At 72.2% G+C, this 229,786-nt stretch carries 196 protein-coding genes, 1 other RNA gene and 1 pseudogene (2 of these 198 only partly in view); 126 read left to right on the top strand and 72 right to left on the bottom strand.

The genetic code is table 11. The annotated features are described in order from the left end of the window. The 8 genes from ACQPXG_RS41205 to ACQPXG_RS41170 form a co-directional block, all read left to right on the top strand. Positions 1–1,490 carry the 3' portion of an ABC transporter ATP-binding protein gene (locus ACQPXG_RS41205; protein ID WP_433464574.1) on the top strand. Its footprint begins 49 nt before the window's first position, so the window shows 1,490 of its 1,539 coding nt (coding positions 50–1,539); the start codon falls outside the window, past its left edge; it ends in the stop codon at positions 1,488–1,490. Next, positions 1,487–2,788 carry an ABC transporter permease gene (locus ACQPXG_RS41200; protein ID WP_433464573.1) on the top strand — a complete coding sequence of 434 codons (1,302 nt, stop codon included), beginning with the start codon at positions 1,487–1,489 and terminating at the stop codon, positions 2,786–2,788. Before ACQPXG_RS41205 ends, ACQPXG_RS41200 begins: the two co-directional genes overlap by 4 nt. Then, positions 2,785–4,143 carry an ABC transporter permease gene (locus tag ACQPXG_RS41195; protein WP_433464572.1) on the top strand — a complete coding sequence of 453 codons (1,359 nt, stop codon included), beginning with the start codon at positions 2,785–2,787 and terminating at the stop codon, positions 4,141–4,143. Before ACQPXG_RS41200 ends, ACQPXG_RS41195 begins: the two co-directional genes overlap by 4 nt. A gap of 4 nt (positions 4,144–4,147) precedes the next feature. Continuing rightward, the gene (locus tag ACQPXG_RS41190) at positions 4,148–4,552 is read left to right on the top strand and encodes a cytidine deaminase (RefSeq protein ID WP_433464571.1); all 405 of its coding nucleotides are present in this window, start codon (positions 4,148–4,150) and stop codon (positions 4,550–4,552) included. Between the two features lie 2 nt (positions 4,553–4,554). Further along, entirely contained in the window at positions 4,555–5,829 is a 1,275-nt protein-coding gene (locus ACQPXG_RS41185; RefSeq protein WP_433464570.1) for a thymidine phosphorylase, read from the top strand. Between the two features lie 276 nt (positions 5,830–6,105). Then, positions 6,106–6,516: a hypothetical protein gene (locus tag ACQPXG_RS41180; protein WP_433464569.1), complete on the top strand. Its 411-nt coding sequence runs from the start codon at positions 6,106–6,108 to the stop codon at positions 6,514–6,516. A 248-nt stretch (positions 6,517–6,764) separates the two neighbouring features. Then, positions 6,765–7,400 (top strand): LmbU family transcriptional regulator, encoded by a 636-nt coding sequence (locus ACQPXG_RS41175; protein ID WP_433464568.1) that lies wholly within the window; start codon positions 6,765–6,767, stop codon positions 7,398–7,400. 660 nt (positions 7,401–8,060) lie between these two features. After that, a complete protein-coding gene (locus tag ACQPXG_RS41170; RefSeq protein ID WP_433464567.1) occupies positions 8,061–10,847 on the top strand; it encodes a helix-turn-helix transcriptional regulator in 2,787 nt (928 codons plus the stop codon). A gap of 59 nt (positions 10,848–10,906) precedes the next feature. Here ACQPXG_RS41170 and ACQPXG_RS41165 read toward each other — a convergent pair whose 3' ends face one another. Next, a complete protein-coding gene (locus tag ACQPXG_RS41165) occupies positions 10,907–11,344 on the bottom strand; it encodes a VOC family protein (RefSeq protein ID WP_433464566.1) in 438 nt (145 codons plus the stop codon). A gap of 62 nt (positions 11,345–11,406) precedes the next feature. Here ACQPXG_RS41165 and ACQPXG_RS41160 point away from each other — a divergent pair, with 62 nt between their 5' ends. Next, positions 11,407–12,366, top strand: a complete 960-nt coding sequence (locus ACQPXG_RS41160) for a helix-turn-helix transcriptional regulator (RefSeq protein ID WP_433464565.1) — start codon at positions 11,407–11,409, stop codon at positions 12,364–12,366. A 95-nt stretch (positions 12,367–12,461) separates the two neighbouring features. Here the strand turns inward: ACQPXG_RS41160 and ACQPXG_RS41155 are convergent, their stop codons facing one another. The 3 genes from ACQPXG_RS41155 to ACQPXG_RS41145 are packed head-to-tail and all read right to left on the bottom strand — an operon-like array spanning position 12,462 to position 14,787. Next, on the bottom strand, positions 12,462–12,827 hold the full coding sequence (locus tag ACQPXG_RS41155; protein ID WP_433464564.1) for a DUF742 domain-containing protein: 366 nt from the start codon (positions 12,825–12,827) through the stop codon (positions 12,462–12,464). Further along, positions 12,824–13,258: a roadblock/LC7 domain-containing protein gene (locus ACQPXG_RS41150; RefSeq protein WP_433464563.1), complete on the bottom strand. Its 435-nt coding sequence runs from the start codon at positions 13,256–13,258 to the stop codon at positions 12,824–12,826. Before ACQPXG_RS41150 ends, ACQPXG_RS41155 begins: the two co-directional genes overlap by 4 nt. A 29-nt stretch (positions 13,259–13,287) precedes the next feature. Beyond that, positions 13,288–14,787 carry a sensor histidine kinase gene (locus tag ACQPXG_RS41145; RefSeq protein ID WP_433464562.1) on the bottom strand — a complete coding sequence of 500 codons (1,500 nt, stop codon included), beginning with the start codon at positions 14,785–14,787 and terminating at the stop codon, positions 13,288–13,290. 411 nt (positions 14,788–15,198) lie between these two features. On the opposite strand from ACQPXG_RS41145, the gene ACQPXG_RS41140 reads away from it, so the two are divergent. Both ACQPXG_RS41140 and ACQPXG_RS41135 read left to right on the top strand, forming a co-directional pair. Further along, positions 15,199–16,221: a metallophosphoesterase family protein gene (locus ACQPXG_RS41140; RefSeq protein ID WP_433464561.1), complete on the top strand. Its 1,023-nt coding sequence runs from the start codon at positions 15,199–15,201 to the stop codon at positions 16,219–16,221. 77 nt (positions 16,222–16,298) lie between these two features. Next, complete coding sequence (locus tag ACQPXG_RS41135) at positions 16,299–16,661, top strand: cupin domain-containing protein (protein WP_433464560.1); 363 nt, start codon at positions 16,299–16,301, stop codon at positions 16,659–16,661. Positions 16,662–16,751: 90 nt separating this feature from the next. Here ACQPXG_RS41135 and ACQPXG_RS41130 read toward each other — a convergent pair whose 3' ends face one another. Then, the gene (locus ACQPXG_RS41130) at positions 16,752–16,973 is read right to left on the bottom strand and encodes a CGNR zinc finger domain-containing protein (protein ID WP_433464559.1); all 222 of its coding nucleotides are present in this window, start codon (positions 16,971–16,973) and stop codon (positions 16,752–16,754) included. Between ACQPXG_RS41130 and ACQPXG_RS41125 the strand changes: the two genes are divergently transcribed. Genes ACQPXG_RS41125 through ACQPXG_RS41110 form a run of 4 tightly spaced genes read left to right on the top strand, consistent with a single transcriptional unit; the run spans position 16,917 to position 19,542 of the window. Next, the gene (locus ACQPXG_RS41125; protein ID WP_433464558.1) at positions 16,917–17,333 is read left to right on the top strand and encodes a helix-turn-helix domain-containing protein; all 417 of its coding nucleotides are present in this window, start codon (positions 16,917–16,919) and stop codon (positions 17,331–17,333) included. The genes ACQPXG_RS41130 and ACQPXG_RS41125 overlap by 57 nt on opposite strands. Next, positions 17,302–17,808 (top strand): transposase, encoded by a 507-nt coding sequence (locus ACQPXG_RS41120; RefSeq protein ID WP_433464557.1) that lies wholly within the window; start codon positions 17,302–17,304, stop codon positions 17,806–17,808. The genes ACQPXG_RS41125 and ACQPXG_RS41120 overlap by 32 nt, the downstream gene beginning before the upstream one ends. Then, positions 17,805–18,896, top strand: coding sequence for an adenosine deaminase (locus ACQPXG_RS41115; RefSeq protein WP_433464556.1), 1,092 nt, complete (start codon positions 17,805–17,807; stop codon positions 18,894–18,896). The genes ACQPXG_RS41120 and ACQPXG_RS41115 overlap by 4 nt, the downstream gene beginning before the upstream one ends. A gap of 7 nt (positions 18,897–18,903) precedes the next feature. Then, the gene (locus ACQPXG_RS41110; protein WP_433464555.1) at positions 18,904–19,542 is read left to right on the top strand and encodes a PH domain-containing protein; all 639 of its coding nucleotides are present in this window, start codon (positions 18,904–18,906) and stop codon (positions 19,540–19,542) included. Here ACQPXG_RS41110 and ACQPXG_RS41105 read toward each other — a convergent pair. The 3 genes from ACQPXG_RS41105 to ACQPXG_RS41095 all read right to left on the bottom strand — a co-directional run bounded on the left by ACQPXG_RS41105 (position 19,535) and on the right by ACQPXG_RS41095 (position 22,536). Continuing rightward, positions 19,535–21,163: a phospho-sugar mutase gene (locus ACQPXG_RS41105; RefSeq protein WP_433464554.1), complete on the bottom strand. Its 1,629-nt coding sequence runs from the start codon at positions 21,161–21,163 to the stop codon at positions 19,535–19,537. The two genes, ACQPXG_RS41110 and ACQPXG_RS41105, sit on opposite strands and share 8 nt — an antisense overlap. Continuing rightward, the gene (locus tag ACQPXG_RS41100) at positions 21,160–21,960 is read right to left on the bottom strand and encodes a purine-nucleoside phosphorylase (RefSeq protein ID WP_433464553.1); all 801 of its coding nucleotides are present in this window, start codon (positions 21,958–21,960) and stop codon (positions 21,160–21,162) included. The genes ACQPXG_RS41105 and ACQPXG_RS41100 overlap by 4 nt, the downstream gene beginning before the upstream one ends. 123 nt (positions 21,961–22,083) lie before the next feature. Beyond that, on the bottom strand, positions 22,084–22,536 hold the full coding sequence (locus ACQPXG_RS41095; RefSeq protein ID WP_433464552.1) for a gamma-glutamylcyclotransferase: 453 nt from the start codon (positions 22,534–22,536) through the stop codon (positions 22,084–22,086). A 452-nt stretch (positions 22,537–22,988) separates the two neighbouring features. On the opposite strand from ACQPXG_RS41095, the gene ACQPXG_RS41090 reads away from it, so the two are divergent. Then, positions 22,989–23,759, top strand: a complete 771-nt coding sequence (locus ACQPXG_RS41090) for an RNA-guided endonuclease InsQ/TnpB family protein (protein ID WP_433464551.1) — start codon at positions 22,989–22,991, stop codon at positions 23,757–23,759. A gap of 172 nt (positions 23,760–23,931) precedes the next feature. Continuing rightward, positions 23,932–25,317: an NAD(P)H-quinone dehydrogenase gene (locus tag ACQPXG_RS41085; RefSeq protein WP_433464550.1), complete on the top strand. Its 1,386-nt coding sequence runs from the start codon at positions 23,932–23,934 to the stop codon at positions 25,315–25,317. Positions 25,318–25,332: 15 nt separating this feature from the next. On the opposite strand, the gene ACQPXG_RS41080 is transcribed toward ACQPXG_RS41085, so the two are convergent. The 3 genes from ACQPXG_RS41080 to ACQPXG_RS41070 all read right to left on the bottom strand — a co-directional run bounded on the left by ACQPXG_RS41080 (position 25,333) and on the right by ACQPXG_RS41070 (position 28,973). Next, a complete protein-coding gene (locus ACQPXG_RS41080) occupies positions 25,333–25,650 on the bottom strand; it encodes a DUF5313 family protein (RefSeq protein WP_433464549.1) in 318 nt (105 codons plus the stop codon). Between the two features lie 11 nt (positions 25,651–25,661). Next, positions 25,662–27,056, bottom strand: coding sequence for a hypothetical protein (locus ACQPXG_RS41075; protein ID WP_433464548.1), 1,395 nt, complete (start codon positions 27,054–27,056; stop codon positions 25,662–25,664). Positions 27,057–27,197: 141 nt separating this feature from the next. Beyond that, on the bottom strand, positions 27,198–28,973 hold the full coding sequence (locus ACQPXG_RS41070; RefSeq protein ID WP_433464547.1) for an acetyl/propionyl/methylcrotonyl-CoA carboxylase subunit alpha: 1,776 nt from the start codon (positions 28,971–28,973) through the stop codon (positions 27,198–27,200). A gap of 206 nt (positions 28,974–29,179) precedes the next feature. Between ACQPXG_RS41070 and ACQPXG_RS41065 the strand changes: the two genes are divergently transcribed. After that, on the top strand, positions 29,180–29,722 hold the full coding sequence (locus tag ACQPXG_RS41065) for a hypothetical protein (RefSeq protein ID WP_433464546.1): 543 nt from the start codon (positions 29,180–29,182) through the stop codon (positions 29,720–29,722). 380 nt (positions 29,723–30,102) lie between these two features. Here the strand turns inward: ACQPXG_RS41065 and ACQPXG_RS41060 are convergent, their stop codons facing one another. Continuing rightward, positions 30,103–34,407 carry an FtsK/SpoIIIE domain-containing protein gene (locus ACQPXG_RS41060; RefSeq protein ID WP_433464545.1) on the bottom strand — a complete coding sequence of 1,435 codons (4,305 nt, stop codon included), beginning with the start codon at positions 34,405–34,407 and terminating at the stop codon, positions 30,103–30,105. Positions 34,408–34,416: 9 nt separating this feature from the next. Beyond that, complete coding sequence (locus tag ACQPXG_RS41055) at positions 34,417–35,358, bottom strand: NAD-dependent epimerase/dehydratase family protein (protein ID WP_433464544.1); 942 nt, start codon at positions 35,356–35,358, stop codon at positions 34,417–34,419. 127 nt (positions 35,359–35,485) lie between these two features. On the opposite strand from ACQPXG_RS41055, the gene ACQPXG_RS41050 reads away from it, so the two are divergent. The 11 genes from ACQPXG_RS41050 to ACQPXG_RS41000 all read left to right on the top strand — a co-directional run bounded on the left by ACQPXG_RS41050 (position 35,486) and on the right by ACQPXG_RS41000 (position 46,254). Beyond that, positions 35,486–36,181, top strand: coding sequence for a TetR/AcrR family transcriptional regulator (locus tag ACQPXG_RS41050; RefSeq protein ID WP_433464543.1), 696 nt, complete (start codon positions 35,486–35,488; stop codon positions 36,179–36,181). A gap of 235 nt (positions 36,182–36,416) precedes the next feature. After that, on the top strand, positions 36,417–37,295 hold the full coding sequence (locus ACQPXG_RS41045) for a hypothetical protein (RefSeq protein WP_433464542.1): 879 nt from the start codon (positions 36,417–36,419) through the stop codon (positions 37,293–37,295). 2 nt (positions 37,296–37,297) lie between these two features. After that, positions 37,298–38,245 (top strand): hypothetical protein, encoded by a 948-nt coding sequence (locus ACQPXG_RS41040; RefSeq protein WP_433464541.1) that lies wholly within the window; start codon positions 37,298–37,300, stop codon positions 38,243–38,245. Then, positions 38,246–39,547 carry a CpaF family protein gene (locus ACQPXG_RS41035; protein ID WP_433464540.1) on the top strand — a complete coding sequence of 434 codons (1,302 nt, stop codon included), beginning with the start codon at positions 38,246–38,248 and terminating at the stop codon, positions 39,545–39,547. It abuts the gene before it with no gap. 13 nt (positions 39,548–39,560) lie between these two features. After that, positions 39,561–40,562 (top strand): type II secretion system F family protein, encoded by a 1,002-nt coding sequence (locus ACQPXG_RS41030; protein WP_433464539.1) that lies wholly within the window; start codon positions 39,561–39,563, stop codon positions 40,560–40,562. Further along, the gene (locus ACQPXG_RS41025; protein WP_433464538.1) at positions 40,559–41,476 is read left to right on the top strand and encodes a type II secretion system F family protein; all 918 of its coding nucleotides are present in this window, start codon (positions 40,559–40,561) and stop codon (positions 41,474–41,476) included. Before ACQPXG_RS41030 ends, ACQPXG_RS41025 begins: the two co-directional genes overlap by 4 nt. Before the next feature lie 40 nt (positions 41,477–41,516). Further along, positions 41,517–41,738 carry a Flp family type IVb pilin gene (locus tag ACQPXG_RS41020; RefSeq protein ID WP_433464537.1) on the top strand — a complete coding sequence of 74 codons (222 nt, stop codon included), beginning with the start codon at positions 41,517–41,519 and terminating at the stop codon, positions 41,736–41,738. A gap of 53 nt (positions 41,739–41,791) precedes the next feature. Next, positions 41,792–42,184, top strand: coding sequence for a TadE/TadG family type IV pilus assembly protein (locus tag ACQPXG_RS41015; RefSeq protein WP_433464536.1), 393 nt, complete (start codon positions 41,792–41,794; stop codon positions 42,182–42,184). Then, on the top strand, positions 42,181–42,636 hold the full coding sequence (locus ACQPXG_RS41010) for a TadE family protein (RefSeq protein WP_433464535.1): 456 nt from the start codon (positions 42,181–42,183) through the stop codon (positions 42,634–42,636). Before ACQPXG_RS41015 ends, ACQPXG_RS41010 begins: the two co-directional genes overlap by 4 nt. Further along, positions 42,633–43,112 (top strand): pilus assembly protein TadG-related protein, encoded by a 480-nt coding sequence (locus ACQPXG_RS41005; protein WP_433464534.1) that lies wholly within the window; start codon positions 42,633–42,635, stop codon positions 43,110–43,112. The genes ACQPXG_RS41010 and ACQPXG_RS41005 overlap by 4 nt, the downstream gene beginning before the upstream one ends. A gap of 64 nt (positions 43,113–43,176) precedes the next feature. Beyond that, a complete protein-coding gene (locus tag ACQPXG_RS41000) occupies positions 43,177–46,254 on the top strand; it encodes a hypothetical protein (protein ID WP_433464533.1) in 3,078 nt (1,025 codons plus the stop codon). Positions 46,255–46,269: 15 nt separating this feature from the next. Here the strand turns inward: ACQPXG_RS41000 and ACQPXG_RS40995 are convergent, their stop codons facing one another. From ACQPXG_RS40995 to ACQPXG_RS40980, 4 genes are all read right to left on the bottom strand, one after another. Beyond that, a complete protein-coding gene (locus tag ACQPXG_RS40995; RefSeq protein WP_433464532.1) occupies positions 46,270–47,502 on the bottom strand; it encodes a hypothetical protein in 1,233 nt (410 codons plus the stop codon). 92 nt (positions 47,503–47,594) lie between these two features. Next, positions 47,595–48,641: an NYN domain-containing protein gene (locus tag ACQPXG_RS40990; protein WP_433464531.1), complete on the bottom strand. Its 1,047-nt coding sequence runs from the start codon at positions 48,639–48,641 to the stop codon at positions 47,595–47,597. 176 nt (positions 48,642–48,817) lie between these two features. Continuing rightward, positions 48,818–49,069: an acyl-CoA carboxylase subunit epsilon gene (locus tag ACQPXG_RS40985; protein WP_433464530.1), complete on the bottom strand. Its 252-nt coding sequence runs from the start codon at positions 49,067–49,069 to the stop codon at positions 48,818–48,820. 19 nt (positions 49,070–49,088) lie between these two features. Next, positions 49,089–50,681, bottom strand: a complete 1,593-nt coding sequence (locus ACQPXG_RS40980) for an acyl-CoA carboxylase subunit beta (protein WP_433464529.1) — start codon at positions 50,679–50,681, stop codon at positions 49,089–49,091. Between the two features lie 132 nt (positions 50,682–50,813). On the opposite strand from ACQPXG_RS40980, the gene ACQPXG_RS40975 reads away from it, so the two are divergent. The 6 genes from ACQPXG_RS40975 to ACQPXG_RS40950 all read left to right on the top strand — a co-directional run bounded on the left by ACQPXG_RS40975 (position 50,814) and on the right by ACQPXG_RS40950 (position 56,448). Continuing rightward, on the top strand, positions 50,814–53,447 hold the full coding sequence (locus tag ACQPXG_RS40975; RefSeq protein ID WP_433470139.1) for a phosphoenolpyruvate carboxylase: 2,634 nt from the start codon (positions 50,814–50,816) through the stop codon (positions 53,445–53,447). Positions 53,448–53,493: 46 nt separating this feature from the next. Beyond that, positions 53,494–53,724 carry a hypothetical protein gene (locus ACQPXG_RS40970; RefSeq protein WP_433464528.1) on the top strand — a complete coding sequence of 77 codons (231 nt, stop codon included), beginning with the start codon at positions 53,494–53,496 and terminating at the stop codon, positions 53,722–53,724. A gap of 13 nt (positions 53,725–53,737) precedes the next feature. After that, positions 53,738–54,034: a type II toxin-antitoxin system PemK/MazF family toxin gene (locus ACQPXG_RS40965; RefSeq protein WP_433470138.1), complete on the top strand. Its 297-nt coding sequence runs from the start codon at positions 53,738–53,740 to the stop codon at positions 54,032–54,034. A 19-nt stretch (positions 54,035–54,053) separates the two neighbouring features. Beyond that, positions 54,054–54,389, top strand: a complete 336-nt coding sequence (locus ACQPXG_RS40960) for a YciI family protein (protein ID WP_433464527.1) — start codon at positions 54,054–54,056, stop codon at positions 54,387–54,389. Continuing rightward, positions 54,386–55,600 (top strand): RNA polymerase sigma factor, encoded by a 1,215-nt coding sequence (locus ACQPXG_RS40955; protein WP_433464526.1) that lies wholly within the window; start codon positions 54,386–54,388, stop codon positions 55,598–55,600. The genes ACQPXG_RS40960 and ACQPXG_RS40955 overlap by 4 nt, the downstream gene beginning before the upstream one ends. A gap of 107 nt (positions 55,601–55,707) precedes the next feature. Further along, positions 55,708–56,448, top strand: a complete 741-nt coding sequence (locus ACQPXG_RS40950; protein ID WP_433464525.1) for a DUF899 family protein — start codon at positions 55,708–55,710, stop codon at positions 56,446–56,448. A 30-nt stretch (positions 56,449–56,478) separates the two neighbouring features. Here ACQPXG_RS40950 and ACQPXG_RS40945 read toward each other — a convergent pair whose 3' ends face one another. Beyond that, positions 56,479–57,468 (bottom strand): LacI family DNA-binding transcriptional regulator, encoded by a 990-nt coding sequence (locus ACQPXG_RS40945; RefSeq protein ID WP_433464524.1) that lies wholly within the window; start codon positions 57,466–57,468, stop codon positions 56,479–56,481. 184 nt (positions 57,469–57,652) lie between these two features. Between ACQPXG_RS40945 and ACQPXG_RS40940 the strand changes: the two genes are divergently transcribed. The 12 genes from ACQPXG_RS40940 (at position 57,653) to ACQPXG_RS40885 (ending at position 70,819) form a co-directional block, all read left to right on the top strand. Continuing rightward, positions 57,653–59,578 (top strand): primary-amine oxidase, encoded by a 1,926-nt coding sequence (locus ACQPXG_RS40940; protein ID WP_433464523.1) that lies wholly within the window; start codon positions 57,653–57,655, stop codon positions 59,576–59,578. Positions 59,579–59,606: 28 nt separating this feature from the next. After that, complete coding sequence (locus ACQPXG_RS40935) at positions 59,607–61,223, top strand: ABC transporter substrate-binding protein (protein ID WP_433464522.1); 1,617 nt, start codon at positions 59,607–59,609, stop codon at positions 61,221–61,223. A 4-nt stretch (positions 61,224–61,227) separates the two neighbouring features. After that, positions 61,228–62,193, top strand: a complete 966-nt coding sequence (locus ACQPXG_RS40930; protein ID WP_433464521.1) for an ABC transporter permease — start codon at positions 61,228–61,230, stop codon at positions 62,191–62,193. Then, the gene (locus tag ACQPXG_RS40925; protein ID WP_433464520.1) at positions 62,190–63,017 is read left to right on the top strand and encodes an ABC transporter permease; all 828 of its coding nucleotides are present in this window, start codon (positions 62,190–62,192) and stop codon (positions 63,015–63,017) included. Before ACQPXG_RS40930 ends, ACQPXG_RS40925 begins: the two co-directional genes overlap by 4 nt. Further along, the gene (locus ACQPXG_RS40920; RefSeq protein ID WP_433464519.1) at positions 63,014–64,018 is read left to right on the top strand and encodes an ABC transporter ATP-binding protein; all 1,005 of its coding nucleotides are present in this window, start codon (positions 63,014–63,016) and stop codon (positions 64,016–64,018) included. Before ACQPXG_RS40925 ends, ACQPXG_RS40920 begins: the two co-directional genes overlap by 4 nt. Continuing rightward, positions 64,015–64,791 (top strand): ATP-binding cassette domain-containing protein, encoded by a 777-nt coding sequence (locus tag ACQPXG_RS40915; RefSeq protein ID WP_433464518.1) that lies wholly within the window; start codon positions 64,015–64,017, stop codon positions 64,789–64,791. Before ACQPXG_RS40920 ends, ACQPXG_RS40915 begins: the two co-directional genes overlap by 4 nt. Continuing rightward, positions 64,788–65,777 (top strand): P1 family peptidase, encoded by a 990-nt coding sequence (locus ACQPXG_RS40910; protein WP_433464517.1) that lies wholly within the window; start codon positions 64,788–64,790, stop codon positions 65,775–65,777. The genes ACQPXG_RS40915 and ACQPXG_RS40910 overlap by 4 nt, the downstream gene beginning before the upstream one ends. Positions 65,778–65,779: 2 nt before the next feature. Continuing rightward, positions 65,780–66,424 (top strand): FMN-binding negative transcriptional regulator, encoded by a 645-nt coding sequence (locus tag ACQPXG_RS40905; RefSeq protein WP_433464516.1) that lies wholly within the window; start codon positions 65,780–65,782, stop codon positions 66,422–66,424. Then, on the top strand, positions 66,421–67,497 hold the full coding sequence (locus ACQPXG_RS40900) for a C45 family autoproteolytic acyltransferase/hydolase (protein ID WP_433464515.1): 1,077 nt from the start codon (positions 66,421–66,423) through the stop codon (positions 67,495–67,497). The genes ACQPXG_RS40905 and ACQPXG_RS40900 overlap by 4 nt, the downstream gene beginning before the upstream one ends. Before the next feature lie 90 nt (positions 67,498–67,587). Beyond that, a complete protein-coding gene (locus ACQPXG_RS40895; RefSeq protein ID WP_433464514.1) occupies positions 67,588–69,030 on the top strand; it encodes an aldehyde dehydrogenase family protein in 1,443 nt (480 codons plus the stop codon). Beyond that, positions 69,027–70,166, top strand: coding sequence for a CaiB/BaiF CoA transferase family protein (locus ACQPXG_RS40890; protein WP_433464513.1), 1,140 nt, complete (start codon positions 69,027–69,029; stop codon positions 70,164–70,166). Before ACQPXG_RS40895 ends, ACQPXG_RS40890 begins: the two co-directional genes overlap by 4 nt. Next, on the top strand, positions 70,163–70,819 hold the full coding sequence (locus ACQPXG_RS40885) for a GntR family transcriptional regulator (protein ID WP_433464512.1): 657 nt from the start codon (positions 70,163–70,165) through the stop codon (positions 70,817–70,819). The genes ACQPXG_RS40890 and ACQPXG_RS40885 overlap by 4 nt, the downstream gene beginning before the upstream one ends. On the opposite strand, the gene ACQPXG_RS40880 is transcribed toward ACQPXG_RS40885, so the two are convergent. After that, the gene (locus ACQPXG_RS40880) at positions 70,816–71,589 is read right to left on the bottom strand and encodes an enoyl-CoA hydratase/isomerase family protein (protein WP_433464511.1); all 774 of its coding nucleotides are present in this window, start codon (positions 71,587–71,589) and stop codon (positions 70,816–70,818) included. The two genes, ACQPXG_RS40885 and ACQPXG_RS40880, sit on opposite strands and share 4 nt — an antisense overlap. A gap of 79 nt (positions 71,590–71,668) precedes the next feature. On the opposite strand from ACQPXG_RS40880, the gene ACQPXG_RS40875 reads away from it, so the two are divergent. Beyond that, a complete protein-coding gene (locus tag ACQPXG_RS40875) occupies positions 71,669–72,529 on the top strand; it encodes a biotin--[acetyl-CoA-carboxylase] ligase (RefSeq protein WP_433464510.1) in 861 nt (286 codons plus the stop codon). Positions 72,530–72,652: 123 nt separating this feature from the next. After that, complete coding sequence (locus tag ACQPXG_RS40870; protein WP_433464509.1) at positions 72,653–73,648, top strand: adenylate/guanylate cyclase domain-containing protein; 996 nt, start codon at positions 72,653–72,655, stop codon at positions 73,646–73,648. 96 nt (positions 73,649–73,744) lie between these two features. Here ACQPXG_RS40870 and bfr read toward each other — a convergent pair whose 3' ends face one another. Then, positions 73,745–74,242, bottom strand: coding sequence for a bacterioferritin (gene bfr / locus ACQPXG_RS40865; protein WP_433464508.1), 498 nt, complete (start codon positions 74,240–74,242; stop codon positions 73,745–73,747). Between the two features lie 82 nt (positions 74,243–74,324). Further along, the gene (locus ACQPXG_RS40860; protein WP_433464507.1) at positions 74,325–74,618 is read right to left on the bottom strand and encodes a (2Fe-2S)-binding protein; all 294 of its coding nucleotides are present in this window, start codon (positions 74,616–74,618) and stop codon (positions 74,325–74,327) included. A 232-nt stretch (positions 74,619–74,850) separates the two neighbouring features. On the opposite strand from ACQPXG_RS40860, the gene glgX reads away from it, so the two are divergent. From glgX to ACQPXG_RS40835, 5 genes are all read left to right on the top strand, one after another. After that, a complete protein-coding gene (glgX, locus tag ACQPXG_RS40855) occupies positions 74,851–77,013 on the top strand; it encodes a glycogen debranching protein GlgX (RefSeq protein ID WP_433464506.1) in 2,163 nt (720 codons plus the stop codon). Between the two features lie 18 nt (positions 77,014–77,031). Next, positions 77,032–79,410 carry a malto-oligosyltrehalose synthase gene (gene treY, locus ACQPXG_RS40850; RefSeq protein ID WP_433464505.1) on the top strand — a complete coding sequence of 793 codons (2,379 nt, stop codon included), beginning with the start codon at positions 77,032–77,034 and terminating at the stop codon, positions 79,408–79,410. Further along, positions 79,407–81,209, top strand: coding sequence for a malto-oligosyltrehalose trehalohydrolase (gene treZ / locus ACQPXG_RS40845; protein WP_433464504.1), 1,803 nt, complete (start codon positions 79,407–79,409; stop codon positions 81,207–81,209). Before treY ends, treZ begins: the two co-directional genes overlap by 4 nt. A gap of 123 nt (positions 81,210–81,332) precedes the next feature. Then, a complete protein-coding gene (locus ACQPXG_RS40840) occupies positions 81,333–82,004 on the top strand; it encodes a response regulator transcription factor (RefSeq protein ID WP_026402549.1) in 672 nt (223 codons plus the stop codon). Between the two features lie 100 nt (positions 82,005–82,104). Further along, positions 82,105–83,376 (top strand): ATP-binding protein, encoded by a 1,272-nt coding sequence (locus ACQPXG_RS40835; RefSeq protein ID WP_433464503.1) that lies wholly within the window; start codon positions 82,105–82,107, stop codon positions 83,374–83,376. A gap of 36 nt (positions 83,377–83,412) precedes the next feature. Here ACQPXG_RS40835 and ACQPXG_RS40830 read toward each other — a convergent pair whose 3' ends face one another. Then, positions 83,413–84,015 carry a GtrA family protein gene (locus tag ACQPXG_RS40830; protein WP_433464502.1) on the bottom strand — a complete coding sequence of 201 codons (603 nt, stop codon included), beginning with the start codon at positions 84,013–84,015 and terminating at the stop codon, positions 83,413–83,415. 234 nt (positions 84,016–84,249) lie between these two features. Between ACQPXG_RS40830 and ACQPXG_RS40825 the strand changes: the two genes are divergently transcribed. Beyond that, positions 84,250–85,413, top strand: coding sequence for a 5-(carboxyamino)imidazole ribonucleotide synthase (locus ACQPXG_RS40825; RefSeq protein WP_433470137.1), 1,164 nt, complete (start codon positions 84,250–84,252; stop codon positions 85,411–85,413). Positions 85,414–85,436: 23 nt separating this feature from the next. Further along, positions 85,437–85,904 carry a 5-(carboxyamino)imidazole ribonucleotide mutase gene (gene purE, locus ACQPXG_RS40820; RefSeq protein ID WP_433470136.1) on the top strand — a complete coding sequence of 156 codons (468 nt, stop codon included), beginning with the start codon at positions 85,437–85,439 and terminating at the stop codon, positions 85,902–85,904. A gap of 7 nt (positions 85,905–85,911) precedes the next feature. Here the strand turns inward: purE and ACQPXG_RS40815 are convergent, their stop codons facing one another. Further along, positions 85,912–86,331, bottom strand: coding sequence for a CoA-binding protein (locus ACQPXG_RS40815; protein ID WP_433464501.1), 420 nt, complete (start codon positions 86,329–86,331; stop codon positions 85,912–85,914). A 40-nt stretch (positions 86,332–86,371) separates the two neighbouring features. Then, positions 86,372–87,706 carry a UDP-glucose dehydrogenase family protein gene (locus tag ACQPXG_RS40810; protein ID WP_433464500.1) on the bottom strand — a complete coding sequence of 445 codons (1,335 nt, stop codon included), beginning with the start codon at positions 87,704–87,706 and terminating at the stop codon, positions 86,372–86,374. Between the two features lie 114 nt (positions 87,707–87,820). Here ACQPXG_RS40810 and ACQPXG_RS40805 point away from each other — a divergent pair, with 114 nt between their 5' ends. Then, positions 87,821–88,990, top strand: a complete 1,170-nt coding sequence (locus tag ACQPXG_RS40805; protein WP_433464499.1) for an acyl-CoA dehydrogenase family protein — start codon at positions 87,821–87,823, stop codon at positions 88,988–88,990. 57 nt (positions 88,991–89,047) lie between these two features. Here ACQPXG_RS40805 and ACQPXG_RS40800 read toward each other — a convergent pair whose 3' ends face one another. From ACQPXG_RS40800 to ACQPXG_RS40790, 3 genes are all read right to left on the bottom strand, one after another. Continuing rightward, positions 89,048–89,674 carry a hypothetical protein gene (locus tag ACQPXG_RS40800; protein WP_433464498.1) on the bottom strand — a complete coding sequence of 209 codons (627 nt, stop codon included), beginning with the start codon at positions 89,672–89,674 and terminating at the stop codon, positions 89,048–89,050. A gap of 102 nt (positions 89,675–89,776) precedes the next feature. Continuing rightward, complete coding sequence (locus ACQPXG_RS40795; protein ID WP_433464497.1) at positions 89,777–90,583, bottom strand: thioesterase family protein; 807 nt, start codon at positions 90,581–90,583, stop codon at positions 89,777–89,779. Positions 90,584–90,609: 26 nt separating this feature from the next. After that, positions 90,610–92,265 (bottom strand): LCP family protein, encoded by a 1,656-nt coding sequence (locus ACQPXG_RS40790; RefSeq protein ID WP_433464496.1) that lies wholly within the window; start codon positions 92,263–92,265, stop codon positions 90,610–90,612. A gap of 268 nt (positions 92,266–92,533) precedes the next feature. On the opposite strand from ACQPXG_RS40790, the gene ACQPXG_RS40785 reads away from it, so the two are divergent. Together ACQPXG_RS40785 and ACQPXG_RS40780 are read left to right on the top strand one after the other, a co-directional pair. Next, positions 92,534–93,586 carry a glycosyltransferase family 2 protein gene (locus ACQPXG_RS40785; protein WP_433464495.1) on the top strand — a complete coding sequence of 351 codons (1,053 nt, stop codon included), beginning with the start codon at positions 92,534–92,536 and terminating at the stop codon, positions 93,584–93,586. 99 nt (positions 93,587–93,685) lie between these two features. Further along, positions 93,686–94,396 (top strand): hypothetical protein, encoded by a 711-nt coding sequence (locus tag ACQPXG_RS40780; RefSeq protein ID WP_433464494.1) that lies wholly within the window; start codon positions 93,686–93,688, stop codon positions 94,394–94,396. On the opposite strand, the gene ACQPXG_RS40775 is transcribed toward ACQPXG_RS40780, so the two are convergent. Both ACQPXG_RS40775 and ispD read right to left on the bottom strand, forming a co-directional pair. Continuing rightward, a complete protein-coding gene (locus ACQPXG_RS40775; RefSeq protein ID WP_433464493.1) occupies positions 94,393–95,142 on the bottom strand; it encodes a glycerophosphodiester phosphodiesterase in 750 nt (249 codons plus the stop codon). The genes ACQPXG_RS40780 and ACQPXG_RS40775 overlap by 4 nt on opposite strands. Then, positions 95,139–95,840, bottom strand: coding sequence for a 2-C-methyl-D-erythritol 4-phosphate cytidylyltransferase (gene ispD, locus ACQPXG_RS40770; protein ID WP_433464492.1), 702 nt, complete (start codon positions 95,838–95,840; stop codon positions 95,139–95,141). Before ispD ends, ACQPXG_RS40775 begins: the two co-directional genes overlap by 4 nt. A gap of 85 nt (positions 95,841–95,925) precedes the next feature. On the opposite strand from ispD, the gene ACQPXG_RS40765 reads away from it, so the two are divergent. Genes ACQPXG_RS40765 through ACQPXG_RS40740 form a run of 6 tightly spaced genes read left to right on the top strand, consistent with a single transcriptional unit; the run spans position 95,926 to position 100,915 of the window. Then, positions 95,926–96,729 (top strand): hypothetical protein, encoded by an 804-nt coding sequence (locus tag ACQPXG_RS40765; protein WP_433464491.1) that lies wholly within the window; start codon positions 95,926–95,928, stop codon positions 96,727–96,729. Between the two features lie 14 nt (positions 96,730–96,743). After that, positions 96,744–97,352 carry a DUF5941 domain-containing protein gene (locus ACQPXG_RS40760; protein ID WP_433464490.1) on the top strand — a complete coding sequence of 203 codons (609 nt, stop codon included), beginning with the start codon at positions 96,744–96,746 and terminating at the stop codon, positions 97,350–97,352. Next, positions 97,349–98,080 carry a sugar phosphate nucleotidyltransferase gene (locus tag ACQPXG_RS40755; protein WP_433464489.1) on the top strand — a complete coding sequence of 244 codons (732 nt, stop codon included), beginning with the start codon at positions 97,349–97,351 and terminating at the stop codon, positions 98,078–98,080. The genes ACQPXG_RS40760 and ACQPXG_RS40755 overlap by 4 nt, the downstream gene beginning before the upstream one ends. Before the next feature lie 30 nt (positions 98,081–98,110). Next, the gene (locus ACQPXG_RS40750; protein ID WP_433464488.1) at positions 98,111–99,184 is read left to right on the top strand and encodes an iron-containing alcohol dehydrogenase family protein; all 1,074 of its coding nucleotides are present in this window, start codon (positions 98,111–98,113) and stop codon (positions 99,182–99,184) included. Further along, entirely contained in the window at positions 99,174–100,037 is an 864-nt protein-coding gene (locus tag ACQPXG_RS40745; RefSeq protein WP_433464487.1) for a CDP-alcohol phosphatidyltransferase family protein, read from the top strand. Before ACQPXG_RS40750 ends, ACQPXG_RS40745 begins: the two co-directional genes overlap by 11 nt. Then, positions 100,034–100,915, top strand: a complete 882-nt coding sequence (locus ACQPXG_RS40740) for a glycosyltransferase family 2 protein (RefSeq protein ID WP_433464486.1) — start codon at positions 100,034–100,036, stop codon at positions 100,913–100,915. Before ACQPXG_RS40745 ends, ACQPXG_RS40740 begins: the two co-directional genes overlap by 4 nt. 116 nt (positions 100,916–101,031) lie before the next feature. On the opposite strand, the gene ACQPXG_RS40735 is transcribed toward ACQPXG_RS40740, so the two are convergent. The 6 genes from ACQPXG_RS40735 to ACQPXG_RS40710 form a co-directional block, all read right to left on the bottom strand. Further along, positions 101,032–101,721, bottom strand: coding sequence for a TetR/AcrR family transcriptional regulator (locus tag ACQPXG_RS40735; RefSeq protein WP_433464485.1), 690 nt, complete (start codon positions 101,719–101,721; stop codon positions 101,032–101,034). Between the two features lie 68 nt (positions 101,722–101,789). Then, positions 101,790–104,279 (bottom strand): HelD family protein, encoded by a 2,490-nt coding sequence (locus tag ACQPXG_RS40730; RefSeq protein WP_433464484.1) that lies wholly within the window; start codon positions 104,277–104,279, stop codon positions 101,790–101,792. 90 nt (positions 104,280–104,369) lie between these two features. Beyond that, on the bottom strand, positions 104,370–104,996 hold the full coding sequence (locus ACQPXG_RS40725) for an SDR family NAD(P)-dependent oxidoreductase (RefSeq protein ID WP_433464483.1): 627 nt from the start codon (positions 104,994–104,996) through the stop codon (positions 104,370–104,372). After that, positions 104,993–105,730, bottom strand: a complete 738-nt coding sequence (locus ACQPXG_RS40720; RefSeq protein WP_433464482.1) for an acetoacetate decarboxylase family protein — start codon at positions 105,728–105,730, stop codon at positions 104,993–104,995. Before ACQPXG_RS40720 ends, ACQPXG_RS40725 begins: the two co-directional genes overlap by 4 nt. A 73-nt stretch (positions 105,731–105,803) precedes the next feature. Continuing rightward, positions 105,804–106,301 (bottom strand): SRPBCC family protein, encoded by a 498-nt coding sequence (locus ACQPXG_RS40715; RefSeq protein ID WP_433464481.1) that lies wholly within the window; start codon positions 106,299–106,301, stop codon positions 105,804–105,806. A 31-nt stretch (positions 106,302–106,332) separates the two neighbouring features. Continuing rightward, positions 106,333–106,929, bottom strand: a complete 597-nt coding sequence (locus tag ACQPXG_RS40710; protein WP_433464480.1) for an HD domain-containing protein — start codon at positions 106,927–106,929, stop codon at positions 106,333–106,335. 105 nt (positions 106,930–107,034) lie between these two features. Between ACQPXG_RS40710 and ACQPXG_RS40705 the strand changes: the two genes are divergently transcribed. Continuing rightward, on the top strand, positions 107,035–108,972 hold the full coding sequence (locus tag ACQPXG_RS40705) for a PQQ-binding-like beta-propeller repeat protein (RefSeq protein ID WP_433464479.1): 1,938 nt from the start codon (positions 107,035–107,037) through the stop codon (positions 108,970–108,972). A gap of 4 nt (positions 108,973–108,976) precedes the next feature. Here ACQPXG_RS40705 and ACQPXG_RS40700 read toward each other — a convergent pair whose 3' ends face one another. The 3 genes from ACQPXG_RS40700 to ACQPXG_RS40690 form a co-directional block, all read right to left on the bottom strand. Beyond that, positions 108,977–110,110, bottom strand: coding sequence for a glycosyltransferase family 4 protein (locus ACQPXG_RS40700; protein WP_433464478.1), 1,134 nt, complete (start codon positions 110,108–110,110; stop codon positions 108,977–108,979). Between the two features lie 121 nt (positions 110,111–110,231). After that, positions 110,232–111,494 carry a nucleotide sugar dehydrogenase gene (locus ACQPXG_RS40695; RefSeq protein WP_433464477.1) on the bottom strand — a complete coding sequence of 421 codons (1,263 nt, stop codon included), beginning with the start codon at positions 111,492–111,494 and terminating at the stop codon, positions 110,232–110,234. Between the two features lie 19 nt (positions 111,495–111,513). Continuing rightward, positions 111,514–112,971, bottom strand: a complete 1,458-nt coding sequence (locus ACQPXG_RS40690; RefSeq protein WP_433464476.1) for a glycosyltransferase family 4 protein — start codon at positions 112,969–112,971, stop codon at positions 111,514–111,516. 24 nt (positions 112,972–112,995) lie between these two features. On the opposite strand from ACQPXG_RS40690, the gene wecB reads away from it, so the two are divergent. The 3 genes from wecB to ACQPXG_RS40675 are packed head-to-tail and all read left to right on the top strand — an operon-like array spanning position 112,996 to position 116,940. Then, a complete protein-coding gene (wecB, locus tag ACQPXG_RS40685; RefSeq protein WP_433464475.1) occupies positions 112,996–114,096 on the top strand; it encodes a non-hydrolyzing UDP-N-acetylglucosamine 2-epimerase in 1,101 nt (366 codons plus the stop codon). After that, positions 114,089–114,769: a hypothetical protein gene (locus ACQPXG_RS40680; protein WP_433464474.1), complete on the top strand. Its 681-nt coding sequence runs from the start codon at positions 114,089–114,091 to the stop codon at positions 114,767–114,769. The genes wecB and ACQPXG_RS40680 overlap by 8 nt, the downstream gene beginning before the upstream one ends. A gap of 53 nt (positions 114,770–114,822) precedes the next feature. After that, positions 114,823–116,940, top strand: coding sequence for a glycosyltransferase family 1 protein (locus ACQPXG_RS40675; RefSeq protein ID WP_433470135.1), 2,118 nt, complete (start codon positions 114,823–114,825; stop codon positions 116,938–116,940). Positions 116,941–116,983: 43 nt separating this feature from the next. On the opposite strand, the gene ACQPXG_RS40670 is transcribed toward ACQPXG_RS40675, so the two are convergent. Next, positions 116,984–117,991 (bottom strand): CDP-alcohol phosphatidyltransferase family protein, encoded by a 1,008-nt coding sequence (locus ACQPXG_RS40670; protein ID WP_433464473.1) that lies wholly within the window; start codon positions 117,989–117,991, stop codon positions 116,984–116,986. Positions 117,992–118,117: 126 nt separating this feature from the next. Here ACQPXG_RS40670 and ACQPXG_RS40665 point away from each other — a divergent pair, with 126 nt between their 5' ends. Then, positions 118,118–119,602 (top strand): hypothetical protein, encoded by a 1,485-nt coding sequence (locus ACQPXG_RS40665; protein ID WP_433464472.1) that lies wholly within the window; start codon positions 118,118–118,120, stop codon positions 119,600–119,602. On the opposite strand, the gene ACQPXG_RS40660 is transcribed toward ACQPXG_RS40665, so the two are convergent. The 8 genes from ACQPXG_RS40660 to ACQPXG_RS40625 all read right to left on the bottom strand — a co-directional run bounded on the left by ACQPXG_RS40660 (position 119,599) and on the right by ACQPXG_RS40625 (position 132,192). Next, entirely contained in the window at positions 119,599–120,780 is a 1,182-nt protein-coding gene (locus ACQPXG_RS40660) for a glycosyltransferase family 4 protein (protein WP_433464471.1), read from the bottom strand. The two genes, ACQPXG_RS40665 and ACQPXG_RS40660, sit on opposite strands and share 4 nt — an antisense overlap. Beyond that, positions 120,777–121,544 (bottom strand): hypothetical protein, encoded by a 768-nt coding sequence (locus ACQPXG_RS40655; protein WP_433464470.1) that lies wholly within the window; start codon positions 121,542–121,544, stop codon positions 120,777–120,779. Before ACQPXG_RS40655 ends, ACQPXG_RS40660 begins: the two co-directional genes overlap by 4 nt. 87 nt (positions 121,545–121,631) lie before the next feature. After that, the gene (locus tag ACQPXG_RS40650; RefSeq protein WP_433464469.1) at positions 121,632–125,027 is read right to left on the bottom strand and encodes a CDP-glycerol:glycerophosphate glycerophosphotransferase; all 3,396 of its coding nucleotides are present in this window, start codon (positions 125,025–125,027) and stop codon (positions 121,632–121,634) included. 127 nt (positions 125,028–125,154) lie between these two features. Continuing rightward, on the bottom strand, positions 125,155–127,332 hold the full coding sequence (locus tag ACQPXG_RS40645) for a bifunctional glycosyltransferase/CDP-glycerol:glycerophosphate glycerophosphotransferase (RefSeq protein ID WP_433470134.1): 2,178 nt from the start codon (positions 127,330–127,332) through the stop codon (positions 125,155–125,157). Between the two features lie 95 nt (positions 127,333–127,427). After that, entirely contained in the window at positions 127,428–128,597 is a 1,170-nt protein-coding gene (locus ACQPXG_RS40640) for an acyltransferase family protein (protein WP_433464468.1), read from the bottom strand. Positions 128,598–128,616: 19 nt separating this feature from the next. Next, positions 128,617–129,717 (bottom strand): acyltransferase family protein, encoded by a 1,101-nt coding sequence (locus ACQPXG_RS40635; protein ID WP_433464467.1) that lies wholly within the window; start codon positions 129,715–129,717, stop codon positions 128,617–128,619. Positions 129,718–129,807: 90 nt separating this feature from the next. Then, positions 129,808–131,229, bottom strand: a complete 1,422-nt coding sequence (locus ACQPXG_RS40630; protein WP_433464466.1) for an LCP family protein — start codon at positions 131,227–131,229, stop codon at positions 129,808–129,810. A 111-nt stretch (positions 131,230–131,340) separates the two neighbouring features. Continuing rightward, complete coding sequence (locus ACQPXG_RS40625; RefSeq protein ID WP_433464465.1) at positions 131,341–132,192, bottom strand: TIGR03089 family protein; 852 nt, start codon at positions 132,190–132,192, stop codon at positions 131,341–131,343. A gap of 126 nt (positions 132,193–132,318) precedes the next feature. On the opposite strand from ACQPXG_RS40625, the gene ACQPXG_RS40620 reads away from it, so the two are divergent. The 3 genes from ACQPXG_RS40620 to ACQPXG_RS40610 all read left to right on the top strand — a co-directional run bounded on the left by ACQPXG_RS40620 (position 132,319) and on the right by ACQPXG_RS40610 (position 136,490). Further along, positions 132,319–134,379 carry a hypothetical protein gene (locus tag ACQPXG_RS40620; protein ID WP_433464464.1) on the top strand — a complete coding sequence of 687 codons (2,061 nt, stop codon included), beginning with the start codon at positions 132,319–132,321 and terminating at the stop codon, positions 134,377–134,379. Positions 134,380–134,464: 85 nt separating this feature from the next. Then, the gene (locus ACQPXG_RS40615; RefSeq protein WP_433470133.1) at positions 134,465–135,382 is read left to right on the top strand and encodes a glycosyltransferase family 2 protein; all 918 of its coding nucleotides are present in this window, start codon (positions 134,465–134,467) and stop codon (positions 135,380–135,382) included. Between the two features lie 4 nt (positions 135,383–135,386). Beyond that, the gene (locus ACQPXG_RS40610; RefSeq protein WP_433464463.1) at positions 135,387–136,490 is read left to right on the top strand and encodes a glycosyltransferase family 4 protein; all 1,104 of its coding nucleotides are present in this window, start codon (positions 135,387–135,389) and stop codon (positions 136,488–136,490) included. On the opposite strand, the gene trxA is transcribed toward ACQPXG_RS40610, so the two are convergent. Beyond that, the gene (gene trxA / locus ACQPXG_RS40605) at positions 136,465–136,788 is read right to left on the bottom strand and encodes a thioredoxin (protein ID WP_433464462.1); all 324 of its coding nucleotides are present in this window, start codon (positions 136,786–136,788) and stop codon (positions 136,465–136,467) included. The genes ACQPXG_RS40610 and trxA overlap by 26 nt on opposite strands. Then, positions 136,785–137,753 (bottom strand): lysylphosphatidylglycerol synthase transmembrane domain-containing protein, encoded by a 969-nt coding sequence (locus ACQPXG_RS40600; protein ID WP_433470132.1) that lies wholly within the window; start codon positions 137,751–137,753, stop codon positions 136,785–136,787. Before ACQPXG_RS40600 ends, trxA begins: the two co-directional genes overlap by 4 nt. Before the next feature lie 66 nt (positions 137,754–137,819). Here ACQPXG_RS40600 and ACQPXG_RS40595 point away from each other — a divergent pair, with 66 nt between their 5' ends. The 4 genes from ACQPXG_RS40595 (at position 137,820) to ACQPXG_RS40580 (ending at position 141,945) form a co-directional block, all read left to right on the top strand. Further along, positions 137,820–138,524 carry a class I SAM-dependent methyltransferase gene (locus tag ACQPXG_RS40595; RefSeq protein ID WP_433464461.1) on the top strand — a complete coding sequence of 235 codons (705 nt, stop codon included), beginning with the start codon at positions 137,820–137,822 and terminating at the stop codon, positions 138,522–138,524. 126 nt (positions 138,525–138,650) lie between these two features. Further along, the gene (locus ACQPXG_RS40590) at positions 138,651–139,799 is read left to right on the top strand and encodes a glycosyltransferase family 4 protein (RefSeq protein WP_433464460.1); all 1,149 of its coding nucleotides are present in this window, start codon (positions 138,651–138,653) and stop codon (positions 139,797–139,799) included. Positions 139,800–139,987: 188 nt separating this feature from the next. Further along, positions 139,988–140,710, top strand: coding sequence for a DNA-3-methyladenine glycosylase family protein (locus tag ACQPXG_RS40585; protein WP_433464459.1), 723 nt, complete (start codon positions 139,988–139,990; stop codon positions 140,708–140,710). Positions 140,711–141,000: 290 nt separating this feature from the next. Next, the gene (locus tag ACQPXG_RS40580; RefSeq protein ID WP_433464458.1) at positions 141,001–141,945 is read left to right on the top strand and encodes a LysR family transcriptional regulator; all 945 of its coding nucleotides are present in this window, start codon (positions 141,001–141,003) and stop codon (positions 141,943–141,945) included. On the opposite strand, the gene ACQPXG_RS40575 is transcribed toward ACQPXG_RS40580, so the two are convergent. From ACQPXG_RS40575 to cofD, 3 genes are all read right to left on the bottom strand, one after another. Then, on the bottom strand, positions 141,946–144,507 hold the full coding sequence (locus tag ACQPXG_RS40575; protein WP_433464457.1) for a bifunctional FO biosynthesis protein CofGH: 2,562 nt from the start codon (positions 144,505–144,507) through the stop codon (positions 141,946–141,948). A gap of 182 nt (positions 144,508–144,689) precedes the next feature. Further along, on the bottom strand, positions 144,690–145,976 hold the full coding sequence (locus ACQPXG_RS40570) for a coenzyme F420-0:L-glutamate ligase (protein WP_433464456.1): 1,287 nt from the start codon (positions 145,974–145,976) through the stop codon (positions 144,690–144,692). Positions 145,977–146,049: 73 nt separating this feature from the next. Next, a complete protein-coding gene (gene cofD, locus ACQPXG_RS40565) occupies positions 146,050–147,003 on the bottom strand; it encodes a 2-phospho-L-lactate transferase (protein WP_433464455.1) in 954 nt (317 codons plus the stop codon). A 109-nt stretch (positions 147,004–147,112) separates the two neighbouring features. Between cofD and ACQPXG_RS40560 the strand changes: the two genes are divergently transcribed. From ACQPXG_RS40560 to ACQPXG_RS40545, 4 genes are all read left to right on the top strand, one after another. Then, positions 147,113–148,075 (top strand): hypothetical protein, encoded by a 963-nt coding sequence (locus ACQPXG_RS40560; protein WP_433464454.1) that lies wholly within the window; start codon positions 147,113–147,115, stop codon positions 148,073–148,075. A gap of 234 nt (positions 148,076–148,309) precedes the next feature. Next, positions 148,310–148,573: a WhiB family transcriptional regulator gene (locus tag ACQPXG_RS40555; RefSeq protein WP_021594342.1), complete on the top strand. Its 264-nt coding sequence runs from the start codon at positions 148,310–148,312 to the stop codon at positions 148,571–148,573. Between the two features lie 183 nt (positions 148,574–148,756). Beyond that, positions 148,757–152,011: a glycosyltransferase gene (locus tag ACQPXG_RS40550; protein WP_433464453.1), complete on the top strand. Its 3,255-nt coding sequence runs from the start codon at positions 148,757–148,759 to the stop codon at positions 152,009–152,011. Beyond that, positions 152,011–153,471, top strand: coding sequence for a DUF5719 family protein (locus tag ACQPXG_RS40545; RefSeq protein ID WP_433464452.1), 1,461 nt, complete (start codon positions 152,011–152,013; stop codon positions 153,469–153,471). The genes ACQPXG_RS40550 and ACQPXG_RS40545 overlap by 1 nt, the downstream gene beginning before the upstream one ends. Here the strand turns inward: ACQPXG_RS40545 and ACQPXG_RS40540 are convergent. Continuing rightward, the gene (locus ACQPXG_RS40540) at positions 153,468–153,911 is read right to left on the bottom strand and encodes a metallopeptidase family protein (protein WP_433464451.1); all 444 of its coding nucleotides are present in this window, start codon (positions 153,909–153,911) and stop codon (positions 153,468–153,470) included. The two genes, ACQPXG_RS40545 and ACQPXG_RS40540, sit on opposite strands and share 4 nt — an antisense overlap. Before the next feature lie 168 nt (positions 153,912–154,079). On the opposite strand from ACQPXG_RS40540, the gene ACQPXG_RS40535 reads away from it, so the two are divergent. From ACQPXG_RS40535 to ACQPXG_RS40490, 10 genes are all read left to right on the top strand, one after another. Beyond that, positions 154,080–155,699, top strand: coding sequence for a substrate-binding and VWA domain-containing protein (locus ACQPXG_RS40535; protein ID WP_433464450.1), 1,620 nt, complete (start codon positions 154,080–154,082; stop codon positions 155,697–155,699). Beyond that, positions 155,687–156,712 (top strand): sensor histidine kinase, encoded by a 1,026-nt coding sequence (locus tag ACQPXG_RS40530; protein WP_433464449.1) that lies wholly within the window; start codon positions 155,687–155,689, stop codon positions 156,710–156,712. Before ACQPXG_RS40535 ends, ACQPXG_RS40530 begins: the two co-directional genes overlap by 13 nt. Next, positions 156,709–157,374, top strand: a complete 666-nt coding sequence (locus tag ACQPXG_RS40525; protein ID WP_433464448.1) for a response regulator — start codon at positions 156,709–156,711, stop codon at positions 157,372–157,374. The genes ACQPXG_RS40530 and ACQPXG_RS40525 overlap by 4 nt, the downstream gene beginning before the upstream one ends. 111 nt (positions 157,375–157,485) lie before the next feature. Beyond that, positions 157,486–157,866 (top strand): DUF3499 domain-containing protein, encoded by a 381-nt coding sequence (locus ACQPXG_RS40520; protein ID WP_433464447.1) that lies wholly within the window; start codon positions 157,486–157,488, stop codon positions 157,864–157,866. A 118-nt stretch (positions 157,867–157,984) separates the two neighbouring features. After that, the gene (locus ACQPXG_RS40515; RefSeq protein ID WP_433464446.1) at positions 157,985–159,340 is read left to right on the top strand and encodes a phosphomannomutase/phosphoglucomutase; all 1,356 of its coding nucleotides are present in this window, start codon (positions 157,985–157,987) and stop codon (positions 159,338–159,340) included. Between the two features lie 41 nt (positions 159,341–159,381). Continuing rightward, the gene (locus tag ACQPXG_RS40510; RefSeq protein WP_433464445.1) at positions 159,382–159,564 is read left to right on the top strand and encodes a Trm112 family protein; all 183 of its coding nucleotides are present in this window, start codon (positions 159,382–159,384) and stop codon (positions 159,562–159,564) included. After that, positions 159,561–160,700 (top strand): SIS domain-containing protein, encoded by a 1,140-nt coding sequence (locus tag ACQPXG_RS40505; protein WP_433464444.1) that lies wholly within the window; start codon positions 159,561–159,563, stop codon positions 160,698–160,700. The genes ACQPXG_RS40510 and ACQPXG_RS40505 overlap by 4 nt, the downstream gene beginning before the upstream one ends. Next, positions 160,701–161,666, top strand: coding sequence for a cation diffusion facilitator family transporter (locus ACQPXG_RS40500; RefSeq protein WP_433464443.1), 966 nt, complete (start codon positions 160,701–160,703; stop codon positions 161,664–161,666). A 392-nt stretch (positions 161,667–162,058) separates the two neighbouring features. Next, complete coding sequence (locus ACQPXG_RS40495) at positions 162,059–163,618, top strand: sensor histidine kinase (RefSeq protein ID WP_433464442.1); 1,560 nt, start codon at positions 162,059–162,061, stop codon at positions 163,616–163,618. A 33-nt stretch (positions 163,619–163,651) separates the two neighbouring features. Further along, on the top strand, positions 163,652–164,326 hold the full coding sequence (locus tag ACQPXG_RS40490; RefSeq protein WP_433464441.1) for a response regulator: 675 nt from the start codon (positions 163,652–163,654) through the stop codon (positions 164,324–164,326). A gap of 9 nt (positions 164,327–164,335) precedes the next feature. On the opposite strand, the gene ACQPXG_RS40485 is transcribed toward ACQPXG_RS40490, so the two are convergent. Then, positions 164,336–164,689, bottom strand: a complete 354-nt coding sequence (locus tag ACQPXG_RS40485; RefSeq protein ID WP_433464440.1) for a MerR family transcriptional regulator — start codon at positions 164,687–164,689, stop codon at positions 164,336–164,338. Between the two features lie 154 nt (positions 164,690–164,843). Here ACQPXG_RS40485 and ahcY (ACQPXG_RS40480) point away from each other — a divergent pair, with 154 nt between their 5' ends. The 3 genes from ahcY (ACQPXG_RS40480) to ACQPXG_RS40470 all read left to right on the top strand — a co-directional run bounded on the left by ahcY (ACQPXG_RS40480) (position 164,844) and on the right by ACQPXG_RS40470 (position 168,195). After that, positions 164,844–166,289, top strand: coding sequence for an adenosylhomocysteinase (gene ahcY / locus ACQPXG_RS40480; protein WP_433464439.1), 1,446 nt, complete (start codon positions 164,844–164,846; stop codon positions 166,287–166,289). A 71-nt stretch (positions 166,290–166,360) separates the two neighbouring features. Beyond that, positions 166,361–167,617 carry an adenosylhomocysteinase gene (gene ahcY / locus ACQPXG_RS40475; RefSeq protein ID WP_433464438.1) on the top strand — a complete coding sequence of 419 codons (1,257 nt, stop codon included), beginning with the start codon at positions 166,361–166,363 and terminating at the stop codon, positions 167,615–167,617. Then, a complete protein-coding gene (locus tag ACQPXG_RS40470) occupies positions 167,617–168,195 on the top strand; it encodes a hypothetical protein (protein ID WP_433464437.1) in 579 nt (192 codons plus the stop codon). Before ahcY (ACQPXG_RS40475) ends, ACQPXG_RS40470 begins: the two co-directional genes overlap by 1 nt. Positions 168,196–168,225: 30 nt before the next feature. Here ACQPXG_RS40470 and ACQPXG_RS40465 read toward each other — a convergent pair whose 3' ends face one another. After that, positions 168,226–169,272: an RDD family protein gene (locus ACQPXG_RS40465; protein ID WP_433464436.1), complete on the bottom strand. Its 1,047-nt coding sequence runs from the start codon at positions 169,270–169,272 to the stop codon at positions 168,226–168,228. Positions 169,273–169,343: 71 nt separating this feature from the next. Here ACQPXG_RS40465 and ACQPXG_RS40460 point away from each other — a divergent pair, with 71 nt between their 5' ends. Further along, entirely contained in the window at positions 169,344–170,339 is a 996-nt protein-coding gene (locus tag ACQPXG_RS40460) for a stage II sporulation protein M (RefSeq protein ID WP_433464435.1), read from the top strand. A 5-nt stretch (positions 170,340–170,344) separates the two neighbouring features. On the opposite strand, the gene ACQPXG_RS40455 is transcribed toward ACQPXG_RS40460, so the two are convergent. From ACQPXG_RS40455 to ACQPXG_RS40435, 5 genes are read right to left on the bottom strand one after another with little or no spacing between them, the layout of a single operon-like run. Then, positions 170,345–171,637, bottom strand: a complete 1,293-nt coding sequence (locus ACQPXG_RS40455; protein ID WP_433464434.1) for a DUF58 domain-containing protein — start codon at positions 171,635–171,637, stop codon at positions 170,345–170,347. Continuing rightward, positions 171,637–172,605, bottom strand: coding sequence for an AAA family ATPase (locus tag ACQPXG_RS40450; protein ID WP_433470131.1), 969 nt, complete (start codon positions 172,603–172,605; stop codon positions 171,637–171,639). The genes ACQPXG_RS40455 and ACQPXG_RS40450 overlap by 1 nt, the downstream gene beginning before the upstream one ends. A 59-nt stretch (positions 172,606–172,664) precedes the next feature. Continuing rightward, positions 172,665–173,864, bottom strand: coding sequence for a DUF4350 domain-containing protein (locus tag ACQPXG_RS40445; protein WP_433464433.1), 1,200 nt, complete (start codon positions 173,862–173,864; stop codon positions 172,665–172,667). Continuing rightward, the gene (locus ACQPXG_RS40440) at positions 173,858–174,535 is read right to left on the bottom strand and encodes a DUF4129 domain-containing protein (protein ID WP_433464432.1); all 678 of its coding nucleotides are present in this window, start codon (positions 174,533–174,535) and stop codon (positions 173,858–173,860) included. Before ACQPXG_RS40440 ends, ACQPXG_RS40445 begins: the two co-directional genes overlap by 7 nt. Further along, the gene (locus tag ACQPXG_RS40435) at positions 174,532–175,590 is read right to left on the bottom strand and encodes a hypothetical protein (RefSeq protein WP_433464431.1); all 1,059 of its coding nucleotides are present in this window, start codon (positions 175,588–175,590) and stop codon (positions 174,532–174,534) included. The genes ACQPXG_RS40440 and ACQPXG_RS40435 overlap by 4 nt, the downstream gene beginning before the upstream one ends. Before the next feature lie 287 nt (positions 175,591–175,877). On the opposite strand from ACQPXG_RS40435, the gene mtrA reads away from it, so the two are divergent. The 7 genes from mtrA to ACQPXG_RS40400 all read left to right on the top strand — a co-directional run bounded on the left by mtrA (position 175,878) and on the right by ACQPXG_RS40400 (position 184,659). Beyond that, on the top strand, positions 175,878–176,555 hold the full coding sequence (mtrA, locus tag ACQPXG_RS40430; RefSeq protein WP_021598338.1) for an MtrAB system response regulator MtrA: 678 nt from the start codon (positions 175,878–175,880) through the stop codon (positions 176,553–176,555). 16 nt (positions 176,556–176,571) lie between these two features. Further along, positions 176,572–178,197 carry an MtrAB system histidine kinase MtrB gene (gene mtrB / locus ACQPXG_RS40425; protein WP_433464430.1) on the top strand — a complete coding sequence of 542 codons (1,626 nt, stop codon included), beginning with the start codon at positions 176,572–176,574 and terminating at the stop codon, positions 178,195–178,197. Next, a complete protein-coding gene (locus ACQPXG_RS40420; protein WP_433464429.1) occupies positions 178,194–179,990 on the top strand; it encodes an LpqB family beta-propeller domain-containing protein in 1,797 nt (598 codons plus the stop codon). Before mtrB ends, ACQPXG_RS40420 begins: the two co-directional genes overlap by 4 nt. Before the next feature lie 76 nt (positions 179,991–180,066). Further along, positions 180,067–180,867, top strand: a complete 801-nt coding sequence (locus ACQPXG_RS40415) for a ComF family protein (protein WP_433464428.1) — start codon at positions 180,067–180,069, stop codon at positions 180,865–180,867. A gap of 800 nt (positions 180,868–181,667) precedes the next feature. Then, positions 181,668–182,327, top strand: a complete 660-nt coding sequence (hpf, locus tag ACQPXG_RS40410) for a ribosome hibernation-promoting factor, HPF/YfiA family (protein WP_433464427.1) — start codon at positions 181,668–181,670, stop codon at positions 182,325–182,327. Between the two features lie 379 nt (positions 182,328–182,706). Further along, positions 182,707–183,357 (top strand): response regulator transcription factor, encoded by a 651-nt coding sequence (locus ACQPXG_RS40405; RefSeq protein ID WP_279484379.1) that lies wholly within the window; start codon positions 182,707–182,709, stop codon positions 183,355–183,357. A gap of 51 nt (positions 183,358–183,408) precedes the next feature. Next, complete coding sequence (locus tag ACQPXG_RS40400; protein WP_433464426.1) at positions 183,409–184,659, top strand: winged helix-turn-helix domain-containing protein; 1,251 nt, start codon at positions 183,409–183,411, stop codon at positions 184,657–184,659. Positions 184,660–184,665: 6 nt separating this feature from the next. Here the strand turns inward: ACQPXG_RS40400 and ACQPXG_RS40395 are convergent, their stop codons facing one another. Then, on the bottom strand, positions 184,666–185,004 hold the full coding sequence (locus ACQPXG_RS40395) for an HGxxPAAW family protein (RefSeq protein WP_433464425.1): 339 nt from the start codon (positions 185,002–185,004) through the stop codon (positions 184,666–184,668). Between the two features lie 183 nt (positions 185,005–185,187). On the opposite strand from ACQPXG_RS40395, the gene secA reads away from it, so the two are divergent. Then, positions 185,188–188,187, top strand: coding sequence for a preprotein translocase subunit SecA (gene secA / locus ACQPXG_RS40390; protein ID WP_433464424.1), 3,000 nt, complete (start codon positions 185,188–185,190; stop codon positions 188,185–188,187). Between the two features lie 47 nt (positions 188,188–188,234). On the opposite strand, the gene ACQPXG_RS40385 is transcribed toward secA, so the two are convergent. From ACQPXG_RS40385 to ACQPXG_RS40375, 3 genes are all read right to left on the bottom strand, one after another. Continuing rightward, positions 188,235–188,645 carry an Rv3235 family protein gene (locus tag ACQPXG_RS40385; protein WP_433464423.1) on the bottom strand — a complete coding sequence of 137 codons (411 nt, stop codon included), beginning with the start codon at positions 188,643–188,645 and terminating at the stop codon, positions 188,235–188,237. Between the two features lie 238 nt (positions 188,646–188,883). After that, positions 188,884–190,251, bottom strand: a complete 1,368-nt coding sequence (locus ACQPXG_RS40380; protein WP_433464422.1) for a PTS transporter subunit EIIC — start codon at positions 190,249–190,251, stop codon at positions 188,884–188,886. A gap of 23 nt (positions 190,252–190,274) precedes the next feature. Next, positions 190,275–191,015 (bottom strand): GntR family transcriptional regulator, encoded by a 741-nt coding sequence (locus ACQPXG_RS40375; RefSeq protein ID WP_433464421.1) that lies wholly within the window; start codon positions 191,013–191,015, stop codon positions 190,275–190,277. A gap of 380 nt (positions 191,016–191,395) precedes the next feature. Between ACQPXG_RS40375 and nagA the strand changes: the two genes are divergently transcribed. The 7 genes from nagA to ptsP are packed head-to-tail and all read left to right on the top strand — an operon-like array spanning position 191,396 to position 196,992. After that, complete coding sequence (gene nagA / locus ACQPXG_RS40370) at positions 191,396–192,556, top strand: N-acetylglucosamine-6-phosphate deacetylase (RefSeq protein ID WP_433464420.1); 1,161 nt, start codon at positions 191,396–191,398, stop codon at positions 192,554–192,556. After that, on the top strand, positions 192,553–193,593 hold the full coding sequence (locus ACQPXG_RS40365) for an SIS domain-containing protein (RefSeq protein WP_433464419.1): 1,041 nt from the start codon (positions 192,553–192,555) through the stop codon (positions 193,591–193,593). Before nagA ends, ACQPXG_RS40365 begins: the two co-directional genes overlap by 4 nt. Before the next feature lie 43 nt (positions 193,594–193,636). Next, a complete protein-coding gene (locus tag ACQPXG_RS40360; protein ID WP_433464418.1) occupies positions 193,637–193,870 on the top strand; it encodes a glucose PTS transporter subunit EIIB in 234 nt (77 codons plus the stop codon). A gap of 19 nt (positions 193,871–193,889) precedes the next feature. After that, on the top strand, positions 193,890–194,339 hold the full coding sequence (locus ACQPXG_RS40355; protein WP_433464417.1) for a PTS sugar transporter subunit IIA: 450 nt from the start codon (positions 193,890–193,892) through the stop codon (positions 194,337–194,339). Between the two features lie 4 nt (positions 194,340–194,343). Then, entirely contained in the window at positions 194,344–195,021 is a 678-nt protein-coding gene (locus ACQPXG_RS40350) for an HAD family hydrolase (RefSeq protein ID WP_433464416.1), read from the top strand. Between the two features lie 14 nt (positions 195,022–195,035). Continuing rightward, positions 195,036–195,308, top strand: a complete 273-nt coding sequence (locus ACQPXG_RS40345) for an HPr family phosphocarrier protein (RefSeq protein WP_433464415.1) — start codon at positions 195,036–195,038, stop codon at positions 195,306–195,308. 1 nt (position 195,309) lies between these two features. Beyond that, a complete protein-coding gene (gene ptsP / locus ACQPXG_RS40340; RefSeq protein WP_433464414.1) occupies positions 195,310–196,992 on the top strand; it encodes a phosphoenolpyruvate--protein phosphotransferase in 1,683 nt (560 codons plus the stop codon). Positions 196,993–196,999: 7 nt separating this feature from the next. Here ptsP and ACQPXG_RS40335 read toward each other — a convergent pair whose 3' ends face one another. The 4 genes from ACQPXG_RS40335 to ACQPXG_RS40320 all read right to left on the bottom strand — a co-directional run bounded on the left by ACQPXG_RS40335 (position 197,000) and on the right by ACQPXG_RS40320 (position 203,093). Continuing rightward, complete coding sequence (locus ACQPXG_RS40335; protein WP_433464413.1) at positions 197,000–197,491, bottom strand: hypothetical protein; 492 nt, start codon at positions 197,489–197,491, stop codon at positions 197,000–197,002. A 74-nt stretch (positions 197,492–197,565) separates the two neighbouring features. Continuing rightward, entirely contained in the window at positions 197,566–199,212 is a 1,647-nt protein-coding gene (locus ACQPXG_RS40330) for a glycoside hydrolase family 3 protein (RefSeq protein WP_433464412.1), read from the bottom strand. 100 nt (positions 199,213–199,312) lie between these two features. Further along, positions 199,313–201,478 carry a transglycosylase domain-containing protein gene (locus ACQPXG_RS40325; RefSeq protein ID WP_433464411.1) on the bottom strand — a complete coding sequence of 722 codons (2,166 nt, stop codon included), beginning with the start codon at positions 201,476–201,478 and terminating at the stop codon, positions 199,313–199,315. Positions 201,479–201,860: 382 nt separating this feature from the next. After that, positions 201,861–203,093, bottom strand: a complete 1,233-nt coding sequence (locus tag ACQPXG_RS40320) for an N-acetylglucosamine kinase (RefSeq protein WP_433464410.1) — start codon at positions 203,091–203,093, stop codon at positions 201,861–201,863. 61 nt (positions 203,094–203,154) lie between these two features. Between ACQPXG_RS40320 and ACQPXG_RS40315 the strand changes: the two genes are divergently transcribed. The 9 genes from ACQPXG_RS40315 (at position 203,155) to ACQPXG_RS40275 (ending at position 217,923) form a co-directional block, all read left to right on the top strand. Beyond that, positions 203,155–204,141 carry a MurR/RpiR family transcriptional regulator gene (locus tag ACQPXG_RS40315; protein WP_433464409.1) on the top strand — a complete coding sequence of 329 codons (987 nt, stop codon included), beginning with the start codon at positions 203,155–203,157 and terminating at the stop codon, positions 204,139–204,141. Further along, complete coding sequence (murQ, locus tag ACQPXG_RS40310; RefSeq protein ID WP_433464408.1) at positions 204,138–205,034, top strand: N-acetylmuramic acid 6-phosphate etherase; 897 nt, start codon at positions 204,138–204,140, stop codon at positions 205,032–205,034. The genes ACQPXG_RS40315 and murQ overlap by 4 nt, the downstream gene beginning before the upstream one ends. Positions 205,035–205,204: 170 nt before the next feature. Next, positions 205,205–205,852 carry an HAD family hydrolase gene (locus ACQPXG_RS40305; RefSeq protein ID WP_433464407.1) on the top strand — a complete coding sequence of 216 codons (648 nt, stop codon included), beginning with the start codon at positions 205,205–205,207 and terminating at the stop codon, positions 205,850–205,852. Positions 205,853–205,875: 23 nt separating this feature from the next. After that, positions 205,876–206,385: a DUF6912 family protein gene (locus tag ACQPXG_RS40300; RefSeq protein ID WP_433464406.1), complete on the top strand. Its 510-nt coding sequence runs from the start codon at positions 205,876–205,878 to the stop codon at positions 206,383–206,385. A gap of 100 nt (positions 206,386–206,485) precedes the next feature. Beyond that, positions 206,486–208,117 carry an L-glutamate gamma-semialdehyde dehydrogenase gene (gene pruA, locus ACQPXG_RS40295; protein WP_433464405.1) on the top strand — a complete coding sequence of 544 codons (1,632 nt, stop codon included), beginning with the start codon at positions 206,486–206,488 and terminating at the stop codon, positions 208,115–208,117. Positions 208,118–208,243: 126 nt separating this feature from the next. After that, positions 208,244–208,954 (top strand): HAD family hydrolase, encoded by a 711-nt coding sequence (locus ACQPXG_RS40290; RefSeq protein WP_433464404.1) that lies wholly within the window; start codon positions 208,244–208,246, stop codon positions 208,952–208,954. Positions 208,955–209,189: 235 nt separating this feature from the next. Continuing rightward, a complete protein-coding gene (locus ACQPXG_RS40285) occupies positions 209,190–211,145 on the top strand; it encodes an acetoacetate--CoA ligase (RefSeq protein WP_433464403.1) in 1,956 nt (651 codons plus the stop codon). 179 nt (positions 211,146–211,324) lie between these two features. Next, the gene (locus ACQPXG_RS40280; RefSeq protein WP_433464402.1) at positions 211,325–212,920 is read left to right on the top strand and encodes a protein kinase domain-containing protein; all 1,596 of its coding nucleotides are present in this window, start codon (positions 211,325–211,327) and stop codon (positions 212,918–212,920) included. A 176-nt stretch (positions 212,921–213,096) separates the two neighbouring features. Continuing rightward, positions 213,097–217,923, top strand: coding sequence for an NAD-glutamate dehydrogenase (locus tag ACQPXG_RS40275; RefSeq protein ID WP_433464401.1), 4,827 nt, complete (start codon positions 213,097–213,099; stop codon positions 217,921–217,923). 232 nt (positions 217,924–218,155) lie between these two features. Here the strand turns inward: ACQPXG_RS40275 and ACQPXG_RS40270 are convergent, their stop codons facing one another. Beyond that, entirely contained in the window at positions 218,156–219,136 is a 981-nt protein-coding gene (locus tag ACQPXG_RS40270) for a hypothetical protein (RefSeq protein WP_433464400.1), read from the bottom strand. Positions 219,137–219,262: 126 nt separating this feature from the next. Continuing rightward, positions 219,263–220,372, bottom strand: a complete 1,110-nt coding sequence (gene prfB / locus ACQPXG_RS40265) for a peptide chain release factor 2 (RefSeq protein ID WP_433464399.1) — start codon at positions 220,370–220,372, stop codon at positions 219,263–219,265. Between the two features lie 148 nt (positions 220,373–220,520). Between prfB and ACQPXG_RS40260 the strand changes: the two genes are divergently transcribed. Further along, complete coding sequence (locus ACQPXG_RS40260) at positions 220,521–221,579, top strand: hypothetical protein (RefSeq protein ID WP_433464398.1); 1,059 nt, start codon at positions 220,521–220,523, stop codon at positions 221,577–221,579. A gap of 22 nt (positions 221,580–221,601) precedes the next feature. Here ACQPXG_RS40260 and ACQPXG_RS40255 read toward each other — a convergent pair whose 3' ends face one another. Further along, a complete protein-coding gene (locus tag ACQPXG_RS40255) occupies positions 221,602–221,787 on the bottom strand; it encodes a hypothetical protein (RefSeq protein ID WP_433464397.1) in 186 nt (61 codons plus the stop codon). A 409-nt stretch (positions 221,788–222,196) separates the two neighbouring features. Between ACQPXG_RS40255 and ftsE the strand changes: the two genes are divergently transcribed. The 6 genes from ftsE (at position 222,197) to ssrA (ending at position 228,390) form a co-directional block, all read left to right on the top strand. After that, positions 222,197–222,886 carry a cell division ATP-binding protein FtsE gene (gene ftsE, locus ACQPXG_RS40250; protein WP_067453578.1) on the top strand — a complete coding sequence of 230 codons (690 nt, stop codon included), beginning with the start codon at positions 222,197–222,199 and terminating at the stop codon, positions 222,884–222,886. A 130-nt stretch (positions 222,887–223,016) separates the two neighbouring features. Beyond that, positions 223,017–223,922, top strand: a complete 906-nt coding sequence (ftsX, locus tag ACQPXG_RS40245; protein WP_433464396.1) for a permease-like cell division protein FtsX — start codon at positions 223,017–223,019, stop codon at positions 223,920–223,922. Positions 223,923–224,043: 121 nt separating this feature from the next. After that, entirely contained in the window at positions 224,044–225,192 is a 1,149-nt protein-coding gene (locus ACQPXG_RS40240) for a S41 family peptidase (RefSeq protein ID WP_433464395.1), read from the top strand. A gap of 83 nt (positions 225,193–225,275) precedes the next feature. Next, positions 225,276–225,764, top strand: coding sequence for an SsrA-binding protein SmpB (gene smpB / locus ACQPXG_RS40235; RefSeq protein ID WP_433464394.1), 489 nt, complete (start codon positions 225,276–225,278; stop codon positions 225,762–225,764). Between the two features lie 120 nt (positions 225,765–225,884). After that, entirely contained in the window at positions 225,885–227,702 is a 1,818-nt protein-coding gene (locus tag ACQPXG_RS40230; RefSeq protein ID WP_433464393.1) for a penicillin-binding transpeptidase domain-containing protein, read from the top strand. Positions 227,703–228,017: 315 nt separating this feature from the next. After that, positions 228,018–228,390: a transfer-messenger RNA gene (gene ssrA, locus ACQPXG_RS40225) on the top strand. Positions 228,391–229,048: 658 nt separating this feature from the next. Here the strand turns inward: ssrA and ACQPXG_RS40220 are convergent. Beyond that, a pseudogene (locus ACQPXG_RS40220) lies at positions 229,049–229,786 on the bottom strand (recombinase family protein) (its annotated part continues 282 nt past the right edge of the window); the annotation flags it as partial.

The raw sequence follows: 229,786 nt of genomic DNA, 5'->3' as shown, positions 1-229,786 counted from the left end.
TCCCCGGAGTGGTGGCCAACCGCGACATCAACCTCACCATCGAGCGCGGCGAGGTGCATGCGCTCTGCGGTGAGAACGGCGCCGGCAAGTCCACCCTGATGAAGATCCTCTACGGCATGCAGAAGCCGGACGAGGGCACCATCGAGGTCGACGGCGAGCAGGTCGGCTTCCGGACCCCGGCCGACGCGATCGCCCGCGGCATCGGCATGGTCCACCAGCACTTCAAGCTGGCCGACAACCTGACCGTCCTGGAGAACGTGGTCCTCGGCGCCGAGCCCCGCGCGAAGGGCTGGCGGCGCGGCCGCATCGACTTCGCCGCCGCGCGCGCGAAGATCAAGGAGATGTCGCAGGCGTACGGGCTGCGCATCGACCCGGACGTGCTCGTGGAGACGCTCGGTGTCGGCGAGCGGCAGCGCGTGGAGATCCTCAAGGTGCTCTACCGGGGCGCCCGCGTGCTGATCCTGGACGAGCCGACCGCCGTGCTCGTCCCGCAGGAGGTCGACGAGCTGTTCGGCAACCTGCGGGAGCTGCGCGCCGAGGGCCTCACCGTGCTGTTCATCTCGCACAAGCTGGACGAGGTGCTGGCCGTCGCCGACACCATCTCGGTGATCCGGCGCGGCACCACCGTCGCCAAATGCCTCGACCCGGCCGAGGTCACCTCCCGGCAGCTGGCCGAGCTGATGGTCGGGTCCGAGCTGCCCACCCCCGAGCTGCGCGAGTCGACCGTCACCGAGGACGTCCAGCTGGACGTCGCCGGGCTGACCGTGCTCACCCCCGAGGGCCGTCCCGCGGTGGACGACGTGTCGCTGCGCATCCGCCGCGGCGAGATCGTCGGGCTGGCCGGCGTGGAGGGCAACGGGCAGACCGAGCTCATCGAGGCGATCATGGGCATCCGGCACGCGGACGCCGGGACGATCGGCTACGGCGGCGACGACATCACCCAGTGGCCGACCCGGCGGCGCCGGGAGGCCGGCATCGCCTACATCCCGGAGGACCGGCACCGGCACGGGCTCGTCCTGGAGGGGACGCTCTGGGAGAACCGCATGCTGGGCCACCAGACCCAGCGGCCGAACGTGCGCGGCCCGTGGATCGACCGGCGCGGCGCCCGCCGCGACACCACCCGGATCGTCCAGGCGTACGACGTGCGGACGCCGGGGATCGACGTGCCCGCCGCCGCGCTGTCGGGCGGCAACCAGCAGAAGCTCATCGTCGGGCGGGAGATGTCCGGCGACCCGCACCTGCTGATCGCCGCGCATCCGACCCGCGGCATCGACGTCGGCGCCCAGGCCGCCATCTGGGAGTACCTGCGGCAGGCCCGCGCGGACGGGCTGGCCGTGCTGCTGATCAGCGCCGATCTTGAGGAACTCATCGGTATGTCCGACACCCTGCACGTGATCCTGCGGGGACGGCTGGTCGCGGAGGTCGATCCGCGGACCGTCACCCCCGAGGAACTCGGCTCCGCCATGACCGGCGCGGGAGCCCCCTCATGAGCGACGGCGCGAAGGACACCCCGCCCCCGCCCGCCGACGACGCCCCGGAGACCGCGTCCGGCGCGGAGTCGTCCGGTGACGGCGGCGGCGAGAAGGAGGGCGCCGCGAGCGGGCCGCCGAAGGACGGTCCGGAGACGGTGCCGTCGTGGAAGGCGATGCTGCGGGGGCTGGGCCCGCGCGGGCTCGGGCTGAAGATCGGCGCGCCGGTGCTGGCGCTGCTGATCTCCCTCGGCATCACCATGATCCTGCTGCGGATCACCGGCGCCGACCCGGTCAGCTCGATCAAGAGCATGATCGACTACGGCACCACCGAGAACTCGATCGTCGACATCCTGAACCGCGCCACCCGCTACTACCTGTCGGCGGTCGCGGTCGCGATCGGGTTCCGGATGGCGCTGCTGAACATCGGCGTGGACGGCCAGTACCGGCTGGCCGCGTTCCTCGCCGCCGCGCTCGGCGGGGCCGTCACCCTGCCCGCCCCGCTCGGCCAGATGCTGGTGATCGTCGCGGCGATGGTGGTCGGCGGGCTGTGGGCCGCGATCGCGGGCGTGCTGAAGGTCACCCGCGGGGTGTCGGAGGTGCTGTCCACGATCATGCTGAACGCGATCGCGACCGGCCTGATCGCCTACCTGCTGAACGACAAGCGGCTCGCCGACGTCCGGCCGGGGAGCAACAACGTCGCGACGCCGCAGATCCCCGAGTCGGGACGGGTCGGGGGCCTGAACGGCTTCCTGTCCTCGATCGGCATCGACCTGCCCGGCGACGTGTACGGGCTGCTGCCGCTCGCGATCGTCGTCGGGATCGTGTTCTGGGTCGTCATCAACCACACCAGGTTCGGGTTCGACCTGAAGGTGTCCGGGCTGTCGTCGTCCGCCGCGCAGGCGAGCGGCGTCAACGCCCGTCGCATGATCGTCTACACGATGGTGGCGTCCGGCGTGGTGGCGGGCCTGATCGGCATGCCGGAGCTTCTCGGCGCGTCCTACGAGTACTCGCTGAACTTCCCTGCGGGGCTCGGCTTCACCGGCATCACGGTCGCGCTGCTCGGCCGCAACCATCCGGCGGGCATCGCGCTCGCCGCGCTGCTGTTCGCGTTCCTCGACCAGACCTCCGACGTGCTCCAGGAGGTCGACGTGCCGAAGGAGATCGTGGGGGTCATGCAGGGCGTGGTCGTGCTGACCGTCGTCATCGTGTACGAGCTGGTCCGGCGCTGGGAGATCCGGCTGCAGCAGCGGGCCGTCGCCGCCGAGCTGGCCACCGGCCACGACCTGGCCCGCGAGGCCGCTGGGAGTGCCTCATGAGCGCCGTGACCGAGACGGTGTCCGTCAAGAAGGCCGCGAACGGCGCGCGCCGGCTGCGCTGGCCGCACTATCTGCTGATCGCGTCCGGGATGCTGGTGCTGCTGTCGCTGGTCCGGGTGCTCGACGACGCCGACCCGGTGACGTCCAGCGGGACGGTCAGCGCGTCGCTGCGCCTCGCGGTGCCGATCTTCCTGGCCGGGATGGGCGGGCTGTGGTCCGAGCGGTCCGGCGTGATCAACATCGGTCTTGAGGGCATGATGATCCTCGGGACCTGGACGGGCGCGTGGGCCGGCTACCAGTGGGGCCCGTGGATCGGCGTCCTCGCCGGGATCGCCGGCGGGGCGCTCGGCGGCCTGCTGCACGCCATCGCGACCGTGTCGTTCGGCGTCGACCACATCGTGTCCGGTGTCGCGATCAACATCCTCGGGCTGGGCCTCACCCAGTTCCTGGCCGGGCTGATCTTCGACAAGGGCGAGGCGAAGGCGCTCGGCGGCGGCCCCCGGCAGTCGCCCCCGGTCGACCCGATCCAGACGCTGACGCTGCCGGTGCTGTCCGGCGGCAAGATCGGCGGCTGGCAGAGCCCCGACTGGCTCGGCTCGCTGGAGAAGGACCACTGGTTCCTGGTCTCCGACATCGCGGGCATCCTGCGCGGGCTGACCAGCGACATGTCGCTGCTGACGCTGGTGGCGCTGCTGCTCATCCCGGCCAGCTTCCTGGTCCTGTGGCGGACGGCGTTCGGGCTGCGGATCCGGTCCTGCGGCGAGGACCCCTACGCCGCCGAGTCGCTCGGCGTGCAGGTCTACCGGATGAAGTACGCGGCCGTGATGATCTCGGGCGGGTTCGCCGGGCTGGCGGGCGCGTTCCTCGTCACCGTCGCGGCCCCGTTCTACCAGGACGGCCAGACCAACGGCCGCGGCTTCATCGGCCTCGCCGCCATGATCTTCGGCAACTGGCGTCCCGGGGGCCTCGCCGCGGGTTCACTGCTGTTCGGCTACACCGACGCGATGAACGTGCGCGGCGGCGGCCAGTCCGTGCACGCGCTGCTGCTGTTCGTGGCGATCCTGCTGATCGGCATCGCGGTCTGGCAGACCGTCCGGGCGAACCGGCTGCGCCCGCAGGCGGCGACCGACGTCGCGCAGCGCCGGGACATGCGCAACGCCTACTTCGGCGCCGTGCTGTCGCTGGTCGCCGCCGTCGCGCTGCTCGCCTGGTTCCTGCTGAGCGACATCGTCCCGGGCGAGCTGGTCTCGTTCACGCCGCACCTGACGACGCTGCTCGTCCTCGCCCTGGCCAGCCAGCGCCTCCGGATGCCCGCCGCCAACGGCCTCCGCTACCGGCGAGGCGAGGCAAGATAACTCTATGGAGATCGACTGGCCTGGCCTGCGCGATGCCGCGCGGGAGGCGATGACGCGTGCGTACTGCCCGTACTCCGGGTTCCCGGTCGGGGCCGCGGCGCTGGTGGACGACGGCCGGGTCATCACGGGATGCAACGTCGAGAACGCCTCGTACGGCGTCGGCCTGTGCGCGGAGTGCGCCGTGGTGTCGGCGCTGCACGGGCCCGGCAAGTCGGAGCGGCCTCGGCTGGTCGCGATGGCGGTCGTCGACCGGCATGGGAACCCGCTGATGCCGTGCGGGCGATGCCGGCAGCTGCTGTGGGAGCACGGCGGCGCCCCGATGCTGCTGGAGACGACGCGCGGCATCCTGCCCATGTCGGACGTCCTGCCGGACGCGTTCGGCCCGGACGACCTTGTTGAGAGAGGGTGATCGTGGAGGCCATCGATGTCATCTGCGCCAAGCGGGACGGCGGGACGCTGACCCCCGAGCAGATCGACTGGGCGGTCGACGCCTACACGCGGGGTGCGATCGCCGAGGAGCAGATGTCGGCGCTGGCGATGGCGATCCTGCTGAACGGCATGTCCCGGCCCGAGGTGGCGCGGTGGACGGAGGCGATGATCCGGTCCGGGGAGCGGATGGACTGGTCGGCACTGGACCGCCCGACCACCGACAAGCACTCCACCGGCGGCGTCGGCGACAAGATCACCCTGCCGCTCGCACCGCTGGTGGCGGCGTGCGGCGCGGCCGTCCCGCAGTTGTCGGGCCGCGGCCTCGGCCACACCGGCGGGACGCTCGACAAGCTCGAGTCGATCCCGGGGTGGCGGGCGTCGCTGTCGAACGCGGAGATGCTGGACGTCCTGCGCTCGGCGGGTGCGGTGATCTGCGCGGCGGGCGGTGGCCTGGTGCCCGCGGACCGCAAGCTCTACGCGCTCCGCGACGTGACGGGGACGGTGGAGTCGATCCCGCTGATCGCGTCGTCGATCATGTCCAAGAAGATCGCCGAGGGCACGGGCGCGCTGGTGCTGGACGTGAAGGTCGGCTCCGGCGCGTTCATGAAGACAGTGGAGAACGCCCGCGAGCTGGCCGAGACGATGGTCGCGATCGGCGCCGACCACGGTCTGCGCACCGTCGCGCTGCTGACCGCCATGGACCGTCCGCTGGGCAACGCGGTGGGCAACGCGGTCGAGGTCGCCGAGTCGGTCGAGGTGCTGGCCGGGGGAGGCCCGTCCGACGTGGTCGAGCTGACCCTGACGCTGGCCCGGGAGATGCTCGCCGCCGCCGGGCTGTCCGGCCGGGACCCGGCCGACGCGCTGAAGGACGGTTCCGCCATGGACGTCTGGCGTCGCATGATCATCGCCCAGGGCGGCGACCCGGACGCGCCGCTGCCGGCCGCCCGTGAGACCCACGTGGTGACCGCCCCGTCCTCCGGGGTCCTGACCAGGCTGGACGCCTACGGGGTGGGTGTCGCGGCCTGGCGTCTCGGCGCCGGCCGGGCCCGCAAGGAGGACCCCGTGTCGTTCGGCGCGGGCGTGATCTGCCACGCGAAGCCGGGGGACACCGTCAGGGAGGGGCAGCCGCTGCTGACCCTGCACGCCGACGAGGAGTCCAGATTCGGCCGCGCGCTCGAATCCCTCGACGGCGCGTACGAGATCGCCGAGGCGGCGGCGCCGTCCCGGACCCCGTTGATCATCGACCGGATCGCGTGAGCCGGGCGGTCACCGGTCCGCGCCCACTACGGTCGGCGCTTCGTCGGCATCGGTGAGTGAGCTCCGGGTCAAGCCCTGAACACCCGTGCCCGCATCGCCGGAACGGCGTTCCGCGCTCACGCGCTTTGCCCGGTATCTCCGCGGTGTCGCGAACGGAGATCCTCCTTGCCGAAGGGCGGGGGAGATGCGGGGGCCCCGCACGTGTCCACGTCATTGACCGGCGAATGGGCCGGTGTTCGACTGGATTCAGTGATCGCATTCGGGGGGAGGACGACGATGGCACTGGGAGAGCAACTGAGCCATGACTCGGGGCAGATCACGGGGACCCGCGTACTGCCGCCGTCCGAGCAGGGCGAGGCACGGGTCGAGGTCTCCTTCGAGGCCCGCGGCCGCCTTCTCGACGAGGACATAGTGGACATGGGGACGTACGTGTCGGTCCTCGGCGCGGACGGCGTCCTGCGGGGTACCGGCCAGGGCTGCACGATGTCCGGCGGCGGAGAGACCCTCACCTGGGAGGGCACCGGGGTCGGCAAGCTCCTGAAGGACGGAGCGACCTCGTTCCGGGGCGCGATCTTCTACCGGACGACGTCCGGGAAGTTCTCGCGCCTGAACACCGTGGCCGCCGTGTTCGAGTACGAGGCGGACGCGAGCGGTAAGACGGAGTCCAGAGTCTACGAGTGGAAGTAGCGACCCTGGCGTAGCAGGCCACCCCGCCCGGCGGCCCGGCTCGACCGGCGACCGCCGGGCGGGGCGATATTCGGTGTCCCTCTTAATGTGCGTCCGTCCGGAAGATTGGGATTCCCGCCACCCCGCGAAGCCGGGATCACGAAACGTCAATGCCGGGTCGCCCACCGTTAGGGACGGCTTTTTCGCTGATCGATTCCACTAGAGTTACTAGCGGGTATGGTCTGGGGAGGCGACGCCAGGGGTGAGCAATGGGCCAGGCTGTCAGTGGCGGTGCGGAATCGACCGAAACGCCGAACAGTATTCATGTATCGCGGGACAGGCTCGCAGTTGATCCCGCCGTTCGCACTGCGCGAACCTATCTCCGGCTTCCGCCGACGCTGTCCTTCGCGTCATGGAAGCGGGTCGGCAGGCAATTGTTCCTCATCTCCGACTCATCGGCCTGGTGGCTGGGTGATTGGCTGGTCTTCGGTGCGGAGAACTATCGGGACCGCTATCGCCGCGCGGTCACCGAAACCGGCCTGACCTACGGGACGCTGCGCAACTACGCCTGGGTGGCTCGGCGCTTCGAGGCGTCACGCCGGCATGACGGGCTGAGCTTCCAGCACCACTTCGAGGTCGCCTCTCTGCCCGAGACCGAACAGGATCTCTGGCTGGCGAGGGCGGCCGAGCTGGGCTGGTCGAAGCGCAGGCTCCGGGAGGAGTTGAGGTCGAGCCGCGGCGCCGCCGCCGAGCAGGAGTCGCCGCCGGCCGTCCATGTGGAAGTGATCGCCACCAGGCAACAGCGGGAACTCTGGCAGCAGGCCGCCGAAAGCACGCGGTCCGGCCTGGCCGAATGGATTTCCCGGATACTGGACCAGGCGGCGCGATCCGCCCTGAAGGAGTAAGAGAACCGGCTGCCTCCGAGAAACTCGGAGGACAGCCGGTAATTTATGGTGCCTGCCGGACGACTGGTCGTCCGGCCAGTGGTTCAGGTTTCAGCTCTGCTTGACAGCGCCGCAGTTGGGGCAGACCCACATGGAGCCACCCTGGTCGCCGGGCTTGAACATCTGGCTACCGCAGTTGTCACAAGACACGGGAATAGCACCCCTTTTGCTGGTGTCCGCGACCCGAGGCCGTGGACAGGTGGATTTTTCACGTCGGCAGCCCGAGGCTGCCGGCCGACACCCGACTCCCTTGGAGTTCGGTGCTGATCACGAATCTAGGGACGTTCGGCGAGTGAGAAATCTGTCATTCTTACCGGCGACGAAATTCCGCTTCGGGCCGAGTTCACCGGAAAGACCGGCCGGTGCCTGCGCCTGCATCCGTCATGGGTGCTTGAGTTTCCGTTCGGCCGTGTACGGGGTTCACCGAAGTGCCGCCATCATTTCGGCGAGGCACGGAAAGCGGTTATTGTTGATCTTGCTCGCGAAGGCGGAGATGGGGAGTCCCATTCCTGTGTGGCTCGGAATGCCGGCCTGTCGGGCACTCGACCTGCTGAAGAGCGGCGGCATTCCGTCCTGAGATAAGAGCACGATCGATCGTGCGATCTTGAGGAGGTGCGCCGAATGCTCCACGGGCGCGAGGAGGAACAGGCGCTGCTCCGCCGGATGTCGGCGGAGGGCCGCGCAGGCCGGGGAAACGCTCTCGTCCTGCGTGGGGACGCGGGTATCGGCAAGTCGGCGTTGCTGGAGTTCTGCGCCGAGCAGGCGGACGCCGCCCGGGTCCTTCGCGGCGCGGGTATCGAGGCAGAGGGACGACTGCCGTTCGCGGCGCTGCACCTGCTGCTGCAGCCCGTGGCGGATCGCATCGGTGCCCTGCCGCATGCGCAACGCGCGGCCTTGGGCGACGTGCTGGGGGCGCGACCGCAGACGCCGGAGAGCATTTCCGCGAAAGGAATGGCGCTACTGGCGCTCTTGACCGACATCGCGGCCGACGGCCATCTTCTCGTGCTGATCGATGACGCCCAATGGCTGGACCGGTTCTCCGCCGAGGTCCTGCTGTTCGCCGCTCGCCGACTGCGCGCCCAGGGCGTGACGATGATATTCGCAGGTCGTGGAGGCCCCCCAGAGTTCCCGTCCCCGGGAATCGCCTCGCGGACGCTGGAGCCGCTGGACGCCGCGGCCTCGGCGGAGCTTCTCGCCGACCTCCATCCGGCCCTGGTCGCTCCGGTGCGGGAGAGGATCCTGTGGGAAGCGGCCGGCAACCCCATGGCATTGGCCGGGCTGTCCGGAGCGCTTACGGACCGTGAACGCCTCGGTGGCGTCTTCCCGCCGATCGGGCCGTTGAGCGGTCCACGGGTTCCGGGAACCGTACGGGAGGTCTTCCAGGCGCGGGTCACCGGCCTGCCCCGCGCCACCCGGAGCCTGCTTCTCCTCGCGGCGATCGACGACAGGGGCGATCTGGGCGTTCTGGTCAGGGCCGGACATCTGCTCGGCGTCTCCGTCGAGGATCTCGAACCCGCCGAGCACGGTGGACTGATCGAGCTAGGCGACCGGTCCCTGGCCTTCCGGCATCCGCTCGTGCGGGCCGTCGTCCGCGAGACCTCGTCCCTGCCGCAGCGTCTGGCCGCGCACAACGCGCTCGGCGCGGCCTACGAGGGTGAACTGGACGGTGACCGGCGGGCATGGCACCTGGCGGCAGGCGCCGTCGACGCCGACGAGGAACTCGCCGCCCTGCTGATGCGGACCGCCCCGCGTGCGAGGGCGCGAGGCGGACCCGGCGCGCTGGCCGCCGCGTTCGAACGCGCCGCCTCTCTCACCCCCGACCCGTCGGTCAAGGCGGACCGGCTGGCCGCCGCCGCGAAGGCGGCGCTCGACGCCGGACAGCCCGACTGGGCGACCTCCCTGGTGAGCGGTGCCGCGCCGTTGCCGCGGCGTCCCGTCACGCGCGGCCGGCTGGCCCTGGTGAACGCGACTCTCGCCTACCGGCGGGGGGCGCCGGCGACGGCGGCCCGGGACCTCCTGCGGCTGGCCGGCTCCATCAACGGGGACGCGCCGTCGCTGGCGGTGACCATGCGCGCGAACGCCATGCGCTACGCGGTCCTCGCGGACGACCTGCCCGCGGCGGATCAGGCCATGGCGGCGCTGGCCTCGCCGTCCGCGGTCGCCGCCGCCGAGGTGGGAATGGTCAGTGCCGCCATGGCGGTGCGGCACATCATCGCCGGAGACCCGCTCCAGGGACTCCCGCACCTGCGCGAGGTGATCAGCAGAGCGCGTGCGGCGAACGGCGAGGCCAGGTTGAAGCTCCTGGGCGCTCACGCGGCCCATGCGGCCGGTGATGACGATGCCGCCTTCGAGCTCGCGGACGCGCTGACCCGGCGGTGCCGCGACGACGGCGACCTCGGCCTTCTGCCGGAGGCGCTGACCTTGCTGGCCATGGCCCGGCTCCATCGCGGCCTGAGCGAGGACGCCCTCGCCGGCGCCACCGAGGGACTGCGGCTCGCCGAAGACACCGGCCAGGAGCACCAGGAGGAACTGCTGCTCGCCGTCAGCGCTCAGCTCGCCGCCGTGACCGGTGAGGACGAACGGTGCCGGGCACTGGCCGCCAAGGCCACCGCAAAGGCCGAAGGCCGGGAGATCGGTTTGGCCGAGTCCTGGGGCACCTACGCGCTCGGCTTGGCCGACCTGGGGCTGGGGCGGCACGCGGACGCGGCCGGGAAGCTGGAGGCGATCTCCGGCACACGCTGGATACGCAGCCCCTTCCTGATCAACGGCTTCGGCGCCGATCTGGTGGAGGCGACCGCGCTGGCGGGACGGCCCGGGGACGCGGCGGAGGCCCTGGAGGCTCTGGAGACCTGGGCTTCCCGCATCGACCAGCCCTGGGCCCGTGCGGTGGCCCTGCGCTGCCACGCGCTCGTCCACCCCGCCGACGCCGAGACCAGCTTCGAGAAGGCGGTCGAGCTGCATGCACAGGGCGGCCGGCCTCTGGAGCGTGCCCGGACGGAGCTCCTTTGGGGCCAGTGGCTGCGCCGCGCGAGACGTCCCGGCGACGCCCGCCCCTGGCTGCGTTCCGCGCTGGAGACCTTCGAGACGATCCGCGCCGCACCCTGGGCGGCCCGCGCGCGGACGGAGCTGAGCGCCGCGGGCGAGCGCTTCCGCCCGCGCGACGCCGAAGGCGGTCCGTTGTCCCGCCTGACCTCCCAGGAGATACGGGTGGTGCGGTTGGCGGCCGGCGGAGCCAGCAACCGTGAGATCGCGGCACAGCTGTTCCTCAGTCCCCGCACCGTCGCCTACCACCTCTACAAGGCGTTCCCGAAGCTCGGTGTCAGTTCCCGCCGCGAGCTCAGGAGGTTCCAGGGGCAAGGTTCGGACGCCGACGCCTCCGCCCGCGTCGCACCGGACCCGGCGGCCTGATCGCACACCCCGGCGTCGGCGAACCGGCGCCGCGTGAAGGACTGCTTTGGAACGCTCGGTCAGTCGAGGCAGAACTCGTTGTCCTCGGGATCGGTCATCAGGATGTGGCCGGCGCCGAGCGGGGGAGCGGGCTCGTAGCGCTTGAGGCGGGTGGCGCCATGGGTGACGAGCCGCTCGGCCTCCGCCTCCAGGGCCGCCATGCGCGCGTCGCCCTGGAGGCCGGGTGCGGCTCGCACGTCGAGGTGCAGGCGGTTCTTGACCTGCTTGCCCTCCGGCACCCGCTGGAAGAACAGCCGCGGGCCGGAGCCTTCGGGGTCGACCACCGCCGAGGCGTCATTGCGCTTCTCGGGCGGAACGCCCATCGCCTCCAGCGCCTGGTCCCACGACTCGAAGCCCCCCGGCGGGTCCTGCAGCCGGTAGCCGAGGGCCTCGGCCCAGAACGCGGCCAGGGCGGCCGGGTCGGCGCAGTCGAAGGTGATCTGAATCTCGCGTGTCATGGTTCCGAGTTTCCCGCCTATAGCGGACAGAACCGTTCCGTGATCTGTAGGACGATGAGCCGGTGACTGTTGAGGGGACGACCGAGCGGGTGCTGCGGTTGCTGGGACTGCTGCAACGAGGGCGGTCCTGGACGTCCGCCGAGCTCGCCGCCGAGCTGGGGGTCACCGACCGCTCGGTGCGCCGCGACGTGGAGCGGCTGCGCACGCTCGGCTACCCGGTGCACGCGGTGGCGGGAGTCGGCGGCGGGTACCGGCTCGGCGCGGGCACCCGGCTGCCGCCGCTGCTCCTCGACGACGAGGAGGCGATCGCCACGGCGGTGTCCCTGCGGCTGGCGTCGGGGGGCACGATCGCGGGGGCGGGAGAGGCGGCGCTGCGGGCGCTCGCCAAGCTCGACCAGGTGATGCCGCCCCGGCTGCGCGCCGAGGTGCGGGCGGTGCACGGCGCCACCGCGACCCTGGTCGGCCCCGGGGTCGAGATCGACGCGGAGGTGCTGGTGACGCTCGCGCGGGCCTGCCGCGACGCCGTCCGGGTGCGGTTCCGCCACGCCGGCCGGGACGGCGAGGAGCGCGAGCGCACGGTCGAGCCCGTGCGGATGGTCACCACCGGCCGCCGCTGGTATCTGATGGCCTGGGACGTCGACCGCGACGACTGGCGCACCTTCCGGCTGGACCGGATGCGCGCGGTGGCGGCGACGACCTGGCGCTTCCGGCCGCGGGAGCATCCCGACCCGGTCGCCTACGTGCAGCGGTCCGTGACCGAGGCGCCGTACCGGTACGTCGCCCGCATACGGGTGCACGCCGAGCCCGACCGGGTGCGGGAGCTGATGCCGCCCCAGGTGGGCCGCGTCGAGGACGGCCGCGACGGCTGGTGCGTGCTCGTCGTCGGCGCGGAGGACCTGGACCTGCTCGCCGTGCACGTCGTCCGGCTGGGTTTCGAGACGGAGGTGCTGGAGCCCCCGGAACTGCGGGAGGCCGCCGCCCGCCTCGCCCGCCGCCTCGACGCTTTGTCCGGCACCGACTGACCTCAGGCCGTGGCGGTGACCTTTAACTTTCTTTCTTGCCGAGGGCGTGCCGAACAGGTAGAGCACGAGTCTTCACCTGGGTGGGGAACGCCTGATCAGGCTCGTTGCAGGCCATCGAGCAGTTTCTCCAGAAGATCCCGGTCGGTGTGGTCCGCCGCGGTGCGCGGCGCTCGTGTCGTCATCGCCCCGCAGTGCACCAGGTCGGCGAGGAGCACCTTGGCGACCACCACGGGAAGCCGCAGATGCGCCGCGACCTCGGCGACGGAGATCGGGCCGCGGCACAGGTCGACGGCCCTGGCGTGCTCCGGGTCCAGGCCCGCCGGACGGTGCCCGGTCGCGGCGACCAGGGACAGCAGGGTCAGCTCGACGGCCGGGCGGGTGCGGCCGTCGATCACCGCGTACGGGCGCACCAGCGGCCCGGCGGCGTCGTCGAGCCAGAACTCGCCCACGCCGGCCGTCATGCCGGCCGATCCGGCCGGCCGGTGGTGACGGCCGACCGCGCCGCGGTGTCCAGGAAGGGCCGGACGGCCTTGATCAGCCGGGCCATCTCGAAACCGACCACGGCAGGGTCGGCCTCCGCCCGCGCCAGCACCGCCAGCACGGAATTGAAACCTGCCCAGGAAATGTACAGCTGGCTGGACCTGAGTTCCGCAATGACCTGCCGCACCTCATTGCTCTCGTCGAACTTCGTTCCGGCGCTACGCGCGATGGAGAAAAGCCCCGACGCGAGCGCAGCGAGCTGTTCCGCACTGGCGCGGTCGAAGCCGTCGGCGGCTTTCATCATGCCGTCGGACGACAGCAGCACGCTGCCGCGAATGACCGGAACCTCCTCGCCCAGCCCCCGCAACAGCCAAGCGAGATCCTGAGCCTGGTTCGGGGAGACACCACTCAACGGACTCTCCTTATCGCTTGTGAGTTTCGTCAGCGCGCGCCATCGGCGCCATCCCTGCCGCGGTCGCTTTCCTCGGCGCCGCGCATCCCCTTCTGGAACGCCGCCATCAAGCCGGGGTCGTGTTCGAGCTCCGGATCGTCCTGCTGCGGCGCCGGAGGGTTGAGCAGTTCGGGGACCAGGCTCGCCTGAGCCTGGCGGCGCGGCAGCCGCGGCCGCTCGCCCGCCGCCTGAACGGGGGAGGACGCGGGGACGGCCTCGGCCCGCGCCGGGCGGGCCTGGACCTCGGCGCCCTCCGCCTCGTCACCGATCTGCCCGCTCGGGATGACGACGACGGCCTGCGTACCGCCGTAGAGATTCCCCTGGAGCCGGACGCGGACATTGTGGCGGCGCGCGAGCGCGGAGACCACGAGGAGCCCGATGCGCCCCTCCTGCAGCAGCTCGCCGGTCTGGACGTCGTCGGCGCCGGCGAGCAGGTCGTTCAGCCGCCGCCGGTTCTCCGGCGGGATGCCGAGGCCGCGGTCCTCGACCTCGATGGCCAGGCCCGCGGCGACGTCCTCGACGCGGATGAGCACCTGCGTGGGCGGCGCGGCGAACCTGGTGGCGTTCTCGGCGAGTTCCGCGAGGAGGTGGACGATGTCCGCGACCGCGTTGCCCTGCAGGGTCCCCTCGACGGGTGGCACGACCTTGACCCGGTCGTAGTGCTCGACCTCGGCGATGGCGGACCGCAGCACCTCGTACACGGTCACCGGCCGGCTCCACTGGCGGCGGGACGCGGCGCCGCCGATCACGGCGAGGCTTTCGGCCTGGCGGCGCATGCGGGTGCTGAGGTGGTCGACCCTGAACAGGCCCTTGAGGAGATCGGGGTCCTCGACCTGGTTCTCCAGCTCGTCCAGGCCCTGGATGGTCCGGTGGGCCAGTGACTGCATCCGGCGGGCGAGGTTGACGACGACGTCGACCCGCTGGTCCGCGCCCCCGGCGGAGGCGTGGTTCGCGGCGTCGAGCACGGCGTTCCACGCCTCGCCCTGCGCCTTCCGCAGTTCACCCGCGAGCCGCAGGAACGGGTCGCCGGGGTCGGTGGCCGGGGAGTCGCCGACCGGCAGGACGACTTCGCCGGCGCTGAGCCGTGCCGTCAGCTCCCGCAGGCCGTGCCGGCCGCGGGTGACCAGGAGCCACAGCTCGCCGAGCCGGCGATGCACGTCCTCCTGGTCGCGGACGGACAGCCGCGCGTGCTGCCGGTGGACGCGGCGGGTCGCGAGGTCCGCCGACAACGCGGCGGCACCCATGATGATCAGGGTTCCCGCGCCGGCCGCGACCAGCACCGGCTGCGTCGTCCGGGTCGCGGGGTCGCCGGTGTAGAGCACCGCCACGACGGCGACCCCGAGGAGCGCCACCGCCGTCGCGGGAAGGACGAAGATGCCCGGGTGGAAGCCGCGCACGCCGATCGGGCGGGGCGCGCCGTGGGCGGGCGACCCGCCGTATCGCCGGCCGCCCGGGCGTCCAGCGGCAGAAGATCGGGGGAAGTGAGGCATCGGCGTCCTCGGTGCGTTCGACGACAGGACACATTGCTCAGTAATGCGTACTTGACGCGTACAGTCCGTATCTAGGCTGACACAGTGCTCGATCGAGGAAGTGTGGATTGCTGAAGTTTCGGAGATACCGGAGTGCAATCAAGTGTCCTGTCCCGAAATGCCCACTTCTTCCGAAACTTGCGAACTGAAGGTCCATATTAAGAATGCGGAGAAGTCGAAGATCGCCAATCAAAGATCGAACCTTCCGGAAACGAAGATCATAATTCCCTGGACCTCCGTATATGCGACCGCCGCCCGCTGCGTGTCCCGGGTGAGAGGTCCTGGCGCGCCTCGGTGCCGCGCGGTCACACGGGCGGTCGCCGCGGCATAAATTCTTTGCGCGGTGGGCCGCCGCCTGCCTAGGTTCGTCTCGTGGGACGCACGGTCATCGTCGGCGACATCCACGGTTGCTTTGACGAGCTGCTGGAACTGCTCGAAAAGATCGGTCTCCGCTCGGACGATCTCCTGGTCAGCGTGGGTGACCTGGTCGATCGCGGGCCCTCGCCCGGGGAGGTGACCCGGCTTTTCCGCGAGCGTCCGAACTCGGTCGCGGTCATGGGCAACCACGAGCGCAAGCACGTGCGCGGGATCTTCTCCTATGCGCAGGAGATCACGCGATTGCAGTTGGGCGACCGGTACGCCGAGACGGTCGAGTGGATGCGGACGCTGCCGTACTACTTCGAGGACGAGCATGTCCGCGTGGTCCACGCCGCGATGCTGTCCGGAATCCCGTTGGCCGAGCAGAAAGAGGAGATCCTCTCCGGCACGACCAGCGGCCAGCGGGAGCTCACCGCGCTTTTCCCGGACGGCCACTGGCACGACCACTACACCGATGCCAAGCCGGTCGTGTTCGGCCATCACGTGACCGGACATGAGCCGCTGATCCGCGATGCGCGGATCTTCGGCCTGGACACCGGCGCCTGCCATGGCTGGAACCTGACCGCGCTCTGCGTGCCCGGATTCACCGTTCACTCGGTGGAGGCGCGCGCCGATCATTGGTCGAACGTCAGGCGGCAATGGCAGTTGCCCGTCCTGAAGTCCAGGTCCTGGTGCGACTTCACCTGGCCGGAACTCGCCGCGGAGCTGGCCATGGCGAATGCCAAGTTCTCGTCGACGGCCGACGCCGAGGCGCGCGGCTGGCTGGACGCGGTCGAACAATGGGCGGCGGATCTGCGGTCGTCGTTCCCCGCTTTGGTCGTGGCGGCGCGTCAAGCCGCCGACGGGTGCACCAACGACGAGCTGCGGCGGCATCGCGCGGCGCGGTTCCTCTTCCAGGCCCGTGACGGCCGGCTCGACGAGGCCGCCCTGGCCAGGCAGTGCCCGACGCCCGGCAAGACGGCCGACCTGGCAGCCGCGCTCGGCCTGGCGGTGCCCGAGTCTCCGACGTCCCGGTGACCTGCCGGCCTCCGGCGCCTTGACGCAGGTTAGTGCCGGTGCGAGCGTGAGAATTGATGGTGAAAGGGGGACCCATCATGACGGAAGTCAAGAGCATCGAGAAGCCGGACGAGCGGCGCGACTTCCCCAGGGGGCATCTGGAAGTCGTCAACCTGACGGGCCTGGTCTTCGGTAAGGCGACGTTCGAGCCCGGATGGCGCTGGACGGAGTCGGTCAAGGACATCGCGGGCACCGACCTCTGCGAGGTACACCACAACGGTTACGTCGTGCAGGGCCGGATGCGCATCCAGTCCAAGGAGGGCGCCGACCAGGAGGTCGGGCCGGGCGACGTGTTCGTCGTCCCGCCCGGACACGACGCTTGGGTACTCGGGGACGAGGCTTGCGTGGTGTTCGACTTCGCCGGCGGCATCGGCGAGTACGCGAAGGCCGCGGGCTCCTAGGCGCCGACGGCGCGCAAAGGTCCGCCGCGGGGCCGGGCCGCCCCACCGCGGCCCGGCCCCGCGGCGGCCTACGGAGCGGGGAGCACCGGATCAGGGGAGCCTGTGGCGCTGGTAGTGGCGAGCGACCCGCACGCGGTTGCCGCAGCGGGCGGCCGAGCACCAGCGGCGGCGCGGATGGCCGGGCAGGAAACGCGGCACGGTGCCGCGCGATGTTCTCCAGGGGTTTTGTCGGTGGTGGCCGGTAGCTTTCCGGGCATGTCCCGCTACCGTCTGCAGCCGACGCCCGCTCAGGAGCGGGCGTTGCCGGAGCATTGCGGGCACGCCCGTTTCGTGTGGAACCTGTGCGTCGAGCAGCATGCGTGGTGGCGGCCGGGGCGCGGTTCGGCGCCGGGATTCGCCGAGCAGTGCCGCCAGCTGACGCAGGCCAGGGCGGAGTACGGGTGGTTGCGGGCGGGGTCGGTGACGGTGCAGCAGCAGGCGCTCAAGGACTTCCACCAGGCCATGTCCCACTTCTTCGCCGGCACCCACCGGCGCCCCACCTGGCGCAAGGCCGGACGGCATGAGGGGTTCCGGGTCGTGGCGGTCAAGCCCGCCCATCCACGCACCCGGCACCGGCAAGGTCGTGGGGGTGGACCGGGGCGTGGCCGTGGCTGCGGCGTTGTCGACCGGTGACCTGCTCACTGTGCCCGGCCTGCGGGAGACCGAGCGGGCCCGGCTGGGGCGGCTGCTGCGCAGACTCGCCCGCACCCAGCGCGGCTCGAAGCGGCGGGCCAGGGTCAAGGCCGCGATCGCCCGGTTACGGGCCCGCGAAACCGACCGCCGCAAGGACTGGATCGAGAAGACCTCCACCGGCCTGGCCCGCCGGTTCGACGTGATCGCCGTCGAGGACCTCAACATCGCGGGGATGACCCGGTCGGCACGCGGGACGGTGGAGGCGCCGGGCCGCAATGTGCGGCAGAAGGCCGGGTTGAACCGGGGCATCCTGGCCGCCGGGTGGGGCGGTCTGGTGCGGCGGCTGGAGGACAAGGCGCCCGGACGGGTGGTGAAGATCGATCCGCGGTACACGTCGCGGACCTTCGGAGATCGCCCGCTCATCGCCGCCTTCCTGGACCGCACCTGGAAGGGGCCCGGTAGGTTCGAGGCATGAACGTTCGGCCGACTCTTGAGGACATTCGGCGTGCGCCGAAGGTGTTGCTGCACGACCACCTGGACGGCGGGGTGCGCCCCGCGACCATCGTGGATCTGGCGCGGGAGACCGGGTACGGGGATCTGCCGACCACCGACGCCGGCAACCTGCGGACGTGGTTCGAGGAGGCGTCCAACTCGGGATCGCTCGAACGGTACCTGGAGACGTTCTCCCACACCGTCGGGGTGATGCAGTCCGTCGAGGCGCTCACGCGGGTGGCGTACGAGTGCGCCGAGGACCTGGCGAAGGACGGCGTCGTCTACGCGGAGGTCAGGTACGCGCCCGAGCAGCATCTCCGGGACGGGCTGTCGCTGGAGCAGGTCGTCGAGGCCGTCCTGGACGGCTTCGCCCGGGGCCGCGAGGACTTCGGGATCCGGGTCGGGACGCTGGTCACGGCGATGCGGCACCAGGCGCGGTCCATGGAGATCGCGGAGCTGGCCGTCCGGTACCGCGACGCGGGCGTCGTCGGGTTCGACATCGCGGGCGCCGAGGCCGGGTATCCGCCCACCCGGCACCTCGACGCGTTCGAGTACCTGCAGCGGGAGAACGCGCACTTCACCATCCACGCCGGCGAGGGGTTCGGGCTGCCGTCGATCTGGCAGGCGATCCAGTGGTGCGGCGCCGACCGGCTCGGGCACGGCGTCCGGATCATCGACGACATCGAGGTGGACGGCGACGGGGCTCGGCTCGGCCGGCTCGCCGACTACGTGCGGGACAAGCGGATCCCGCTGGAGATGTGCCCGACGTCCAACATCCAGACGGGCGCGGCGAAGTCGATCGCCGAGCACCCGATCGGGCTGCTGCGGCGGCTGAACTTCCGTGTCACGGTGAACACCGACAACCGGCTGATGAGCGGCACGACGCTGTCGGAGGAGTTCGCCAAGCTCGCCGACGCGTTCGGGTACGGATGGGACGACCTGCAGTGGTTCACGGTGAACGCGATGAAGTCGGCGTTCGCGCCGTTCAACGAGCGGCTCGAACTCATCAACGGCGTGATCAAGCCCGGTTTCGCGCAGCTCAAGTGGAGCGGCGCCCGGCCACTGGCATGATCGGGCCATGACCATCCGTTCCACTGGCGGGCGTGTCGCCGCTTACGCGTGGCTCGTGTTCGCCGTGCTCAACTTCGTGGACCTGTTCGTCGGCATCACCGGTGACCCCGACTACTCGCTGACGACGTTCGCGATCACGTTCCTGCTGCTGTTCGGCTGCGGGATCGCGTACACCGTCGGCCTGCGGCCGATGATCGCCGGCGACGACGAGGGGATCACCGTCCGCAACCCGCTGCGGGACGTCCGGGCGCCGTGGGGCGCGGTGCGCAAGATCGAGGGCAAGAACGCGGTGACGGTGTCCTTCACCGGCCCGGACGGGACGGACCTGGAGACGCGCGCCTGGGTCCTGCAGACGTCGCCTCGGGCGCAGGCCAAGGCAGAGGCGCGCGCGCAGAAGGAGGCCCGCAAGGGCGAGAGCCTCGATCTGCGTGGGCGGACACCGACCAAGTACGCCGCGCAGCAGCTCAACGAGCTCCGTGACCGGCACCGCCCGAAGGCGAGATCAGGTGCGCCGGACAAGGCCGCCGCGGCCAAGGCGGAGGAGCCGGCCACGGGCGAGGTCACATGGTCCCTTCCGGCCGTGGCGGCGGTGACCGTCCCCCTGGTGGTGCTGATCACCCTCGTGGTCGTGGGCGTCGTCAGCTGAGGGCCGCGGAAAGGTCCGCGCGCAGGGCCTCCAGCTCGGAGGCGGCGCGCGCGCGGGTCGCGGTGATGTCGTCGCCGACCGGGATGACGACCTCCAGGTAGCACTTCAGCTTCGGCTCCGTGCCCGACGGGCGGATGACCACGCGGGAGCCTCCGGACAGCCGGAAGCGCAGACCGTCGGTGGGGGGCAGGCCCCCTTCGGGGCGGGCGAGGTCGTCGGCCGACTCGACCCGGTGTCCGCCGAGTGCTCGCGGGGGAGCGGCGCGCAGCCGGGCCATCGCGGCCGTGATCAGGGACAGGTCGTCCACTCTGATCGAGAGCTGGGACGTGGCGTGCAGCCCGTACTTGCGGGCCTGGGCGTCCAGCAGGTCGAGCAGCGTGCGGCCGTCGCGTTTCGCGTCGGCGGCGAGGGCGGCGACGGCGAGGGCGGCGCCGATGCCGTCCTTGTCGTTGACGAGGACGCCGCGGTCGTCGCCGACGCTGTAGCCGAGCGCCTCCTCGTAGCCGAACACCAGCCGGTGCCCCGGGTCGCCCGCCTTCATGATCCACTTGAAGCCGGTCAGCGACTCGGCGAACCGGACCCGGTGCGCGGCGGCGATCGAGCGCAGCAGGGACGACGACACGATCGTGGTGACGACCAGGCGGTCGTCGCCCGTGGTGTGCCGCATGATGTGCTCGGCGAGCAGGCCGCCGACCTCGTCCCCGGTCAGTGCCCGCCAGCCGTCCGGCGACGGGACGGCGACCGCGCAGCGGTCCGCGTCCGGATCGTTGGCGATCACCAGGTCGGCGTTCCGGGCCTCGGCGAGGCTCAGGGCCAGGTCGAGCGCGCCCGGTTCCTCCGGGTTCGGGAACGCGACGGTCGGGAAGTCGGGGTCGGGCTCGGCCTGCTCGGGGACCACGATCGGCGCGGGGAACCCGGCACGGTCGAACGCCGCCAGCAGGACGTCCCGTCCCACGCCGTGCATGGGCGTGTAGACGATCGAGATGCCGCGGTCGCCGCCGAGGTGCAGGGACGACACGGCGTCCAGATAGAGGCCGGCGTCGCGATGGACGGGCCAGCCCTCGCCGAGCGGCAGTCCGTCCACGCGGCCGACGGCGTCGATCGCGGCGGAGATCTCCGCGTCCGTCGGCGGGACGATCTGCGCCCCGTCCGCCCAGTACACCTTGTAGCCGTTGTCGCGCGGCGGATTGTGGCTGGCCGTGACCATGACGCCCGCCACGACGTCGTCGAACGTCCGGGTGACGTGGGCGAGGACGGGGGTCGGGACGGGATCGGCGAACACCTCGGGACGCAGGCCCGCCCCGCCGAGCACGGCCGCCGTGTCGTCCGCGAACCGCCGCGAGCCGTGCCGCGCGTCGAACCCGATGATCACCCGGCCGCCGGCGGGCAGGCACGCGGCGAGGCCCGCCGCGGCGCGCATGACCGTGACCCGGTTCATCCGGTTCGGGCCGGCGCCCAGCTCACCGCGCAGCCCGGCCGTGCCGAACTCCAGCCGGGTGCCGAACCGGTCGGCCAGGGCGGCGTCGTCGCCCTCGTCCAGGATCACCCGGAGTTCGGCGCGGGTGTCCGGGTCCGGGTCCTGCGCCAGCCACTCCTCGGCCCGCGCGCGCAGATCGCTCACAGCTTCGCCAGCACGGTGCCGAGCAGGGTGCCCATGCGGCCGGCGGACGCGCGCCCCGCCGCGAGGACCTCCTCGTGGTCGAGCGGCGCGTCCGACAGCCCGGCCGCGATGTTGGTGACCAGGGAGATCCCGAGCACGTCGGCGCCGCCCCGCCGGGCCGCGATCGTCTCCAGCACGGTCGACATGCCGATCATGTCGGCGCCGAGCGTGCGCAGCATCCGGATCTCGGCGGGCGTCTCGTAGGTCGGGCCGCGGAACGCCGCGTACACGCCCTCGGACAGCGTCGGGTCGATCTCCCGGGCCAGTGCGCGCAGCCGTCCCGAGTACGCCTCGGTCAGGTCCAGGAACGTCGCGCCGGTCAGCGGGTTCGCGCCCGACAGGTTCAGATGGTCGGAGATCAGCACCGGGTCGCCCACGCGCTGGTGCTCGGGCCGCAGCCCGCCCGCCGCGTTGGTGAGCACCATCGTCGTCACGCCGGCCGCCAGGGCCGTCCGGACGGGATGCACGACCGCGTCGACACCGCGCCCCTCGTACAGGTGCGTCCGGCCGAGGAACACCAGCGCGCGGCGCCCGCCCACCTCGACGACCCGGATCCGCCCGGCGTGGCCCTCCACGGCCGGGGGCGCGAACCCGGGCAGGTCGGTCACCGTCAGCTCGGCGACGGGCTCCCCCAGCTTGTCGGCCGCCGGAACCCAGCCGGATCCCATCACGAGGGCGACGTCGAAGGAGTCGATGGACGTGCGGGCGCGCAGCTCCGCGGCCGCGTCCTGCGCCAGTGCAAAAGCGTCGTTGCTCACATCGCCGACACTACAACCGGGTCCCTCACGCCCCGCGATGCCCACCTGGGGGCGACCCCCAGACCCCCGTGACGCGACTGACGAACGCCCCCGGCTCCGCCGGCGCTACGCCGAGAACGCTCGTCAGTCGCCGAGCGACTTGCAGGGGCGGGTACGCAGGTCCTTGACGTAGTCGTCGGGCGCGCCGGCCTTCTCGGCCGCTTCCGCGAGGATGCCGAGGTAGCGCGCGGACGGCAGCCCGCCCTCGTAGTCGTCCAGGACGTACAGCCAGCACAGCGCGTCGCCGTCGAGCGTCTGCACCCGGATCCTGATCTTGCGGTAGACGTCGAGCGCGGCGCCCTCCCAGGCGTCGAGCTCCTTCTCGTCCCACGCGGGCACGTCGTACATGACGACGAAGACCTGCTCCGAGTCGTCCTCGACGACCGTCGCGAGGGCTCCGTCCCAGCCCTTGTCCTGCCCGCCGAAGGTCAGCCGCCAGCCGGCCAGCCAGCCGGTGCCGCGCATCGGGGAATGCGGAGCCCGGCCGGCCATCTGCTCGGGATCCATGTTGGAGGCGTACGCCGCGTACAGTGCCACGTTGGCCAAGGCTACGCCACCCGTGCTCAGGGGTGTGGGGGTCGTCCCCCAAGGGGACGCGCCACGCTTGCTCAGGGGTGTGGCGGTTGCCCCCACGGGGAACGCGCCACGCTTGTTTCGGGGGTGCGGGGTTGCCTATATGCCTGGTCAGTTCCGGTAGGCGAACGCCCGTTCACCAGGCGATTTCGGTGTGTTCTCGCTCTCCTGTTCGAGGTTCGGCGGTAGGGTTCTTGATATGTCGGGGACGGGGCGGGAGAGGCGGCTGGGTGAGGCCCGGAACGCCCGGTACACCTACCGGCTTCGGTTGTCGGCCCGGGCCGAGCGCGCGTTGCTGGCCGAATGGGATCGGTGCCGGTGGGTGTGGAACCAGTGACTTCGGCCGCTCCAGAGCCAAAGCGATCAAGGACATCAAGGCGCGGTTGCCGGAGCGGCAGCGCGCCGGGATGCCGCGCTTGAAGAGAAAGGACGCGGCGGACCCGACGTTGAACTACACGCGTCGCGGGTTCCGGCTTACCGGTGGCCGTCTGAACCTGGCGGGCGGCGTCGGCGTGACGGTGGTGTGGTCGCGTAACCTTCCGACCGCTCCCTCGTCAGTGCGGGTGTACCGGGACGGCCTCGGCCATTGGTATTGCTCGTTCGTCGTGGCGGCTCAGGTTGAATCGCTGCCCGCGACTGGAAAGGCGATCGGTGTGGACTGGGGCGTGAAGGAACTCGCCACCACCACCAGCGACGCGCACGATCTTCCCCATCCCGGGCACGGCCGCACGGCCGCCGACCGCCTGGCCAGGTACCAGCGGCAGATGGCGCGCCGCCGTGCCCCGAAGGGCGCGCCGGGATCCAAGGGGTACAAACGCGCCGCTCGCCGTACGGCCAAGCTGCACAAGAAGGTCCAGCGGCAACGCCGGGACACGGCCCGCAAATGGGCCAAGCGGATCATGCGCGACCATGATCGGGTCGCGGTGGAGGATTTCCGGCCCAAGTTCCTGGCCCACTCGACGATGGCACGCAAAGCCGCCGACGCGGCCATCGGGGCCGCCAAGCACGAACTGATCAACATGGGCCGGAAGCATGGACGCCAGGTCGCGCTGGTCGACCCCAGGCACACCACCACCGACTGCGCGGGCTGCGGAGCGAGAACCAAGCACAGCCGTTGTCGGAGCGTACTTATACCTGCGTCGCGTGCGGGCATGCGTCTCCTCGAGACAAGAACTCCGCGCAGGTGATGCTGGTCCGGGCCGGTTTCGTCCCGGCCGGTGTTGAGGGCGCAAGACCTGGGAGTCCGCCGGGCTCCCAGGCTGCCTGAGCCGGAAATCCCCGCGAACCCCGTGAGGGGAGGAACCTCCTCCCTGCAGGGTGGGGAGGGATCAATGCCGTGAGTAGGAAAGAATGGATGATGTGACCCGAATCGTGATCATCGGAGGAGGCCCGGGCGGGTACGAGGCCGCGCTCGTCGCGGCGCAGCTCGGCGCCGACGTGACCGTCGTGGAACGGGACGGTCCGGGCGGCGCCTGCGTGCTCACCGACTGCGTGCCCTCCAAGACGCTCATCGCCACCTCGACCCGGATGGCGGTCATGTCGGAGTCGTCCGGGCTCGGGCTCCGCTTCAACGGGGGTCCGGACGGGATCGTCGGCGCCCTTGAGGCGGACATGGCCGAAGTCAACAAGCGGGTGAAGGACCTCGCGCGTGCCCAGTCGTTCGACGTCGCCGAACGGCTCGCCTACGAGGAGGTGAAGATCGTCCGCGGTGAGGCGCGGCTGGTGGAGCCGCATGTCGTCGCGGTCGGCGACCGGCGCATCCGTGCCGACGTCGTGCTCATCGCCACCGGCGCGACGCCGCGGGTGCTGCCGGGCGCGGAGCCGGACGGCGAGCGCATCCTGAACTGGCGCCAGCTGTACGACCTGCCCGAGCTTCCCGAGGACCTGATCGTGGTCGGGTCCGGTGTGACGGGCGCCGAGCTGGCCGGGGCCTACCTGTCGCTCGGTTCGAACGTGACGCTGGTGTCGTCGCGGGACCGGATCCTGCCGACGGAGGACGCCGACGCCGCCGCCGTCCTGCAGGAGGTGTTCCTGCGGCGGGGGATGAAGGTCATGTCGCGGTCCAGGGCCGCGGGGGTGGAGCGGTCCGGGAACGGCGTGATCGTCACGCTGGAGGACGGGACGAAGGTCGAGGGCTCGCACTGCCTCATGACCGTCGGGATGGTGCCGAACACCACGGGCATCGGCCTGGAGGACGTCGGCGTGCGGTGCGACGCGCGCGGCTTCGTGGAGGTCGACAAGGTGTCGCGGACGTCGGTCCCGCACATCTACGCCTCTGGCGACTGCACGGGTGTGCTCATGCTCGCGTCCGTCGCCGGCATGCAGGGGCGCATCGCGATGTGGCACGCGCTCGGCGAGGCCGTGCAGCCGCTCAAGCTGGGCTGGGTCGCGTCGAACATCTTCACCGATCCCGAGGTCGCGTCCGTCGGCGTGACGCAGCACATGGTCGACTCCGGGGACGTCAACGCCCGGACGGTCATGCTGCCGCTGTTCACTAACGCGCGCGCGAAGATGCAGGGCTTCGAGGACGGCTTCGTGAAGCTGTTCTGCCGCCCCTCCACCGGGATCGTGCTCGGCGGCGTCATCGTGGCGCCGAGGGCGAGCGAGCTGATCCTGGGCGTGTCGATCGCCGTCCAGCAGCACCTCACCGTCGACCAGCTGGCGCACACCTTCGCGGTCTACCCGTCGCTGTCGGGCAGCATCACCGAGGCGTCCCGCAGGCTGATGGCCGAGCACGCCTACTAGACGGCGGGTCCGTCCCTACCGTTCGGGCGGGCGCAGGCCGTGCCGGTGCAGGCGGGAGCGGCGCAGGTCGTCCGAGCTGATCGCGACGGTGAGGGTGCTGGCGGCCAGCGCCAGCAGCGGCACCGCCGCCCGCACCCACGCGGGGCCGGGCAGCAGGGCCAGCAGCAGGCAGATCGGCACCATCACGTAGAGATGGCGCAGCAGGATCCGGCCCCGCCAGCCGGCGTCGGTCAGGTCGTGCCGCACCCAGTCGAGGTTGCCGGGCGGCAGCCGGAACCCGAGCGCGTACCGGATCCGCCCGAGCGGGCCGGGATCGCCTGGGAGCCGGGTCATGGGGACGCTCCTCAGAAGCCGCCGAAGTCGCCGCCCCCGCCGCCGCCCCCGAAGTCGCCGCCGCCGAAGTCCCAGCCGCCGCCGATGTCGCCGTCGCCGCCGAACCCGTCGCCGTAGCCCGCGCCGCCCCAGCCGAAGCCGCCGCCCAGCGACGAACCGAGCAAAGTGCCGATCATCATGCCGCTGAGCAGGTCCAGTCCGCCGTAGCCGTAGTAGTAGCCGCCGGCGTAGGGCGCGTACGCGGGACCGGCGTTCCAGTACGGCTGCCGCCCGCCGCCGTACGGGACCATCCGGATGTCGGGGTCGGTCCCGTGCAGGACGGCCTCCGCGTCGGCCGCGCACGCCGGGACGGAGCGGGCGACGCCGCCGGGCGGCGCCCAGGTGACGTCCTGGACGGACGGCCCGTGCTGCGGGTTGAAGAAGCAGGGCGCGCGCCGCTCGGGCACGGGCTCGCCGGCCAGCCGGGCCCGCGTCGCGGTCATGTAGTAGCGGCCGTCCTCCAGCGCGGTCGTGACCTCCTGCATGTCCTGCGGCCGGGCGGCGCGGTCGGTCGCCTCCTTGGCCTTGTCGTAGGAGTTCATGGCGCGTTCGTAGTCGCCGCGGGTGTCGGGATCGAGGTCCTTGTCCATGACGTTCAGGTCGAGGTGGGCGATGTCCTCGCCGAGGACGGTCACGTCCTCCTCCACGCCTTCCTTGAGGTCGGCCATCTGCTGGGCCTCACGTTCCCGGCGCCGCTTCCGGACGTTGACGAGGACCACCGCGACTCCCGCGACCATCAGCACGACCAGGCCGAGCACGACGTATCCGACCGTCGCGCTGGACTTGGAGTCGGCGTCGGCCTTGTTCTCGGCGAGGTTCCCGAACTTGATCAGGCGGTTCTTCAGCGAGTCGCCCTCGGTGCGCGTGACGAACTGGTTGATCTCCGCGCGGTCCAGCTTCTTGGAGATCGCGCCCATCCTGCTGCCGTCGGCGGTGATGGCGACGTAGGTCTGGCCCTTGCCGACGCGTTCCGCTACGGCCGGTAGAAGTTGCTGGACCTCACCGCTTGTCACGTTGTCCCGCACGACGACGGCGCGGATGTCGGCGTCGTTGTCGCCGCCCAGGGACGTCTCGATCTCGTTCCGGTCGGCCTGGGACAGCACGTTGCCCGCCCCGCTCGTCACGTACAGGCGCGAGTCGATGAGGCCCTTGGCGATCTGTCCGACGGTGTCGTCGGCGGCCGCCCGCCGCGCGGCCGCCGGACTGACCGCCTGCGCCGTCGTGCCCCGTGCCGTGGCGGCCGTGGCCTGCGCCGGTGCGGCGTTCGCGGGGGAGGCGAGGGCGAACGCCGGCAGGGCGACGGCGACGATGACCGCCGAGACGGCGCCCCGGCGTGCCGCCCGGACGGCCCGGTTCTCGGTGCTCACGCCTGTTCCCTGAGAGGGGACGGCCCCCGACGACCCCCGCTTCGCTCCGCTCATGCCTCCAGTCTGCCCACGTGAACGGAGCGATGCGTCGTCCGCCCGGCGAATTCACCCCGAAGCGGGATCCTCGGAAGGGCGGACCGGTCAGGAGTCCTTGATCTCGCAGATGACGGCGCCCGCCGATACGGTCTGGCCGACCTCGGCGGCCAGGCCGGTGAGCGTCCCGGCCTTGTGCGCGGTGAGCGGCTGCTCCATCTTCATGGCCTCCAGGACGACGATGGTGTCGCCGGCCGCCACGGTCGCGCCGTCCTCGACCACGATCTTGACGATCGTGCCCTGCATCGGGCTGACCAGGGAGTCGCCCGACGCCTGCGCGCCGCCGCCCTTCTTGCCGCCGCGACGCCTGCCCGGCGCCGCCTTGCCCGCGGCCGGGCCGGCGGCCGACGCGGCGCCGAGTCCGGCGGGCAGGACGACCTCGATGCGCCGGCCGCCCACCTCCACGGTGACGCGCTCGCGCTCGGCGGCCTCCTCCTCGTCGCCGGCTGCGGGCGTCTCGTACGGCGCGATCCGGTTGTCGAACTCCGTTTCGATCCACCGGGTGTGGATGCCGAACGGCGTCTCGTCGTCCGCCGGGACGAACGCGGGATCGTCCAGCACCGCCCGGTGGAACGGCAGGACGGTCGGCATGCCCTCGATGACGAACTCGGCGAGGGCGCGCCGGGACCGCTCGACGGCCTGCCGCCGCGTCGCGCCCGTCACGATCAGCTTGGCGATGAGCGAGTCGAACGCCTGCGGGACGGTCTGCCCGGCGCCGTAGCCGGCGTCCAGCCGGACGCCGGGACCGGTCGGGGGCTCCCACGCGGTCAGCGTGCCGACGGCGGGCAGGAACCCGCGCCCGGCGTCCTCGGCGTTCAGCCGGAACTCGATCGAGTGGCCGCGCAGCTCCGGGTCGCCGTAGCCGAGCTCCTCGCCGTCGGCGATACGGAACATCTCCCGGACGAGGTCGACCCCGGCGACCTCCTCGGTGACCGGGTGCTCGACCTGGAGCCGCGTGTTCACCTCAAGGAACGAGATCGTGCCGTCCTGGCCGACGAGGAACTCGCACGTCCCGGCGCCGACGTAGCCGGCCTCCTTCAGGATGGCCTTGGACGACCTGTACAGCAGTTCGAGCTGCTCGTCCGACAGGTACGGCGCCGGCGCCTCCTCGACGAGCTTCTGGTGCCGCCGCTGGAGCGAGCAGTCGCGGGTCGACACCACGACCACGTTGCCGTGCTTGTCGGCGAGGCACTGGGTCTCGACGTGCCGCGGCCTGTCGAGGTACCGCTCGACGAAGCACTCGCCGCGCCCGAACGCGCCCACGGCCTCGCGGACGGCGGACTCGTACAGCTCGGCGACCTCGTCCAGCGTGCGGGCGACCTTCAGGCCGCGCCCGCCGCCGCCGAACGCCGCCTTGATCGCGATGGGCAGGCCGTGCTCCTCGGCGAACGCGACGACCTCGTCCGCGCCGGAGACCGGGTCCTTGGTGCCGGCGACCAGGGGTGCGCCGACCTTCTGCGCGATGTGCCGGGCCTGCACCTTGTCGCCGAGCGCGGTGATCGCGGCGGGCGGCGGGCCGATCCAGGTCAGCCCGGCGTTCTGCACGGCCGCGGCGAAGTCGGCGTTCTCCGCGAGGAACCCGTATCCGGGGTGGACGGCGTCCGCGCCGGACTCGGCGGCGATCTTCAGCAGCTTCTCGATGTCCAGGTAGCTCTCGGCGGCCGTCTGCCCGCCCAGGGCGAACGCCTCGTCGGCGACCCGAACGTGCAGCGCCTCCAGATCGGGCTCGGCGTACACCGCCACACTGGCCAGCCCCGCGTCGCGGCAGGCACGGGCGATACGGACCGCGATCTCGCCGCGGTTGGCGATCAGGACTTTGCGCACGTGGGTCTCCTCCTCGAACCTCGCAGGCAGTCTAGATAACCGCCCTCGCAGGGTTTCGTAAGGGCCTCCTTATGGGGGATCCGGTCCCGGGCAGCGGGACGTGTCCCCGGGGCCGCGGGCCTTCGTGCGGAAGCGGGTCCGCGGACACTCGGGCAGGTGTACTCTCGGCTCGGATCTTGCTCGCCCACGATCAGCGGGAGAGGCCCATGGTTCGCCCGTGGCCCCGGGCCGGCCTGGCGGTCGTCCTGGCCGCCTGCCTGCTGGCGCCCTCGTCCACCGTGCGCCGGGACGACCCCGTCGTGGAGGACTACGTCACCGAGCAGCTCACGGTTGCCGCGAACACGTACCTGCAGCGCCGCTCCCAGGCCCTCGTGCAGAAGCACGACCGTGACCCGCGGACCACCCCCACGGAGGTCCTCGGCGTGCAGATCTCACCGAGGCTCGTGCGGTCCCAGGAACGGGCCGTCCGCGAACTGGAGGCCCGCAACCGCGCTCCGGTGGCGGGCGGCCCCGCCTACACCGGCGCCCGCACCCGCCTGGACGACGGGCACGCCGTCCGGAGCGGGGACCGCATCATGCTGGAGGCGGTGGAGCACACCGAGATGCGCTACGGCAGAGGCAAGGTCACCCAGTCGGTGCGGCGCCGGTTCGACTTCCGGGCGCGGGGCGAACAGCTGATCATGGTCGGCGAGCGCGTCCTGGACCCCGGCGCGCACCCGGTGAACGACCCGGTCGACGACGGCCGCTGACCGTCCGCGCTTTCCTTCGCATTGGCGAGCGAACCCGCTCTGATAATTCTTTGACGGCCAGTAATTATGTTGGTCACAATCCGTGTGCCACCGCCCGGATGGCCACATCCGGACAGGCCGGGATGGTCGGAATGTGGCCGTTTCGGGGGCCGATTCGTGGTGTGCCGCTGGCCCGATGTGATCGGTAAGGCGTAAGCTGACGCCATTCCCGCTGTGGTATCCGAAACGTCCCAGCGGGCAGCGACGAAAGGGCCGGAGCGATGGGCGGAAAGCGCGGCGCCGGCATCGGGGACGCCATCCGCTGACCCCGCCCCCACGAGCCGCGGGTCCCGGCCCATCCCCCCGAGGCCGGGACCCGCATCCATGTCCGGCGCGCCCGGTCAGTCCGCGGACGCCGGCGGGAGGGCCACCTGGATCCGGGTGGTGACGCCGCCGGCGACGAAGAGGCCGCGGCCGGTGGGGCCGCCCAGCGGCGCGTCGCCGGGCAGGCGGAGACCGAACAGCTCACCGTCGTCCGGGGAATCGACCGACAGCAGGACGCCGGAGCGGGAGCGGCGGACGCCGGAGAGGAAACCACGGCCACCGCGCCCCAGATCGCCTGTCGTGCCGCCGACGACGACCGCGTGCTCGCCTTCACGGGCGGTGCGGAGAACATCGAGGAGGGCGTCGTCCAGGCCGGTCCCGTCGAGGAGTTCGGCGTCGTCCACCACGACGGCGTAGCGGTGCTCGTCGCCGACGGCCCGTTCGAGGTCACCCGCGTCGGGACCGGACGTGAGCACACCGAGGACACCCGGCCGGCCCGACAGCAGGCGCAGTGGCGAGCGGCGCGGCGTGACCAGCACGACCGGCACCAGGCCGCCGCCCACCGCCGGATCGAGCAGCGAGTGGACGATCGTCCGCAGCGTCGTGGAACGCCCGGACCGGGGCGGGCCGGCGACGGCGAACCCCGGCCCCTCGTTCAGCAGGTCGACGCCGACCGGGGCGAGCATGTCCCCGCCGACGCCGACGAGGGCCCACAGGGCCGACGGGGCGAGGAAGTCCGGATCGAGCGACATCGCCTCCCGGTAGGTGACCCTGACCGGCAGCTCGTCCACGCGCAGCGGGCGCCGTCGGCGTGGCAGCCGGCCGTAGCGGGACACGCACGCGCGGGCGATCTCCTGGAGGACGGCGACCTGGGAGCCGGCGGACGGATCGTCTCCCAGCAGGGCGATCTGCGACTCGCGGGGCGGTGCGCCGGGGGCGGTGGATTCGAGCGCCCGCCCGGGCGGCATCGCGGCGGGGATCCGCGTGTCGTGGAGGCCATCGTGGCCGTGGTCGTCCGGGCCGCCCATGCTGAGGACGAGGCGGCGGTCGAAGACGGTGGAGATCTGCCCGCCGAGGCCGGAGTGGTCGCCGGTGAACACGGCGCGGAGGCCGGCGGCGGCGCCCTCGCGCAGCAGCCGGACGGCCTGGTCGACGAGCCGGCCGTGGTCGTGGTGCTCGAACGCGCCGAGGAAGCCGTCCCAGCCGTCGAGAAGGAGCACCATCCAGGGGAGGCGGTCGGTGGCGGCGACGGCGGCGCGCTGCTCGGCGAGGGACGCGAACCCGGCCTCGGCGAGCAGCCGCCGCCGGCGTGCGACCTCGGCGGTGAGGGCGGTGAGGAGCCGCTCGCAGCGGTCGGCCTGGTCGCGGGTCACCACGGCGCCGCAGTGCGGCAGGGAGATCAGCGGGACCAGCGCGTTCGCGCCGCAGTCGATCGCGTACAGGTGCGCGTCGTAGGGGGAGCAGGCGCCCGCGAGGGAGCCGGCGATGGTGCGCAGCGCGGTGGAGCGCCCCGACCGGGCGGACCCGGCGAGATACAGGTGCCCGCCGGACGCGAGGTCGAGCGTCAGCTCCTCGCGGCCCTGGACGGCGGGCAGATCGGTGACGCCGAACGGGATCGGCGGGACGTCGACGACGGAGCCCCCGGCGGCGGTGCGGGGTGCGAGCGCGAGCCGCTCCGGCAGCGGGTTCAGCCAGGGCGACGGCTGCCGGGCGACACCTGCTCGGCGGGCGGCCTCGTCGATCGCCTGGACCAGGACGCCCAGGTCGGTGGCCGGCGCCTCGTCGTCGGCGGGCTCGCGGGGGCCGGGCAGCGGGTGGCCGAGGCCCTGCCAGGGCATGGGGTGGACGGTCGGCTCGCTAGAGGCGCCGCCGGTCCCGGGCCGGCGGCCGACGACGCGCGCGGTCTGGACGGCATGCGGTGACGACGTGCCGGAGCGGATGTAGCAGCGTCCAGGCGTCGCCTTGGAGATCCGGGCGGCCTCGGGTGAGTCCAGGACGCCGGTGGACTCGTCCGGGTCGGCGACGCGCAGCGCGACGCGCAGGTCGCTGCCGGCGCGGACGTCGGCGGTCACGTCCTCGGCGGGTCGCCGCGTGGCGAGGATCAGGTGGACACCGAGGGACCGGCCCCGGCGGCCGATGTCGACCAGCCCCGCGACGAAGCCGGGCAGTTCGGTGACCATGGCGGCGAACTCGTCGATGACCAGCACGAGACGCGGGACCGGCGGCAACCCCGGCTCGGCGGGACGCAGGTCGTTGTAACCGTCGAGGTCCTTGGCACCCGCGTCGAGGAGAACCTCCTCGCGGCGGCGGAGTTCGGCCGCGAGCGACTCCAGCGCGCGTTCGGTGGCGTGACCGTCCAGGTGGGTCACCATGCCGACCGTGTGGGGGAGTTGCGCACAGTCCTTGAACGTGGTGCCGCCCTTGTGGTCGATGAGGAGGAACGTCATCTCGTCCGGCCGGTTCGCTACGGCAAGTGACGCGATGAGCGTCCGCAGAAGCTCCGACTTGCCCGCGCCCGCAGTACCCGCGACGAGACCGTGGGGCCCGTCCGTGCGCAGGTCGATCTCGTAGAGGCCGCCTGAACTCAGCCCGATGGGCACCCGGGTGGCACGCCCGCCCGTCCGGCTCCACGACCGGCGGACGTGCTCGGCGGTGGGTTCCGGCATGTCGAGGAGGTCGAGAAGCCGCACCTCGGCGGGAATCGGGTCTCCGGCGTCCTCGCGGGACACGTCCCGGAGGGGGGCCAGCGCCCGCGCCACCCGGTCGGACCAGGTCACGGACACCTGGTCGGCCAGCACAGGACCGATGGATTCCAGCCCCTGCCCTTGAAGCCGGATCATCGAAGGTTTCCGCGGGTCCCATGTGGCGACCGCGTCGCACTCTTCGGGGAGCAGGTGCTCCTCGTCTTCGATGCAAATGGCGTAGAGGCCGTATTCGGCGCCTCGTGAAAGGAGCATCGGCATCCCCGGGATGCGACGCAACGCGCGCGCGCCGTCCAGCACGATGAGGACGTTGTAAGGGACGGACTCGGCGCTTTCCGCCGCGCGCCGCCGCTCCGTCACGCGGATCGCCAGCTCGGTGACGCGGTGCGCCGCCGATTCGGGGTCGGTGCCGACGAGCGCCACGCAGTCCTCGCCCTCGCGCGGCGCGCAGTGCGGCAGCCAGCGCACCCAGTTCCACTCGTCCCCGGCGTGCCGGTCGGCGGACAGGACGACGATGGCCAGATCGCGCGGGCTGTGCAGGGCGGCGGCCTGCGCGACCATCCAGCGGGCCAGGGCCCGGGACGCGTGCCGCGGCCCGGCCAGCCCGACGACGCCCGGCTCCGCCAGCGGCAGCGCCACCGGGACCCGCCGCGCCACCGGGACCTCGATCGGGGTGTCGCCCATCAGCTCGATGCGGGCGGGCAGGTCGGCGAGGCCGAGCCGCAGGTGCAGGACGTCCGGGTCGTCGCGGCGACGTTCCCACAGGCGGCGCCGCGGTCCGGTCGCGGTCAGCAGCACCTCGGCGGGGTCGGGATGCAGCGCGCGGCGCTCGGCCTCGTCCTCGCGCTGGAGCCGTTCCAGCTCGCCGCCGAACTCGCCGGCCTCCCGGTGGTACTCCTTCAGCGCCTTCTTGTACGACGTGCGTCCGTGCGCACCGAACAACCGGAGCCGCGGATTCGGTTCCGGACGTTCCGGGATGGTCAGCGTCCGGCGGCGCCCCGGCGGTCTCGGCCGGGGCGGACGGTCGAACGCGAGCCCGCCCTCCGGCAACGGCTCAAGATGGGTGTCGGGGGCCGAGCTCTGTGCGAGGATCAGCACACTGGATCCGACCGAGAGCATCGCGCCCATCGGCCATGTGGTCTTCGCGCCGAGCGGCGTCCCGTCCAGCGCCGCGGCGCCTTGCATCGTCATCGCGGACGCCTCGACCTGGACGGCGTCGCGACCGACCGTGATCCGCAGCGACCGGGCCGGGACGGACGGATCGTCCAGCACCACGTCCACGTCGCCGCCGGACCCGATCGTGCTGACGCCGAGGCCGAGCCGGTGCACCGATCCGGCCGCCGGGCCGCCGGCGACGCGCACCTCGACCAGCCCGGTCGGCTCGGCGAGCACGGTGGCGGCGGCGCCGCTCCGCTCGACGGCCACGACGGCGCCGTCCCGCAGTTCCTTCACGGCGAGGGCCTGCGGGTCCAGCATCCGGCCGTTCATCCAGAGGGCCCTGTGCGTGCCGCCCCGGGAGCGCAGGGCGCTGCCGGAGTAGCGCGGCGCCGGGAGGAGGGGGCGTCCGTCCAGGATGGCGGCGAGCGACCGGGCGACCCCGTCCACGGTGACCTCGGAGTCGGCGTTCAGCACGACGTCGCGGGGACCTTCGCCGGTCAGCGCCGTGAACGAGATCCGCATCCGCTCAGCTTAGTTACCCGCGCCCCGCGCCACCCGGGATGCCGCGACGACGGTCCTGAGAGCGCCGTCCATCGGCGTCGGAGCCATCCCGAAGGTGGACTGGAAGGCGGAGGAGTCCAGGACGTACGGGCTGTCGAACTGGTACCTGGTCTCGCGCAGCGCCTTGGCCATCGGCGAGAACAGCCCCGCCGCGACGAAGACGGCGCGCGGCACCTCGAAGATGCGCGGGGCCGGCGCCCCGGCGATCCGGCACAGCCGCTCGCCGACCTCCCGCGTGGACACGGCCGGCCCGGTCGGGACGTGCCAGGGCCGCCCCCACGCGCGCTCGTCCGTCCCGGCGATGGCGAGGGCCTCCGCGACGTCCGGCAGGTACGTCCAGGAGTGCGGGATGGACGGGTCGCTGAAGTACGGGACGCGCTTGCCCGCCAGCAGCGGCCGCACGAACCGCGTCTCCCCGACGTATGCCTGGTCGGTGCTCCCGGGGCCGTAATAGTCGGACCCCCGCAGCTCGGTGGCCCTGATCCGTCCCGCCTTGTGCGCGGCGAGGGCGTCCTCCCACATCTTCGCCCGGACCCGTCCCTTGACGCCGGTCGCGGCGAGCGGCAGGTCCTCGGTCATCGGCCCGTCGACGGGCCCGTACCCGTAGAGGTTGCCCAGGATCACCAGCACCGCGCCGGTGTCCTCGGCGGCGCCCAGGAAGGACGCCGCCATCGGCGGCCAGTCCTGCACCCAGCGGTGGTAGCGCGGGTTCACGCAGTTGTAGAGGGTGTCGGCGCCCTTGGCGATCCGCGTGATCCGCGCCTGGTCGGTGACGTCGGCCGCGATGCGCTCGACGCCCTCCGGTCCCGACCCCGACCGGGTCACGACGACGACCTCGTGCCCCTGTTTGGTCAGCCGCTCGGCGAGGTGCGCCCCGACCTGCCCGGCTCCGACGATCACGTGCTTGCCCATGGTTCTCTCCTCGGTCGTGAGCCTCGTTGTCTCAGTGCTCTGTTTCGAGAGCAATGCTCTCCTTTGAGAGCGACCATGTCAAGAGCAGTGCTCTCGATTCAGTGCGTCGCTCTGCTAGGATCCGGCCATGAGCGCTGGTCGTACGGCACGGGAACGGGTCCGAGCGGAACTGACCCGGGAGATCACCGAGATCGCGAAGCGGCAGCTGGCCACCGAGGGCGCGGCGGGGCTGTCGCTGCGCGCGGTCGCCCGCGAGATGGGCATGGTCTCGTCGGCGATCTACCGCTACTTCCCCAGCCGCGACGACCTCCTCACCGCGCTGATCATCGACGGCTACAACGCGGTCGGCGAAGCGGTCGAGCGCGCCGAGGCCAAGGCCGGGAACGACGACTACGCTGGGAGATGGCTCGCCGTGTGCGGCGCCGTCCGCGCCTGGGCGCTCGCGCATCCGCACGAGTACGCGCTGCTGTACGGGACGCCCGTCCCCGGCTACGAGGCGCCGCAGGACACCGTCCCCGCCGCCTTGCGCGACACGATCGTCCTCGCGCGGATCGTCGCCGAGGCGCACGCGGCGGGGGCGCTCGACCCCGCGGGGCCGTGCCCGCCGACGCCGCCCTCGATCGCCGCCGACATGGCCCGCGCCCGCGCCATGCTCCCCATGGACGCCCCGGACGACGTCATAGCCAGGGCCTTCACCGCCTGGGCCGCTTTGTACGGGACGGTCAGCTTCGAATTGTTCGGGCAATTCGACAACGTGATCGAGGAGCGGGACGCTTACTTCGACCACACCATGATCCTCCTCGGCCGCCTCGTCGGCCTGTAGCCCCCGCCCCGGGCGGCGTCCGGAACCGTCCACGATAGGGTCAGTGACGCATGTGACTGGTGGTAAGTAGTCATGTGGCCGATGAATTCGCAGGTCATCGCGGTGTGCCGGGATATGGGGCGGCTTCACTCCACCGAATCCATTGACGTGGCCTCACCGCCCCCGCAAGCATGGATCGCTCGGTGACGTGGAAGATCCCGCGCGGCGGGGTCCGCGGGAGGGCGGGAAGGAGCGCGTGGGCAGCGCGATGAAGTCCAACCAGTCGACCATCTCGGGGGGTGGCGCGGCGGGCTCGTCCGGCGGGACGGCGGGGCTCGGCCGGTCCGGGCTCGGCACCTCCGGCGGGCAGCGGCTCCCGGCGTCCCCGCGCGAGCGGAAGCCGGCGCTCGCCGCCCTGGCGGTGCTCCTGATCCTTGGCGGCGCCCTCGCCAGCGCCTATCTCGTGATGGCGAGCGGCGAACGGGTGTCGGCGATCCGGATCGCGCAGCCGGTCGCGGCCGGGCAGCGCATCCCGCCGGGCGCCCTCGAAGAGGTCCAGGTCGGCGACACCGGGATCCAGTACCTCAGCTGGTCGGAACGGGAGAAGGTGACCCGGCATTTCGCGGCCGTCCCGCTGGTGAAGGGCGCGCTGCTGACCAACGGCATGATCAGCCCGCTGGACACCCCCGCGAAGGGGCGCCTCGTCGTCGGCCTCGCGCTCAAACCGGGCCAGCTGCCGGCCGGCGGGCTCAGCGGCGGCAAGCACGTCACCCTGTTCGCGGTCGGCGGCACGACGGACGGCGGGCCGCGCGCCGGAACCGTCCTCGCGCAGGACGCGATCGTGCTGAACGTCGGCACCGGGGACGCCGGCGGCCCGACCAGGCTCCGGTCCGAGCTGACCAACGTGGACGTCGCCGTCCTCCCGGCGGACGCGGCGCAGGTGACGCAGGCGGCCTCCGCCGGGACGGTCGCGCTCGCGCTCATCCCGGACGGGACGAAGGTCGCCGTGCCGCCCGCGAGCCCGCAGAAGCCGGCCAAGCAGAACGGCGGCACCGGCGGTGTCGAGCCCGTCCCCAGCAGCGGCCAGGGCACGGGCGGCACCGGCACACCGGGCCCAGGTACGGGCGGTAACTGACGGTGGCACTCATCGCGCTCGCGGCCGACAAGGGGGCGCCGGGCGTCACGACCGCGGCGGTCGCGCTCGGCGCCGTGTGGCCGCGCCCCGTGCTGGTCGCGGAGTGCGACCAGGCGGGCGGCGACCTCGTGTACCGGCTGCCCGCCGCGGCCCCCGCGGACGGCGACGCGGACGGCGGGATGCTCAACCCGTCCCGCGGGCTGCTCAGCCTCGCCGCGACCGCCCGCCGCGGGCTGCGTCCCGACCAGATCGCCGAGCACTGCCAGCGGCTCGTCGGCGGCCTCGACGTGCTCGTCGGCCTCACCAACGCCGAGCAGGCGCAGGCGATGACGTGGCTGTGGGGGCCGCTCGGCCGGGCGTTCGCCGGCCTCGCCCCCGTGGACGTGATCGCCGACTGCGGGCGGCTCGGCGCGGGCAGCCCGCTGATCGAGCTGATGCGCGAGGCCGACATGGTCGTGCTGCTCACCCGCGCCACCCTGGAGCAGGTCGCCCACCTGCGTGAACGCGTCGCCGCGCTGACGTCGGAGCTGCGCGGCGGCCCGCCCGTCGGGGTGCTCGTGCTCGCCGACCCGCGCGACTACCGCGGCTCGATCGCCGAGGTCGACCGGATCCTCGCGGGCGTGCGCAACCGGGCCCTGGACACCGCGCAGGGGCCCCCGCCGCCGGACGTGACCGTCCTCGGCGGGCTGGCCCTCGACCCGAAGGGCGCCGACCTGCTGTCCGGAAGCTGGGGCGGGCGGCTGGACCGCTCGCTGCTCATCCGGTCGGCGCGGGAGGTCGCGGGCGAGCTCGCCGGGCGCCTCCCGGGGGCGCCCGCGGGGCGGCGGGACGTCCCGCCGCCGGCACCGCCCGCCGAGGCGCCGCCGCCGTCCACACCGACGTCCGCGCCGCCCGGTGCCCGGCCGCCGCACGTCCCGGCCGGCGGCGGAACCGAGGAGGGGAGGCGCTAGATGGACCACGGCCTCGTCAAACGCCTCCGCCAGGAGGTCGGCGACCGGCTGGCGCAGCAGCGCCGGCTCGACGCCGCGAACGGGCTGGCGCAGATGTCCGGTGAGGACGAGCGGCAGTTCGCCCGCGCGCTCATCGGCCAGGTGCTGGAGGAGTTCGCGCGCGGCGAGATCACCTCCGGGCGCCGTCCGCCGAACGCCGAAGAGGAGGAGGCGCTCGCCGCCGGGGTGCACGCGGCGCTGTTCGGCGTCGGCCGGCTCCAGCCGCTGCTCGAAGACCCCGAGATCGAGAACATCGACATCAACGGCTGCGACCGCGTGTTCATCGGCTACGCCGACGGCCGCGAGGTGATGGGCGAGCCGGTCGCCGAGAGCGACGAGGAACTGGTCGAGCTGATCCAGATCCTCGCCGCCTACAGCGGGCTGTCGTCGCGGCCGTTCGACACCGCGAACCCGCAGCTCGACCTGCGGCTCCCGGACGGCTCGCGGCTGTCGGCCGTGATGGACGTGACCGTCCGGCCCGCCCTGTCGATCCGGCGCGCCCGCCTCGGCAAGGTGTTCCTCGCCGACCTGGTCGGCAACGGCACGCTCACGCAGGAGATCGGCCACTTCTTCCGCGCCGCCGTGCAGGCCCGCAAGAACATCATGATCGCGGGCGCGACGAACGCGGGGAAGACGACGCTGCTGCGCGCGGTCGCGAACGAGATCCCGCAGCACGAGCGCCTCATCACCGTCGAGCGCGCCCTCGAACTCGGCCTGGACGCCTTCCCCGAGCTGCACCCGAACTGCGTCGCGTTCGAGCAGCGGCTGCCGAACTCCGAGGGGCAGGGCGCGATCTCGATGGCGGAGCTCGTCCGCCGGTCGCTGCGCATGAACCCGTCCCGCGTGATCGTCGGCGAGGTGCTCGGCGACGAGATCGTCACGATGCTGAACGCGATGACGCAGGGCAACGACGGCTCGCTGTCCACGATCCACGCGAACTCGTCGGTGGAGGTGTTCAACCGCGTCGCGACCTACGCGATCCAGTCGGAGGAGCGGCTGCCCATCGAGGCGACCCACATGCTCATCGCGGGCGCGATCGACTTCGTCGTGTTCATCGAAAAGCAGAACGACTACGCCTCCGGGGGGCGGCTGCGCCGCTACGTGTCCAGCGTCCGGGAGGTCACCGGCGTGGACGGCCGGGTCCTGTCGTCGGAGGTGTTCGCGCTCGGCCACGCCGGGTACGCGGTGCCCTCGGCGCCGATCGCCTGCGTCGCCGACCTCGCGGAGCACGGCTACGACCCGTCCGCCGGAGGTGCCTGGTGACCGGGGGGAGCGGATGATGTACACGCCGGACATGCTCCTCGCGGTCCTCATGGGCGCGGTCACGGGCGGCGGGTTCCTGCTGCTCGCCGTCGCGCTGCGCGGGCTGCCGCCGCGCGCGAAGCCCGCCCGGGGCCGCAGCCGCGAGGACCTGGTCCGCACCCTCACCACCCGCACCGCCGTGGCCGTCATCGTCGGCGTCGTCGTGCTGATCGTGACGCGCTGGCCGATCGCCGCCGCCGGGACGGGCGCGCTCGTCCTCGCCTGGAACGGGCTCGCCGGCGGCGCCGCCGAGGAACGCCGCGGCATGGCGCGCCTGGAGGGCCTCGCCGGCTGGACGGAGTCGCTCCGCGACACCATCGCCGGCGCCGTCGGCCTCGAACAGGCCATCCCCGCCTCGCAGCGCGCCGCCGCGCCCGCGCTGCAGCAGCCGCTGCGGGGCCTCGTCGACCGGCTGCACACCCGCGTTCCGATGCCGGAGGCGCTGCGCCGGTTCGCCGACGACATCGACGACCCGTCCGCCGACCTGGTGATCGCCGCGCTGATCCTCAACGCCAAGCTCCGCGGCCCCGGCCTGCGCGACATGCTCGGCGCGCTCGCGAACTCCGCCCGCGCCGAACTGGACATGCGGCGCCGCGTGGAGGCCGACCGGCGTGCCACCCGGCGCAGCGTCCGGATCGTCGTCGCGGTCTCCGTCGGGACGGCCTTGGCCCTCGCCGTGTTCAACCACTCCTACGTCGAGCCGTACGACGACGTCCTCGGGCAGCTCGTCCTGTGCGTCGTCGTGGCGCTCTACGGGGCCGCGTTCCTGTGGCTGCGCCGGCTCTCGCGGTACGAGCTGCCGGGACGGTTCCTGAGCGAGTCGCGCAAGGCCGTCCAGCCCGGCGTGCCCGGCGAGGTGCCGAGCACGGTCGCCGGCTGGCAGGGCAAGGGCGCCGCCGACCAGGGCAAGGGCACGCAGGAACTGCCGCTGCGCGGCCGCCACACCATGGACGCGGGAGGGGGGAGCACGCCGTGAACGGTGCGATGATCGCGGGTGCGGTCGTCGGCCTCGGCCTGTACGTGCTCGTCCGGGCGCTGTTCCCGCCGCGTCCCGGCCTCGCCGCGCGGATGGCCGCGCTCGACGCCGCCCGCCGGCGCGACCTGGAGGAACAGCAGGCCGGCCGGATGTCCCCGACGCTGGAGCGGGTCGGCGGCATGCGCGCCCGGGTCGGGCGGGAGCTGGCGCGGTTCTATGAGTCGCGCGGCTGGCGGCTGCGGTCGGTCCGCGCCGACCTCGCGATCACCGAGCGGTCGCTGGAGGCGTTCCTCGCGACGAAGTTCCTGCTGCCCGCCGCCGCGCTGCTGTTCATCCCGTTGATCGTCGCCTACTTCACGCTGCTCGGGCTCGGCTCGTCCGTCGCCGTCCCGGCGTGGATCTGCGTGCTGTTCGCCGCGCTGTTCTTCTTCTTCCCCGACATGCAGCTCCGGCAGGAGGCGCAGTCCCGGCGGCAGGACTTCCGGCACGTCGTCGGCGCATTCCTCGACCTCGTCTCGATGAACCTCGCCGGCGGACGCGGCGTCCCCGAGGCGCTCATGACCGCCTCGAACGTCGGCGAGGGCTGGGCCATGCACCGCATCCAGGACGCCCTGGCCAACGCGCGCATCACCGGGCAGACGCCCTGGCAGGCCCTCGGCCGGCTCGGCGAGGAGCTCGACATCGCCGAGCTGCGCGACCTCGCCGGGGCGCTCGCGCTCGTCTCCGACGACGGCGCGCAGATCCGCAAGTCGCTCGCCGCCCGCGCCGCGTCGATGCGCAGCCGCGAACTGTCGGAGCTGGAGGGCAAGGCCGGTGAGCGCTCCCAGTCGATGCTCATCGCGCAGCTGTTCCTGTGCGCCGGCTTCCTGATCTTCCTCGCCTACCCGGCGCTCATGCGGGTGCTCGCCTCATGACGTCCCGTACCCGCCCGTTCGCCCCCCTGGAGGTTTCACGATGAATCCGCTCAATCCCCTGAACGACCCTGCGATCGTCTACCTGCGCGCCATGGTCGGCGCCCGGCTGGCACGGCTGCGGTCCGACGAGGAGCGCAGCCGGGGCGCGTCCGCGATCGAGTGGGCGATCATCACCGCGATCCTCGCGCTGATCGCGATCACGATCGGCGCGGTGATCCAGAAGAAGATCCAGGACAAGGCCAACAGCATCAACACGGGCTGACCGCCATGCGGTCCAGCGAACCCGGTCTCAAATCCGATGCCGGAGCCTCGTCGATGGAGTGGGCGCTGCTCACCCCGATCCTCATCCTGGTGATGCTCGTCGTCGTGCAGTTCGCCATGGTGTTCCACGCCCGGCACGTCGCGCTCGCCGCGGCGCAGTCGGGCGCGCGCGTCGCGCGCACCTCCCCGGTCGGCGGCGGGTGGCAGGGCGCCGCGACCACGAAGGCGGCCGGGAGCGTCCGCGAGATCGGGCCGGACCTGCTCAGCGGGCTCCAGGTCACGGCGGGAGAGGACAACGACGAACGCTGGGTCGAGGTCAGCGGGGAGGCGGTCCAGGTCGTCCCGTTCATGACGTTCCACGTGTCGCAGCGCTCGCAGGGGCCGATCGAGTGCTTCCGCCCCGACGTGGGCGCGGGAACGTCCTGCCAGCGGGGGGCCGGGCAATGAAGGTCCGTGGCGTCGTGCCCGCCGCCGAGCGCGGTTCGATGTCGCTGGAGATGGTGCTCGTCACGCCGATCTTCATCGCGTTCCTGCTGTTCCTCGCCGGCGCGGGACGGATGGTGGACGCCAAGAGCCAGGTGGACGGTGCCGCGCGGGACGCCGCAAGGGCCGCGTCCATCGCGCGCAGCGCCGGCTCCGCGCAGGGCCTCGCCGCCGACACCGCCGCCGCCGGCCTGCGGGGGACCGACTGGTGCGCGGGCGGCCCCAGCGTGCAGACCGACGTGTCCGACTGGGGGCCGGGCGGACGCGTCGGAGTGACCATCACCTGCGACGTCGACCTCGGTGACCTCGCGTTCATCGGGCTGCCCGGCAGCAAACGGCTCCAGGGCCATGCGATCGCCCCCGTCGACACCTTCAGCTATCGCGGGACCGACGACGTACCGGGAGACGAGCCATGACGGCCGGACGGGACCGCGGCACGAAGGCCGGACGGGGCCGCGGCACGGCGGGCGGGCGGGACCGCGGCACGATCGCGATGTACACGGTGCTGTTCACGCCGGTCGTCCTCCTGCTCGCCGGGCTGCTCGTGGACGGCGGCCTCGCCATCCACGCGCGGCAGCGCGCCGCTGACATGGCCGAGCAGGCGGCCCGGGCCGGGGCCGACCAGATCGACACCGACGAACTGCGCGAGACGGGCCGGCCCGTCATCGATCCGGGTCGGGCCCGTGCGGCGGCGTGCGACCTGCTCGCGTCCTACGGCGACCAGGTCACTTCGTCCCAGTGCGACGCCGACGAGCAGGAGGTCGCCGTCACCGTGCAGATCAGCGTGCGGCCGCAGCTTCTCGGGATCATCCCCGGCTTCGGCGAGTTCCACCTGACCTCCAGCGCGACCGCCCGTCCCGTCACGGGAGGCCCGGGGGGAGACAACCCGTGAGGTTCCGCGAGAACGGATCTACGATGAGGACGACGTCCGGGGACCGGCGAACGGCAGGGGCGCGATGGTGACGCGGCAGCGGCAGAGGACGCCCGTCCGGGTGAACGGGCATCGCAGCGCGGGCGACGTGCTGGCAGGGATCGGCGCGCTCATCGCGCTCGCCGCGCTGATGGTCGGCGTCCCGTTCGCGCTGCTCACGATCTTCGGTTCACCGCTGCCGGACCATCTGCCCTCGGCGTCCGACCTCACCCACCGCGTGGGGCCCGGCTCGCTGATCGCGATCCTCGTCGCGCTGGTGTGGCTCGCCTGGCTCCAGCTCGCGGTGTGCGTGGTCGTCGAGGTGTACGCGGGGATCCGCGGCGTCGGGGTGCCCGCGCGGGTGCCGCTCGCGGGCGGGACGCAGTCCCTCGTGCACCGGCTCGTCGTGGCGGCGATGCTGCTGTTCACCGCGACCACCGCGATCATGCCGGCGTTCTCCGGCGGCGGGCTGTCGCAGCGCCCGGCGGCCGTGCAGCTCCAGCCGCAGTCGCAGGAGTTCCAGCGGCTCCCGGACGCGCCGGAGCGTCCCGCCGCCGAGCCGGTCGCCGTGGAGCTCAGCGCGAACACGGTCGAGAAGGCGGCCACCACCAAGATCTACCGGGTGCATCCGCCGGAGGGCCGGCACCACGAGAGCCTGTGGGAGATCGCCGAGAAGTGCCTGGGCGAGGGACGCCGCTACAAGGAGATCTACTCCCTCAACAAGGGGCACATCCAGCCGGACGGGACGCGGCTCACGATCGCGAGCCTGATCCGTCCGGGCTGGATCCTGGAGATGCCGGCGGACGCCAAGGGCGCGCAGGTCGTCCCCGTGAAGGACCTCGACGAATACTTCCGGTACGGGCACGCCGTCCCGGAGAAGCCCGCCAAGCCGGAGAAGCCGCAGCAGCCCGCCCCGCCGGAGGCCCAGCCGCCCGCGTCGCAGCCCCCGGCGTCGCAGCCTCCGGCGTCACAGGCCCCGCCCACCACACCCAAGCCGTCGGTGTCGCAGCCGCCCGCCTCCCAGCCGCCCGCGTCACAGCCCCCGGCATCGCAGCCTCCGGCGTCCCAGGCTCCGCCCGCGGCGTCCCCGGCGCCCGCACCGCGGCAGAGCGAGCCGCAGAAGTCCGAGCCGCAGAAGTCCGAGCCCGCGCACCCGCCGGCGCACGGCGGGCCGTCCGGCGAGATGGGCGGCGACGCCGGCAGCGGCGGCGCCGAGGTCCCCGGCAAGGGCGCGCAGCACGAGGAGACCGGCGGCACGCTGGACATCGGCTGGCCGCACGGCCTCGCGGCCGCGTCGCTGCTCGCCGCCGGGCTGCTCGGAGTGCTCGGCCGGCGCCGCCGCGCCCAGATGTGGCGGCGCGCGTTCGGCAACATGATCGTCCGGCCGCGGGGGGAGGCCGCCGAGGCGGAGCGGGCGCTGCGGGTCGGCGCCGACGACGACGCGGTGAAGCTGCTCGACCTCGGGCTGCGGCACATGTCGAAGTCCATGGCGGCGGGCGGCCGGGCCATGCCGACCGTCTACGGCGTGCACCTCGGACGCGGCTCCCTCGACCTGTGGATCGCGCCCGCCGACCGGAACCCGCCCGCCCCCTGGCAGGCGTTCGACGACGGCCAGGTGTGGCGGCTGCACGGCGACGCGCTCCCCGGCCTGGAGGCGTCCGACCTCGGGGAAGTCCTCGCCCCCTACCCGGGCCTCGTGTCCATCGGCACCAACGACAACGGCCGCATCCTCGTCGACCTGGAGGCGGCGCACGGACTGATCGCGCTGCGCGGACCCGAGGACACCCGCCGGGCCGTGCTGTCCGCGGTCGCGCTGGAGCTGGCCACCAACCGCTGGTCGGACCACATGCGGATCACGCTCGTCGGGTTCGACGGGGAGCTGGGCGAGGGCCTCGCGGAGATCGCCCCGGACCGCGTCCGGTCCGTCCCGACGCTCGCCGACGCGCTGCCCGAGCTGGAGGGACGCAGCGAGGAGGTGCGGCAGGCGCTCGCCGCGTCCGGCGTCGACTCCGTGCTCACCGGACGCTGCCGCGGCGTGTTCGGCGAGGCGTGGATGCCGCACTACCTGATCATGGCGGACCGGCCCGCCGAGGCCGAGGCGGACCGGCTCGTCGCGCTCGCCCGCACCGGCACCCGGATGGCCGCCGGCTACCTCGTCCCCGGCGACGTGCAGGGCGCCACCTGGACGTGGGACGTCGACGACGCCGGGCGCCTCCAGGCCGGGGTGCTCGGCTTCGACGTCGACGCGCAGCTCGTCCAGGACGACGACTACCGCGGCGTGTTCGAGCTGTTCCGGACGGCCGGCCGGGTCGAGTCCGTCGAGCTCCCCGGCCTCACCGGCGGCGCGGAACCGCCCGCCGCGCAGGAGTCGTCGGTGGACGTCCGGCTGCTCGGCCCGATCGAGGTCGACGCGCCCGGGCCGATGGACGAGAGCCGCCGGGAACTGTGTACCGAGCTGCTGGTGTACCTCGCCGCGCATCCGGAGGGCGTCCACCCGACGGTGCTGTCCGGCGCGATCTGGCCGCGGGGGGTGAGCGCCGGGGTCCGCGACGCGTGCGTGGCCCGCGTGTCGGACTGGCTCGGCCGGGACGCGCGGGGCCGTCCCAACCTGTACTACGACGATCGCGGCCGGATCAGGCTCGGCTCCGAGGTGCGCGTCGACCTGAACGTGTTCCGCTGGCTGGTGTGGCGGTCGGCGGCCGAGCCCGGGTCCGAGACCGCCTACATGGCGTACGCGCTGGACCTCGTCCGCGGCCCGCTCCTCGCCGACCGGCCGCGCGGACGGTACGCCTGGCTCGCCGACCACGACCTGGAGTACGAGGCGCCCGCGCGGGTCATCGACGTCGCGCACCGCCTCGTCGTGCTGCGGCTGGAAGAGGCCGACGCCCGCGGCGCGGTGAGCGCGGCCCGCGCCGGGCTGCGGCTCGCGCCCGAGGACGAGGGCCTCTGGCGCGACCTGCTCCGCGCGACCCACGCGTCCGGCGACGTCGCGCAGGTACAGGTGGTCGTGGACGAGTTGCGCGCCCGCGTTGGACGGGACCCGCTGTTCGACCGCCTCCAGCCCGAGACCGAGGCGCTGGTCGAGGAGCTCCTCCCCGACTGGCACCGCGTCGGCTCGCACTAGCGGTCATCGCCGGCGTCAGCGGTACAGGCCGGTGCCGCCCAGCGAGTAGCGGCCTGGCTGCGGGTGGACGCACAGGTCCACCGGACGGCCGCCGACGTCGACCTTGTGCAGGACGCGGCCCGTGCGCGTGGAGACGGCGTAGACGGCCCCGGCGGGGTCGGCGAGCCACAGCGCCGTCCCGTCCGACGACACCCCGCCCGGCACCGGCGAGCCGCGGCCGGGCAGCGGCCAGCGGGACGCGACCCGCCGCGAACGGAACCCGAGGGCGGTGACGGTGCCGTCGCCGACGACGAACAGCCGGTGCGCGTCCCGGCTGATGGCGAGGCCGCGGGCGCCCGGCGCGGTCGCGACGAACCCCAGCAGGGCGAAACGCCGGGCGTCCACGAACCACACCCCGCCCTTGCGCGCGTCCGCCACGTAGAAGGCGCTGCCATCGGGCGACAGCCGCAGGTCGCCGGGCCGTGCCCCCTCCGGCAGCCGGATCGTTCCGGTGACGCGGCGGTTCGCCAGGTCGACGCGGGCGAGCACACCGGCCGCGGTGCACGTCGCCACCAGCGACGCCCCGTCGAGGGAGAAGTCCGCGTGGCCGGCCGGGCACGGCATCGGCATCGACGCCCTCGCGGCCATCGTGCGCGGGTCGCGGACGCCGATCCGGGACGGCCGTCGCGCGAGGACCAGCGCGTCCTGCCCGTCAGGCGTGAAGTACAGCCCGGTGGGCGCGGTGACCCGGACGGGACGCCCGCGCCTCCCGCCGCGCGGGCCGACCGGGACGAGCGTCCCGTGCGCGGGGTCGGTCACCCACAGCCGCCGCAGATCCCAGGACGGCACGATCCGGGCCGCTGCCGCGCCCGGGTGGAACCGGCCGGTGACCCGGAGGGTGCCGGGGTCGACGACGTCGACGGTCCGGCCGTTCGCGACGTAGAGCCGGGCCGGCATGCCGCGCGCGTTCGGTGCGATCATGCCCGGCCCGGTGGCGGCGTAGACGGGGCCGCCCGCGGGCGCGAGGGGCACCTCGCCGCCGGGCGGCTCGGCCTCCGGGGCGGCGTCGCCGGCGGCCGTCCCGTCCGGGCGGGCCCGCAGGTAGGGCGCGGGGCCGCCGAGCCCGACCACCGGGTCGTCCGGGGAGCCTTCCCCGGGCCGGTAGAACGGGACGGGCGACGCGCACCCGGCCAGCGCGCCGCCGGTCAGCGCGAGGGCCGCGGCGAGCGGAAGCGCGGCGGCCCGTGGTCGTCCTCCATGAGGTCCCATGCACGGCCTCCCCCATCACGGCGGGGACGTTACCGAGTGGCGACGCGCAGTGTCCGGCTAATTGCGAAACGTATTCATCGCGGCCCGCCGAATCAGTCGGATTTGCCGATGCCGATGCCGAACTCGCGGTAGACGCGCTCCCAGAAGCCGTCCCGCAGCCAGGTGCGGGCCTCCTGGTAGGGGCGCAGGGAGCCGCCGAGCTCCTTCTCCGCCTCGATCAGCAGTTCCTTGTCGATGACGGGCGGCAGGATCGGGCCGGGCAGCAGGTCGCGGATGTTGTCCCGGCCCCGCTCGAAGATCCACTTCTGGGCGACGTGCTCGCCGATCTCCAGCATGTGGTCGCGGTCGGGCCCGAGCTTGCCGTCGGACGGCGACGCGGTGGAGTTCATCGACGCGGCCACCGTGGCGGGCGTCACGGCGCCGGGCACCGGGACGGCCGTGCGGGCTGCCGCGGGCGCCGGCTTGACCGGGGGCCGCCCCGCGAAGACCTGGGACGGGGACGGGACGGGGCTCGTCCGGTGCGCGGCGGCCGCGGCGTCCCGCACCGCTGCGGCGGCGCCCGGCACCGGCAGCACCTTGGCCTTGGTGAAGTACGGGCGCAGGAACTCGGCGGGCAGCACCTCGACCGTGTCGGACTCCCACACCAGCCATTCGGCCTGGTTGGAGCCGTGCGTCGGCTCCACGCCCCACAGGTGCACGCGGACGCCGTAGCGCTGCGCGGCCTCCACGGCGGGCAACATGTCCTCGTCGCCGGCCAGCAGCACCGCGTCGGTGATCGCGCGATGCCGGGCGAGCGCCTCGAGGTCGGCACGGAGCTGGGCGTCCACGCCCTTCTGCTGGCCCTGCGCGTTCAGGTTCCCGAGGCGCAGCTTGACCAGCGGAAGGTTGGCGATGACGCGCTGGTCGACGGTCGGCTGCCGCTTCGGCGCCGCGTCGAACCAGTACACCCGGAGCAGCTCGCCGCGCCGCTGCTCGTCGGCGTGGTCGGTCAGCGCCTTGATCAGCTTCTCCGCGGCGACCCGGTACTCCCGGCGGGAGCCGCAGCCGAGCAATAGGGCCCCGGAGGCCGCGTAGAGGTACCCCGCGTCGACGAAGATCGCGTATCGCGCGGGCTGTGGGACGTACTCCGAGGTGGCCATGGCCTTCCACCTTATTCGTGCGAAGCCCTCCGCTGGGCGCGAACCACGGTTACATGTCGCTTCGGACGGCCCGGCGGACCTCGCACGACACGGTCAGCGCCCATCTGGGGGGCGACCCCCCAGACCCCCCGGCCTGCCCCGCTGACCCGCTCCTTCGCTGGCGCTCAGTCGTCGGGTCAGCGGGGCAGGCCGCTGGCGCGCCACGCGCCCGGCCCGTGCGGCGCGATCTCGCCCGCGAACGTGCCCCGGACGAGCCGGGACCGGTCGGCCCAGCGGGACGGCCTCGCCGGGCCGCCGCGGCCCGCGCCGTCCCGGGCCGCGGCGGCCGCGCGGGCGCGGGCGGTCAGCACGGCGACGAGCGCCGCGATCTCCTCCGGGCCCGGTTCGCCGCGGACGACCTGGAGGAACGGCGTGCTGTCGGCGGTCACGAAGCCTCCCGGAAGGCGGTCACAGCGGGATGTTCCCGTGCTTCTTCGGCGGCAGGGTCTTGCGCTTGTCCCGGAGCGCCCGGAGCGCCCGCACGACCTGCCCGCGCGTCTCGGACGGTTTGATCACGTTGTCGATGTAGCCGCGCTCCGCCGCGATGTAGGGGTTGGCGAGCGTGTCCTCGTACTCGGTGATCAGCTCGGCGCGGCGGGCGTCCGGGTCGCCGGCGGCGGCCAGCTCGCGCCGGTACAGGATGTTGACCGCGCCCTGCGCGCCCATCACCGCGATCTGCGCGGTCGGCCACGCCAGGTTGATGTCGGCGCCGAGGTGCTTGGACCCCATGACGTCGTACGCGCCGCCGTAGGCCTTCCGGGTGATGACCGTGACGAGCGGGACGGTCGCCTCGGCGTAGGCGTACAGCAGCTTCGCGCCGCGCCGGATGATCCCGTTCCACTCCTGGTCGGTGCCGGGGAGGAAGCCGGGGACGTCCACGAACGTCAGCACCGGGACGTTGAACGCGTCGCACGTCCGGACGAAGCGGGCGGCCTTCTCGGACGCGTCGATGTCGAGCGTGCCGGCGAACTGCATCGGCTGGTTCGCGACGATGCCGACCGAGTGCCCCTCGACCCGGCCGAAACCGACGATGATGTTCGGCGCGAACTGCGCCTGGACCTCCAGGAACTCGCCGTCGTCCAGCACGTGCTCGATGGCGGTGTGCATGTCGTACGGCTGGTTCGGCGAGTCGGGGATGAGGGTGTCGAGCTCCTCGTCCGCCTCGGTCACGTCCACGGGGACGTCGAACGCGGGCGCGTCGGAGAGGTTGTTCGACGGCAGGTACGACAGCAGCGCCTTGACGTACTCGATCGCGTCGTCCTCGTCCGACCCCTGGTAGTGCGCGACGCCCGACCTGGAGTTGTGCGAGTGCGCCCCGCCCAGCTCCTCCATCGTCACCTCTTCGCCGGTGACCGTCTTGATCACGTCCGGCCCGGTGATGAACATGTGGGACGTCTGGTCGACCATGACGATGAAGTCGGTGATCGCCGGGGAGTACACGGCGCCGCCCGCGCAGGGCCCCATGACCAGCGAGATCTGCGGGATCACGCCGGAGGCGTGCACGTTCCGCTTGAAGATCTCCGCGTACAGGCCGAGCGCGACCACGCCCTCCTGGATCCGCGCGCCGCCGGAGTCGTTGATCCCGATCACCGGGCAGCCGGTCTTGACCGCGTGGTCCATGACCTTGCAGATCTTCTCGCCGAAGACCTCGCCGAGGGAGCCGCCGGAGACGGTGAAGTCCTGGCTGAAGACCGCGACCGGGCGGCCGTCCACCGTGCCGTACCCGGTGACGACGCCGTCGCCGTAGGGGCGGTTCTTCTCCATCCCGAAGTTGGTGGAGCGGTGCCGCGCCATCTCGTCGAACTCGACGAACGAGCCGGGGTCGAGCAGCGCGTCGATCCGCTCCCGGGCCGTCATCTTGCCCTTGGCGTGCTGTTTCTCCACGGCGCGCGCCGAACCGGCGTGCACCGCCTCGTACCGGCGCCGCTCCAGGTCCGCGATCTTCCCGGCCGTGGTGTGGACGTCGTAGCCGGCGGGGGGTTCAGGGGCTTCCATCGCCATGCGGGCCAGGGTAACCGGACGCTGATCCGGCGGGTGCGCGCGGGGCCCGTTGACCGGGATGAACGGCGCGAAAACCGGCTCGTTAGGCTTGTGCGGGTGGCTACGAAGACGCGTGACACCTTTCGGCAGGACATGCCCGAACCGCTGCGCCGCGACGTGCGGCTGCTGGGCGCGATGCTCGGAGACTCCCTCGTGGAGTACGGCGGGAAAGGGCTGCTGGACGACGTCGAACGGCTCCGCCACGCGGTGATCGCGGCGCGCCGCGGCGAGGCCGGCATCGAGGAGGTCGCCGCCCTCGCCGACGGCTGGACGCTGGAACGTGCCGGCCAGGTCGCCCGCGCGTTCACCGTGTACTTCCACCTGACGAACCTCGCGGAGGAGCACCACCGCATCCGGACCCTGCGGGAACGCGACACCGGCGGCGCCGTCGCCGGGTCGGTCGCGGCGGCCGTCGAGGAGATCCGCGCGGCCGGCGACGGCAGGCTGGACGGGGTCATCGACGGCCTGGAGTTCCGGCCCGTCTTCACCGCGCACCCGACCGAGGCCCGGCGCCGCGCGGTCGTCACCGCGATCCAGCGGATCAGCGACCTGCTGACCCGGCTGAACGAAGGCCCGGGTGGGAGCGAGCGGGAGGAGATCGAGCGCAGCCTGCGCGAGGAGATCGACCTGCTGTGGCGGACGGCGCTGCGCCGGGGCACCCAGATGGACCCGCTGGACGAGGTCCGCACCGCGATGGCCGCCTTCGACGAGACGATCTTCCGGGTCGTCCCGCACATCTACCGGGCCCTGGACCGCGCCCTCGACGGCGACGGCACCGGCACCCGCCCGCCGAAGGCCCGCCCCTACCTGCGTTTCGGCAGCTGGATCGGCGGCGACCGCGACGGCAACCCCTACGTCACCGCGCAGGTCACGCGGGACGCCGTCATGATCCAGGCCGACCACGTCCTGCGCGCCCTGGAGAACGCGTGCGCCCGGATCGGCCGGGAGTTGACCGTCCACGAGTCGACCACGCCCGCGTCGGAGGAGCTGCTGAACGCGCTCGCCGCCGCGCGCACCGCGCACCCGTCCCGGCTCGCCGAGATGACCAAGCGGTCACCCGGGGAGACGCACCGGCAGTTCCTGCTGTACGCGGCGCTCCGCATCGCCGCGACCAGGGAACGCGACGCCGACCTCGCCTACGCCTCTCCGGACGAACTGCTCGCCGACCTGCGCGCCGTCCAGGACTCCCTCGCCGGCGCGGGCGCCGCCCGGCAGGCGTACGGACGCGTCCAGCAGCTCATCTGGCAGGTCGAGACGTTCGGCTTCCACCTGGCGGAGCTGGAGATCCGCCAGCACTCCGAACTGCACGAGAAGGCGCTGGCGGAGGTCAGGGCGGGCGGGCCGCGCGCTGCCGGTGGGGGGACGACCCCCCACACCCCCCGGCAAGGGCTGAGTGAGATGACCGAGGAGATCCTCGAAACCCTCCGGGTCGTCGCGTGGATCCAGCGGCGGTTCGGCGTCCGGGCCTGCCACCGCTACATCGTGTCGTTCACCCGCTCCGCCGGCGACATCGCCAACGTGCACGAGCTAGCCGCGTCCCTCGGCGACGGCGCGCCCGTCCTGGACGTGATCCCGCTGTTCGAGACCGGCGAGGACCTGGAGCGCGCCCCGGCGGTGCTCGACGGGATGCTGGAGATCCCGGCCGTCCGGCGCCGCCTGGACGACACCGGCCGCCGCCTGGAGGTCATGCTCGGCTACTCCGACTCCGCCAAGCAGCTCGGCCCGGCCAGCGCGACCCTCCGCCTCTACGACACGCAGGAGGCGCTGGCCGCGTGGGCGGCCCGGCACGACGTCAGGCTGACCCTGTTCCACGGCCGCGGCGGCTCGCTCGGCCGCGGCGGCGGTCCCGCCAACCGGGCGATCCTGGCCCAGGCGCCGGGCTCGGTCGCGGGCCGCTTCAAGGTCACCGAGCAGGGCGAGGTCATCTTCGCCCGCTACGGGCACACCGAGATCGCCAAGCGGCACGTCGAGCAGGTGACCAGCGCCGTCCTGCTGGCCTCGACGGACGCCGTCCAGGACCGTGCCCGTGAGGCCGCCGCCCGCTTCCGTCCCCTCGCGGACAAGATCAGCGAAGCGGCCAAGGCGGCCTTCCGGAGCCTCATCGAGACCGAGGACTTCGCCGTCTGGTTCGCCCGCGTCAGCCCGCTGGAGGAGATCTCCCAGCTGCGCATCGGCTCCCGCCCGGCCCGCCGCAAGGCCGCGCGCGGCCTGGAGGACCTGCGCGCCATCCCGTGGGTGTTCGCCTGGACGCAGACCCGCGTCAACCTCCCCGGGTGGTACGGCCTCGGCAGCGGCCTGGCCGCCGTCTCCGACGACGGCCGCGACGTCTCCGAACTCCGCGAGGCGTACGAGGCGTGGCCGCTGTTCAACACCCTCCTGGACAACGCCGAGATGAGCCTCGCCAAGTCCGACCGCGCGATCGCCGAGCGCTACCTGGCCCTCGGCGAGCGCCCCGACCTCTCCGAAACCGTCCTGGCCGAGTACGACCGCACCCGCCGCCTCGTCCTCGCGGTCACCGGCCACGAACGCCTCCTGGAGAACCGCCGCGTGCTCTCAAGGGCCGTCGAACTCCGCAACCCCTACGTCGACGCCCTCTCCCACCTCCAGCTCCGCGCCCTGAAGGCCCTGCGCGCGGGCGTGGAGAGCGAGGAGGAACGAGCCCACCTGGAGTCCCTGCTCCTCCTGTCCGTCAACGGCGTGGCCGCCGGCCTCCAGAACACCGGATGACGGATCGTATTACGAATCGTAATACGCAGCGTGGTACGCTTGTGTCATGTCCACGATCACGATCAGGGCGGATGAGCAGACCGAGCGGGCCCTGGAAGAACTCACTGCGGATGGCGCAGACCGGTCCGCCGCCATCCGCGAAGCCATTCAGGAGGCCGCGGAACGCCGCCGCGCCGCCAAACTCCGGGCCGAAGCGGAGGCGCTTGCAGCCGACCCGGACGATCGTGCCGAGGCCGCGAACGTCCTCAGGGACATGGAGAGCCTGCGTGCGTGGTGACGTCTACAAGCTCATGAGTCCTCGGGGGGCGAGGGGCCATGAACAGCGGGGTCACCGGTACGCCGTCGTCGTCCAGTCGGATCTGCTGCCCTTGTCCACCTGGCTTGTCGCACCGACATCCACCAGTGCGCGGCCTGCGTCATTCCGTCCCGAAGTGGAGGTGGAGGGCAAGACCACGCGAGTCCTCACCGAGCAGACGGCGGCCGTCGACCCTCAGCGGCTCGGAAGCCATGTCGGCGCTCTGTCGTTCAGCGAACTTCGAGCGGTGGATGCCGCGCTGCTGACCGTCTTGGGGCTGGGCCCGGCCTGATGGCGGGCAGAATCAGGGCATGAGGTATGCGCTGCTGATCTGCGATGACGAGTCGGTCTCGCCGTCCAATGAGGAACTCGCGGCCGATCCGGTGCATCAGGCCTGGGTGGAGGATCTGGAACGGCGCGGCGCCAAGCTCTTCGGGGCGCGGCTGCGGCCGGTGGTGGACGCGACCACGGTCCAGGTCCGGGACGGCGAGACCCTCGTGTCGGACGGGCCGTTCGCCGAGACGAAGGACGTCGTCGGCGGCTTCGTGATCGTCGAGTGCGGGAACCTGGACGAGGCGATCCAGATCGCCGCAGGTCACCCGTACGCGCGCTGGGGCGGCGTCGAGGTCCGTCCCCTCTGGGAATGACCGCGCCCGACGACCGCGTGCGGGCGGCGGCCGACGCGGCGTACCGGGACGAGTGGGGCCAGGTGGTCGCGACCCTGATCGGAATGACGGGGGACTGGGACCTGGCCGAGGACTGCGCGCAGGACGCGTTCACCGCCGCCCTCACGACCTGGCCGCGCGACGGTGTCCCGAGCCGCCCGGGCGCCTGGCTCACCACGGCGGCCCGCAACCGCGCGATCGACCGGCTGCGCCGCGACGCCGCGGGGGCGGCCAAGCTGCGCCGGCTCGCCGTGCCGGCCCGCGACGAGCCGCTGGAGGAGGACATCCCGGACGAGCGGCTGCGGCTGATCTTCACGTGCTGCCATCCGGCGCTGCCGTTCCCGGCCCGGGTCGCGCTCACCCTGCGCACGCTGGCCGGTCTGAGCACCGCCGAGATCGCCAGGGCCTTCCTGACCGCCGAGCCCGCCATGGCGCAGCGCCTGGTCCGGGCGAAGCGCAAGATCCAGGAGGCCGGCATCCCGTACCGGGTCCCGCCCGCCGAACTGCTCCCGTCGCGGCTCGCGGCCGTTCTCGCGGTGCTCTACCTGATCTTCAACCAAGGCTACGACGAGGAGGACCCGGACCGGGCGCTGACGGCCGAGGCCATCCACCTGGCCCGCGTCCTCGTCCGGCTGATGCCGGCCGAACCCGAGCCGCGCGGACTGCTCGCGCTGATGCTCCTGCACGAGGCCCGGCGCGCCACCCGCACGGAAGGCGGTGTGCTGGTCACGCTGGAGAACCAGGACCGCTCGCGATGGGACCGGGCGCTGATCGCCGAGGGCGTGGCGGCGCTCGACCGGGCACTGGCCGCGCGGAGCGCCGGGCCTTACCAGGTGCAGGCCGCCATCGCCGCCTGCCATGCCACCGCGCCCGACGCCGCGAGCACGGACTGGCCGCAGATCGCGATCCTGTACGCCGAGCTCGGCCGGCTGGCGCCCTCCCCGGTCGTGGACCTCAACCGGGCCGTGGCGGTCGCGATGGCGGACGGAGTGCCGGCCGGCCTGGCCCTGGTCGACGAGCTCGCGGCGTCCGGACGGCTCGCCGGATACCACCTCCTGCCCGCGACCCGGGCCGACCTGCTCCGCCGGGACGGCCGTGCCGCCGAAGCCAGGGCGGCGTACGAGGAGGCGCTGAAACTGGCGCCGACCGAGGCCGAGCGCCGATACCTGGCCGGCCGCCTCCACGAACTCTGATCCTCCCGCGGATCGCCCGGCGCCGAAGTTTTGCCCGGCGATGTCGATCCCGGGCGGATGCCCTTCGTCGGTGGGGTGAAGTTCCACCGAGAGGAAGGGAAGGCCCCATGAGCACCGATACGAAACTCCCGATGCCCGAAGTGGTCGACCGGGCCACCTGGCAGGCCGAGCTGGACGCGCTGCGGGTGCGGGAGAAGGCGCACACCCGCGCGGGCGACGCGATCGCGGCGGCCCGCCGGCGGCTGCCGATGGTGGAGGTGGACGCCACGACGCCGCTGACCGGCCCGGACGGTCCGGTCACGCTGCTGGACGCGTTCGAGGGCCGCCGGCAGCTGATCGCCTACTACATGATGTGGTTCGACGGCCGCCCCGCCGCAGAGCAGTGCGAAGGCTGCACGTACTACAACGGGCAGGTCCGGGAGCTGTCCTACCTGCACGCCGCCGGAATCACCTACGCGACGTTCTGCCAGGGCCCGTACGAGGAGAGCGTCCGCTACCGCGACTTCATGGGCTGGGACGTCCCCTGGTACTCCGTCCAGGACTCCGCCGAGGCGCTGCTGGCCGGGCGCCGGGTCGGCATGTTCCACCTGGTGTGCTACCTGCGGGACGGCGACCGGGTGTTCGAGACCTACTGGACGAACGGCCGCGGCGTCGAGGCCATGGACATCAACTACGCGCTGATGGACATGACCGTGTACGGACGACAGGAGACCTGGGAGGACTCGCCGGCCGGGTGGCCGCGGGACGGGTCGGTCCACGCCGGGTTCTTCCGCACCGACGGACGCCCCACCTCGCAGTTGTCCCGTCTGGAGGCCGGCCGCTCCGACGACCTCGGCACCGGCGGCTGAAGCCGCCCGCGCATCGTCCGGGGCCGGGGTTCAGCCCCCGGCCCTGGCCGGCCTCGTCGAGGCGCGCAGGTTCAGCTCTATCGGGTGGATGCGCTCGGTGCCCGGGGCGGCGCGGCCGTCCAGCAGGTCGAACAGGAGGTCCGCGCAGGTCGCGCCCGCCTCGCGGGGGCGCAGGTCGATCGCCGTGATGGGCGGGTCGGCCAGGCTCATCGCCGGGCTGTCGACACAGGAGGCCAGCAGGAACGGGGAGCCCGTACGGCGCAGGGCGGGCTGGAGTCGTGCGGCGGCGCCTGCCGGGGCGCAGACGAGGGCGTCCAGGTGCGGTTCGGCGGCCAGGAGGTCCTCCACGGCCGCGTGGACGTCCTCGGCCGCGGCCTCGAACGGCACCGTGCGGACCGCGGGCGGGATGCCCACGTCGACGCACCACTCCCGGTAGCCGCGCTGCAGGCTGGCGGCCCACTCGCTCTCGCTGCCGGCGGCGACCAGGGCCGGATGGGCGGCGCCGGAGGCGCGGAGGTGGCCGAGCATCTCGGTGAGCTTGTCGGAGTGCCGTGACCACACCACGCCGTCGGCGGCGGCGTCGCCCGGGAAGTGCTCGCAGGTGACGGTCGGCAGTCCGCTCGTCATGAGCTTCTCCACGACGGCGTCGCCGGCGAGCGGGTCGCCCAGGATCAGGCCGTCCACCCGGGGGACGCGGGATGGGCTGCCCGAGGTGATCAGCGTGATGTCGTAGTCGCGGGCCGCCGCGTTCTCCACCACGCCGAACACGAACGGCATGTAGTACGTCGAGCGGGTGAGCACGTCCGGCACGTGCAGCCCGATCGTGCCCGTGCTGGCCCGTCGCAGGTGCCGCGCCGTCCCGTTGGGGACGTAACCCAGAGTGTCCGCCACCCGGGTGACCATCGCACGGGTCTCGGCGGAGACCCGCCCCGATCCGCGCAGGGCGTCGGACGCCGTCGTCTTCGACACACCCGCCGCCCTGGCGACCGCCAGTAGGGTGACCGGCTCGTCCTTGCGCACGCCAGGGATCCTATCCCTCGCCCCGGAATGGGGCGGCCGGGTGTGACGGAGCGTATTGGACGGTCCGAAGGGGTTGTCGTGGCGTCCGTCACACGCTTATGGTCCGGCCAGATGCCGGAACGTTCCGGCATCGTCCTTGCCGGAACGTTCCGGCGTCGGAGAGTAACAACCGCGAAGAGGACGCATGAGCGCGCACACGTCCGGCAGGGCACTCGGGCCCGGGGAACGGCCGCATCCGCTCGACCCGCTGGGCGCGGACGAGATCCGCGCGGTCGGGCGGATCCTTGCCGAAGACGGCCTCGCCCGGACCAGGGTCGCCTACCTGGGGCTGGAGGAACCGCCCAAGCGGACGGTGCTGGAGTTCACGCACGGCGAGCCGGTCCACCGGCGGGCCAGGGTGCTGCTGCTCGACCCGGCCTCCGGTGAGTCCTGGACCGCCATCGTCTCGATCACCGCGGAGCGGGTCGAGTCACGCGTCGCGATCGATCCGGCCGAGGAGGGGCAGGTCCCGCTGCTGGACGGGGACCATGCGCTCGTCCGGCGCGTCCTCGCGGACGATCCGGAGTGGGCGCGGGCGCTCAAGGCCCGGGGGATCGACGACATATCGACCGTCTACATGGCGGCGCTGACCGCGGGTCACTACGGCCTCGACGGCGAACACGGGCGCCGTGTCGCCCGGGTCCTCGCGCATCTGCGGCCCACGCCCGGCAGCCTGCCGTGGGCGCATCCGATCGACGGACTGGTCGCCTACGTGGACCTGATCGACGAGTCCGTGATCGAGATCGTCGACACCGGGGCCCAGCCGGTCCCCGCCGAGCCCGGCGACTACCACCTGATCACCGAGTACCGCACGACCCAGCGGCCGATCGAGATCACCCAGCCGGACGGGCCGGGCTTCGGCCTCGACGGCCCGCTCGTCACCTGGGAGAACTGGAGCCTGCGCCTCGGCTACGACATGCGCGAGGGTCTCGTCCTGCACCAGATCGGCTTCGCCGACGGCGACCGGGTCAGGCCGATCGTGTACCGGGCGTCGGTCGCCGAGATGCTGGTCGCCTACGGCGATCCGAGCCCGGTCCGGTTCTGGCAGAACTACTTCGACACGGGCGAGTACCAGCTCGGGAAGCTCGCCAACGCGCTCGAACTCGGCTGCGACTGCCTCGGCGAGATCACCTACCTGGACGCCACCGTGGCCGGAGACGACGGGTCGCCGATCGTGCTGCGCAACGCGATCTGCATGCACGAGGAGGACTTCGGCGTGCTGTGGAAGCACACCGATCCGGCCAACGGCTCCAAGGAGACGCGGCGGCAGCGCCGGCTGGTCATCTCCTTCTTCGTCACCGTCGGCAACTACGACTACGGCTTCTACTGGTACCTGTACTTGGACGGCACCATCGAACTGGAGGTCAAGGCCACCGGAATCGTGTTCACCGGTGTCTACGACGAGCGGGCGGAGCCGTACGCGTCCGAGGTCGCCCCGGGCCTGGCGGCCCCCTACCACCAGCACCTGTTCGGCGCGCGCCTGGACATGATGGTGGACGGCCTGGAGAACGTCGTCGAAGAGGTGGACGTCCGGCCCCGCCCGATGGGCGAGGGGAACCCGCACGGCAACCCGTTCGGGCGGTCCGCCACGCGGCTGCGCAGGGAGAGCGACGGGCAGCGCGACGCCGACCGCGGCCTCGGCCGCACCTGGCATGTCGTCAACCCGTCCAGCCGCAACCGTCTCGGACGGCCGGTCGCCTACGCGCTGTACCCCGAGGGGGAGCCGACCCTGCTCGCCGCCCCGGGATCGTCGATCCGGCGCCGGGCGGCGTTCGCAACCCGGCACCTGTGGGTCACCAGATACGACCAGGCGGAGCGCTATCCTGCCGGCGCCCTGGTCAACCAGCATCCGGGCGGGGACGGTCTGCCGCGCTACACGGCGCACGACCGCGACATCGACGGCCAGGACATCGTGCTCTGGCACACCTTCGGGCTGACCCATTTCCCGCGGACCGAGGACTGGCCGGTCATGCCCGTCGACACCTGCGGTTTCACCCTCAAGCCCGTCGGGTTCTTCGATCGCAACCCGACCCTGGACGTTCCGCCGGGCACCGCGGGGCACTGCCACTGAACCCCGAGCTTCGGAGAGAGATGAACCCATGCGCCATACACGCCCGGCCTGCAGTGCCGCCATCGCCGCCGCCCTCTTGATCACATCGGCGTGCTCGTCGGTCGACACGAAGTCGGGCGACGCCTCCGCGAGGCCCGGCTATCTCGGTGTCGCCGACGCGTCGCTGCCCGCGGGCGGCACCCTCAAGCTCGGGACGCACGTCGACATCGGCGGGCCCACCGGCCTCGACCCGCAGATGGCCGACGTCGCCTCGACCTGGACGCTCATGTCGCCGGTCTACGAGACGCTGACGACGATCGGCCCCGACTACTCCGTCCAGCCGCTGCTGGCCGAGAGCTGGGACACCCCGTCCGACACGACGTACGTGTTCCACCTGCGCGAAGGCGTCACGTTCTCCAACGGGCGGACCATGACCGCCGACGACGTGGTCGGCAGCCTCAAGCGGCTGCTCGGCTCCGAGTCGGTGTGGCGCGGCCAGCTCGGCCCGGTCGAGTCGGTGGCGAAGCAGGACGTGCGGACCGTCAAGGTCACGCTGAGCGCCCCCTACTCGCCGTTCCTCGCCGCGCTCGCCAACATCCCGGCCGCCGTCCTGCCGATGAAGGAGATCAAGGACGGTTCGCTGGATCCGGTCAAGAGGATGCTCGGCACCGGCCCGTTCACCGTCGTGAACCACCGGCAGGACGTGTCATGGGCGTTCAAGCGCAACGACCGGTACTGGCAGAAGGGCAAGCCGGCGGTCGACGGCCTGGAGGTCGCGATCGTGCCCGAGGAGGCCGCCCGGGTCGCCGCGCTGCAGAACGGAAGCGAGTCCATGGCGATCCTGGGCAACGTCGACTCGCGCACGACCCTGGCCGGCGCGTCCAACGTCAACGTCGCGACGCAGGCCACCACCGACTTCTACTACCTGATGCTGAACACCAGGAAGGCCGCGTCACCGTTCGCCGACCCGCGCGTCCGCACCGCGATCAACATCGCCATGGACCGCACGAAGATCGCGAACGCGGCGATGGGCGGGCAGGGCAAGCCGACCGCCGTCACCCCTGCCGGGCTGCCGGGCGCCTGCGACCCGGCGTCCCTGCCGTCCGCCAAGGCCGGCCTGGACAAGGCCAAGAGCCTGCTCGCCGAAGCGGGCGCGCGGAACCTCTCCTTCACGCTCAGCATCTACTCGACCCAGCCCGCGCCGGTCGTGGCGCAGGTGATCCAGCAGAATCTCCAGCGCATCGGCGTCAAGGTGAACATCGAGCAGATGGACGAGGCGAGCTGGTCGGGCATGGTCTACGGGGAGGCGCCGAAACCGGCGAAGTTCGACGCGGCCCTGTCGTGGTTCGCCGGCTACGCCGATCCCGCGATGGTGATGCGGTGGTGGAACCCGGAGCAGGCGGGCTTCAACGTCGGGTTCATGAAACCCGACCCCGCACTGAACAAGCTCATCAAGGCCGCCGGTGAGACGCCCGGCACCGAGCGGAAGACGGCGATGAGCGAGGTCTGCGCCAAGGTCGACCAGGACGCCCAGATGATCCCGCTGGTCACCCGTCCGGCGACCGTCGCCTACCGCACCGATCTGCTCAGCCCGAGCGTGTACGCGAGCGAGGGCTACGGCAACGTGCTGCGGCTCGTCGCCGACGCGCGAGTGAAGTCGAAGTAGCCCGATGCGTGTGCTGCTGTGGTGGTCCGGCCGCCTGCTGAGCGGGGCCGCGACCCTGGCCGGCGTCTCGGTGCTGATCTTCGTGGCGGTCCGGCTGATGCCGGGCTCGTTCGCCGAGACGATCCTCGGGCCGTTCGCGACGTCCGGCCAGAAGGACGCGCTCGCCGCCCGGTACGGGCTGGACGAGCCGGTGTTCCTGCAGTACTGGCACTGGCTCGCCGCCGTCGGGCAGGGCGACTTCGGATTCTCGATGATCAGCCGCCAGCCGGTGTCGGCGGAACTGCGGGCACGGCTGCCGGTGACCGCGGAGATCTCCGGGCTCGCCGTCGTCGTCGCCGTGCTCGCGGGCGTGCCGCTCGGCGTGCTGACCGCCGTCCGCGCACGTCCGGGCGGCGGCGGGGCGGCCGGGCGGCTGTTCAGCGGGCTCGGCGTGAGCGTCCCGGAGTTCGTGCTGGGCAGCCTGGTCGTGTTCCTGTTCTCCCGGTACTCGCTGGGGCTCAAGACCGGCGGGTACGTACCATTCGGGGAGGACCCGGCCGGCAACGTCCGCTCGCTGGTGCTGCCCGCGCTGGTTCTGTCGGTGTTCGCCGTCTCCGCCGTCGCCCGGACGACCAGGGACGCCGCCCTCGGTGTGCTGATCGAGCCCTACGTCACCGCCGCGGTGGCGCGCGGGGCGTCGCCGTGGTCGATCGTCCGGCACCACGTCCTGCGCAACGCCGCCCCGCCGGTCGTGACGCTGACCGCGACGATCGCCGCGTACCTGCTCGGCGGGGCGCTGATCGTCGAGTACGTGTTCAACCTGCCCGGGATCGGCTCCTACACCGTCCAGGCCATCGGCCGCCGCGACTACGCGGTCGTGCAGGCGTGCGTGCTGCTCACGGCGGCGGTGTTCATCGTCATGAACGTGCTGGTCGACCTGGCCGTCCGGCTGATCGACCCGAGGCTCGGCGGGGAGGTCGCGGCGAGATGACCATGATCAAACGGCTGGACCCGCTGTCCAGGGCCGGCTTGGCCGTCCTGCTGGTGCTCGTCCTCGCGGCGCTCGGCTCGGTGGTGCATCTCGGCGGCGACCCGGACGAGATCGTCGGGCCGCGGCTGCAGGCCCCCGGCCCGCAGTGGTGGCTCGGCACCGACAACCTCGGCCGTTCGATGCTGCCGCGCGTCCTGGAGGGCATCGCCACCACGCTCCTGCTGTCGTCGGCCGCCGTGCTGGTGACGGCGGCGGTCAGCACAGGGTTCGGCATCGTCGCCGGGTACAGCGGGGGCCATGTCAACGGCTTGGTGATGCGGCTCGTCGAGGTGCTGTACGCCTTCCCGGCCATCATCATGGCGGTGCTGGTCGCGGCGGTCCTCGGCCCGGGGCAGCTCGCCGCGCTCGCCGCCATCGTCCTCGTCACGATCCCGCTGATGACACGGCTCGTGCGGGGCGCCGCGACGGCCGTGGCGCAGCGCGACTACGTCACCGCCGCCGTCGTCGGCGGCGCGCGGATGCCGCGGGTGCTCGGCACGCACGTCCTGCCGAACGTCGCCGGGACGGTCGCGGTGCAGGGCACCTACGCGCTGTCGGTCGGCATCTCGGTGGAGGGCGGTCTCAGCTTCCTCGGGTTGGGCGTCCAGCCGCCGCGGGCGTCGCTGGGGATGCTGATCAACCAGGGTGCCGTCTACCTGGTCGCCGCGCCCTGGCTGGTCGTCGGCCCCGGTGTCGTGCTGGTCCTCGCCATCCTGTCGATCAACGTGTTCGGCGACGGCCTGCGCGATCGTCTCGAACCGAGAGAAACGAGGTCCCTCACATGACCGTCCTCGACAAGACCGGCGGGACGGGACTGCTGCGGATCGACGGGCTCGTGCTCGACTACGCGACGCGCGGGCCCGGGACGTCCTCGCGCGTCCGGGCGCTGGACGGCGCCGATCTGGCGGTCGCCGCGGGCGAGACGGTCGGGATCGTCGGGGAGAGCGGATCGGGCAAGTCCACGCTCGGGTCGGCGGTCGGGCGGCTGCTGCCGCGCGCGGCCGTGCCGGTCGCCGGGACGGTCCGGATCGCGGGCGAGTCCGTGTTCGACCTGGCGCCCGGCGCGCTGCGCCGGCTCCGCCGCGAGCGGCTCGGCTTCGTCTTCCAGGACCCGGCCGGGTCGCTCGACCCCACCATGCGGGTCGGCGCCCAGCTCCGGCTCGCGCTCGGCGACCGCAGGGCGGACGTGACGCCGCACCTGGAGCGGGTGCGGCTGGCGGACGCGCGGCGGGTGGCGCGGTCGTACCCGCACGAGCTGTCCGGCGGGATGGCGCAGCGGGTGGCGATCGCGATGGCGATGGCAGGCGGGCCGCGCCTGCTGGTCGCCGACGAGCCCACCGCCGCGCTGGACGCCCAGGTGCGCGCGGAGGTGTCCGACATGGTGTTCGCGCTCGCCGCCGAGACCGGGACGAGCATCCTGTGGCTGAGCCACGATCTGCCCGCCGCCCGGCGGCTGTGCGGGCGCATCGCCGTGATGTACGGCGGCCGCGTCGTCGAGGACGGCCCCGCCGGCGAGGTCCTCGGCCGTCCCGCCCACCCCTACACGGCGGCGCTGGCGGGGGCGGCGCCCGCCAAGGCCGCGTTCGGGACGAGGCTCGAACCGATCCCCGGGCGGCCGCCGCTGCTCACGGGGGCGTCCACCGGCTGCGCCTTCGCTCCACGCTGCCCGTTCAGCGTGGAGCGGTGCACGACCGAACGTCCCGAGCCACGCGACGTGGAAGGCCGCAGCGTCCTCTGTCACCGGGCCGGGGAACTCGCCGCCACCGGCCTGGAGGCACGCGCATGAGCATGACCAAGACCCCGGCGGGGACGCCGCCGGTACTGGAACTGGAGAAGGTGACCGTCGTCTTCAAGACCGGGACGCCGCTGAACCGGGTCCCGCTGTACGCCATGCGGGAGGTGTCGCTGCGGGTCGCGCCGGGCGAGACGCTGGGGCTGGTGGGCGAGTCGGGGTCGGGCAAGACCACGACCGGCCGGGTCGCGCTCGGGCTGCGCCGGCCCACGTCCGGGACGGTCAGGTTCGAGGGCGAGCCGTTCCCGCGCCGCCGCCGTGCGCTCGCCGGGCGGATGCAGGCCGTCCTGCAGCATCCGCAGTGGTCGCTCGACCCGCGGATGCGGGTCGGGCGGAGCATCGCCGAGCCGCTGGTCGTGATCGGCGAGGCGGCCGGCGCGGACGAGCGCGTCCACGCGATGCTCGGCCGGGTGGGCCTGGAACCGGAGCTGGCCGGCCGTTACCCGCACGAGCTGTCGGGCGGGCAGCGCCAGCGCGTCTCCATCGCCCGCGCCCTGATCACCCGGCCCGGGTTCATCGTCTTCGACGAGCCCGTCAGCGCCCTGGACGTGTCGGTCCAGGTGCAGATCCTCAACCTGATCAAGGACCTGCGGGACGAGTACGGGTTCGGCGCCCTGTTCATCTCCCACGACCTCGGCGCCGTCCGGTACGCGGCGGACCGCATCGCCGTCATGCGGGCCGGCGAGGTGGTCGAGACCGCCGCCACCGAGGTCTTCCACACGAGCCCGTCGCACGAATACTCGAAGCAACTGCTGGAGACGCTATGACCGAGCCGCGGCCCGCGACGCCGTCCGCGTACGCGCCGGACGTCCCGGGGAACCCCGACCTTCCGCTGACGCCGCGGCCGAGCCCGGGGAGCGGCACCGTCCCGTTCGACCTGCCCGGAGTGTTCGTCGGGACCGCGGAGTACGAGGAAGGGCCGACCGGCTGCACGGTCGTCCACGTCCCGGCGGGCGCGCGGACGGCGGTGGACGCGCGCGGCGGCGCGGTCGGCCTCAGCGGCGGATACGAGTTCAACCACGCCATCTGCTTCGCCGGCGGCTCGGTGTACGGCCTCGGCGCGGTCGCCGGAGTCAGTGCGGAACTGCTGGCCCGCAACCGCAACCTCACCAAGTGGGACCAGCTGCAGCTCGTGTCCGGCGCGGTGATCTACGACTTCTCGGTGCGCGACAACGCCGTGCACCCTGACGCGGCGCTCGGCGCCGCCGCGCTGCGCGCCGCCCGCGAGGGCGGGTTCCCGGTCGGGCGCTGCGGCGCGGGCCGTGCCGCGAGCACTGGCAAGGCCGACTTCGCACGCGCCGAGTTCGCCGGGCAGGGCGCCGCCTTCGGGACGTTCGGAGAGGCGAAGGTGCTCGTCGCCACCGTCGTCAACGCGGTCGGCGCCGTCGTCGACCGGGACGGGACGGTCGTGCGCGGCAACTACCACGCCGCCGAAGGCGGGCGCCGTCACCCGGCCGTGGACTACGCGGCGCAGGTCGGACGCGACGAGCCCGCCGAGGCTGTCCGGGGCAACACGACGCTGACCGTGATGGTGACCAACGTCCGGCTGACCGACCGTGAGCTCGACCAGGTGGCCCGGCAGGTGCACAGCTCGATGCACCGCGGCATCCAGCCGTTCCACACGCTGACCGATGGCGACGTGATGTTCGCGCTGACCACCGACGAGGTCGACCTGCCCGGCGTCCCGCCCACCGGGTTCGGCGCGCTGGCCTCCGAGGTCGCCTGGGACGCGATCCTCAAGGGCGTGGAGTAGCGATGTTCGAGTTCCCCCGTTTCGCCGTGCACGACCCGCGGCACGCGAACGACCTCGTCCGGAGCAACCCGTTCGCCCTGGTGGTCAGCGGCCGGGGCGGGGTCCCGGTCGCCACCCACGCGCCTGTCCTGCCGGAGGGGCAGGTCGAGGGCTCGTTCGCGGGCACGACCCTGCTCGGGCACATGGCCCGCGTGAACCCGCACTGGCGCCAGTGGGAGGGCGACGCGACCGAGGTGCTCGTGGTGTTCTCCGGGCCGCACGGCTACGTCTCGCCGAGCATGCACGGCGCGGCGGAACCGTCCGTCCCGACCTGGAACTACGGTGCCGTGCACCTGACCGGGCGGCTGGAGCTGATCCTCGGCGAGGAGGAGATGCTCGACGTGGTCGAACGCACCGTCCAGGCGATGGAGACGCCGCGCACGCCGAAGTGGGAACCGGGCGCCGCTTCCAGGGACGTGTTCCGGCAGATCGTCGGCGGCGTGGTCGCGTTCCGGGTGCACGTCCGGGACGAGGCGAAGCTGTTCAAGGTCAGCCAGGACGCCGACGACCGGACCCACGGACACATCCGGGACGCGTTCGCCGGCCCGGAGGGCAACGCCGGGCTGGCACACCTGATGGACGTGGTCGACCCGAGGGGAGAGTCGTGACCGTCCCCGAGTTCGTCTCAGCGCAGGCCGACGCCGTGGAGCGCGGCCGGGCGTTCGGCCTGCGCTGGGGCACCGAGATCGGTGCCGCCTACACCGGCTACGCCAGACTGTTCGAGGTCCTCGGCGGCGACACGACGAGGGTGCGCGCGCTGAGCGAGGACGCGCTGGCCGAGACCACCGCGTGGGCGCCCGGGCTGGGCGCCGAGATCGCCGCGATGGCCACCGGCGCGGGCCTTGAGCCCTGGCAGGTGGCCGCCGTCAACGCCCGTACCGAGATCCTCGCGGCGCTGGGCGCCACCGGCGAGGGCGAGTGCTCCACCGCCGTGGTCCTGCCGGACGGCGCACCGCCGCGCACGGTCCAGACCTGGGACTGGCACGACGTGATGCGCGACATGCCCCTGGTGTGGACGTACGAGCCGCGCCCCGGCCACCGCGTGCGGACCTTCACCGAGTTCGGCGCGCTCGGCAAGATCGGGGTGAACGGCGCTGGACTCGGCGTGCACTTCAACATCCTGCGGCACGCCTCCGACGGGGGTTCGATCGGCGTCCCGGTGCACGTGGTCGCCCGTCGCGTCCTGGACGAGGCGGCGACGCTGGAGGACGCCGAGCGGATCGCCCGCTCGGCCCGCACCTCGGCGTCCACCGCGATCACCGTCGTGACCTACGACGGGGAACGCGGCCGGGCCGCCGCCCTGGAGATCTGCCCGGATGGGGTCGGTGTCGTCCCGGCGGGCCCGGACGGGCTGCTCCTGCACACCAACCACTTCATGGACCCGGAGCTTGCGACGGGGGAGGCGCTCGGCAACGAGCGTCCCGGCACCTACGCCCGTTTCGAGCACCTGAAGGCCCACGCGGACGGCCTGGCCGCCGCGGCTCCGGCGGACCGCGCCAGGGCACTGCTTGGTCATGCCCCCGAGGACGCCCCGGTCTGCGCGCACCCCGTGCCCGCCGACCCTTTCCAAGACCGCTGGGAGACGCTGGCGACGATCAGCCTGGACATCGCCGCCGGACGCCTCGCCGTCCACCGGGGCGGGCCCTGCGGGTCCTCCCCGTCCACCTGGCGGACCTACTGACAATGCCGAGACGCCGGTGAGGGAGCCCGCCTCCTTCAGCCCGCCGAGGTGATCTATATTGGATCCAATATCCATACGTGGGAGGGGTGCATGGACGTCCTGAACCTGATCGGCGGCCGGTGGGCCGAGGGGGCGGGCGCGGAGTTCGCCGACGCCAACCCGGCCCGCCCGGACGAGATCGTCGCGCGCGGGCGGTTCGCCTCCGCCGCGCAGGTCGAGACCGCCGTCGAGGCGGCCCGGACGGCCGCGCCGGAATGGGCGTCCGCGCCGTACCACGCCCGCGCCGAAGTGCTCGCCGGAGCGGCCGCGATCCTCGACCGCAACGCCGAGGAGTGGGGGAAAGAGCTGACCCGCGAGGAGGGCAAGACCCTCGCCGAAGGCGTCGGCGAGGTCCGGGGCGCCGCGCGGATCCTGCGGTACTACGCCTCCGAGGCCGACCGCGAGAACGGCGAGATCTTCCCCTCGCCCCGTTCCGGGGAGAACGTCCTCGTCGTCCGCCGGCCGGTGGGCACCGCCGGGATCATCACCCCGTTCAACTTCCCGATCGCGATCCCGGCCTGGAAGATCGCGCCCGCGCTGATCTACGGGAACACGGTCGTGTGGAAGCCGTCCTCGCTGGTGCCGCTGCTCGCCCAGCGCCTCGCGCGGGCCCTCGCCGACGCGGGCCTGCCCGCCGGGACGCTGAACCTCGTCTACGGCGAAGGCGAGGTGGGCGGCGCGATCGTCGGCCATCCGGGGGTCACCGCGGTGTCCTTCACCGGCTCCACCGCCGTCGGCCGGGCGATCATCGCCCGGTGCGGCGAGCTGGGCAAGCCGGTGCAGACGGAGCTGGGCGGCAAGAACGCCTCCGTGGTGCTCGCCGACGCCGACCTCGACCACGCCGCCGAGCAGGTGTGCGCGGGCGCGTTCCGCTCGACCGGGCAGAAGTGCACCGCCACGTCCCGCCTGATCGTGGAGGAGACGGTCGCGGACGAGCTGCTGGCACGCGTGGCCCGCCTCGCCGGGGACATCACCGTGGGCGACCCGCTCCGCCCGGACGTCCGGATGGGGCCGCTCATCAGCGAGGCCGCCCGCGAGCGGGTGACCGTCGGTGTGCGCCGCGCCGTCGAGGAAGGCGCGACCCCGCTCACAGACGCCGCCCCTTACAGCGGCGACCTCGCGGCCGGCTGGTTCGTTCCGCCGACCCTGATGGAGCTGCCGGCCACCGGCGTGGAGTTCTGGCGGCGGGAGCTGTTCGGCCCGGTCGTCGGTGCGATCCGGGCGTCCGGCCCGCAGGAGGCCCTCCGGCTCGCCGACCAGAGCGACCACGGACTCTCCGCGGCGATCTTCACCCGGGACCTGGGCGTCGCGCTCTCGGCCCTCGACCATGTGCGGGTCGGCGTCCTCCACGTCAACTCCGAGTCGGCCGGGACGTTCCCGCACGTGCCGTTCGGCGGCGTCAAGCAGAGCGGATTCGGCCCGAAGGAACAGGGCCGCGCCGCGCGCGACTTCTACACCCACACCGTCACCGTCTACCTGGGAGCGCCCGCGTGACAGGGGCACTCGACGGGCTGCTCGTCGCCGACTTCAGCAGGGTTCTCGCCGGGCCCTACGCGACGATGCTGATGGCCGACCTCGGCGCCGACGTCGTCAAGGTGGAGCGACCCGGCACGGGCGACGACACCCGCTCCTGGGGCCCGCCGTACTCGGCTGACGGCGACGCGACGTACTACCTCTCCGTCAACCGGAACAAGCGGTCGATCGTCCTCGACCTGCGTGAGGACGCCGACGTGGCACGCGCCCTGATCGCCCGCGCCGACGTCGTGGTCGAGAACTTTCGCCCCGGCACCATGGACCGGCTCGGCCTCGGCTACGGGCGGGCGCGGGAACTCAATCCCCCCGTCGTCTACTGCTCGATCACCGGCTTCGGCGCGGGCGAGGGCGCCGGCCTGCCCGGATACGACCTCATCGCCCAGGCGGTGGGCGGCCTGATGAGCGTCACCGGTGAGCCCGGCCAGGGCACCAAGACCGGCGTGGCCCTCGTCGACGTCATCACCGGCCTGCACGCCTGCGTGGGCGTGCTCGCCGCGTTGCGCCACCGCGACCGGACGGGCGAGGGGCAGTGTGTGGAGGTCTCGCTGCTGTCCTCGCTGCTGTCGGCCCTGACCAACCACGCGTCCGCCTACGTGGCCGCCGGAGAGGTGCCCGCCGCGATGGGCAACCGGCACCCGAGCATCGTTCCGTACGAGGTGTTCCCCACCGCCGACCGGCCGATCGTGATCGCGGCGGGCAACGACCGCCAGTTCGCGGCCCTCTGCGCCGTCCTGGACCGCGACGACCTGGCGGCCGACCCCCGCCACGCGGCCAACGCCGGGCGCGTCGAGCACCGGGAGTCCCTCGTCGCCGCCCTGTCCGCGACCCTGCGCACCCGGAACGCCGACGACTGGTTCACCGCGCTCTCCGCCGCCGGCGTCCCATGCGGGCCGATCAACGACCTGGCCGAGGCGTTCGACCTCGGCGCCCACCTGGGCCTGGCCCCCGCCGTCGGGCTGGAGGACCCGCGCCGGGGCCGTCCGGTGGACCAGGTGGCGAACCCGCTGCGGCTCGGCGCGACGCCGCCCGCCTACCGGCTCGCGCCCCCGCGGCTCGGCGAGGACGACGCGTGGGTCCGTGAGATATTGGGCCGATGACCCCGCAGCGGCCGCCGACGGCCCAGCAGTTCGTCCTGGACGAACTGCGCCGCGCGATCACCACGGGCCGGATCCGCCCGGGCGATCCGATCAGGCAGGACGTCCTGGCCCGCGAGCTCGGCGTCAGCCGCGTCCCGCTCCGCGAGGCCCTCAAGACCCTCCAGGGCGAAGGGCTGGTGAGCTACCGGGCGCACCGCGGCTACGCCGTGGAGGAACTGTCCCTGGACGATCTCCGCGAGGTCTACCGCATCCGCGAGATCCTGGAGGAGGAGGCCGTCCGCCGCGCCGCCGCCCGCCTGACCGCGGACGACCTGAAGGCGCTCGAACGGGCCGAGGACGAGGTCGAGCGCGCCGCCGGCGCCGGGGACGTCCTGCTGATGGCCGCCGCGAACCGGGCCTTCCACATGGCCCTCTACGAGCTCGCGGGCATGCCGCGGCTCGTCCGCCTGATCCGTACGCTGTGGGACTCCACGGACGCCTACCGTTCGATCTACTACGGCGAGCCCGTCAACCGTGACCGCGTCATCGACGAGCACCGCGCCGCTCTGGAGGCGCTCCGCGAAGGAGCGGTCGACGAGGCGGTCCGGATCCTGAGCACGCACCGCGCCCACGCCGTGGCGGCGCTGGAAAGCCTCATCGCCACCTCCGCCTAGGAGGGCCAGACGGGCTTGCGCTTCTCGTTGAAGGCGGCGATGCCCTCGCGGCGGTCGGCGGAGAAGGCGACGGTGCGCCAGGCGTTCTCCTCCAGTTCGAGGCCCGCGTCCAGGCCGACGCCGCCGCCGAGGCGCATGGCGCGCTTGGCGGCGCGGACGGCGGCCGGGGAGTTCCGCGCGATGGCGGCGGCGACGCCGAGGGCCTCCTCGCGGGCCGTCCCCGCCGGGACCCGGCGGTCGGCGAGGCCGTATTCGAGGGCCTCCTCGATGCCGAGGCGGCGGCCGGTGAAGACCAGGTCGGCGGCCTTGCCGGGGCCGAGACGGCGCAGCGCGAGCTGGGTTCCGCCGCCGCCGGGGACGAGGCCGACGCTCACCTCGGGGAGGCCGAACACGGCCGTCTCGTCCGCGACGATCAGGTCGGCGGACAGCGCGAACTCGCAGCCGCCGCCGAGCGCGTAGCCGTGCACGGCCGCGATGACCGGCTGCGGCAGGTTCAGGACGCCGCCGAACGCCGCGCGGAAGACCGGACGCTGCGCGAGGATCTCGTCGTCGGTCATCGAGTTGCGTTCCTTGAGGTCGGCCCCCACGCAGAACGCCTTCTCACCGGCCGCGCCGAGCACCACCGCGCGAACCGACGCGTCCGCCGAGACCTCGGCGCAGACGTCCGCGAGCCGCCGCGCCATCGCCGTCGACAGGGCGTTGAGGGCCTCCGGCCGGTCCAGCACGATCTCCGCGACGTGCCCGTCGCGCCGCAGCGTCACACCATCCATGGGGGCACCCTAACGATCGGGGTCCGCGCGGCCGACGCCGGTCCCAAGATCGAACTCGCCATGGGGTTGGATTGGTCGTGTGAGCGACTCACCTTATGGGGATCTCGATCGGCCGCCGCTGCACGAGGCGGCGCTCCAGCGGGCGCTCGTCCGCGAGGGCGGGCTGTGGCGGGAGGTCCGCGTGGTGGAGGAGACGGGGTCCACCAACGCCGATCTCGCCGCCCGGACGCGGGAGGGGGCGCCGGAGGGGACCGTGCTGGTCACCGAGGCGCAGACGGCGGGCCGCGGGCGGCTCGGACGGACCTGGACCGCGCCGCCGCGCTCCGGGCTGACGTTCTCGATGCTGCTGCGGCCGCAGGTGCCGGTCTCGCTGCTCGGCTGGGCGTCGCTGCTGACCGGCGTCGCCGTGGCCACCGCCGTCCGGCGGATGACCGCCTGGTCGCAGGCGGCGGAGGGGTTCCTCGGCGACAGCGGCGACGTGGCCGTGGACGCGCGGCTGAAGTGGCCGAACGACGTGCTGGCGGGGGACCGGAAGCTGGCCGGGATCCTCGTCGAGAAGGTCGACGACGGGCTCGTGGTCGGCGTCGGCCTCAACGTCGGGCTGCGCGAGGACGAGCTGCCCGTGCCGACCGCGACGTCCCTCGCGATCGAGGGCGCGCCGCTGAGCGACCGGGCGCCGATGCTGCGCGCGGTCCTCCGCGAGTTCGCGACCTGGTACCGGGAGTGGACGGCGCTCGGCGGTGATCCGGAGAGCAGCGGGCTGCGTACCGCGTACAAGGACCTGTGCACGACCCTCGGCCGCCGGGTCAGGGTGGAGCTCCCCGCCGGCGAACGGCTGGACGGGACGGCACGGGACGTGGACGGCGCGGGGCGGCTGGTGGTCGCCGGGACGGGCGGGGACAGCGCGGTCAGCGCCGGCGACGTGGTGCACGTCCGGTGAACGGGGAACGGCGATCCGCGGTCCGGACGTTGACCCGGTTGCTGATCTGCGACGATATGGGCGGGTACCGATCCACGACGCCACCGCCACGGCCCACGGCGGCGGCGCACTGAGGGGCGGAAGATGGCGGCCGGATTGCCGGATCCGAAGGAGATCGAGGAGCTCCTGCTCGGTGGCGAGCTGCGGTACAACCGCGTCGACGCCGTCCGGCTGGCCGGGGTGTCCCGCGAGTTCGCCGGCCGGATCTGGCGGGCGTTCGGCTACCCGTCGATGCCGGACGAGACGATCGCCTACACCGAGGGCGACGTCTCCGCGCTGGACCGCCTCCGCAGGCTCGTCGACGACGGGATCCTGGACGAGGAGGGCGTGGTCCGGCTGGTCCGGGCGTTCGGCCAGACCATGACCCGGCTCGCCGAGTGGCAGGTCAACCTGCTGCGGAGCATGCTGACCCACGACCTGGCCGAGACGCCGTCCGCGGAGGCCGTGGACACGGTCGTGGACATCGCCGAGAAGCACATCGGCGAGTTCGAGCCGCTGGTCGTGCACGCCTGGCGGCGGCAGCTCGCCGCCGCCGGGACCCGGGCGCTGGCGGCGGCCGCGACCCGGGACAACGGCGACCCGTCGGGCCGCCCGATGACCACCGTCGGTTTCGCGGACATGGTCTCCTTCACCCAGGTCAGCCGGGAGCTGGAGGAGATCGAGCTGGCCCGCGTGGTGGAGTGGTTCGAGGAGACCGCCGCCGACATCATCGCCACCTGCGGCGGCCGGCTGGTGAAGACGCTCGGCGACGAGGTGCTGTTCAGCGCGGCGACGCCCGAGATCGGCGCGGAGATCGCGCTGACGGTGGCCGCGGCGATCCAGGACGAGACGGAGGTCCCGGACGTGCGGGTCGGCGTCGCGTACGGGCCCGTCCTGCCGCTGATGGGCGACATGTTCGGGACGACCGTCAACCTCGCGGCCCGGCTCACCTCCCTGGCCAGGCCGGGCGCGGTCGTCATCGACGGCGAGCTGGCGGCGCGGCTGGAGGGGGCGCCGGGCTACGACGTCACCCGGATCGTGAAGCGCCCCGTCCGCGGCCTCGGCATCATCCAGCCGTACGTGCTCCGCAGAACCGACTGACCAGCGTCCGGGGCGCAGCGGAGGACGATGGTCGGTCTGTTCTTGCCGGGAGTGTGGGGGTCGCCCCCCCACAATGGCGACGGCGCCGCCGTGACGTCAGGCGGGGCTGGGCCCGCCCTCGCCGGGGGAGTCGGTGAGGCGCTGCAGGTAGTTCTGCTCGCCGAGGGCCTGGACGAGGCTGAGCTCGGTCTCCAGGTAGTCGATGTGCTGCTCCTCGTCGGCGAGGATGTCCTCGAAGATCCGGGCGGACGTGACATCGCCGCGCGAGCGCATCAGCTCGATGCCGGGCCGCAGCCGCGCCACGGCCTCCATCTCGATCGCGAGGTCGGCCTCCAGCTGCTCGACGATGTTCTGCCCGATCCGCAGGGTGCCGAGCTTCTGGTAGTTCGGCAGCCCTTCCAGGAACAGGATCCGGTCGGTGAGCCGCTCCGCGTGCCGCATCTCGTCGATGGACTCGTCGCGGGTGTGCCGGGCGATGCGGGTGAAGCCCCAGTTCTCCTGCATCTTGGAGTGCAGGAAGTACTGGTTGATCGCCGTGAGCTCCGCGGTGAGCTGGTCGTTCAGCAGCGCGATGATGTCCTTGTCGCCTTCCATGCGGCCCATGCTTCCATGCGGCCGGGGTTCAGGACAGCACTAACCCCCCGCGGACGCGTGTCCGCCGGGGCCCGGGCGGCGTTCAGGCGGCGGTGGGCGGGGCGGCCTCGCCGGCGGCGATCTCCGGCAGGGCCGGCGCGGGGACCGCGGGCGTCTCGGGAACGGGCGACAGCGACGCCGGGCCGCCGGTCAGGGCGTCCGCCAGCTCGGCGGCCGTCCGGTACTGACTGACCATGGTGTGGATGCGCTTGGTGCAGGAACCGCAGCCCGGCTTGAAGCCGCAGGCCTCCTTGACGGCCTTGGCGGTCGTGCAGCCGTTCGCCATGCAGCCGTGAACGTCGTCCTCGGTGACGGCGTTGCAGATGCAGACGTACATTCCGGTGGAAGACCTTCCGTGCGGCTCATCCTGGTTCGACGCGCCCGACCTGGGCCTGTAAGGACACCCTCATTAAGGTAAGGCTCCCCTAAGGTAGCCGACGTATGTCCGTTCTGGCCAGTGGGGTCCCGATCGGTGTGATCCACCCCTCACGGGGAAGGGCTTCCGGCGTGCGGCCCCGGCCGGTGCGTCGCCCGGCGCCCGGCGCCGTATCGGACGGGAGGGCGGGACGGTGGCTCAGGTTTGGCCGGGCGACGCCTACCCCCTCGGGGCCCGGTTCGACGGCGCGGGGACGAACTTCGCCGTCTTCTCCGAGGTGGCCGACCGGGTGGAGCTGTGCCTGTTCGACGGGCCGGTGGGCAGCGGCGAGGAGACGCGGCTCCCGCTCCCCGAGGTGGACGCCTTCGTGTGGCACGGCTACCTCCCGGGCGTCATGCCGGGGCAGCGGTACGGGTACCGCGTGCACGGCCCCTATGACCCGCGCCGCGGCCGGCGCTGCAACCCGGCGAAGCTGCTCCTCGACCCGTACGCACAGGCCGTCGAGGGCGAGGTCGACTGGGACGAGTCGTGCTTCGGGTACGACTTCGGCGATCCGTGGTCGCGGAACGACGCCGACTCGGCCGGTCACACGATGCGGTCGGTCGTCGTCAGCCCCTACTTCGACTGGGGGGACGACCGCCCGCCCCGCACGCCCTACCACGAGACGGTGATCTACGAGGCGCACGTCAAGGGCCTCACCGCCCGGCATCCGGACGTCCCGCCGGCGCTGCGGGGCACGTACGCGGGGCTCGGCCACCCGGTGGTCACCGAGCATCTGCGCTCGATCGGGGTGACGGCGGTGGAGCTGATGCCCGTCCACCAGTTCGTCCACGACGACGCGCTGACGAGCCGCGGCCTGCGCAACTACTGGGGCTACAACACGATCGGGTTCTTCGCGCCGCACGCCGAGTACTCCTCGTCCGGGCGGCGGGGCGAGCAGGTGCAGGAGTTCAAGGCGATGGTGAAGGCGCTGCACGAGGCGGGGATCGAGGTGATCCTCGACGTCGTCTACAACCACACCGCCGAGGGCAACCACCTCGGGCCGACGCTGTCGTTCCGCGGCATCGACAACGCCTCGTACTACCGGCTCGCCGACGACGACCCCCGCTACTACACGGACACGACGGGCACCGGCAACAGCCTGCTGATGCGCAGCCCGCACGTGCTGCAACTGATCATGGATTCGCTGCGGTACTGGGTGACCGAGATGCACGTGGACGGGTTCCGGTTCGACCTCGCCGCGACGCTCGCCCGCGAACTGCACGCGGTGGACCGGCTGTCGGCGTTCTTCGACCTCGTCCAGCAGGACCCGGTCGTGTCCCAGGCGAAGCTGATCGCCGAGCCGTGGGACATCGGGGAGGGCGGCTACCAGGTCGGCAACTTCCCGCCCCTCTGGACCGAGTGGAACGGCAAGTACCGCGACACGGCGCGCGACTACTGGCGCGGGCAGCCGGGCGCGATGCCCGGCTTCGCGTCCAGGCTGACGGGCTCGTCCGACCTGTACGCCGACGACGGCCGCCGCCCCATCGCCTCGATCAACTTCGTGACGTGCCATGACGGTTTCACGTTGCACGACCTGGTGTCCTACGACGCCAAGCACAACGAGGCCAACGGGGAGGGCAACCGGGACGGCAGCGACGACAACCGGTCGTGGAACTGCGGTCACGAGGGCCCGACGGACGATCTGGACGTCGTGTCGCTGCGCGAACGCCAGAAACGCAACTTGCTCACCACACTGTTCCTGTCGCAGGGCGTCCCGATGCTCCTGCACGGCGACGAGATAGGCCGGACGCAAGGCGGCAACAACAACGCCTACTGCCAGGACAACGAGCTTTCCTGGGTCGACTGGACGGGCCTGCGCGACGACACCTTCTTCGACGAGCGCGGCCCGCTGCTCGACTTCGTCCGGCGGCTGTCCGATCTGCGGACCGGGCATCCGGTGTTCCGCCGCAGGCGGTTCTTCCGCGGCGATCAGCGGACCAGGCGCGCCCGCGCGGGCGCGAAGCCCGAGGACCTGCCGGACCTCGTCTGGTTCACGCCCGGCGGGACGGAGATGGCCGACAAGGACTGGTCGGCCGGCTTCAACAAGTCGCTGTACGTGTTCCTGAACGGCGACGCGATCGGGGAGCCCGACCGGCATGGCCGGCAGGTCAGGGACGACTCCTTCCTGCTGCTGTTCAACGCGCACGACGGGGACCTGCCGTTCACACTTCCGCCCGCGCCGTACGGGCAGATGTGGATGAAGCTGCTCGACACCGCGGATCCGCTGCTCGCCGAGGAGGAGTCGCCCGTCGTGAAGGCCGGCGAGAACGTGCCGGCCGCCGCCCGCTCCGTCCAGGTCCTGCGCCGGGTCTGAGGGCGTGGAGACGAGCAGATGAACGACGACATGAACGCCGAACCCGTTCCAGAGGAACCGCTTCCCGCCGCCGAACCCCCTGAGGAAACCGTGTCCGAGGACCACAGAGCAGAGCAGGCAGACAGAGCCGCCCAAGAAGGCGGAGCCGAACGAGCAGACAGGGCCGTTCCGGAGGAGGACACGCTCGCCGTACCGCCGACCGGTACCTACCGCCTCCAGCTCCGCGGCACCCCCGAGGATCACTTCGGATTCGCCGAGGCCGCCGCGCTGGCCCCCTACCTGGCGTCCCTCGGCGTGTCGCACGTCTACCTGTCGCCGATCCTGCAGGCGGCGCCCGGGTCCACGCACGGCTACGACGTCGTCGACCACTCCCGGCTGTCGGACGAGCTGGGCGGGGCCGAGGCGTTCGGCGCCATGGCGGCCCGGTTCCGCGCACATGGGCTGCGGGTGCTGGTCGACGTCGTCCCGAACCACATGGCGATCCCGGACCGCCGCGACCTGAACCTGCCGCTCGCGGCGGTCCTGGCGGACGGGCGGGACTCGCCGTTCGCCAAGTGGTTCGACATCGACTGGGACGCGGGCGGGGGCCGGGTCGTCCTGCCCGGCGAGGGCGAGCCCAACTACCGCCGGTTCTTCGACATCTCCGGGCTGATCGGGTTGCGGCAGGAGGACCCCGAGGTCTTCGAGCGCACGCACGCGCTGCTGCTGAGCCTGGTCGAGCAGGGCCAGGTGGACGGCCTGCGCGTCGACCACCCGGACGGTCTCGCCGACCCGCGCGGCTACCTGCGGCGGCTGGCGGAGGCGGCCACGGACCGCCGGCTGCTCGTCGAGAAGATCACTGAGGGGGAGGAGCGGCTGCCGCCGGACTGGCCGTGCGCGGGCACCACCGGCTACGACGCGCTCGGCATGATCGGCGGGCTGTTCGTCGACCCGGCGGGGGAGAAGCCGCTCACCGACTACTACGTGTCGCTGACGGGCCACCCGGCCGACTTCGCTGAGGTCGAGCACGATGCCCGCCTGTACGCCGCCACACACGGCCTGAAGCCCGAGATCGACCGGCTTTTGCGCGTCCTCCACCGGGTCGTGGGCGAGCGTCGTCCGGGCTTGGAGCAGGCATTGGTCGAACTGCTGGTCGGCATGCCCGTGTACCGCGCGTACGTCGTGCCAGGAGAGGATGCGCCGCAACAGGCCGTTGACGTCCTGAACGAGGCCGCTCACCGTGCACGAGCGCATCTGCCAGAGGAACTGCACGACGACCTTGAGGCTGTCGTGGATCTGGCCCTCGGGCGTGGTGAACGCACCGACGCCGAGTTCATCGTGCGTTTCCAGCAGACGTCGGCTCCGCTCGCCGCCAAGGGCGTGGAAGACACGGCGTTCTACCGGTGGAACCGGATGGCCGCGCTGAACGAGGTGGGTGGCGCCCCTGGGCGGTTCACCGTCAGCCCGGAGGACTTCCACGCGTACTGCATACGGCTCGCACGCGACTGGCCGCTCACGATGACGACGCTGTCCACGCACGACACCAAGCGTGAGGAGGACGTGCGGGCATGGTTGTCCGTGCTGTCGGAACTCCCAGACGAGTGGGTCGAAGCGGTGGAGCGGTGGCGGAACTGGGGTCCGGTCGAGTCGCCTCTGGAACCGGACCTCGAATACCTGCTCTGGCAGACGCTCGTCGGGGCGTGGCCGCTCACCATCGGCAGGTTGGAGGAGTTCCTCATCAAGGCGATGCGCGAAGCCAAGACGCGCACCTCTTGGATCGACCCAGACCTGAACTACGAGGAGGCCGTCCTCGCGTATGCGCGTGCCATCCTGGCCGACCCGGACCTCGTCACGGACATGACCGCGTTCGTCGCCAAGCTGGCCCCTTACGCGCGCGTGAACACGCTCGGGCAGAAGTTCGTGCAGCTGGCGATGCCGGGGGTCCCGGACGTCTACCAGGGCTGCGAGCTCACCGGCCTGGCGCTCGTCGATCCCGACAACCGGCGGCCGGTCGACTACGGGCGCCGCCGCGAGCACCTGTTCCGGCTCGACACCGGCCGGCAGCCGAAGGAGGTGGACGACGAGAAGCTCCTGGTCACGTCGCGGACTCTGCGGCTCCGGCGGGCGCATCCGGAGTGGTTCGGGCCTGGGTCCCGTCACGAGCCCGTCAGCGCGCGGGGAGTCGCGGCGGAGCACGTCGTCGGGTTCGCCCGGGGGGAGGCGGTCGCGCTCGCGACCCGGCTGCCCGTGGGGCTGGAGCGCCGCGGCGGCTGGGGCGGCACGCGGGTGGACGTCCGCCGCCAGGGCTGGCGGGACGTCCTGACCGGCTGCACGCACATGGGCCCGATCCTGGACGCGTCGCGCCTCTTCGAGCACCTGCCCGTCGCGTTGCTCGTCCCTCGGGAGATCGATCGGTGAGCGCCCGGTTCGCGGTGTGGGCGCCGGCCGCCGGACACGTCGAAGTCGTGGCCGGCGGCACGCGGCATCCCATGGCGGCGCTGTCGTCCGGATGGTGGGAGGCCGAAGTCCCGGCCGCAGAACATGGGACGGACTACGGGTTCGTCTTGGACGGCGCTGCGGAGGTTGTGCCCGATCCGCGCTCGCCGTGGCAGCCCGGCGGCGTCCACGGTCAGAGCCGCGTCTACGACCACGAACGGTTCGCCTGGACCGACCAGCACTGGCATGGCCGCCCGCTCCCCGGGAGCGTGTTGTACGAGATGCACGTGGGCACGTTCACGTCCGAAGGGACGTTCGACGCGGCGACCGAGCGTCTCGACCATCTGGTGGCGCTCGGGATCGACGCCGTCGAGCTCCTGCCGGTCGCGTCGTTTCCCGGCCACCACGGATGGGGTTACGACGGCGTTCACTTATGGGCGCCGCATGAGCCGTACGGCGGCCCGGACGGTTTGAAGCGTTTCGTGGACGCCGCCCATGCGCGCGGCCTGGCCGTCGTCCTGGACGTCGTCTACAACCACCTGGGCCCGGACGGGAATCGGCTAGGCGAATACGGGCCGTACTTCACGAGCGCCCATGCCACCCCCTGGGGCGACGCGGTGAACTTCGACCAGGAGGGCTCGGACGAGGTCCGCGCGTTCGTCGTCCAGAACGCGCTGATGTGGCTGCGCGACTATCACTTCGACGGCTTGCGCATTGACGCCGTCCACGCCATCACCGACCACAGCGCGGTGCACATCCTGGAAGAGATGGGACGTGCTGTGGCCGCCCAATCGGCGCACCTGGGACGGGAACTTCTCCTCATCGCGGAATCGGACCTGAACGACCCGCGCCTGGTCAAGGCCAGAGAAGCGGGCGGGTACGGCCTCGACGCCCAGTGGAGCGACGATTTCCACCACTCTCTGCACGCGGCGCTCACCGGTGAAAGGCAGGGCTACTACTGCGACTTCGGCTCGCTGGAAACGCTGAAGAAGGCCCTCACCAGGGTCTTCGTCCACGACGGGACCATGTCCACGTACCGGGGACGGCGTCACGGTCGTCCGGTGAACGTCCAGCAGACCCCTGCGCATTGCTTCCTCGGCTTTCTGCAGAACCACGACCAGGTGGGCAACCGCGCGGCAGGAGACCGTCTAGGAGCCCTTCTGCCCTCTCCCGGCCTGATCAAGGTGGGCGCGGCGCTGCTCTTGCTCGCCCCGTTCACGCCCATGCTGTTCATGGGCGAGGAATGGGGCGCGTCCACCCCCTGGTGCTACTTCACCGACCACCAGGACCCTGAGCTCGCCCGCGCCGTCAGTGAGGGACGCCGGCGTGAGTTCTCCCGGCACGGCTGGACCGGCGAGGTTCCCGATCCACAGGCTGTGGATACTTTCCGGCGGTCGGTCCTGGACTGGTCCGAGCCGGACCGGCCGGCCCATCGCGACCTGCTGGAATGGCATCGCTCCCTGATCGCGCTGCGCCGGTCCAGGCCCGAGCTGAACGATCCCCGCCTGACCGCGACGAGCGTCGAGGCGGACGACAACGCGGCGCGCTGGCTCATGATGTGGCGCGGCGCCGTCTGCGTGGCCGCGAACCTCGGCGGCCTCCCCGTGCTCCTCCCGGCGTCCCCTCCCGGCGGGGCGCCTCCCCGGCTGCTGCTCGCATCGAATCCGGCAATTCACCTGGACGCCGACGGCATCGGCGATTCCGGAACGGCCGCGGTGGAGCTGCCGGCCGCCTCGGTCGCGGTCTTCGCCTCCTCCGGGTCGGCGGCGGCCGGGGCGTGATGCGGTCTACACCCGGATTCGGCCCGATAAGTGGTGTTCGAGGATGTACTACGAGTGGCAAACCGCAGGTCAAGAGCGCGGCGGCAGCCGGGCAATGTTCAAGAATGGTCATACGATCGGTTCATGACCTCAGTACTGCTCGCCGAGGACGACACGTCCATCTCCGAGCCTCTCGCCCGCGCGCTGCGGCGCGAGGGGTACACCGTCGAAGTCAGCCCGGACGGCCCGCAGGCGCTGGAGCGGGCGCTCGGGGGCGGTGTGGACCTGATCGTCCTTGATCTCGGCCTTCCGGAACTGGACGGCCTTGAGGTGGCCCGGAGGGTACGGGCCGAGGGCCATGGCGTGCCCATCCTGATCCTGACCGCCCGGGCCGACGAGGTCGACACCGTCGTCGGGCTGGACGCGGGCGCCGACGACTACGTGACCAAGCCGTTCCGGCTGGCCGAGCTGCTCGCCCGGGTGCGGGCGCTGCTGCGCCGCGGCAGCACCGAGACCCCGATCGTCCAGGGGGTGCGGATCGACGCCGAGTCGCGCCGCGCCTGGATGGGCGAGCAGGAGCTCCAGCTGACCACCAAGGAGTTCGACCTGCTCCGCGTCCTCGTCCGCGACGCCGGCAAGGTCGTGACCCGCGAACAGATCATGCGCGAGGTGTGGGACACCAACTGGTGGGGTTCCACGAAGACCCTCGACATGCACATTTCCTGGCTGCGCCGCAAGCTCGGCGACGACGCCGGCAGCCCCCGCTACATCACCACGGTGCGGGGCGTCGGCTTCCGGTTCGAGCGCGGCGACTAGCACCGGCCGCCGCGGTCGTGCGGGACGCCGGGGGCCTTCCCGAGAGGCCCCCGGGGACGCGTGCCGCACGGTCCGTGGCCCCACCCTCGAAGGAGCCCTGATGAGGCGCCGACTCCTTCTGTCGACGCTCGCGGTGGCGGTGGTCGCGCTCCTCTTGCTCGGCATACCCCTCGCCTACGCCGCCCAGAAGCTCGTCTACGAGGAGGCCGGCCGGTCGCTCGACCGGGAGGCGTCCTCCATCGCCGGCGGTGTCGGCTTCAGCCTGGAGTCGCACCGGCCCGTCACCGGCACCGTCATCGCGCGGGAGTACCCGGGCCGGCACATCTCGATCACGATGCCGGACGGCCGGACGGTCACCGCCGGGCCGCCGCGGCGCGGCCGCGTCCTGTCCGCGACCGCGGCGCACGGCGCCGTCCGGGTCCGCGTGTCGCGCCCGGAGGCGCAGGTCCGCGACGCCGCGCTGCGGCTGATCCTGCTGGTCGGCAGCCTGGCCCTGCTCGGCGTCGCCGTCACCGTCGGGCTGGCGATGGTGCAGGCCCGCAAGCTGATCCTGCCGCTGGTCGACCTCGCCGAGACCGCCGACCGGCTGGGCAGCGGCAACGCCCGCCCGCGTCCCCGCCGCTACGGCATCCCGGAGGTCGACCGGGTCGCCGAGCAGCTGGACCGCAGCGCCGTCCGCATCACCCAGCTGCTCATCGCCAGCCGCGGCTTCGCGGCCGACGCCAGCCACCAGCTGCGCACCCCGCTGACCGCGCTGTCCATGCGGCTGGAGGAGATGATCGAAGCGGCCGACTATCCGGACGTCGTCCGGGAGGAGGGCGCCGCGGCGGTGGCGCAGACCGAACGGCTCGTCGCCGTCGTCGAGCAGCTGCTCGCCCGCGCCCGGCACGACCGGGCCGGCGGCGTCGTCCCGGCCCCGATCGACGAGATCATCGCCCAGCAGGTCGAGGAGTGGCGGCCGAGCTTCCGCAAGGCGGGCCGGAACGTCCGGATCATCGGGGAGCAGGGCCTCGTCGGCATGACCAACCCCGAGGGCCTCTCCCAGATCGTCGCCACCCTCCTGGAGAACGCGCTGACGCACGGCGCCGGGACGGTGACCATCCACACCAAACCGGGCGCGAACTCGGTGATGGTCGAGGTCGGCGACGAGGGCGACGGAATCCCGTCCGAGCTGGCGCCCCGCATCTTCGAACGCAGCATCAGCGGCGGCCGCGGCACCGGGCTCGGCCTCTACCTGGCCCAGTCCCTGGCGGTGATGGACGGCGGCCGCCTGGAGCTGACCCAGACCCGCCCAGCGGTGTTCAGCGTCTTCCTCCGCCAGCCGGCCGAGGCCCTGCTGGCCTCTCAGCCCGTGGTGATGGGCCCCACCTGACGGGCGGGCGGCGCCGCCGGCCGCGGGGGGCGCCGTTCAGATCTCGGCGTAGTCCCCGGCGGCGCGGGCGTCGAGAGGGTGGCCGATGTGGTGGGACGGGTGCCGTCCGTTGACCGCGCGCGTCGCGCCCGGACCGTCGAAGACGGACTCCGCGGCGGGCCCCGAGGGCGCCTCGGGGAGGCCGGACGCGGGGTCGACGGGCTGGGCGCTCGCCGGCAGGAACACCCACTTCTTGTACGACCAGAATCGGAACAGCGTCGCCACGCCGGTGCCGATGACCAGCGCGATGTTGAAGAACACGTTGCCGTGCAGCCCGAGGACGTAGCGGGTGAAGCCGATGAACAGCTCGGTGATCACCAGGCCGACGCCGTTCAGCGCGAAGAACAGCACGTACTCGCGGCCGAGGCCGGTGCGGTCGCGGTGCCGGAACGTCCAGTAGCGGTTCGCCAGGTAGGCGAACGTCGTCGCGGTCACCGTGGCGACGGCGAAGGACGTGAGCGGGCCCACCCCGAGGCCGCCGTGCAAACCGTTGCTGACCGCGACCGTGATGACGAACGCGATGGCGCCGACGCTCCCGAACTGGGCGACTTCCCGCCTGAGGTGCGCGAACTGCCGGTTGAGATTGGCGACCAGGCTCACGAAGGAGAACCGTCCTTCCGGACTTCGTTTGTACGCAACGGGCTGCGCGGCGGGTACTGCGGAGGCACCACGAGGATAGACGCCCGTGGCCCGTGAGACGTCGGAACATGAACGTTCCACGCTCTCCAGGCGTTCCCTGCCCATTGCCGAGATCCCCACACACGTTCGACGCCGCGGCCGCCTGATCCGTTCGCTCCGCCCGGCCGATAGCCTTTCGACGTGAAGGTTCGTGAGATGCCCGTCGTCGGTATGGCGGGCGGGGGCCAGCTGGCCCGGATGACCCAGCAGGCCGCGATCGCGCTCGGCGTGTCGCTGCGGGTGCTCGCCGGAGCACCGGACGACTCGGCCGCCAAGGCCGTCTCCGACGCGCGGATCGGGAACGACCGGTCGCTCGACGACCTGGCGGCCTTCGCCAAGGGCTGTGACGTCGTGACGTTCGACCACGAGCACGTTCCAGGGCCGCACATCGAGGAGCTGGAGAGGTCGGGCGTCCCGTGCCGTCCCGGATCGGCGGCCCTGGCGCACGCCCAGGACAAGCTCGTCATGCGCGAGAGGCTCACCGGCCTCGGCGTTCCGTGCCCCGCCTACGCGCACGTGCCGCCGTCCGCGCCGCTGGCGTTCCTGGAGGCGTTCGCCCGGGAGCACGGCTGGCCGCTGGTCCTCAAGGCGACGCGCGGCGGCTACGACGGCAAGGGCGTCTGGCTGGTCGAGAACCTCGACCGCGAGGCGTACGAGCTCGTCCAGCGGCTGCTGTCCGGGGGCGTCGACCTGATGGTGGAGCAGCACGTCCCGTTCGAGCGGGAGCTGGCCGCGCTCGTCGCGCGCTCCCCGTACGGGCAGGGCGCCGCGTATCCGGTGGTCGAGACCGTCCAGGAGGGCGGGATCTGCGTCGAGGTGATCTCGCCCGCGCCCGGTCTGCCGAAGGACCTGGCCGCCGAGGCGCAGAGCCTCGCCCTCCGCATCGCGGACGAGCTGGACGTCGTCGGCCTTCTCGCGGTCGAGCTCTTCCAGACCCGGGACGGGCTGCTGGTGAACGAGCTGGCCATGCGCCCGCACAACTCCGGCCACTGGACGATCGAGGGCGCGCGGACCTCCCAGTTCGAGCAGCACCTCCGGGCCGTCCTCGACCTGCCGCTCGGCTCCACCGAGCCGACCGCCCCGTTCACGGTCATGGCCAACGTGCTCGGCGGCGACGACCCGGACGTGTACTCCCGCTACATCCACGTCATGGCCCACGACCCGGCGGTCAAGGTGCACATGTACGGCAAGGAGTCCCGCCCGGGACGCAAGATCGGCCATGTGACCGCCCTCGGCGACGATCTCGCCGAGGTCCGCGAGCGGGCCCGGCACGCCGCCGGCTACCTGCGTTGGGGAACCGAGATCAAGGAGCACATGTGAGCGATCCGGTCGTCGGTGTGGTGATGGGCAGCGACTCGGACTGGCCCGTGATGGAGGGGGCCGCGCAGGCGCTCACCGAGTTCGGCGTCCCCTACGAGGCGGACGTGGTGTCCGCGCACCGCATGCCGCACGACATGATCGCCTACGGGGAGGACGCGGCGGCCCGCGGCCTGCGCGTGATCATCGCGGGTGCGGGCGGCGCCGCGCACCTGCCCGGCATGCTCGCGTCGGTGACGCCGCTGCCGGTGATCGGCGTGCCCGTCCCGCTGAAGTACCTGGACGGGATGGACTCGCTGCTGTCGATCGTCCAGATGCCCGCCGGGGTCCCGGTCGCGACGGTCGCGGTCGGCGCGGCGCGCAACGCCGGGCTGCTGGCCGTCCGGATCCTGGCCGCGGCCGACGAGGACCTGCAGGCCAAGATGAAGGTGTTCCAGCAGGACCTCTACGGCCAGGCCAAGGCGAAGGGCGCGCGGCTCCGCGAGCGGCGCTGAGCCGCGCTCAGCGCCGCAGCGCCCACTCGACGGCGGGGCAGCGGTCCATGACGACGTCGAGCCCGGCGTCCCGGGCACGCCGGGCCGCCGCCTCGTCGATCACCTGGAGCGGCAGCCACACCGCCTTCGCGCCCGCGGCGATCGCCTCGTCCACCGCCTGCCCGGCGTGCTCGGCGCGGCGGTACACGCCCACCACGTCCACCCCGGCCGGGTCCGGGAGGTCGGCGAGGGACGCGTACCCCTGCTCGCCGAGCACCTCCCCCGCCGCCGGATGGACGGGGATGATCCGCTTCCCGCGTTGCTGCATGAGCCGGGCCTGGTTGTAGACCTCGCGTGCGGGATTGTCGCCGAGCCCGACGAACGCCCACGTCCTGGACTCGTTCAGCAGCCGGCGGATCACGGCCTGGTCGGCGAAGTCAGCGCTCATGCCCGGCACAACACCGCCCGCCGCCCCTTTAGTTCCCGCCTCACGGGCGCCCGAGGGCCCGGTAGTTCCAGCCGGCCGCGCGCCACCGCTCGGGGTCGAGCGCGTTGCGCCCGTCCACGATGTTGCGTTCCGCGACGACCTCGGCGACCTCGTACGGGTTCATGCCCCGGAACTCCGCCCACTCGGTCAGCAGCAGGACCGCATGGGCGTCCTGGACGGCGTGCAGGGCCGAGTCGCCGTAGTCCAGGTTCGGGTGGGCGCGGCGCGCGTTCCGCATGGCCTGCGGGTCGTACACCGTCACCTTGGCGCCCTGGGCGCGTATCGACGCGGCCACGTCCAGCGCGGGGGAGTCGCGCACGTCGTCGGAGTTGGGCTTGAACGCGGCGCCGAGGACGCCGACCGTCCGTCCGACGAAGGAGCCGCCGAGCAGCTGCCGGGCGAGGTCCACCATGCGGATCCGCCGCCGGATGTTGATCTCGTCGACCTCGCGGAGGAAGGTGAGCGCCTGGTCGGCGCCGAGCTCGCCCGCCCGGGCCATGAACGCGCGGATGTCCTTGGGCAGGCAGCCGCCGCCGAACCCGAGTCCGGGGCCGAGGAACTTGCCGCCGATCCGGTCGTCGTACGACAGCGCCTCCGAGAGCTTCGTCACATCGGCGTGGGCCGCCTCGCAGACCTCCGCCATCGCGTTGATGAAGGAGATCTTGGTCGCGAGGAACGCGTTCGCCGACACCTTGACCAGCTCGGCCGTGGGGAAGTCCGCGGTGATGAACGGCGTGCCCTCGGAGATCATCGTCCGGTAGACCTCGCGGAGGACCTTCTCGGCGTGCTCGGCGGCGCCCTGCTCGGCGGGCAGCCCGGCCACGATCCGGTCGGGGTGCAGGGTGTCCTGGACGGCGAACCCCTCGCGCAGGAACTCCGGATTCCACGCCAGCACGGCGTCGCCGCCCGCCGGTGCCGTCCGGGCGAGCACCTCGGCCAGCCGCGCGGCCGTCCCCACCGGCACGGTCGACTTCCCGACGACCAGGCAGGGCCGCTGCAGCAGGGGCGCCAGCGTCGCGACGGCGTCGTCCACGTACCTGAGGTCGGCCGCGTACTCCCCGGCCTTCTGCGGGGTGCCGACGCACAGGAAGTGGACGTCTCCGAACTCGGCGATCTCCTCGTAGGACGTGGTGAACCGCAGCCGCCCGGTCTCCAGCCCCCTGCGCAGCACGGGTTCGAGGCCGGGTTCGTAGACGGGCAGGTCACCGGCCGAGAGCCGCGCGATCTTCTCCGCGTCCACGTCGAGACCGAGCACCTCGAAGCCCAGGTCGGCCATGCACGCCGCATGGGTGGCGCCGAGGTAACCGGTTCCGATGACCGTCAGCCGGTGGGACAAGACCTGCTCCTCTCGATTCGCCGCCGCCGACCAGCGGCCTTACTGCACACGTGCCCACTGCGCGCGGACACCTGCGTCGCCCGCACATACCTACTGGCGGGTAGCATCTGCGGCATGAGTTCTGACTTTCCCGCGTACGCGCCGTCGGAGGAGCATGAGCTGCTGCGGCGGACGGTGCGTGAGCTGGCCGATGCCAAGATCGCTCCTTTCGCGGCGGTGGTGGACGAGGAGTCCCGGTTCCCGCGGGAGGCCCTGGACGCTCTGGTCGCCAATGGTCTGCACGCGGTGCATGTGCCCGAATCGTACGGGGGTGCGGGGGCTGATGCGCTCGCGACGGTGATCGTGATCGAGGAGGTCGCCCGGGCGTGTGCGTCCTCGTCGCTGATTCCGGCGGTGAACAAGCTGGGCACGGTCCCGGTGCTGCTGGCGGGTTCGGAGGAGATCAAGAAGAGGTTCCTGGGGCCGGTGGCGCGGGGGGAGGCGATGTTCTCGTATGCGTTGTCGGAGGCGGATGCGGGGTCGGATGCGGCGGGGATGAAGACCCGCGCGGTGCGTGACGGTGAGCATTGGGTGTTGAACGGCACCAAGATGTGGATCACCAATGCGGGGGTGTCGCGGTTCTACACGGTGATGGCGGTGACCGATCCGTCGGCGGGGGCGCGGGGGATTTCGGCGTTCGTGGTGGAGGCGTCCGATGCGGGGGTGTCGTTTGGTCCCAAGGAGCGCAAGCTGGGGATCAAGGGGTCGCCGACCCGGCAGGTGATCTTGGAGGATGTGCGGATTCCGGCGGATCGGATCATCGGGGAGCCGGGGACGGGGTTCAAGACGGCGCTGGCGACGTTGGACCATACCCGGATCACCATCGCGGCGCAGGCGTTGGGGATCGCGCAGGGCGCGTTGGATTTCGCGGTGGGGTATGTGCAGCAGCGCCGTCAGTTCGGCAGGCCGGTCGCCGATTTCCAGGGTGTGCAGTTCATGCTGGCGGACATGGCGATGCGGCTGGAGGGTGCCCGGCAGTTGACTTATCACGCGGCGGTCAAGTCCGAGCGGGCGATGTCGGGGGAGCGGGTGGCGGATCTGACGTTGGTGTCTTCGGCGTGCAAGGCGCTGGCCTCGGATGTGGCGATGGATGTGACCACTGATGCGGTGCAGTTGCTGGGCGGGTATGGGTACACGCGCGAGTTCCCGGTGGAGCGGATGATGCGCGATGCCAAGATCACCCAGATCTACGAGGGCACCAACCAGATCCAGCGCATGGTCATCGCCCGCCAACTCCTCAAATAGCCGAAGACCCGTCGCCGACCCGGGGGACGGGCGTGGTGCCCGTCCCCCGTTCCCGGGTCAGTCGTGGGAGATGTTGAGGATCATGCTGCCGTCCTTGGCCCGGTGCGGACGGAGCGAGATGCCGTTGTAGACGGCGGTGGAGTTGGGCCAGGCCGCGTCGACCGAGGTGGTCATGTTCGAGCCGCGGCCGCGGATCACGAAGATGACCTGGCTGCCGTGGAGCTTGACGTGGATCGGGTCCAGCCCGTACTTGCGGTCGAGCGTGATCTTCTCGCCGCCCTTGATCTGGACTTGGCAGTCCGCGTCCCGGCAGGCCGAGAGGTCGGTGCCGTCCTTGGCGACCGGCTTGGCCTTGGGCGCCGCAGCCTTGGGCGCCGCCGGGTCCTGCTGCGCGGCGTTCGGGTCGGGTGCGGCGTCTTGGTCGAGCGCTCCGTTCAGGTCGGGCAGTGCGTTCGCGTCCGGCGCGGTCTTCGGGTCCGGCGCGGCCTGCGGGTCGGGCGCCGCCATCGGGTCGGGCGCCGTCTGCGGGTCCGGCACGGGCTTCGCGTCGGACGCGGAGTTCTCGTGCGGCGCGGACGGCGGCGGCGCCGTGAACGAGGCGTTCGCCGCGGCGGCGACGCCGCCGGTGAGCGCGGCCGAGATGGCGGCGGCCGTGGTGATCAGGCCGAGCATCCTTGTCGACATCCTGTGGACTCCTGAGAAGTGGCTTCTCTCTGTCGCGGTATTGCTACCCAGAGTAGTCGATCAAGAACGTAGAGTTGTGATCAAGGTTCTTGGTGTCGTGTTTCAGGTGGCAGGCCGCTCGTCCACCAGGAGGGTCTGCATGACCCGGCCGATCTCGCCGGAGCGGTCGGCGAGGGTTCCCTGGCAGAGCGCGCTGCCGCCCGGGGCGGCGTCCAGCGACGCGGCCATGCACAGCCACTCGCCGACAGGGTCGCGGTGCAGGGCGACGGTCACGTCCGTGTTGATGATCAGCCACTTGGACAGGTCGAGCTGGCTGCCGATGCCGGACGCGCTGTCGGCGAGGGTGAGGGCGCGGACGAGTGGTGTGTCGGACTCGCCGGCGACCAGCGGGATGCGGGAGCGTGCCCAGGTGGTGCCGGGGCCGGGTTCGGCGAAGCCGCCGTCGAGAAGCCGCCATTCCATCGCGGCGAGGTAGCCGCCCGTGTGGAGATCGCTCCAGTCTCCGAACGGGCGCGTCGCGTCGGGGAGGGGCGGCGGCATGGGGCCGTGGGCGACGGCTTCCAGGTGGGCGGGGGCGCCCATGATCCGCCAGGCGGTGGCGTGGACGACCGGTCGGCCCTCGTGGGTGATCCGGCCTTCGAGGAACGCGATCCGCTTGCCCGGGCGGACGACGCGGACGTCGACGTCGAGCTCCGCCACCGGCACCGGGCCGAGGATCTCGACCGTGACCCGTGCCACCCGGGTGCCGGGGACGGGGTCGTGCCGTTCGAAGGCGCGTCCGATCAGCGCCGACACCGGGCCGCCGTGCTGGAGGCCCGGAGACCAGGGCCCCGCGGTGGCGGGCGTGCTGGCGAATCGCCCGTCCCCGAGCGGCTCGTAGAACGACTCGGCGGGCACGTCCTCGGTCATGCCTAGAATCCTATTCTAGGAGGGCGTCAGCCGCACAACTTCGAGGTGGCCGTACCGGTCTCGATCGACGAGCCCCCCGACGGCGACGCGCTCGGGGACGACTTCACCTCGACCTCCTTCACGCCGTCCCAGTTGGCGCCGACCATGACCTGTACGTTCGAGCCGAGCGAGGAGACCTCCTTCAGCTTGGCGTCCGGGATCGCGGCGGCGAGGGTCTTCGCCGAGTCCTCCCGCTCGGGCCCGTAGAGGATCTGCGTCGTCTGGAGCCCGCGCCGCGCCACGCCCGGCGCGACGGTCACCTTGAAGCCGAGCTTGCGCAGCTGGCCGCCCGCCTTCGTCGCGAGGCCCGGGGTTCCGATCGCATTGAGGACGCGCACGGAGATGTCGTCCGGCGGCACCGTCAGCTCGTTCTCGGGCTTCTTGGTCGGGGAGGCGCTCGGCTTCGCGCTCTGCGTTGCGATCGGCCGGTCGCGCCGGAGGCTCGTGAACAGGTCCTGCGCCTTGCCGCGGTCCCACTGGACGGTCGACTGCGGCGACGGCGAGTTCCACAGGACGGCGTTGTAGCCCTGGTTCGACAGCGGCACGTTCGCGAACGTGAGGTCGTCGGTCGACAGGTTCTTCATCTGGTCGGCGAGCTTCGGCAGGTCGTCGGCCAGCTTCTCGTCGACGCGCAGCGACTTCAGCGACGCGTTCAGGAACTTCGTCGACTTGACCGGGTCGCCGAGCGTCTTCGTCGACAGCGCCTGCTTCATCATCGACGCCATGAACTGCTGCTGCCGGTCGATGCGGCCGAGGTCGCTGCCGCCCGTCAGCGAGTAGCGGGCGCGGGCGAACGCGAGCGCCCTCAGGCCGTCCAGGTGCGACTTGCCGCGCGGGAGCTTCAGCCCGCTCTTCTTGTCGTCGACGGCCTGCTCGGTGCACACGTCGACACCGCCGAGCGCGTCCACCATGTGCACGAACCCGTAGAAGTTAACCTCGACGTAGTGGTCGATTGACACGCCCGTGGCCTGCTTGATGGTACTGACGGTGAGGTCGGGGCCCCCGAACTGGTAGGCCCAGGTGAGCTTGCCCGGACGGGCCGGGACCCGCGCCCCCTTCGCGCCCTCCGACCCGTTCGACTTGTGCGCCGGGATCGTCACGTAGGAGTCGCGGGGCAGGCTCACCACCGACACGCTGTCGTGGTCGCGGGACACGTGCACCAGCAGCATCGTGTCGGAGCGCTCGCCCTCGAAATGCCCGAGCTTGGCGGCCTTCTGCTGCTCCTTCGTCAGCCCCTCCCGGCGGTCGACGCCCGCCACCAGGATCGTCATCGCGCCCTTCGGCGTGTCCTTGCCCTTGCCGAGCCCGCCGACCGAGACCTTGTCGATCATTCCGGTGACGTAGTTCTGGAACGCCCACGCGCCGCCCGAGGTCAGCAGGACGAACGCCGACGCCGTCCCGGTGAGGGTCAGGAAGCGCTTCTGCCGCCGCGCGCTGATCGCGGCCCGCGGGCTCAGCCCGCGGCCCGGGCGGCGCGGCCCGCGCGGGCCCTCCACCGGGACGCGCGGCGCGGGCATCCCGTCGATGGTCACGCCCTCGATGTCGCCGTCGTCGTCGTCCGCCGCGTGGGCGCCGGGACGCGGCCGGAAGTAGCGCTCCAGGGGGTCGGCGTCGCCGCGACCCGAGTCGTGCCCGTCTGCCATGCCGGCCGCCGCCTCCCGAAGATCCCGTGCTGACGCGAGTCCCCACCACTCTAAAGTGGGGGACACCCGTCCGTTCGCTACCTGGACCTCGTGTCCTTGCAGTAACGTGGCGCCGTCTTGACCACACCCCGGCGGCCCGCACGCGAACCTGGGTGGCGTGGGCTGCGTCAGACAGCGAGCTAGAGAGAGGAAGGGGCGTCTCCTCCGGCCTGCCGGTAGGGTGCGCCCGCGAGCCCACATGAATTCGTCTCCCCATGCCCAGCGCGTCATGAACCAGGAAACCCAGCACGCCGTGAAGACCCGTCCCGACTCCGGTGAACGCACCTGGCCCGCCGTCTCGGTGGTGATGCCGGTCCTCAACGAGCAGCGCCATCTGACCGACGCCGTACGCGGCATCCTGAGCCAGGACTACCCGGGCGAGCTGGAGCTCGTGCTCGCGATCGGCCCGTCCCGCGACCGCACCGAGGAGATCGCCCGCAAGCTCGCCGCCGAGGACCCGCGCGTCCTCGTCGTCGCGAACCCGACCGGGCGCACCCCGCAGGGCCTCAACATCGCGATCAAGGCGTCGCAGTACTCGATCATCGTCCGGGTGGACGGGCACTCGCTGCTGCCCGCCGACTACGTCCGCGCCGCGGTCGAGACGATGGAGGACACCGGCGCCGACAACGTCGGCGGGATCATGGCGGCCGAGGGCGTCACCCCGTTCGAGAAGGCCGTGGCGCGCGCGATGACGTCCAAGCTCGGCGTCGGCAACGCCCGTTTTCATACCGGAGGCGAGGCGGGCGAGGTCGAGACCGTCTACCTCGGGACGTTCCGCCGCAGCGCGCTGGAGCGGGTCGGCGGCTACGACGAGACGTTCGTCCGTGCGCAGGACTGGGAGATGAACCACCGCATCCGGGAGACCGGCGGCCGGATCTTCTTCACCCCCCGGATGCGCGTCACCTACCGCCCCCGCCCCAACCTGCGGGCGCTCGCCAAGCAGTACTTCCACACCGGACGCTGGCGGCGCGTCGTCGGGCGCGAGCACCAGGGCACGCTCAACCTGCGCTACCTCGCGCCGCCGATCGCCGTGGTCGCGATGACGGCGGGCGCGGTCGCCGGGGCGTTCGGGTTCTGGCCCGGCTGGATCCTGCCCGGCGGGTACGCGGCCGCGATGGTCGCGGGCGCCGCCGTGGAGGGACGCGGGCTGCCGTTCTCCGCCTGGCTGCGGCTGCCGCTCGTGTTCGCCACCATGCACGTGACCTGGGGTGTCGGGTTCCTCACCAGCCCGCCGCGGCTCGGCCAGCCGACTCCGATCAAACCCGGCGAATCCGTCCAGTAGCGGGCAAAAACCCATATCCACCTGCGAACCCTTGTGGCCTTCCGCCCGTCTGACCGTTAGGTTTGGCGGGATCTTGCCCGCCTGCGTTCGGAGGTGGCCATGTCCAACGGAGCACGCCACGGCCTCGGCGTGGTGATCGGTCTCGTCGTGACGCCGGTCATCGCGCTGTGCCTGATGTACAGCACGACCAAGTTCATGCGGTACTTCCAGTACTTCCTCACCAAGGGGGGCGACCGCTGGATCGCCGCGGCGCTCGTGCTGGCGGCGGCGGTCCTGGTGGGCGTGGTGGCGGGCTCGCGCGTCTCGCCTATCGCCTCGCTCATCCCGGGGTTCGTCTTCACGGTCATCGGCGTCCTGTGGATCGTCTCCCCGCGCTGGGCGTTCGGGCACGCCGGACGGGACGCGCTCCCCAACAAGCTCTATCTCGGGTACACGGTGCTCGCCCCCTACGGAGTCTTCCTGTTGCTGGGCGTCGCGCTCCTGGTGGCGTCGGTCGCGCCGTCGCGGTGGAAGTCCCGTGCGACCGCCGGTGCCGCGCCGCGTTTCGGCGGGCCGCCGCCCGCGCCGATGGGCCCGCCGCCCATGCACGGTTCTCCGGCGCCCATGGGGGCGCACCGGCCGCCGCCGGCGCCCGGGCAGAGCCCGGCATGGCAGGGGGCGCCGCAGTACGGGCAGCCGCCCGCTCAGCCCGCCGCCTCGAACCCGCCGCCGCTGCCCCCCGCCGAGGAGAAGCCCAAGCCGTCCGGCAAGAGCGGGCCGGACGAGGACAACCCCGGCGAGTGGACGCAGATGTACGGCGGCAACCGCTAGACGGCCGCGAGCACGCCGGGGACGTCGTTGACCACCATCGCGTCGAACCCGGCGGCGGCGTAGGTCGGCGCCGCCTCGGCCGACGGGCACCACGCGATCGTCTCCAGGCCCGCCTTGTGCGCGACGTCCACGCAGTGCTCCAGCGGACGCAGCCGCGTGTCGGGATGGTCGATGCCGCACGACCCGGTGTGCACCGCGACGACGTCCATGCCGAGCCCCGCCGCGGCCGGGACGGCGTGCCACAGCGGGAACCGCAGCCACGTCAGCAGCCCCAGCGGGACGCCCGGCAGTTCCTCCCGCAGGAACATCAGCAGCGACGGGTCGAAGGAGGTGACCAGCAGGCGGCGCCGCTTCGCCTCGCGCTTCAGGACCGGCAGTAGCAGCGCCCCGGTCCGGCGGGACGGCTCGTCCAGCGCGTCCTCCAGGACGGTCTTCACGTCCACGTCCACGGCGACGTCCGCCGGCAGCGCGTCGAAGACGTCGGCGAGCCGGGGCAGGCCGCTCGCCGTGGCGGGCAGGTCGACCAGGTGGTCGCCGTCCGCGGTCGTCGGGTCGTGCCGCAGGACGAGGGTGTCGTCCGCGGTCCTGGTCACGTCGATCTCGATCCAGGAAAGGCCGGCGTCCACGGCGGCCAGCATCGAGGGCAGGGTGTTCTCGGAGACGGTCGTCTCGGACCCGGCCGGGGTGAGGTCGCCCGACCCGTAACCGCGATGTCCGATGACCGTGGGGGTGTTCTCGAAGATCAAGACGTTTCCTCGCTGGCGAGATGTTCGGCGATGAGGGCGTCGAGCGGCTGGGTGACCTTGAGGTTGCGCTCGCTGCCCGCGACGACCCGGATCGGGACGCCGGGCAGATAGCGGTGCACGATCCCGCAGTCGTCGGTGGCGCGCAGCCCGGGGTCGGCCAGCGCCAGCTCGTACGCCTTGCGGATGGTGCCGAGCCGGAAGCCCTGCGGGGTCTGGAACCGGCTCACCGTCTCGCGCGGCGGCATCGAGGCGACCACGCCGTCCTCGACCACCACGATCGTGTCGGACGACGGCACGCCCACCGCGACGGCCTCGTGGGCGTCCAGCGCGTCCAGCACGCGGTCGATGACCGGGCGGTCGACGAAAGGGCGCGCCGCGTCGTGGAACAGGACGCGGACGTCGTCGGGGCGCCCGTCCAGGGTCCGCAGCGCCGCGACCGTGGACGCCGTCCGGGTCGTGCCGCCCTCGATCACCGCCGCCGTCTTGCGGAACGGCGCGGCGATCGCGGCGGCCGCGCGCAGATGCCCGGCCGCCATCACGACGACGACCTCGCCGATCGCCGGGTGGGCGTCGAACGCGGCGACCGCGTGCGCCAGGATCGGCCGCCCGCCGACCTCCATGAGCTGCTTCGGGCGCCCGGCGCCCATGCGCTCGCCGACCCCGCCGGCGAGCACCACCGCAACCGCTCGCGTCGCCATCTCACCTCGGTTCCCACGACACCCGGTCATCGGGCCACTACGCTGTGCACCTGCCCATGCTCACCCGACCGGTCCGGAGGCACCGATGGATCAGGCGCCCGCGCGTGAGCGGCCGGTCACGCTCAACGTACCGGACCGACCCGCGATCACCCGCCCGGACCGAGAGGCCGCCGAAGCCGTGGACGACGACCGGGCGCGACCGCGCCGGCGGCCCGAGGGGGCCGAGGGCCTCGTCGCCGCGTACCTGGCCGGCCCCTGCACCCCGCCCATCGCCCGGTGGGCGGCCGGCCGCGGGCTCACCGCGGGCGCCGTGTCGATGATCTCGCTGGCCTTCGCGGTGCTGGCGGCGGTGTGGTTCTCGGGCGGCGCCCGCGCGGGCCTCGTCACCGGGGCGCTGCTGCTGTACGCCTCGCTCGTCCTCGGCAAGGTGAGCGCCGGGCTCGCCCGCCGGGCGAACCCGTTCACCTCCGGGCCTGCCTCCTGTGGGGGGCGACCCCCCACACCTCCCGGGAAGTACCATCCGGCGGTCCTCGACCGGGTCAAGGAGTTCGCCGTCTACGCGGGGCTCGCGGCGGGGACCGCGGCCTCCGGCGGGAACCCGTGGTGGCCGGCGACGGGGGCGGTGGCGCTGCTGTCCGTCCGGCACACGGTCGCGGCCTCGTACGCGGCCAGCCGGACCGCCCGAAGGCCGCCGCCGTCCCGCCGCGGAGCGGTCGTGCGGCGGGCCGCGAAGAGTCTCCGGCTGCCGCTCGGCGAGCGGTTCGCGCTGATCTCGCTCACCGCCGCCTTCGCCGACGCCCGGCTGACGTTCGCCGTCCTCCTCGCCTGGGGGTCGGCCGCCACCGCCTGCGCCCTGGCCGGACGGGTGACGAGGTCGATCTCACCGTGACCACCGGACTTGCTGTGACCACCGTACGACTGCACCGCGACGACGGCCCGGTGTCCCGCGTGCTCGGCGGGATGGCGGCGGGGCGGCTCCCGCCGCTGCCCGGCACCGTCCTCGCGGCGGCGGCCACGGGGGTCCTGCTGGCCGCCGGGCCGGGCGCCTGGCCGCCCGGAGGGCCGGCTCCCGCGCTGCTCTGCGTCCCGCTCGTCGTCCTGCTGCTGGCCGGGCCCTCGTCCCGGCACCCTCACTCCGGGCGGCTGGACTGGCTCGTACCGCCCATCCTGCGCGGGATCGAGTATGGTTACCTCGCCGTGTTGGGGGACGCGCAGGGAGTGTCGGCGCCGCTCGTCTACGTGCTGATCACGGTCCTCGCGCTCCACCACTACGACACCGCCTACCGCACCCGCCAGGGGCATCGGCCGCGGGCGTGGGTCCGCCTCGCCGGGCTCGGCTGGGAGGGCCGCATGCTGTTCACGGCCCTCGCGGGCCTGTCCGGGGCCCTCCCGTTCGCGTACCCGGCGCTGGCCGCCTACCTTGGCGTGTTGTCCGGCGGCGAAAGTGTCGCCACGTGGGCGCGGAAAGGTCGCGGCAGCGGCGTTATGGTCGACTTGGAGGAGAGAGCATGATCGGCATGGTGCTGGCGGCGGGTGCGGGCCGGAGGCTTCGGCCGTATACCGACACCCTCCCCAAGGCCCTGGTCCCCGTGGACGGTGAGACCACCATCCTTGACATCGCCCTCCGCAACCTCGCCGAAGTCGGGCTGACCGACGTCGTCATCGTCGTCGGCTACTGCGCGGGCGCCGTAGAGGAGCGCAAGGCCGCCCTTGAGGAGCGGTACGGCGTGAACATCACGCTGGTTCACAACGACAAGGCCGAGGAGTGGAACAACGCCTACTCCATGTGGCTGGCTCGGGAGCACTTCTCCAAGGGCGTCCTCATGGTCAACGGCGACACGGTCCATCCGGTGAGCGTCGAGAAGACACTATTGGCGAACCGCGGGCCGGACATCCTCCTGGCGGTGGACGACGTGAAAACTCTGGCCGACGAGGAGATGAAGGTCATCCTCGACGGCGAGGGGCACCTGAAGACCATCACCAAGCTGATGGACCCCGCCACGGCCGGCGGCGAGTACATCGGCGCCACCCTGATCGAGCCGGCCGCCGCCGAGCCGCTCGCCGACGCCCTGAAGGCCACCTGGGAGGGCGACCCCGACCTCTACTACGAGGACGGCTACCAGGAGCTCGTGAACCGGGGCGGCCGCATCGGGGTCGCGCCGATCGGCGACGTCGACTGGGTCGAGGTCGACAACCACGACGACCTGGAGAAGGCCCGCCGGATCGCCAAGGGCTACTGACCGCACGCACGGCACGACGCGAGGAGCCCCATGCCCCTGCTGACGCGGATGCTGAACGCGCCGCTCTCCATCGACGTGCGGCGCGGCGCCGTCGCCGGCCTCGGCGAACTGCTCGCCGACAAGCGGATCGCCACCGAGGGACGCGTCGCGATCGCGGTCGGCCCCGGCCAGGGTGACCAGATCGCCGAGCACGTCCGGCCGTCGCTGGCGGCCTGCGAGGTGTTCCAGGTCGCCGGCGGCACCGTGGACGCGGCCGTCAGCCTCGGGTCCAGCCTGCGCGCCGGATCCTACGAGGCCGTCGTCGGCATCGGCGGCGGCCGGACGATCGACGCCACCAAGTACGCGGCGACCCTGTCGGGCATCCCGATGGTGTCGGTCGCCACCAACCTGTCCCACGACGGGATCTGCTCGCCGGTCGCCTCCCTCGTCCACGACAAGGGCAAGGGCTCGTTCGGCGTCATCATGCCGCTGGCGATGGTCGTCGACCTCGACTACGTGCGCGCCGCGCCCGACCGGCTCGTCCGCGCCGGGATCGGCGACGTGGTGAGCAACTTCTCCGCCGTGGAGGACTGGCTGCTCGCGGCCGAGGAGGTCGGCGAACGGGTCGACCGGATGGCGCTCACCGTGGCCCGCACCGCCGCCGAGGCGCTGCTGCACCAGCCCGGCTCCATCGACTCGGACCGGTTCCTGACCGTCCTCGCGGAGGGCCTCGTGCTGTCCGGGATGGCGATGTCGTTCGCGGGCGACTCCCGGCCGGCGAGCGGCGGCGACCACGAGATCCTGCACGCCATCGACCACCTCTTCCCGGACACCGCCAACCACGGCGAGCTGGCCGGCATCGGCGCCGCGTTCTGCTACCACCTGCGCGCCACCCGGCTCGGCGTCGGCGCGGACCGGCTGGAGGAGATCCTCGCCTGCCTCGGCCGGCACGGCCTGCCCCGCTTCCCCGGCGACATCGGGCTGTCGGTCGAGCAGTTCGCGGAGGCCGTGCGATACGCCCCGCACACCCGGCCGGGCCGCTATACGATCTTGGAATACCTCAGCCTCGATGAGGGCGAGACCCGCAAGGCGGTGGAAGAGTATGTCCAGGCCCATGGAGGCTGAGCTCCCCGGGCACGAGCACTCCCCGGAGCCCCCCGGCACCCCCGGCGACGACCACCGGCCGCACCGCAAGGGCGCCGGTGTCGCCGACATCCGCCGGTACGGCCAGCCGCCCGGCCTGAAGGACCGGCGCAACGAGGAGCACTGGGCCGGCCGCCTCTACATGCGCGACCTGTCCCCGTACTTCGCGTGGATCGCGCTGCGCCTCGGGTTCAGCCCCAACCAGCTCACCTACCTGATGATGGCGAGCGGCGTCGCCGCCGGCGTCGCGGTGTCGCTGCCGGTGAACCCGCTGTGGACGGCGCTCGGCGGCGCCTTCCTCATCCAGGTCTACCTGCTGCTCGACTGCGTGGACGGCGAGGTCGCCCGCTACCTGCGGCAGACGTCGGTCGCCGGGGTGTTCCTCGACCGGATCGGGCACTACCTGTCCGAGGTGTCGCTGCTGATCGGGCTCGGGTTCATGGCGCAGGGCGGCTGGGCCAACGGCGGCTGGGCCGAGCTCGGCCTCGTCGCCGCCCTCGGCGCCGCGCTGATCAAGGCGGAGACCGACAACGTGGTCGTCGCCCGCGCCAAGTCGGGGCTGCCCGCCGACCCGTCCGGCGGCGACCGCGCGCTGCGGCCCCGCTCCACCGGCATCGCGCTGGCCCGGCAGGCGGCGTCCATGCTGCGCTTCCACCGGATCATCGGCGCGGTCGAGCTGTCGCTGCTGATCCTCGCCGCCGCCGTGATCGACACGCTCACCGGGACGGACGACCCGGTCGCGGTGCGCGTCCTGATGGTCGCGGTGGCCGCCGTCGCGGTCGTGCAGACCCTGCTGCACCTGGTCAGCATCCTGGCCTCCCGGAGGCTGAAGTGAAACTGTCCGTGGTCGTCCTCACCATGGGGAACCGGCCGGAGGAACTGGCCCACGCCGTCCGCAGCGCCCTGGAGCAGGAGCACGTGGACGTCGAGGTCGTGCTGGTAGGAAACGGCGTCGACCCCGTCGGCGACCGCGCGGGCGCGGCGCCGTTCGACGACGAGCGCGTCAAGACCCTCAGCCTTCCGAAGAACCTCGGCATCCCGGGCGGGCGCAACCGGGGCGTCGAGGCGTCCTGCGGCGACGTGATCCTCTTCCTGGACGACGACGGCTGGTACCGCTCCACCCGCCTCGGCACCTACCTGCGCGACCGGTTCTCCGCCGAACCCGACCTCGGTGTCGTCTCGTTCCGCGTCCGCGACCCCGAGGGCGGGCGCGGCGAACGCCGGCACGTCCCCCGGCTGCGCGCCGGCGACCCGGAACGCTCGTCCGCCGTCACCACCTTCCTCGGCGGCGCCTGCGCGATCCGCCGTGCGGCGTTCGACGCCGGCGGCGGCCTCCCCGAGGACTTCTTCTACGCCCACGAGGAGACCGACCTCGCCTGGCAGATCCTCAACGCCGGGTACCGGATCGTCTACGACGCGTCCGCGGTGATGTTCCACCCGGCCGTGCTGCCGACGCGGCACGACATGTTCTACCGGTACAACGCCCGCAACCGCGTCTGGCTGGCCCGCCGCAACCTCCCGTGGCCGCTGGCCCTCACCTACCTCGCGGTGTGGATCGGCATGACCCTCCTCCGCGAGCGCAAGCCGAGCGCTCTCAAACCGTGGTTCAAGGGCTTCCTGGAAGGCTGGCGCAAGCCCGCGGGCCCCCGCCGCCCCATCTCCTACCGCACCGCCTGGCGCATGACCCGCACCGGCCGCCCCCCAATAATCTAAGGCGCGATCCCAGGCACCGGGCGGGCGCGTGGAGCGAGTGCGGCGAGCGGAGCGCGCCCGCCCGCCGCCCCGGGCGACCGCAGCGCCACGACACGAACCGCACGGTCGTGGTGACCTCAGCCGTGGCGTGAGGATCGACCGGGGCGTGACGGGGGTTCCAGGGGGTCGCCCCCCTGGGTGAACACCGCGAGGATCAGGTGGGTCAGTTCGGCGGTGATGTCGTCGAGGGGGACGTCCTGGTCGCGGGCGGACCAGTGGTGGACGAGGTTGTTCACCGCGCCGATGATGGCGATCATCGTGAGGCGGTAGTCGCGGTCGACGGCCTCGCCGCGGTCGACCGCCTCCCGGGCCAGCGCGAGCATCGTCTCCTCCCAGCGGCCCCGCCAGCCGAAGCGGTGCTGCTCCAGGCCGGCGCTGACGCCGATGACCTCGACGAACGCGATGCGGGCGCGGCGCGGGTCGCTCGCGGTGACGGTGACGAACGCGCGGACGGCGCTCCGCACCCGGGTCGCGAGGTCGGCGCCGGCCGCCTCGGCGTAGGCGGCGGACACGGCCTCGGCGGCGCGTTCGTTGATGCCGCGGTGCAGCGTGGTGAGCAGCTCCTCGCGGCCGGAGAACTCCTCGTAGAAGTTGCGGGTCGACACGCTCGCCGTCGCGCACAGCCGCTCGATGGACGTCGCCGCGTAGCCGCGGGTCCCGAACAGTTCGAGCCCGGCGGCGAGCAGGCGTTCCCGCCGCTCGGCGCGGCGCTCCTCGGCCGAGCGGCCTCCGTAGCTGCGCCTCGGTGCGGGATTGCGGCCGCTCATCGATCTCCGTCCACCCGTCCGAATGGGTCGGCGTCAGCCTAACCCCGGCGCGCGGACGCCTGCCGCCGTCAGTCGTCGAGCAGCGTGCTCTTCCATTCGGGGTCGGCGGTGAGAACGGTCAGCCGCTGCGTCGCGCGCGAGACCGCCACGTACAGGACGCGCAGCCCGCGCGGCGACTGGGCGGCGACGGTCTCCGGCGCCACGATCACCGCCGCGTCGAACTCCAGCCCCTTGGCCTCCAGCACGTCCAGCACCTGGACCCGCTCCGGCAGCCCGTCCGCGAGCCGCTCAAGGTCCTCCTCCGCCCACGCGCCCTCCTGGCCGGGCGCCCCTGCCGGGCCCGGCAGGGCGTCGAAGAGGGAAGGCTGGGCGTCGGACGGCGCCGGGGAGGCCGAGTCGGTCAGCGGGAGCGGGACGATGACGCCGATCGTGCCCTCGACCTGGCCGAGCAGTTCCTCGGCCGCCTTCCGGGCGGCCGAGCCGAGGTCGTGTTCCGCGACGACGCGGACGACCGGGTCGATGCCGGATGTGCGGACGGCGCGGGCCGGGGTGGCGTCCGGGAGCGCACGGGCCAGGACGCGCGCCGACACGGCGGCGATCTCGGTGGAGTTGCGATAGTTCGTGGTGAGCTCGTACTCATGCCGGGCGCGCGGCGTGGCCTTGCGGGTGCGGCGGCGGCCCCGGGAGGAGGGCCTCTCGCCGCCGAGCGCGGTCTCCATCGCCCGGCGGGCGGCGTCCAGGTCCTCCCAGGCGCTCTGGGCGGGGTCCTCGACGATCGTCCAGCTGGCCTGGCGGCCGCGGCGGCCGAGCATCCGCCACTGCATGGGGGAGAGGTCCTGCGCCTCGTCCACGACGATGTGGGCGTACTCGGGGCGTTCCTCGACCACGCCGTCGTCGACGCGGCGGGACCGCTCCAGCCGTTCGATGGACGTGGTCAGCTCCTGCATGTCCGGCTCCCAGGTGTCGTCCACGACCTCCTCGCCGGTGAGGATGTTGACGCCGTCGACCACGAAAGGGTCGTCCTCGGACGGTGCCTTGCGGCGGCGGGACGGACGGGGCGGCGAGCCGAGCAGCGCGTCTATCTCGTCGAGCAGCGCGACGTCCTGGTAGCTGAGCGGCGCGTCCTCGCCGGCCCAGGACGCGGCGAGCGGCTCGATGTCGGTGCGGTCGAGGTCGCGGCCGGCGGCACGGCGCAGCCGGGCCGGGTCGCCGAGCGAGCGCAGCAGGTCCAGCGGCCGGCGGATCGGCCACCAGGCGACGAGGAAGTCGGTGAAGGCGCGCTGCTCGCGAACCCGCGCGTCGAACTGGGCGCGCTTGGGGTCGCCGTTGCCGCCCTGGCTCCCGCGCGCCGGCTCCTCGTCGAGGGAGGCGAGGCCGTCGGCGGCCAGGATCGCGTTCCACAGCCCCGCCTCGGCGCCTTCCTCGGCCTCGGCCGCCTCCGGCCCGCCGACGTCGTTGAAACGGCCCCAGAGGGCGTCCAGGAGCATCTCGGCGGCCCTGCCGCGGGCCGCGTTCACGCTGCCGCGGCTGCGCCGGTGCACATCGTTCCTGATCCGGTCGAGACGGTTGCGGTCGAGCGTGACGACGACGCCCTTGAACACGACGCGGAGCTCGCCCGGGGCGCCGGGCGCGTGGTCGGCCACGGCGCGCCGGAGGACCGTCACCATCGCGTCCGCGCCCTTGACGCGGGCGAGGCGCGGCGGGTCGTGGACGGTCGCCGTGGCGCCGTCCACGAGGTCGCCGAGCGAGCGCAGCGTCGCCGAGCCTTCGCCGAGGGACGGCAGCACCCGCTCGATGTAGGCGGTGAAGCGGCGGTTCGGGCCGATCACCAGCACCCCGCGCGAGCCGAACCGGCGGCGGTGCCGGAACAGCAGGTAGGCGACGCGGTGCAGGGCGACGGCCGTCTTGCCGGTGCCGGGGGCGCCGCGCACCAGGACCGTCCCGTCGGCGGGCGCGCGGATCACCTCGTCCTGCTCGCGCTGGATCGTCGCGACGATGTCGCGCATCGCGCCCTCGCGGGTGCGGGCGAGCGAGGCGAGGAACGCGCCGTCGCCGACGACCGTCATCCCGTCGGACGCCTCCGGGTCGAGCAGGTCGTCCTCCAGGTCGACGACCGCGTGCCCGCGCGAGTGCAGGACGCGCCGGCGGACGACGCCGCGCGGGTCCTCGGGGGTGGCGCGGTAGAAGTCCTCGGCGGCGGGCGCCCGCCAGTCGATCACCAGGGAGTCGTGCTCGCTGGTCCGGACGCCGATGCGGCCGATGTAGCGGATCTCGCGGGAGGCCAGGTCGAGGCGGCCGAAGACGAGACCGTCGTCGGCGATGTCCAGGGCCTGGGCGCGCAGGGCCGCCTGGTGGACCATCGCGTCCCGGTCGACGAGCGAGCTCTTGGTGCCGGCGAGCGACTGGCGGTAGCCCTCGCGGATCATGGCCTGGGCGGCCTCGCGCATCTCCTCCAGGCGCGCGTAGGCGACGTCGACATAGCGCTGCTCGGCAGCGATCTCCTGATCCTTCACCGTGCCGCCGGGACCGGTCGGACGACCGTTGACCTGGGACGACATGCAGGCTGCTCCTCGCACGTTGACGCGCCGGGGACGTCCCCCGGCACCCCGAAGGGGCGAAAGAGACAGCTTATGCCGTCCCGCGGCCGTTCAGCGCGCGGCGGAGATCAGGGCGGGCGGCCGGCGGGTCGGCCGGACGCGCACATGGACGTCCGCGGCGGGGCGGGCGAGCGAGCGGTCCATCGCGTCGAGGACGAGCCGGTGCGATGCGCCGGCGCCCGCGTGGACGCAGCGCAGCGTCACCCCCCGCCCGCCGTGCTCGGCCCAGAGCGCGTCGGCGTACGCCGCCACGGCCGCCGCGGCGGCGCTCGCCGGCGGGCCTGGGGCGTCCGGGCAGAGGAACACTTCGCCGGCGCCGCGCTCCAGCATCCCCGGCAGCGTCGCCCGCACGACGTGGACCATGCCGAGGACGTTGGTTCGGAGAACGTGTTCTATCTCGCTGGGCGGGAGCGTCAGCACGGGCGCGTCCGACGAGGCCGCCGCGGCGTGGACGACGCGGTGCACCGGGCCTGACATCGCCAGCACCTCCAGCACGGCGTCGGGATCGGTGACGTCGCACACCCGCACGTGCATGTTCGGGGAGCGCAGGGCCGTCTTGGCCAGGCCGACCTCGTCGACGTCCACCGCGACGACGTCCCAGGCCGCCGCCGCGAGACGCCTCGCCGCCAGCGCGCCCAGGCCGCGCGCCGCGCCGGTGACCAGAGCCGTCCGCCTCACCTGCGCACCTCCTCGGCGCCCTGGAAGACCATCCGCAGATGCCCGACCGTGCTGGTGGTCAGCGCTCGCGCGCGGTCGAGCCCCAGCCCGCGCAGCTCCTCCGCCACCGGGTGGTCGCCGAGGACGACCGTCGCCCCGCCCGGGCGGGTCCGCACCTCCGACGGCGTGAGCGTCCACGGCGTCCGGCGCGTCACGCCGTCCAGGCAGGAGTAGGCGTCGACGGTCGGTGCCGCCGCGCCGCCCGGCATCGGCACGCCCGGCCTGACCGCCACCTCGATCGCCGTCCGGCCGCCGAACCGCACCGCGCACCGCTTGACGCGTCCGGCGAGGTCCATGGGGATGTCGGCGATCTCCTTGGGGAAGCCCCAGATCGTCCGCCCGGCCTCCAGTGTGAACTCCTGGTTGACCGGCAGCCAGTGGATGAACGCCCCGACTCCGCGCAGCCGCCCGAGCACACCCGGGGACGGCGCCTCGCCGGGCGGACGCACCAGGAACGCCACGGCGAACTCGTGATAGGGCCCGAGGTCGCCGTCGGCGTACCGGACGAACGCCAGTGAGCAGATGGCCCTGCCGGGCAGAGGCTCGGCGACCTCCAGCCCGGAGTAGGCGATGACGGCCTGGGCGGCGCCCGCGGGCACGGCGAACATCGCCGATCCCACGGCGGCGTCGCGGATCCGTACCGGAAGGGTGACCCGCTGCCCCTGGATCGCATGCGCTTGCACGGTGCTTGTCACACGCTTAGTAGAACAGGTTCCTGTTTTGCTGCCAAGACCGGGCCGTGCCCGGCTCGCGGGCAGGGCGGGCTCGTTAACCGCGCTCGGCGGCCGTCCGGATCCGGTCGAGGGTGGCGCGCATGCCCTTGCGGTTGACCTCGGCCCGGCCTTCCGCCGGGACGCCGGTGAAGACCTTGCCGAGCAGCGAGACGAACGCGGCGCCGCGGTTGTCGCGGCGCAGATCCTCCCAGTACTCGGTGAGCCGGGTCCGGGGCTCGGCCGGGTCCTCCGCGACGTCCTCGACGCGGTATCCCCACAGCGCCACGGGCATCCCGAAGCTCGAGACCCGGAACGCGAACGCCCGCCCCGGTACGGCCGAGGTCACCTGGCACGTGGTGAACCACACGCGCCACCCGATCCGATTGAACCCGACGAACTTCGTCCCCGGCGCGATCGCCCGCCCGCGCACCCACGTCGCGAACACCTCCGGGCTCCACTCGCCCATCCGCCGCAGGTCCGCGACCGCCGCGTAGACGTCCCGCGCGCCCGCCGCGACGACCACGCTCTCCTCGACGACCCACTCTCGCTCCATGGCCTGATCCTCCCACTCAATGACCGTGTGGTCACTGGAGGTGGGCGAAATGGGCGCTCCAGGAGGCGTACCAGGTACGGAACCAAGGTTCGTGCTCGGCCAGGGGGACGATATAGGTGATGGTCTCGGCGTAGTAGCGGCGCTGGAAGTCCGGGGGCATCCTGTCGAGGGTCTGGACGTTGCTCACACGGTCGGCGAGCTTGACCAGGATCGCCTCACGCGGGGCGTCGCGCAGGCGGCGGAGATAGGCGGCCTTCCCGGCGCGCTTGGCCTGGCGGCCGGCGCCGGCGGTGGGCGGCTTGGTGACCCAGTCGACCAGCTCGGTGACCTCCGGCCCGAACTCCGCCTCCACATCCGCCAAGGTGGCGGGCGTGTCCTCGACGACGTCGTGCAGGACCGCGGCGGACAGGACGGCGGGTGTGGTCACCTCCGCCCCGCGCACCAGCACTTCGAGCGCCTCAAGCAGATGCTCGACATAGGGGGCGCCGGTCGGGCGGCGCTGGTCGCCGTGCCATCGCTCGGCGGCGGCGACGGCCGGGGCCAGGCCGTCCAGGTCGATGTGCGCGCCGGACGCGGCGATGTCGGAGCGGGCTGTTTCCCAGGTGCGCCAGCGGGTGAAGACCTCCATGGTTACTCCGTTCTTCGCGGCCGTGTCGCGGCGGACGCCCCGCACAGGGCATGGTGGGGTGTCGTCCTTGGAGAGCACAGTATTCGGAGGGGAGGCGGCGCGGTCGTGGTCGGGAGCCGGCAGCGCCGTCCGGAGTCCGTGGGCAAGGTCCGCGTCGCGCTCGGCCTGGTGTCCGGTGTGGTCGCCGTGGCGCTCTGCGTCGTGCTCGTCGACAAGTACGTCCTGCGCGCCGAATGGTGGCAGGTCCGCCACACCGTGACCGGAGAGCCGGTCGCGCCGCAGAGCGAGGTGGGGCCGCCTCCGGGCCCGCTCACGGTGAGCTGGGAGCACACGACGCGCACGCACCACGGGTCCGTCGCGGGCTACGACGGCGTCGCCTACCAGGTCGCCCAGGGGCAGGTCGCGACGGTGTCCGGGCGCGGGATCGAGGTGCGGGACGCGCGGACCGGCGACGGCCGCTGGAGCTACCGCCGCTCCGGCTGGACGCTGCTCGGCTGGACCTCCACCGGGTCCCGGCTGATCGCCTACTTCGAGCGGGACGGCGACCGCGGCGACCGGGTGCTCGTCGCGTTCGACACGCTGTCCGGCGGGCTGCTGTGGCGGCGCGCGGGCGAGCGTCCCGCCGCGGTCTCCCGGACGACGCTCCGCTGGCCCGCGGGATCGGACGTCCTGCTCACCACCGACGAGGAGCGCCGGACGCTGTTCGGTGTCTCGGCCGTGACGGGCAACCGGGTGTGGCGGCTGGCGCTGCCGCGCGGCTGCCGGCTGTTCGAGGGCGGCGCGCATCCGTCCGACGGCCGGGAGACGCTCGCCGCGCTGGGCCTGCACTGCGCGGGACCCGGCAGCGAGAAGGGGCACCGCAGCCTGCTGCTGGCCGTCGATCCCGCGAAGGGCGCCGTCCGCTGGAGCCGGCGGCTCGGGTCGAAGGAGTCCCCGGAGGTGTCGATGCTGGACGGGGTGACGCTCGTCTCCGACGGGACGGCCCTGCGCACGTTCGACGACGGCGGCCGCCAGTTCGGGGTCTGGGACGGCGACGGGGCGTGCGGCGACCTGATGTGCCCGGGCGTGCTGACGTCCGGCCGGCTCGTGGTCGTCTACCACCCGGACGGGTCCGGGCCGGACGACGCCCGCATGGAGGCGGTGGACGTGCCGTCCGGGCGGGTCGAGTGGCGCCGCGACGTGCCCGCGTACACGGCGCTCGCGCAGGCCGGCGGGCAGGTGTTCGCGCTGCGTCCCCGGCTGTCGGAGCGGCTGCTGCCCGCGGGCGTCGACATCGTCGAACCCGGCGACGGGCGCGTCACGACCGCGCCCGCGCCGTTCTCGATGGACCCCGACCTGCCGGGCGTCCGGCCGTGGCTGGCGGCGGCGGGCGGCCTGCTGTACGTGGCCGTCCCGCAGGCCGCGCCCCGCCCGGACGGCGCGGCGCGGCTGGTCGCGCTGCGCGGCGGGCCCGCGGGCACCGGTCCGGCGGAGCTCGGCGGCGTGCCGGAGGCCGACTGGCCGGACGCCTGCGCCCTGCTCAAGAAGCCGGACCTGACGGCGGCGCGCATGCCGGACTACGTCACCGAGCCGCGCGGCGCGTCGGCCGGGACCGTGCGGCTTCCCCGCCCGGTGTCCTGCACCTACGAGCCGCGCGGCGGGAAGGCGCGGCGGGAGCGCGGCGACCGGAAGGCGCCCGGGCCGAAGCCGAGCGCGGCGGGTTCCGCCGCGGCCGATCCCTCGGCGAGCCCGGAGCTACCGGAGAAGCCGGACAAGGGCGGCGAGCTGGACATGACCGTGCGCGGCCTCACGGTGAGCGTGCGGTGGGTGGCCGAGACCGACCAGGCGGCCTCCCGGATGCTGGACGCGCTGCAGGCCACCCAGGCGCAGGCCCGGCGGCGGCACGACATCGGCGCGGACGAGGCGTACGAGATCGGCCCGACGGCCGGGATGATCGCGCTGCGGGTGGGCCGGTGCGTCGTGGTGGTCGAGGCGAACCGCCCGCCGGGCGCCGCCGCCCGCCTCGCCCGGTCGGTCGCCTTCCGCCTGCGCCAGCCGTCCTGAACGCTCAGAACTCGGGTACGGGCTCGGCCTCCGGCTCCGGGGCGCTGGCGGCGGAGCGGCCCGCCCACGCCTCCAGCTGGGCGACGAAGCGTTCGGCGTGGACGGGCCAGTGGAATCGCGCGCGGGCGGTCTCGTAGCCGCGTTTGCCGAGGTCGACGCGGAGCTCCGGGTCGTCCCGCAGCCGCAGGACGGCCTTCGCGGCGGCCTCCGGGGCGCCGAACGGGACGATCAGCCCGCATCCGGCGGGTTCGACGATGTCCACGGCCGGCGGGTTCGGCGTGCTGATCACCGGGACGCCGCGGGCCATGTACTCGACGACCTTCGTCGGCATCGAGTGCCGGTAGTTCGGCTCGTCGTGCAGCAGCGCCAGCCCGGCCATCGCGCCCTCGGCGATGCGCAGCGCCCGGTCGTTCGGAACGAACCCGTACCAGCGCACGACGCCCTCGCGCTGCGCCGCCCGCAGCTCGGCCCTGACGTCGGGGTCGGCCGCGCCGATCAGCTCCACCAGCACGCCCGCGGCGGTCAGCGTCCGGGCCATCTCGATCATGTCGAGGGCGCCGCGGGCCCGCGACAGCTGCCCGACGTAGACGGCGCGGCGGCCGTCCGGCGGGCCGGGCGGCAGGTCGGACACGTAGGTGGTGTTCGGCACGACCGGGTGGTCCGCGCGGAACCGGGACCGGTAGCCGTCCTCCGCGAGCAGCAGCCGGTGCCGCCGCTCGGTCCGCCGCTCCAGCCGGTGCACGGCCGGGCGCAGCAAGGGCCGGGCCGGCCCGGGCAGCCAGCCCTTGGCGGAGAGGGCGGCGGCGGTGTCCTCGTGGACGTCCCAGACGACCGTCCGCTGCCGGACCTCGCGGGGGAGGGACACCAGCAGCTCCGGGTCGTGCAGGAGGATCACGTCGGCGTAGGCGGCGTGCTCGGCGAGCGCGCGGTTGGCGGCGCGCAGGGCCCGGAACCGCCGCCGTCCCGTGGCGCGCGGGACGTCCACCGGGCTGATCTGCCGCCACGGGGTCGCATTACATGCCCGGAACGGGGCAATATATGTGACTTCATGACCGGCGTCGAGCAGTGCGCGTATCTGCCGGTGCAGAATGCGCGCATCCTCGGGATGATGCACGACCGTGCAAACACAGACCCGCATTACACTCACTCCGCAATGTGCCGAATCGTCTTCACCGCCGAGTCTCGGACGCCGATGGAAATTGCCGATGAATTCCCGTTGGCCATGGCATGGACGCTGCCGGGCGACTCGTGGCGGTCTGCTAGAGAAGCTCGACGGTGTCCAATTGCGCGTTCCGGGTGCGGCCGCGGGTGTCGAAGAGCAGCCGCGCGTGCCGGGTCAGCGTCGCCGCGTCGTAGGCGGCGTGTCCGGCCAGCACGATCGCCAGGTCGGACGCCTCCAGCGCGGCGGCCAGATCGGCGCCGGCGGGCGTGACCGGCGTGCCGTCGACGTCCCACGACGTGACGAACGGATCGTGGAACGACAGGTCGGCGCCGAGGCGGGCCAGCCGCCGGGCCACCGGACGGGCCGGCGATTCGCGCTGGTCGGCGATGTCGGCCTTGTAGGTGACGCCGAGGAGCAGGACCTTGGCGCCCTTCAGTGCGCGTCCCTCCCGGTTGAGCAACTGCTGCGCCCGTTCCGCCACATACCGGGGCATACGGTCGTTGATCTCCTGGGCCAGCTCCACGAACCGGAACGGGTAGCCCAGCGAGCGGACCTTGTACGACAGGTAGTTCGGGTCGATCGGGATGCAGTGCCCGCCGACGCCCGGCCCCGGCCGGAACGCCTGGAACCCGAACGGCTTGGTCGCCGCGCAGTCGATGGCGTCCCACAGGTCGATGCCCAGCTCGTTGCAGAACACCGCCATCTCGTTGACCAGCGCGATGTTGACATGTCGGTAGGTGTTCTCCAGCAGCTTGGCCATCTCGGCCTCGCGCGTCCCCTTGGCCTCCACGACCCGTTCGACGAACTTGCCGTAGAACGCCGCCGCCGCCGACGCGCACGCCGGGCTCAGCCCGCCGACGATCTTCGGGGTGTTGCGGACGCCGTACACCGGGTTGCCGGGGTCGATCCGCTCCGGCGAGAACGCCAGGTGGAACTCCTCCCCGGCCACCAGGCCGGACGTCTCCAGGATCGGCCGGACGACCTCCTCGGTCGTGCCCGGATAGGTCGTCGACTCCAGCACCACCAGTGTGCCGGGCTCCAGGTGCCGGGCGACCGTCTCGGCCGCGCCGCGCACCGCGGTCAGGTCCGGGCCGCCTTCCGGCGACAGTGGCGTCGGCACGCAGATGACCACGGTGCGGGCGCCGTCCAGGACGTCCTCGTGCAGGCTCGGAGTGAATCCGGCCTCCAGCATCCGCTCGACTTCGGCCGGTGACACGTCGTCGATGTGCGACAGCCCGGCCTTGAGGCCGGCGACCACGCGCGCGTCCCGGTCGAGCCCGCCGACCCGCAGGCCGGCCTGGCTCGCCTCGCGCACGAGCGGAAGTCCCACGTAGCCGAGTCCGATGACCACAAGATCCACGCGGCCGGCTCCCTTCGATCTATGTGCTCTGCTGCATTGAGCGGCGATAGGCGGCCCGGTATCCGGCCGTCACGGCGCGCCAGGTGCGTTCCGCCGCGACCCATTCGCGGGCCGATCGCCCGATTTTTTGTCTTCTTTCGGGACTGTAAGCCAGGTCTTCCAGACAATTCGCCCATGCTTCCGGCTCTTCCGGAACTGTTAACGCGCCGGTCACGCCCGGTTCCACGATTTCGCGAAGAGCCTTGACATCACTGGCTATAACGGGGATTCCCCCCGCCATCGCCTCGATCGGTTTCAGGGGCGTCACCAACTGGCAGACCCGGTCCGCCGTTCGCGGTACCGCGAACACATCGAGGAGAGCGTGATAGCGGCGAACGGACTCCATCGGCACCCGGCCGGTGAACACGGCATGAACGCCGTGCCCGGCCGCGCGCCGTTCGAGCGCGCCGCGGTCCGGGCCGTCACCGACCAGGAGCAGCGTGACGGGCGCCCCGCGGTCACGGAGCAGGGCGGCGGCGTCGATGAGCGTGTCGATGCCCTCGTAGCCGTAGAAGGACGACGTGAGCCCGACGACGGTGGCCGCGGCCTCGATCCCCAGCCGTTCGCGCAGCCCGGAGGCGTCCGGGAGCGGCTCCAGGAACGCCTCGTCCACCCCGTTCGGCACCGTGAAGATCTTCTCCTCCGGGATGCCCCGGGACGCGATCTCCGCTCGCATCGCCTCGCCGAGCGTGACGACGGCGTCCGCCTCGGCCATGCGGCGGGTCTCCAGCTCCCGGGTCAGCCGGTAGAAGTCGTCGGTCTCGCTGTGCGCGGGGTCGCGGGAGAGCCAGGAGTCCTCCAGGAAGCCGCGCACCTCGTAGACGACGGGCAAGCCGTGGCGCCGTCCCAGTTCCACCGCCACGGCCGCGTTGAGGTGGTTGCTGACCGCGTGCAGGACGGAGGGCCTCAGCTCCTCGACCAGCCGTCCGGCCAGGTCGGCGCTTTTCGCGATCGCCTGCAGCGGATCGGCCTGGGGAAGCCAGGGCAGCAGCCGGTGGTACGGGACGCCGTCGACGTCCACATGGGTCCGCGCGTCGCCTATGCCCTGGCTGAGCGGGTACCCAAGGCGCGTGACGATGTGCGTGTCGAACCCCATCTCGCGCTGGGCGAGGGCGATCCGGTGCGTCCGGACGGTATAGCCCGCGTTCGTTCGCGGCAAAGCGTTCGTCACGAGTTGCAGAACGGTCGTGCCCTGGACGCCTCCGCCCGCGCGCGGAGGCGATGTGGGCTGCGCCAGCAGTCGGCGCAGATCCTGTGTTTCGCGCTGAACGTCCCTGGGCCTTGGGACGACGAGCGGGGAACGCCTCAGCCGGGCCCCGAACGGGGTCCGCGCGGCCAGCCGCACGGCCAGCCTGGACGCCCGTCCGGGATCGTCCAGAAGCTGTCGCCAGGCGAGTCCGGCCAGGTAGACGGATTTCTTCACGGGTTTGTCGGCCACGGGGCCGGACGTTAGGCAACCCCGATGAACAGAAGGGAAATTGTGTTGGCACCCATCGTGCACGTCCTCGGGGCGCGGCCGAACTTCGTCAAGGCCGCGCCGGTGATCTCCGCGCTGCGCGCCGCCGGCGCGGAACAGGCGGTGATCCACACCGGCCAGCACTACGACGCGCGGATGTCGGAGATCTTCTTCGACGAGCTGGGCCTGCCGGAGCCCGACGTCAACCTCGGCGTCGGCTCGGGCGGGCACGCCGAGCAGACCGCCGCGCTCATGATCGGGCTGGAGAAGGAGTTCACGGGCCGTTCACCGGCGCTCGTCATCGTGTACGGCGACGTGAACTCGACGATCGCCGCCGCCCTCGTCGCGGCCAAGCTGCACATCCCGGTCGCCCATGTGGAGGCCGGGCTGCGCAGCTTCGACATGACCATGCCCGAGGAGGTGAACCGCCGGCTCACCGACCAGCTGTCCGCGCTGTGCCTGGTCACGAGCCCGGAGGGGATCGGGCACCTGGCGGCCGAGGGCGTCCCGGTGGAACGGGCGCACCTGGTCGGCAACCCGATGATCGACACGCTGCTGGCGAACCTCGGGAAGTTCGACACCGCGGCCGTCCGGGAGGCGCACGGGCTGCCGGAGCGGTACGTCCTGGCGACCATGCACCGCCCCGCGAACGTGGACGCGCCGGAGACGGCGGCGGCCCTCGTCCGGCACCTGCACGGTGTCGCCGACCTCGCCGACCTGGTCATCCCCGTGCACCCGCGCGGCCGGGCGAACCTGCTGGCCGCCGGCCTGGACGACCACTCCGCCGTGCACATTCTGGATCCGCTGGGGTACATCGACTTCATCGCGGCCGTCCGGGGCGCGGCGGCGGTCGTCACGGACTCGGGGGGCCTCCAGGAGGAGACGACCATCCTCGGCGTGCCGTGCCTGACCGTCCGTCCGAACACCGAACGGCCGATCACCATCACGCACGGGACGAACCGGCTCGTCACGTTCGAGGAACTCGTACCGGGGGTGCGCAAGGTCCTGGAGTCGGGCGCGCAGGCGGGCGACCGCACGCCGCCGCTCTGGGACGGCCACGCCGGCCCCCGCATCGCCGAAGTGATCATGGAGTACGTGGGTGAGTGAAGAGGCCAGGAACGCCAAGGCGTACCAGCAGCTCGGGCGGCTGAAGTCCACACTGCGCGAGCGCGAGGCGCGCCTCGACGAGCTGGAGAAGCGGCTCGCCGCGCTGGAGACGTCCACGGCCGTCCAGTTCGGGCGGCTGGTCGCGGGCACCGCGCGCAACCCCAGGCGCGGCAAGCGGCTGCCCCGCGAGCTGTACCGGCTCTGGCGCAAGCGGAACGCTCCGGTGTCGGCGTCCGGGGCGGGCGCCGGCGGCGGCGTCCAGCCGGACCGCGTCGACCGTCCGGAGAACCGCCTGCTCGTCGCCGGGCCCTGGGACGGCCTGATCATCGCCGGCGTGCTCGGCCCCGCCGCGGCGACCTCGCTCGCCGGGCACGCCAAGGTCGTCCCGCTGTACCCGCACGACGCCGCGATCGTCCTCGACTCCGCCGACGTGGACATGGTCGTGGTGGACGCCGCCGCCGGCGAACCCGGCGGTCCATGGGCCTATCTGGGCGTTCCCGGCATGTACGACCGTGATCTCGCGCTGCACGAGATCCGGCAGATCGCCGCCGCCCGCTCGCTCCCGCTGGTCCTGTGGGGCGAGGCGCCGCCCGCCACCCTGGCGTCCCTGCGCTGGGACGCGACCGCCACCGCGCCCGCTCGGCTCACCGCGCTCCTGACGCCGGCCCGTTGAAAGGAACCACCGTGCGACCACGCGCCCTCGTCTACGGCGACGTCGACCTCAACATGATCGACGGATCGGCGATCTGGGCCCAGGGCATGGTGCAGGCCCTGGTCCGCGCCGGCTGCGAGGTGACCCTGGTCCTCAAGGCTCCCGTGCGGACCGGCCGGCTCGTCGACCCGCTGCGCGCCCTGCCCGGCGTCACCGTCCGCAGCCCGCACGCGGAGGGCCTGTTCGACGCCCCCATGACACCGCGGCACGCGGCCTCGATCCTCGCCCGGATCGACGACGAGAACCCGCATGACCTCGTCGTCGTCCGGGGCCGCCGCCTCGTGGGCAAGCTCGCCATGGGTCCGCTGGCCGGACGGCTCTGGACGTACCTCACCGACGTACCGCAGTCGGCTTCGGAGTTCACCGCCTCGGCCAAGGGCGAGCTGCGCCGGATCGCGGACGCCTCCCGCGTCCTGCTCTGCCAGACCGAGGAACTGCGCGGGTTCCTGGAGAGCGCCGTACCGGCCACGGCCGGGAAGAGCGTCCTGTTCCCGCCGGTGGTGGTGCTCCCCGACGGCCTGTCGGTGCGCCCGCCCGGCCCGCCGGACGGCCCGATGCGCCTCGTCTACACGGGCAAGTTCGCGCCGCGCTGGAACACCTACGAGATGACGTCGCTCCCGCGCCTGCTCGCCATGCGCGGTGTGGACGCCGAACTGCACATGGTCGGCGACAAGATCCACGACGACCCGTCCGACCCCTCGTTCTCGACCCGGATGCGGACCGCGCTGGAGACGGGCGAGGGCGTCATCTGGCACGGCGGCCACCCGCGGGCCGAGGCGATGCGCCTCACCGCCGCCGGCGACGTGGGCCTGTCATGGCGCCACCCGTCCATGGACACGAGCCTCGAACTCTCCACGAAGGTCCTGGAGTGCGGGACGCTCGGCGTCCCGGTCGTCCTCAGCCGCACACCCATGCACGAGCGGCTCCTCGGCGCCGACTACCCGCTGTTCGCCGCCACCGAGGAGGACGTCCTCGACTGCCTGACGCTCATAGGCAAGAACCCGGACGTCTTCACCCTCGCCGTGGACCGCTGCCGCGCGGCCGCCGCCGGATTCACGCTGGACGCCGCCGCCGAGCGCCTCCGCGGGTACCTCTCCCAGACCTTCCCGGAACCCTCCGCGAAGGTCCTGTCCGTCAAGGAACGCCGCCTCCGGGTGGGCGTCGCAGGCCACGATCTGAAGTTCTTCACCCGCCTGCTCGACTACCTGCGCTCCCGCCCCGACATGGAGGTCCGGGTGGACCATTGGGCCGCGCTGAAGGCCCACGACGAGAAACGCAGCCAAGACCTCGTCGACTGGGCGGACGTCGTCATCTGCGAATGGTGCGGCCCGAACGCCCTCTGGTTCGCCCAGCGCAAGCGCCCGGACCAGCGCCTGGTGGTCCGCCTCCACCGTTTCGAGCTGTACGCGGGCTGGCCGAAGCAGCTGGACATCGAGGCCGTGGACCGGGTCGTCTGCGTCAGCCCGCACTACACCGAGCTGACCCGCGAGATCACGGGCTGGCCCGCGGAGAAGGTCGTCACGATCCCGAACTGGGTGGACGACGCCCAGCTGGACCGGGCCAAGCTTCCGGGCGCCGAACACCATCTCGGGATGATCGGCATCGCCCCGTCCCGCAAACGCCTGGACCTGGCCCTCGACGTGGTCGAGGAGCTGCGCCGCGACGACCCGCGCTTCACGCTCTTCGTCAAGTCCAAGCTCCCCTGGGAGTACTGGTGGATCTGGCAGAAGGACGAGGAGCGCGCCCACTACGAACAGGTGTTCCGCCGCATCCGCCGCTCCCGCCTGCTCTCGGGCGGTGTCGTCTTCGACTCCTACGGCCGCGACGTGGCGTCCTGGCTACGCCGCATCGGCTTCGTCCTGTCCACCAGCGACGACGAGAGCTTCCACCTGGCCCCCGCCGAGGGCATGGCGTCCGGCGCGATCCCGGCCCTGCTGCCATGGCCCGGCGCCGACACCATCTACGACCGCCGCTGGATCCACGAGGACCCCTCCGCCATGGCCGCCTCCATCGCCAGAACGGTCGCGCTCGACCGCTGGAAGGAGGACACCGCCGTCGCCCGCACCCAGGTGAAGACCGCCTACGGCCTGGACGAGGTCTGCCACCAGTGGACGGACCTCCTCACCCAGTAGACCGATCCACGTGGGCCCGCCCCGGCGGCCCCGGCCGCCGGGGTCAGCCGGAGCTGGTCCCCACGGCCACCTCGGTGTACTCGGCCGGAAGTTCGGCCCGGTGGCTCTCGATCTTGGCGTTGAGCTTGGCGAGGCTGCGGCTGTAGTCGCGGCTGGAGAGCCAGAACTTGTAGATGATGAAGAGCTCGAAGGCCAGCAGGCCGGCGCCGCTGACGATCACGACGGGGATGATGGCGCCGGGGACGGCGGCGGCGACGATGGGGGCGACGATGAAGACGCCCATCTGGAACTCGATGCCGCTGATCAGGTGGGGGCGGATGCGGCCCGCCATCAGGACGTTGCGGATGCGGGCGTACCAGGGGAAGCGCTGGTTGAAGCCCGCCTGGAGGGCCGCGGTGGCCGGGTCGTCGGCGACGACCCGGTTCTCCAGGTCGGCCTCGGGGTCCTCGGTCAGTGCCTCGGCGGAGCGGAGGTCCTCGTCGGCGTCGGCGAGTTCGCCGTTGGCGCGGCGGGCGGCGAGTTCGAGGGACCGGGCCTCCTCGCGGGCCGCGTTCAGCGTCGTCCGCATCTGGGAGCGGACCTTGTAGATCTCCAGCGCGTCCATGTAGCGGAGCATGTCGAGGAAGACGACGCCGAGGGCCGTCCAGACGTAGGCGACGTTGCCGGTGGCCGCGTACTGGCCGGCCATCAGGGCGATCGCGCAGGCGAGGACGCGGACGCGGTCGAAGATGTAGTCCAGCCAGGCGCCGAAGACCGAGCCGGTGCCCTTCAGCCGGGCGATCTTGCCGTCCATGCAGTCGAGCGTGAACGACAGGTGGTACAGGAGCGCGCCGGCCAGCAGCCACGGCCAGGACGCGACGGCGAAGCAGGCGCCCGCGCCGAGGCCGAGGATCAGTGCCCCGACGGTGAGCTGGTTCGGCGTCACGCGCGTCCGGTTGGCCGTGAACCTGACCAGCCGTGCCGCGAGAGGGTCGACCAGCAGGACGGTCCACCAGGCGTCACGCGCCTTGTACGTCCGTTGCCGAACGTCGTCGAGCGTGAAGTTCGCCATGGGGTTCCTTTCATTTCGCGGGGCGGTGTAGATGGTATCGGCTGTCCGGTTCCGGTCCTGGCCAATGTCGCCGATCTGTGATCGCCCGCTCACATGTCGATCAATACTGTGGGTACCCTGGACCGAGTGCGTGCCCGATCCGTCCTGACTCATCTGCCTTTCGGTGGGGTTCTCGCCGTGGCCCTCTGGATCAGGATCGTCGCGATCCTGGGCTACCCGGCGCCATTGTGGTTCGGCGACTCGCCCAGCTACCTGAAGGACGCCATCGAGCTGCGGCCCGGCGAGACGCGGCCCAGCGGATACTCGCTGCTGCTGTGGCTGATCAAACCCTTGCACAGCTTCACCGCGATGGTGTCGGTCCAGCATGCCATCGGCGTCCTCACAGGTGTGCTGGTGTACGTCCTCGTGTGGCGTGCCGGACGGGCGGCGTGGCCCCCCGGGGAAGGGGGACGGTGGCGCGAGTGGCTGCCCGGCCTGGCCGCGGCGCTGCTGACCGTCCCGGTGCTGATCCCCGTGCACCAGGTCGCCCTCGAGCACATGCTCATGTCGGACTCGCTGTTCGAGTTCCTGCTCCTCGCGGCGGTGGCGGCGGTGCTGTGGCGGCGCCGGACGACATGGTGGCTCGGCGCCCTGGCCGGGACGTTCGCCGCCTTCGCGTCGCTCACCCGGACGGCGGGACTGCCGTTGATCGGCCTGATCCTCGCCGCGATGCTGATCAGGAAAGCGGGATGGAAGGCCTGCGCGGCGACCACGGTGGCGTTCGCGCTCCCCGTCGTGGGCTATCTGTTCTGGTTCCACGCCGAATACGGGCAGTACAAGTTCGCCAAGGCCGACCAGGTCTTTCTTTACGGGCGCACCGCCGCATTCGCCGACTGCGAGATCATCAAGCCCCGGCCGGAGCTGGCGATCATGTGCCCACGGCAGAGCGACCCACGGATCTCCCGGACGTTCTCCGTGATGTGGACGCCCGACTCCCCGTTCCGCGACATTCCGGGCTGGGTCTACGGCGAGGAGGGCAACCGGCTCGCGGGCGAGTTCGTGTGGGCCGCGATCAAGGCGCAGCCCGCCGCCTACGCGCAGATCATCGTCCGGGACACGCTCAAGTCCTTCACCTGGCACCGCAGCCCTTACCCGACACCGTGGACCTGGCTGCAGTACGACTTCCCCCAGGGGGAGGCGTGGAGCGACGACCAGGCGCTCCTCGCCGAGCAGTACGGCGACGACGGCGAGACCAAGGTCGTCCGCCCGTGGGCCGGGCAGGTCCTCGCCTACCAGGACCATGTCGTCATGCCGGGCACGATCCTCGGCGTTCTGCTGCTCGGCGGCCTCGCCGGGGCCGCGCTGCACGTGCGGAACCGGGGGCGGTGGCGGCCGCAGAGACCCGTCCGGCACTTCGCGACCGGCGCCCTCCTGCCGTGGGGGACGAGCCTCGCGCTGCTGGTGATCCCCGCCGCGACCGCCGACTTCGACTACCGGTACGTCCTGCCCGCCGTGCCGTTCGCGTGCGTGGCGCTCGGGCTGGCGCTGCTGCCCCCGCCCCGCCCGCCGCGGCCGTCGCCCGCGCCGCGCGACGACGACCGGCCGGCGGCCCGGGAGACGGCCGGCGTCTAACGCCGCCCGCTGTCGCGGCGGGGGGCGGTGCGCAGTCCGTCCAGCATCGTCTCCCACTTCGCGGCGACCGCGGAGATGTCGAAGCGCTCCGCGGACGCGACGGCGTTCGCCGACATCGCACGCCGGAGCTCCTCGTCGTCGATCAGCCGGATCAGCGTCTCGGCGAGCGCGCCGGCGTCCCCGGGCGGGACGAGCAGCCCGTCCACCCCGTCGGTGACGATCTCGCGGGGCCCGCGCGGGCAGTCGAAGGCGACCACCGGCAGCCCGCACGCGAACGCCTCGATGATCGTCATGCCGAACGACTCGGCGCGCGACGACATGGCGAGGATGGACGCCTTGGCGAGCTCGCCCTCCATGTCGTCGGTCGGCTCCAGCATCAGCACGTTGTTGTAGAGCCCGAGCCGGGTGGCCTTGCGCCGCAGCTCGGTGCGCCGCGGGCCCTCCCCGTGGATCCGCAGGCTCCACTCCGGATGCTTCTCCACGACCTTCGCGAACGCGCTGATCAGCAGGTCGTAGCCCTTGATCCAGACGACCCGGCCGCCCGCGACGACGACCTTGTTCTCCTGCCGGGAGCGCGGATACACCCGCGTCGGCAGCCCGTTGCCGATCGTGTACACCGGACACGACCCGTCCGGGAGCAGGCGCCGGTAGTCCTCGGCGTCGGCGGCCGTCAGGCACGTGAGCGCGTCCAGCCGCGGATACGCCTCCTCGATCTCGGCGAGGATCCCGGAGTCGTTGGTGCCGAGCTGGAGGTGCTCCTGACCCACCACGACGACCTTGCGGGGCGCCAGCCGCGCCGCCATCAGGTTCAGGCCTGCCCGGGTGGTGATGAGCACGTCCGTGCGGGGGCGCCGCAGAAAACGGGTGAGCCTCTCGTCGGTCCAGGCGGAGTACTTGTTGAAGCTGCGCTCCTCGGGATGGACGAGCCCGGTCGGCTCGGCCATGAGCCGCTCGGCGCGCGCGGTGTTCGGCCACGGGACCTTGGCGCCCGGCCGGACGTCGACCAGGGACTCTAATCGGACCCGGTCCGAGAGCGGGAACACCGGCCGGTCGGCCGTCCGCCGCACGGTGACGATCTCGACGTCGTGGCGGCGGGACAGCTCGTCCGCGAGCGTGAGGGTGCTGCGCACGGTGCCGTCGATCGAGAACGCCTCCAGCAGCAGGAAGGTGATCTTCACGTGCCGTCGTCCTCCGCGAGGAGGTGGCAGGCGATCGACAGTTCGTCCTTGAGCGTGTAGTAGGGGCGCACGGTCATCTCCCGGTCGCCGGAGGCGGTGACCTGCCGCGGGTAGGACAGCGTCCCGCGCTTGCCCGGCGCGTCGTCGAGGAAGGTGGCGAGGCGGGCGTGGACGTCCCCGGCGTCGAGCCAGAGATCCCAGAGCGCGGGTTCCCACGCGGCGAGCGCGGAAACGTCGAGACCGGCGTGGAACTCGGTTCCGTCGAGCCGGGCGTCCCGCGTCACGGTGCCCTCGCTCTGGCGCGCCGCCGCGACCAGCCGGGCGCCCTCGCCGGGAGGCGGCCCGGCGTACGCGAGCAGTCCGGTGATCGTGATCTCGCCGTCGCGCGGGTGCACCGCCTCGACCTCGGCGTGCGGGGCGACCTTCCGGACGTTCAGCGTGGCCTGCCCGTCCGGCCGGCGGACCACGCGGACGGCCAGGTCGCGCGGCCGGCCGGCGTAGGCGCGCAGCCCGTCGAGGGAGAACCCGGGGTCGTCGGTCAGCAGCGGACGGTCCATGTCGAGGAGCACGTCCCACGCGCCCGTCGCCAGCCCGCCCACCGGCAGGGTGACCGACCGGCGGTCGCCGGTGAGGGCTTCCGTCCTGACCGCGCCGGACGAGCCGTGCCGCAGGACGATCCGCTCACCGTCCGGTAAGGGGACGGGCCAGCGGATGAGCAGGTTGTCATCCGCGTCGACCCTGCAATGATCAGCCACCGGGTTCACGGCCCGTTCGCCTTCCGTCGCCGGCTCAGCGCGCGCAGCCTACCAACGGCCCCGCGACGCCTGTGGGGCGAATCGGCCCCACTGGCCTCAACCGGCCGTGCCGAAGACGCGGTCGACGGCGCGGGCCGCCGCGTGCCCGTCATCGAGGGGGCAGAAGCGGTCGACGAAGGCCGTGTAGCGCTCCTTGTGCCCGGCGGTGGCGGACTCCACGTCCCGGATCGCCTCGATCAGGTCGTCGGACGTCTCCACCAGCGGCCCCGGCGACTCGGCCTCGAAGTCGAAGTAGAAGCCGCGCAGCCGGTCCCGGTAGTCGGCCAGGTCGTAGGTGAAGAACAGCATGGGCCGGCCGGTGTTGGCGTAGTCGAACATCACCGACGAGTAGTCGCTGATCATCATGTCGGAGACCAGGTACAGCTCGGTGATGTCCGGGTACAGGGACACGTCCCGGACGAAGCCGTGCTCGTCCTCGGTGATGCCGTCCACGACGTTCGTGTGCAGCCGGACGAGCAGGACGTGGTCGTCGCCGAGCGCGGCGCGGGCCCGCTCCAGGTCGATCCGCATGTCGAACTTGTAGCGGCCGCGGCTGTAGTACTGGTCGTCGCGCCACGTCGGCGCGTACAGCACGACCCGCTTGCCCTCGGGGATGCCGAGCCGGGCCCGCACCTGCTTGGCGACCGTCTCCGCCTCGGGGCTGTGCAGCAGGTCGTTGCGCGGGTAGCCGACCTCCAGCATCTCGCCCTTGAACGCGAACGCGCGGCGGAAGATCTCCGTGCTGAACGGGTTCGGCGACAGCAGGTGGCTCCACTCCGGGACCGACGGCCCGGCGGACTTCGACTGCAGCGCCTTCTTCATGCCGGGCGCGTACGCGAAGTGCACCTCCTTGATGTCGCCGCCGATCTTCTTCAGCGGGGTGCCGTGCCAGGTCTGCAGGACGACCTGGTCCGGGTGCCGGCGGAACGCGTCGCCCAGCCGGTGGTTCGTCACGATGTACCGGGAGGTGGCGAGCGCCTCGTTCCACTCCTTGCCATTCAGCCGCACGGCCCGCAGCGTGCTCGGCAGCTCCACCTGCGCGTCGTTCACGACCCACAGCTGTTCGAGGTCCATGTCGCGGCGCAGCAGCTCCTGGTGGATGGCCTTGGGGCTGTCGGAGTACTGCCGGCCGCTGAAGCACGAGAACAGGACGGCGTCGCGCAGGCCCTCGCGGTCGACGCGGCGGCGGGCCTCCTCCCGCTGCCTCGCGCCGGCGCTCTTCTCCTCGGGGGTGACGTCGCCGGTCACCGCCACGGCGAGCCGCCCGTCGTGCGCCTCCAGCACGTAGCCGCGCCGCGCCACCTCCAGCGGTTCGGGCAGGTCCCGCTGCGCGTGCTGCGACAGCCGGATCGTCAGCGCCCGCCCGCCGGGGGCGCGGAACAGCACGTCCCAGCGGCCCGGGCGAAGCGGCAGGACGCCCGCGACGCCCGGCACGGCCGCGACCGGGACCTCCGCGCGCAGCACGCCGGACGCGGGGTCGGCGACGAGGTCGAACGCGTGCTCCTTGCGGCGGCCGCGGCCGCGCAGCACGATCTGCCCGCCGTCGTGGGCGGTGTGCGTCGCGGTCAGGGCGAGCGTCCCGTCCGGCCGCCAGGTGCAGTCGTCGACGGTGAGCCGGGCCGTGGTGCGCCGGACGCGCAGGTAGCCGCTCGGGCCGCGGCCCGCGGTCACCTCCAGCGGGCCGAACGCCCGCTCGACGTCGTCGACGCCTTCGGCGAGCACCAGCGGCCGGTCCGCGACGGAGACCGTCCAGTCGCGGGTGTCGTCGATCTGCTCCGGCGGCATCGGGGACCCTTCGAGGGCCTCCGGATCGACGCGGGCGGTGAACCCGGCGCCCGCGGCGGTGACCGGGACGCGGACGACGTCGTCGCCGAGCGTCAGCGTCAGCTCGCCGGGCGCCTCCCCGGTCCCCTCGATGACCAGCGCGTTGTCCTCCCAGCGCAGCGCACGGGCCATCGTCTGGACCTTCTCGACCCGGATGACGAGATGGCCGTCCTCGATCCGCGGGACGACGCGCACGTCGTCGGCGACGTAGTGGTACGGCGGGTGGGCCCCGGTGCCGGAGCCGCCGCCGCGCAGCGGCCCGCGCCGGAACACGCCCGCGTTCAGCACGGACGCGTCGACGGTCCAGACGCCTTCCGTCCACGCCCCGTGGTCGCGGAGCCGGCCCACGTCGAAGCTGAACTCGAACCCGGACCAGCCGGACTTCTTGCCGGGCTTCGGCGTCTGCCGGGCCCGCGCGACGATCTTCCGGTCGCCGGACCGCAGCGTCATCGTCTTCACCGACGTCCAGCGGCGCCGCATGCTGACCGAGTTGATGTACGCCTCACCGGTGACGATGAGGGTGTCGCCCTCCCAGCTCACCGCGTGGACGCGGCCCCGCAGCCGGACCTCGCCGCGGGCCCGGTAGATCTCGCGGGGGATGTCGAGCTTGGCGTCCTTCCAGTACGGGTAGACGACGTACCGGCGCAGCGGGTCGCGGACGATCGACGGCGAGGACTTCCCGCGCTCGTACCGGACGACCTTCACCAGCTCGGTGGTGTGCCCGGTGGTGGTGAGATGCCACTTCAGCCGGGTCAGCGCGGGCGCGTCCGCGAGCACCTTCGCCGGGATCCCGGCCGCGTACGCGGCGGCCTGCGCGACGACCTGGTCGCGTTCCTCGGCCGGCACGTCCGGAAGCGCGTCCAGGAAGGCCAGCAGCTCGCCGTCGGCGGCGAGGAGCTGGAGCCGCCGCCGCGACCGGGCGTGGCCGTGCTCGCCGAGCCAGGTGGTGGCGAGCACGACGGCGCCGAACCCGTCCGCGATCTCCTGCGCCTCCGTGGTCGGCGGGAACGGCGTGCTCCGCCGGTGCAGGACGACGCCGGGCAGCACGTCGACGCCCGCCGCGAGGTGCATCGCCCGGATCGTGGTGGGCAGGTCGTCGTACCGGCCGACGTCGGGGAACTCCAGCCCGTTCGCCGTCCAGAAGGACCGCCGGACCAGCTTCCCGGAGATCCCGCGTTCGCAGACGAGGTCCGGAGTGCGCCGCAAGTCCGTGCCGGTGACCGGGTCGAGGGACTCCTTGACCGGCCGCCATGCCGACACCTGGCCCGTCCACCTGCGGACGGCCGCGCGGCCGAGCGCGATGTCCGACCCCGACGACTCCAGTGCCGCGACCAGTTCGGCGGCGGCGTCCACCGGCAGCTCGTCGCCGCCGTCGAGGAACAGCACGTACTCGCCGTCGCTCTCCGCGACGCCCAGGTTCCGGGCCGCGCCCCGGCTGAGGGCGCCCCGCCGGACGGCCCGGAACCGGTCGTCGGGCAGGACGGTCTCGGCGGTCGCGCCCGCGCCGTCGTCCATCAGCAGAACGTCCAGGTCCCGGTGCGACTGGGCCGCGAGCGACGCGAGGGTGTCGTCCAGCGACTCCCCGGCTCCGTGTGCGAGCACGACGACGCTGATCCTGCTGACGGACAAGCGACCCACTCCTTCGATCACTTGGCCGGCCCGGCGAGGCCGGCAAGGCGGTTCACGCTACGGGCGACCGCCTGGGAGCGTGACGGATGTGCGCCGGATGTTACTGCGACACGGCACTCGCCGTAGGCTACTGCGGCGGATTCGCGACCTTCTCCCCGAGGAACATCCGGCGGACGGCCCGCTCGGCCGCCTGACCGTCGTCCCACGGGCAGAACCGCGCCCGGAAGTTCGCCAGGTTCTTGGCGGCCGCGTCGCTCCACGCCGCCCTCGACACGAACGCGTCGACCAGTTCGGCCTCCGTCTCGGCGACGACGCCGGGCGGGGTGGCGGTCAGGTCGAAGTTGACGCCGCGGGTGAGCCGGTAGGTCTCCCAGTCGTTGGCGTAGACCACGATCGGCCGGTCGAGGTTGGCGTAGTCGAACATGACCGACGAGTAGTCGGTGAGCAGCGCGTCCGAGGCGATCATGAGGTCCTCGACGGACGGGTGCTTGGACACGTCGATGACCCGGCCCTCCGGCCAGCCCATGTCCGCCGCCATGTTCTTGATCTTGTAGTAGTAGTGCGCCCGCAGCAGCAGCACGTGCCCCTCGCCGAGCCGGTCCATGATCCGCCCGATGTCGAACATCGGGCTGTAGCGGCGCTGGTAGTCGCGGTGCGTCGGCGCGTACAGGATCGCGTTCGCGTTCCCGGGGACGCCGAGCTCGGCGCGCAGCCGGACGCGGTCCTCGTCGGTGGCCGTCACGAGCCGGTCGTTGCGCGGGTAGCCGATCTCCAGCATCTCGTAGTCGCACGGGAACCCGCGCTCCCACGCCTCCGTCGACAGCGGGTTGGACGAGACGAGGTAGTCCCAGCGGTCCGACCGGGTGATGAGGGCCTTGAAGTCCATGTCGTTGGCGCCGACCGGGTACTCCATCTGGTCGAGGCCCATCTTCTTCAGCGGCGTGCCGTGCTGCGTCATCATGTGCACCTGCCCCGGCCGCTTCACGTAGTTGTCGGGGAAGTTGACGTTGTTGACGAAGTACTTCGCGCGGGCCAGCGCCCGGTAGTAGTCGGCGGACCCGGCGACGACGTAGTCCACGCCCTCCGGCATCGTCTTGCGCGCCCCGGGCTTGACGATCCACATCGGGTGGATGTGCGGGGCGAGCTCCCGGACCTTCTCGTAGATGGCCGCCGGGTTGCAGGCGTACCCGCGGTACCAGTAGGCGCCGAACAGGGCGAGGTTCTCGTCGATCGCGAGCCGCCGCTGCATCTGGTAGTAGCGCTCTTTGGCGAGTTCCTTGCCGAGCCGCACGCCGCGCCTGCGGATGCGGACGGCCTTGGAGGCCCTGCGCCGCGCCTTGTCCTTGGCCTCCGCGGCGCGGACCCGCTCGAAGCCCCGGTAGTCGTTCGCCTTGATCATCCGGTGCTTGTCGGCCAGGAACGGCTTGTCGTCCGGGGGGACGTGGCCGGCCGGCTCGTACCGGTTGTACGTCTTCGACATCTCGCCGAAGAACCGGGCGTTCTCCGACGCGTGGACGCGGTCGCCGCGCTCGATGATGACGAGCAGGTGCCAGATCGTCCGGTTGAACATCAGCGGGCGGAACTGGTCGGCCGCCGGCCCCATCCGGTCCATGAACTCGAAGATGCGGTCGTACTGCGCGAACGCGTCGAAGTGCTTGGCACCGGTGGTCTTGGTGATCGCGCCGCGGCGCCGCTGCCGGTAGATGTAGCAGACCCGGTCCAGCAGGCTGAGCCGCTCGGCCGCCATCAGGATCGGATACGTGACGTTGACGTCCTCGTAGTAGCCGCCGCTGAACCGCAGCCCGAGGTCGAGCAGGAACTCCCGGCGGATCGCCTTGTTCCACGCCGTCATCATCATCTCAAGGACGCTCTGCCGCTCGGCGAGCGTGAACACGTCCGGCGCGGGCGGCTCGCGGAACAGGTCGTTGATGATGCTGCGCTTGACCTTGCCGTTCCAGTAGGACCGGGCGTAGTCGAAGACCAGCACGTCGGGGCGGGTCTCGGCGAGCCGGTCGCAGATCGCCCGGACGGCTCCCTCGGTCGCGTAGTCGTCGCTGTCGAAGAACCAGACGTAGTCGCCGGTCGCCATGTCGAGGCCGACGTTGCGGGCGTGCCCGAGCCCGACGTTCTCGGCCATGTGCCGCACCTTGACGCGTGAGTCGCGCTCGGCGAACTCGTCGAGAATCTCACCGCAGCCGTCCGGCGAGTGGTCGTCGACCGCGATGACCTCAAGGTTCGGGAGATCGGGATCGAGGATCGAATCCAGGCATTGCCGGATGTACCCCTGCACTTTGTGCACGGGCACGATGATGCTCAAGGAGATGTCGTGATCAGGGCTCACGCGTAGACCAATCAACTACTCGGTGAATCTGGACTATACCCGCGGTTCGGTGTTGAACCTTATGTCCTACCGTGCGCGGGCCTGAGAAGCCATCGGGCGCTGGGCTCGACCGCCCAGCGGGTGAGGCGCCGCACGGGCGCGGTGGCGAGCGCGACGCCGAGCGCGGCCGCGGCCAGGGTGACCCCGATGATGCCGAGCGGCCCGTGCAGGACGGGCTCGTCGAGCATGCCCGTGTAGTCGAACGTCTTCATGATGAGCCCGTGCAGCAGGTACACGTACATCGTCCGGGTGCCCATCTCGGTGTACCAGGCCCGCTTCCGCGGGATGCACGCCAGGAAGGCCGAGCCGAGGAGCAGGGCGAATCCCAGTGCCACGAGGCGCCAGGCCATCCCCTCCGCGGTCCCGTACCCCATGTCGGAGTAGCCCTCGTTCCAGTACAGGAACCCGCTGTTGATCTTGGGAACGACGGTGCCGAGCTCCCAGACGTAGGCGGCGGGCAGGGCGGCGGCCAGCAGGGCGAGCCCGGCCCAGCGCGTCCACGAGGCGCGCAGCCGCTGCACGTGCTTCGGGTCGATCGTCAGCCCGAGGACGAAGAGCGGCAGCAGCCCGGCGGTCCGGCTGAGCGTGGAGTCGGCGGTGAAGGCCCAGCTGCCGCCGACGAGGCTGAGCGCCACCGCGATCGCCACCGGATGGCGGAGGTGCCCCCAGATCGGGGCGCTCAGCCGCCAGAGGACGAGCGCCACCAGGAACCACATCAGGAAATGTGGCCGGAGTATCTCGCTCAACCGGAAGTCGACGTCATTGATGAAGATCAATTGCGCCCGGTAGAGCAGAATGAAAATGACATACGGGACGATAAGCGTGGGGAAAACGCTCCGGAACTTGTCCGTCGAGCGCATGAATCCACGGGAGAAGAAGCCGGAGATGAAGACGAAGACCGGCATATGGAAGGCGTACAGAACCACATAGGCGGCGTGTACGGCATGGCTGTCGCCGTACACGGACCAGAAGTGGCCGAGAACGACCAGGACGGCCGTGAAGAACTTGGCGTTGTCGAAGTACGCGTCGCGCGGGCCGGGTTTGGGCGAGGAGGTGGACGTGGATGTGGGGCTTTCCCCGCGGGGCGCCGGGAGGGTGGTCGCGGGCGCACCGGCCGTCGGCTGCGCACTGCCCGTGGCGGGAAGCGCACTGCCAGTGGCGGGTGGCGGGGTGGGGAGGATGTCGGTCATTTCTCCGGGAGGTTGTGCCCTAGCGGGAGCGGGCGGGGCGTCGCAGGGGGGTGAACACCCAGGTCATCTTGGGCTCCAGCGCCCAGCTCATCGTCCGGACGACGGGCTTGGAGCACAGGAACGTTCCGACGACGAGTGCGCCGCCGATCACGATGAACACCCCGGGCGGGGTGTGCATCCAGTCGGCGCCCCACCAGCCGGTGAAGTTGAGCAGGCGGGTGACGAATCCGTGGAGGAGGTAGGCGTACAGGGTGTAGGCGCCGAGCTGGGTGTACCAGTGACGGCGGCGCGGAATCAGGCTGAGGAACGCGGCGACGAGCACGATCGCGCAGGCGAACATGGTGAGCCGCATCACCGTCCCGGCGAAGTTGCCCACGCCGAGCTGGAAGTTCGCGTGCTTCCAGTAGATCCAGTTCCGCGACATGTGGTTCATGACGAGGTAGGACGCACCGAGGCCGGCGGCGAGCACCACGGCGCCGATCGGCCGCGCGATCGGCTTCTTCAGCAGCTCGAAGTGCGCCGGCTTCAGCGTGAGGCCGAGGACGTAGAACGGGAGGAGCCCGATCACCCGGTGGATGTCGAACGTCCCGCCGAGGTTGCTCATGTACGACAGCAGAGAGAACACCAGCGCCACTGCGAGCGGCCAGCGGATCTGCTGCCAGACGGGGGTGGACAGCCGCCACATGAACAGCGCTGCCAGGAACCACGTCAGGTAGTACGGGTTCAGCAGGCTGACCTCGAGTTCGTTGCGGCCGGCGAGCCAGTCGTACAGCGAATAGGCGGCCTCGAACACCACGTACGGGACGCCGACATTGGTGATGACCTTGCGCGCCTTGCCGCCGGAGAACGTCCAGTTCCGGGAGAAGTAGCCGGTGATCACGATGAACAGCGGCATGTGGAACATGTAGATGAAGATGTACAGGCCCTTGGCCAGGGGGACGTTCAGCAGATTGGCCAGGGAGTGCCCCACCACCACCAGCAGGATCGCGAAGTACTTCGCGTTGTCGAAGAAGGGATCGCGCTGCCTGGGCGGCCGCTTCCCCTGCTCCGCGCCGCCGGTGGCGGTGGTGCCGGAGACGGTCGTGCCCACGGCGTCCGGCGCCCCCGGTTCGGGGGGCACCGCCGGATCCGTGGACGGTAGGTGTTCGGTCCGCTGTGCCGTTGCGGCCTCGGAGGGCCTGGTGGTGTACGTCATACGCGGGCTGCCCGGTCAGCTCTCCTTGCAGATGTCGTCGCTGGCACGGATTTCACCCTGCTGCTTCGGGATGCCACTGCCCGCGCTCTTCAGGTTCGTCCAGTTCCGGCCGACGATCAGGTCCACAACGCCCGGCGTGCCGCCCGTGGTGCGCGCCGCGGGCTGCGGTGCGTTCGGGATGAGCGCGGTCAGGGTCTGGGCCTGTTGGTCGGCACCGGAACCGTACATCACCTTCGTGGTGGATGTGGCGGAAGGGGCGTTTCCGCCCACTGTGACCTGGAAGCCCTGCGACTCCAGGTCGTCGGCGACACGGCTCGCCTGGCCGTCGATTCCGCTGCCGTTGTACACCCGCACCCGCACCTGGCTCGGCGGGATCTTCGACGTGCCGGGCTTGGGCTCCTTCGGCACGGTCTTGTCGTTGCGGACGGCGGCGAAGAACGGCTGCGCGGCGTCGGAGAGCGCCACCCGGTTCGGGTCGAGAGGGTCGGGCCCGGACGGGACGGTCACGAACCGGAGCTTGCCGGTGGTCATGCCCTGCATCTCCTGGGCGATGTCCATCATGACCTGCGGCGTCAGCTCCTTGTCGGTGGTGAGCGACTTGGTGGCCGCGTTCATCAGCGAGTAGAGCTTCTTGGGGTTGCTGAGCACCCCGGCGCTCATCGCCTTGCCGGCGAGGGCGCCCATGAACTTCTGCTGGCGCTTGATGCGGTCGGTGTCGGAGCCGTCGCCGAGGCCGTGCCGGACGCGCACGTACGCCAGCGCCGTCTCGCCGTCGATCTTGTGCTTGCCCTTGGTCAGGTGGAGCCCGGACTTGGGGTCGTTCACGTCCTTCGGCAGGCACACCGGGACGCCGCCGACCGCCTTCGTGATGCTCTTGAACCCGTTGAAGTCGACCTGCATGAAATGGTCGATGCGGACGTTGGAAAGGCTCTCGATCGTCTTGATGACGCAGGCGGCGCCGCCGTTGGTGAACGACGAGTTGATCTGCGCGCGGGTCTGCGCCGGGACCACCCCGCCCTTGTGGTTCTTGCAGGACGGCATCCGGACCATCAGGTCGCGGGGGAAGCTGATGCCCATCGCCTGGCCGCCGCCCGGCGACAGGTGCAGCAGGATCATCGTGTCGGAGCGGGGGGCCTCGTTCTTCAGCTGCCGGCCGTACTTGGCGTTGGAACCCGCACGGGTGTCGGAACCGAGCAGCAGGATGTTCATCGCGTTGTTCAGCTTCTTCGGCCGGTTCGGGCCTAGCTGCGCGTTGACGTCCTCGTGGGAGATGTTCCCGAACGCCTGCCGGTAGAGGCCGTAGGCGGTCAGGGAGCCGACCACCATCACCGCCGACAGCCCGATGCACACCCAGCCGAGGATGCGCCAGCCGCGTCGCGGCGCCGGCTGCGGGTCGGCGTCGTCGACGTACTCCATGTACATCGGGTTGCTGTTCATGGGCTCCGAGATCCGGTATGGGCGGTTCCGGGGGTCGAGGGTCGCCCCCACAAGGGGAACGGCCCGCTACCAGGGGTCGGGGAACGGGACGAGGGCAAGGGGAAGCGTAGGTCAGGGGAGCCGGTACGGGGACCCGGATTCGTCATTCGGTCCGGGTGGACCGGCCACCACCGTCACATGCTCCAGGGTCAGACGACGATCTAGGGTGGCTTTGTCAAAGTTTCGTTGGATTATGACGGAAGCACCCGAGGCTAGTGGTGCGATAAGGCCGGTCAGTACTCCGTCGAGTGTGGTGAACGACATGTCAACCAGAATCCGGTCGCGCGCGTCCAGCTCCCATTTCTCGGCGGCCGCGCGGGCGGCGCCCACCAGTTCCGCCCCGGTGAATGTGGCCTTTGTCACAGTCATCACAGGCGTCCCGGGAGTCACCTCGGGCCCCGGGACGAACCGGTCGCCGTACGTACGGACCTCCGCGGCGTAGTCGGTCACGCCGGGCGGGCAGTCGGTGAGCGGCCCGCCCAGCGCGTGCAGCGACAGTCCGACGATCTCCTCGGCTCCGCCTGCGAGCGTCTCGTCAGTGACCACGTCGTCCAGCACCTCCTGCGCCGCCGCCACGATGTACGGATCAGAGACGCGGATCGGTTCGGCGCCGCCCCGCTTCACCGTCTCCGGGTCGACGACCTCGGTGATGAGCCCTGCGGACCAGCAGGCCATCAGCCACACCGCGGTCTGCCAATGCGGCGGCAGGACGAGAACGACGCGCGTGCCCGGTTCGGCGGCGAGACCGTCGACCAGGAAGTTGGCCGTCTTGGCCACCCAGTTCTCGAACGTCCGCGCGGACAGCTCGACGCGTTCGCCGCTGGCGTCGTCGTAGAAGGTGACCAGCGGACGGGACGGGTCGTCCGCCACCCGCCGCCGCAGCAGCTCCGCGGGCGTGGCCGCTTCCCCGGCATGTGCGCTCATGGGTCCGAGCGTATGCGCGCATGATCGCCCGTGAGCCATCACCCGGCCGGTGCCGCTACGCTCCGCACGGGTGAACGACGGAACACACGCGAACAAGCTCTCTTCGAGCAAGTACGGGGCGGATGAATGAACGCGGGTCGGCTGCTCGTCCGGGCCACCGCGGCTCCGGCGCTGCTCATCGTGGCGTGGCTCGCGGTGTCGCTGCCGCTGCTGATGGCGGGCGTGTTCCGTCCGGCCCCGGCGGTCGCGCTGTTCGTGCCGGCCGCGGCCCTGGTGCTGTGGCTCGGCCTGCGGTCGAGGCCGCGGGACACCGCCGGCGAGCGCCGCGGGAGCCTGAACGCCCCCGGCGGCGTGGACGCGGTGCAGCGGTGGCCGGTGTGGGCGGTCCTCGCGATCACGCTGGCGTTCCTGGTGCTCCAGGTCGTCATGTGCTCGGAGCAGATCATCGTCCGCCGGGACCCGGCGTCCTACGTCCAGTTCGCGACCTGGCTGACGAAGCACGGGTCGCTGCCGATCCCGCTGACGGAACGGGCGTTCGGCGGTCCGGACGCCGTCCTGCGCTTCGCGAGCCCCGCCTTCTACCAGCACGACGGCGCCGTCGTGCCGCAGTTCATGGCGGGGTGGCCGCTGGTGCTGGCACCGGCCGGATGGATCGGCGGCACCCACGGGATCCTGCTGGCGGCACCGCTGCTCGGCGCGTGCTGCGTGCTGTCGTTCGCCGGGCTGGTCGCGCGCCTCGTCGGCCCGCGCTGGGCGCCCGCCGGGGCGCTGCTGCTCGCGCTGACGCTGCCGATGCTCTACGCCTCCCGCAGCACCTTCAGCGAACTTCCCGCGATCGTCCTGCTGCTGGGCGGCCTCTCGCTGATGTACGACGTCCGGCGGGAGGAGGGACGCCTGGCCGATCTGAAGGCGCTCCTCGCCGGGGCCGCGCTCGGGCTGATCGTGCTCGTCCGCATCGACGGGCTGCGGGATGTCCTGCCCGTCCTGGCGTTCGCGGGGCTCTTCATCGCGCGCCGGCGGGGGATCGGGTACTGGACGGCGGGCGGCCTGCTGCTCGGCGTGGGCGCCGGGGTGGCCGAGGGCTTCACGATGTCCCTGCCCTACCTGGAGTACCTCAAGGCGTCCCTCGTGCCGCTGGCGGCCATCACGGCCGCGGTGGTCATCGCGACGGCGCTCATGGTCCTTCTGCTGCGCCGGGACCGGACGGGGACGTGGCTGCGCCGCGCGGGCGAGTCCGTCGCGCGCGGCCGGGTTCCGGGCGCCGCCGCCGTCCTCACCGTGCTCGTGATGGCGGGTTTCGCGATCCGGCCGCTGGTGCAGACCGTCCGCCGCGCTCCGGCGACGAGCGACGACGAGATGAACGTGCGGTTCATCGAGACGGTGCAGCGGATCCAGCACCTCCCGGTGGACGGCACGCGGCAGTACTCCGAGCTGTCCCTCTACTGGGTCGTCTGGTACATCGGCGTCCCCGCGCTGCTGTTCGCGACGCTTGGCGCGGCGCTGCTGGCGCGGCGGCTGCTGCGCGGGCACTCCCCGGAGTGGCTGCTGCCCTACGCGATGATCGTCTGGACGACCACGCAGGTGCTGGTGCGGCCGGGGATCACGCCCGACCACCCGTGGGCGTCCCGGCGGCTGATCGGGCTCGTCGTCCCCGGCCTGCTGCTGTTCACGGTGTTCGCGTCGGCCTGGGCGGTGAAGCGCGTCCGGCGGCTCGGGTACGGGCCGAAGGTGGTGCGGACGGGCGCGGTCGCCGGAGTCGCGCTGATGCTCGTGCCGATCGTCCTGACGTCCGGCGGCTACCTGGTGACCCGGACGGAGCAGCACGAGGTCGCCGCCGTGGACGGCATGTGCGACGCGCTGAGGCCGGGCGCCTCGGTCGTCATGGTCGAGCAGTCCACCGCCGACCGGTTCCTCCAGGTCGTCCGCGGGATGTGCGGGCTGCCGGCGGCGCGCACGGCCGGCGGGGCCACGACCGGGGACGTCAGGCGCGTCGCCGGCCGGGTGTTCGCGGCCGGACGGCACCCGGTGATCATGGCGGCGAAGCGGGAGCAGGTCGCCCCCTACGGGACGCCGCGACGCGTCCTCCATCTGCAGACCCGGCAGGACGGACGCACCCTCGACGGGCCGCCCGGCGGGACCTGGGGGCTGGCCGCGGACGTCTGGATCGCCGAGCCGCCGAGGCCATAGACGACGCCTCCCCGCGCCGGTGCGAGTATCCTCGCGCTGCGTGAGCACCCAGTCTGTCGAGCCGACGCCCCAGCCGCCCGCCGATGTGGAGCCCGCGTCCGAGGCCCTGTCCGAGCACGTCCACGTCACCATCGTCCTGCCCTGCTACAACGAGCAGGACCACGTGATCGACGAGGTCGAGCGCATTTGCAAGGTGATGGACGACAGCGGCAAGTCCTACGAGCTGCTGGCCGTCGACGACTGCTCGACGGACGCGACCCTCGCCCGCCTGGAGGAGGCGGCGCCCCGCTTCCCGAACATGCGGATCATGGCGTTCCAGCACAACAGCGGTTCCGGCACCGTGCGGCGCATCGGCTCGCAACAGGCCCGCGGCGACATCGTCGTGTGGACCGACGCCGACATGTCCTACCCGAACGAGCGGATCCCCGAGCTGGTCGAGGTCCTCGACTCCGACCCGGCCGTGGACCAGGTCGTCGGGGCGCGCACGACCGAGGAGGGGACGCACAAGGCGCTCCGGGTGCCCGCCAAGTGGTTCATCCGCAAGGTCGCCGAGCGGCTCACCAACACGAAGATCCCGGACCTGAACTCGGGGCTGCGCGCGTTCCGCCGCGAGGTGTCGCTGCCGTACCTGCGGCTGCTTCCGCCAGGGTTCTCCTGCGTCACGACGATCACGATCGCGTTCCTGTCGAACCAGCATCCGGTCCGGTACGTGCCGATCGACTACGCCAAGCGGGCCGGGAAGTCGAAGTTCCACTTCACCAAGGACGCCTACCGCTACATCCTGCAGGTGCTGCGGATGGTCATGTACTTCAACCCGCTCAAGGTGCTGATGCCGCCCGCGCTGTGGCTGATCCTGATCGGGCTGCTCAAGGGCGTGTTCGACATGGTGGTGCACTTCGGCTACTTCGCCAACAACACCATCATGATCTTCGTGACGGGGTTGATCATCGCGTCGCTGGCGCTGCTCGCCGACCTGATCGTCCGATCCCGCGGCGACGTCTAGCGGCATGCGGATCGCGATCGTGGGGCCGGCCTTCCCGTACAAGGGCGGCGGAGCCCGGCACACCACCGAACTGGCGCACCGGCTGGCGGCGGCGGGCCACGACGTCGTCATCGAGTCGTGGCGGGCCCAGTACCCGTCGTTCCTGTATCCGGGGCAGCAGACGATCTCCGAGCCGGAGGGCGAGCCGTTCCCGGACACCCGGCACCGGCTCGACTGGCGCCGCCCGGACGGCTGGTGGCGCACCGGCCGCGACCTGCGCTCCTGCGACCTGGTCGTCCTGGTGGTGCTGAGCACCGTCCAGGTGCCGTCCTACCTGGGCATTCTCTCTGGTCTCCGGGGCGGGGCGCGGGTGGTGGCGCTGTGCCACAACGTGCTGCCGCACGAACGGAAGCCGTACGACGAGCCGCTGATGAAGCGCCTGCTGCGGAAGGTGGACGGCGTCCTCGTCCACACCGACGCCCAGGCCGGCCTCGCGCGGACGCTCACCGGCCGTCCGGTGCGGGTCGCGGAGATGGCCGCCCATCTCCCGGCGGCCGCCGCGGTCACGCCCGGCGACGGGAAGGTGCGCCGGCGGCTGCTGTTCTTCGGGATCGTCCGCCCGTACAAGGGGCTGGACGTGCTGCTGCGCGCTCTCGCCGAGGGCCCGGACGACGTCGCGCTGACCGTCGCGGGCGAGTTCTGGGGCGGTCTGGAGGAGACCCGTGAGCTGATCGGGTCGCTGGACCTGGAGTCGCGGGTCGAGTTGCGGCCCGGGTACGTCCCTGCCGCCGACATCCCGGGCCTGTTCGCCGCGGCCGACGCGCTCGTGATGCCCTACCGTTCGGCAACCTCGTCGCAGAACGTGTGGATGGCCCACGAGTACGGCCTGCCGGTGATCGCCACCGACGTGGGCGGGTTCGCGGACCAGATCCGGGACGGCGTGGACGGGCTGATCTGCACGCCGGACGACGTCGGCTCGCTCGCCGGCGCCGTCCGCCGCCTCTACGCGCCGGGGGAGGCGGAGCGGCTGCGCTCCGGCGTCCGCCCGGTCGACCACGGCCCGGTGTGGGCCGCCTACCTGGACGCGCTCACCAGGGACGCGCTCACAGGTGCGGTTCGAGAACCTTGAGCAGGGCGCGCTTCGGCTTGGCGCCGACGATCTGCTCGACGACCTCGCCGTTCTTGTAGAGGAGCAGGGTCGGCAGGCCCATCACGCCGTACTTGTTCGGCGTCTCCGGGTTGGCGTCGTAGTCGATCTTGGCGATCTTGATCTTGCCGTCCTGCTCGGCCGCGATCTGCTCCAGCACGGGAGCGATCATGCGGCACGGCCCGCACCAGTCGGCCCAGAAGTCGACCAGCACCGGGGTGTCACTGCTCAGGACCTCGTCCGCGAACGTCGCGTCGGTCACGGTGATCGGGGCCGTCACGGTCCCTCCTTCGTTGGCTGCGTACCCGTCACAAGCGCTTTGGACGGCGGTTCATTCCCCACGTCCGGCGCCGTCCGCCCGAGCAGGAACGCGACGCCGGCGTTGATGAGGTCGGCGGCGGTCAGCAGCACCCGGGACGCGATCGCGACGACGACCGGCGCGCCCGCCGGGAGCACCGGGGTCAGGACGACCGTCAGGGCGGCCTCCCGCGCCCCGATGCCGCCCGGGGCGATGAAGACGAGGAAGCCGGCGACGAACGCGAGCGCGTAGGCGCCGGTCGCGACGAACGGCAGTCCCTTGCCGTCACCGCCCACGGCCGCGCACAGCAGCCAGGTGTGCACGCCGAACAGGACCCAGCCGAGGACCGTCCAGCCGATGGCCCGCAGGGTGGCGCCCAGGCTCACCGGGTGCTCCAGCGGCGGCCGGCGGACGAGCCGAAGCATCACCCCGAGCGCCCAGCTCACGATCCTCGGGTGCAGCATCATCAGCAGCACGGGCGCCAGCAGGAACAGCCACCAGTACTCTCTGCGGGCCGCCGCGGAGGTGAGCGGCAGTGTCACGGCCGCGACCGCGAGCCCGCAGGACGTGGACGTCGCCACCGCCAGCATCGTCGACCCGAAGCTCCGCTCGGGCGGCACCTTGTGCTCGCGCGTCATCTCGATCTGGGTGACCAGCGCCCACACCTTGCCCGGCACGTACTTGCCGAGCTGGGAGACGCCGGAGATCCGGAAGATCGCCCGGACCGGGAGCGGCGAGCCGAGACCGCCGAGGAACTCGCGCCACCCGAGCATCCAGGCGAAGAGCCCCGCCAGGCCCACGGCCAGCGCGCCGGCGAGAACGGCCCACGACATCTGCTGGAACGCGTCCACCGTGGCGTCCCACTGGGACGCCACGCTGTAACCGCAGAACGCGAGCGCGAGCAGTACCAGGAGCACGCGCAGGCCCCGGACGGCGACGACCTTCATCTTCACGCGCCCAGCGTAGGCGAACGTGACCTCGCAGCCGCCCGCGCGGCCTAGAGTTGGGAGGCGATGAAGATTTCGGATGTGGTCGCCTTCATGGGACACCAGGTGCACGTGTGCCGGTACCGCGAGGCGGGGACGCTGCTCGGCTGGATGGGACGCGACCTGCGCGGCAAGCGGGTCCTCGACGTCGCGGGCGGCGACGGCTACTGGGCCGGCCAGGCGCGCAGGCGGGGTGCCGACGCCGTCTCGATCGACCTCGCCCGCGGCAAGATGGTCTACGGGCGGACGCTCGCGCACGCGCCCGCGCTGGTCGAGTGCGACGCGCTCCGGCTCCCGTTCGGGGACGGCACGTTCGACGCGATCCTGTCCGTCTGCGCGATCGAGCACTTCGACGACGGCGGCAGGTCGCTGGACGAGATGGCGCGGGTGCTCAAGCCCGGCGGCGAGATCTTCATGTCCGCCGACGTGCTGAGCCGCGCGGACGCCTGGCCGAAGCTGCGCGACGCGCACAAGGCCAAGTACCACGTCCAGCACACCTACACGCATGAGAGCCTGCGCAAGCTGATGGACGAGCGGGGCCTCGACCTGGTCCAGCACAGCTACCAGTTCCGCACGGCGGCCACCGAGCGCCTCTACCTGTCGCTGTCCACGTACGGTGGCAAGGTCGGCTTCAACGCGGCGGCGCCTCTCACGCCGCTGGTCGCCCTCGCCGACCGCAAGGCTCCGAACGAGCGCGGAAGCATCGTGCTGGTCCGGGCGCGTAAGAGGTAGCCATCTGGGGGAGGGCTCCCACGATGAATCGCGTGGAATGAGATCCGGCGAGCGCGGGCCCGCCGGGCGTACGCTCGAAGAGTAAAAAGTGATCTACGCCACCGCGCTGGATGGGGGAGTGGGACCGTGGCGCCTCGGATTCTGCTCGACGCCACCGCCGTGCCGGCCGACCGCGGCGGGCTCGGCCGGTACGTCGATGGGCTGCTGAGCGCCCTGCACCGGCAGGGCGCCGACCTCGCCGTCGCCTGCCAGCGCGTGGACGCGAAACGCTATGAGGAACTCGTCCCCGGAGCGCAGGTCGTCGCGGGCCCGGCGACGCTGTCGCACCGCGCGACCCGGCTCGCCTGGGAGCAGTCGGGCCTGCCGCACGTGGCCGAACGTGTCGGCGCCGGCGTCATCCACCTGCCCACCTACACGATGCCGGTGAGCGCCGTCCTGCCGACCGTGGTGACGATCCACGACGTCACGCTGTTCGCCGAGCCGGAGCTGCACGACCCGGTCCGGACGTCCTACATCAAGTCGGCGACCCGCACCGCCGCCCGCCGCGCGACCCGGCTGATCGCCCCGTCCCGCGCCACCCGCGACGAGCTGGTCCGCATCCTGGGGGCCGACCCGGCGCACATCGACGTGGCCTACCACGGCGTCGACCACGAGGTGTTCCACCGGCCGTCCGAGGCGGAGGTCAAGCACGTCTCCGACCGCCTCGGCCTGCACGGCCGCCCCTATGTCGCCTACCTCGGGGCGCTGGAGCCGCGGAAGAACGTCCCGAACCTGATCCGCGGCTGGGTCAACGCCTGCGCGGGCCGTCCGGACGCCCCGGCGCTCGTCCTGGCGGGCGGCGGGGGCTGGGACGACGAGGTCGACGCGGCCCTCGCCACCGTCCCGCTGGACCTCCGCGTCCTGCGGCCCGGCTACCTGCCGTGGCCGTCGCTGCCCGGCTTCTTCGGCGGCGCCGTGGTCGTCGCCCTGCCGAGCCGCGGCGAGGGCTTCGGCCTGCCCGTCCTGGAGGCCATGTCCTGCGGCGCGCCCGTCCTCACCACCCACCGCGGTCCTCTCCCCGAGGTCGGCGGTGACGCGGTCGCCTACACCGAACCCGACCCGTCCGGCATAGCGGGCGCGCTCGCGGCCCTGATCGACGACCCGTCCCGCCGCGCCGAACTGGCCGAGGCCGCCCACGTCCGCTCCCAGCAGTTCTCCTGGTCGGCGTCCGCTGAGGCGCACATGGCCTCCTACCAGCGCGCTGTGGACCAGTACACGGCGACCCACACCCACTAGAACCCTGGCGCTTCTTCGTAATGGGCTCGGCGATGTGGAAACGGGAGTGGCGGCCGCCATGGACGCTGGATCTCGGCGATGCGCTGGCGCCGCATCAGCGCGGGCGTCGTGATCCGGCGTTCCGGGTGGAGCGGGACGGATCCATCTGGCGGACGTCCTATACGCCTCACGGGCCCGGGACCCTTCGGGTGGAGCGGGTCGGTGGCGTCGTCGAGGCGACCGCGTGGGGGCCCGGCGCCGAATGGGTGCTGGACGGGCTGCCGGACCTACTGGGGGCCGGTGACGACCCGGACGGCTTCGTCGCGCGGCATGACGTCGTCCGGGAGCAGGTGCTCATGCGGCCCGGGCTGCGGATCGGACGGACGCGGCGGGTGTTCGAGGCGCTCGTGCCCGCCGTGATGGAGCAGAAGGTGCTCGGGCAGGAGGCGTGGCGGGCCTGGGGCTACCTGCTGCGGAAGTTCGGGGAGCCCGCGCCGGGGGCGCCGCACATGCGGGTTCCGCCGCCGCCGGAGGTGTGGGTCCGGATTCCCTCGTGGGAGTGGCACCGGTCCGGCCTGGAGGCCGTCCGGGCCAGGACGATCATCGGTGCGGCGCGGGTCGCGAAGCGGCTGGAGGAGGAGCCGAGCGAGGCGCGGCTGCGGTCGCTGCCCGGCATCGGGATCTGGACGGCCGCCGAGATCCGGCAGCGGGCCGCCGGCGATCCCGACGCCGTCTCCGTCGGCGACTACCACCTGCCCGGCCTGGTGGGCTGGGCGCTGGCGGGCCGCAAGGTCGACGACGCCGGGATGCTCGAACTGCTGGAGCCCTACGCCGGTCATCGGTACCGCGTCACCCGGCTGCTGGAATCGTCCGGGATGCACCCGCCGAGGCGTGGCCCCCGTTTGCCCGTCCGGGACTATCAGTCTTTCTGACCGGGTCGTCGGCCGAGCGGCGGCGCAGCCAGAAGTTGTCCGGGGTCCAGTCGAGGCCGTCCCGGCTGTCGGCGCCGAAGAGGGGGCCGAGGACGGCGAGGGCGATGATGAAGCCGAGCACGTACAGCATGACGTTCTTCCTTTGGGATCGCGGTCGGTAGGCGTTCCCGCGCGGGGCGATCGGGGGAGCCGGGGTCTCCGCCTCTTTCCGTCGCACCAACAGTTTGACTCCGTCCAACGTTCAGGTCCAGCGACAGTTGCTGCAGGGATTGTGTAAGAATCGCTTCACTATGTTGGATCTCGGGCGGTTGCGGGTGCTCCGCGAACTCAAGCTGCGCGGGACGCTCGCCGCCGTGGCCGACGCGCTCGGCTACACGCCGTCCGCGGTGTCGCAGCAGCTCGCCCAGTTGCAGCGCGATGTCGGTGTCCCGGTGGTCGAGCGGGCCGGGCGGCGGCTGCGGCTGACGGAGGCGGGCGAGGTGCTCGCCGAGCACGCCGAGACGTTGCTGGCACGGGCGAAACGCGCCGAGGAGGACGCGCTCGCCGCGAGCGGGCGCGTGGCCGGCATGGTGCGGCTCGTCGGATTCCAGACGGCGCTGCTGCACGTCCTGGCGCCGGCCCTGCCTCGGCTGGCCGAGGCGTATCCCGATCTCGTGGTGGACGTCCTGGACGAGGAGTTCCACCGGGTGCTCCAGGCCCTGGCGCTCCAGGAGATCGATGTGGTGCTGACGGACGAGTACTCGCACCTGCCTCGTCCGCGCAGGCCGGAGCTGACGTCCGAGGTCCTGGTCACCGAGATGATGCGGGTCGCGCTGCCCGAGGACCATCCGCTCGCGGGCGCGGACGGGCCGGTCCGCATCGCCGACCTCGCCGGCAGCCCGTGGGTGACCGGTCATGTCGGGACGAACCACGCCGACCTGCTCGAACGGACGTGCGTCGAGTTGGGCGGCTTCCGGCCCGACGTGCGCTACCGGTCCAACGATCTGCTGATCATCTTCGCGATGGTCGCCCAGGGCGGCGCCGTCTGCCTCGTGCCCGATCTGGCGCTCGCGGAGCGCGAGGAGGGCATCGTCGTCCGGGACGTGGCCGACGCCCCCGTGGATCGCCGGATGGTCCTGTGGACGCGCGTCGGCGCGGAGGTGCGGCCGTCGGTCGAGGCCGTCCTCGACGAGCTGCGCCGCTCCGCGGACCTGCTGGTCGAGCGCCGTCCCAGCTGTGTTCGCGGCGCGCCCTGATCAGGGCCGGGACACCGGGGTCAGGGTGAGGGCCGGCCGTCCGAAATCGCCGATGCCGTCCGTCCGGCGGGCCGCCTTCATGCGCTCGGCGGGCACCTCGCCGTAAAGGGTGGTGCGCTGCCTGGCGGGACGGCCCGCGCGCGCCGCGATCGTCTCCAGTTCGCTGATTGGCTTGAACGAGCCGTTCTCCGATCCGGCCATGCGGCTGATGGTCTCTTCCATCAGCGTGCCGCCCAGGTCGTTCACGCCTCCTTGCAGGACGCGCGTACACATTTCGTCCCCCAGCTTCACCCAGGACGTCTGGATGTTGGAGATCGCGCCGTGCAAAAGGATGCGTGCCAAGGCGTGGACGGCGACGTTCTCCCGGACGGTCGGTCCCGGACGTGCCAGCCCGGCGAGATAGATGGGCGAGTTGTGGTGCACGAACGGCAGCAGCACGAATTCGCTGAACCCGCCCGTCCGCTCCTGGATGGACCGCAGCAGCTTGATGTGCGCGACCCAATGCGCGGGCGTGTCCACGTGCCCGTACATCATCGTGGACGTCGTCGGAATGCCGATCTCGTGCGCGGTGGTGACGACTTCGATCCACTGGTCGGTGGGCAGTTTCCCCTTGGTCAGGACCCAGCGGACGTCGTCGTCCAGGATTTCGGCCGCCGTTCCCGGCAGCGAGTCGACACCGGCCTCCTTCGCCGCCTCCAGCCATTCCCGGATCGACAGGTCCGTACGGGACGCCCCGTTCACGACCTCCATCGGGCTGTAGGAATGCAGGTGGATGTCCGGCGCGCGCCGCTTCACCTCGCGCGCCAGGTCGAAATAGGCGGTGCCGGGCAGGTCGGGATGGATGCCGCCCTGCATGCAGATCTCGGTGGCCCCCGCCTCCCATGCCTGGTCCACGCGGTCGCCGACCTGGCTCAATGACAGCGTGTAGGCGTCGGCGTCCGTGCGGCGCTGCGCGAATGCGCAGAACCGGCACCCGGTGTAGCAGACGTTCGTGAAGTTGACGTTCCGTGTGACGACGTAGGTGACGTCGTCGCCGACCGCTTCGCGGCGCAGCCCGTCGGCCAGTGACGCGAGCGCGTCCAGCTCCGGGCCGTCGGCGTGCAGGAGCGCGAGCGCCTCGTCGTCCGAGAGGCCCGCAGGGTCCTGCTCCGCGCGCCTGAGAGCGGCCTTGACGTCGGCGTCGAAACGCTGGGGAGCCGACATGCGGTCGCGCAGCGCGTCCCAGTCGCCGTAGACCTCGTCGAAGTCGTCCCGGCGGTCCTTCGTCCGTCCCGTCGTGTCGATCTCGGTGTGCAGGTCGGTCCGCCCGGACGCCGCGAACCCGCCGTCGGGCTCCTGCCAGGGACGTCCCTCCAGGACGGCGTCCTCCCGCGCCAGCCCGGTCGCCGGGTCGGCCAGGGCGGCGACGTGGCCGGAGAGCCGCGGGTCCAGCCACGGCTCACCGCGCCGCACGTACTCGGGGTAGATCGTCAGCCGCTCGCGCAGCTCGAACCCCGACGCCGCCGTCCGCGCCGCCAGCTCGTCGATCTGCGGCCACGGACGCTCCGGGTTCACATGGTCGGGCGTCAGCGGCGACACCCCGCCCCAGTCGTCGATGCCGGCGCGCAGCATGAGCGCGAACTGGTCGGAGACCAGGTTCGGCGGCGCCTGCACGCGCGCCTTCGGGCCGAGGACGAGCCGGGTCACCGCGATCGTCGCGGCCAGCTCCTCCAGCTCCGCGTCCGGGGTGTCGCGCATCTTGGTGTCGGGCTTCGCGCGGAAGTTCTGGACGATCACCTCCTGGATCGCGCCGTACTCCCGCATCGTCCGCCGGATCTCGAAGATCGCGTCCGCGCGCTCCTCGACCGTCTCGCCGATGCCGATGAGGATGCCGGTCGTGAACGGCACGTTCGTGCGTCCCGCGTCCTCCAGCACCCGCAGCCGGACGACCGGGTCCTTGTCCGGCGAGCCGAAGTGCGGGCCGCCGCGCTCGCTGAACAGCCGCGTCGCCGTCGTCTCCAGCATCATCCCCATGGACGGCGCGACCGGCTTGAGGCGCTGGAAGTCGCGCCAGGTCAGCACGCCGGGGTTCAGGTGCGGGAGCAGCCCGGTCTCCTCCAGCACCCTGATCGCCATCGCGCGCACGTAGGAGAGGGTGTCGTCGTAGCCGTGCGCGTCCAGCCACTCGCGGGCCTGCTTCCACCGGTCCTCGGGGCGGTCGCCGAGCGTGAACAGGGCCTCCTTGCAGCCCATCTCGGCGCCCTGCCGCGCGATGTCCAGCACCTCGTCCGGGCTGAGGTACGGCGAGTCCAGCCGGTGCGGGACGGTCGCGAACGTGCAGTAGCCGCAGCGGTCCCGGCACAGGCGGGTCAGCGGGATGAAGACCTTGCGGCTGTAGGTGATGACGCCGGGGCGGCCGGCGGCTTCAAGACCGGCGTCCCGGGTACGGGCGGCGTGGGCCAGCAGGTCGTCGAGCCGCGCCCCGCGAGCCTGCAGCAGTGTCGTGGCCTCGGATCGGTCCAGTGTCTTGCCGTCGCGCGCGCGGGCCAGGGCCCGGCGAAGAGCGGAGCTCGTGGCGTCCATGCGGGCACTCTATGCCAATCGTCATAATTTGCGCCGCGCCGGGGCCCCGCAATTGCGAAAAGGACAGCCAAGGATGTTCCGGAACTATTCCCGCTCAGCGGACCCTGTTCATCTGGGGGGCGACCCCCAGGCCCCCGGGGGCGAGGTCAGGCGATCCTCGCGCCGCTGGCGCGTCGCTGCGGTCACCTGACCTCGATGAACGCCTCCGGGCTTCGGGGCGGGCGCTCGCGCGGCGGGGCGGCGGCGTGGCCGACGCCGACGGCGCCCATCGGGTCCCACTCGTCCGGCAGGTCGAGGACGTCGCGGACGACGTCCCGGCAGAACATCGTGCTCGACACCCAGCATGAGCCGAGCCCCTCCACGGCCAGCGCGACCAGCAGGTTCTCCACGGCGGCGCCCGCCGCGACCACGAACATCTCCCGCTCGGCGCGGGACCGCCGCTCGTCCGGGTAGTCGTGGGAGCCGTCCATGACCAGGCACGGGACGACGAGGTACGGCGCCCGGCGCAGCACCTCGCCGCGCCGCAGCCGCTTGGCGACCGACTCGTCGGAGAAGCCGTCGCGGCGAAGGTCCGCCTCCCAGGCGTCGCGCATCGCGTCCAGCAGCCGGGTCCGCGACTCCGCCGACTCCAGCAGGACGAACCGCCACGGCGTCGTGTGATGCGGCGCCGGCGCGGTGATCGCCGCGGCGACCGCGCGCCGCACGGCCGCCGGGTCCACCGGGTCGGCGGTGAACTCCCGGATCGTGCGCCGCGCGTGCAGCACCTCCGACGGGCCGAACCGGAACATGTCCTCATCGGGCGGACGCACCAGTACCCGCGCGCCGGGGCCGTCCTCCCGGGTGACCAGGCCGGACAGCCCGCGCACCACGGCGATCGGGACCCCGTCGAGCTTGCCCTTGACCAGCTCGCCCGCCGCCGCGATCTCGTCGGCGACGGCCGTGATCGTGGCTTCGAGGCGGTTGCCGTGCGCGTCGTCCCGCCCCCGCAGGTCGCTGAGCGGCTCCAGCCCGGCGACGCCGATCGCCGCGTCCGTCAGCCCGTTCCGCCAGGGCCGCCCGAGCGTGTCGGACACGATGACGGCGACCTCGGCCCCGGTCCGCTCCCGCACACCCGCGCGGATGCGGCGGGCGGAGGCGTCCGGGTCCTCCGGCAGTAGCAGCACGGTGCCCGGCCTGGTGTTGGACGCGTCCACGCCCGCCGCGGCGAGCACGAGCCCCTGCCGCGTCTCCACGATCCGGGTCTCGCCGCGCGCGTGCGTCCGCCGCGCCACCACCCGGACGGTCTCGGCGTCGATGGCCTTCTCCCGGTCGTCGGCGACCAGGACCCTTCCCTCCGCCTTGCTGACGATCTTGGACGTGACGACCAGCACATCGCCGTCCTCGACCGTCCCGGCCGGGATCAGCGCGGCGATGTCGTCGCCCTCCGCGACCTCCGGCAGCCCCGCGACACCGAACACGTGCAAGCTCACAGCGCCCTGCCTTTCTGGGGGCGACCCCCAGACCCCCGGGCCCGGAGGCCCGACGATCCTCGCTTCGCCGCGGTCATCGGGCTTCCTCCGCCCGCTTCAGCTCCAGCGCCAGATCGAGCGCCGCCCGGGCGATCGCCTCGGTCGCCTCGGCGTCGGTCATCAGCAGCGGGCGGGACCGGACCTCGATGCCCTCCACCCGCACGTCCGCGTCGGCCTCGTCGACGAGCCACCCGTCCAGCAGCCCGAGGCCGTAGTGCCCGGCGACCGCGCGCGCCGACGTCTCGACCCCGATCGCGGTCAGGCAGGCGTCGGCCATGCCGCGCACCGGCGCGCCGCCGATGATCGGGGAGACGCCCACCACGGTCTTGGCGGCGACCGCGTCGCGGACGCCGGGCACCGCCAGGATCGTCCCGATGCTCACCACCGGGTTGGACGGCGGGAACAGCACCACGTCCGCCGCCTCGATCGCCGCGAGGACCCCCGGCGCCGGCGCGGCCTCCTCCGCCCCCACCGGCGCGATCGACAGGGCGGGGACGGACGCGCGCAGCCGCACCCACCACTCCTGGAAGTGGACCGCCCGCCGGCCCTTCTCGTCCTCGATGACCACGTGGGTCTCGACCTGGTCCTCGGTCATCGGGATCAGCCGCACGCCCGGCTTCCACCGGTCGCACAGCGCCTCGGTGACCGCCGCCAGCCGGTAGCCCGCGGCCAGCATCTGGGTCCGCACGATGTGGGTCGCGAAGTCGCGGTCGCCCAGCCCGAACCAGCCCGGCCCGACGCCGTACGCGGCCAGCTCCTCCTTGACCGTGAACGCCTCGTCCGCACGCCCCCAGCCCTGCTCCTCGTCGATGCCGCCGCCGAGGGTGTACATCACGGTGTCAAGGTCGGGGCAGACCCGCAGCCCGAAGAGCGAGATGTCGTCCCCGGTGTTGCCGATGACGGTGATCTCCGCTTCCGGTGCCGCGGCCCGCAGCCCCCGCAGGAAACGAGCCCCGCCGATCCCGCCCGCCAACGCCACGATCTTCATGTCCGCAACCCTACGGCGACCCGGCGGCACCCGCGGGGGGTCGCCCCCCTGGGTGACACTGTGCAAAGCTTTGCCCTGGAATCGGATGCCTCGGTCTGGAGATACCACCGTGAACAAGGAAGCCGTCCAGCGCCTGCGCGAACCGGCCGCCTGGGTTTTGCTCGCAGCGGCGGGCCTGCACCTGCTCGCGGGGATCATCTCGCTGCTCGGCGCCGGAGGAAGTTTCACGCTCCGCGCTCTCGGCCAGACCAACGACGGGACGTTCCTGCAGGTCGCGATGGTCGGGCTCGTCGTCCTCGCGGTCGTGCTGACGACCTCGGGCGCCACCCCCACCCCGCAGGCCCGGACGATCACCATGGGGGCGCTCGGCATCCTCGGCGGCACCGCGCTGTTCGGTGTCATCTCCTGGCTGAGCGGGATGCTCGCCAATTCCGACTACGCGGGCGCGGTCACCAAGCTGACGACGTTCCTCGTCGGCGCGGGCAACCTCGCCGTCGTCGGCATCGGCGGATGGTTCGCCTTCACCGTGTTCCAGAGCATGCAGCCGCCGCGTCCGCAGCCGCAGATGCAGCCGGGCTACCCCGACTTCGGCTACCAGCAGGGCCAGCCGGGTCAGCCCGGCCAGCCCGGTCAGCCGCAGTACGGCCAGCAGCAGTACCAGCAGTACGGGCAGCAGCCGGCCCCCGAGGGGCAGCAGCCCGCGCCGCAGGGGTACGAGCAGCAACAGCAGCAGTACGGCCAGCAGTACGGGCAGAACCCGCAGTACGGCCAGCAGGACTACCAGCAGTACGGCGGCCAGGGCGGCTACCCGGCGGGCCAGCCTGGCCAGCCCGGTTACGACCAGCCCGGTTACGACCAGCAGGGCTACGGTCAGCAGGGCTACGGTCAGCAGCCTCCGCCGGAGGGCCAGCCGCCCGCCGAGCAGGAGGACATGGGCGAGTGGACCCGTGCCTACGGCGGCTCCGGCCAGGACCAGGACCCGCAGGGCACCCAGCCCGCTCCGCCGCAGCCCGGCGGGGACGAGGGCGGCGCCGACTGGTACCGCGACAACCGGCCCCCGCCTCCGCAGTAGGGGCCTCGTCGGGGTCCGCACCCCGACGGTGACCGCCCGATTAACCGATCTTCATCTGAAGGTCAGGCGCGCCATCCCGGCATAACCCGTTATGTCGCCCGGGAAAGCCCTTCGGCTTGACGGGGCGGCCGCTACACGCGTGTAATTTCATCGGTGTAGTTTCAATGCCTTCTCGGGGGAAGGAACCGGAGGGAAGGCATTGACCAGGGGGTTCCACGGGCAGGGAGGTGCGCTGTGAGCGAGGTGGTCATCCCGCTGGCGCACGGCACAGACGGCGAAGAGTTGGGCTGGCAGGAGCGCGCACTGTGCGCGCAGACGGACCCGGAGGCGTTTTTTCCGGAGAAGGGCGGCTCCACTCGCGAGGCCAAGAAGGTGTGCCGGGCATGCGAGGTGCGTACGGAGTGCCTTGAGTACGCGCTGCAGCACGATGAACGGTTCGGCATCTGGGGAGGGCTTTCGGAGCGGGAACGCCGCAAGCTGAAGCGACAGGCCGTCTGACCCGGCGCTCTCGCCGGGCATGTGGGGGGCGTCCCCCCACATGAGACCGCCCCGGATCTTGGGGGATCCGGAGCGTGTGCGCGCGGCCACGCGTACAGTTATCAGCCGTGCCGGCCCCCGGGCCGGCACGGCTGCCGTTTCTTCCGGCCCCTGAACCCGTCCGTCCCACAGATCGAGCGATCCTTGGCCCCCACACTCGATCGCCATGTCGTCACGGCCGTCCTCGTCGCGCATGACGGCGCGCGATGGCTTCCGGAGACGCTGAAGGCGCTGCTGACGCAGGCGCGTCCCGTGCAGCGCCTCGTGACCGTGGACACCGGAAGCCGCGACCGCGGGCCCGCGATCCTCGCGGAGGTCGTCGACGAGGGCGAGATCCTCACGCTGCCCCGCACCACCGGCTATGGCGAGGCCATCGCCGAGGCGCTCCGGCACGACGCCGCGGCCGGGCACGTCCCGGACGACGAGCCCGGCGACACCGCCCCCCGCGGGCGGGCCGCGAACGACCTCACCCCCGCCACCGAGTGGATCTGGCTGCTGCACGACGACTGCACGCCCGACCGCGACGCGCTGGACCGGCTGCTGCGGACCGCCGAGACCGACCCGAACGTGGCGGTGCTCGGCCCGAAGGTCCGCGACTGGGACGACCGCCGCATGCTGCGCGAGCTGGGCGTCACCATCGACGCCGCCGGCCGCCGCGACACGGGCCTGGACCGGCGGGAGTTCGACCAGGGCCAGCACGACGGCGTCCGGGACGTCCTCGCGGTCGGCAGCGCGGGGATGCTGGTCAGGCGCGACGTCTGGGAGAAGCTCGGCGGCTTCGACGTCGAGTACGGAATGTTCCGGGACGACCTGGACTTCTGCTGGCGGGTCCACGCGGCCGGCCACCGGGTCGTCACGGCCAGCGACGCCGTGGTCTACCACGCGGAGGCGTCCCGGCGCGGGCTCCGCGAGATCGGCATGACCGCCGAGCATCCGGCCCGCCGCGACCGCCGCAACGCGCTCCTCACGCTGCTCGCCAACCGGCCGTTCGGCGCGATGCTCCGGGCGCTCGTCCGCAACGTGTGGGTGTCGCTCGTCCACGCCCTCTACCTCGTGATGACCAAGCGGCCGGGCGCGGCGCGCGAGGAGCTCCGCGCCCTCGCCGACGTCCTGCGCTCGCCCGGCCGGCTGCGGCGGGCGCGGGCGGCCCGGGCGGACGGCCGGACCCGCGTGCACCGCACCGTCCGGCGGTTCCAGAGCCGCTGGGTCGTGCTGCGCCGCGTCGGCGAGGCGGTCTCGGAGTACTTCGCCGCCCACGAGCGGGACCGGGAGGAGAAGGACGACGACCTCACGGCCGACGAGCCGGGCCCGGTCCGCCGGTTCCTCGCCCGTCCCGGCGTCATGGTCGTGCTCGCGCTCACCGCCGTCGCGGTGGCCGCCGAACGTTCCCTGATCACCGCGGCCGGGCGGCTCGGCGGCGGTGCGCTGGTCCCCGCGTGGGGCGGGGCGAGCGACCTGTGGGCGCAGTACCTGTCCGGCTGGCATCCGGTCGGGCTCGGCACCGACGCCGGAAGCCCGCCGTACGTCGGGGTACTCGCCGTGCTGTCCACGGTGCTGTTCGGCAAGCCGTGGCTGGCGGTGTCGGTCCTGCTGCTGGGCAGCGTCCCGCTGGCCGGCCTCACCGCCTACCGCGCGTCCCGGCTGCTCGTGGTGGAGGTACCGCGGACGGGACGGCGTGCCCGCGCGGCCGGCCGCCGCATCCCGGTGTCCGCCGTCCGGGCCTGGTTCGCCGCCGTGTACGCGCTGCTGCCGGCCGCGACCGGCGCCATCGCGGGCGGGCGGCTCGGCACCGCCGTCGTCCTCGTCCTGCTCCCGCCGATCGCCGTGCACGCCGCCCGCGTCTACGGGTATCCCCGGTCGGAGGCCGCCGCGCTGGACGGCCCGGAGCGCCGCAAGCGCAGGGGCCGGGCCGCCTGGACGGTCGCGCTGCTGCTCGCCGTGGCGATGTCGTTCGTCCCGCTGACCTGGCTGATCGCCGTGCTGGCCGCCGCGATGGTGTGGGCGGTGCTCGACCGGCCGGGGCGGCAGGGCCGCCGCCACCTCGCCATCGCGCTCGGCGTCCCGCCGCTGCTCACGCTCCCGTGGACGGCCGGGCTGCTGCTGCACCCGACGCGGTTCCTGACCGAGGCGGGCCTGAACCGGCGGTTCGAACCGGCCGCCGCCGCCGACCTGCTGGCGCTCGACCCGGGCGGGCCGGGCACGCCCGCGCGGTGGGCGCTCGCCGGGCTGCTCGCGGTCGCGGTCTGCGCGCTGCCGTTGCGCAGCCGGCGGGGCCATGTGCTGGCCGGCTGGCTGCTGGCGGTGTTCGGCCTGCTCTTCGCGGTGCTGACCAGCGCCGCGACCGTCACCAAGGGCGCGGACCAGGCGCCCGTCTGGCCGGGGGTGGCACTGCTCTTCGCGGGTGCAGGGGTGCTGCTCGCCGCGACCGCCGCGGTCCAGCGCGGCACCGAGGTGCTGGCGGGCAACCACCTGATCTACAAGGCGGGCGGGGCGGTCGTGGTGCTCGCCGCGCTCACGGCCCCGGTCCTGGCGGCGGCGCTCTGGGTGATCGGCGGCGCGGGGGATCCGGCCGGGAAACTGGACCCTGACACGGTGCCCCAGTTCGTCCAGGGGCGCGGCACGCGGACGCTCGTCCTGCACCGGGAGCCGAGCGGACGGGTCTCCTACACCGTCCTCAGGGACGGGCGTCCCCGGCTTGGGGAATCGGAGGTCGTCACCGTGGGCCGGGCTCACGACCGCTTGGACGACCTAGTCGCCGGCCTGGCCGCCGGACGTGAGGGCGACGACGGGCCCGCGCTCACCCGGATGGGCGTCCAGTACCTCCTGGTGCCGTATCCGGCGAAAGACCCGCTCACCAAGGTTCTGGACGCGTCGCCCGAACTGACGCGGCTCAGCCGCACAGGGACGTTCGCCGTATGGCGGCTCCAGGCGACATCCGCCCGGATGATGCTCTTGCAAGGCTCCACGGTCACGCCCATGCCGGCGGGCCGTGTCAATGCCCGCGTGCGGATCCCACCTGGCACGGGCTCTCGCACCCTTCTCCTGGCCGAACCGTCCGACGGCGGGTGGCGGGCCACCCTGAACGGTCACGACGTCAAGGCGCGGACGGTGGACACGTGGGCGCAGGGCTATGACATCCCCTCCGCCGGAGGAGAGTTCGAACTGACCCGGTCGATGATGATGCGGCACACCTGGGTCGTCGTCCAGGGCATCGCCGTCCTGGTCGTGGCGGTCCTGGCGCTACCGGGCGCGCAGACCGAGACCTTGATGTTCACCGGTGAGCGGGAACGCCGCCGGCGCGGACGGCGAGGACGGCGCCGCTCGCACGGTGCCCACGTCCAGCACGAGCTCCCGGCCGCCGAGCCCGTGCAGGAGCCCAGCCCTGAGGAGGTGTCCTGATGGACAAGGCTCTGATGGACAAGGTCCTGCGCCTCCTCGGCATGCGTTACGCCACAGTGCCCCTCATGCTCGTCGCCGTGGCCGCCTTGTACGGTGCGGCATCGTTCTCTCGTCCGGGCGAAGCGTCCGAGGGAGGCCGGGATGCCCCGGTCACGCATGCGGTGATGGTCTGCCCAGGGCACGAGGGCGGCCGGCTCGCCATCCAGTCGCTCCCCCAGAAGCGGGGTGGCGGACGCGTGGACATGACGCCGACGAAGGGCGGGTCCCCGCTGGCGTCCATGACGTCCTCCGGCCAGGGCTGGGGCAAGGACACCGAGTCCGGCGAGGACTCCTACACCCTCCGCGCGACCGGCGCCATCGCCGGCGGGCTGGACGCCGAGCAGACCACGCACTGGAGCGGCGGCCCCGACCGGGGCCTGGCCGGCGCCCGGTGCGCCACCCCGGGCACCGACCTGTGGTTCATGGGCCCGGGGCCCGTCGCCGCCGACGAACTCGACCTCTACCTGACCAACGTGGACGCGCAGCCCGCGTCCGTCGACCTCACCGCCCTGTCCGGCGAGGGCCCGCTCGACACCACCGAGGGGCGCGGGACGCCCGTCGAGCCCTACACCACCCGGATCATCAAGATCGGCGCGTCGGCCGAGGGGCTCGGCGACATCGTGAAGACCGCCACCGACCTCGCCCTCCGCGTGCACGCGACCAGCGGACGCGTCGCCGCGTCCCTGCGCGTCCGGATCGGCGAGAAGAAGGGCATCGAGTGGCTGCCGCAGTCCGCCGAGCCCGCGACGTCGCTGCTCGTCCCCGGCGTGCCGGGCGGGTCGGGCAAGCGCCGCCTGCTGGTGTCGGTCCCGGGTGAGGCCGACGCCCAGATCAGGGTGCAGGTGATCACGGCGGACGGCGCGTTCGCGCCGCAGGGGCAGGACGTGCTGGACGCCCCGGGAAAGACCGTGACCTCGGTCGCCCTCGACGGCGCGCTGTCCGGCAAGACCGCCGCCGTGCGCCTGGTCGCCGACCGTCCCGTCCTCGCGGGCTTCGCCGCCGACCGGGGCGCCGACGTCGCCTACGGCGCCGCCACGCCGCCCCTCCGGGCATCCGGCCCGGGCGTCGTCGCCGACAACCGGTTCGACTCCTCGATCGTCCTGACCGCGCCGGCCGGGGCGGCGACCGTCCAGGTCTCCACGATGAACGCGCAGGGCGGCGCGCCCCAGGAGATCAAGATCCCGGCCGGGCGTACCGTGGAGACCAAGCTGACCGCCCCAGGCGGGAACGCCGGGGGCGACACCGCCTTCGGTGCCGTGATCACGCCGAAACCCGGCTCCGCTCCCGTGTACGCGTCCCGCACCCTGTCCACCGGCAAGGGCGACGACTACCTGTTCACCGTCCTGCCGATCGTCCCCGCTCCCACGACCCTGCACCTGCCGGACACCGCCGACTCCCAGACGGCCCTCACGCCCGGCTAGTCGTCCGGGGTGTCGTAGCTCGGGTCCACGGATTCGGGCGAGAGGCCGAGCAGGTCGGCGACCTCCTCGACCAGCAGGTCCCGGATCAGGCGGGCGAGTTCCGCCTCGTCGTTGGCGCGGGCCTCGATGGGACGGCGGAAGACGACGATGCGCACCGGCCGGCCGCCGTCGCCGGAGGCAGGAGGCGGAGCGACCGTCTGGCCGAGCGGGACGGGGCCGTCGAACCACGGCTCGACGCCCGGCACCTGTTCGACCGCGAACTCCACCCGGGCCAGTTCCCGGCCCCAGCGCGCGCCGAGCCGCCGCACCTCGTCGTCGACGAGGTCGCCGAACCGTTCCGCGCGGGTCCGTGAGACCGGCGCCTGCGGGGGCGCCAGGGGGCCACGAAGACCACGTCCGCGCCGGTCGCGGCGCCGTACGCCTGCCACACGGGATCGCACGTCTCAAGAGTACCTCCGCCGGTGCGGCGGCCCTCGGGTAAAGCACCATCCGGAATGCACCGGGCAACGACCCATTTACATGGATCTGCTGCGAAAAGAGTGGTTACAGTGGCGTAGGCATGGCTCCCTGGCCCCCGCGGCCGATGGTGCATGAAGGGTCGATTTCCCGTGGATCCCCCGTCCCGGCGCGCACGCCGGAGCCGCGACCAGGTCACCGTCGCCGCCGCAACGGCCTTGGGTGCGGGCCTCGTCCTCGGAGGCGGCGGCTGGGCCCTGGCGATGCGCGACACCGGCTGCGACGGGGCGCGCCCATCGCTGTCGGTCACCGCCGATCCGGCGCTCGCCCCCGCGGCACTCGCCGCCGCCGACCGGTTCAACGCGGCCCGCGACGCGGCCGGGCAGTGCGCGTCGGTGCGGGTCGTCGCCGGCGACTCGGGCGAGGTCGCGGGCGTCTTCCGCACCGCGCGCGGCACACCGGACGTGTGGATCCCCGACTCCTCCCTCTGGCCGGACCTCGTGGGCCGGGAGGCCGCCGGCAAGGCGCCATCGGTCGCGTCGTCCCCGATCGTCTTCGCGGTGTCCAAGGCCACCGCGGACAGGTATCGGACGGAACTGGAGCGAAGGTCGTGGAACGCCTTCCAGCAGGGCCACGGCACGTCGGCGTTCCATCTCCGGCTGTCCGATCCCGAGCGCACCGGCTCGGGCATGGCGTCGTTGCTCGCGCTCCAGGCGTCCTCTGGCAGCGGCAAGGGCGCGCTCGACAGGTTCACCACCGTGCTGCGCACCGCTAAGACGCTCCCCTACGGGAAGGGGCTGGAGACCGTGTTCGGTGGCGGTGGCGCTGACGAATCGGAGGTCGTCGTCGTTCCAGAGCAGGTCGCCCTGCAACGCGGCAAGGGCGACGCGGAACGGACCGCGGTCGTCTACCCGCGTGCAGGGACGCCCTACCTCGACTTCCCGTACGTCGTCGCCACGTCCGATGCCAAGCGGAAAAGGGTCGCCGACGGTTTCCTCGCGGAGTTGCGTTCGACGCGGACGGCCGCCGACCTCAAGCGCGCCGGGCTGCGCGGTCCCGGGCAGGCGGCACCTCGCCCGCTTCCGGTGGTCCGCCCGGGGGCGGCGGCCGGCATCCAGGAGATCTGGCGCAAGCTCGGGCAGGGCCTGAACGTCCTCGCGCTGATCGACCCGTCGGGCGGTGGCACGCCGATGCCGGGCGCTTCCGGGACGCGCCTGGACGCGATGCTCAAGGCGCTCTCCACGGGCTTCACGCTCGTCCCGGACGACTCGTCCTTCGGGCTCTGGACGCTCACGGGCAGACCCGGCCGCCCCTACCGGCAGGCCGGCCCGATGCGGGAGCTCGGGGCGCGCTCGCAGAGCGGCGGCAACCAGCGGCTCACGCTCCAGGAGGCACTCGAACACGTGCGCCCGAGAAGCGGTGCCTCGACCGGGCTCGACGCCGCGATCCAGGCCGCCTACCGGGAGGTCGACCGCAACTACGAGAAGGACCGGCTCAACGTGGTCCTCGTCCTCACGGCCGGGGCCCGGGGCGGCGCCGAGCGAACCGAACTGGGCCGAACGGCGGAGAGACTACGGGGGGCCTTCGACGCGCGGCGCCCGGTGAGCGTCATCGTTCTCGGGTTCGGCGCCGAGGCGGACCCGTCGTTGCGCAAGGTCGCCGCCGCCACCGACGGCGGCGCTTACAAGATCGACAATCCGGGGACGGTGATGCGGCTCTTCCTGCGTTCCGACCAGCTTCGCGTCTGCGACGACCCCCGGTGCCCGGAGTAGCCGAGGGAGGGCCGGCCACGACGCGGCTCGCCGTGACGTTCCGGCTGCTCCTGCTCCTGCGCGGCATGCTGCTCGCCATGGCGGTCGTCCTGCGGGGCAGTGCCGGGCCCGGGCGCGGTCTGTGGGCCGCCATCGCCCTGCTCGGCCTGGAGACCGCGCTCGCCCTCGCCGCGTGGCGGCCCGTCCTGCGGCTCGTCCGGCGGCTGCCGCCGCTGTGCTGCCTGGACGCCCTGCTCGTGTTCGCCGTCCTCGTCCAAGGAGGAGTGTTCGGGCCGTTCTTCCTGTTCACGGTGATGACGGCGGCGCTCGCAGGCGTCCTTTACGCGTGGGGGCCGGTGCTGCTGGTGTGCGTCGCGCAGATCGCCCTGTGCTTCGCCGCGATGGGCACGGCGTCGCCCGCCGAGCGGCACGACCCCGGACTCCTGATCGCGCTGCCCGCCTGGATCCGCACCTCCCCCGACCGGGCCGAACGCGACGCCCGCGACATCCTGTCCGCGCTGCGGATCGCCGCCCGGGAGGCCCGCGGGCTGATCGCCGACCTGCGGGAGGAGGCGTACGGGCTGCCGCTGCCGGCCGCGGTCGGGCACGTCGCCGCCGGATGGAGCGAGACCGCCGCGGTCCCCGTCGAAGTCGCCGCGGAGGGGTCGCCCGGCGATGACATTCCGGTGGCCGTCCGTTACGAGATCGTCTCGGTGCTGAAGGAGGCGCTGACCAACGTGGAACGCCACGCGCGGGCCGGACGGGTCGAGATCCGGCTGGTCCGGTCGGCGGACGGGCTGGAGCTGTCGGTCCGCGACGACGGCGCCGGGTTCGTCCCGCCGGACGGAGGACGGCTCGACCTGCTGGCCCGCGAGGGCCACTACGGCGTCGTCGGCATGGCCGAACGCGCCCGCCGCGCCGGCGGGCGCCTTTGCCTGCGGTCCGCCCCCGGACACGGCACCACCGTCACCATCACCGTCCCGCGCGCCTCCTGGCCCGCCGGGGACGCCGCCGAACCGGCGGGCACCCCATGAGCGGAGCGAACCGCGGGACGGGCGACCGGGTGCGCGTCCTCGTGGTGGACGACAACCCGGTCGTCCGCGCCGGCCTGGTGAGCATCCTGGAGTCCGGGGGAGTGGACGTCGTCGGCGAGGCCGTCGACGGGGCCCACGCGGTCGAGCAGGCCCGGCTGCTGCGTCCCGACATCGTCCTGCTGGACGTGCGGATGCCCGGCGTGGACGGCGTCGCCGCCGCCGGGCCGCTCAGCGTGATGACCAAGGTCCTGATGCTGTCCTACGACACCGACGCGGACGTGATCGGCCAGGCCGTCCGCAACGGCGCGTCCGGCTACCTGGTGCACGGGACGTTCCAGGCGGACGAGCTGATCGCGGCCGTCCACGACACGGTCACCGGACGGTCCAGCCCGCTGTCGCCGCCCGCGAGCCGCGCCGTCGTCGAGGCGCTGCGGGGCGAGCCGGCCCCCGCCTCCCCGGCGCCCCGCGACGATCTCGGGCTGTCCCCGCGCGAGGCGCAGGTGATGGACCTGATCGCCCAGGGGCGCTCCAACGGTGAGATCGCGCAGGCCCTGGTCGTCTCCGAGTACACGGTGAAGAACCACGTCAACCGGATCTTCGCCAAGCTGCGGGTCAGGACCCGCGGCGCGGCCATCGCCCGCTGGCTGGGCACCGCACGGTAGGAGTTCGGGACCATACGGAATGTAGTTGTTACCCCGGAAATCGCCCGGTAACGGCGACACGTGCGCCGGGGTGGTGGCGGAGCCGGGTGGGGGGAGGTACGGTCAGCCATCGTGAGCCCCGTCCGCACTTGCTCCCGCACCGCCTGCAAGGCGCCCGCAGTGTTCACGCTCACGTACGTCTACCGCGACTCCACCGCGGTCCTGGGGCCGCTCGCCACGTACGCCGAGCCGCACTGCTACGACCTGTGCGCGGAGCACTCCGAGCGGCTCACCGCCCCGATGGGGTGGGAACTGGTGCGGCTGCCCGTCGAGGAGGAGTCCGAGCCCAGCGCGGACGACCTGGAGGCCCTCGCCGACGCCGTCCGCGAGGCCGCCAAGCCCGCCCCCGGCACCGGCCAGGAGCCGGTCGGCCAGGGCACCGAGGTCGGCCGCCGCGGGCACCTGCGGGTCCTGCGCTCCGAGCCCGCGGGGACGCAGCCCGCCCAGGAGTAGGCCCGTCCCATGGTGATACGGACCGTGACGCGACGTCGCGGCCGGTCGCGCCCGCCCTTCCCGGTAGGCTCGTGAACCTGCCGTTTTCCGCGCACGGTTCTTCGGACAGGGAGCAGGAGTGGGCGACCTCGCCAAGATCTTCAAGGCGTACGACATCCGCGGCGTCGTGCCGGACGAGCTCGACCCCGCGACCGCCGAGGCGGCCGGCGCGGCGTTCGTCCGGGTGACCGGGGCGAGCGCGATCGTCACCGCGCACGACATGCGCGAATCGTCCGTCCCGCTGTCCGAGGCGTTCGCGCGCGGCGCGACGTCTCAGGGCGCGGACGTGATCGAGGCCGGGCTCGGCTCCACCGACCTGCTCTACTACGCCAGCGGCAGCCTCGGCCTCCCCGGCGCGATGTTCACCGCCAGCCACAACCCGGCCAAGTACAACGGGCTGAAGCTGTGCCGCTCCGGCGCCCGCCCGGTCGGCCGCGACACCGGCCTCACCGAGATCCGCGAGATGATCGAGAACGGTGTGCCCGGGCACGACGGCGAGCCGGGCACGGTGACGAGGCGGGACGTCCTCAAGGGGTACGCCGACCACCTGAAGACGCTCGTCGACCTGTCGTCGGTCCGGCCGCTCAAGGTCGTCGTGGACGCGGGCAACGGCATGGGCGGGCACACCGTCCCCTCGGTCTTCGAAGGCCTGCCGATCGACCTGGTGCCGCTGTACTTCGAGCTGGACGGAACCTTCCCCAACCACGAGGCCAACCCCATCGAGCCGGAGAACCTGCGCGACCTGCAGGCCAAGGTCCGCGAGACCGGCGCCGACATCGGGCTCGCCTTCGACGGCGACGCCGACCGCTGCTTCGTGGTGGACGAGCGCGGGGAGATCGTCGCGCCGTCCGCGATCACGGCGCTGGTCGCGACACGGGAGCTGGCCAAGCACCCCGGCTCCTCGATCGTGCACAACCTGATCACCTCCAAGGCCGTCCCGGAGATCGTCGCCGAGCACGGCGGGACGCCGGTGCGCACCCGGGTCGGGCACTCGTTCATCAAGCAGACGATGGCGGAGACGGGCGCGGTGTTCGGCGGCGAGCACTCGGCCCACTTCTACTTCCGCGACTTCTGGTTCGCCGACTCCGGCATGCTGGCCGCCCTGCACGTCCTCGCCGCCCTGGGGGAGCAGAAGCGGCCCCTGTCGGAGCTGCTCGGCGAGTACACCCGCTACGCCGCGTCCGGCGAGATCAACAGCGAGGTCGCCGACCAGGACGCGGCCGCCGCGAAGGTGCGCGACGCCTTCGCCGGGCGTCCCGGCGTCGCGATCGACGAACTCGACGGGCTGACCGTGGGCGACGAGGCCGCCGGATGGTGGTTCAACCTGCGGCCGTCCAACACCGAACCGCTGCTGCGCCTCAACGCCGAGGCCGGCGACGAGGACACCATGGCGGCGATCCGCGACGAGGTCCTGGCCCTGGTCAGGCAGAAGTGACCGGTCAGGAAAAGTGACTGCAAGGGAGATGTGACCCTGCCATGACGATGAAGCTGGACTCCTGGCTGCTGGAGATCCTCGCCTGCCCGAACTGCGGCGGCGGGCTCCGGGCCGACGAGCGGGCCGACGAGCTGGTGTGCACCGGCTCCTGCGGCTACGCCTACCCGGTCCGCGACGACATCCCCGTTCTCCTCGTCGACGAGGCCAGGACCCCCGCCCCGTGAGCACCTCCCTCGACCCCTCGCGGCTGGAGGACGCGGAGGCGGCCGAGGCGGCGGATCCCGGCGGGATGCTGCGGCAGGTCGCCTCGTCGGCGGCGCAGGTCCGGGAGGCCCGGCGCGCGGCCGCGGAGGCCGGCATCGCCGGGCTGGCCGAGGACGGCAGGCCGCGGGCGATCGTGATCGCCGGGATGGGCGGTTCCGGCATCTCCGGTGACGCGCTCGCCGCGGTGTGCGGCGAGGGCTGCGCCGTCCCGATCTCGACCGTGCGCGGATACCGGCTGCCCGGCTGGGTGGGCGCGGCCGACCTGGTCATCGCGGTGTCGTGCTCGGGGACCACCGAGGAGACCCTTGAGGTCGCCGCGGAGGCGGCCCGGCGCGGCTGCAGGCTCCTGGCCGTCGGCGGGGCGGGCTCGCCGCTCGCGGACCTGGCCGGCCGGAGCCGCGGCCTGTTCGTCCCCGTGCGGTCGGCGGGGCAGCCGCGCTCGACCCTGTGGGGCCTGACGATCCCCCTGATCCTCGCCGCGCGCGAACTGCGGCTGGCGGACGTCTCCGACGCGGTGCTGGAGTCCACGGCCGCGCTGCTGGAGGATGTCGCGCACCGCTGCCGTCCGTCGAGCGAACCGTTCGTCAACCCCGCAAAACGCATCGCGCTCGACCTGGCGGGCGACGTGCCGCTGGTGTGGGGCTCGTCGGCCGTGGCGAGCGCGGCGGCCTACCGGCTGTGCTGCCAGCTGAACGAGAACGCCAAGTACCCCGCCGTGTTCGGCGAGGTCCCCGAGGCGGACCACAACCAGGTGATGGCGTTCGACGGCTCCTTCGCACGGGCCGCTTCCCCCGCCGACCCGGATGACTTCTTCCGCGACCGGGCCGAGGAGCCGGAGCACGGCCTCCACCTCGTCATGATGCGGGACGTGGAGGAGCATCCGCAGGTGCGCAAGCGGTGCGGTGCGTCCGCCGCGGCGGCCCGGGACCGGGGCGTGGCGGTCAGCGAGATCCGGGCGGAGGGCGACCATCCGCTGGAGAGAATCGCCTCTCTGATCGCGTTGGCGGACTATGTCACGGTTTACTTGGCTATCGCGCTGGGCGTGGACCCGACGCCCGTGCCTGCCATCGAAGAGCTCAAAGCGAGGATTGCGTAGATGAGTGCTGAGGGTGGAACGAAGGCCATCGTCGCCGCGTTGGCCGCCAACCTCGGGATCGCGGCGTCGAAGGCCGTCGCGTTCGCGTTCACCGGTTCGTCGTCGATGCTGGCGGAGTCGATCCACTCGGTCGCCGACTCCGGGAACCAGGGGCTGCTGCTCCTCGGCCGCAAGCGGTCCGAACGCGACCGGACGCCGGAGCACCCGTTCGGCTACGGCCGCGAACGCTACTTCTACGCGTTCGTCGTCGCGGTCGTCCTGTTCACCGTCGGTGCGGCGTTCTCGCTGTACGAGGGCTACCACAAGATCTCCCACCCGGAGGATGTCAAGTCCCCGGTCTGGGCGTTCGGTGTGCTGATCGTCGCGATCGGCCTGGAGACGTTCTCGTTCCGGACGGCCATCAAGGAGTCGAACGAGATCCGCGGAGAGCAGTCCTGGTGGGCGTTCATCCGCCGCGCGAAGGCGCCGGAGCTGCCGGTGGTGCTTCTGGAGGACCTCGCCGCCCTGGTCGGCCTGTTCCTCGCCCTGTTCGGCGTCTCGATGGCCGTGGCCACCGGCGACGGCGTCTGGGACGGCGTCGGCACCGTGGCGATCGGGCTGCTGCTCGGCGTGGTCGCGACGATCCTCGCGATCGAGACCAAGAGCCTGCTGATCGGCGAGGGCGTCGACCCCGACACCGAGAAGCGGATCATCGAGGCGCTGGAGTCGGTGGACAAGGTCGACCACCTCATCCACATCCGCACCGAGTACATCGGCCCGGACGCGCTCCTCATCGCGGCGAAGATCGCCGTCCACCACGACGACACGGCGGCGGACGTGGCCCGCGGCATCGACGCGGCCGAAGCGAAGATCAGGGCGCAGTTCCCAGAGGCGAAGCTCATCTACCTGGAGCCGGCGCTGGACGAGGTGTCCCTCAGGAAGCCGGAGGACGCGGAACCAGCTTCGGAGACCCCCGCGTCGTCCTGACCGGGTCCTCCGGGCGCCGGGTCTCCGGCGTCCGGAGCGACATGGGACCCCTCGCCGGCCGGCCGCCGCCGTGCCGGCCGAACCCCAGCCCAGGCGAGACCGGCGAGTGCCTCCGAGGAGGCGAACCGCGGCCGTCCGGCGAGGTGCTTCCCATGCCTCCCCGCCCGGACCCCTGAAACCGGGCGGTTCTGGTGTGACCGCGGCGACCCCGCCGAACCCCCTACGTCGGCGACGGCCACCGTCGCGGTCACGGTTAAGACACTACGATCGCCGCGCTCTCCAGCACGTCCCCCTCAAGGAGGGAAAGCGGGTGGTACTCCAGGTGGATCCCGGTCGTCCGCATACATCCGCGCGGTGAGGTGACGGCCCGCCTCAACGGTCAGTATTGAGGGGTGAGCACCGACGACAAGGCCCGGACCGGACCCGACCCCGCGGGGTTCGGCCCAGCGGTCGCGCACCACGCGTGGCGGTTGTCCGGCCGGATCGTAGCGGGCGTGGGGCAGCTGCTGCTGTGGCTCCTCACCGGCATCGGCACCCTCCTGCGCCCGCTGGCGGTCAAGCTCGGCGCGCGGCTGAACGGCGGGCCGGGCCGCCGCCCCGGCCACCCGGGGGCCGCGGCCGGGCAGACGGCGCCGCTGCCCCGCTGGATCAACACCTGGCGGGAGGTCGTCGGCTCCTGGTACTTCGCCCCGCTGACCGGGCTCGCGCTGACGATCGCCGCGCTGGCGGAGCTGGCGCCGCAGGCCGACTCGCCCGTCAGCCTCGCGAGCGGCTTCGCGGTCGCGGCGACGCTCCCGCTCGTGTGGCGGCGGGAGAACCTGCGCCCGGTCGCCGCCGTCGTGCTCAGCGCGGTCGCGGCGAGCCTGCTCACCGGGCAGATCCTCCTCGTCACCACCAGCTTCGCGGCGCTCTACACGCTGTACGCGCTGGGACGGCGGCTGCCGCGCCAGTCCACCGGCGTCCTCGCGGTCGGCAGCGTCGCCACGATCGCGGTCGTCTACCTCGCCACCGGGACGCTCGACGACATTCCGTGGCCCGCGCCGATCGTCGCCGTCCTCGCCGCCATCGGGCTCGGCGACGCGCGGCGCGTGGTGGAGTCCGCCGGGCGGACGGAGGCGGCCGCCGCCGAGCGCACCAACGAGACCCTCACCCGGCTCACCGCCGTCCAGCGGGAGCAGGCGGTCATGCGGGAACGCGCCCGCATCGCCCGCGAGCTGCACGACGTCGTCGCGCACTCCGTCTCCATGATCGCCGTGCAGGCGGAGACGGCCCCGTACACGATGGAGAACCTGTCGCCCGAGGCCCGCGCCGGGTACACCGAGATCGCCAAGACGGCCCGGGACGCGCTGGTGGAGATGCGCCGGCTGCTCAGCGTGCTGCGCGCCGACGCCAAACCCGAGCCGGAGGCGGCGAACTCCCCGCAGCCGCGCCTCGACCGGCTGCCCGACCTGATCGAGCAGCACCGCGGCGCCGGCGGGCATGTGGACCTCGCCGTGCACGGCGACCCGCGCTCCCTGTCGACGACGGTCGAGCTGTCGGCCTACCGGATCGTCCAGGAGGCGCTGACGAACGCGCGGCGGCACGCGCCGGGCGCCGGCGTCCGCGTCGACCTGACCTTCCTGCCGGACCGGCTGGCGGTCCGCGTCCGGGACGACGGCGCGGCCGCGGCCACCCAGATCCTGAACCGGGAGAATCCCGGCTCCCGTACAGCGGTACTGGACCCCGCGGGCCCGACCTCCGTGGACGCCGGACGCACCCGCCTGGAGACGCCCGAGTCCGGTGGTGGACACGGGCTCGTGGGGATGCGGGAACGTGCGACCATGCTGGGCGGGCGGTTCTCCGCCGGCCCGGCCACCGAGGGCGGGTTCCTGGTGGAGGCCGAGCTTCCGCTGACAAGGGAGGGGAACACCATCCGTGGACACGGTTCGCAGGCGCCGCCCGGCCGATCCTGACCCCGCCGTCCCCGCGCTTCCGAGGCGGTCGCGGTGATCAACGTGCTGATCGTCGACGACCAGACGATCGTGCGGGCCGGGTTCGCCGCCCTGCTCGCCGCCCAGGACGACATCACCGTCATCGGCGAGGCCGGCGACGGCCGCGAGGCCGTCCGGATCGCCGAGCGCTCCCGTCCCGACGTCGTCGTCATGGACATCCGGATGCCCGGCATGGACGGCATCGAGGCCACCCGCCGCATCCTCGCCCTCCCCGGCGCCGAGAGCGTCCGGGTGCTGGTGCTGACGACGTTCGACGTGGACGAGTACGTCTACGAGGCGCTCGCGGTCGGCGCGAGCGGCTTCCTGCTGAAGGACGCGACCGCGGACGAGCTCGTCTCCGCCGTCCGGGTGGTGGCGCGCGGCGACTCGCTGCTGGCGCCGCAGGTCACCGGGCGGCTCATCCGCGAGTTCACCAAGCAGCGGCGCAACCGCCCGCAGGCGCCGTCGGAGCTGTCGACGCTGACCGCCCGGGAGACCGAGGTCCTCGTGCTGATCGCGGGAGGGCTGTCCAACGGTGAGATCGCGCAGCGGCTGGTGGTCAGCGAGCACACCGTCAAGACCCACGTGGCCCGCGTCTTCACCAAGCTCGGCCTCCGCGACCGGGCCCAGGCGGTGATGCTCGCCTACGAGTCCGGCGTGGTCGTCCCCGGCGAGAACGCCGCCGGCTGACCGGAGCGGTCACCGGCGGCGCAGCAGGCGCATCGCCTTCTCCTTCTCGAAGTCGAGCGCGCGGGCCGGCGGCGCGGACAGCCGGCCGATGCGTTCGCCGAGCTCACGGACGTGCGCCTGCACCTGCGGCTCGGCCAGGACGCGCAGCCCGAACGCCAGCTCGGCCGGGCCGATGTCGTACCGCTTCTCCAGCGCGAGGGCGAGCGCGACGGCGCGCAGTTCGGCGTCCCCGAACCGGCGGTGGCCGCCGCCGCCCCGGGTGAGGGCCGCGTCCCGGGTGACGGGCAGCAGGCCGAGGGCCTCGCGGTAGCGGAGCATGCGGGGCGAGGTGCCGAGCCGGCGGGCGGCCTCCGTGATGCGCATGGGAGCAATTCTGACAAATTCGTGTCAGAAAGTCGCCCCCGGTCGTGCCTCCCGGTCCCCGCCGCCCGTAGACTCGCGACGTTGACGCCGCCTCGCACACGCGTCAAGCCCTCGCGTACGACAGCGCGCACATGACCAAGGGAGCAACGAAAGCATGGACTACAAGGTCGCCGACCTGTCGCTGGCCGACTTCGGGCGCCGGGAGATCCGGCTCGCCGAGCACGAGATGCCGGGCCTGATGGCGGTGCGCGAGGAGTACGCCGCCGCCAAGCCGCTGCGCGGCGCCAGGATCATGGGCTCGCTGCACATGACGATCCAGACGGCCGTGCTGATCGAGACGCTGGTCGAGCTCGGCGCCGACGTCCGCTGGGTCTCCTGCAACATCTTCTCCACCCAGGACCACGCCGCCGCCGCGGTCGTCGTCGGCAAGGACGGCACGCAGGAGAAGCCGCAGGGCGTCCCCGTGTTCGCCTGGAAGGGCGAGACGCTGGACGAGTACTGGTGGTGCACGGACCAGGCGCTGCGCTGGCCGGGGGCCGACGGAGAGGCCGGCACCGGGCCCAACATGATCCTGGACGACGGCGGCGACGCGACCCTCCTCGTCCACAAGGGCGCCGAGTACGAGAAGGCGGGCGCGGTCCCGACCGCCACCGAGGAGGACCCCGAGGAGTGGGGCATCATCCTCGACACCCTCCGCCGCACCATCGCCGAGAAGCCCGGCCGCTGGACCGAGGCCGCCGCCGCGATCAAGGGCGTCACCGAGGAGACCACGACCGGCGTCCACCGCCTCTACGAGATGGCGAAGGCCGGCACCCTCGCGTTCCCGGCGATCAACGTCAACGACTCCGTCACCAAGTCGAAGTTCGACAACAAGTACGGCTGCCGCCACTCCGTCATCGACGGCCTCAACCGCGCCACCGACGTCCTGATCGGCGGCAAGGTCGCCGTCGTCTGCGGCTACGGCGACGTCGGCAAGGGCTGCGCCGACGCGCTCCGCGGCCAGGGCGCCCGCGTCATCGTCACCGAGATCGACCCGATCTGCGCGCTGCAGGCCGCGATGGACGGCTTCCAGGTCACCACCCTGGACGACGTCGTCGACAAGGCCGACATCTTCGTGACGACCACCGGCAACTTCAACATCATCACGGCTGCCCACATGAGCCGGATGAAGCACCAGGCGATCGTGTCCAACATCGGGCACTTCGACAACGAGATCGACATGGCCGGCCTCGCCAAGATCTCCGGCATCGAGAAGATCGAGATCAAGCCGCAGGTCCACGAGTGGCGCTTCGCCGACGGCCACTCCATCATCGTGCTCGCCGAGGGCCGCCTGATGAACCTCGGCTGCGCCACCGGCCACCCGTCGTTCGTGATGTCCAACTCCTTCACCAACCAGGTCATCGCGCAGATCGAGCTGTTCACCAAGACCGACGAGTACCCGATCGGCGTCTACGTCCTTCCCAAGCACCTGGACGAGAAGGTCGCCCGCCTCCACCTCGACGCCCTCGGCGTCAAGCTCACCGAGCTCACCAAGGAGCAGGCCTCCTACATCGGCGTCCACGTCGAAGGCCCCTACAAGCCCGACCACTACCGGTACTGAGTCGCAACTGGGGCAGGATGGCTGCCGGGCGGGTTTTCGGGCCGCCCGGCAGCCGCATCTTGAGGGTGTTGATGAGCGATATCGCGGATCGGTCGTTGGCGTATGAGGGCGTCAAGCGGATCGAGTGGGCCGACCGGAGCATGCCCGTGCTGCGGCAGATCCGGGAGCGGTTCGCCGCCGAGCGTCCCCTGGACGGGCTGAAGGTCGCGGCGTGCATGCATGTCACGACCGAGACCGCGGGGCTCATCCGCACCCTTCATGCGGGCGGTGCGGAAGTGGCGCTGGCGGCGTCCAACCCGTTGTCCACGCAGGACGACACCGCCGCGGCGCTGGTGGAGGAGTACGGGGCGGAGGTCTTCGCGCGGGCCGGTACCGATCGCGAGGGCTACTACGCGCACATCCACCAGGCGTTGGAGAGCGGGCCCGATCTCGTGCTGGACGACGGGTGCGATCTCGTCAACACGCTCCACATCGACCGCACGGATCTGCTCGGCACGGTCAAGGCGGGGTGCGAGCAGACGACGACGGGCGTCATCCGGCTGCACCAGATGGCCCGTGAGGGCGCGCTGAAGTTCCCCATGGTCGCGGTGAACGACACCGACACGAAGCACATGTTCGACAACCGGTACGGGACCGGCCAGTCGACGCTGGACGGGATCATCCGCGCGACCAACACGCTGCTGGCGGGCAAGACCGTGGTGATCGCGGGGTTCGGGTACTGCGGGCGCGGCCTGGCCGAGCGGGCTCGCGGCCTGGGCGCGCGGGTGGTCGTCACCGAGATCGACCCCGTCAAGGCGCTGGACGCGGCGTTGCAGGGCTTCGCCGTCCAGCCGATGGCCGACGCCGCCGCGGACGGCGACGTGTTCATCACCGTCACGGGGAATCGTGACGTCGTGAACGGCGACCACCTCGCGTCGATGAAGGACGGCGCCATCCTCGCGAACTCCGGGCACTTCGACGTCGAGATCGACGTGCGGGCGCTCAGCGAGATGGCGGTCGAGGTGCATCGCGGGATCCGGCCGCAGACGGACGAGTACGTGCTGGCGGATGGCAGGCGTCTCGTCCTGCTCGCCGAGGGCCGTCTCGTCAATCTGGCCGCCGCGGAGGGGCATCCCGCGGCCGTGATGGACATGTCGTTCGCCGACCAGGCCCTCACGTGCGCGTGGCTGGCGCAGTCGCACGCGAACCTGTCTCCGGCGGTTCACGAGGTGCCCAAGGAGATCGACACCGAGGTGGCCCGCCTCAAGCTGGCCTCGATGGCCGTCTCCATCGACCTGCTGACCCCGGACCAGGAGGACTACCTGCACTCCTGGCGCATCGGATCCTGATGCCGGCCGGCACGTACCTGCACCTGGAAGAGGACCTTGAGGAGCGTTTCCAGTGCGCGCCAGGGCCAAGCGGATGGCGCTACACGTCCGGGCGTTCCGATGGTGTCCGGGTGGACCTGGTCGTGGACGCTCGCTGGCGCCAGATCCGTGTGGAGGTGGTCACCCCCACATGGTGGTTGCGGGGCGGTGTCACCGGTCCGGAACTGGCCTGGGTGCGGGCGGCCGGTGAGACAGGGAGCGAGTTCGGCGAACGGGCGTCCGGTTTCGTCTCCGACTCGCCGGGATTCCTCGTCGCCGTCGCCCACTCCCTCGGACTGGCCGAGAACGCTCAGGCCGACGTGCGTCTCGTCCGGTTGAGCGGGACGTCCCTGTCCACCCTGACGGCCACGTGGCGCTGGCGTCTGGCCGGGACGTCCGCGTACGAGACCGAGACCGAGCCGCTGCCCGTAGCGCAGTACGAGGTCACCGACCTGTCCACGGGCGAGGTCGAGACGGTGCATCTGGCCGGTGACGTCGTGCTCGCCGCGCCCGGGATCGAGCTCACCGACCTGGAGTCCCCGCCGAATCTGCTGGCCTGAAACGGAAACCAGGACGAGCGGGTACCGCTCCTACCCCGGATAGGGCCCCTGCGGGGGATACGGCCCCTGCGGGTAGGGCGGCCCCTGCGGCGGGTACGGGCCGGGCGGCCGAGGCGCGTGCAGGACGTTCTGGTACGGCCCCGCCCCATAGTCGGACGGCGGCAGGAACTGCGGCTGACCGGGCCCGGGGGTGCTGAATGGCGGCGGAGCCGGCGGCCCCGGCCGCGGCGGGCCGGCCGGCGCGGGCCCGGCCATCGCCATCGCGGGGACGGGCGCCGGGGCGGCGCCCCACGCGGGCAGCCCGAGACGCCGCATGCGGCGGGCCCGGCGTTCGGCGAGCCGACGCTCCTCCCGGTGGCGGCGCTCGGCGAGGACGGCCGACAGCAGGATCTCGGGCCGCACCCCGGGCGGCGGGGGCGGGCTCACCACCGCGACGACCTGCGACGCGATCCTTTGCCCCAGCGAGTCGCGGACCTCGGGCAGCAGCTCCCAGAACCGCGACAGGTACTGCCGGGCCGTCATCGCCAGCTCGTCCGACACCATCGACAGCTCCAGCGTCCGGGCCCACCAGGCGAGCTGCGGCGGCATCACGGCGACCGGACCGTACAGCACCGCCACGGGGACGCGTTCCTGGATGACGATCGTCCCGGCGAACAGGTCGCCGAGCCGCTTCCCGCGCCGGTTGCAGAGGGACGTGATCAGCGCGGGGGAGCCGTAGAACGTCCAGAACTCGATGAACCCGGCCAGCGCCCGCACCAGGGCCTGCCGGAACCGGACCGGCCCGCCGTCGTCGCCGACGACGCGCAGGCCGAGGGCCATCTTGCCCGGCGTCCGCCCCCGCGTCAGCGTCTCCCACAGGCACGGGTAGCCGACGACGGCGGCGACGAAGGCGATCAGCGTCAGCCCGGTCGTCCACGCGTCGTCCGCCACGAGCGAGGTCATCGCCGTGACGTAGACGAGGACCATCAGCAGGATCACCTGGCAGAGCAGGTCGAGCAGGATGGCGCAGCCACGGCTGGCCAGCCGCGCGACCCGGATGTCGAGTGCGACGGCCTCGCCGGTGACGAGATCGGCCATGTCCTGTTCCTCCAATGCGGGCGGATGGCCTATTTTGCCGGTTCCATGGGCCGAGGCGTTAGTCTCCCCGGGTGGACGTCGACGCCTACGTGGCCGAGCACAACGCCGAATGGCAGCGCCTGGAACGGCTCATCAACCGCGGCCGCAGGCTGACCGGAGCGGAGGCCGACGAACTGGTCGAGCTGTACCAGCGGGCCGCGACGCACCTGTCGGTCGTCCGGTCCAGTTCGCCCGACCCGCAGCTCGTGGGACGCCTGTCGTCGCTCGTGGCGCGCGGCAGGGCCGCCGTGGGCGGGGCCCAGGCGCCGCTCTGGCGGGACGTCACCCGGTTCGCGACAGTGTCGTTCCCGGCGGCCGCGTACCGGATGCGGTGGTGGTGGATCGGCAACGCCGTGCTCGGCAACCTGCTGGCACTGGCCCTCGCGATCTGGGTCGTGCACAGCCCGGAGGTGCAGGCGAGCGTCGGTACGCCGGAGGAGATCCGCGAACTCGTCGAGCACGACTTCGCGAACTACTACACCGAGCACTCGGCGTCGTCGTTCGCCTTCCAGGTGTGGGTCAACAACGCCTGGGTGTCGGCGACCGCGCTGATCTTCGGGATCCTGCTCGGCATCCCGACCGTGTACGTCCTGCTGCTCAACCAGGTCAACCTCGGGCTGAGCGGCGGCCTGATGTTCGCCTACGGCAAGGGCGACGTGTTCTTCGGCCTGATCCTCCCGCACGGCCTGCTGGAACTCACCGCCGTCTACCTCGCGTGCGCCGCCGGCCTCAAGCTCGGCTGGACGATCATCGACCCTGGGCGCCGCCGCCGCGGCCAGGCGCTCGCCGAGGAGGGACGCGCCGCCGTCAGCATCGCCATCGGGCTCGTCGGGGTCCTGCTCGTCTCCGGCCTCATCGAGGGCTTCGTGACCGGCTGGGTGCACACCACGTGGCTGCGCATCGCGATCGGCGTCGTCGCCGAGGTCGCGTTCCTCGGCTACGTGATCGTCCTCGGCCGCCGCGCCGTCCGCCGCGGCGAGACCGGCGACGCCGACCTCCACCCGGACCTAGCTCCTATCTCTGGCTGAGGTTCTCACAGCCGACCAGCCGCCTTGAGGGCCAGGTAGGCGTCGGCTAGGGCTGGGGCTATCTCGTCTGGTGGGGCGTCTACCACCTCTACGCCGTGGCCGCGTAGTTCGGCGGTGAGGCGGCGGCGTTCGGCCCGCGCGCGCTCGGCGGCGGCCGCGTCGTACACGGCCGCGAGGTCGCCGCGGCCCTCCGCCATCTCGCCGACCCGCGGGTCCGACACGGCGGCGATCATGACGAGGTGGCGGGCTGTGAGCTGCGGCAGCAGCGGCAGCAGTCCCTCCTCGATCGCGGCCGTGTTCAGCTCGGTGAGCAGCACGACCAGGCAGCGCTGCCGGACGCGCGCCATCAGCGTCGACACCATTCCGGCGGCGTCGCATTCGAGCAGTTCGGGCTCCAGCGGCGCGAGGGCGTGCACCATCGCGGTCAGCAGGTCCGTCCGGGACGCGCCCTCGACGCGGGCGCGGACACGCCGGTCGTAGGCGAGCAGGTCGACGCGGTCGCCGGCGCGTGACGCCAAGGCGCCGAGCAGCAGCGCCGCGTCCATCGAGCAGTCGAGCCGGGGGATGTCGCCGACGCGGCCGGCGGACGTGCGGCCGGTGTCGAGCACCAGGTAGATCCGCCGGTCGCGCTCGGGACGCCACGTCCGGACGACGACGTCGTTGCGCCGCGCCGTGGCCCGCCAGTCGATGGACCGGACATCGTCCCCGTCCACGTACTCGCGCAGGGAGTCGAACTCGGTGCCCTGCCCGCGGATCAGCGCCACGTGCGCGCCCGTCAGTTCGCGCAGCCGCGCCAGCCTGGCCGGGAGATGGCGGCGCGAAGGGAACGCGGGCAGGGCGCGGACCGTCCAGGGCGCCTGACGCGACAGCTGCCGCGCGGCCAGCCCGAGCGGCCCGACGGAGCGGACGACGACGGTGACGGCGTTCCGGTCGCCCCGGCGGGTGGGCGTCAGCTTCATCTCGACGCGACGCCGTTCGCCGGCGGGCACGTTCACCTTGACCACGCGGGGCGCGGCGCCCGCGCTGGGCGGCCACACGTCCCGCAGGCGGGCCTTGAGGCGCCGCCGCCCGAGGTTCTCCACGATCAGCGACACGTCGGCAGTCTCACCGAGCCGCACGCTCGTGTCACCGGAACGGTGGAAGCGCAGCGCCCGCACGTTCCCGGCCAGGGCCAGGTCGGCGATGACGCCGAGCAGCAGGACGCCCCACACCGCGAACAGCGTCCACCAGCTCGGCGCGAACAGCGGGACGATCGCGCCGAGCAGGGCCAGCAGCCCCAGGCGTCCGGTCAGCGCCATCAGCGCGGGGCGGGGACGTGGGCGAGGATGCCCTCCAGCACGCCGTCGGCGGTCGCGCCCTCCAGCTCCGCCTCGGGACGCAACTGGACGCGGTGCCGCAGCGTCGGCCTGGCGAGGGCCTTCACGTCGTCCGGCGTGACGTAGTCGCGGCCCGACAGCCACGCCCAGGCGCGGGACGTGGCCAGCAGCGCCGTCGCACCACGCGGTGACACACCGAGCTGAAGCGAGGGGGACTGCCGCGTCGCCCTGCACAGGTCGACGACATAGGCGGCGACCTTGGGGTCGAGGTGGACGGCCCTGACCGCGGCCCGTCCGGCGGCCAGCTCGTCGGCGCCCGCGACCGCCTTCACCTCGGACAGGTCGCGCGGGTCGAAACCGGCCGCGTGCCGCTGGAGCATCGAGATCTCTTCGTCCCGCGTGGGGACGGGCACGGTCAGCTTGACCAGGAACCGGTCGAGCTGGGCCTCAGGCAGAGCGTAGGTGCCCTCGTACTCGATCGGGTTCTGGGTCGCGCACACGACGAACGGATCAGGCAGAGGGCGCGCGGAGCCCTCCACCGAGACCTGACGCTCTTCCATGGCCTCCAGGAGGGAGGCCTGCGTCTTGGGAGGCGTCCGGTTGATCTCGTCGGCCAGCAGGAGATTGGTGAAGACCGGCCCCTCGCGGAACTCGAACTCCACCGTCCTGTTGTCGTAGACAAGCGAACCGGTCACGTCACCGGGCATCAGGTCGGGTGTGAACTGGACGCGCTTGAAATCCAGGTCGAGGGCCCGTGACAGCGTCTTGATGAGCAACGTCTTTGCGGTACCGGGGACGCCCTCCAGCAGCACGTGGCCGCGGCAGAGCAGCGCGATGACCAGACCGGTCACCACCGAGTCCTGGCCGACGACCGTCTTGGCGACCTCACCGCGCAGGGCCGTCAGAGCCGCGCGGGCCGTCTCGGACTGCCGCCGGATGTCCTCGGACATGACGCCCTGGCCGGTGCTCCCGTCGGGCACGTCGTCCTTCCCGAGCTCTACAGGGTGGTTCAAGACTCGCGTACCTGCCTTTCCAGGTCGTCGAGGACGTCCGTAAGGGCGATCAGCCCGGCGTCGTCCAAGGGTTGAGGACCGTACAGGGCCGCTCCGACGTACGTCTCGTCGTACATCGTGCGGCGTGCGACCGCCGTGACGATCTCCTGCGCGGCCGAGGGGTCCTGCGCGCTGCTGCGGGGGAGCCCGAGGAGCGGAACGAGCCGCTCGCGGGCCCCGGAGCGCAGCGCGTCCGAGGCCCGGTCGCGGGCGTGCGCGGCACGGTAGAGGCGGGCGCGGCCCTCGACGGTCTCGGCGGACCGGACGATGACGGGCAGCGCCTCCGCCACCACCGGGCCGAGCCGGCGGGCCCGCCACAGGGCCACCAGCAGAACCGCGACCAGCAGTTCGAGGATGAGCAGCTTGACGCCGAACGGCAGCAGGTCGCCCAGCGACCGCTGCCCGGCGCCCGAGCCCGACTCGTGCACATCCGGGACGAGCCAGACCATCGACGAGCCGGCGCCGGCCAGGTTCATGGCGAGCGCGGCGTTGCCCTGCTCGGCGAGGCGCCGGTTGGTCAGCGGGGCCGTGGACCCCAGCACGGTCACGGTGGCCGTGCCGTTCGGGATCTGGACGAGCCTCGCGGCGCCGTACTCGGTCTGGTAGCAGTCCGTCCCCGGGCCCGAGGTCTCGTAGGTCTCCGACTCGTGGAAGTCGACCCTGCCGGCGAGCGTCGCGGCCTGGAGGGTGCAGCCCGGCTCGTCGGTCTCCTCGTACGTCGGGCCCTGGCGGCGCACCTGCGGGGCGAACGCGTCCAGCGCGAACGACGTCGGCCGGACGAGCACCACGCTGGCCTGCGTGTTGCTCAGCCGCGCCAGCTCCTCCTCGGTGAGCCGCTCGGTGCGGGTCACCACCATGACCGTGCCCGGTGCCGCCGCGGCGAGGGCCGCCTCCGTGTTCCTGGCGACCGTCACCTGCGTGCCGTGCTGCCGGAGGATCTCGGCCAGCGCCCGGCCGCCGTCCTGCTTCGGCGACTCCGGATCGAGCGCCCCGGCCGACGTGGAGGGGCGCAGGGCGGCCAGGGCCACCGCGACCACGATCATCGCGAGGATCGCCGCGACCACGCCGCGCGCCGACCGCCAGCGGCGCCCCGCCACCTGCCGGGCGGTCGCCTCCGGGGCGGCCTGCCCGCCCCGCGGCGGGGACGCCGTCACCATCGCGGCCCCCCTTCGTCGCCGGCCGCGGCCAGGGTGAGGTCGTCGGACTCCAGCGGCTTCGGACGCGCCGCGCGCAGCCGCTCGTCCAGCTCCTTCATCCGCGCGTACCCCTCGGCCGTGCCCGGACGATCGCCGTACCAGACGTCGTCGAAGATCCGCACGCCCGCGGTCAGCTCCTCGGCCAGCTCGGGCACGGCTTCGCCCGCCTCGGCCGCGAGCTCGTCCGCCGTCCGCCCGGGACGCGCCGAAAGGACCGCCCGTTCCTCCAGGTCACGGGCTATCGCGCGGAGCCGCTCCCGGATGGCCTCGGCCCACTCGCCCGCCTCCGCGTGGTGCTCCGCCGCCTCCCGGTGGCCGAGCGCCGTGGACGGTGTGTCCTCCAGCAGTGGATCCTTGCGGGAGCGCGGGTTGCGGCGCCCCCACATCAGCCACACGACCAGCGCGACGGCTATCAGGACGATGACGGCGACGACGACGATGGACGTCCAGCCGCCGCCGCTGCCCTGCGACTCGGGGTTGGGCGCCTTGCCGAACAGCTGGTGCAGCCATTCGGTGAAGTCGTCCCAGGCGCGCTCCAGCCAGGACGGCCTGTCGCGTTGGTAGACCTGCTTGTCCAGTTCGCGGCGGGCCATCTCGCGGGCCTCGTCGCGGCCGATCGGATCGAGGATCACGAACCCGCCCCCGTCCCCGGGCGGGCCGGCACGCGGCCGGACCGCCACAGGCCGATGAAGCCCTCGTCCTCGTCGTCTTCGGCCGCCGCGACGGCCGCGGCCGAACGTCCCCTGGTGCGCAGGTCCAGGTCGAAGCCTTCGCGGCGCATCCGCCGGTCCATGTAGAGCAGTGCGATCACCCCCGCGTCGAACGGCATCACCACGGACCAGCTGACGATCCGGCCGACGGTGTCCACCGCGAGCGCGCCCATCGTCGGCCCGCTCCCGGAGGAGTCGCCGAAGAAGACCAGCTGCGCGAACAGGAACGGTATCCGCAGCACGACGAAACCCATGAGCACGGTGACGAGCATGGCCAGCGAAAGCGTTCCGAAAGTGCGGAACCAGCGACCCTTGGAAAGGGCCACCGCCCGGCGCAGCGCACCGCCCACCGTCTGCCGCTCCAGGACGACCACGGGCACGGCATGGACGAACAAGAGGTAAAGCCAGACCATCAGCCCGATGCCGATGGGAAAACCGAATATCCCGGCGAGAACTCCGACCGCCGGATGCGCCCCGGCGCCGATCGAGGCGAAGAACGGCGCGAGCGGCAGCGCGAGCGCGCCCAGCGAGACGCCGATGACGGTCGCGGCGGTGCCGGCCAGCCGGCCGAGCCTCGGCCGGGCGTCCCGCCACGCCTGCCTCGGCGCGATCGGCAGGCCCACCAGCTCACGGCCGAGGATCGGGGCCACCAGCCCGGCCAGCAGCAGGATCCCGAACGCCGACAGGACCAGGCCCAGCAGCGTCAGCGTGAGCTGCGCGCCCAGCGAGTCCAGCAGCACGTCGGGGGTGACCTCGTCGCGGGCCTCGTCGCCGATGAAGAAATAGGCGGCGATCGAGCTCGTCACCTGGATCACCGTGCTGACGGCCACCGACAGGCCCAGCGTCGTGCGGGGCCGGTGCCGGATCCCGGCGATCGCGCCGTCCAGCATCTCCGAGATGGACATGGGACGGAACGGGACCCCCGCCACCGCATCGGTGGCGTCGGCGTCGTCGTCCCAGCCGTCCGGTCCCGGCATCCCGTCTCCCTGCGATCTGTGGCGGGGTCTGCGGCGCGTCCGACCGGGCCTTGGCACGGGCCCGTCGCGAACGCCGGTCAGGTCATCCTGTCACGGGCGCAGTGTGAACCTTGCGCCGGTTTCGGGAGTCACGTCTACAATTCCGAGCCGCCCACCCGATGCGGGAGAGCCATGTACGCCGCAAACGCGGGTAACCTTGCACGCCAAGGCATAACTCTCCCTGGCGAGGTGGCGCCGGAGCATCGCGCCCCACTCCACCGAACCCCGACTTTGTGACGATGAGGGCCATGAGAGGACGTGTACTGGTCGTCGACGACGATCTCGCGCTCGCCGAGATGCTCGGCATCGTGCTGAGGGGCGAGGGCTTCGAGCCCTCGTTCGTCCACGACGGCGACAAGGCGCTCGAGGCGTTCCGGGAGACCCGGCCCGACCTCGTGCTGCTCGACCTGATGCTGCCGGGGGCCGACGGCATCGACGTGTGCCGCCAGATCCGCGCCGAGTCCGGCGTGCCGATCGTCATGCTGACGGCCAAGAGCGACACCGTGGACGTCGTCCTCGGCCTGGAGTCCGGCGCCGACGACTACATCGTCAAGCCGTTCAAGCCCAAGGAACTGGTGGCACGGGTGCGCGCCCGGCTGCGCCGCACCGACGAGCCCGCCCCCGAGACCCTGCAGATCGGCGACATCACCATCGACGTCGCCGGCCACTCGGTCAAGCGCGGCGACCGGCACATTCCGCTGACGCCGCTGGAGTTCGACCTGCTCGTCGCCCTCGCCCGCAAGCCCCGCCAGGTGTTCACCCGTGAGGTGCTGCTGGAGCAGGTCTGGGGCTACCGGCACGCCGCCGACACCCGGCTGGTGAACGTGCACGTCCAGCGGCTCCGCGCCAAGATCGAGAAGGACCCGGAACGGCCCGAGATCGTCGTCACCGTGCGCGGTGTCGGCTACAAGGCCGGACCTGCCTGACCGTGTGAAGGCCGACATGAGGAGGGCGAAGCGACTCGCCCGGCGCGGGCTGGGGACCGTACGGCGCGTCCTGCGGAGCGCCGCGCGTGCCGGCTACCTGCGCTGGCGCCGGTCGATCCAGGTCCGCGTCGTCACGTCCACGCTGTTCATCTCGGCGATCGTCGTGGCGATCCTGGGCGCGTTCCTCATGCAGCAGGTGTCGTCCGCCCTGATGGACGGGAAGGTCAAGGCGGCGCGTCTGCAACTGGACGACGGCCTGGCCCAGGTGCAGCGTGACCTGGGCAACTCCACGGGGGACGGCAGCAGGCTGAACGAGACGATCGACCGGCTGAAGTCGCGCAGCGGGCCGTCGGGGCTCTACGAGGTCTACATCCGCGACACGAACGAGCAGTACTTCGACGGATACACGACCAACGAACTCCGCCAGGAGAGCGTCCCGAAGCGACTCCGCGAGGAGCTGAAGAACGCGCCCGCCGGCTCCCGCGCCTACACCTACGGCAAGCTCTCCTATGTCGGGAGCCAGCAGGACGAACGCGGCCTGATCGTCGGCGGCAAGACCGGCCAGTTCGAGCTGTACTACCTGTTCCCGCTCACGCAGGAACAGCAGACCCTGACCAACGTCAGCCGCTCCCTGGCCGGAGTGGGGATCGTGCTGGTGCTGCTGTTGGCCGCGATCGCCTCGCTGGTGACGCGGCAGGTGGTCATACCGGTGCGGCTTGCCGCCCAGGGCGCCCAGAGACTCGCCGCGGGGCGCCTGGAAGAGCGCATGAGGGTCCGCGGTGAGGACGACCTCGCGCGTCTCGCCCGGTCCTTCAACGACATGGCCGCGAACCTGCAGGAGAAGATCGGCGAACTGGAGGACCTGTCCCAGGTGCAGCGCCAGTTCGTCTCGGACGTCTCCCACGAGCTCCGCACGCCGCTGACCACCATCAGGATCGCCGCGGACATGCTGTACGAGAACCGCGACACCTTCGACGACCCCGCCGTCGGACGCTCCGCGGAGCTCCTGCAGAGCCAGCTGGAGCGGTTCGAGTCCCTCCTCGCCGACCTGCTGGAGATCAGCCGGCACGACGCGGGCGCCGCCACGCTGGACCCCGAGTCCCTCGACATGCGCGACCTCGTCCTGCGCGTCGTCGGCGACATCCAGGGGCTGGCCGAGCGCAAGGGCAGCAAGGTCGTCCTGCAGCTGCCGGGCGAACCGTGCATGGCCGAGGTCGACCGCCGGCGTGTCGAGCGCATCCTGCGCAACCTCCTCGTCAACGCCGTCGAGCACGGCGAGGGCGAGGACATCGTCGTCTCCGTCGGCGCCGACCGCGACGCCGTCGCCGTCGCCGTCCGCGACCACGGCGTCGGGCTCAAACCGGGTGAGGGGCAGATGGTCTTCGACCGCTTCTGGCGCGCCGACCCCGCCCGCGCCCGCACCACCGGCGGCACCGGGCTCGGGCTGTCGATCTCCAGGGAGGACGCGCAGCTGCACGGCGGCTGGCTGCAGGCCTGGGGAGAGCCCGGCGCGGGCTCCCAGTTCCGCCTGTCGCTGCCGCGCGTGGCCGGGGCCGAACTCCGCGGCTCGCCGCTGCCGCTCGTCCCGCCAGGGGCCGGTGACGCGCGTCCGCTGTTCGCGGAGCTGGAGGCCGGCGAATGACGCCGTGCGCGGGGACCCGGCGGATCACGAGCCTCCTGGTGGTCGCCGTGCTCGCCCTGGGCGGCGCCGGATGCGCCAACGTGCCGAGCGGCGGGCAGGTCGTCTCCGGCAGGCCCGCCGAACGCGCCGAACGCGTCGACGACCCGTACGTCCGGCTGATCCCGGTCAAGCCCCGCCCCGAGTGGGGGCCCGCACAGATCGTCTCCGGTTTCCTCGCGGCGTCCGCGAGCTTCGACGACGGCCACAAGGTCGCGAAGATGTACCTCAGCGGGCAGCCGTCCTGGAACCCCGGGCTGCGGCCCTTCGTGACCGTCCTGGCGAACCGCATCACCGACCCGCACGTGATCAAGTCGGCCTCGAACCAGGCGACCGTCCGGGTCACCGGGGAGGAACTCGGCACGATCACCGCCGACGGCCAGTACACCGCCTCCCCGAAGGCGCTCGACGCCACGTTCCAGCTCACCAGGACGCAGCAGGGCGTCTGGCGCATCACCGGGCTGCCCGGCGACGACAAGGCCGGACTGCTGCTCACCAAGGACGACGTCGAGCGCGCCATGCGCACGGTCAACCTGTACTTCTTCGCGCCCGACCGGCGCACCCTCGTCCCGAACGGCATCTTCCTGCCGGTCGTGAACCGCCAGACGCTGCCGACCCAGCTCGTCCAGGCGCTGCTGGCCGGACCCACCTCATGGCTCACCGGGGCCGTGCGGACGGCGTTCCCGGAGGGCACGCGGCTGCGCCGCAGCGTGCAGATCGACAAGGACGTCGCGACCGTCGACCTCACCAAGCAGGCCCGCGGCGGCGACGTCGAGCAGATGTCGGCGCAGCTCGCGTGGACGATGCGGCAGCTGTCGGAGATCAAGACGTGGCGGCTGCAGATCGACGGCGAGAGCGTCGCCCCCGACGGCATGGACGCCGCCCAGCCGGTGAACGCCTGGGAGGGCAACTCGCCCGACGGCCGGGCACCCATCGACGGCGCGCACCAGAACGCCTACGTCGTCGGCCCGTCCGGCTTCCTCGGGATGCTGGAGGGCGACCGGGCCCAGCCCGTCGTGACCGGCGCCGCCGGCCGCCTCACGCGTCCGGCCGTGTCCCCCGACAACCAGGAGTTCGCCGGCCTGAGCGCCGACGGCGGCCAGGTCCTGCTCGCCTCGCCCGTCACCGGGCAGCCGGCCGCCCGCCTCGTGCTCACCGCGCACAAGGGGGCCCGCTTCACCGCCCCGTCCTGGAGCCGCGACGGCACCCTGTGGGTCGTCGAGAGCAAGAAGGACGAATCCTGGCTGTGGGTGCGGGAGCGCAACAAGCCGCCGGTCCGCGCCGCCCACTGGGGCCTGGGCGGCCGCGAGGTGCTCGCCTTCCGCGTGGCCCGCGACGGCGTCCGCGCGGCCGTCATCGCGCGTGTGGACGGCCGCCCGCAGGTCCAGCTGGGCCGCATCGCGCACGCCCCCGACGGCTCCCTGGACGTCGGCTCGTTCCTGCCCGTGAGCTCCGAGCTCCAGGACGCCGTCGACCTCGCCTGGCGCGACTACGGCACCCTCGCCGTCCTCGGCCGCGCGAAACGCGACTCGCAGACCCTCCCGTTCCTGATGCCGATCAGCGGCAGCGCCATCACGTCCCTGGGGGTCGGCTCCCTCGGCGAACCCCGCACGATCGCCGCCGCCCCGGGCGCACCGATCCTCATCGGCACCCGCTCGTCCGGCAAGGACCAGGTCTGCCGGCAGCGGGCCCCCAGCAACTCCTACAGCCCCTGGATCTGCCCCACCCCCGCCAAGGACCCCGCCTACCCCGGCTGATCGCGTCTGCCGCCGGGTTGTCCACAGTTCCGGGAGCGGGGGACGCGGGCGGGGCGGGCGCGGCATCGTCCGTGGCATGAACGTTCTCGCCGATCTGATCGAGCTCCTCCTGCCCGAACGCTGCGCCGGCTGTGCGGAGGTACCCGCCCTGCTGTGCGAGACGTGCGCGAGACCTCTGCGGGCGGCTGCGCGTCCCGCCGGGACCGCGCCGGCCGGGCTGCCCCCTCCGTGGACGGTCGCCTCCTACGAGGGGCCTCTCCGCACCGTCCTGGCCGCCTACAAGGAGCGGGGGCGCACCGCGCTCGCCGTACCTCTCGGAGAGGCCCTGGCCACCGCCGTCCGGGCCGCCCTCACCCCGGCTGGGCCGGGCCCGCCCGCCGCTGATCGGGCTGCGTGCGGGCTCTCGGGGGAACGGGCCACCGGGGCGTCCGTGGCACGCTCACGGGGCCCCTGCGCGCCACACGGGCGAGGGGCCGGGTCGCGGAGCCGGGATCCCGCCTCCGGGCCGCTGGTGGTCTGGGTGCCGTCCGCGCGCCGGGCGGTGCGGCGGCGCGGGCATGACGCGCTCCGGGGGACGGCCGAGGCCGCGGTGCGCCGGCTGCGGGCGGACGGCCTGCCCGTGACCGCGGTGGACGCCCTGCGGCAGCGCGGCCGGGTCGCGGACCAGGCCGGCCTCTCGGCTTCGCAGCGCGCCGCCAACCTGAGCGGGGCGATCGAAGCGCGCGCGGAGGTCGCCGGACGCCAGGTAGTGCTGGTGGACGACGTGGTGACGACGGGCGCCTCCCTCGCCGAGGCGGCGCGGGCCCTGCGTGCGGCAGGCGCCGACGTCGCCGGAGCGGCGACCATCGCCGCCACCCCACGCCACCGACCTCGGTGACCCCCACGGCGGCGGGAGACGCCGGGTGGGCGGAGCAGGACGAAGCGGCGCGGTGTGAGTTGAGGCGCGGTGTGACCGGGGCAGTGGGGTGGGATCCGGGCGAATGGTGACTTTCTTCACGTTTATCGCGTGGGGTGGTAGTCAGTGACCATGTGTAGTCGGCGGGTGTCCGGCTTGTCGCCTGTTGGGTGGATGTTTGGAGTTAATCGAGTCACATCTCGTCATGGAGGGGTAGAGATTTCCCAAACTCACTGGAAGGTCATTCCCACCTGACCTGCGTCGGCATGGATGGCGTGAGCGTCGTGCACCGGGGGTCTCACGGCTTGTGAGGGGCGTCGGCGAGGGGACCGGGGAACCCGGTACGGCAGTCCTCGATGACGGTCAGTGAGTATTTCCTCGCCCCACCCCCCTGACATTCGTGGCGTAAGGGGTTAGCGTTCCTGACATGGCACCCGCCCGGGTCCGTGGTTGCGTTGGATCGCAGTGCCCGTCAGGGGCATGGCAGACGATCCGGCTAGCCGATGCCAGGCGCAGGCGAAACGGCCCACGTAAGGCGACTTCTCGTCGACCGATCACGGTGCGCCTTAGAGGTAAGTCCTGCCCCGGCGGGGGATCCGACATCCCCCGAACCGGGAGAAGGGCAGTAGTGGCGAGAGCGCCGCGAGCCCCTCAGCAGGCGGATGTGGGGACGAAGACCAGGTCGGCCGGGCGGGTGCGACCCACCGTCCTGTGGTGCCCGTCCGGGACCGTCAGGGGTCCCGGGCGGGTGAGAAACGCAACCGGGAGAAGGGGGGTCCCACGTGAACATCACCGTGAGGGGCCGGCACACCGAGGTCAACGACAGGTTCCGTCGGCATGTCGACAACAAACTGGCCAGGATCGAACGGCTCAACCAGAAGGTCATCCGCGTGGATGTGGAGGTGTCCGAGGAACGTAACCCACGGCTGGCCGACCAGCGCGAAAGAGTGGAACTCACGATTCGCTCCCGCGGCCCGGTGATCCGGGCCGAGGCCGCCGCCGACGACCGCTACGGCGCCCTCGACCTCGCGCTGGACAAGCTGGAGTCACGGCTCCGCCGCGACTCCGAGCGGCGCAAGGGCCACGGCGTCAAGAACCACGGCGGCAAGGGCCGCGCGAAGCTCGCGACGATGGAACCGCTCCCCGAGGCGCTCCCTCCCACACCCCCCGAGACCGCGGCGAAGACCGCGCACCGGGCCGAGGCCGCGACGGTCTCGCCGGATGAGAACTTCGTCCCCATCCCCATGGACGGCGACGGCCCCCTCGTCGTCCGCGAGAAGTTCCACAAGGCCGAGCCGATGGGCATCGAGCAGGCGCTCTTCGAGATGGAACTCGTGGGTCACGACTTTTTCCTGTACCGGGACAAGGCCACCGGGCACCCTTCGGTCGTATATCGGAGAAGAGGCTGGGACTACGGAGTCATCAGGCTTGTCGAAGAGTGATGCGGTTCTCGCCTCACGTCACCGTCCGAACCATGTCATGATCTGAAAAGGCGCATCAGCCGATCCACGGACGCGGCGCGTCCCGGGAACCACCCGGGGCGCGCGGCGGTTGACCGGGTGACACCCGGTCCGAAATCCCCCGGGTTCGTCCCCGGACCCCGTAGGTTCCCGAGGACGACCCGTGGGGGAACGGCCCTCCGGTAGTTCCAGATCGCTGAATAGTGAAGGGGGGAAGCGGCGTCTCCTCCACGCCGCGACTCTGGTGAGCGAGAATCCCGAGGCTCGCGACGCCGCGGCGGTACCCCGTCAGACCGGCGCCGGCGGCACCCCCGCCGACCGGGAGGCGGCACGGCCGGCCGGGGCGGCCGACCCCATCCGCGTGCTCATCGTCGACGACCACGCGCTCTTCCGCAGAGGTCTGGAGATGGTCCTCCAGGGCGAGGACGACATCGAGGTCATCGGCGAGGGCGGTGACGGGCACGAGGCCGTCGAGATGGCCGGCGACCTGCTGCCCGACGTCGTCCTCATGGACATCCGGATGCCCCGCCGCAGCGGTATCGAGGCGTGCACGGCGATCAAGGACGCCGCGCCCAGCGCGAAGATCGTCATGCTGACCATCAGCGACGAGGAGGAGGACCTCTTCGAGGCGATCAAGGCCGGGGCCAGCGGCTACCTGCTCAAGGAGATCTCCATCGACGAGGTCCCGCAGGCGGTCCGCGCGGTGCACGGCGGGCAGTCGCTGATCAGCCCGTCGATGGCGTCCAAGCTCATCACGGAGTTCGCCGCGCTCGCCAAGCGCAGCGAGGAGCGCACGCAGCAGGTGCCCGCGCCGCGTCTCACCGAACGTGAGATGGAGGTGCTGCGCCTCGTCGCCCGCGGCCTCGGCAACCGCGAGATCGCCCGCGAGCTGTTCATCTCCGAGAACACCGTGAAGAATCACGTCCGCAACATCCTGGAGAAGCTCCAGCTCCACTCCCGCATGGAGGCCGTCGTCTACGCCGTCCGCGAGAAGCTCCTGGAGATCACCTGATCGGCGACCGGCAAATCGGTTTTGTCGGTGTCGTGTCGTAGCATCGCGGGCGTGAGCGAGGCAGACTCCAGCACAGGCGGATCCGGCGTGGCCGAACTCGGCGCGGACGAGGCGAGACGACTCCAGCTGCGCGCGCAGGGCTTCCTCGGAGCGCGCCCGAGGGGCGGCGTTCCGGCGATGCTGGAACGGCTCGGCGCCGTCCAGCTCGACACGATCTCGGTGCTGGCCCGGTCCCACGAGCTGGTCCCCTACGCCCGCCTGGGCCCGGTCGGACGCAACAAGATCGAGGCCGCCTACTGGGGCGACGGAAACGGCTCGGCCGCCCCGGCCGAGTACGGGGCGGCCGAGTACGGGGCGTTCGAGTACTGGGCGCACGCGGCGTCGATCCTGCCGATGGGCGACTGGCCGCTGTTCGCGTTCCGCCGCCGCGCCTACCTGCGCCGCGGCTGGCGCTGGCACAAGGTGCCCGAGGGCGTCTGCGACCAGATCCGCGCGCGGCTGAGGGCGGACGGCCCGCTCACCACCAAGGAGCTCGGCGGGGCCAAGGCGAGCGCCGAATGGTGGGACTGGAGCGACCACAAGATCGGCATCGAGTGGCTGCTGGACATCGGCGAGGTCGTCTGCGTCGAGCGGGTCGGCTGGCGCCGCGTGTACGACCTCGCCGAACGGGCCGTCCCGTCCGAGCTCCTCGCGCGGGACCCGGACGACGACGCCTGCCTCACCGCCCTCGTCGCCCGTGCGGGACGCGCCCTGGGCGTGGCCACCCGCGCCGACCTCGCGGACTACTACCGGATCAAGCAGGACCAGGTCGACCGCGTGATAGAGGCCGCCGGGCTCAAGCCCGTCAAGGTCGCAGGCTGGTCGCAGCCCGCCTGGGCCGATCCCGGGGCGCTGGACGTCCCGCCCAAGGGCAGGCACGCCACCACCCTGCTCTCGCCGTTCGATTCGCTCGTGTGGGACCGCGCCCGTGCATCCCGGGTGTTCGGCTTCGACCACCGCCTGGAGGCGTACGTGCCCAAGGCCAAGCGGGTCCACGGCTACTTCGCGATGCCGCTCCTCGCCGGCGGCCGCCTCATCGGACGCGTCGACCCCGCCCGCGAGGGCCGCACCCTCATCGCCCGCCAGGTGTCCCTGGAGCCCTGGGCGACCCGCACCACCGCCCGCACCGAAAGTTCGGCGGCGGCCCTCGCCACCGCCCTGTGGCGCGCCGCGTCCTGGGTCGGCTGCGACGACGTCCGGGTGGAGCGGACCTCCCTGCCCCCCACCCTCCTCAAGTCCGCCCTGGCCGCCGCTCTGCCCTGACCACCGTCAGCCGTGGGGGGTTTGCTGTGTGTCGGTGGCTATGGGGCGGTCCAGGACCTCGCCCGCCTCGCCGCCGCGGCGCTTGGCGGAGCGCGAGCCGAACAGGGAGTAGTCGACGATCTCGGGGATGACGCGCGGCGCGTCCACGACGACGTCGGCGAACAGGTGGACCATCCAGCTCACGAGGATGCCGGCGACGATGATGGCGGCGCCGACCCAGAACATGACCCACAAGGGACCGAGGCAGAGCGCGACGCCGCCCACGACGAAACCGGCGAAGATGATGGCGACGGCGACCCATGAACTCGGCCGGCCGGCGTGCGAACCGTGCGACTCTTCGGACATTGCGCCTCCCCTCCAGAAGGTGTGGACATCCTCTCCGCGACCCGGAAGGTCAAACGGAACACGCTGTGGATTGCGCTGCGGAGTGACCTAGACCATTCTGGGACTCGCCTACGATGGGCATCGTACGTGTGGTGTGCGCGCCGCCGGGGGCGGTGAACCACGATCTGCAAGGAGCCTTCTAGAGTGCCGCCAGTCATCGACAAGATCCTTCGTGCGGGCGAGGGCAAAATTCTGCGCAAGCTCAAGAAGCTCGCGGATCAGGTCAACTCGATCGAGGAGGACTACCTCGAGATGAGTGACGCCGAGTTGCGCGAGCAGACTGAGAAGTTCAAGGAGCAGTTCGCCGAGGAGGTGGCAGCGCTCACCGATAAGGGCGTCCATGAGAAGGACGCGGAGCGCGAAGTCCTCAACGAGATCCTGCCCTACGCTTTCGCGACCGCCCGTGAGGCCGCCCGCCGGGTGCTGGGGCAGCGTCATTACGACGTGCAGATCATGGGTGGCGCGGCGCTGCACATGAGCGAGCACCGGGCCTCTGACGATGAGAGGCGTGACGGTGACGACACCGGCCTGATCCGCAGTAGCCGCCACGTCGGTTACATCGCGGAGATGAGGACCGGTGAGGGCAAGACCCTGACCTGCGTGCTCCCCGCCTACCTCAACGCGCTGACCGGCAAGGGCGTACACGTCGTCACGGTCAACGACTACCTTGCAAAGCGCGACGCCGAGTGGATGGGACGCGTCCACCAGTTCCTCGGCCTCGAAGTCGGTGTCATCCTCCCGCAGATGACCCCGGACGAGCGGCGCGTGGCCTACAACGCCGACATCACCTACGGCACGAACAACGAGTTCGGGTTCGACTACCTGCGCGACAACATGGCGTGGAGCCTGGAGGAGTGCGTCCAGCGCGGCCACAACTTCGCGATCGTGGACGAGGTCGACTCGATCCTCATCGACGAGGCCCGCACCCCCTTGATCATCTCGGGGCCGGCCGAGCAGAACTCCAAGTGGTACTCGGAGTTCGCCAAGGTCGTCCCGCGGCTGAAGCGCGCCGAACTGATCAGCACGGCCGGCCAGGTGGACGAGTACGGCCCCGGCGACTACGAGGTGAACGAGAAGAAGCGCACGGTCGGCATCACCGAGGCGGGCGTCGAGAAGGTCGAGGACTGGCTCGGCATCGACAACCTCTACGACTCGGTCAACACGCCGCTGGTGAGCTTCCTCAACAACGCGCTGAAGGCCAAGGAGCTCTACAAGCGCGACAAGGACTACGTCGTCATGAACGGCGAGGTCCTGATCGTGGACGAGTTCACCGGCCGCATCCTGCACGGCCGCCGCTACAACGAGGGCATGCACCAGGCCATCGAGGCCAAGGAGGGTGTGTCGATCAAGGACGAGAACCAGACGCTCGCCACGATCACCCTGCAGAACTACTTCCGCCTCTACAACAAGCTGTCCGGTATGACGGGCACGGCTCAGACCGAGGCGGCCGAGTTCAACAAGACGTACAAGCTCGGCGTCGTGCCGATCCCGACGAACAAGCCGATGATCCGCGAGGACGTGGCGGACGTCGTCTACAAGACCGAGCAGGCCAAGTTCGAGGCCGTCGTGGACGACATCGCCGAGCGGCACGAGAACGGCCAGCCGGTCCTGGTCGGCACCACCTCGGTCGAGAAGTCCGAGAAGCTGAGCAGGATGCTCAAGCGGCGCGGCATCGCGCACCAGGTGCTGAACGCCAAGCACCACGAGCAGGAGTCGGCGATCGTCGCGGAGGCGGGCCGCAAGGGCGGTGTCACCGTCGCGACCAACATGGCGGGCCGCGGCACCGACATCATGCTCGGCGGCAACCCCGACTTCCGCGCCGACCTGGAGCTGCACCAGCGCGGGCTGTCCCCGCTGGAGACGCCCGAGGAGTACGAGGCGGCCTGGCCGGAGGCGCTGGAGAAGGCCAAGGAGGCCGTCAAGGGCGAGCACGAGGAGGTCGTCGAGAACGGCGGCCTGTACGTCCTCGCCACCGAGCGGCACGAGTCGCGGCGCATCGACAACCAGCTGCGCGGCCGGTCCGGCCGGCAGGGCGACCCGGGCGAGTCCCGGTTCTACCTGTCCCTTGAGGACGACCTGATGCGGCTGTTCAACTCGGCCCGCGTCGAGGCGATCATGACGCGGCTCAACATCCCGGACGACGTGCCGATCGAGTCCAAGATCGTGTCGAACGCGATCAGGTCGGCGCAGAGCCAGGTCGAGCAGCAGAACTTCGAGATGCGCAAGAACGTCTTGAAGTACGACGAGGTGCTGAACCGGCAGCGCAAGGTCATCTACGCCGAGCGCCGCAAGGTGCTGGAGGGCGAGGACCTGCACGACCAGGTCTGCCGCATGATCGACGAGGTCGTCGCGGGCTACGTCGCGGGCGCCACCGGCGAGGGCTTCGCCGAGGACTGGGACCTCGACAAGCTGTGGAAGGCGTTCGAGGACCTCTACCCGATCTCCATCACGGTGGACGAGCTGGTCGAGGAGGTCGGCGGCGACATCTCCGGCCTGGACGCCCAGACGCTGGCGGACAAGATCCGCGACAACGCTCAGGCGGCCTACGCCAACCGCGAGGAGGAGCTCAGCGCGGACGTCATGCGCGAGCTGGAGCGCCGGGTCGTGCTGAACGTCCTCGACCGCAAGTGGCGCGAGCACCTCTACGAGATGGACTACCTCCAGGAGGGCATCGGCCTGCGGGCCATGGCGCAGCGCGACCCGCTGGTCGAGTACCAGCGCGAGGGCTACGACATGTTCAACGCGATGCTCGACGGCATCAAGGAGGAGTCGGTCAGCTACCTGTTCCACCTGGAGGTCCAGGTCGAGGACCAGCCGGAGACCCCGGTCGTCGGCGCCACCCCCGTCTCCGTCGCCAAGTCCGCCCCCGAGGCGGACAAGGCGGAGGACGACGAGGAGGACGAGGCCGAGGACGTGGAGGCCGAGGAGGCCCCCGCGATCAAGGCGAAGGGCCTCGACGCGCCGAAGCGTCCGAAGAAGCTGGAGTACTCGGCCCCGACCGTCGACGGCGACGGCGGCGTGGAGCACCACAGCGAGGAGACCAAGGACGAGTACGCGGACGTGAACCGCAACGACCCGTGCCCCTGCGGCTCGGGCAAGAAGTTCAAGCGCTGCCACGGCGACCCGCGCAACAAGGGCAAGTAGGACATCGGAAAGCGGCCTCTCGCACGCGGGAGGCCGCTTTCCGCATGTCAGGGCGCGGTCGTCTCAAGAGCCGTGCAGCGCCATCGTCCCCGCATGTGCTCCAGCCGCAGGGCGAGCGCGTGGACCCGCCCGGCCACGACCACCACCGCGACCGTCTCCGCCACCGCCGCCGACGGCCGCTGCAGCCGCGTCGACAGCACCTTGGGCGGGACTACCCGCCGCCCGCGCGCGCCCGGCCCGCGCCGTGCGGCCATCACCCGGCACACCGCCGGGACGGCCACGAGCGACAGCTGGTGCGCCGGACGCGTCCCCGCCAGCACCTCCACGACGAGCCGTACGGCCGCGCCGGCAACGGCCCGTACCTCCGCGTCCACCCCGTCCCCGGGCCGGACCAGCCGCAGCGCGGGTCCGCGCGCCGGAGCCGCCGCGGGCCGCAACGCGAGGGCTCCCCGCGTCACGGGCACCGGCCGGTACCGAACGAAACGAACAGCCGCTGGCTTGACCGGACGTCGCATGAAACCTCCCGACTCGTTTAAGAACAGGAGTCGCGAGCGCCGCGAAAAATACACCCTGACCACACGCGGTCACCCATGTAACAAGGCCGGCTCTTGTCCCCCCTGTGTGAGGGGGGACAAGAAGCCGGCCGAGGCGGGCGCCGCGAGCAGGGGGTGAAGGGCTCGCGGCGCCTGCGGGAGGTCAGCTGCCGGCCGGGGAGTCCTGTGGTTCGGCGGTGCCCTTCCGGGCCTTCTTCGTTCCGCCGGCGAGCTCGGGGTCGGCGCCCGCGTCGGCGGCCGTCGACTCCTCGTCGTCGGGTTCCCGGCCGGGGGTCGCGAAGTTGAACTTCACGATCAGGAATTTGAAGATGAAGTAGTACAGGAAGAAGTACAGGACGCCCATTCCGAGGATGAGCGCCAGTCCCTTCGTGTTGTCCTTCGAGGCGTTCAGCAGCAGGTCGATGCCGCCCGCGGAGAAGCCGAAGCCGAGCTGGGCGCCGGCCGCCTCCAGGACCGCCATCGAGATGCCGGTGAGGACGACGTGCACCGCGTACAGGACCGGCGCGACGAACATGAACGCGAACTCGATCGGCTCGGTCACGCCGGTGACGAACGCGGTGAGCGCGGCGGAGATCATGATGCCGCCGACCGCGGGACGGCGGTGCGGGGGAGCGGCGCGCCAGATGGCGAGGGCCGCGCCGGGCAGGCCGAACATCAGCACCGGGAAGAACCCGGCGAGGAAGCCGCCCGCGTGCGGGTCGCCGGCGAGGTAGCGGTTGATCTCGCCGTGGACGGTGCCGTCCGGGCCGTTGTAGGAGCCGAACACGAACCAGATGAGCGAGTTCGGGATGTGGTGCAGGCCGAACGGGAGCAGCAGCCGGTTGACGACGCCGTAGATGCCGGCGCCGGCCGCGCCCGCGCCGGTGATCCAGTTGCCGAAGTCGGTGAGCCAGCTGCCGAACACCGGCCAGATGAAGCCGATGAGGACGCCGAGCACCAGGGCGGCGAGCGCGGTGATGATCGGGACGAACCGGCGGCCGCCGAAGAACGCCAGGTAGGTGGGCAGCTTCACCCGGTAGAACCGCTGGTAGAGCAGTGCGGCGACGACGCCGATGAGGATGCCGCCGAGGACGTCGGTGGGGTTCTTGGCCCCGAAGTCGATGACCTCCTTGGGCGCGCCGTCCACCATCTTGGTGATCAGCACGTTGCCCTTGAGCTCGTCGGTGTGCGAGAACATGATCTTGGAGACCTGGTCGTAGACCAGGTAGCCGACCACGGCGGCGAGCGCGGTGGAACCGTCGGACTTCCTGGCGAAACCGATCGCCACGCCGACCGCGAACAGCAGCGGAAGATGGTCGAACAGGGCCTGGCCGGCGCCGCCGACGACCTCGGCGACCCGGATCCAGCCGAGGCCGTCCGCGCCGAGCATGTCGGGCTGGCCGAAGCGGAGCAGCAGCGCGGCGGCGGGCAGGACGGCGATCGGCAGCATCAGGCTGCGGCCGATCCGCTGCAGCACCGCGAGGGCGCTCGACCCTCGGCGCGGTGCGGATTCCACTGTTGTCGCAGTCATCGCGAGGTCCCTCCTCAGGGGTTTCAGGAGTTCGGCGGGGGATTTCCGAGGGCCGTGTGGATCTGGTACCGGTCTGCCCGGTAGGTCGACATGCCCAGCTCGGCGCACACGCCTCCGGTGTAGGACCGGCGCTGGAGGAGCAGCACGGCACTGCCCCGGGCGATCTGCAGGTGTTTGGCGTCGGCCGCGTCGGCGAGGCCGGCGTCGATGGTCTGGTCGCCCGCGTCGAAGACCAGCCCGTAGACCGCTTCGAGGACGCCGTACAGGGAGCGGTCCGCGAGCCTGCGGTCGAGCAGGTCGGGGGCGAGCGCGGCCAGGATGTGCGCGCGTTCGAGGGCCATCGGCTCGCCGTCGGCGGTGCGCAGCCGCTCGAAGACGTGGATCTGCGTGCCGGGTTCGACGTCGAAGACGCGGGCGAGGCGCGCGTCGGCCGGGACGGTCCGCCGGTCCAGGTCGATCGCGCCCGGCCGCAGCCCGCGGGCCAGCATGTCCTCGGTGAACGAGACGAGCCGCAGCGGCATCTCGATCTTCGGCCGCGCGACGAAGGTGCCCTTGCCGGGGACGCGGTAGAGCCGTCCCTCGGAGACGAGCTGGTCGACGCCCTGCCGGACGGTCATGCGGGACAACCGGTACTGGACGCACAGCTCGCGCTCCGATGGGATCGGTGCGTCGACGGGCAGTTCCGCGCTCTCGATGAGGTCGAGCAGGATGGCGCGAAGCTGGAAGTACTTCGGTACCGGGCTGTGCGGGTCGATGGTCGTCACGGGGGTGTCCTCGATGGCCGTGGGCCGGATCGATGGGATTCGCCGGGTTTCGACGGTTGGGTGGGCTTGGCGGTTGTTCGACGGTATTCGATTTGGTTCGTACTGGTCTAGGCCGGACTAGACCACAGCCGAAAAGGCATGTCAATGCACGAATCCGTAACGGCCCGGTCACGCGGCGACGAACTCAAGATCGACAAAGGCGCAGGTCAAACCGTCCTCCCGGACGGGGCATCGCTTCCGGCGGCGGACGAGTTTCGCCCTGCATCTTCATCTCCATCCGATTCGTGGAGTATGGTGCGTACCGGTCTAGTCCGGACTAGACCAGTGCAACGTCCGAAGGAGACGACCCGCGACCATCGCGTCACAGAGAGTGCGCCCCCATGGCATCACTGCTGATCACGGCCAACCGCATGATCATTACCCCCGCGGGCAGTCCTACCCGCGTGCTCTCCCCGGGATACGTGCGCGTGGAGAACGGCGTGATCGCCGAGGCCGGGGAGGGACGTCCGGCCGGTGTGCCCGACGCCGACCTGCCCGACGGCCTCCTCGCCCCCGGGCTGGTCGACCTCCAGGTGAACGGCTTCTTCGGCCACGACATGGTGGACGCGGACGAGAGCGGCTGGCACACCGTCGTCTCCCGCCTCCCCGAGACCGGCGTGACCGCCTTCCTCCCCACCTTCATCACCGCCCCGGTCGCGACGCAGGCCGCCGCACTCCGGCGCGCCCGCGGCCTCCTGCCGAACCTGCCGGACGGGACCCGCGTCCTCGGCGTCCACCTTGAGGGCCCGTTCCTGTCCGCGAAGCGCCGCGGCGCGCACAACGCCGCGCACCTCGCCGACCCGGCGCCCGACGCGATCCGGACCCTGCTGGAGACGGGCCTCGTCAAACTCGTCACCCTCGCGCCGGAACGGAACGGCGCGCTGGAGGCCATCCGCACCCTGACCGAGGCCGGCGTCCTGGTCAGCGTCGGGCACAGCGACGCCACCGCCGCGCAGGTCAAGGCCGCGGCCGACGCCGGAGCCCGCAAGGTCACCCACATCTTCAACGCGCAGACCGGAGTCCACCACCGTGACCCCGGCGTGGCCGTGCAGGCGCTCATCGACGACCGGCTGAGCCCCGGCCTCATCCTCGACCTGCACCATGTCGCGCCCGCGGTGGCCGAGCTGGTGTTCCGGGCCGCGCCGGGACGGGTCGTGCTCGTCACCGACGCCGCCTCCTCCGCCGGGATGCCGCCCGGCACCTACGATCTCGGCGGGGAGCCCATCACCATGCCCGGACAGGGCCCTCCGCTGCGCGCCGACGGCACGTTCGCCGGCTCCGGCCTCCGGCTGGACGAGGCGGTCGGCAACGCCGTCGGCCTCGGCCTCGACACGGCCACCGCGGTGGACGCCGCGACCCGGGTTCCGGCCGACCTCATCGGCCGTCCCGACCTCGGCCGGATCGCCCCCGGCGCGGCCGCCGACCTGGTCTGGCTGGGGCCGGACCACCGAGCGCTTGCGACGTGGGTCAACGGGCAGAAACTCTTCGGAGGGGGATCATGACCAGTCTGATGCGCGCCGAGATCGGTGAGCAGCCGGACGCGCTGCGCCGGACGATCGACGCGCTCCTCCCGCGCACGGCCGACATCGGGGCGCTGGCGCGGGAGACACGGCAGGTGCTGTTCATCGCGCGCGGCTCGTCCGACAACGCGGCGGTGTACGGGCGGTACCTGGTCGAATCGCACACCGGGCGGCTGGCCACGCTCGCCGCGCCGTCCATCGCCACGACCTACCGGCGCAAGCTGGACCTGTCGGGCGTGCTGGCCGTGGCGATCAGCCAGTCCGGCAAGACCGAGGAGATCGTCGAGACCCTCGACTGGGCGAGTGACTGCGGCGCCCGGACGGTCGCGGTCACCAACGGCGCGGCGTCGCCGCTCGCCGAGGCGGCCGAGGTCGCGCTGGTCACACGGGCGGGCGACGAGATCGCCGTCCCGGCCACCAAGACCTACACGACGCAGCTCGCCGCGCTGTCGGTGCTCGGCCTCGGCCTCGGCGCGGACGTCGCGGTGGACGACCTGCGCCGCGTCCCCGACGAGGTCGCCCGCATGATCACGCTGACCGAGGCGTCCCCGGCGCTGCCCGAGATCGTCCGCGAGCTGGCGGAGGTTCCGGGCGCGGTCGTGTCCGGGCGCGGCATCGCGTTCGGCACCGCGCTGGAGCTGGCACTGAAGATCAAGGAGGCGTGCTACCTGCACGCCATGGGCCTGTCGTACGCCGACCTGCTGCACGGCCCGATCGCCGTCGTCGACGCGCAGACCCCCGCGCTGCTCGTCGCGGCCGACTCCGGCCCGACCCTGCCAGGTGCCGTCGCGCTCGCCCGGCGGGTGGAGAGCGCGGGCGCCCGCGCCTTCGGCGTGGGCGGCGGTACGGAGCTGGCGCGGGCCTGCTCGGCCGCGCTGCCCGGCCCCGGGCTGCCCGAGTGGGTGGCACCGCTGGGCCTCATCGTCCCCGGCCAGATCCTGGTCGAGAACCTCGCCCGCCGGCTCGGCGTGGACCCCGACGTCCCGCGCGGCCTCAACAAGGTCACCCAGACCGACTGAGCCCAGAGCGGCCGGACGATCCGAACCCGGAAGAGAGAAGAGCATGGACAAGGCCGAGGCCATCATCGCCGCCCTGGGCGGCGCCGAGAACATCGTGGAGATCGAGCCGTGCGCGACCCGGCTGCGCACCGAGGTCTCCGACGCCGGCAAGGTCGACGACGCGGCGCTGAAGAAGGCGGGCGCGTTCGGCGTCATGCGCAGCGGCACCGTCGTGCAGGTCGTCGTGGGCCCGGAGGCCGACACCATCGCCAGCGACATCGAGGACATCCTCGACTGACCCCAAGGGAATCCCTCCAATGACCCGAGTACTGTCACCGGTCGCCGGCCGGGTCGTCGGCCTCGCCGGCGTCCCGGACCCGGTCTTCGCCCAGGCCATGGTCGGCCCGGGCACGGCGGTCGACCCCGAGCGCGGCCGCGGCCACGCCCTCGCGCCGGTCACCGGGAAGATCGTCAAGCTGCACCCGCACGCGTACGTCGTCGTGGACGACGAGGGCCACGGCGTCCTCGTGCATCTCGGCATCGACACCGTCAAGCTGAAGGGGCAGGGTTTCGAGCTCCTCGCCGCCGAGGGCGACGAGGTCACCGCCGGGCAGCCGGTCGTCGGCTGGGACCCGGCGGTGATCGAGGCCGGCGGACGCTCGCCGATCTGCGCGGTCGTCGCGCTCGACGCGGGCGCGGACGCCCTGTCGGATGTGATGGAGTCGGGTGAGGTGACGAAGGGGGCAGAGCTTTTCACATGGAGCTGAGCGCATGGCGGTGATCGGTCTCGGGGCGGCGGTGTTCGATCTCGACGGAACCCTCGTCGACACCGAGCCGCGCAACCGGGTGATGTGGTCGCGGCTGTTCGACGCGCACGGCGTGGCCCACGACGAGGCGCTGATCGCCTCGTTCGCGGGGCGCCGCGGGACCGAGGTGCTGGCGGACGTCGCGCACCTCTTCCCCGGCCGGACGGCCGAGGAGCTGTTCGCGCAGGCGATCTCCTACGAGACGCTGCCGGACATGCCGGCCGTCGCGCCCGTTCCCGGCGCCGTCGGCCTCGTCAGGTCGCTGGCGGACGCGGGCGTGCCGCTGGCCGTGGTGACGTCGGGGCAGCGCCCGTACGCCGAGGGGCTGCTGGCCGGGCTGGGCATCCGCGACCTGCTCGACCTCGTGGTGACCGCCGGCGACGTCGTCACCGGCAAGCCGCATCCGGAGGGGTACCTCGCCGCCGCCCGCGACCTGGACGTCCCGCCGGAGGAGACGATCGGGTTCGAGGACGCCCCGGCGGGCGTGGCGGCCGTCAAGGCCGCGGGCATGACGTGCGTCGGGGTGGTCACCACGCAACCGGCGGGCGCGCTGGCCGAGGCCGACCATGTGGTGGCCGATTTCAGGGAAGTGGACGTCGTGCCGGGCCCCGCGCTGCGGGTGCGCCGGCCGGTAACGAGTTAATGGGAGAGAGTCCGGTGACCGAGCGCAACGTCAAGATCGAGTCCAGGGTGGGGCTGCACGCGCGGCCGGCCGCGTTGTTCGTCCAGACCGCGGCCAAGGCCCCGATGGACGTGACCGTGGCCAAGCGCGGTGGCGCCCCGGTGAACGCCAAGAGCATCCTCGCCGTGCTGGGCATGGACGCGCGGCACGGCGAGGAGATCGTGCTGTCCGCGGAGGGCGAGGGCGCCGTGGAGCTCCTCGACGACCTGGAGAGGCTGCTGTCCACGCCGGAGCCCGAGGAGGCGTGACATGGGCGAGGTGCTGCGGGGCGCGGGCGTCAGCCCCGGTGTCGGGTTCGGGCCGGTCCGGAGCATCGCCGGGGCCGTCCCCGAGCCGCCCGCCGGGGCGCGGCACGGCGGCGACGCCGCCGCCGAGCGGGACACGGCGCTGGCCGCGCTGGAGGCCGTCGCCGCCGACCTGGAGGAGCGCGGGCAGCGCGCCGCCGCGGCCGGCAACACCGACGGGCGGGACGTCCTGAACGCGCAGGCCCTGATGGCCCGCGACCCCGGTCTCGCCGACGGCGTCGGCGCCAAGGTCGGCGAGGGGACGACGGCGGCCCGCGCCGTGTTCGAGGCGTTCGGTGTCTACCGGGACATGCTCGCGGGGGCGGGCGAGTACATGGCCGCCCGGGTCACCGATCTCGACGACATCCGCGACCGCGCGATCGCCCGGCTGCTCGGCCTCCCGATGCCCGGCGTCCCGGAGTCGGACGAGCCGTTCGTCCTGGTCGCCCGCGACCTCGCCCCGGCGGACACGGCCGTCCTCGACCCGGCGCACGTGGTCGCGTTCGTGACGGAGGAGGGCGGCCCGACCAGCCACACCGCGATCCTGGCCCGGACGATGGGCGTGCCCGCCGTCGTCGCGCTCCAGGGCGCCACGTCGCTCGCCGACGGGACCCGCGTCCTCGTCGACGGCGCGGCGGGGACGGTGCGTCCCGACCCGTCGGGCGACGAGGTGGCGGCGGCGCGTGCCTCCGCCGCCGCCCGTGCTTCGGTCCTGAAGGAGTCGACGGGACCGGGCGCCACCAAGGACGGGCACGCCGTCCCGCTGCTGGCGAACGTCGGCGGCCCGAAGGACGTCGAGGCGGCGCTGGCCAACGGCGCCGAGGGCGTCGGGCTGTACCGGACCGAGTTCCTGTTCCTGGACCGCGCGACGCCCCCGTCCGGCGAGGAGCAGGAAGAGGCGTACCGGAAGGTGCTGGAGGCGTTCCCGCACGGCCGCGTGGTCGTCCGGACGCTCGACGCCGGCGCAGACAAGCCCCTCGCGTTCCTGCCCGCCCCCGGCGACGAACCGAACCCGGCGCTCGGTGAGCGCGGGCTGCGGATGATGCGCCGGCACCCGGACGTGCTGGCCTCCCAGCTCGCGGCCCTCGCCCGCGCCACCGCGGGCCTGACCGTGAAGCTCCAGGTCATGGCGCCGATGGTGACGGACGCGGGCGAGGCCGCCTACTTCGCGGCCGCCTGCCGGGACGCGGGCATCGCGCATCCCGGCGTCATGGTCGAGGTTCCCGCCGCCGCGCTCCGGGCCGGCGACCTGGCGCCCGAGGTCGAGTTCTTCAGCATCGGCACCAACGACCTCACCCAGTACGCGTGCGCGGCGGACCGGCAGGTCGGCGGGCTCGCGCACCTGCAGGACCCGTGGCAGCCGGCCGTCCTCGACCTCGTCGCCCCGGCGGCCGGCGCGGGCGTCCCGTGCGGGGTCTGCGGCGAGGCGGCCGGCGATCCGGCGCTCGCCTGCGTGCTGGTGGGTCTCGGGGTGACGTCGCTGTCGATGAGCGCCCCCTCCCTGCCGCTGGTGCGGGCCGCGCTCGCCCGGCACACGCTGGACGAGTGCCGCAAGGCGGCCGGCGCGGCGCGGGCCGCGCGCTCCGCCGAGCAGGCCCGGGAGGCCGCCCGCGTCCACCTGCCCGGCCTCGCGGACCTCGGGCTGTGACCGGCGGTCAGCCCGCGATCTGCCAGTAGGTCCGAGTCTTGCGGAGGGTGAAGCTCGCGGCCAGGAGGCCGCCGGGGCTCGCGGGCTCACCCTTCCACCGGAGGTCCTCGAACCGGACGGTGCAGTCCCCGCCGGCCCCTTTCGCGCAGACCGGGACGGTCACGCCGCGCAGCGCCGCCACGTTCCGCGGACCCAGCTTCGCGCGGGCCCGGGCGAGCCCCGAACGGCAGCGTCCGGGCGCGCCGAACACCCGCCGCTCGTGTTCGGGCGTCAGAAACGCGCACGACTTCACGTTCCCCGCGGCGACTCCGCGCAGGTACCTGTACAGCGCCAGGCGCGCCGGAAGGGTCTCCTGCGGGGACGACGCGTTGGACGGGACGACGAACCGGGAGTCGCTGGGTTCGGGGGTGAGCGGCGGCATCGTGACGTCGTCCTTGCCGCCGCAGGCTCCCAGCAGCGGAAGTAACAGCATCATGGCGAGGGACGGCCGGACACGCACGGGGACCTCCTGGGGGCACGAAGGCGGCCCGATCCTCCCAGCAGAGGGGCCGTCGCGTCCATCGGAAGCGGTCCCTACCGGTAGTTCATTCCGTATCCGACGGGTTTGCCGCCCGCGGGGACCGGGAGCCTGCCCGTCGGTTTCACCGCGCCGCTCAGGACCCTGGCCAGCGCCTCCACCGACACGCCGCTGGAGGAGTAGGTGGCGAGCGCGGCCTCGGCGTTCCCGGCCGCGTCGAGGTCGTAGGGGCGGCCGAGCGCCGCGACGACCACCGGCTTCGGCCCGAGTGCCCGGATCCGGGACGCGGTCGCCGATCCCGCGTTGACGGTCGTCAGCACGGTGACGTCCGCCGCGCCGGGCGCCGCCGTCGCGACGCCCTGGCGGCGCAGAGCCGCCTGAAGCCGGCCGCTGTCCGGCCCGGAGACGGCGACCTTCTTCCCCTTGAGCGGCAGCAGCCCGCCGTCGTTGCGGACCAGCGTGACCGAGTGCTCCGCGACCCGCCGTGCCGCGGCCTTGTGGTCGGCCGTGCCGATCGCCGCGCTCGCCTTGGCCGGGTCGGCGGCCGTCCCCTGGAACAGGCCGCGCCGCTGCTTGAGCCTGAGGATCCGCGTCACCGACTCGTCCAGCCGCTTCCGGGGGATCTTCCCGGACCGGACGGCCTTCAGCACGGCGTCGTAGGCGCGCGGCAGGCTCGGCGGCATCAGCAGCTGGTCGGCGCCCGCGTTGATCGCCCGGACGGGGACGACCGCGTCGCCGTACTTCTCCCGCACCCCGGCCATCTCCAGCGAGTCGGTGGTGATGACCCCCTGGTAGCCGAGCTTCTCCCGCAGCAGCCCGGTGAGGACCGTCTTCGACAGGGTGGACGGGTCGCCCGACCCGTCGAGCTTCGGCACGACGATGTGCGCGGTCATGACGATGTCCACGCCGGCGGCGATCGCGGCCTTGAACGGCGGCGCGTCCAGCCGCTCCCAGGTGGCGCGCGAATGCTCGATCACCGGCAGCCCGGTGTGGCTGTCGGTCGCGGTGTCGCCGTGGCCGGGGAAGTGCTTGGCGGTCGCGGCGACCCCCGCGGCCTGGTAGCCGCCGATCGCGCCCTGCACGAGCGTGGACGCCGCCGCCGGTTCGGACCCGAACGAGCGCAGCCCGATCACCGGGTTGCGCGGGTTCACGTTCACGTCGGCGTCCGGCGCGTAGTCGAGGTTGATGCCGACCGCGCGCAGCTCGGCGCCGGTGACCTGCGCGGCGGCGCGGGCGTCGGCCGGGCTGCGGGTCGCGCCCAGCGCCATGTTGCCGGGGAACGCGGTGATGAACGGCGTGCGCGAGACGATGCCCTGCTCCTCGTCCACGCCGAGGAGCAGGGGGATCTTGGACGCCTTCTGCAGCGCGTTCGACTGCGCGGCGGTCTTCGCGGGGGTGGCGATGTTGCCGGGGAAGTAGATCAGCCCGCCGACGTGGTACTTCTTGATCTTGGTCAGCGCGTCGGCGCGGCTGGAGAAGGTGGGGACGAACAGCTGCCCGACCTTCTCCGCCGCGCTCATCTTCGCGACCTGGCCGGGGATCCACGCGTCCGGCGCCGGTGCCGGCGTCGCCGGGGAACCGGGCGCGGCGGAACGGGCGGACGGCGTCCGCCCGCCCTTCCCGCCCTCGCCGCCGCCGCAGCCCGCGGCCCCGCCTGCCAGCAGGGCCGCCGCCGCGAGCGCGAGGGAACGTGAGGCACGCACCTGACCAGGCCCCCCGACATGGTCTCGGTCACTCGGTCGCATCGGACGCCCGCGACCGTAGCCGCTCCCGGGTGCCGCTGTCGACTCGATCTCTCCCGGATCAGCGGGGGCCGGTGGTCGGGACGTCCGTTTCGCGGGCCTTCTCCTGGGCGGCCTTCTCCTGGGCGGCCTTGCGGCGGGCGACCTCCGGTGGCAGGGCGGGGGACGGCGCGGTGGAAGGCGAACCGCCGTCCTGGCCGCCGGGCTTCGGCTTGCCGGGGTTCTGCCCGGTCCGGTTCGGTTTCGACGGGTCGGCGTCGGCCCAGTTCGCGGCCACGCCCGAGAACGCGGGCTCGGGGAACGGCTGGGCCGGCAGGTCGCGGGTGACCTTGTCCATGAAGGACCGCCAGATCGTCGCCGGCAGGTTCTCCCCGGCTACCGTCCCGGTGAAGCCGGGCAGATTCCGCAGCGTCGCGGGCTTGGAGTTGCCGAGCACCACGGCCGTCGAGACCTGGGGGACGAAACCGACGAACCAGGCGGCACGGTTGTGCTCGGTGGTGCCCGTCTTGCCCGCGGCCTCGCGGTCGGACAGCGCCGCGCGGGTGCCCGTCCCGCCCTTGACGGTGGCCCGCAGCGCGTAGGTGGCCTGCGCCGCCTGCTCGGCGTCCAGCACCTGGCGCCCCGGCCGGTCCCAGGGCAGCGGGACCCGCCGGCCGCGCGCGTCGACGACCTTGGTGACGAGATGGGGGACGACGGACGTGCCGCCGTTGGCGAACGCCGCGTACCCGGCGGCCTGGGTGACCGCCGAGACGTCGGGGATGCCGAGCGCCACCCCCGCCTGCCCCTTGAACGGCGCGAGGGCGTCACCGGGAACCCCGAACAGCCGCGCGGTCTCCAGGACGTCCGAGATCCCCGTCTTCAGCGCGGCCTTCACGTATCCGGTGTTGACCGACAGGGCCGTCGCCTTGACCATGTCCACCGTGCCGAGCGAGCCGATCTCCTCGTCGTTGTCGACCTTGTAGCCCGGCGCGGTCATCGGCGTGACGTCGCCGTTCGGCGCGAACTTCTGCGGGGACCTGCCGCTCACCCTCGTCCGGACGCTGAGGCCCTTGCGCAGCGCCGCGGCCAGCACGTACGGCTTGAACGTGGAGCCCGCCTGCGCGACCGGCGCGAACACCGAGTCGACCTGGCTGCGCTTCGGGTCGCCGCCGTAGAGCGCCTTGACCGCGCCGGTCCGGGAGTCGACGGCGACGAGCCCGGCGCGCACGGTCCCGGGCCACCGCGGCTCGTCAGCCTGGCGCATGGCCTGCTCGGCGTGCCGCATCCAGCGCTGGTCCAGCCCGGTGTAGATCTTCAGGCGGCCGTTCACGACGCTGTCCATCGGGATGCCGATGCCCGCGAGCTCCTCCTCGACCCGCTGCCGGACGAGGAGGTCCTGGCCGGACAGGCCGACACCGGTCCACTCGGCCTGCGTCCTCGGGAAGCGCTGCCGGCCGGCCTCGGCCCGGCCGAGCCTGCCCATCGACACCATCCCGTCCAGGACGTACTTCCAGCGGGTGCGCAGCGCGCGGGCCGCGGCGCCGTCGCCCTGCGTCCGGAAGTACGTCGGCCGCTGGATCATCGCGCCGAGCAGGGCGCACTCGGCGACGTCGAGCTGCCAGACGTCCTTGTCGAAGTAGGCGCGGGCCGCCGCCTGCACCCCGGAGGTCTGCCGGCCGAAGTAGATCGTGTTGAGGTACAGGTCGAGGATCTCGTCCTTGCCGCGGTTCCGGTCGAGCTTCACCGCGATGAAGATCTCCTTGACCTTGCGGCGCATCGTCCGGTCGCGGCTGAGCCCCTTGAAGTAGTTGCGGGCGAGCTGCTGGGTGATGGTCGAGCCGCCCTGGGTGTCGCGCCCGGACGCGTTGTTCCACAGGGCGCGGAACGTCCCGGTGGGGGAGACGCCGTGGCCGCCGTAGAAGCCGCGGTCCTCGGCGGCGAGCACCGCCCAGCGCAGCCGGTCGGGGATCTGGTCGTGCCGGACGCTCTCACGGTTGGCGCCGAGGCGGAACAGCGGCGTCCGGCCGTCGGCGTAGTAGACCGTGGAGCCCTCGTCGGTGACGCCGTCCTGCGGCTGCGTCGGCAGCGGGGTCCGGATGTAGGCGACGGCGGTGACGACGGCCGGCAGGACGACCGATGTGATGATCATCACGATCGCCCTGCGGCGCGGGCGCAGCCGGCCTCGGACGGCGCGGGACAGGCGGGTGAGGACAGGCCGGAAACGGCGTGCCCTGGGGAGGGAGTGCATGCGACCTCGTTCGACGTGGAGTACGGAGTCGGCCGTCGTCCGGGCCTTGGGAGCGCAGGGCGGGCATGCGTCTGGCATGCGCGAGGTAGCGGGGGCGCCTGCGGGTCGGTGGAGATGTCCCGCGCGGACGACGCTGCGGAGTAACGCAGTCGATTCGGTAGAGCCACGCCTGTGGCCGGTGGTCCCGCAGGACACGGCCCCATCGGGACCGGTCCCACGGCTCTGCTGCCACCGTGGTAACAGCTTAATCACGATGGACCCCGGGATCGCAAGCAATTGCGGATCTTGTGGGGTCCATCGCGATGAACCTGGCGGCCGGGCCGGATCGGGGCGGCCGGGCCGGAGCCGGACGGGGCCTTCCGCCGCGGAGGCGGGGGACGGCTCAGCCGGGCAGAGGGTGGCCGAGGCGGCGCAGCGCCATCCCGGCCGCGCCGACGGCCCCGTCGCCGGCGCTGCGCGGCGCTTCGGTGAAGCGGGCGCGCAGCCCGGTGCGGACGGCCTCGGCGACGGGGCCTTCACGGAGCACCGAGCCGTGCATGACGACCGGTGCGCGGGGGTCGGACAAGGCCGGGCGCACCGCGTCGACGTCGCGCAGCAGCCACTGCGCGGCCTCCTCGGTGATGCGCCTGGCCACGGGATCGCCGGCGGCCGCGGCGGCGGCGACGACCGGGCCGAGCCGGCCGAGGGCCGCGGGCGGGCGGCCGTACACCTCCTTGATGATCGCTTGGGCGAGACGGGGGTCGGGCGGGGCTCCGGGCGACTCGGCACGGCCCGGTGGCCCGTGCGGGCCGGTCGGCCCGTTGCCGGGAGCGGGGTAGGGAGCGGACGGCGGATAGGCGGACGGCGGACAGGCGGATTCGGGGACCAGCACGGCGGTGCCCGTGCCGCCCCCGCCCGGGGAGGCCCCTCCGGAGACGAGCGTGGCGGGTTGCGGGAGCACGGAGGGACCCGGTGACGACGAAGGGGCGCCGGCCATGGCCAGCGCCCTGGGGTGGCGGGGTCTCCGCCGTTCCGAGTCGATCTCCGCGACCACGGTGGCGCCGAGCAGCGCCCGGGGGACCGAATCGGTGAGCAGCGTCGGGGAGCCGCGGCCGTCGTAGGCGGCGAGCGCCGCCCGGACGGCCTCCTTCCCGAGCCACACCGCCGAACCCTCGTCCCCGACGAGCCAGCCGTAGCCGTCCGCGCGCTGCACGATCGTCCCGTCGCTGATGACCGCCGCGCCGGCGCCCGTGCCGGAGAACACCACGATGCCCTTGGGCTCGCTGGTTCCGGCGGCGAACGCCACCGCGATGTCGGTCACCACCGCGGGCGAGCCGCGCAGCCCGACGGCCTGCCATGCCCGCCGTGCCGCCGTGACGGCGGCGGGCCGGCCGGCGGAGCCGGCACCGGCGATCCCGAAGACGCCGGTGAGGATGTGGGTACGGTCCAGGTCCCCGAGCGCCTCCCGCAGGGCGGTGGTCAGCGCCCCCGCGGTGTCGCCTCCTGAGTTGGGGTTGGCCCCGGGGCCGGTGCCGGAACCGGCCAGGGCGCCCCCGAGCGTCAGCACGACGCAGCGGGTCTTCGTGCCACCCGCGTCGATACCGACCACGTAAGGACCGGCCAAATGGGTCAACACATGGCGACCGTAGCCTTTTCTACCGTTGACGTGACATCCTGCGCGTAAGAAAATTTCCTCCATGAGGAAACCCATCGGCCCCGAAGGGGGCCCCGAGCGGGGGATCACGGGGGAGCCCGGAGCGTCACGGGGCGACGCGGCCGGCCAGTCCAAGGACAGGGACGCCACACCGCTGAGCACCGTGGTGCGCGTCCGATCGTTGCTGCCCTCGCTGCCCCCCGCCGAGCGACGAGTCGCTCAACGCGTCATCGACGATCCCGAAGGGGTCGCCAACTCCACCATCACCGAGCTCGCACAGGCATGCGGCACCTCCGAGACCACCGTCATCAGGTTCTGCCGCGCGATCGGATTCCACGGCTACCCGGGGCTGCGGCTGACCCTCGCCACCGAGGCGGGACGGGCCCAGAGCGCCACCGGCGGCCGGATCATCGGCAGCGACATCAGTCCTGACGACTCCCTCGAACAGATCGTTGAGAAGGTGACCTTCGCCGATGCCCGGGCCGTCGAGGAGACCGCCGCCCAGCTCGACATCAAGATGCTCGAGCAGGTCGTGGACGCGGTCGTCGCCGCGGACCGGGTGGACGTCTACGGCGTCGGCGCCAGCGCGTTCGTCGCCGCCGACTTCCAGCAGAAGCTGCACCGGATCGGGCGGGTCTGCTCGGCCTGGGCGGACGCCCACATCATGCTCACCAGCGCCGCCGTGCTCGGCCCCGGCGACGTGGCGATCGGCATCTCGCACACCGGCGCGACGGTGGAGACCATCGACGCGCTGGAGGTCGCGAAGACCAGGGGCGCGAAGACCGTGGCGCTCACCAACTTCCCGAAGTCCCCGATAGCGGAGGCGGCGGACCTGATCCTGACGACGGCCGCGCGGGAGACGACCTTCCGCTCGGGCGCCACCGCCAGCCGGCTGGCGCAGCTCACGGTGGTCGACTGCGTCTTCGTCGGAGTGGCGCAGCGCACCTACGGGCCGACCCGCAAGGCCCTGGAAGCCACGTTCGAGGCGGTCCGCGGGCGGACCGTGCGACCCGACCGGAGGCGTCGGTGATCGATTGCGAGCTCCCCACCGAGGGACGGAACCCCCGGACCCTCGACGTCGACACGCTGCCGACCATGGAGGTGCTACGCCTGATCAACACGGAGGACGCGACCGTGCCGATGGTCGTCGCCTCCGTCCTGCCCGAGGTCGCCCGGCTGGTCGACCTCGCCGTCGACTCCCTGCGCGCGGGCGGCCGCGTGCACTACTTCGGCGCCGGGACGTCCGGCCGCCTCGCGGTGCTCGACGCCGCCGAGCTGCCCCCGACGTTCGGCATCTGGGGCCGGGTGGTGGCCCACCACGCCGGCGGCCCCGGCGCGCTGTCCCAGGCCATCTCGGACGTCGAGGACGACGCGGAGCTCGGCCGCCGGGACGCCCGCGACGTCCAGCCGGGCGACGTCGTCGTCGGCATCGCGGCGAGCGGCCGCACCCCGTACGTGGTGGGGGCGCTGCGCGCCGCCGCCGCGGCCGGGGCGCGCACCGCGCTGATCAGCTGCAACCCGCACACGCCGTACGGGGACGAGGTGGAGGTGCACATCGGCCTCGCCACCGGGCCCGAGGTGATCAGCGGGTCCACCCGGATGAAGGCGGGCACGGCGACCAAGCTGGTGCTCAACTCCTTCTCCACCACGCTGATGATCAAGATGGGGCGCACCTACTCCAACCTGATGGTCAGCGTGAACGCGCTCAATTCCAAGCTGCGCACCCGGCTGGTGCGCATTCTCACCGAGGCGACGGGCATGGACGCCCGCACCTGCGAGAACGCGCTGGCCGAGGCGGGGGGGAACACCCGCGTCGCGCTGGTCTCGCTGCTCGGCGAGGTGCCCGCGGCACGCGCGACGATGGTGCTGGAGGAGACCGACGGCGGTGTCCGCGAGGCCCTCCAGCGGCTCAGATCGGCCTGACCGGGGAAGGGTGACCCGATCCGGGGTCGCTGCAGGAGACCGGCCGGCGCGGGAGACGCCGGCCGCCGGGGGCTCCGTGATCATGCGATCGTCCCCGCACCGATCGCATGGTCACGGACGCGGCAGAACGGGGTTCGGTCATTCGGGCCGGCATCGCCTACCATCGGCGCGTGCCCTCCGAACCCACCGTCAAAGCCGTGATCACCGACTGGGGCGGCGTGCTGACGTCCCCGCTCGCCGACGCCATCGACATCTGGCTCGCCGCGGATCGCATCGACTCCGCGCATTACAAGAACGTGATGCGCGCCTGGGTGAAGCAGGCCTACGACGGAGCCGGGACGAACCCGATCCACGGCCTGGAGGACGGCTCCCTCGCCCCCGAGGAGTTCGAGCGGCTCCTCGCCGCGGAGCTGCTCACCGTGGACGGCGGCCCCGTGGAGGCCGCCGGTCTCATCGCCCGCATGTTCGGCGCGTTCGACCCCGTGGAACCGATGTACGACGCGCTCCGCGCCGCCCGCGCCGCCGGGACCCGCACCGCGCTGCTGTCCAACTCGTGGGGCAACGAGTATCCCCGCGACCTGTTCGCCGGCCTCTTCGACGAGGTCGTCATCTCCTGCGAGGTCGGGATGCGCAAGCCCGACGAGCGCATCTTCCGGCACGCCCTGGACCTGCTCGGCCTCACCGCCGCCGAGTGCGTCTTCATCGACGACATCGACCACAACGTCCGCGCCGCCGAGGCCCTCGGCATCCGCGGGATCCTGCACACGGCCCCCGACACCACGATCGCCGGACTTCGAGAGCTGAACCTCCTGCCCTGACGTCTGGCAGACTGCTGACCGTCATGCGCGTCTACCTGCCGTCCACGCTCACGCTGCTCGCCGGCGTCCACACCGCGCGGGAGATCGGCCCCGCGCCGCTCGCCGCGCACGCCGTCACGCCCGCGCTGCGCGAGTGGTACGCGGGCGGCGACCTGGAGGAGCTGGAGTACGCGGCGATGTCCGCCGCGGCCCGCGCCTCGCTGCGCCTGCTCGCCGCCGACCCGTCCGCGCCCCGCCGCCGGGTCGTGCTGGCCGCCGAGATTCCCGACGACCAGGTCACCTGGCCGCGCGGCGACGCCGGCCTGGCGAACGACGACCGCGCCCTGGTCGAGCTCGCCGTCCCCGTCCCCTGGAAGCTGATCGCCTCCGGCCACGTCGACGACCCGGCCGCCGTCCCCGACGTCACCGCCGCCGCGGACGCCCTTCCCGCCGCCGACGCCGGCGACGACGACGCCCGCTTCACCGTCGACGGCGCCGAGGGCCACGAGCTGCTCTGGTACGCCACCCAGGAGCTCCCCCACCTCCTGGACTGACGAGGCGCCCGGACGAGTCGTTTCCCGTCTTTCGTCCGCGGACGGGCGGGTAGGTCCATCGGCACGTCGACAATGCCGTCGGATCGCAGGGAGCCGTCAGATGGACGCCGTGACGAACGTGCCGGTTCCGGTGAACGAGCCGGTCAAGGGGTATGCGCCGGGCAGCGGCGAGCGGGCCGCGCTGGAAGCCCGGATCAAGGAGCTGGGCGGCGCGCAGACCGAGCTGACCATGACGATCGGGGGCGAGCGGCGCATGGGCGCCGGCACGCCCATCGACGTCGTGGAGCCGCACAACCACCGGCACGTCCTCGGCCGGATGGGCGACGCCGTCGAGGCGGACGTGGCCGAGGCCGTCGCGGCGGCGCGGGAGGCGGCGCCCGCGTGGCGGGCGATGGCGTTCGAGGACCGCGCCGCGATCTTCCTGCGCGCCGCCGACCTGCTCGCCGGGCCGTGGCGGGCCACGCTGAACGCCGCGACGATCCTCGGCCAGTCCAAGTCGGTGCAGCAGGCCGAGATCGACGCAGCCTGCGAGCTGATCGACTTCTGGCGGTTCAACGTCCGCTACGCGCAGCAGATCCACGAGCAGCAGCCGCTGTCCTCGCCCGGCGTGTGGAACCGGCTGGAGTACCGGCCGCTGGAGGGGTTCGTCCTCGCCATCACCCCGTTCAACTTCACCGCGATCGCCGGGAACCTGCCGACGGCACCCGCCCTGATGGGCAACGTCGTGGTCTGGAAGCCGTCCCCGACGCAGCAACTCGCCGCGCACCACACGATGCGGCTGCTGGAGGCCGCGGGCCTGCCGCCCGGTGTGATCAACATGGTCACCGGGAACGGGCGGGCCGTCTCGAACGTGGCGCTGCGCCATCCCGACCTCGCCGGCCTGCACTTCACCGGGTCCGTCGCCACGTTCCGGAACCTCTGGCGCGCGATCGGCGAGAACATCGCCGGCTACAAGGGCTACCCGCGCATCGTCGGCGAGACCGGCGGTAAGGACTTCGTCGTCGCGCACCCGTCCGCCGACCCCGCCGTGCTGAAGACGGCGCTCGTCCGCGGCGCCTTCGAGTACCAGGGGCAGAAGTGCTCCGCCGCGTCCCGCGCCTACATCCCGCGCTCCGTCTGGGACGGGATGCGCGACGAGTTCTGCGCCGAGGCGGAGTCGCTCACCATGGGGAACGTCGCCGAGGACCTGACCGCCTTCATGGGCGCCGTGATCGACGACCGCGCCTTCGCCAAGCACCGCGCCGCCATCGAACGCGTCCGCGGCGTCGGCACCGCCACGGTCCTCACCGGCGGCGAGCTGGACGACTCGCGCGGCTACTTCGTCCGGCCGACCGTGCTGGAGTCGTCCGACCCGGCCGACGAGATCTTCACCAGCGAGTACTTCGGGCCGATCCTCGGCGTGCACGTCTACGCGGACCGCGACTACGACGCGGTCCTCAACCAGATGGAGAGCGTCTCCGAGTACGGGCTGACCGGTGCGATCATCGCCGAGGACCGCGCGGCGATCGCCGCCGCCACCGGCGCGCTCCGCTTCGCCGCCGGGAACTTCTACATCAACGACAAGCCGACCGGCTCCGTCGTCGGCCAGCAGCCGTTCGGCGGCGCCCGCGCGTCCGGCACCAACGACAAGGCCGGTTCCGTCTTCAACCTCACCCGATGGACGAGCGTCCGCTCCATCAAGGAGACCCTCGTCCCGCCCACCGACCACCGCTACCCCCACATGGGCCCCTAAGCGGCGGTGACGAGGGACCGCCGTGCGGTTGCGGCGGACGCCCGGAGGCCGGACGATAGGTTCGCCTACGGCCGCGGGCGCTGCACCGGCGCCTGTGCACGCTTTACCGACGCGCATGGGAACGGGATGTCGACGCTGAACCGTCTGGTGCTGTGGAACATCGACCACACCCTGGTCGACGTCGGGCGGGTCACCCGGGACGCCTACGCCGAGGCGTTCCAGCGGACCATCGGGCGGCCCCTCGTCCGGCTCCCCCCCACCCCCGGCCGCACCGAGTCCGAGATCATCTTCGAGACACTCGCGTTCAACGACGTCGTCACCACCGACGACCATCTCCCCGCCTTCTTCGACGCGCTTTCGGCGGCGTTCGCGTCCCGCCGCGACGACCTGCGCGCGCACGGCCGGGTCCTCGCCGGCGCCCGGGAGGCCGTCGAGGCGCTCGCCCACGTTCCCGGCGTCGTCCAGTCCGTGCTGACCGGCTCCGTCCAGCCGAACGCCGTCCTCAAGGTGACCGAGTTGGGGCTCGCCGGCCACCTCGACCTGGAAGCCGGCGGCTACGAGAACGGCGTCTACAGCAAGGCCGCGCTCCTGGAACTCGCCCGCACCCGTGCGGGCGAGCGCCACCGCGCCCGCTACCCCGAGTCCGCGACGGTCTACATCGCCGACTCTCCCCGCGACGTCCAGGCCGCGCACATCGCGGGGTCCCCGATCATCGCCGTCGCCACCGGCAGCGCCACCGAGGCCGAACTCCGCGCCGCCGGCGCCGAACGCGTCCTCGCGACCCTGGCCGACACCAACGCCGTGGTCAGCGCGGTCGCCGACCTGACCCGCATCTGACGCCTGCGGCGCGCGGCGGCGGACATCCTTCTGCGGAAAGCCGGGTGTGTGGCGGCGGGGGATGAGCGCGGCGGGTTCTGTGTGGGGGCGCGGGGTTGTCCCGAGCGGGGCTTTGACCTGGGATGGGACGAGGACGGGCGCGTGGTGGCGGGCGCCTCGGGGAAGTTGCGCGGTGTGCGGAGCGGGGCCGATATTGGGATTGCCGCGCGCCGTGGCGCGGCGGGGAGGGAGAGAGATGGCCGGTGAGGTGTCCGAGGGTTCGGCGCTGTGGGAACCGTCGGAGGAGGTCGTCGCGAACGCGCGGGTGACCCGTTTCGTCCACTGGCTGTGGGACAGAGGCGTCCTCACGGAGTCCTATGACGAACTGTGGCGCTGGTCGGTCACGGAGGTCGACGCGTTCTGGGACGCAATCTGGTCGTACTTCGAGGTCGTCGGCGAGCGCGGCGACGGTCCCGTCCGCGCGGGCGGGCCGATGCCCGTGGACGGCCTGAAGTGGTTCCCCGGCGCCACCCTCAACTACGCGGCGAACGCCCTGCGCCGGGCGCAGGAGACGCCCGACGAGACCGCGGTCGTCTTCCGGTCGGAGGCGGGCGGGCACCGGGTGCTGACCTACCGGGAACTGGCGCTGCACGTGGCGGAGGTCCGCGCGGGCCTGGCCGGCCTGGGCGTCGGCAAGGGCGACCGGGTCGCCGCCTACGTCCCGAACATCCCCGAGGCGCTGATCTGCTTCCTGGCGACGGCGTCGCTGGGCGCGATCTGGTCGTCCTGCTCTCCCGACTTCGGATCGTCCTCGGTCATCGACCGGTTCGCGCAGATCGAACCCAAGGTCCTGATCGCCGTGGACGGCTACGCCTACAACGGCAAGCGGTTCGACCGCCGCGGGACCGTCGGCGAGATCGAGGCCGAGCTGCCGAGCCTGGCCGCGACGGTCCTCATCCCGTACCTCGACCCGGCCGCGACCCCCGACGGGCTGCGGGTGGGCATGCACTACGGCGACCTGCCCCGCCGCGACCACGACACGCTGGAGTTCGAGGACGTCCCCTTCGACCACCCGCTGTGGGTCGTCTACTCGTCCGGCACGACGGGCCTGCCGAAGCCGATCGTCCACGGGCACGGCGGCGTCGTCCTCGAACATCTGAAGGCCCTGTCGTTCCACCAGGACCTCGGCCCCGAGGACGTGTTCTTCTGGTTCACCACCACCGGCTGGATGATGTGGAACTACCTCATCGGCGGCCTGCTGGTGGGGTCCGCCATCGTCATGTACGACGGCGCGCCCCTCGACCTGTGGCGGCTCGCCGCCGAGAACGGCGTCACCTACATGGGCGTCGGCGCGCCCTACATCACGGCCACGGCGAAGGAGGGCCGCCGCCCCGGCCGGGAGTTCGACCTGTCCGGTCTGCGCGGCATCGGCTCCACCGGCTCGCCGCTGCCGCCCGAAGGCTTCGCCTGGGTGTACGAGGCGGTCGGCGAGGACCTGCTCCTCGGCTCCTTCTCCGGCGGGACCGACCTCTGCACCGGCTTCGTCGGTCCCTCGCCGCTCCTGCCGCTGCGCGCCGGCGTCATCCAGTGCCGCGGGCTCGGCGCGAAGGTCGAGGCGTTCGGTGAGGATGGCGAACCGGTCGTGGACGAGGTGGGCGAGCTGGTCATCACCGAGCCCATGCCGTCCATGCCCGTCTTCTTCTGGAACGACGAGGACGGCGAACGCTACACCGGCTCCTACTTCGACATGTACGCGGGCGTGTGGCGGCACGGCGACTGGATCAAGATCCTCCCGGATGGCGGCTGCGTCATCTACGGCCGCTCCGACTCCACCCTCAACCGCGGCGGCGTCCGCATGGGCACCTCCGACTTCTACCGCGTGGTCGAGGCGTTCGACGAGATCACCGACAGCCTCGTCATCGACACCGGCCGCCTCGGCCAGGAGGGCCGGCTGCTCCTCTACGTCCAGCTCGCCGAGGGCGCGTCGCTGACCGACGAGCTGGTGGCGGACCTCAGGCGGGAGATCCGCTCCGCGCTGTCGCCCCGGCACGTCCCGGACGAGATCACCGCCGTCCCCGGCATCCCCCGGACGCTGTCCGGCAAGAAGCTGGAGGTCCCCGTCCGCAAGATCCTCCAGGGCACCCCGGTCGACAAGGCCGCCAATCGCGACTCCATGGCCAACCCGGAGGTCCTCCCCCACTTCACCCCCTGACGGCATTAGGGTGGTGCCTCGTCCCAAACGTGTCCGATCGGAAGCGGTGGGGCAGATCCCGTCGGATGGTCGCAGGATCGGGTGAACTCCCCTCGGGTCTCGCGCGTCACACAGTCGAAGGGGCGATCCGGGCCCGGGGCCGACGCGGCCCGTCGATCGAGAGAGGGACGGTTCCACGCATGGAGGTTGGGGCGCTGCGGTCCGGAGACCCGGACCGGCTGGGGTCGTACGCCCTGATCGGCCGGGTGGGCGAGGGCGGCCAGGGCACCGTGTTCCTGGGCGCGGCCGAGGACGGCCGGCAGGTCGCGATCAAGCTGCTGCACGCCGAGCTGACGTCCGACGACAAGGCGCTCGCCCGGTTCCTGCGCGAGCTGGAGGTCGCCAAGCAGGTCGCGCCGTTCTGCACGGCGCAGGTCATCGACGCGGACGCCACCGGCGACCGGCCCTACATCGTCAGCGAGTACGTGCCCGGCCCGTCGCTGAACCAGCACGTGCTGGAGGACGGCCCGCTCGGCGGCGCGGCGCTGGACCGGCTCGCGGTCGGCACAGCGACGGCGCTGGCGGCGATCCACCAGGCGAAGATCGTCCACCGGGACTTCAAGCCGCACAACGTGCTGCTCGGACCGGACGGCCCGCGCGTCATCGACTTCGGCGTCGCCCGCGCGCTCAGCGGCGGCACCACGCTCACCAGCAGGGTGATCGGCACCCCGTCCTACATGGCGCCCGAGCAGATCAGCGGCGACGTGGTCGGGACGGCCGCGGACGTGTTCTGCTGGGCGGCGACGCTCGTGTACGCCGCCACCGGGCAGCCCCCCTTCGGGCAGGACACCATCCCGGCCGTGATCAACCGGATCCTGCACGAGCAGCCCGAGCTCGGCGGCATCGACGGTCCGCTGCGCGAGCTGGTGCTCGACTGCCTGGAGAAGGACCCGGCGCTGCGCCCCGGCGCCCGGCAGGTGCTGATGCGGCTGCTCGGGCACGAGGAGGCCGTGGCGCGTCCCGCCGCGCGTCCGTCCGGCGACACCGACGAGACCGCGATGCTCGCCGCCGGATCCGTCCTCGCGGCCGAGGCCGGCGACGAGGACGAGGTGTTCGGGGCGGCCCCGGTGTTCGCCGACGACCCCGTCTTCGAGGACGACCCCGTCCTCCAGGACGCGGCGTACGCGACCCCGGCGGCCGCGGACGCGGCCCTGGACCACGAGGCCCAGGAGGGCCACGCGGCCGGGCCGCTGCCCACGCCCGCCGAATGGGCCGCCGGCAACACCCTTCCCCGTGACCTCCCCGGCGAGAACGGCGGGAGGCGCGGCGGGCTGCGGCACGCGCTCGCCGGTTCCGGCCGCTCCGCCGCGCTGGCGGGGGCCGCAGCCCTGTTCGTCGCGATCGTGGTGATCTCCTCCGTGCTCGTGCTCGCCTCGGGCGACAAGGGCAAGGCGGGCCAGAAGGTCAGCGACCCGAGCGCCCCGCCCGCGTCGACCGACGTCGTGCCGAGCTCGGAGCCGTCGATCCCCCGGCGGCCCGTCGAGCAGGCGCCGGCGACCTCCCAGGCGCCGGTGACGCCGACCGACAGCGGCACGCCGACGGACAGCGGCACCCCGACCGACAGCTCGTCCCCGTCCGTGACGCCGACCAGGCCGACGCCCACCGGCTCGCAGACGCCGACGGGCAAGCCCACCGATCCTCAGACGCCGACCGACCCGGAGCCGCCGACCGGGCCCGGCACGGGCGATGGCGGCGGCGGCACCGGGACCGGCACCGAGGGCCAGACCACCGGCTGACACCCACGGCCCGGGATCGGACGATCACGTCCGGTGACGCCGCACGGCCTGACAGGGTGGGATAGGCCACGTTGGAGTTGCCGCAGAGCAGGTCGGCTTTGGGGCGATTCCTGGCTACGCTCGTGCAGTGAGCGGCGCCACAACGAGGTGGCGAAGGGTCTCAAGGGGAGTTGTTGATGGGCGGCATGCTCGATCAAGCGAAGGACGACCTGCTCCGGCGGGCGGCTGAGACGTGCGCGCAGCGCCCGGGGGCGCGTGGCGGGGACGTGGAGGAGGCGTTCGCCTACCTCCGCCTCTACTACCACCACGTCGCGCACGAGGACCTGCTGGAAAGGGACCCGGCCGACATCTGCGGCCCCGCGATGGCGCACCGGGCGCTCGGCGAGGAGCGGCCGCAGGGGCGCGCGAAGGTGCGCGTGTTCACGCCGACCCTGGAGGAGTACGGCTGGGACCCGGGGCACACCGTCGTCCAGGTCGTGACGGACGACATGCCGTTCCTGGTCGACTCGGTGACGATGGAGCTGACCCGGCACCAGCTCGCCACGCACCTGATCGTCCACCCGCTGCTGGGTGTGGACCGCGACGTCGCGGGCCATCTGAAGGCGTTCCGCGGCAAGCTCGACAGCGACGAGGACGTCGACGAGTCGTGGATGCACATCGAGGTGGACCGCACCAGCGACCGGACCGTCCTGGACGAGCTGGAGAAGGACCTGGTCCGCGTCCTGCAGGACGTCCGGGTCGCCGTCGAGGACGAGCCGAAGATGCGCGCCCGCGCCCACGAGATCGCGACCGGGATCCAGGAGTCGCCCCCGCCACTGCCGGAGAAGGAGCTCGCCGAAGGCGTCGAGCTGCTCGACTGGCTGGCCGACGGGCACTTCACCTTCCTCGGCTACCGCGACTACACGCTCACCGGCGACGGGGCGGCGCTGCGTCCCGAACCGGGCACCGGTTTCGGCATGCTGCGCGGCGACAAGCGCGAGTCCGACAGCTTCGCCGCGCTGCCGCCCGAGGTCCGGGAGAAGGCGACGGAGAAGCGCCTGCTCGTGCTGACCAAGGCGAACTCGCGCTCCACCGTCCACCGCCCCCTGTACCTGGACTACATCGGGGTGAAGAAGTTCGACGAGAACGGCGAGGTGACCGGGGAGCGCCGGTTCCTCGGCCTGTTCACGCACGTCGCCTACAGCGAGTCGATCGCGCACGTCCCCGTCCTGAAGCCCAAGGTGGACGAGGTGCTGGAGCGCGCCGGGTTCACCCCCGACAGCTACGACGGCCAGGACCTCATCGAGATCCTGGAGAGCTACCCGCGCGACGAGATGTTCCAGATCTCGGTGGACGACCTGCTGAAGATCTCCCTCGGTGTGCTCCGGCTGCGCGAGCGCCGCCAGCTGAAGCTGTTCCTCCGCAAGGACCTGTACGGGCGCTTCATGTCCTGCATGGTCTACCTGCCGCGCGACCGCTACACCACCAAGGTCCGGCTGCGCATCCAGGACCTGCTGAAGACGGCCTTCGAAGGCGTCAGCGTCGACTACAGCGCGAACGTGACCGAGTCGATCCTGGCCCGGCTGCACGTCGTCGTCCGCGGCGAGCGCGGCCGCCCGCTGCCGGACATCGACGTCTCGGAACTGGAGGAGCGGCTCGCGAACGCCACCCGCTCCTGGGAGGACGACCTCGGCGACGCGATCGTCGAGCAGTGCGGCGAGGAACGTTCCGGAACCCTCGGCCGCACGTTCGGCGAGGCGTTCCCCGAGGGGTACAAGGCCGACTTCCCGGCCCGCACCGCGGTGGCCGACCTGCGCCGCCTCGACGAGCTCACCGAGGACGTCGACACCTCGATCAACCTCTACGAGCCGTACAGCGCCGAGCCCGGCGAGCGGCGGCTGAAGATCTACCGGCTGGGCGAGCCGATCTCGCTGTCCCGGGTGCTGCCACTGCTGCAGAACATGGGCGTCGAGGTCATCGACGAGCGGCCCTACGAGATCATCACCTCCGACGGCCGCCGGTTCTGGATCTACGACCTGGGGCTGCGGTACCTGCCGCCCGCGAAGGTCCCCGAAGAGGCCATCAAGGACCTCTTCCAGGACGCGTTCACCGCGCTGTGGCGCGGCGAGATCGAGAACGACGGCTTCAACGCAATGGTCCTGCACGTCGGGCTGACCTGGCGCGAAGCGATGATCATGCGCGCCTACGCCCTGTACCTGCGGCAGACCGGCACCACCTTCTCCAAGCGGTACGTCGAGCAGGTGCTGCTGCGCAACGCCTCGATCACCCGGCTGATCGTCCGGCTCTGGGAGAGCCGCCTCGACCCGTCCCTGCAGGGCGGCGAGGAGGAGCGCAGCCTCGGCATCACCGAGGAGATCCAGGGCAAGCTGGACGAGGTCGCGAGCCTCGACGAGGACCGCATCCTGCGCGCCTACCTGGCGCTCGTCCAGGCGACCCTGCGCACGAACCACTACCAGGGCAAGCCGTACCTGGCGATGAAGTTCGACCCGGAGGGCATCCCCGACCTGCCGCTGCCGCGGCCCATGTACGAGGTCTTCGTGTACTCGCCGAGGGTCGAGGGCGTCCACCTGCGGTTCGGGACGGTCGCGCGCGGCGGGCTGCGCTGGTCCGACCGCCGCGAGGACTTCCGCACCGAGATCCTCGGCCTGGCCAAGGCGCAGGCGGTGAAGAACACCGTCATCGTCCCGGCGGGCGCGAAGGGCGGATTCGTCGGCAAGCAGCTGCCCGACCCGGCCGTGGACCGCGAGGCCTGGCAGCAGGCCGGCATCGCCTGCTACAAGGACTTCATCTCCGGCCTGCTCGACCTCACCGACAACCTCGTGGACGGCAAGGTCGTCCCGCCGCCGAACGTCGTCCGCCACGACGGCGACGACACCTACCTGGTCGTCGCCGCCGACAAGGGCACCGCGACGTTCTCCGACATCGCCAACGGCGTCGCCGCCGACTACGGGTACTGGCTCGGCGACGCGTTCGCGTCCGGCGGCTCCGTCGGCTACGACCACAAGGGCATGGGCATCACCGCCCGCGGCGCCTGGGAATCGGTCAAGTACCACTTCCGCGCGCTCGGCAAGGACATCCAGAACGAGGACTTCACCGCCGTCGGCATCGGCGACATGTCCGGCGACGTGTTCGGCAACGGGATGCTCCTGTCGGAGCACACGCGGCTCATCGCCGCGTTCGACCACCGGCACATCTTCGTCGACCCGGACCCGGACGCCGCATCCTCGTTCGCCGAGCGCCGCCGCCTGTTCGAGCTGCCGCGCAGCAGCTGGGGCGACTACGACACCTCGCTGATCTCCAAGGGCGGCGGCGTGTTCCCCCGCACCGTCAAGTCCATCAAGGTCACCCCGCAGATCCGGGCGGTGCTCGGGATCCCGGATGGGGTGAAGGCCCTCACTCCGTTCGAGCTGATGCGGAGCATCCTCAAGGCGCCCGTCGACCTGCTGTGGAACGGCGGCATCGGCACCTACGTCAAGTCGTCCATCGAGAACAACGCCGACGTCGGCGACAAGGCCAACGACCTCGTCCGGGTGGACGGCGCCGAACTGCGCTGCAAGGCCGTCGGCGAGGGCGGCAACCTCGGCGTGACCCAGCTCGGCCGCATCGAGTTCGCCCGCGGCGGCGGGCTGATCAACACCGACTTCATCGACAACTCCGCCGGCGTCGACACCTCCGACCACGAGGTCAACATCAAGATCCTGCTCGACCAGGTGGTGCGGGACGGCGAGCTGACCGGCAAGCAGCGCGACGGCCTGCTCTACGACATGACCGAGGAGGTCGGGCGGCTCGTCCTGCGCGACAACTACGCGCAGAACGTGGTGCTCGCCGCGTCCCGCGCGCAGGCGTCCGCGATGCTGCACGTCCACGCCCGGTACATGCGCAAGCTGGAGCGCGACGGCCGGCTGAAGCGGCGCCTGGAGGCCCTGCCGGACGACAAGGCGCTCGCCGAGCGGCGGCAGTCCGGGCTGGGGCTGACCAGCCCCGAGTTCTCCGTCCTGCTCGCCTACGCCAAGCTCACGCTGGACGCCGAGCTCGTCGCCTCCGACCTCGCCGCCGACCCCTACCTGGAGTCGTGGCTGGTCGAGTACTTCCCGACGCCGCTGCGCGCGCGGTTCCGCGCGTACATGGACCGGCACCCGCTGCGCCGCGAGATCATCACGACCGCCGTGGTGAACGACCTGGTCAACGTGAGCGGCTCCACGTTCGTGTTCCGGATGAACGAGGAGACGGGCGCGTCGTCGTCCGACATCGCCCGCGCCTACCTCGTCGCCCGCGACGTGTTCCAGATGCCGCGCTTCTGGGGCTCGGTGGAGAGCCTGTCGCACCAGGTCGAGGAGTCAACGCAGGTCGCGATGCTGCTTGAGGCGCGCAAGCTGACCGAGCGCGGCGCCCGCTGGCTGCTCCACAACCGGCGGCCCCCGTTCGACATCCAGGAGACGATCGACTTCTTCAGCGGCGGCGCGGCCACGCTGAGCGCGCACCTGTCGAAGCTCCTGGTCGGCCTGGACCTCGCCGCGTTCGAGCAGCGCCGGGACGGCTTCGCCGAGCGGGGCGTCCCCGACGAACTGGCCGAGCAGTGCGCGACGTTCGTCACCGCCTACTCCACCTTCGACCTGGTCGGCATCGCGCACGACACGGGACGCCCGGTGGAGGAGGTCGCCGAGGTCTACTTCGACCTCGCGGACCGCCTCCAGTTGTCCCGGCTCCGCGAGCGCATCATCGCACTGCCCCGGGACGACAAATGGCGTTCGATGGCCCGCTCCGCGCTCCGCGACGACCTGTACGCGGCGCACGCGGCCCTCACCCGCGACGTCCTCGTCACCAGCGAGCCGGGCGGGGACCCCGAGGAGCGCCTGATCCGCTGGGCGGAGAAGAACAAGCCGGCCGTCCAGCGCGCCCAGCAGACGCTCAGCGAAATCTGGGAGAGCGACAGCTTCGACCTGGCCACCCTCTCCGTGGCCCTGGGCGCAATCCGCACCCTGGTCACCGCAAGCTCGCTCTAACTCCCAGGGGGCGACCCCCTGGAACCCCCGTTACGGGCGGAAGACCGTTTCCCGATCCGCTGGCGCGTCTCGTGAAACGGCCTCCCGCCCGGCGGGCCGTGCGGCCTCCGGGCGCAGAGCGCCCTCCGGCCACCCGACCCGTGAGCGTGGCTGGGGTTGAAACACCACCGGATGCCGGGGTGGCCCTGCCGCAGCGGTCAGAAGAGCGGGGCGGCCCGGCATCCGGCGGAGATCAGGAGCCGTGGGCGGTGACGGCCTTGCGGTACATGCCGCTGATCGTGGCGCGGCCCTTGGGCGGAACGGTGGCGAGGTACTGCACGAGGACGGTCGTGTCCATGCGCGTCCTGGCGACCTTGGCCGGGGCCAGCCCGACGAGGTCGCCGCTCACGGTCAGCCTGCCCTGGCGGGTCGCCGAGTACGCCTCGGTCTGCTTGAGGACGTACCAGACGAGCGCGCCGCGGTCCTTGGTGCGCAGCGCGTAGACCTTGTACGCCGCGGGTGAGAAGCGCGACGACAGGGTGACGCCCCGCCCGGCCAGGGTCTGCTCGCCCTGCTTCAGCGCCTTGTAGGTCTCCGTGGTCTTCGCCCCGTCCGCCAGCAGGGACGCGCCGGACGCGCGGGGCCCGTCTGTGAGCAGCGACGCGTGCGCCTGCGGCAGCCTTGCGGGCGCGACGGCGAGCCCCTTCACGTTGGGGCCGACGGGCGTGGCGAACCCGGTCGGGTCGAGCGCCACCCGGCCGAGCGCGTTCTCGGACGGGTACGGGTCGGAGGCCAGTAACCAGGGCGCCCCCTGCCCGGCCTGCGTGAACAGCAGCGCGTGCCGCTGCGCCGCCTTGCCCTTGCCGCTGACGGTGTCGGCCGCGAACCAGTGCGGGTAGCCGGTCAGCCGCGGGATGTAGAAGGTCGTGTTCGTGAACGCCAGCTTCGGCGGGCGCTGCCGGACGGCCCGCCGGAGCCTGAGCGCGGCGACGTCCATGGACAGCTGCGGCTCGGTCTCCACCGAGCGCAGCGCCTTCCCGCTGAACCTGCGTCCCGCCCGGTTCGCCCCGGTGGCGAAGGACGTGAGCACCTGCTGCGCCTGCGCCTTGGTGAGCGCGGGCGCCCCCGGCGCCCTCCCCGCGGCGGCGGACGTGGCGTGACCGGAGCAGCCGGCGCTCAGGGCGCCGGCGAGCAGGCCGGGAATGAGGATCGGAACAAGAGTGCGTACGGTCATGAGGCCCCCCGAATGGCGACGGTGATCCGGACCACCCGGCATCCTCGCAGAGTGACCGCACAGTCACTCTATGAACACGAAAGTAGGCAGGAAAAAGCTCGGGGGCCGCCCGGGGGCGTCATGGGGTCAGGCGCTCTCCTGCTGGCGCAGCCAGCGGATCTCGGCCTCGATGAACTCGTCGATGTCGCCGTCCAGGACCGCGGTGGGGTTGCCGACCTCGATGCCGGTGCGCAGGTCCTTGACCAGCTGGAACGGGTGCAGGACGTAGTTGCGGATCTGCGTGCCCCAGCTCGTGGTGCCCTCACCGCGCAGCTCGGAGAGCTTCGCCGCCTCCTCCTGCCGCTTGCGCTCCAGCAGCTTGGCCTGCAGGACGTTCATCGCCGTGGCCTTGTTCTGCAACTGGCTGCGCTCGTTCTGGCAGGACACGACGATCCCGCTCGGGAGGTGCGTGATCCGCACCGCGGAGTCAGTGGTGTTGACGCCCTGCCCGCCCGGCCCCGACGACCGGTACACGTCCACGCGCAGATCGCTCTCGTCGATGTCGACGTGATCGCTCTGCTCGACCACCGGGACGACGTCCAGGCCGGCGAACGACGTCTGCCGCCGGCCCTGGTTGTCGAACGGGGAGATCCGGACCAGTCGGTGCGTGCCGTGCTCGCCGCGCAGCGTCCCGTAGGCGTAGGGGGCCTTCACGGTGAACGTGGTCGACTTGATCCCGGCCTCTTCGGCGTAGGACGTGTCGTAGATCTCCGTCGAGTAGCCGTGCCGCTCGGCCCAGCGCAGGTACATCCGCTGGAGCCGCTCGGCCCAGTCGGCCGCGTCCACCCCGCCGGCCTGCGCGTTGATGGTGACCAGTGCCTCGCGGGCGTCGTACTCGCCCGCCATGAGCGTGCGCACCTCGAGCTGCTGGACCGCCTTGTGCAGCGCCGCCAGCTCGCCGTCGGCCTCCGTACGCGTGTCGGCGTCGTCCATCTCCTGGGCGAGCTCGTACAGCGTGGCGGTGTCGTCGAGGCGCTGCCGCAGGCCCTCGACCCGGCCCAGCTCGCTCTCCAGGTACGACAGGCGGCGCGTGACCGTCTGGGCGCGCTCCTGGTCGTTCCACAGTTCGGGGTCGGCCGACTGCTCGCGCAGCTCGGCGATGTCACGCCGCATGCTGTCGAGGTCCAGCACCTGTTCGATGCCGGCGAGGGTCGAGCCGAGCTCCTTGAGCTGCTCTTCGGGTTCGATGCCTGCCACGGTCCGAGCTTATCGCCGTCCCGGCACTGCTTATCGCGTTATGGCAGGCGCCCGGTCGTCCGGCCAATATCATGCAGTGGCAGAATCACGGGCCGAGGAGGCCGGCCTAGAGAGGCCGGCGTGGTCATTCGGTCCAGGGGACGGGTCTTTGCACAGCTTCCTGCGGGTGGTCGCGGCCGGGGTGCTGCTCACCCTGCTCGCCGCCGCGGGCTGCGCCGAGGGCAGGACGGAGGCGCGGCCGACCGCCGGCGTGCCCGAGACGTCCCCGCCGGCGCCGGTGCCGCTGACCCCGCAGGTCGCGGAGAGCGCGTTCCGTGCCTATGTCACCGACGAGGACGTGGCCAGGTCCGCCGGCGACGAGCGGCTCGCGCTGACGTGGACGTCCGACGGCCAGTCCCAGCTCACCGCGGCGGAGTTCCGCAAGGCCGCTTACGACGGTGACCCTGTGCAGCGTTTCGTCTACGGCAAGCCAAAGCTGTACGTGCCGAAGCTGAAGGACGCCGCCTATCCGCAGTGGTTCGTGGTGTCGGTCGACCGTTCGGTCCTGGGGAAGGACAAGAGCAAGCGCAGGACGCTGATGGGCTTCATCTTGCGCGGGCCGTCCGACCACTGGAAGCTCACGCTCGCCACCCTCCTCCAGGAGAAGGCCAAGGAGCCGAAGGTCGCGATCGACGCCGACGGCTATGCCACGGCGCTGAGCACGGACGACCCGTCGATGCTGATCCGTCCCCGCGACGTCGGCGGGATCCAGGCGACGATCGCCGCGGAGGGGCCCCGCAGCGTCGCCGCGAAGGTGATGAAGTCCAGCGCCGTCACCACCGGCTTCTACCAGGACGCCAAGCGCGACAGGAAGAAGGCCAAGAAGAAGGACCTCACGCTCCAGGTCGTTTACACCGCGACGCCATTCCCCTACTTCGGGTTGCGGACCGAACACGGAGGCGGACTGGTCATCTACTCGCTGTTCCGTAACACCTCACTGGTCGCCAAGGACCCGGACACACCGAAGCCGGAGATCCCTCAAGAGGCGGAGCATCTGCTCGACGGGACCGTCGAGGGCAACGAGGTCGACACCACGGCCACCCTTCACTTCGCCGCGTACGACCCGCCGAAGGCCAAGAAGAACGCGACGCAGCCGAAGGCGCACATGATCGCCGACGACGGCGCGGTGACCAAGGCGGCCACCCCGCCGGTGAAGAAGCAGCCGTAGGGCGGGGGAGCGGCCGTACGGCTCAGCCGTAGACGCGCTGCAGGACGAGCGCCGCGAACAGCAGCGCGACGAGGACCGCCAGGACGAGGGCGGGCGGCACGGACGAGCCGTGGCGGTGCAGCTCTGACCGGGCCTCCCGGCAGGTGGGGCAGCGCCCCTCCACCACCGGGTTCGAGCACCGGGCGCAGATCAGATGTTCGCAGCTCATGTCGTGGGCCCCAATCTCCGACAACGGCACGCGGTCCGTGCGGGAAGCGTCGGCCTGTCTGGTCGTTCGTCCGGCTATTAGGTATCTTTCGCCATCATCCAGCGTAGCCGGACTGTATGGTCGTTCCGGCAAGTCCGGGAGCTTGAAGGTATGAAACGGCCGGACGTCGGGAGACGGTTCACATGGCACTGATCGGACGTCACACACAGATCGGGCGCACCGTCCGCCCCGGGCGCCCGTACCGCGCCGAGTGGGACGAGGTGGTCGCCTCTCCCCTCTACACTGCTCGAAGGCTCCGCGTCCCACCTGGCCGCGAAGCCGGGCGGCGCAGGCAAGAGGCCACGGAAGCGTCCGTGGCCGCGGGCCGGCCCGCTCCCCAACCCCTACAGCGAACCGCCGTGATGCAGCCGTGATCCACTTCGACAACGTCACCAAGGTCTACCCGAGCCAGAACCGGCCCGCCCTGCAGCATGTGAACGTCGCCATCGAGAAGGGCGAGTTCCTGTTCCTGGTCGGTCCGTCCGGCTCCGGTAAGTCGACCTTCCTGCGCCTCGTCCTGAAGGAGGAGCGTCCTTCCCAGGGTCACGTGCACGTGGCGGGCAAGGACCTGAGCAGGCTGAGCAACTGGAAGGTGCCGCACCTGCGCCGCCGGATCGGCTGCGTCTTCCAGGACTTCCGCCTCCTGCCCAACAAGAACGTCTTCGAGAACGTCGCGTTCGCCCTCGAGGTGATCGGCAAGCCGCGGCGGTTCATCGGCAAGGTCGTCCCCGAGGTCATCGACCTCGTCGGCCTGGAGGGCAAGGCCCACCGGATGCCGGACGAGCTGTCCGGCGGCGAGCAGCAGCGCGTCGCGATCGCGCGGGCGTTCGTCAACCGGCCGATGATCCTGCTGGCGGACGAGCCGACGGGCAACATCGACCCCGCAACCTCGATCGGCATCATGAAGGTGCTGGACCGGATCAACCGGACCGGCACCACCGTCGTCATGGCCACCCACGACGCCGCCATCGTCGACGCGTTCCGCAAGCGCGTCGTCGAGCTGGAGGACGGCCGGGTCGTCCGCGACCAGTCGCGCGGCGTGTACGGCCAGGCGTACTGACATCTGAACCATCCACTCCCGCCGGGTCGTACGAAACCAGAGGACGTCCGGGAGGCGGGAGCCGCCCGCGCCGCACCGTGCGGCCGCCCCGGGCTCCCGGCGAAACCTAGGCGATCAAGGACAGCGAGGCATGCGCGTACAGTTCGTTCTCCAGGAGATCTGGATCGGTCTCCGCAGGAACATGACGATGACGATCTCCCTCGTCATCACCGTCGCCATCGCCATGGCGCTCTTCGGCACCGGGCTGCTCCTGCGGCAGCAGGTCACCGCGTCCAAGAGCTACTGGTACGACAAGATCGAAGTCTCGATCTTCCTGTGCGCCAAGACGAGCTCGAACCCCGTCTGCCAGAAGCAGGACGTCACCGACCAGCAGCGGCAGACGCTCAAGGCGCAGCTGGAAAAGATGCCGCAGGTCTCGAACGTCCAGTACGAGAACAAGCAGCAGGCGTACACCCGGTTCAAGGACCGCTTCTCCGGCTCGCCGGGCTTCGTGGAAAGCACCCGTGAGGGCGACATCCCCGACTCGTTCCGGGTGAAGCTGAAGAACCCGGAGGAGTACAAGGCGGTCGCCCAGGCGATGCTCAACCAGCCGGGCGTCGACTCGGTGATCAACGAGCAGGAGATCCTGAAGCGGTTCTTCCGGATCCTGAACGGCCTGCAGGTCGCCGCGCTGACGATCGCGCTGATCCAGGTGGTCGCGGCGGTGATGCTGGTCGGCAACACCGTCCGGCTGTCGGCGTTCAACCGGCGCCGGGAGACCGGCATCATGCGGCTGGTCGGCGCGTCCAACACCTATATCCAAATGCCGTTCATCCTGGAGGGCGCCATAGCCGGCCTGATCGGCGGGTTGTTCGCGTCCGTCCTGCTGGTGTTCAGCAAGAAACTCCTGGTCGACAGATTGGCGGGGGACGTCCAGCTCGTCAGTCAGCTCGGCTGGAGCGTGGTGATCCTCGTCATCATCGTGTCGATATGTTTCGGTGTGCTCCTCTGTGCCGTGTCTTCGTTCCTCACGCTGCGCAGATATCTGAGAATCTGACCCCTGACCGGATCCGGCACAACTGCCGGGTCCGGCCCCTCCGGCCGCCCTACACTTGCCCCATGCCCCCCTCCGTGCCGTCACCGAGCCCGTGTCGCCGCTGACAAGGCGGCCGGGTGGTGTGCTGCGCGGTGCCGCCGTCGCGGCGGCGATCGTCTGCGCGTACGGGATCGGGGTCGTCAGCGGCTCGGGCTCGGAGCGGCACGCCGCGGTCGCCGGCGGCGGCTCCGTCCTGGACGAGGCGGCGACGAAGATCGGCGGCCGTGCCGCCAGGCCGGCCGGGCGCGACGAGCTCGACCGTGCCGCCATCGAGGGCATGCTGCGCGGTCTCGGCGACAAGTGGGCGCACTACTACTCGGCTCGCGAATACGACGACGTCGAGGGACGCCTGACCGGCCGCTACAGCGGCGTGGGCCTCTGGTTGGGGAACGAGGACGGCGACTCCCGCGTGCTGGTCGCGAGCGTCCAGCCCGGCACCCCGGCGGCGCGCGTCGGCGTGCTGCCGGGGGACGTCATCACCGGCGTGGGGAACGCGTCCGTGACCGGCTGGGACATCTCCCGGGTCGCCCAGGCGCTGCGAGGACGTCCGGACGAGGCCGTCGAACTAACCGTGGACCGCGACCGTCGAACCATGCGGTTCCACCTTGTCCGCACGCCGGTCTCTGGAGGAGACGTCACCGTGACCGATCTCCCCGAGCGCGCGCGGATCATCCGGATCGGCGCGTTCACCCGCGGGACGGGACGGGAGGTCCGCGCGGCCGTGACCGGGGGCCGGCCGTCGGACCGTCCCAAGGGCGGTGTCCTGCTGGACCTGCGCGGCAACCCGGGCGGGCTGGTGGACGAGGCGGTCGAGACGGCGTCGGCGTTCCTGTCCGGCGGCCCGGTCGTGACGTACGAGCCGCGCGGCAGGCCCGTCCAGCGGCGGTCCGTCACCGAGCCGGGCGACGCGAAGACCCCGCTGGTCGTGCTGGTCGACGCCGGCACCGCCAGCGCCGCGGAGATCGTCGCGGGATCCCTGCGCGACCGCGACCGCGCGGTGATCGTAGGATCGCGTACGTACGGGAAGGGTTCGGTGCAGGAACCCCTCAGGCTCGCCGACGGGTCGGTCATCGAGCTGACCGTCGGTCGATACCGCACCCCGGGCGGCCGTAACCTCGACGGGGTCGGGATCGAACCGGACGTGGCGGTCTCGGCCGGCCGTCCCCCCAAGGTGGCCGAGCGGCGCGCCCGGACGGTGCTGCGCGGCCTGCACGCGACCATGCCGGGCTAGGGACGATGCCGGACTAGAGACGATGCCGGACCAGGAACGACACTGCCGGACCAGGACGACGACGCCGGACAAGGACTGAGGACGTGGCACGGGACACCGGGAAGAAGGACACCGGGCGCAAGCTCATCGCCCAGAACAAACGGGCCCGTTACGACTACCACATCGACGACACGTGGGAGGCGGGCATGGTGCTGATGGGCACCGAGGTCAAGGCGCTGCGCGCCGGCCGCGCCTCCCTCGCCGACGGTTTCGCGCACGTGCGGGACGGCGAGGTCTGGCTGGAGAACGTCCACATCCCCGAGTACACGCAGGGCACCTGGACGAACCACGCGCCCCGGCGGCGGCGCAAGCTGCTGTTGCACCGGCGCGAGATCCAGAAGATCATCGCCAAGTCGGAGGAGCCCGGCTGGACGCTGATCCCGCTCTCCCTGTACTTCAAGGACGGGAAGGCCAAGGTCGAGATCGGCCTGGCCCGTGGTAAGAAGACCTACGACAAGCGCCAGGCCATCGCCAAGCGGGAAGCCGACCGGGAGATGCAGAAGGCGGCGGCGGCCCGGTTCAGGAGACGGTGAAGGGTGTCGATGACGAACCGAGGCCGGAGGCGGGCCGGTGCCTGGGCCCGGAGGCCGCGCCTTTCGCGCGCACGGCGCCGGGCGGTCGCTCTGACGGCATGCGGCGCCCTTGTCGGGACCATGACGACCGGGTGCTGGGCGGAGCCGTCGGCGATGCCCGCCGTCCGTGACTTCCTCATCGCCTGGCAGGTCGGCAACTACGAGGCCGCGGCCGGGCGGACCGTCGGCACGGACCGCAAGCAGGTCGAGGACGCGCTCGGCCGCGTCCGGCAGCAGCTCGACGCCGCGTCCCTGCGGCTGTCCCTCGGCACCGAGGTCGAGGGCTCCGGCGTCGACCAGATCGTCAAGAAGGGCGACGAGGCCGACGCGCGCTTCACCGTGAAGATCGACCTGGGGGAGAACGGGCAGCCCTGGGAGTACCCCGGCCTGATGCACCTGCGCCGCGTCGGCGGCAAGTGGAAGGTCGTCTGGAGCCCGTCCATCGTCAACACGAAGCTGAAGCCGGGGCAGCGCCTCGCCGTGGTGACCGAGGTGCCGAAGCGCGCGTCGATCACCGACACGCAGGGCCGTTCCATGCTGCGCGAGACCGGCGTCTACAACGTCGGCGTGTTCCCCGGTCAGCTCGCCGACCCGCAGAAGACCCTGGACCTGCTCGCCAAGCAGACCAAGATCGACGGTGGCCGCCGGCTGGACTCCGAACGGCTGCTCGGCCGCGTCCGGTCCGCCCCGCCGCAGACGTTCCTGCCGCTGCTGACGCTCCAGGTCCCCACGCACAACGCGCTGATCCAGCGGCTCACCCACGTCCCCGGGCTGCGGTTCCAGGGCGCCAGGGCGCCGATCGCGCCCGCGTACGCGCCCGAGCTGATCGGCAACCTCGGGCCCGCCACCGCCGACCGGCTCCAGCAGGTCGGCGCCCCCTACCAGCCGGGCGACACGATCGGCGTCAGCGGCATCCAGCTGCTGCAGCAGCGCCGGCTCGCCGGGACCCCCACCGTCCGGGTCGTGGCGCAGGACGAGTCGGGCAAGAACACCGAGGAGCTCCGCTCCTGGCCGGGCCTGGACCCGCAGGAGGTCCAGACGACCCTCGACCCGTCCTACCAGCGGCGGGCCGACAGCGCACTGCAGGGCCTGCAGCAGCCGGCGTCCCTGGTGGCCGTGCGTCCGAGCACCGGTGAGGTGCTGGCCGTCGCCAACCACGGGACGGGCGGCCGGAACCTCGCCTTCGAAGGCCACTACCCGCCCGGCCTGACGTTCGGGATCGTGTCGGCTGAGGCCCTGTTCTCCCAGGCCGGCATGAAGCAGTCCGACAAGACCGCCTGCCCCGGCAGCGTGACCGTCGGCGGGAAGACGTTCACCAACAAGGGGCGCGCCGACGGCAGCTTCGCCAACGCCTTCGCCGCGTCCTGCAAGACGACCCTCGCGCAGTTGAGCAGCAAGCTGGACGGGCAGTCCCTCGTCCGCGAGGCGGGACAGCTCGGCATCGGCAAGAACTGGGGCCTGGTCGTACCCGCGTTCACCGGCTCGGTGCCGGCCCCCGCCAACGACGGCGACAAGGCCGCCGCCATGGTCGGCGAGGGCGGCGTCCAGGTCAGCCCCCTCGCCATGGCCCTCGTCGCCGCCGCCGCGCAGAACGGCACCTGGAAGCCCCCGTACGTCCTCAAGGACATCAACAAGACCGTCCAGGCACCGCCGCCCCAGAACCTTCAGCCCGAGTCCATCTCGAACCTCAAGAAGGTCCTCAGCCGCACCGCGTCCCGCGGCAACGCCCGCGGCGCCCGCGTCTCCGGCGACGTCGTCGGCGTCGCCGCCCTCGCCACCTACGCGGAGGGCAAGACCGTCTCCTGGTTCGTCGGCTCCAGCGGCGACCGCGCCTTCGCCATCGCCGTCGAGGGCCCCGTGAACACCCCCCAGATCGCCGCGAAGTTCCTGGGCGGATAGGCCGTCCCCGGTTTTGTGAGCTCTTTACGGACGGGACGCAACCATCCGGCGCCTCCCCGGCGTCTTTACGGGTGACTGAGACACCGCTGGGGGGTTGCGGACTCAGTCGCCGTGATGAGACCAGAGCCTCGTCTCGGGGGAGGCTCTGCCGTCCGGACCGGCCCGACCCTGCCGGTCGACCCCGGTGGGCGTGACACCGCTCATGCCCACCGGGGTTCACGCGTGCTCGGAGGGAATCACGTTGCCTACCCACGCGTTATCCTTGTAACGTCATCGTGCGGACGTCCCCGGACGCCCGTTTTGACAACTGAACATGGGGGTGACCGGCTTCGACTTCGGTCGTTCGAGCCAGGGGAAGCGGGTCGAGGGTTGCTGTCGTGACCTCGTAAATCCTGTGACAGCAAACCAATAACTGCCAACAAGAAGCAGTCCGAGTTCGCCCTCGCCGCCTGAGCGAGGAGTGAACTCTGTCAGCCCGGGAGCGTCTCCGACCCGGGGTCTGGCATCGTAAGGAGACTCCACCTACCGGCCCGGTCGCGGGACCGGTAGGGACAACAAACAGCGACTGAGCCCGTCGGCGACACGCCTGCGTGAGCGCCGGGACTGAGAAAACGCCAAGCAGGCTGCACCCGGAGAAGCCCTGACCCATCACCGAAGGACGCGGGTTCGATTCCCGCCACCTCCACCCAAGCGTCGTTACTCGAACACCCGCCGGCCAGCGCGGTAGCGAGCAACGTCGAGGACGATGACTCGTCGCAGACGGCGGCGGCACTGCCCGAACGGGCGGGGCCGCCGCCGTTCTGCTGTGTGCCCCTGTGCGCGTTGATGACGGGCGCGAACGGTTCGGTCGGCTCGTCGCCCGTGACCCGTGGTCCGGCCTCGTCTGCATCCACGTAGAGCCGCGTGAACAGCGCTTGATTCAGGACGCGACGAGCGCGTTCACTCGCCAGCCGGTACAGCTCTTCCGGCTGTGTGAGGAGTTCTAGCACCATGCCGAGAGCCGCTCGTCCGGCGTCGAGGTCGGGCCGCTCGGTTTGCTCAAGTTGCCGTTGCAGTCGTGCGCGCTCGTCCCGCACACGGCGGAGACGCTCAGCGATCTTGTCTCTCGGCCACTCGGGATCGCCCACCAGGTCGAGGTACTGGTCTTCCTGGTGATCGAGCTTGGCCACCTGCTTCTTAATCGCGTCGCGCCGCTCCTCGTTGACCTCAGAATCGGACGCAACGGCGAGATCCATGGCAGCCGTGCTGCGCTCCCGCATACCAGCGGGGAGGGCGATCGACGCGTAATACTGCTCAACGGCCGTCTCAACGGCCGGTACGGGCAGATACGGAAGGTCGCAGGTGTGCCTCTGCCGTCCACGGCAGATGTAGTAGAAGTACAGATCACCGCGCTTGCCCTTACCTCGCATGATCATGAGACGCCGACCGCACCGTGGGCACCACAGAGTGCCCTTCAGGTAGTGGTGATGGACGCGGGCGCGCGTACCGCCGCCGCGCTGGCTGTCCATGACCTCTTGAACGCGGTCGAAGAGTTCTTGCGTGACCAGTGGTTCGTGACGTCCCAGGAACTCCTGTCCCTTGTGCGTGACGTAGCCGAGGTAATAGCGGGATCGGAGCATCACGCCGAGTTTGGCTATCGAGATCGGGCCGCCGGCCGGCTTGCGCTTCTCAGGTCGTGTCTTCAGTCCGGCGTCTGTCAGGACCTCGATGAGTTCATGGAAGCCGTAGGTACCGGTGGCATACAGCTCAAAGGCCATGCGGACGAGGGGACCGCGGACGGAATCGATCACGACCGTGCGGACTTCCCGGCCATCGATCTTCTCTCGGACGTTCAGATAACCGATGGGGGCACGCCCCACCGAACCGCCGCGCGCCACCTTCTGCGACATCTTGTAACTGATGTCAGCGCCGGACGACTGCGACTGATACTCGTTGACGGCATCGATCACGGAAGCGACGAGGTTCCCGACTGCTGTGTCTTCCGTGTAATCCATGACCGACACGAGGACGGCGCCGGCTTCCCGGAGATCGCGCTTGGTAATCGCGGCATCGATCCCGTTGCGGTGCATGCGGGAGCGCGCGTA

Source organism: Spirillospora sp. CA-128828 (assembly GCF_050945415.1).
Classification (GTDB): domain Bacteria; phylum Actinomycetota; class Actinomycetes; order Streptosporangiales; family Streptosporangiaceae; genus Spirillospora.
The sequence above is the reverse complement of the archived record's forward strand: the minus strand, read 5'-3'. Positions and strand labels throughout refer to the sequence as shown.

Coding starts and splice junctions, on each gene's coding strand:
- ACQPXG_RS41200 (WP_433464573.1), top strand. CDS start 1,487: ATGAGCGACGGCGCGAAGGACACCCCGCCCCCGCCCGCCGACGACGCC.
- ACQPXG_RS41195 (WP_433464572.1), top strand. CDS start 2,785: ATGAGCGCCGTGACCGAGACGGTGTCCGTCAAGAAGGCCGCGAACGGC.
- ACQPXG_RS41190 (WP_433464571.1), top strand. CDS start 4,148: ATGGAGATCGACTGGCCTGGCCTGCGCGATGCCGCGCGGGAGGCGATG.
- ACQPXG_RS41180 (WP_433464569.1), top strand. CDS start 6,106: ATGGCACTGGGAGAGCAACTGAGCCATGACTCGGGGCAGATCACGGGG.
- ACQPXG_RS41175 (WP_433464568.1), top strand. CDS start 6,765: ATGGGCCAGGCTGTCAGTGGCGGTGCGGAATCGACCGAAACGCCGAAC.
- ACQPXG_RS41170 (WP_433464567.1), top strand. CDS start 8,061: ATGCTCCACGGGCGCGAGGAGGAACAGGCGCTGCTCCGCCGGATGTCG.
- ACQPXG_RS41165 (WP_433464566.1), bottom strand. CDS start 11,344: ATGACACGCGAGATTCAGATCACCTTCGACTGCGCCGACCCGGCCGCC.
- ACQPXG_RS41155 (WP_433464564.1), bottom strand. CDS start 12,827: ATGACGGCCGGCGTGGGCGAGTTCTGGCTCGACGACGCCGCCGGGCCG.
- ACQPXG_RS41145 (WP_433464562.1), bottom strand. CDS start 14,787: ATGCCTCACTTCCCCCGATCTTCTGCCGCTGGACGCCCGGGCGGCCGG.
- ACQPXG_RS41135 (WP_433464560.1), top strand. CDS start 16,299: ATGACGGAAGTCAAGAGCATCGAGAAGCCGGACGAGCGGCGCGACTTC.
- ACQPXG_RS41125 (WP_433464558.1), top strand. CDS start 16,917: ATGTCCCGCTACCGTCTGCAGCCGACGCCCGCTCAGGAGCGGGCGTTG.
- ACQPXG_RS41130 (WP_433464559.1), bottom strand. CDS start 16,973: ATGCTCCGGCAACGCCCGCTCCTGAGCGGGCGTCGGCTGCAGACGGTA.
- ACQPXG_RS41115 (WP_433464556.1), top strand. CDS start 17,805: ATGAACGTTCGGCCGACTCTTGAGGACATTCGGCGTGCGCCGAAGGTG.
- ACQPXG_RS41110 (WP_433464555.1), top strand. CDS start 18,904: ATGACCATCCGTTCCACTGGCGGGCGTGTCGCCGCTTACGCGTGGCTC.
- ACQPXG_RS41080 (WP_433464549.1), bottom strand. CDS start 25,650: ATGACCCGGCTCCCAGGCGATCCCGGCCCGCTCGGGCGGATCCGGTAC.
- ACQPXG_RS41065 (WP_433464546.1), top strand. CDS start 29,180: ATGGTTCGCCCGTGGCCCCGGGCCGGCCTGGCGGTCGTCCTGGCCGCC.
- ACQPXG_RS41060 (WP_433464545.1), bottom strand. CDS start 34,407: ATGCGGATCTCGTTCACGGCGCTGACCGGCGAAGGTCCCCGCGACGTC.
- ACQPXG_RS41055 (WP_433464544.1), bottom strand. CDS start 35,358: ATGGGCAAGCACGTGATCGTCGGAGCCGGGCAGGTCGGGGCGCACCTC.
- ACQPXG_RS41050 (WP_433464543.1), top strand. CDS start 35,486: ATGAGCGCTGGTCGTACGGCACGGGAACGGGTCCGAGCGGAACTGACC.
- ACQPXG_RS41035 (WP_433464540.1), top strand. CDS start 38,246: ATGGACCACGGCCTCGTCAAACGCCTCCGCCAGGAGGTCGGCGACCGG.
- ACQPXG_RS41030 (WP_433464539.1), top strand. CDS start 39,561: ATGATGTACACGCCGGACATGCTCCTCGCGGTCCTCATGGGCGCGGTC.
- ACQPXG_RS41020 (WP_433464537.1), top strand. CDS start 41,517: ATGAATCCGCTCAATCCCCTGAACGACCCTGCGATCGTCTACCTGCGC.
- ACQPXG_RS41015 (WP_433464536.1), top strand. CDS start 41,792: ATGGAGTGGGCGCTGCTCACCCCGATCCTCATCCTGGTGATGCTCGTC.
- ACQPXG_RS41010 (WP_433464535.1), top strand. CDS start 42,181: ATGAAGGTCCGTGGCGTCGTGCCCGCCGCCGAGCGCGGTTCGATGTCG.
- ACQPXG_RS41005 (WP_433464534.1), top strand. CDS start 42,633: ATGACGGCCGGACGGGACCGCGGCACGAAGGCCGGACGGGGCCGCGGC.
- ACQPXG_RS41000 (WP_433464533.1), top strand. CDS start 43,177: ATGGTGACGCGGCAGCGGCAGAGGACGCCCGTCCGGGTGAACGGGCAT.
- ACQPXG_RS40995 (WP_433464532.1), bottom strand. CDS start 47,502: ATGGGACCTCATGGAGGACGACCACGGGCCGCCGCGCTTCCGCTCGCC.
- ACQPXG_RS40990 (WP_433464531.1), bottom strand. CDS start 48,641: ATGGCCACCTCGGAGTACGTCCCACAGCCCGCGCGATACGCGATCTTC.
- ACQPXG_RS40980 (WP_433464529.1), bottom strand. CDS start 50,681: ATGGCGATGGAAGCCCCTGAACCCCCCGCCGGCTACGACGTCCACACC.
- ACQPXG_RS40975 (WP_433470139.1), top strand. CDS start 50,814: ATGCCCGAACCGCTGCGCCGCGACGTGCGGCTGCTGGGCGCGATGCTC.
- ACQPXG_RS40970 (WP_433464528.1), top strand. CDS start 53,494: ATGTCCACGATCACGATCAGGGCGGATGAGCAGACCGAGCGGGCCCTG.
- ACQPXG_RS40965 (WP_433470138.1), top strand. CDS start 53,738: ATGAGTCCTCGGGGGGCGAGGGGCCATGAACAGCGGGGTCACCGGTAC.
- ACQPXG_RS40960 (WP_433464527.1), top strand. CDS start 54,054: ATGAGGTATGCGCTGCTGATCTGCGATGACGAGTCGGTCTCGCCGTCC.
- ACQPXG_RS40955 (WP_433464526.1), top strand. CDS start 54,386: ATGACCGCGCCCGACGACCGCGTGCGGGCGGCGGCCGACGCGGCGTAC.
- ACQPXG_RS40950 (WP_433464525.1), top strand. CDS start 55,708: ATGAGCACCGATACGAAACTCCCGATGCCCGAAGTGGTCGACCGGGCC.
- ACQPXG_RS40940 (WP_433464523.1), top strand. CDS start 57,653: ATGAGCGCGCACACGTCCGGCAGGGCACTCGGGCCCGGGGAACGGCCG.
- ACQPXG_RS40935 (WP_433464522.1), top strand. CDS start 59,607: ATGCGCCATACACGCCCGGCCTGCAGTGCCGCCATCGCCGCCGCCCTC.
- ACQPXG_RS40930 (WP_433464521.1), top strand. CDS start 61,228: ATGCGTGTGCTGCTGTGGTGGTCCGGCCGCCTGCTGAGCGGGGCCGCG.
- ACQPXG_RS40925 (WP_433464520.1), top strand. CDS start 62,190: ATGACCATGATCAAACGGCTGGACCCGCTGTCCAGGGCCGGCTTGGCC.
- ACQPXG_RS40920 (WP_433464519.1), top strand. CDS start 63,014: ATGACCGTCCTCGACAAGACCGGCGGGACGGGACTGCTGCGGATCGAC.
- ACQPXG_RS40915 (WP_433464518.1), top strand. CDS start 64,015: ATGAGCATGACCAAGACCCCGGCGGGGACGCCGCCGGTACTGGAACTG.
- ACQPXG_RS40910 (WP_433464517.1), top strand. CDS start 64,788: ATGACCGAGCCGCGGCCCGCGACGCCGTCCGCGTACGCGCCGGACGTC.
- ACQPXG_RS40905 (WP_433464516.1), top strand. CDS start 65,780: ATGTTCGAGTTCCCCCGTTTCGCCGTGCACGACCCGCGGCACGCGAAC.
- ACQPXG_RS40895 (WP_433464514.1), top strand. CDS start 67,588: ATGGACGTCCTGAACCTGATCGGCGGCCGGTGGGCCGAGGGGGCGGGC.
- ACQPXG_RS40885 (WP_433464512.1), top strand. CDS start 70,163: ATGACCCCGCAGCGGCCGCCGACGGCCCAGCAGTTCGTCCTGGACGAA.
- ACQPXG_RS40880 (WP_433464511.1), bottom strand. CDS start 71,589: ATGGATGGTGTGACGCTGCGGCGCGACGGGCACGTCGCGGAGATCGTG.
- ACQPXG_RS40870 (WP_433464509.1), top strand. CDS start 72,653: ATGGCGGCCGGATTGCCGGATCCGAAGGAGATCGAGGAGCTCCTGCTC.
- bfr (WP_433464508.1), bottom strand. CDS start 74,242: ATGGAAGGCGACAAGGACATCATCGCGCTGCTGAACGACCAGCTCACC.
- ACQPXG_RS40860 (WP_433464507.1), bottom strand. CDS start 74,618: ATGTACGTCTGCATCTGCAACGCCGTCACCGAGGACGACGTTCACGGC.
- treY (WP_433464505.1), top strand. CDS start 77,032: ATGAACGACGACATGAACGCCGAACCCGTTCCAGAGGAACCGCTTCCC.
- ACQPXG_RS40840 (WP_026402549.1), top strand. CDS start 81,333: ATGACCTCAGTACTGCTCGCCGAGGACGACACGTCCATCTCCGAGCCT.
- ACQPXG_RS40835 (WP_433464503.1), top strand. CDS start 82,105: ATGAGGCGCCGACTCCTTCTGTCGACGCTCGCGGTGGCGGTGGTCGCG.
- ACQPXG_RS40825 (WP_433470137.1), top strand. CDS start 84,250: ATGCCCGTCGTCGGTATGGCGGGCGGGGGCCAGCTGGCCCGGATGACC.
- purE (WP_433470136.1), top strand. CDS start 85,437: ATGGGCAGCGACTCGGACTGGCCCGTGATGGAGGGGGCCGCGCAGGCG.
- ACQPXG_RS40815 (WP_433464501.1), bottom strand. CDS start 86,331: ATGAGCGCTGACTTCGCCGACCAGGCCGTGATCCGCCGGCTGCTGAAC.
- ACQPXG_RS40805 (WP_433464499.1), top strand. CDS start 87,821: ATGAGTTCTGACTTTCCCGCGTACGCGCCGTCGGAGGAGCATGAGCTG.
- ACQPXG_RS40800 (WP_433464498.1), bottom strand. CDS start 89,674: ATGTCGACAAGGATGCTCGGCCTGATCACCACGGCCGCCGCCATCTCG.
- ACQPXG_RS40795 (WP_433464497.1), bottom strand. CDS start 90,583: ATGACCGAGGACGTGCCCGCCGAGTCGTTCTACGAGCCGCTCGGGGAC.
- ACQPXG_RS40790 (WP_433464496.1), bottom strand. CDS start 92,265: ATGGCAGACGGGCACGACTCGGGTCGCGGCGACGCCGACCCCCTGGAG.
- ACQPXG_RS40785 (WP_433464495.1), top strand. CDS start 92,534: ATGAACCAGGAAACCCAGCACGCCGTGAAGACCCGTCCCGACTCCGGT.
- ACQPXG_RS40780 (WP_433464494.1), top strand. CDS start 93,686: ATGTCCAACGGAGCACGCCACGGCCTCGGCGTGGTGATCGGTCTCGTC.
- ispD (WP_433464492.1), bottom strand. CDS start 95,840: ATGGCGACGCGAGCGGTTGCGGTGGTGCTCGCCGGCGGGGTCGGCGAG.
- ACQPXG_RS40765 (WP_433464491.1), top strand. CDS start 95,926: ATGGATCAGGCGCCCGCGCGTGAGCGGCCGGTCACGCTCAACGTACCG.
- ACQPXG_RS40755 (WP_433464489.1), top strand. CDS start 97,349: ATGATCGGCATGGTGCTGGCGGCGGGTGCGGGCCGGAGGCTTCGGCCG.
- ACQPXG_RS40750 (WP_433464488.1), top strand. CDS start 98,111: ATGCCCCTGCTGACGCGGATGCTGAACGCGCCGCTCTCCATCGACGTG.
- ACQPXG_RS40745 (WP_433464487.1), top strand. CDS start 99,174: ATGGAGGCTGAGCTCCCCGGGCACGAGCACTCCCCGGAGCCCCCCGGC.
- ACQPXG_RS40735 (WP_433464485.1), bottom strand. CDS start 101,721: ATGAGCGGCCGCAATCCCGCACCGAGGCGCAGCTACGGAGGCCGCTCG.
- ACQPXG_RS40730 (WP_433464484.1), bottom strand. CDS start 104,279: ATGTCGTCCCAGGTCAACGGTCGTCCGACCGGTCCCGGCGGCACGGTG.
- ACQPXG_RS40715 (WP_433464481.1), bottom strand. CDS start 106,301: ATGGAGCGAGAGTGGGTCGTCGAGGAGAGCGTGGTCGTCGCGGCGGGC.
- ACQPXG_RS40710 (WP_433464480.1), bottom strand. CDS start 106,929: ATGGAGGTCTTCACCCGCTGGCGCACCTGGGAAACAGCCCGCTCCGAC.
- ACQPXG_RS40700 (WP_433464478.1), bottom strand. CDS start 110,110: ATGCGGGTCTGTGTTTGCACGGTCGTGCATCATCCCGAGGATGCGCGC.
- wecB (WP_433464475.1), top strand. CDS start 112,996: ATGAACAGAAGGGAAATTGTGTTGGCACCCATCGTGCACGTCCTCGGG.
- ACQPXG_RS40675 (WP_433470135.1), top strand. CDS start 114,823: ATGATCGACGGATCGGCGATCTGGGCCCAGGGCATGGTGCAGGCCCTG.
- ACQPXG_RS40670 (WP_433464473.1), bottom strand. CDS start 117,991: ATGGCGAACTTCACGCTCGACGACGTTCGGCAACGGACGTACAAGGCG.
- ACQPXG_RS40640 (WP_433464468.1), bottom strand. CDS start 128,597: ATGACCGACATCCTCCCCACCCCGCCACCCGCCACTGGCAGTGCGCTT.
- ACQPXG_RS40630 (WP_433464466.1), bottom strand. CDS start 131,229: ATGAACAGCAACCCGATGTACATGGAGTACGTCGACGACGCCGACCCG.
- ACQPXG_RS40625 (WP_433464465.1), bottom strand. CDS start 132,192: ATGAGCGCACATGCCGGGGAAGCGGCCACGCCCGCGGAGCTGCTGCGG.
- ACQPXG_RS40620 (WP_433464464.1), top strand. CDS start 132,319: ATGAACGCGGGTCGGCTGCTCGTCCGGGCCACCGCGGCTCCGGCGCTG.
- ACQPXG_RS40610 (WP_433464463.1), top strand. CDS start 135,387: ATGCGGATCGCGATCGTGGGGCCGGCCTTCCCGTACAAGGGCGGCGGA.
- ACQPXG_RS40600 (WP_433470132.1), bottom strand. CDS start 137,753: ATGAAGGTCGTCGCCGTCCGGGGCCTGCGCGTGCTCCTGGTACTGCTC.
- ACQPXG_RS40595 (WP_433464461.1), top strand. CDS start 137,820: ATGAAGATTTCGGATGTGGTCGCCTTCATGGGACACCAGGTGCACGTG.
- ACQPXG_RS40580 (WP_433464458.1), top strand. CDS start 141,001: ATGTTGGATCTCGGGCGGTTGCGGGTGCTCCGCGAACTCAAGCTGCGC.
- ACQPXG_RS40575 (WP_433464457.1), bottom strand. CDS start 144,507: ATGGACGCCACGAGCTCCGCTCTTCGCCGGGCCCTGGCCCGCGCGCGC.
- cofD (WP_433464455.1), bottom strand. CDS start 147,003: ATGAAGATCGTGGCGTTGGCGGGCGGGATCGGCGGGGCTCGTTTCCTG.
- ACQPXG_RS40545 (WP_433464452.1), top strand. CDS start 152,011: ATGGACAAGGCTCTGATGGACAAGGTCCTGCGCCTCCTCGGCATGCGT.
- ACQPXG_RS40525 (WP_433464448.1), top strand. CDS start 156,709: ATGAGCGGAGCGAACCGCGGGACGGGCGACCGGGTGCGCGTCCTCGTG.
- ACQPXG_RS40510 (WP_433464445.1), top strand. CDS start 159,382: ATGACGATGAAGCTGGACTCCTGGCTGCTGGAGATCCTCGCCTGCCCG.
- ACQPXG_RS40500 (WP_433464443.1), top strand. CDS start 160,701: ATGAGTGCTGAGGGTGGAACGAAGGCCATCGTCGCCGCGTTGGCCGCC.
- ACQPXG_RS40485 (WP_433464440.1), bottom strand. CDS start 164,689: ATGCGCATCACGGAGGCCGCCCGCCGGCTCGGCACCTCGCCCCGCATG.
- ahcY (WP_433464439.1), top strand. CDS start 164,844: ATGGACTACAAGGTCGCCGACCTGTCGCTGGCCGACTTCGGGCGCCGG.
- ahcY (WP_433464438.1), top strand. CDS start 166,361: ATGAGCGATATCGCGGATCGGTCGTTGGCGTATGAGGGCGTCAAGCGG.
- ACQPXG_RS40470 (WP_433464437.1), top strand. CDS start 167,617: ATGCCGGCCGGCACGTACCTGCACCTGGAAGAGGACCTTGAGGAGCGT.
- ACQPXG_RS40465 (WP_433464436.1), bottom strand. CDS start 169,272: ATGGCCGATCTCGTCACCGGCGAGGCCGTCGCACTCGACATCCGGGTC.
- ACQPXG_RS40455 (WP_433464434.1), bottom strand. CDS start 171,637: ATGGCGCTGACCGGACGCCTGGGGCTGCTGGCCCTGCTCGGCGCGATC.
- ACQPXG_RS40450 (WP_433470131.1), bottom strand. CDS start 172,605: ATGTCCGAGGACATCCGGCGGCAGTCCGAGACGGCCCGCGCGGCTCTG.
- ACQPXG_RS40445 (WP_433464433.1), bottom strand. CDS start 173,864: ATGGTGACGGCGTCCCCGCCGCGGGGCGGGCAGGCCGCCCCGGAGGCG.
- ACQPXG_RS40435 (WP_433464431.1), bottom strand. CDS start 175,590: ATGCCGGGACCGGACGGCTGGGACGACGACGCCGACGCCACCGATGCG.
- mtrA (WP_021598338.1), top strand. CDS start 175,878: ATGAGAGGACGTGTACTGGTCGTCGACGACGATCTCGCGCTCGCCGAG.
- mtrB (WP_433464430.1), top strand. CDS start 176,572: ATGAGGAGGGCGAAGCGACTCGCCCGGCGCGGGCTGGGGACCGTACGG.
- ACQPXG_RS40420 (WP_433464429.1), top strand. CDS start 178,194: ATGACGCCGTGCGCGGGGACCCGGCGGATCACGAGCCTCCTGGTGGTC.
- ACQPXG_RS40415 (WP_433464428.1), top strand. CDS start 180,067: ATGAACGTTCTCGCCGATCTGATCGAGCTCCTCCTGCCCGAACGCTGC.
- ACQPXG_RS40395 (WP_433464425.1), bottom strand. CDS start 185,004: ATGTCCGAAGAGTCGCACGGTTCGCACGCCGGCCGGCCGAGTTCATGG.
- ACQPXG_RS40380 (WP_433464422.1), bottom strand. CDS start 190,251: ATGACTGCGACAACAGTGGAATCCGCACCGCGCCGAGGGTCGAGCGCC.
- nagA (WP_433464420.1), top strand. CDS start 191,396: ATGGCATCACTGCTGATCACGGCCAACCGCATGATCATTACCCCCGCG.
- ACQPXG_RS40365 (WP_433464419.1), top strand. CDS start 192,553: ATGACCAGTCTGATGCGCGCCGAGATCGGTGAGCAGCCGGACGCGCTG.
- ACQPXG_RS40360 (WP_433464418.1), top strand. CDS start 193,637: ATGGACAAGGCCGAGGCCATCATCGCCGCCCTGGGCGGCGCCGAGAAC.
- ACQPXG_RS40355 (WP_433464417.1), top strand. CDS start 193,890: ATGACCCGAGTACTGTCACCGGTCGCCGGCCGGGTCGTCGGCCTCGCC.
- ACQPXG_RS40350 (WP_433464416.1), top strand. CDS start 194,344: ATGGCGGTGATCGGTCTCGGGGCGGCGGTGTTCGATCTCGACGGAACC.
- ptsP (WP_433464414.1), top strand. CDS start 195,310: ATGGGCGAGGTGCTGCGGGGCGCGGGCGTCAGCCCCGGTGTCGGGTTC.
- ACQPXG_RS40325 (WP_433464411.1), bottom strand. CDS start 201,478: ATGCACTCCCTCCCCAGGGCACGCCGTTTCCGGCCTGTCCTCACCCGC.
- ACQPXG_RS40315 (WP_433464409.1), top strand. CDS start 203,155: ATGAGGAAACCCATCGGCCCCGAAGGGGGCCCCGAGCGGGGGATCACG.
- ACQPXG_RS40300 (WP_433464406.1), top strand. CDS start 205,876: ATGCGCGTCTACCTGCCGTCCACGCTCACGCTGCTCGCCGGCGTCCAC.
- pruA (WP_433464405.1), top strand. CDS start 206,486: ATGGACGCCGTGACGAACGTGCCGGTTCCGGTGAACGAGCCGGTCAAG.
- ACQPXG_RS40290 (WP_433464404.1), top strand. CDS start 208,244: ATGTCGACGCTGAACCGTCTGGTGCTGTGGAACATCGACCACACCCTG.
- ACQPXG_RS40285 (WP_433464403.1), top strand. CDS start 209,190: ATGGCCGGTGAGGTGTCCGAGGGTTCGGCGCTGTGGGAACCGTCGGAG.
- ACQPXG_RS40280 (WP_433464402.1), top strand. CDS start 211,325: ATGGAGGTTGGGGCGCTGCGGTCCGGAGACCCGGACCGGCTGGGGTCG.
- ACQPXG_RS40275 (WP_433464401.1), top strand. CDS start 213,097: ATGGGCGGCATGCTCGATCAAGCGAAGGACGACCTGCTCCGGCGGGCG.
- ACQPXG_RS40270 (WP_433464400.1), bottom strand. CDS start 219,136: ATGACCGTACGCACTCTTGTTCCGATCCTCATTCCCGGCCTGCTCGCC.
- ACQPXG_RS40255 (WP_433464397.1), bottom strand. CDS start 221,787: ATGAGCTGCGAACATCTGATCTGCGCCCGGTGCTCGAACCCGGTGGTG.
- ftsX (WP_433464396.1), top strand. CDS start 223,017: ATGCGCGTACAGTTCGTTCTCCAGGAGATCTGGATCGGTCTCCGCAGG.
- ACQPXG_RS40230 (WP_433464393.1), top strand. CDS start 225,885: ATGACGACCGGGTGCTGGGCGGAGCCGTCGGCGATGCCCGCCGTCCGT.